The sequence below is a fragment of the Kiloniella sp. genome, assembly GCF_048270245.1.
Lineage (GTDB): Bacteria > Pseudomonadota > Alphaproteobacteria > Kiloniellales > Kiloniellaceae > Kiloniella.
Genome location: NZ_JBLWTH010000002.1, coordinates 346030 through 563287 on the forward strand (window position 1 = coordinate 346030; position 217258 = coordinate 563287).

Annotated in this window: 191 protein-coding genes, 5 tRNA genes and 1 riboswitch (1 of these 197 cut by a window edge); of the genes, 89 read left to right on the forward strand and 107 right to left on the reverse strand. The window is 44.6% G+C overall.

What is annotated here, in order from left to right; translation table 11 throughout:
• The 12 genes from ACN0W5_RS06830 to ACN0W5_RS06885 form a co-directional block, all read right to left on the reverse strand.
• Positions 1-450, reverse strand: partial view of an NADH-quinone oxidoreductase subunit D gene (locus ACN0W5_RS06830; RefSeq protein WP_299373880.1) — the 5' end (the start) only. Its footprint begins 729 nt before the window's first position; only the first 450 of its 1179 coding nucleotides appear in the window; it begins with the start codon at positions 448-450; the stop codon falls past the left edge of the window.
• Complete coding sequence (locus ACN0W5_RS06835; protein WP_417453409.1) at positions 450-1070, reverse strand: NADH-quinone oxidoreductase subunit C; 621 nt, start codon at positions 1068-1070, stop codon at positions 450-452. Before ACN0W5_RS06835 ends, ACN0W5_RS06830 begins: the two co-directional genes overlap by 1 nt.
• Positions 1071-1105: 35 nt before the next feature.
• On the reverse strand, positions 1106-1660 hold the full coding sequence (locus ACN0W5_RS06840; protein ID WP_046505071.1) for a NuoB/complex I 20 kDa subunit family protein: 555 nt from the start codon (positions 1658-1660) through the stop codon (positions 1106-1108).
• On the reverse strand, positions 1651-2022 hold the full coding sequence (locus ACN0W5_RS06845; protein WP_417453410.1) for an NADH-quinone oxidoreductase subunit A: 372 nt from the start codon (positions 2020-2022) through the stop codon (positions 1651-1653). Before ACN0W5_RS06845 ends, ACN0W5_RS06840 begins: the two co-directional genes overlap by 10 nt.
• A gap of 271 nt (positions 2023-2293) precedes the next feature.
• Positions 2294-2370, reverse strand: a tRNA-Asp gene (locus ACN0W5_RS06850).
• Between the two features lie 30 nt (positions 2371-2400).
• Positions 2401-2477: transfer RNA gene (locus tag ACN0W5_RS06855), tRNA-Asp, on the reverse strand.
• Positions 2478-2892: 415 nt separating this feature from the next.
• A complete protein-coding gene (nqrF, locus tag ACN0W5_RS06860; RefSeq protein ID WP_417453411.1) occupies positions 2893-4116 on the reverse strand; it encodes an NADH:ubiquinone reductase (Na(+)-transporting) subunit F in 1224 nt (407 codons plus the stop codon).
• 13 nt (positions 4117-4129) lie between these two features.
• Complete coding sequence (nqrE, locus tag ACN0W5_RS06865; RefSeq protein ID WP_417429087.1) at positions 4130-4738, reverse strand: NADH:ubiquinone reductase (Na(+)-transporting) subunit E; 609 nt, start codon at positions 4736-4738, stop codon at positions 4130-4132.
• Positions 4738-5391: an NADH:ubiquinone reductase (Na(+)-transporting) subunit D gene (locus ACN0W5_RS06870; protein ID WP_417453412.1), complete on the reverse strand. Its 654-nt coding sequence runs from the start codon at positions 5389-5391 to the stop codon at positions 4738-4740. Before ACN0W5_RS06870 ends, nqrE begins: the two co-directional genes overlap by 1 nt.
• The gene (locus ACN0W5_RS06875; protein WP_417453413.1) at positions 5391-6197 is read right to left on the reverse strand and encodes a Na(+)-translocating NADH-quinone reductase subunit C; all 807 of its coding nucleotides are present in this window, start codon (positions 6195-6197) and stop codon (positions 5391-5393) included. Before ACN0W5_RS06875 ends, ACN0W5_RS06870 begins: the two co-directional genes overlap by 1 nt.
• Positions 6190-7389: an NADH:ubiquinone reductase (Na(+)-transporting) subunit B gene (locus tag ACN0W5_RS06880; protein WP_417453414.1), complete on the reverse strand. Its 1200-nt coding sequence runs from the start codon at positions 7387-7389 to the stop codon at positions 6190-6192. The genes ACN0W5_RS06875 and ACN0W5_RS06880 overlap by 8 nt, the downstream gene beginning before the upstream one ends.
• A gap of 4 nt (positions 7390-7393) precedes the next feature.
• Complete coding sequence (locus ACN0W5_RS06885) at positions 7394-8737, reverse strand: Na(+)-translocating NADH-quinone reductase subunit A (RefSeq protein WP_417453415.1); 1344 nt, start codon at positions 8735-8737, stop codon at positions 7394-7396.
• A 162-nt stretch (positions 8738-8899) separates the two neighbouring features.
• On the opposite strand from ACN0W5_RS06885, the gene ACN0W5_RS06890 reads away from it, so the two are divergent.
• The 3 genes from ACN0W5_RS06890 to ACN0W5_RS06900 all read left to right on the forward strand — a co-directional run bounded on the left by ACN0W5_RS06890 (position 8900) and on the right by ACN0W5_RS06900 (position 11090).
• Positions 8900-9946 (forward strand): FAD:protein FMN transferase, encoded by a 1047-nt coding sequence (locus tag ACN0W5_RS06890; protein ID WP_417453416.1) that lies wholly within the window; start codon positions 8900-8902, stop codon positions 9944-9946.
• Positions 9947-9964: 18 nt separating this feature from the next.
• The gene (nqrM, locus tag ACN0W5_RS06895) at positions 9965-10192 is read left to right on the forward strand and encodes a (Na+)-NQR maturation NqrM (RefSeq protein WP_417453417.1); all 228 of its coding nucleotides are present in this window, start codon (positions 9965-9967) and stop codon (positions 10190-10192) included.
• Positions 10193-10541: 349 nt separating this feature from the next.
• On the forward strand, positions 10542-11090 hold the full coding sequence (locus ACN0W5_RS06900; protein ID WP_417453418.1) for a CBS domain-containing protein: 549 nt from the start codon (positions 10542-10544) through the stop codon (positions 11088-11090).
• 318 nt (positions 11091-11408) lie between these two features.
• On the opposite strand, the gene ACN0W5_RS06905 is transcribed toward ACN0W5_RS06900, so the two are convergent.
• The 13 genes from ACN0W5_RS06905 to ACN0W5_RS06965 all read right to left on the reverse strand — a co-directional run bounded on the left by ACN0W5_RS06905 (position 11409) and on the right by ACN0W5_RS06965 (position 23378).
• Positions 11409-11484, reverse strand: a tRNA-Val gene (locus ACN0W5_RS06905).
• Positions 11485-11628: 144 nt separating this feature from the next.
• Positions 11629-11904, reverse strand: a complete 276-nt coding sequence (locus ACN0W5_RS06910; protein ID WP_046505047.1) for an HU family DNA-binding protein — start codon at positions 11902-11904, stop codon at positions 11629-11631.
• A 169-nt stretch (positions 11905-12073) separates the two neighbouring features.
• On the reverse strand, positions 12074-14473 hold the full coding sequence (gene lon, locus ACN0W5_RS06915; RefSeq protein WP_417453419.1) for an endopeptidase La: 2400 nt from the start codon (positions 14471-14473) through the stop codon (positions 12074-12076).
• 135 nt (positions 14474-14608) lie between these two features.
• Positions 14609-15874: an ATP-dependent Clp protease ATP-binding subunit ClpX gene (gene clpX / locus ACN0W5_RS06920; RefSeq protein ID WP_417453420.1), complete on the reverse strand. Its 1266-nt coding sequence runs from the start codon at positions 15872-15874 to the stop codon at positions 14609-14611.
• 188 nt (positions 15875-16062) lie between these two features.
• Entirely contained in the window at positions 16063-16707 is a 645-nt protein-coding gene (gene clpP / locus ACN0W5_RS06925) for an ATP-dependent Clp endopeptidase proteolytic subunit ClpP (RefSeq protein WP_417453421.1), read from the reverse strand.
• Between the two features lie 145 nt (positions 16708-16852).
• Positions 16853-18280, reverse strand: coding sequence for a trigger factor (gene tig / locus ACN0W5_RS06930; RefSeq protein WP_417453422.1), 1428 nt, complete (start codon positions 18278-18280; stop codon positions 16853-16855).
• Positions 18281-18385: 105 nt separating this feature from the next.
• Positions 18386-18470 (reverse strand) — tRNA-Leu (locus ACN0W5_RS06935).
• Positions 18471-18619: 149 nt separating this feature from the next.
• Positions 18620-19363: a DUF4197 domain-containing protein gene (locus tag ACN0W5_RS06940; RefSeq protein ID WP_417453423.1), complete on the reverse strand. Its 744-nt coding sequence runs from the start codon at positions 19361-19363 to the stop codon at positions 18620-18622.
• A 294-nt stretch (positions 19364-19657) separates the two neighbouring features.
• Positions 19658-19909 (reverse strand): hypothetical protein, encoded by a 252-nt coding sequence (locus tag ACN0W5_RS06945; RefSeq protein WP_417429068.1) that lies wholly within the window; start codon positions 19907-19909, stop codon positions 19658-19660.
• A 133-nt stretch (positions 19910-20042) separates the two neighbouring features.
• Entirely contained in the window at positions 20043-21521 is a 1479-nt protein-coding gene (locus tag ACN0W5_RS06950) for an NAD(P)H-hydrate dehydratase (RefSeq protein WP_417453424.1), read from the reverse strand.
• Between the two features lie 150 nt (positions 21522-21671).
• The gene (locus tag ACN0W5_RS06955; protein ID WP_417453425.1) at positions 21672-22658 is read right to left on the reverse strand and encodes a tetratricopeptide repeat protein; all 987 of its coding nucleotides are present in this window, start codon (positions 22656-22658) and stop codon (positions 21672-21674) included.
• A gap of 109 nt (positions 22659-22767) precedes the next feature.
• The gene (locus ACN0W5_RS06960) at positions 22768-23121 is read right to left on the reverse strand and encodes a PilZ domain-containing protein (protein WP_299373942.1); all 354 of its coding nucleotides are present in this window, start codon (positions 23119-23121) and stop codon (positions 22768-22770) included.
• Positions 23122-23301: 180 nt separating this feature from the next.
• Positions 23302-23378 (reverse strand) — tRNA-His (locus ACN0W5_RS06965).
• A 563-nt stretch (positions 23379-23941) separates the two neighbouring features.
• Here ACN0W5_RS06965 and ACN0W5_RS06970 point away from each other — a divergent pair.
• Together ACN0W5_RS06970 and glnA are read left to right on the forward strand one after the other, a co-directional pair.
• Entirely contained in the window at positions 23942-24280 is a 339-nt protein-coding gene (locus ACN0W5_RS06970) for a P-II family nitrogen regulator (RefSeq protein WP_085900312.1), read from the forward strand.
• A 54-nt stretch (positions 24281-24334) separates the two neighbouring features.
• Positions 24335-25744, forward strand: a complete 1410-nt coding sequence (gene glnA, locus ACN0W5_RS06975; protein WP_417453426.1) for a type I glutamate--ammonia ligase — start codon at positions 24335-24337, stop codon at positions 25742-25744.
• Positions 25745-26016: 272 nt separating this feature from the next.
• On the opposite strand, the gene ACN0W5_RS06980 is transcribed toward glnA, so the two are convergent.
• Positions 26017-26643 (reverse strand): response regulator transcription factor, encoded by a 627-nt coding sequence (locus ACN0W5_RS06980; protein ID WP_417453427.1) that lies wholly within the window; start codon positions 26641-26643, stop codon positions 26017-26019.
• Positions 26644-26863: 220 nt separating this feature from the next.
• Between ACN0W5_RS06980 and ACN0W5_RS06985 the strand changes: the two genes are divergently transcribed.
• Positions 26864-28924, forward strand: a complete 2061-nt coding sequence (locus ACN0W5_RS06985; protein ID WP_417453428.1) for a CHASE2 domain-containing protein — start codon at positions 26864-26866, stop codon at positions 28922-28924.
• A gap of 19 nt (positions 28925-28943) precedes the next feature.
• Here ACN0W5_RS06985 and ACN0W5_RS06990 read toward each other — a convergent pair whose 3' ends face one another.
• Entirely contained in the window at positions 28944-29549 is a 606-nt protein-coding gene (locus tag ACN0W5_RS06990) for an OmpA family protein (RefSeq protein ID WP_417453429.1), read from the reverse strand.
• Positions 29550-29575: 26 nt separating this feature from the next.
• Positions 29576-30001, reverse strand: a complete 426-nt coding sequence (locus ACN0W5_RS06995) for a FecR family protein (protein WP_417453430.1) — start codon at positions 29999-30001, stop codon at positions 29576-29578.
• Between the two features lie 551 nt (positions 30002-30552).
• On the opposite strand from ACN0W5_RS06995, the gene ACN0W5_RS07000 reads away from it, so the two are divergent.
• Both ACN0W5_RS07000 and ACN0W5_RS07005 read left to right on the forward strand, forming a co-directional pair.
• Positions 30553-31788: a PAS domain-containing protein gene (locus ACN0W5_RS07000; protein ID WP_417453431.1), complete on the forward strand. Its 1236-nt coding sequence runs from the start codon at positions 30553-30555 to the stop codon at positions 31786-31788.
• Between the two features lie 180 nt (positions 31789-31968).
• On the forward strand, positions 31969-32175 hold the full coding sequence (locus tag ACN0W5_RS07005; RefSeq protein WP_417453432.1) for a hypothetical protein: 207 nt from the start codon (positions 31969-31971) through the stop codon (positions 32173-32175).
• A gap of 772 nt (positions 32176-32947) precedes the next feature.
• Here the strand turns inward: ACN0W5_RS07005 and ACN0W5_RS07010 are convergent.
• On the reverse strand, positions 32948-33331 hold the full coding sequence (locus tag ACN0W5_RS07010; RefSeq protein WP_417453433.1) for a hypothetical protein: 384 nt from the start codon (positions 33329-33331) through the stop codon (positions 32948-32950).
• A gap of 285 nt (positions 33332-33616) precedes the next feature.
• On the opposite strand from ACN0W5_RS07010, the gene parE reads away from it, so the two are divergent.
• The 3 genes from parE to ACN0W5_RS07025 all read left to right on the forward strand — a co-directional run bounded on the left by parE (position 33617) and on the right by ACN0W5_RS07025 (position 38743).
• Positions 33617-35608, forward strand: a complete 1992-nt coding sequence (parE, locus tag ACN0W5_RS07015; RefSeq protein WP_299373969.1) for a DNA topoisomerase IV subunit B — start codon at positions 33617-33619, stop codon at positions 35606-35608.
• Between the two features lie 205 nt (positions 35609-35813).
• Complete coding sequence (locus ACN0W5_RS07020; protein WP_417453434.1) at positions 35814-38084, forward strand: marine proteobacterial sortase target protein; 2271 nt, start codon at positions 35814-35816, stop codon at positions 38082-38084.
• Positions 38085-38167: 83 nt separating this feature from the next.
• Positions 38168-38743 carry a class GN sortase gene (locus ACN0W5_RS07025; RefSeq protein ID WP_417453435.1) on the forward strand — a complete coding sequence of 192 codons (576 nt, stop codon included), beginning with the start codon at positions 38168-38170 and terminating at the stop codon, positions 38741-38743.
• 43 nt (positions 38744-38786) lie between these two features.
• Here ACN0W5_RS07025 and ACN0W5_RS07030 read toward each other — a convergent pair whose 3' ends face one another.
• Together ACN0W5_RS07030 and ACN0W5_RS07035 are read right to left on the reverse strand one after the other, a co-directional pair.
• Positions 38787-39491 (reverse strand): alpha/beta fold hydrolase, encoded by a 705-nt coding sequence (locus ACN0W5_RS07030; protein ID WP_417453436.1) that lies wholly within the window; start codon positions 39489-39491, stop codon positions 38787-38789.
• A gap of 4 nt (positions 39492-39495) precedes the next feature.
• Positions 39496-40047, reverse strand: coding sequence for a hydrolase (locus ACN0W5_RS07035; RefSeq protein WP_417453437.1), 552 nt, complete (start codon positions 40045-40047; stop codon positions 39496-39498).
• 239 nt (positions 40048-40286) lie between these two features.
• Here ACN0W5_RS07035 and ACN0W5_RS07040 point away from each other — a divergent pair, with 239 nt between their 5' ends.
• From ACN0W5_RS07040 to ACN0W5_RS07050, 3 genes are all read left to right on the forward strand, one after another.
• The gene (locus ACN0W5_RS07040; RefSeq protein WP_417453438.1) at positions 40287-41765 is read left to right on the forward strand and encodes a DEAD/DEAH box helicase; all 1479 of its coding nucleotides are present in this window, start codon (positions 40287-40289) and stop codon (positions 41763-41765) included.
• A gap of 194 nt (positions 41766-41959) precedes the next feature.
• Positions 41960-43153 carry an MFS transporter gene (locus ACN0W5_RS07045; protein WP_417453439.1) on the forward strand — a complete coding sequence of 398 codons (1194 nt, stop codon included), beginning with the start codon at positions 41960-41962 and terminating at the stop codon, positions 43151-43153.
• Between the two features lie 132 nt (positions 43154-43285).
• The gene (locus tag ACN0W5_RS07050) at positions 43286-44035 is read left to right on the forward strand and encodes a substrate-binding periplasmic protein (RefSeq protein WP_417453440.1); all 750 of its coding nucleotides are present in this window, start codon (positions 43286-43288) and stop codon (positions 44033-44035) included.
• 50 nt (positions 44036-44085) lie between these two features.
• Here the strand turns inward: ACN0W5_RS07050 and upp are convergent, their stop codons facing one another.
• The gene (upp, locus tag ACN0W5_RS07055) at positions 44086-44724 is read right to left on the reverse strand and encodes a uracil phosphoribosyltransferase (protein WP_299379110.1); all 639 of its coding nucleotides are present in this window, start codon (positions 44722-44724) and stop codon (positions 44086-44088) included.
• A 379-nt stretch (positions 44725-45103) separates the two neighbouring features.
• Between upp and ACN0W5_RS07060 the strand changes: the two genes are divergently transcribed.
• From ACN0W5_RS07060 to ACN0W5_RS07095, 8 genes are all read left to right on the forward strand, one after another.
• Positions 45104-45565, forward strand: a complete 462-nt coding sequence (locus tag ACN0W5_RS07060; protein ID WP_299379108.1) for an SUF system Fe-S cluster assembly regulator — start codon at positions 45104-45106, stop codon at positions 45563-45565.
• Between the two features lie 34 nt (positions 45566-45599).
• Complete coding sequence (sufB, locus tag ACN0W5_RS07065; RefSeq protein ID WP_417453441.1) at positions 45600-47057, forward strand: Fe-S cluster assembly protein SufB; 1458 nt, start codon at positions 45600-45602, stop codon at positions 47055-47057.
• Positions 47058-47109: 52 nt separating this feature from the next.
• Positions 47110-47859: a Fe-S cluster assembly ATPase SufC gene (sufC, locus tag ACN0W5_RS07070; protein ID WP_417453442.1), complete on the forward strand. Its 750-nt coding sequence runs from the start codon at positions 47110-47112 to the stop codon at positions 47857-47859.
• The gene (gene sufD / locus ACN0W5_RS07075; RefSeq protein WP_417453443.1) at positions 47859-49184 is read left to right on the forward strand and encodes a Fe-S cluster assembly protein SufD; all 1326 of its coding nucleotides are present in this window, start codon (positions 47859-47861) and stop codon (positions 49182-49184) included. The genes sufC and sufD overlap by 1 nt, the downstream gene beginning before the upstream one ends.
• Positions 49185-49212: 28 nt before the next feature.
• Positions 49213-50496, forward strand: a complete 1284-nt coding sequence (locus ACN0W5_RS07080; protein ID WP_417453444.1) for an aminotransferase class V-fold PLP-dependent enzyme — start codon at positions 49213-49215, stop codon at positions 50494-50496.
• Positions 50496-50897 (forward strand): DUF59 domain-containing protein, encoded by a 402-nt coding sequence (locus ACN0W5_RS07085; protein ID WP_417453445.1) that lies wholly within the window; start codon positions 50496-50498, stop codon positions 50895-50897. Before ACN0W5_RS07080 ends, ACN0W5_RS07085 begins: the two co-directional genes overlap by 1 nt.
• 90 nt (positions 50898-50987) lie before the next feature.
• Positions 50988-51359, forward strand: coding sequence for a HesB/IscA family protein (locus ACN0W5_RS07090; protein WP_085900335.1), 372 nt, complete (start codon positions 50988-50990; stop codon positions 51357-51359).
• Positions 51360-51431: 72 nt separating this feature from the next.
• Positions 51432-52121, forward strand: a complete 690-nt coding sequence (locus ACN0W5_RS07095) for a fumarylacetoacetate hydrolase family protein (protein ID WP_417453446.1) — start codon at positions 51432-51434, stop codon at positions 52119-52121.
• Between the two features lie 32 nt (positions 52122-52153).
• Here the strand turns inward: ACN0W5_RS07095 and ACN0W5_RS07100 are convergent, their stop codons facing one another.
• Entirely contained in the window at positions 52154-53647 is a 1494-nt protein-coding gene (locus ACN0W5_RS07100; RefSeq protein ID WP_417453447.1) for a cobyric acid synthase, read from the reverse strand.
• Positions 53648-53937: 290 nt separating this feature from the next.
• On the opposite strand from ACN0W5_RS07100, the gene ACN0W5_RS07105 reads away from it, so the two are divergent.
• The 8 genes from ACN0W5_RS07105 (at position 53938) to ACN0W5_RS07140 (ending at position 62183) form a co-directional block, all read left to right on the forward strand.
• Positions 53938-54120, forward strand: coding sequence for a Flp family type IVb pilin (locus tag ACN0W5_RS07105; RefSeq protein ID WP_417453448.1), 183 nt, complete (start codon positions 53938-53940; stop codon positions 54118-54120).
• Positions 54121-54286: 166 nt separating this feature from the next.
• Positions 54287-55180: a Flp pilus assembly protein CpaB gene (cpaB, locus tag ACN0W5_RS07110; RefSeq protein ID WP_417453449.1), complete on the forward strand. Its 894-nt coding sequence runs from the start codon at positions 54287-54289 to the stop codon at positions 55178-55180.
• Positions 55180-56571, forward strand: a complete 1392-nt coding sequence (locus ACN0W5_RS07115; RefSeq protein ID WP_417453450.1) for a type II and III secretion system protein family protein — start codon at positions 55180-55182, stop codon at positions 56569-56571. The genes cpaB and ACN0W5_RS07115 overlap by 1 nt, the downstream gene beginning before the upstream one ends.
• Positions 56572-56574: 3 nt before the next feature.
• Positions 56575-57303, forward strand: coding sequence for a CpaD family pilus assembly lipoprotein (locus ACN0W5_RS07120; protein ID WP_417453451.1), 729 nt, complete (start codon positions 56575-56577; stop codon positions 57301-57303).
• A 14-nt stretch (positions 57304-57317) separates the two neighbouring features.
• Positions 57318-58562 (forward strand): AAA family ATPase, encoded by a 1245-nt coding sequence (locus ACN0W5_RS07125; RefSeq protein ID WP_417453452.1) that lies wholly within the window; start codon positions 57318-57320, stop codon positions 58560-58562.
• Entirely contained in the window at positions 58562-60193 is a 1632-nt protein-coding gene (locus ACN0W5_RS07130; protein ID WP_417453453.1) for a CpaF family protein, read from the forward strand. The genes ACN0W5_RS07125 and ACN0W5_RS07130 overlap by 1 nt, the downstream gene beginning before the upstream one ends.
• Positions 60190-61206 (forward strand): type II secretion system F family protein, encoded by a 1017-nt coding sequence (locus ACN0W5_RS07135; protein ID WP_417453454.1) that lies wholly within the window; start codon positions 60190-60192, stop codon positions 61204-61206. Before ACN0W5_RS07130 ends, ACN0W5_RS07135 begins: the two co-directional genes overlap by 4 nt.
• Positions 61203-62183, forward strand: coding sequence for a type II secretion system F family protein (locus ACN0W5_RS07140; RefSeq protein ID WP_417453455.1), 981 nt, complete (start codon positions 61203-61205; stop codon positions 62181-62183). Before ACN0W5_RS07135 ends, ACN0W5_RS07140 begins: the two co-directional genes overlap by 4 nt.
• An 80-nt stretch (positions 62184-62263) precedes the next feature.
• Here the strand turns inward: ACN0W5_RS07140 and ACN0W5_RS07145 are convergent, their stop codons facing one another.
• The 3 genes from ACN0W5_RS07145 to ACN0W5_RS07155 all read right to left on the reverse strand — a co-directional run bounded on the left by ACN0W5_RS07145 (position 62264) and on the right by ACN0W5_RS07155 (position 64873).
• Positions 62264-63175, reverse strand: coding sequence for a tetratricopeptide repeat protein (locus ACN0W5_RS07145; protein WP_417453456.1), 912 nt, complete (start codon positions 63173-63175; stop codon positions 62264-62266).
• Positions 63176-63300: 125 nt separating this feature from the next.
• The gene (locus tag ACN0W5_RS07150) at positions 63301-64119 is read right to left on the reverse strand and encodes a hypothetical protein (protein WP_417453457.1); all 819 of its coding nucleotides are present in this window, start codon (positions 64117-64119) and stop codon (positions 63301-63303) included.
• 25 nt (positions 64120-64144) lie between these two features.
• Positions 64145-64873, reverse strand: a complete 729-nt coding sequence (locus ACN0W5_RS07155) for a hypothetical protein (protein WP_417453458.1) — start codon at positions 64871-64873, stop codon at positions 64145-64147.
• A gap of 279 nt (positions 64874-65152) precedes the next feature.
• On the opposite strand from ACN0W5_RS07155, the gene ACN0W5_RS07160 reads away from it, so the two are divergent.
• Both ACN0W5_RS07160 and ACN0W5_RS07165 read left to right on the forward strand, forming a co-directional pair.
• Entirely contained in the window at positions 65153-65398 is a 246-nt protein-coding gene (locus tag ACN0W5_RS07160) for a hypothetical protein (protein WP_417453459.1), read from the forward strand.
• Between the two features lie 139 nt (positions 65399-65537).
• Positions 65538-66764 (forward strand): TIGR03862 family flavoprotein, encoded by a 1227-nt coding sequence (locus ACN0W5_RS07165; protein ID WP_417453460.1) that lies wholly within the window; start codon positions 65538-65540, stop codon positions 66762-66764.
• 101 nt (positions 66765-66865) lie between these two features.
• On the opposite strand, the gene ACN0W5_RS07170 is transcribed toward ACN0W5_RS07165, so the two are convergent.
• From ACN0W5_RS07170 to ACN0W5_RS07250, 17 genes are all read right to left on the reverse strand, one after another.
• On the reverse strand, positions 66866-68044 hold the full coding sequence (locus tag ACN0W5_RS07170; protein ID WP_299380722.1) for an iron-containing alcohol dehydrogenase: 1179 nt from the start codon (positions 68042-68044) through the stop codon (positions 66866-66868).
• Between the two features lie 197 nt (positions 68045-68241).
• Entirely contained in the window at positions 68242-70701 is a 2460-nt protein-coding gene (locus ACN0W5_RS07175; RefSeq protein WP_417453461.1) for a GcvT family protein, read from the reverse strand.
• Complete coding sequence (locus ACN0W5_RS07180; protein WP_417453462.1) at positions 70698-71585, reverse strand: phosphotransferase; 888 nt, start codon at positions 71583-71585, stop codon at positions 70698-70700. The genes ACN0W5_RS07175 and ACN0W5_RS07180 overlap by 4 nt, the downstream gene beginning before the upstream one ends.
• Positions 71582-73603, reverse strand: coding sequence for an ABC transporter permease (locus ACN0W5_RS07185; protein WP_417453463.1), 2022 nt, complete (start codon positions 73601-73603; stop codon positions 71582-71584). Before ACN0W5_RS07185 ends, ACN0W5_RS07180 begins: the two co-directional genes overlap by 4 nt.
• 8 nt (positions 73604-73611) lie before the next feature.
• A complete protein-coding gene (locus ACN0W5_RS07190; RefSeq protein WP_417453464.1) occupies positions 73612-74643 on the reverse strand; it encodes a quaternary amine ABC transporter ATP-binding protein in 1032 nt (343 codons plus the stop codon).
• A gap of 108 nt (positions 74644-74751) precedes the next feature.
• Complete coding sequence (locus ACN0W5_RS07195; protein ID WP_417453465.1) at positions 74752-75708, reverse strand: ABC transporter substrate-binding protein; 957 nt, start codon at positions 75706-75708, stop codon at positions 74752-74754.
• A 263-nt stretch (positions 75709-75971) separates the two neighbouring features.
• On the reverse strand, positions 75972-76733 hold the full coding sequence (locus ACN0W5_RS07200; protein WP_417453466.1) for a DeoR/GlpR family DNA-binding transcription regulator: 762 nt from the start codon (positions 76731-76733) through the stop codon (positions 75972-75974).
• A gap of 127 nt (positions 76734-76860) precedes the next feature.
• Positions 76861-79377: an ATP-dependent helicase HrpB gene (gene hrpB / locus ACN0W5_RS07205; RefSeq protein WP_417453467.1), complete on the reverse strand. Its 2517-nt coding sequence runs from the start codon at positions 79375-79377 to the stop codon at positions 76861-76863.
• A 65-nt stretch (positions 79378-79442) separates the two neighbouring features.
• A complete protein-coding gene (locus ACN0W5_RS07210) occupies positions 79443-79754 on the reverse strand; it encodes a hypothetical protein (RefSeq protein WP_417453468.1) in 312 nt (103 codons plus the stop codon).
• Positions 79755-79927: 173 nt separating this feature from the next.
• A complete protein-coding gene (fdxA, locus tag ACN0W5_RS07215) occupies positions 79928-80284 on the reverse strand; it encodes a ferredoxin FdxA (RefSeq protein ID WP_417453469.1) in 357 nt (118 codons plus the stop codon).
• Positions 80285-80331: 47 nt separating this feature from the next.
• Entirely contained in the window at positions 80332-80865 is a 534-nt protein-coding gene (locus tag ACN0W5_RS07220) for a DUF934 domain-containing protein (RefSeq protein WP_417453470.1), read from the reverse strand.
• A 108-nt stretch (positions 80866-80973) separates the two neighbouring features.
• Positions 80974-81744 carry a phosphoadenylyl-sulfate reductase gene (locus ACN0W5_RS07225; RefSeq protein ID WP_417453471.1) on the reverse strand — a complete coding sequence of 257 codons (771 nt, stop codon included), beginning with the start codon at positions 81742-81744 and terminating at the stop codon, positions 80974-80976.
• Entirely contained in the window at positions 81737-83389 is a 1653-nt protein-coding gene (locus tag ACN0W5_RS07230) for a nitrite/sulfite reductase (protein WP_417453472.1), read from the reverse strand. Before ACN0W5_RS07230 ends, ACN0W5_RS07225 begins: the two co-directional genes overlap by 8 nt.
• A gap of 4 nt (positions 83390-83393) precedes the next feature.
• On the reverse strand, positions 83394-83723 hold the full coding sequence (locus ACN0W5_RS07235; protein WP_417453473.1) for a DUF2849 domain-containing protein: 330 nt from the start codon (positions 83721-83723) through the stop codon (positions 83394-83396).
• Positions 83724-83751: 28 nt separating this feature from the next.
• Positions 83752-85203 (reverse strand): siroheme synthase CysG, encoded by a 1452-nt coding sequence (cysG, locus tag ACN0W5_RS07240; protein WP_417453474.1) that lies wholly within the window; start codon positions 85201-85203, stop codon positions 83752-83754.
• 338 nt (positions 85204-85541) lie between these two features.
• Positions 85542-86402 (reverse strand): pyridoxal kinase, encoded by an 861-nt coding sequence (gene pdxY, locus ACN0W5_RS07245; protein WP_417453475.1) that lies wholly within the window; start codon positions 86400-86402, stop codon positions 85542-85544.
• Between the two features lie 79 nt (positions 86403-86481).
• Positions 86482-87570 (reverse strand): aminoglycoside phosphotransferase family protein, encoded by a 1089-nt coding sequence (locus tag ACN0W5_RS07250; protein WP_417453476.1) that lies wholly within the window; start codon positions 87568-87570, stop codon positions 86482-86484.
• Between the two features lie 160 nt (positions 87571-87730).
• Here ACN0W5_RS07250 and hutU point away from each other — a divergent pair, with 160 nt between their 5' ends.
• The 3 genes from hutU (at position 87731) to hutC (ending at position 91827) form a co-directional block, all read left to right on the forward strand.
• Complete coding sequence (gene hutU / locus ACN0W5_RS07255; RefSeq protein WP_417453477.1) at positions 87731-89395, forward strand: urocanate hydratase; 1665 nt, start codon at positions 87731-87733, stop codon at positions 89393-89395.
• Positions 89392-90945, forward strand: coding sequence for a histidine ammonia-lyase (hutH, locus tag ACN0W5_RS07260; RefSeq protein WP_417453478.1), 1554 nt, complete (start codon positions 89392-89394; stop codon positions 90943-90945). The genes hutU and hutH overlap by 4 nt, the downstream gene beginning before the upstream one ends.
• A 159-nt stretch (positions 90946-91104) precedes the next feature.
• A complete protein-coding gene (hutC, locus tag ACN0W5_RS07265; protein ID WP_417453479.1) occupies positions 91105-91827 on the forward strand; it encodes a histidine utilization repressor in 723 nt (240 codons plus the stop codon).
• A gap of 36 nt (positions 91828-91863) precedes the next feature.
• Here the strand turns inward: hutC and mnmC are convergent, their stop codons facing one another.
• From mnmC to ACN0W5_RS07280, 3 genes are all read right to left on the reverse strand, one after another.
• The gene (mnmC, locus tag ACN0W5_RS07270) at positions 91864-93873 is read right to left on the reverse strand and encodes a bifunctional tRNA (5-methylaminomethyl-2-thiouridine)(34)-methyltransferase MnmD/FAD-dependent 5-carboxymethylaminomethyl-2-thiouridine(34) oxidoreductase MnmC (protein ID WP_417453480.1); all 2010 of its coding nucleotides are present in this window, start codon (positions 93871-93873) and stop codon (positions 91864-91866) included.
• 126 nt (positions 93874-93999) lie between these two features.
• Complete coding sequence (locus tag ACN0W5_RS07275) at positions 94000-96036, reverse strand: AsmA family protein (RefSeq protein ID WP_417453481.1); 2037 nt, start codon at positions 96034-96036, stop codon at positions 94000-94002.
• A gap of 143 nt (positions 96037-96179) precedes the next feature.
• Complete coding sequence (locus ACN0W5_RS07280; protein ID WP_417453482.1) at positions 96180-97037, reverse strand: OmpA family protein; 858 nt, start codon at positions 97035-97037, stop codon at positions 96180-96182.
• 613 nt (positions 97038-97650) lie between these two features.
• On the opposite strand from ACN0W5_RS07280, the gene ACN0W5_RS07285 reads away from it, so the two are divergent.
• Positions 97651-97893, forward strand: a complete 243-nt coding sequence (locus ACN0W5_RS07285) for a CDGSH iron-sulfur domain-containing protein (RefSeq protein WP_299378940.1) — start codon at positions 97651-97653, stop codon at positions 97891-97893.
• Between the two features lie 21 nt (positions 97894-97914).
• On the opposite strand, the gene ACN0W5_RS07290 is transcribed toward ACN0W5_RS07285, so the two are convergent.
• From ACN0W5_RS07290 to ACN0W5_RS07320, 7 genes are read right to left on the reverse strand one after another with little or no spacing between them, the layout of a single operon-like run.
• The gene (locus ACN0W5_RS07290; RefSeq protein ID WP_417453483.1) at positions 97915-99012 is read right to left on the reverse strand and encodes a carbohydrate kinase family protein; all 1098 of its coding nucleotides are present in this window, start codon (positions 99010-99012) and stop codon (positions 97915-97917) included.
• 17 nt (positions 99013-99029) lie between these two features.
• Entirely contained in the window at positions 99030-100103 is a 1074-nt protein-coding gene (gene fbaA, locus ACN0W5_RS07295; RefSeq protein ID WP_417453484.1) for a class II fructose-bisphosphate aldolase, read from the reverse strand.
• Between the two features lie 38 nt (positions 100104-100141).
• Positions 100142-101221 (reverse strand): Gfo/Idh/MocA family protein, encoded by a 1080-nt coding sequence (locus ACN0W5_RS07300; RefSeq protein WP_417453485.1) that lies wholly within the window; start codon positions 101219-101221, stop codon positions 100142-100144.
• A gap of 24 nt (positions 101222-101245) precedes the next feature.
• Positions 101246-102406: an N-acetylglucosamine-6-phosphate deacetylase gene (nagA, locus tag ACN0W5_RS07305; RefSeq protein WP_417453486.1), complete on the reverse strand. Its 1161-nt coding sequence runs from the start codon at positions 102404-102406 to the stop codon at positions 101246-101248.
• On the reverse strand, positions 102406-103437 hold the full coding sequence (locus tag ACN0W5_RS07310; protein ID WP_417453487.1) for an SIS domain-containing protein: 1032 nt from the start codon (positions 103435-103437) through the stop codon (positions 102406-102408). The genes nagA and ACN0W5_RS07310 overlap by 1 nt, the downstream gene beginning before the upstream one ends.
• 17 nt (positions 103438-103454) lie before the next feature.
• Positions 103455-104216 carry a GntR family transcriptional regulator gene (locus ACN0W5_RS07315; protein WP_417453488.1) on the reverse strand — a complete coding sequence of 254 codons (762 nt, stop codon included), beginning with the start codon at positions 104214-104216 and terminating at the stop codon, positions 103455-103457.
• On the reverse strand, positions 104213-105106 hold the full coding sequence (locus ACN0W5_RS07320) for a BadF/BadG/BcrA/BcrD ATPase family protein (protein ID WP_417453489.1): 894 nt from the start codon (positions 105104-105106) through the stop codon (positions 104213-104215). The genes ACN0W5_RS07315 and ACN0W5_RS07320 overlap by 4 nt, the downstream gene beginning before the upstream one ends.
• Before the next feature lie 280 nt (positions 105107-105386).
• Between ACN0W5_RS07320 and ACN0W5_RS07325 the strand changes: the two genes are divergently transcribed.
• From ACN0W5_RS07325 to ACN0W5_RS07365, 9 genes are all read left to right on the forward strand, one after another.
• Positions 105387-106283, forward strand: coding sequence for an N-acetylmuramic acid 6-phosphate etherase (locus ACN0W5_RS07325; RefSeq protein WP_417453490.1), 897 nt, complete (start codon positions 105387-105389; stop codon positions 106281-106283).
• A 63-nt stretch (positions 106284-106346) separates the two neighbouring features.
• Positions 106347-107618 carry an ABC transporter substrate-binding protein gene (locus ACN0W5_RS07330; RefSeq protein ID WP_417453491.1) on the forward strand — a complete coding sequence of 424 codons (1272 nt, stop codon included), beginning with the start codon at positions 106347-106349 and terminating at the stop codon, positions 107616-107618.
• A 136-nt stretch (positions 107619-107754) separates the two neighbouring features.
• Positions 107755-108639, forward strand: a complete 885-nt coding sequence (locus ACN0W5_RS07335) for a carbohydrate ABC transporter permease (RefSeq protein WP_417453586.1) — start codon at positions 107755-107757, stop codon at positions 108637-108639.
• 12 nt (positions 108640-108651) lie between these two features.
• The gene (locus ACN0W5_RS07340) at positions 108652-109485 is read left to right on the forward strand and encodes a carbohydrate ABC transporter permease (RefSeq protein WP_417453492.1); all 834 of its coding nucleotides are present in this window, start codon (positions 108652-108654) and stop codon (positions 109483-109485) included.
• Positions 109486-109563: 78 nt separating this feature from the next.
• On the forward strand, positions 109564-110727 hold the full coding sequence (locus ACN0W5_RS07345) for an ABC transporter ATP-binding protein (RefSeq protein ID WP_417453493.1): 1164 nt from the start codon (positions 109564-109566) through the stop codon (positions 110725-110727).
• 185 nt (positions 110728-110912) lie between these two features.
• The gene (locus tag ACN0W5_RS07350) at positions 110913-111251 is read left to right on the forward strand and encodes a chaperone NapD (protein WP_417453494.1); all 339 of its coding nucleotides are present in this window, start codon (positions 110913-110915) and stop codon (positions 111249-111251) included.
• A 44-nt stretch (positions 111252-111295) separates the two neighbouring features.
• Positions 111296-113800, forward strand: coding sequence for a nitrate reductase catalytic subunit NapA (napA, locus tag ACN0W5_RS07355; protein WP_417453495.1), 2505 nt, complete (start codon positions 111296-111298; stop codon positions 113798-113800).
• A gap of 1 nt (position 113801) precedes the next feature.
• Entirely contained in the window at positions 113802-114254 is a 453-nt protein-coding gene (locus ACN0W5_RS07360) for a nitrate reductase cytochrome c-type subunit (protein WP_417453496.1), read from the forward strand.
• An 8-nt stretch (positions 114255-114262) separates the two neighbouring features.
• A complete protein-coding gene (locus tag ACN0W5_RS07365) occupies positions 114263-114874 on the forward strand; it encodes a NapC/NirT family cytochrome c (protein ID WP_417453497.1) in 612 nt (203 codons plus the stop codon).
• A 131-nt stretch (positions 114875-115005) separates the two neighbouring features.
• Here the strand turns inward: ACN0W5_RS07365 and ACN0W5_RS07370 are convergent, their stop codons facing one another.
• Positions 115006-115176: a periplasmic nitrate reductase, NapE protein gene (locus ACN0W5_RS07370; RefSeq protein ID WP_417453498.1), complete on the reverse strand. Its 171-nt coding sequence runs from the start codon at positions 115174-115176 to the stop codon at positions 115006-115008.
• Between the two features lie 266 nt (positions 115177-115442).
• A riboswitch (TPP riboswitch) is annotated at positions 115443-115555 on the forward strand.
• A 90-nt stretch (positions 115556-115645) separates the two neighbouring features.
• Here ACN0W5_RS07370 and thiC point away from each other — a divergent pair.
• Genes thiC through ACN0W5_RS07395 form a run of 5 tightly spaced genes read left to right on the forward strand, consistent with a single transcriptional unit; the run spans position 115646 to position 120113 of the window.
• Positions 115646-117496 carry a phosphomethylpyrimidine synthase ThiC gene (gene thiC, locus ACN0W5_RS07375; RefSeq protein ID WP_417453499.1) on the forward strand — a complete coding sequence of 617 codons (1851 nt, stop codon included), beginning with the start codon at positions 115646-115648 and terminating at the stop codon, positions 117494-117496.
• Between the two features lie 2 nt (positions 117497-117498).
• Positions 117499-118524 (forward strand): FAD-dependent oxidoreductase, encoded by a 1026-nt coding sequence (locus tag ACN0W5_RS07380; RefSeq protein ID WP_417453500.1) that lies wholly within the window; start codon positions 117499-117501, stop codon positions 118522-118524.
• Entirely contained in the window at positions 118521-118718 is a 198-nt protein-coding gene (gene thiS / locus ACN0W5_RS07385; protein WP_417453501.1) for a sulfur carrier protein ThiS, read from the forward strand. The genes ACN0W5_RS07380 and thiS overlap by 4 nt, the downstream gene beginning before the upstream one ends.
• Before the next feature lie 2 nt (positions 118719-118720).
• Complete coding sequence (locus ACN0W5_RS07390; protein ID WP_417453502.1) at positions 118721-119509, forward strand: thiazole synthase; 789 nt, start codon at positions 118721-118723, stop codon at positions 119507-119509.
• Positions 119502-120113, forward strand: a complete 612-nt coding sequence (locus ACN0W5_RS07395; protein ID WP_417453503.1) for a thiamine phosphate synthase — start codon at positions 119502-119504, stop codon at positions 120111-120113. Before ACN0W5_RS07390 ends, ACN0W5_RS07395 begins: the two co-directional genes overlap by 8 nt.
• Before the next feature lie 45 nt (positions 120114-120158).
• Here ACN0W5_RS07395 and pyc read toward each other — a convergent pair whose 3' ends face one another.
• From pyc to ACN0W5_RS07410, 3 genes are all read right to left on the reverse strand, one after another.
• The gene (gene pyc / locus ACN0W5_RS07400; RefSeq protein WP_417453504.1) at positions 120159-123647 is read right to left on the reverse strand and encodes a pyruvate carboxylase; all 3489 of its coding nucleotides are present in this window, start codon (positions 123645-123647) and stop codon (positions 120159-120161) included.
• Between the two features lie 336 nt (positions 123648-123983).
• Positions 123984-124499, reverse strand: coding sequence for a PAS domain-containing protein (locus ACN0W5_RS07405; protein ID WP_417453505.1), 516 nt, complete (start codon positions 124497-124499; stop codon positions 123984-123986).
• Positions 124500-124679: 180 nt separating this feature from the next.
• Positions 124680-125183, reverse strand: a complete 504-nt coding sequence (locus ACN0W5_RS07410; RefSeq protein ID WP_417453506.1) for an A24 family peptidase — start codon at positions 125181-125183, stop codon at positions 124680-124682.
• Between the two features lie 221 nt (positions 125184-125404).
• Here ACN0W5_RS07410 and betI point away from each other — a divergent pair, with 221 nt between their 5' ends.
• Positions 125405-125992, forward strand: a complete 588-nt coding sequence (betI, locus tag ACN0W5_RS07415; RefSeq protein WP_299380679.1) for a transcriptional regulator BetI — start codon at positions 125405-125407, stop codon at positions 125990-125992.
• A gap of 75 nt (positions 125993-126067) precedes the next feature.
• Positions 126068-127732 carry a choline dehydrogenase gene (gene betA / locus ACN0W5_RS07420; protein ID WP_417453507.1) on the forward strand — a complete coding sequence of 555 codons (1665 nt, stop codon included), beginning with the start codon at positions 126068-126070 and terminating at the stop codon, positions 127730-127732.
• Between the two features lie 90 nt (positions 127733-127822).
• Here betA and bioB read toward each other — a convergent pair whose 3' ends face one another.
• The 8 genes from bioB to ACN0W5_RS07460 form a co-directional block, all read right to left on the reverse strand.
• On the reverse strand, positions 127823-128971 hold the full coding sequence (gene bioB, locus ACN0W5_RS07425) for a biotin synthase BioB (RefSeq protein ID WP_417453508.1): 1149 nt from the start codon (positions 128969-128971) through the stop codon (positions 127823-127825).
• A 162-nt stretch (positions 128972-129133) separates the two neighbouring features.
• The gene (gene bioA / locus ACN0W5_RS07430) at positions 129134-130453 is read right to left on the reverse strand and encodes an adenosylmethionine--8-amino-7-oxononanoate transaminase (RefSeq protein ID WP_417453509.1); all 1320 of its coding nucleotides are present in this window, start codon (positions 130451-130453) and stop codon (positions 129134-129136) included.
• A 51-nt stretch (positions 130454-130504) separates the two neighbouring features.
• Positions 130505-131173 (reverse strand): dethiobiotin synthase, encoded by a 669-nt coding sequence (bioD, locus tag ACN0W5_RS07435; RefSeq protein WP_417453510.1) that lies wholly within the window; start codon positions 131171-131173, stop codon positions 130505-130507.
• A 42-nt stretch (positions 131174-131215) separates the two neighbouring features.
• The gene (locus tag ACN0W5_RS07440; protein WP_417453511.1) at positions 131216-132070 is read right to left on the reverse strand and encodes a methyltransferase domain-containing protein; all 855 of its coding nucleotides are present in this window, start codon (positions 132068-132070) and stop codon (positions 131216-131218) included.
• A complete protein-coding gene (locus ACN0W5_RS07445) occupies positions 132067-132699 on the reverse strand; it encodes an alpha/beta fold hydrolase (protein WP_417453512.1) in 633 nt (210 codons plus the stop codon). The genes ACN0W5_RS07440 and ACN0W5_RS07445 overlap by 4 nt, the downstream gene beginning before the upstream one ends.
• Positions 132699-133910 (reverse strand): aminotransferase class I/II-fold pyridoxal phosphate-dependent enzyme, encoded by a 1212-nt coding sequence (locus ACN0W5_RS07450; protein ID WP_417453513.1) that lies wholly within the window; start codon positions 133908-133910, stop codon positions 132699-132701. The genes ACN0W5_RS07445 and ACN0W5_RS07450 overlap by 1 nt, the downstream gene beginning before the upstream one ends.
• Before the next feature lie 236 nt (positions 133911-134146).
• Positions 134147-135922 (reverse strand): sulfoacetaldehyde acetyltransferase, encoded by a 1776-nt coding sequence (gene xsc, locus ACN0W5_RS07455; protein ID WP_417453514.1) that lies wholly within the window; start codon positions 135920-135922, stop codon positions 134147-134149.
• Between the two features lie 473 nt (positions 135923-136395).
• Positions 136396-137778, reverse strand: coding sequence for an aspartate aminotransferase family protein (locus ACN0W5_RS07460; RefSeq protein WP_417453515.1), 1383 nt, complete (start codon positions 137776-137778; stop codon positions 136396-136398).
• Between the two features lie 374 nt (positions 137779-138152).
• On the opposite strand from ACN0W5_RS07460, the gene ACN0W5_RS07465 reads away from it, so the two are divergent.
• On the forward strand, positions 138153-138530 hold the full coding sequence (locus ACN0W5_RS07465) for a hypothetical protein (protein WP_417453516.1): 378 nt from the start codon (positions 138153-138155) through the stop codon (positions 138528-138530).
• A 91-nt stretch (positions 138531-138621) separates the two neighbouring features.
• Here the strand turns inward: ACN0W5_RS07465 and ACN0W5_RS07470 are convergent, their stop codons facing one another.
• The 5 genes from ACN0W5_RS07470 to ACN0W5_RS07490 all read right to left on the reverse strand — a co-directional run bounded on the left by ACN0W5_RS07470 (position 138622) and on the right by ACN0W5_RS07490 (position 145989).
• On the reverse strand, positions 138622-139509 hold the full coding sequence (locus tag ACN0W5_RS07470) for an ABC transporter permease (protein ID WP_417453517.1): 888 nt from the start codon (positions 139507-139509) through the stop codon (positions 138622-138624).
• Positions 139506-140555 (reverse strand): ABC transporter permease, encoded by a 1050-nt coding sequence (locus ACN0W5_RS07475; RefSeq protein WP_417453518.1) that lies wholly within the window; start codon positions 140553-140555, stop codon positions 139506-139508. The genes ACN0W5_RS07470 and ACN0W5_RS07475 overlap by 4 nt, the downstream gene beginning before the upstream one ends.
• Positions 140548-141642: an ABC transporter ATP-binding protein gene (locus ACN0W5_RS07480; RefSeq protein WP_417453519.1), complete on the reverse strand. Its 1095-nt coding sequence runs from the start codon at positions 141640-141642 to the stop codon at positions 140548-140550. Before ACN0W5_RS07480 ends, ACN0W5_RS07475 begins: the two co-directional genes overlap by 8 nt.
• A gap of 110 nt (positions 141643-141752) precedes the next feature.
• Positions 141753-142892: an extracellular solute-binding protein gene (locus ACN0W5_RS07485; protein WP_417453520.1), complete on the reverse strand. Its 1140-nt coding sequence runs from the start codon at positions 142890-142892 to the stop codon at positions 141753-141755.
• Between the two features lie 913 nt (positions 142893-143805).
• Positions 143806-145989, reverse strand: coding sequence for a methyl-accepting chemotaxis protein (locus tag ACN0W5_RS07490; RefSeq protein ID WP_417453521.1), 2184 nt, complete (start codon positions 145987-145989; stop codon positions 143806-143808).
• A 209-nt stretch (positions 145990-146198) separates the two neighbouring features.
• On the opposite strand from ACN0W5_RS07490, the gene ACN0W5_RS07495 reads away from it, so the two are divergent.
• From ACN0W5_RS07495 to ACN0W5_RS07515, 5 genes are all read left to right on the forward strand, one after another.
• Positions 146199-147719 (forward strand): PLP-dependent aminotransferase family protein, encoded by a 1521-nt coding sequence (locus tag ACN0W5_RS07495; protein WP_417453522.1) that lies wholly within the window; start codon positions 146199-146201, stop codon positions 147717-147719.
• A 201-nt stretch (positions 147720-147920) separates the two neighbouring features.
• Entirely contained in the window at positions 147921-148838 is a 918-nt protein-coding gene (locus ACN0W5_RS07500) for a bifunctional enoyl-CoA hydratase/phosphate acetyltransferase (protein WP_417453523.1), read from the forward strand.
• Positions 148839-148938: 100 nt separating this feature from the next.
• Positions 148939-151863 carry a molybdopterin oxidoreductase family protein gene (locus ACN0W5_RS07505; protein ID WP_417453524.1) on the forward strand — a complete coding sequence of 975 codons (2925 nt, stop codon included), beginning with the start codon at positions 148939-148941 and terminating at the stop codon, positions 151861-151863.
• The gene (locus ACN0W5_RS07510) at positions 151860-152609 is read left to right on the forward strand and encodes a 4Fe-4S dicluster domain-containing protein (RefSeq protein WP_417453525.1); all 750 of its coding nucleotides are present in this window, start codon (positions 151860-151862) and stop codon (positions 152607-152609) included. Before ACN0W5_RS07505 ends, ACN0W5_RS07510 begins: the two co-directional genes overlap by 4 nt.
• An 18-nt stretch (positions 152610-152627) precedes the next feature.
• Entirely contained in the window at positions 152628-153581 is a 954-nt protein-coding gene (locus tag ACN0W5_RS07515; RefSeq protein WP_417453526.1) for a dimethyl sulfoxide reductase anchor subunit family protein, read from the forward strand.
• An 80-nt stretch (positions 153582-153661) separates the two neighbouring features.
• On the opposite strand, the gene ACN0W5_RS07520 is transcribed toward ACN0W5_RS07515, so the two are convergent.
• A complete protein-coding gene (locus ACN0W5_RS07520; protein WP_417453527.1) occupies positions 153662-154765 on the reverse strand; it encodes a Glu/Leu/Phe/Val family dehydrogenase in 1104 nt (367 codons plus the stop codon).
• Between the two features lie 440 nt (positions 154766-155205).
• On the opposite strand from ACN0W5_RS07520, the gene ACN0W5_RS07525 reads away from it, so the two are divergent.
• Both ACN0W5_RS07525 and ACN0W5_RS07530 read left to right on the forward strand, forming a co-directional pair.
• Positions 155206-155694, forward strand: a complete 489-nt coding sequence (locus tag ACN0W5_RS07525; protein WP_417453528.1) for an Lrp/AsnC family transcriptional regulator — start codon at positions 155206-155208, stop codon at positions 155692-155694.
• Between the two features lie 177 nt (positions 155695-155871).
• A complete protein-coding gene (locus tag ACN0W5_RS07530; RefSeq protein ID WP_417453529.1) occupies positions 155872-156429 on the forward strand; it encodes a hypothetical protein in 558 nt (185 codons plus the stop codon).
• A gap of 51 nt (positions 156430-156480) precedes the next feature.
• On the opposite strand, the gene ACN0W5_RS07535 is transcribed toward ACN0W5_RS07530, so the two are convergent.
• From ACN0W5_RS07535 to ACN0W5_RS07555, 5 genes are all read right to left on the reverse strand, one after another.
• A complete protein-coding gene (locus ACN0W5_RS07535; RefSeq protein ID WP_417453530.1) occupies positions 156481-158130 on the reverse strand; it encodes an acyl-CoA synthetase in 1650 nt (549 codons plus the stop codon).
• A gap of 52 nt (positions 158131-158182) precedes the next feature.
• Positions 158183-159064 carry a 3-hydroxyisobutyrate dehydrogenase gene (gene mmsB, locus ACN0W5_RS07540; RefSeq protein ID WP_417453531.1) on the reverse strand — a complete coding sequence of 294 codons (882 nt, stop codon included), beginning with the start codon at positions 159062-159064 and terminating at the stop codon, positions 158183-158185.
• 19 nt (positions 159065-159083) lie between these two features.
• Positions 159084-160157 carry an enoyl-CoA hydratase/isomerase family protein gene (locus tag ACN0W5_RS07545; protein ID WP_417453532.1) on the reverse strand — a complete coding sequence of 358 codons (1074 nt, stop codon included), beginning with the start codon at positions 160155-160157 and terminating at the stop codon, positions 159084-159086.
• Positions 160154-161305 carry an isobutyryl-CoA dehydrogenase gene (locus tag ACN0W5_RS07550; RefSeq protein WP_417453533.1) on the reverse strand — a complete coding sequence of 384 codons (1152 nt, stop codon included), beginning with the start codon at positions 161303-161305 and terminating at the stop codon, positions 160154-160156. Before ACN0W5_RS07550 ends, ACN0W5_RS07545 begins: the two co-directional genes overlap by 4 nt.
• A gap of 85 nt (positions 161306-161390) precedes the next feature.
• Entirely contained in the window at positions 161391-162890 is a 1500-nt protein-coding gene (locus ACN0W5_RS07555; RefSeq protein WP_417453534.1) for a CoA-acylating methylmalonate-semialdehyde dehydrogenase, read from the reverse strand.
• Between the two features lie 222 nt (positions 162891-163112).
• Between ACN0W5_RS07555 and ACN0W5_RS07560 the strand changes: the two genes are divergently transcribed.
• Complete coding sequence (locus tag ACN0W5_RS07560) at positions 163113-164018, forward strand: LysR family transcriptional regulator (RefSeq protein ID WP_417453535.1); 906 nt, start codon at positions 163113-163115, stop codon at positions 164016-164018.
• 100 nt (positions 164019-164118) lie between these two features.
• Here ACN0W5_RS07560 and ACN0W5_RS07565 read toward each other — a convergent pair whose 3' ends face one another.
• The gene (locus ACN0W5_RS07565) at positions 164119-164487 is read right to left on the reverse strand and encodes a hypothetical protein (protein ID WP_417453536.1); all 369 of its coding nucleotides are present in this window, start codon (positions 164485-164487) and stop codon (positions 164119-164121) included.
• Positions 164488-165035: 548 nt separating this feature from the next.
• Between ACN0W5_RS07565 and ACN0W5_RS07570 the strand changes: the two genes are divergently transcribed.
• Together ACN0W5_RS07570 and ACN0W5_RS07575 are read left to right on the forward strand one after the other, a co-directional pair.
• Positions 165036-165365 carry a hypothetical protein gene (locus ACN0W5_RS07570; RefSeq protein ID WP_417453537.1) on the forward strand — a complete coding sequence of 110 codons (330 nt, stop codon included), beginning with the start codon at positions 165036-165038 and terminating at the stop codon, positions 165363-165365.
• Positions 165366-165389: 24 nt separating this feature from the next.
• On the forward strand, positions 165390-166856 hold the full coding sequence (locus tag ACN0W5_RS07575) for a methyl-accepting chemotaxis protein (protein ID WP_417453538.1): 1467 nt from the start codon (positions 165390-165392) through the stop codon (positions 166854-166856).
• A 74-nt stretch (positions 166857-166930) separates the two neighbouring features.
• Here the strand turns inward: ACN0W5_RS07575 and ACN0W5_RS07580 are convergent, their stop codons facing one another.
• The 3 genes from ACN0W5_RS07580 to ACN0W5_RS07590 all read right to left on the reverse strand — a co-directional run bounded on the left by ACN0W5_RS07580 (position 166931) and on the right by ACN0W5_RS07590 (position 169912).
• A complete protein-coding gene (locus ACN0W5_RS07580) occupies positions 166931-169159 on the reverse strand; it encodes an esterase-like activity of phytase family protein (RefSeq protein WP_417453539.1) in 2229 nt (742 codons plus the stop codon).
• A gap of 109 nt (positions 169160-169268) precedes the next feature.
• The gene (locus ACN0W5_RS07585; protein ID WP_417453540.1) at positions 169269-169661 is read right to left on the reverse strand and encodes a GNAT family N-acetyltransferase; all 393 of its coding nucleotides are present in this window, start codon (positions 169659-169661) and stop codon (positions 169269-169271) included.
• A complete protein-coding gene (locus ACN0W5_RS07590; RefSeq protein ID WP_417453541.1) occupies positions 169658-169912 on the reverse strand; it encodes a GNAT family N-acetyltransferase in 255 nt (84 codons plus the stop codon). The genes ACN0W5_RS07585 and ACN0W5_RS07590 overlap by 4 nt, the downstream gene beginning before the upstream one ends.
• Before the next feature lie 176 nt (positions 169913-170088).
• On the opposite strand from ACN0W5_RS07590, the gene ACN0W5_RS07595 reads away from it, so the two are divergent.
• From ACN0W5_RS07595 to ACN0W5_RS07640, 10 genes are all read left to right on the forward strand, one after another.
• On the forward strand, positions 170089-170472 hold the full coding sequence (locus ACN0W5_RS07595) for a MerR family transcriptional regulator (protein WP_417453542.1): 384 nt from the start codon (positions 170089-170091) through the stop codon (positions 170470-170472).
• Positions 170473-170509: 37 nt separating this feature from the next.
• Positions 170510-171010, forward strand: coding sequence for a PaaI family thioesterase (locus tag ACN0W5_RS07600; protein WP_417453543.1), 501 nt, complete (start codon positions 170510-170512; stop codon positions 171008-171010).
• A 24-nt stretch (positions 171011-171034) separates the two neighbouring features.
• Positions 171035-172210, forward strand: coding sequence for an isovaleryl-CoA dehydrogenase (locus ACN0W5_RS07605; RefSeq protein WP_417453544.1), 1176 nt, complete (start codon positions 171035-171037; stop codon positions 172208-172210).
• Entirely contained in the window at positions 172210-173817 is a 1608-nt protein-coding gene (locus ACN0W5_RS07610) for a carboxyl transferase domain-containing protein (protein WP_417453545.1), read from the forward strand. The genes ACN0W5_RS07605 and ACN0W5_RS07610 overlap by 1 nt, the downstream gene beginning before the upstream one ends.
• A 4-nt stretch (positions 173818-173821) precedes the next feature.
• Positions 173822-174607, forward strand: a complete 786-nt coding sequence (locus ACN0W5_RS07615; RefSeq protein ID WP_417453546.1) for an enoyl-CoA hydratase/isomerase family protein — start codon at positions 173822-173824, stop codon at positions 174605-174607.
• 26 nt (positions 174608-174633) lie between these two features.
• Entirely contained in the window at positions 174634-176616 is a 1983-nt protein-coding gene (locus ACN0W5_RS07620; RefSeq protein WP_417453547.1) for an acetyl/propionyl/methylcrotonyl-CoA carboxylase subunit alpha, read from the forward strand.
• A gap of 1 nt (position 176617) precedes the next feature.
• The gene (locus ACN0W5_RS07625; protein WP_417453548.1) at positions 176618-177523 is read left to right on the forward strand and encodes a hydroxymethylglutaryl-CoA lyase; all 906 of its coding nucleotides are present in this window, start codon (positions 176618-176620) and stop codon (positions 177521-177523) included.
• 56 nt (positions 177524-177579) lie between these two features.
• Positions 177580-178332, forward strand: a complete 753-nt coding sequence (locus tag ACN0W5_RS07630) for an SDR family NAD(P)-dependent oxidoreductase (RefSeq protein WP_417453549.1) — start codon at positions 177580-177582, stop codon at positions 178330-178332.
• Between the two features lie 61 nt (positions 178333-178393).
• Positions 178394-179578 (forward strand): acetyl-CoA C-acyltransferase, encoded by a 1185-nt coding sequence (locus tag ACN0W5_RS07635; protein ID WP_417453550.1) that lies wholly within the window; start codon positions 178394-178396, stop codon positions 179576-179578.
• Positions 179579-179971: 393 nt separating this feature from the next.
• Positions 179972-182044: an ATP-binding protein gene (locus tag ACN0W5_RS07640; protein WP_417453551.1), complete on the forward strand. Its 2073-nt coding sequence runs from the start codon at positions 179972-179974 to the stop codon at positions 182042-182044.
• A gap of 6 nt (positions 182045-182050) precedes the next feature.
• On the opposite strand, the gene ACN0W5_RS07645 is transcribed toward ACN0W5_RS07640, so the two are convergent.
• From ACN0W5_RS07645 to ACN0W5_RS07685, 9 genes are all read right to left on the reverse strand, one after another.
• On the reverse strand, positions 182051-183298 hold the full coding sequence (locus ACN0W5_RS07645) for a phenylacetate--CoA ligase family protein (protein WP_417453552.1): 1248 nt from the start codon (positions 183296-183298) through the stop codon (positions 182051-182053).
• Between the two features lie 64 nt (positions 183299-183362).
• Positions 183363-184190, reverse strand: a complete 828-nt coding sequence (locus ACN0W5_RS07650; protein ID WP_417453553.1) for an ABC transporter ATP-binding protein — start codon at positions 184188-184190, stop codon at positions 183363-183365.
• Between the two features lie 105 nt (positions 184191-184295).
• Positions 184296-185522, reverse strand: a complete 1227-nt coding sequence (locus ACN0W5_RS07655; protein WP_417453554.1) for an ABC transporter substrate-binding protein — start codon at positions 185520-185522, stop codon at positions 184296-184298.
• 70 nt (positions 185523-185592) lie between these two features.
• The gene (locus ACN0W5_RS07660; RefSeq protein ID WP_417453555.1) at positions 185593-186657 is read right to left on the reverse strand and encodes a branched-chain amino acid ABC transporter permease; all 1065 of its coding nucleotides are present in this window, start codon (positions 186655-186657) and stop codon (positions 185593-185595) included.
• Between the two features lie 19 nt (positions 186658-186676).
• Entirely contained in the window at positions 186677-187570 is an 894-nt protein-coding gene (locus tag ACN0W5_RS07665) for a branched-chain amino acid ABC transporter permease (protein ID WP_417428814.1), read from the reverse strand.
• Between the two features lies 1 nt (position 187571).
• A complete protein-coding gene (locus ACN0W5_RS07670) occupies positions 187572-189605 on the reverse strand; it encodes a long-chain fatty acid--CoA ligase (protein WP_417453556.1) in 2034 nt (677 codons plus the stop codon).
• Positions 189602-190405, reverse strand: coding sequence for an ABC transporter ATP-binding protein (locus ACN0W5_RS07675; protein WP_417453587.1), 804 nt, complete (start codon positions 190403-190405; stop codon positions 189602-189604). Before ACN0W5_RS07675 ends, ACN0W5_RS07670 begins: the two co-directional genes overlap by 4 nt.
• Positions 190406-190564: 159 nt before the next feature.
• Entirely contained in the window at positions 190565-190951 is a 387-nt protein-coding gene (locus ACN0W5_RS07680) for a MerR family transcriptional regulator (protein WP_299374607.1), read from the reverse strand.
• A gap of 464 nt (positions 190952-191415) precedes the next feature.
• The gene (locus tag ACN0W5_RS07685) at positions 191416-191580 is read right to left on the reverse strand and encodes a hypothetical protein (protein ID WP_417453557.1); all 165 of its coding nucleotides are present in this window, start codon (positions 191578-191580) and stop codon (positions 191416-191418) included.
• A gap of 913 nt (positions 191581-192493) precedes the next feature.
• On the opposite strand from ACN0W5_RS07685, the gene ACN0W5_RS07690 reads away from it, so the two are divergent.
• On the forward strand, positions 192494-193261 hold the full coding sequence (locus tag ACN0W5_RS07690) for an SDR family NAD(P)-dependent oxidoreductase (RefSeq protein WP_417453558.1): 768 nt from the start codon (positions 192494-192496) through the stop codon (positions 193259-193261).
• A gap of 137 nt (positions 193262-193398) precedes the next feature.
• A complete protein-coding gene (locus ACN0W5_RS07695; RefSeq protein WP_417453559.1) occupies positions 193399-194472 on the forward strand; it encodes a flavin monoamine oxidase family protein in 1074 nt (357 codons plus the stop codon).
• A 67-nt stretch (positions 194473-194539) separates the two neighbouring features.
• Here ACN0W5_RS07695 and ACN0W5_RS07700 read toward each other — a convergent pair whose 3' ends face one another.
• The 3 genes from ACN0W5_RS07700 to ACN0W5_RS07710 form a co-directional block, all read right to left on the reverse strand.
• The gene (locus tag ACN0W5_RS07700) at positions 194540-195532 is read right to left on the reverse strand and encodes a rhodanese-related sulfurtransferase (RefSeq protein ID WP_417453560.1); all 993 of its coding nucleotides are present in this window, start codon (positions 195530-195532) and stop codon (positions 194540-194542) included.
• A gap of 164 nt (positions 195533-195696) precedes the next feature.
• Positions 195697-196194: a GNAT family N-acetyltransferase gene (locus tag ACN0W5_RS07705; RefSeq protein WP_417453561.1), complete on the reverse strand. Its 498-nt coding sequence runs from the start codon at positions 196192-196194 to the stop codon at positions 195697-195699.
• A 140-nt stretch (positions 196195-196334) separates the two neighbouring features.
• The gene (locus tag ACN0W5_RS07710) at positions 196335-196652 is read right to left on the reverse strand and encodes a hypothetical protein (protein ID WP_417453562.1); all 318 of its coding nucleotides are present in this window, start codon (positions 196650-196652) and stop codon (positions 196335-196337) included.
• 686 nt (positions 196653-197338) lie between these two features.
• Here ACN0W5_RS07710 and ACN0W5_RS07715 point away from each other — a divergent pair.
• The 4 genes from ACN0W5_RS07715 (at position 197339) to arsC (ending at position 199830) form a co-directional block, all read left to right on the forward strand.
• Entirely contained in the window at positions 197339-197770 is a 432-nt protein-coding gene (locus tag ACN0W5_RS07715; protein WP_417453563.1) for a GNAT family N-acetyltransferase, read from the forward strand.
• A gap of 154 nt (positions 197771-197924) precedes the next feature.
• The gene (locus ACN0W5_RS07720) at positions 197925-198302 is read left to right on the forward strand and encodes an ArsR/SmtB family transcription factor (RefSeq protein WP_417453564.1); all 378 of its coding nucleotides are present in this window, start codon (positions 197925-197927) and stop codon (positions 198300-198302) included.
• A 15-nt stretch (positions 198303-198317) separates the two neighbouring features.
• Positions 198318-199364 (forward strand): ACR3 family arsenite efflux transporter, encoded by a 1047-nt coding sequence (gene arsB / locus ACN0W5_RS07725; RefSeq protein ID WP_417453565.1) that lies wholly within the window; start codon positions 198318-198320, stop codon positions 199362-199364.
• A 61-nt stretch (positions 199365-199425) separates the two neighbouring features.
• Positions 199426-199830: an arsenate reductase (glutaredoxin) gene (arsC, locus tag ACN0W5_RS07730; protein WP_417453566.1), complete on the forward strand. Its 405-nt coding sequence runs from the start codon at positions 199426-199428 to the stop codon at positions 199828-199830.
• Between the two features lie 107 nt (positions 199831-199937).
• Here the strand turns inward: arsC and ACN0W5_RS07735 are convergent, their stop codons facing one another.
• Positions 199938-201185, reverse strand: a complete 1248-nt coding sequence (locus ACN0W5_RS07735) for a threonine synthase (protein WP_417453567.1) — start codon at positions 201183-201185, stop codon at positions 199938-199940.
• Between the two features lie 303 nt (positions 201186-201488).
• Between ACN0W5_RS07735 and ACN0W5_RS07740 the strand changes: the two genes are divergently transcribed.
• The 4 genes from ACN0W5_RS07740 to tcyN all read left to right on the forward strand — a co-directional run bounded on the left by ACN0W5_RS07740 (position 201489) and on the right by tcyN (position 204955).
• A complete protein-coding gene (locus ACN0W5_RS07740) occupies positions 201489-202454 on the forward strand; it encodes a LysR family transcriptional regulator (RefSeq protein ID WP_417453568.1) in 966 nt (321 codons plus the stop codon).
• 181 nt (positions 202455-202635) lie between these two features.
• Positions 202636-203442, forward strand: a complete 807-nt coding sequence (gene tcyJ / locus ACN0W5_RS07745; protein WP_417453569.1) for a cystine ABC transporter substrate-binding protein — start codon at positions 202636-202638, stop codon at positions 203440-203442.
• Positions 203443-203514: 72 nt separating this feature from the next.
• Entirely contained in the window at positions 203515-204180 is a 666-nt protein-coding gene (gene tcyL / locus ACN0W5_RS07750) for a cystine ABC transporter permease (protein WP_417453570.1), read from the forward strand.
• A 25-nt stretch (positions 204181-204205) separates the two neighbouring features.
• Positions 204206-204955, forward strand: a complete 750-nt coding sequence (gene tcyN, locus ACN0W5_RS07755; protein WP_417453588.1) for an L-cystine ABC transporter ATP-binding protein TcyN — start codon at positions 204206-204208, stop codon at positions 204953-204955.
• 37 nt (positions 204956-204992) lie between these two features.
• On the opposite strand, the gene ACN0W5_RS07760 is transcribed toward tcyN, so the two are convergent.
• On the reverse strand, positions 204993-205565 hold the full coding sequence (locus ACN0W5_RS07760) for a GNAT family N-acetyltransferase (RefSeq protein WP_417453571.1): 573 nt from the start codon (positions 205563-205565) through the stop codon (positions 204993-204995).
• A gap of 214 nt (positions 205566-205779) precedes the next feature.
• Here ACN0W5_RS07760 and cysE point away from each other — a divergent pair, with 214 nt between their 5' ends.
• On the forward strand, positions 205780-206586 hold the full coding sequence (gene cysE / locus ACN0W5_RS07765; protein ID WP_417453572.1) for a serine O-acetyltransferase: 807 nt from the start codon (positions 205780-205782) through the stop codon (positions 206584-206586).
• A gap of 54 nt (positions 206587-206640) precedes the next feature.
• Here cysE and ACN0W5_RS07770 read toward each other — a convergent pair whose 3' ends face one another.
• Positions 206641-207516 carry a MurR/RpiR family transcriptional regulator gene (locus tag ACN0W5_RS07770; protein WP_299371676.1) on the reverse strand — a complete coding sequence of 292 codons (876 nt, stop codon included), beginning with the start codon at positions 207514-207516 and terminating at the stop codon, positions 206641-206643.
• Positions 207517-207725: 209 nt separating this feature from the next.
• Between ACN0W5_RS07770 and ACN0W5_RS07775 the strand changes: the two genes are divergently transcribed.
• From ACN0W5_RS07775 to ACN0W5_RS07795, 5 genes are all read left to right on the forward strand, one after another.
• Positions 207726-208559 carry an N-formylglutamate amidohydrolase gene (locus tag ACN0W5_RS07775; protein ID WP_417453573.1) on the forward strand — a complete coding sequence of 278 codons (834 nt, stop codon included), beginning with the start codon at positions 207726-207728 and terminating at the stop codon, positions 208557-208559.
• 1 nt (position 208560) lies between these two features.
• Positions 208561-209070, forward strand: coding sequence for a TRAP transporter small permease subunit (locus ACN0W5_RS07780; protein ID WP_417453574.1), 510 nt, complete (start codon positions 208561-208563; stop codon positions 209068-209070).
• Positions 209070-210389, forward strand: a complete 1320-nt coding sequence (locus ACN0W5_RS07785) for a TRAP transporter large permease (RefSeq protein ID WP_417453576.1) — start codon at positions 209070-209072, stop codon at positions 210387-210389. Before ACN0W5_RS07780 ends, ACN0W5_RS07785 begins: the two co-directional genes overlap by 1 nt.
• 145 nt (positions 210390-210534) lie before the next feature.
• Complete coding sequence (locus ACN0W5_RS07790; protein WP_417453577.1) at positions 210535-211587, forward strand: TRAP transporter substrate-binding protein; 1053 nt, start codon at positions 210535-210537, stop codon at positions 211585-211587.
• Between the two features lie 76 nt (positions 211588-211663).
• Entirely contained in the window at positions 211664-213034 is a 1371-nt protein-coding gene (locus ACN0W5_RS07795) for a glutamine synthetase family protein (protein ID WP_417453578.1), read from the forward strand.
• Positions 213035-213161: 127 nt separating this feature from the next.
• Here ACN0W5_RS07795 and ACN0W5_RS07800 read toward each other — a convergent pair whose 3' ends face one another.
• Positions 213162-215246, reverse strand: coding sequence for a cache domain-containing protein (locus ACN0W5_RS07800; protein ID WP_417453579.1), 2085 nt, complete (start codon positions 215244-215246; stop codon positions 213162-213164).
• Positions 215239-216681 carry a sigma-54-dependent transcriptional regulator gene (locus ACN0W5_RS07805; protein ID WP_417453580.1) on the reverse strand — a complete coding sequence of 481 codons (1443 nt, stop codon included), beginning with the start codon at positions 216679-216681 and terminating at the stop codon, positions 215239-215241. The genes ACN0W5_RS07800 and ACN0W5_RS07805 overlap by 8 nt, the downstream gene beginning before the upstream one ends.
• Positions 216682-217258: the final 577 nt, after the last annotated feature.

A 217258-nucleotide genomic window follows, 5' to 3' on the forward strand; every position in this document is an offset into this window, starting at 1 on the left:
TCTGGCACCACAAGCACGCTCGTAGAATTCCATCAAGATTTCACGTTGCTCAAAGCCCCAGAGGATTGGTGTCATAGCACCAACATCAATCGCAAAGGTCGTGATATTCAAAAGATGATTTAGAATACGACCGATTTCACAATAGAGAACACGGATATACTGGCCACGCTTTGGAACTTCGATATCAAGCATCTTTTCAACAGCAAGAGCAAAAACATGCTCTTGGTTCATCGGCGCGACATAATCAAGGCGGTCAAAATAAGGAATTGCCTGTAAATAGGTCTTATATTCAATAAGCTTCTCTGTTCCGCGGTGTAGCAAACCAATATGCGGGTCTGCCCGTTCAATGATCTCGCCGTCCATCTCCATAACCAGACGAAGAACACCATGCGCAGCCGGATGCTGAGGACCAAAGTTCAGCGTAAGCGGCTTAATCGTTGCTTCAGCCATTAAGCAGCCCCCTCTTCATTTTCCTGTTCGGCCTTTTCATCCCCTGGCAGGTTCACAATACCTTCCCACGGGCTGGAGAAATCGAAGTTCCGGAATTCCTGTGTCAGTTTCACGGGTTCATAAACAACGCGCTTTTGTGTCTCGTCATACCTGACTTCTACATAGCCTGTAAGCGGGAAGTCTTTGCGTAGCGGATGCCCTTCGAAACCGTAATCGGTCAGTATACGACGAAGATCCGGGTGGTTGGCAAAGAAGATGCCGTACATATCCCATACTTCACGTTCGTACCAGATCGCAGAACTGAAAAGCCCTGTCACGGATTCAACTGGCGTTTCATCGCTTGTTGAAAACTTGATCTTGATACGCTGATTATGGGTAAGAGATAGAAGACAGTAAACGAGTTCAAAACGCTCTTCTCTGGCCGGGTAATCGACCGCAGTCAATTCCACCAGCTGCCTGAATTGACAGTTTTGATTGTCTCGTAGGAACTTTATAACCTGAAGGAGGGTATCTGACTTTGCCCAGATGACAAGTTCGTCATTTCTAAGCTCAGTTCCAGTTACCGCCTCTCCCAAGGTAGTGGCGATAAAATCGCCCAAGTCCAGTAAAGCCTGATTCATATGGTTCACCAGTATTTAGGAATGCCCGAGATAGGCTACCTGCGGAATTTCGCGGTTCGTTTGATTTTCTTTTGAAGCTGTAGAATGCCATAAATAAGCGCCTCAGCCGTCGGCGGACACCCAGGAACATAAATATCTACAGGAACAACTCTGTCACAGCCACGAACGACAGAATAAGAATAGTGATAATAGCCGCCGCCATTTGCACAAGACCCCATTGAGATAACCCAACGAGGTTCTGGCATCTGATCATAAACCTTACGCAAGGCCGGCGCCATTTTGTTGGTAAGTGTACCAGCAACAATCATCACATCTGACTGACGAGGCGACGGGCGGAAAACCATTCCAAAACGGTCCATGTCATAACGGCTACACGCCGCGTGCATCATTTCCACCGCGCAACAAGCCAACCCAAAAGTCATCGGCCACAAAGACCCAGACTGTGCCCAACCTGTAAGCTGATCCATACGCGCCAACACAAAGCCACGTTCAGCGAGTTCTTCGCCAACGTTTTGCAGAACAAGATCTTGTTCCGGACCTGGCGGCAGCGGTGCCCCTTGCTTGAGAGCTGGATTAGAGATTACTCCCATTCCAATGCCCCTTTCTTCCATTCGTATGCAAAGCCAATCGTCAAAATGACCAAAAAGACCACCATCGACCAGAAACCAAAGAAACCGATATCACCCAGTGATACGGCCCAAGGGAACAGGAAGGCGACTTCAAGGTCGAAAATAATGAAGAGGATTGCCACTAGGTAGAAGCGCACATCAAAACGGCCACGCGCGTCATCAAACGCTTCGAAGCCACACTCATAAGTACTGATTTTCTCTGAATCAGGGTGCTGTTTAGCCATGATAACAGAAGCCAGCATCATTGCGATAGCCAGACCCACTGCAATTCCGAGAAAGATCAGAATTGGCAGGTATTCCGCCAACATCCCATCTAAGCCCATCTCTCCATACAATCTGCACGAGGGTTACCGCGCAAATCACCTTTCATGTCGAATATGACAAGAGGCCTTTATGGCCCTATTTTTTAAGTATGTATTAAATATCGCCCAAAGGCGACATAAGCAAACATAGAATCGCCACAATCCAGAAAAAATCGTATTATCCCAGTAGTGGAATCAAGTATTAACCGAAGAACTGAAGAAAACACATTCCGTTCTACAGGATAAACATTTGCAATGTCTTAAGGGATATAAGGAGTATCATAAGAAATGATGGCGAGGATGACGAGACTTGAACTCGCGACCTCTGGCGTGACAGGCCAGCGCTCTAACCAACTGAGCTACACCCCCGCAGAAGAGTGCCATCGGTGGACGGTTAAATGGCGAGGATGACGAGACTTGAACTCGCGACCTCTGGCGTGACAGGCCAGCGCTCTAACCAACTGAGCTACACCCCCACATAACCATCCCTGCGGACGAGGGTTTATTTAGTGTAGTACCCTGCCCCTGTCAAGCGACGGAATAGATTTTTGACAGTTTTTTTTTAGTTTTTTGAATAAAGCCTAAAATAAGAAGAAAATCCTTTAGCATCAATGATCTAACGAATCGATTTAAGAGCGGTAATAGTTGAAAAACTCGACCTCTCTTCCCCACATAAAAATATAGAATCGCGCTCCATTTTGTAGAGTGACTAATAAAAAATCTTTTCATACAAATCTTGAATACATTTTTTATATAGGAAAAAGTAACTAATAAGAAAATTACATATAGGTTAACAACACCCCATGATCGTCACGCCTATAAAAAGGTTTAACAAAACAACCACATAAAAAAATGGCCAGAGCATTACTCTGGCCATTTTCAGTTTCGATGTTAGCCACCGAAATCGTCTAACATAATATCTTCTCGGTCGACTCCAAGTTCAAGGAGCATGTTAATTACCGAGGAATTCATGACCGGCGGACCGCACATATAATATTCGCAATCTTCTGGTGCCGTATGGTTTTTAAGATACTCATCATAAAGCACGTTATGAATAAAGCCCGTGTACCCATCCCAATCATCTTCAGGCAAGGCATCAGACAACGCCACATGCCAAGTAAAGTTCGGAAACTCGGCAGCCAACTGGTTAAAATCTTCAACAAAGAACATTTCCCGTTTTGATCGAGCCCCGTACCAGAATGTGATCTTACGATCCTTATTCTTTAGACGCTTAAGCTGATCAAAAATGTGACTGCGCATCGGTGCCATACCAGCACCGCCACCGATAAAGACCATTTCCTTATCAGTATCACGAGCAAAAAATTCACCAAACGGACCAGAGATCGTCACCTTGTCCCCAGGCTTCAGGTTGAAGATATAAGATGACATCTGTCCCGGAGGAATACCTTGCGTACCGGGTGGCGGCGATGCCACACGGACATTAAGCATAATCATTCCACGTTCTTCCGGATAGTTCGCCATGGAATAAGCACGCTCAACAGGCTCGGCAACAGTCGATTCGAATTGCCAAAGATTGAACTTGTCCCAATCTTCCCGATACTCTTCTTCAACGTCGAAATCTTTATATGTCAGTTTATGTGCCGGCGCTTCGATCTGAATGTATCCACCAGCGCGGAAATTCACATCCTCGCCTTCGGGCAAATCAAGGATCAATGACTTAATAAAGGTCGCCACGTTCTCGTTAGAACGAACCGTACATTCCCATTTCTTAACACCAAAGACTTCTTCAGGAACTTCGATTTCCATATCCTGCTTAACTGCAACTTGGCAGGATAGGCGATCCCCGCAAGAGGCCTCTCGTTTAGTGATGTGGCCTTCTTCGGTCGGCAGAATAGAGCCTCCGCCTGAGAAAATTTTCACCCGGCATTGCGCGCAAGTACCGCCACCACCACAAGCAGAAGGCACAAAAAGCTTCTGTTCAGCCAATGTTTGCAACAATTTTCCACCAGCTGGAACCGAAATTGTTTTCTCACCGTTAATAGTGATATCAACGTTTCCGGTAGAAACCAGTTTAGAACGTGCTGCAAGAATAATCGTGACAAGCGCCAGAACGATCAGTGTAAAAAGCAGGATGCCTAATCCAAATGTGATCAATTGAGCCTCCCCTTTACAATTTCACGCCACTAAAGGACATGAAGGCCATCGCCATAAGGCCGGCAGTGATGAAGGTAATACCAAGGCCCTGAAGACCGTCAGGTATATCCGAATACTTTAGTTTTTCGCGAACACCAGCCATCGCCGTGATTGCCAAAGCCCAACCAAAACCAGAAGAAATGCCGTAGGTCGTTGCCTCTGCAAAATTATAGTCGCGCTCGACCATAAATAGCGAGCCACCAAGAATAGCGCAGTTCACTGTAATCAACGGCAAGAACACGCCCAAAGCGTTGTAAAGCGGTGGGAAATATTTATCCAAAACCATTTCAAGTATCTGAACCAACGCCGCAATAACGCCGATGTAAGAAATCAGACCAAGAAAGGTTAGATCGACATTATCAAACCCGGCCCAAGAAAGAGCCCCCGGCGCCAGAAGGTAAGTCAGGATCAGATTATTTGCAGGCACAGTAATAGCCTGAACAACCATCACAGAAATACCGAGGCCGATAGCAGTCGCGATCTTTTTCGACACAGCAATAAAGGTGCACATGCCCAGGAAAAATGAAAGCGCCAGATTTTCAACGAAAACCGCCTTTACGGCTAAAGAGATCAGCTCTTCCATTAGTGTTCCTCAACCACTTGAATTTTATAATCACGCTCTTCAATTTGCTCTGGTTTCCAAGCACGGAACGCCCAGATAAGCAGACCAATGACAAAGAAAGCTGAAGGAGGCAGTAGCAAAAGACCGTTCGGTACATACCAACCACCGTTATTCACAGTCTCAAGTATCGTCACCCCAAAAAGCGAACCGGAACCGAAAAGCTCGCGGATCACACCAACAAGCATCAAAATCAATCCGTAACCCAAACCATTACCAATTCCATCAATGAAAGACGCAATCGGCGGATTTTTCATCGCAAAGGCTTCTGCGCGCCCCATCACAATACAGTTGGTGATAATCAAACCGACAAAGACAGAAAGCGTTTTGGAAATCTCGAAAGCATAGGCCTTGAGAACCTGATCAACGACAATCACAAGTGATGCAATAATCACCATCTGTACAATAATCCGGATAGAACCAGGGATCTGATTTCGGATCATCGAAATAAACATCGATGCGAATGCTGTAACCGCTGTTACAGCAAGGGCCATAACAAAAGCCACCTGCAAAGAAGATGTTACCGCCAGCGCTGAACAGATACCAAGAACCTGTAGCGTAATCGGATTGTTATCGACCATCGGGTCGAGAATAAGTTCTTTAGGAGTCTGCGCCATTAGATCTCTCCCGCTTTAACTGATTCTAGGAAAGGAGCATATCCCGCCTTACCCATCCAGAAACGTACCAGATTATCTACGCCATTAGACGTCAGTGTTGCCCCTGCCAAAGCGTCGACATGGAATTCCTGACCAGCAGGCGGTGCCGTTTTAGCAACTGTAATCTGTAGCACGTCATTGTCATCATAAAGCTTTTTACCACGCCATAGTGATTTCCAGCGCGGATTATCAACTTCAGCACCAAGGCCCGGCGTTTCAGCATGACTGTAGAACTGTAACCCAAAAATATCGTTGGCGTTTTCTTCAACAGCAATGAACCCATAAAGCGTTGACCAAAGTCCATACCCATGTAGAGGTAAGATCACCTTGTCGAGACTGCCATCTTCATTACGCAGGAGGTACACAGTCACAAACTTGGCTTGCCGACCAATCGACGCCGGATCATCTGTCAATTCAACAGACAATTCGGGGGCATCTGCAGCAGCACGATCATCAAATGTGTTTACGTCGAATTGATCCGTAAATTCACCTGTTGCAAGCTCTAGCACATGTGGTTCGAAAACCTTGAAAGCCTCTGTCACATCTGTACCAGGACTATAAAGCCCGGCCACCTGCAGAATGTTGATTTGCTTGTCTTTAAGCTTGTTGATTTCCTGCACAGGTCTCAACGACACTGCAACAGCAGACACAATCATCGAAGCCACAAGACAAAGCGTTACTGCTACAACTACCGTTTTGCCCACTGAATCAGGGGGTGTATCAAGAAAACGGCGTAACAATCCAGGTTTTTTATTTTCGTCAGGCATTACGCTTTGCCCTCCGCTTAATATTGGCTTGCACCACAAAATAATCGATCAGTGGCGCAAAGACGTTTCCGAATAAAATGGCAAGCATCATTCCCTCTGGGAAAGCCGGATTAATTACCCGGATCATGACCACCATAAAACCAATCAACGCGCCATAGATATAACGCCCAACGTTGGTGTGGCTGGCAGAAACAGGTTCCGTAACCATAAAGGCAAGACCAAACGCAAAACCGCCCGTTACAAGATGCCAATACCACGGCATTGCAAACATCGGATTACTGTCAGACCCAACCCAATTGAGAAGCAAAGAAAAGCCGATCATACCGCCCAAACAACCAACAACAAGACGCCAATTGGCAATCTTGGTAATCAGCAAAAAGCTCAACCCAATTAAACAGGCCAATGTAGAGGTTTCGCCAATAGATCCTTGGATCGTACCAAGAAAGGCGCTTGTCCAATCAATCCCACGAGAAGCAAGTTCCGAGAATCCTTCAGAAGCGCTGACAGAAAGGGCCGTCGCGCCAGAGAAACCATCGACAGGTGTCCAAATAGTTTCGCCCGACATTTGTGCTGGATATGCAAAGTAAAGGAAAGCACGTCCGGTAAGCGCAGGGTTAAGAAAGTTCTTCCCAGTTCCGCCAAATACCTCTTTACCGATAACAACGCCAAAAGAAATACCTAAAGCAACCTGCCACAAAGGGGCGCTTGGCGGTAAAATCAACGCATAAAGCATTGAAGTAACAAGAAAACCTTCGTTAACTTCGTGACCACGCACCGTCGCAAAGATGACTTCCCAAATACCGCCAACAACAAGTGTTACGATATAAATCGGAAGGAAATAAAGCAGACCATGTAAGAAATTGGCTATCGGATTATTAGGGTCAAAACCAACCCCTAATAAATCAAGAAGCCACACCCGCCAACCGGACGAATTATGAACTTCCATTGCCGTATTCGTCTGAAAACCGACATTATACAGCCCGATCAGAATACAAGGGATCGTCGCAATGACCACATAGGTCATGATCCGCTTCATATCCACATAAGATCTTGCATGCGGAGCGACTTTCGTCACCGTTTTTGGCGTGTAGAGAAAGCTCTCGACCATTTCATAGATGGGGAAGAACTTCTCATACTTACCACCATTGGTGAAATGAGGCTCTATACGATCGAAAAAGTTGCGAATACCCACGAGATCAGCCCTCCTTTTCGATCTTGTTAAGGCAGTCGCGTAGCGCCGTGCCATATTCATACTTGGCTGGGCAAGCAAAGCCGACTACGCCAAGATCTTCTTCGTCCAGTTCTAGTGCACCGAGTGCCTGTGCCTGATCGGTGTCCATCACCAAAAGTGCACGTAAGAGCTGAGTTGGTAAATAATCCTGCGGCATAAGCTCTTCAAAAGTACCAAGCGGCACCATAGCTCTACGACCACCGTTGAGGTTTGACGTCAAAGCATAAAGCTTCTTAGAGAAAGCAGATCCCAATACAGGTTGTACTGAATATTTCGACGGCATTGGGAGAATCCAACCCATCGTGATCTGTTTTTCGTCTTCTTCGATCAATGTAATCTGACGTGCGTAGCGGCCAAGGTATCCATCTTCGCCCTCGCCCATACGCCCACTAAGAATTGACCCTGAAATCATGCGAACAGGCACATCACCGGGTATATCTTGGGCAATCAGATCTGCCATCGATGCACCAGAAATCGTGCGAACCAAACGAGGATTAGCGCAAAGAGGACCAGACAATGCAACAACACGGCTTGCATCATAACACCCAGTTGAAATCAACTTACCGATCGAAATGACATCCGAATAACCAATTGTCCAGACAGCTTGATCACCCTTTGGTGGCTCAAGAAAATGTATATGTGTTCCAGCCAAGCCAGCAGGATGAGGTCCTGAAAAACTTGCAACAGTTACGGCTGAAAGGTCTGAACCTGGAATATCAACATCTGGAGCTTGGCAAAGATAGGTTTTTCCCTCTGTAAGCAGTGTAATCGCTTCCAGTCCTTTGCGAAAATTCTCCGCTTCATCAGCAATGATCTCTGTAGGATCAGCCGAGAGCGGCTCTGAATCCATTGCCGTCACAAAAATGGCTGACGGTCTACTGTCCGGTACAGGAACCTTAGAATAAGGTCTCGTGCGAAACGACGTCCAAAGTCCAGCAGCACAAAGACGCTCAACCAAACCTTCCGCAGTAGAGACATCACCCACGCTAGAAAAATCAATCGGTTCAGCAGCCGACTCATCAATGTCAATTACGACACTGATCAAGACACGTCGTGCGCCTCGATTGATCGCTCTAATCCGACCAGAAACTGGCGACGTGATGAGAACTTCCGGTGTATCTTTATGGGATAGAATAGGGGTTCCTGCCGCAACGACATCCCCTTCCTGAACCGAAAGGCGCGGTTTCAGGCCAATATAGTCCGCGCCTAATATAGCAACGGAGCCAACTGTAGCAGGATCTTTGATTCCAGGCTCGGGTGCCCCCAGCACAGGAACATCAAGACCTTTTCGTAACGAGAATTTCGGCACGTTTATGCAGTCCTGTAAAAATTTTTAGCTCTTATGCGACAATTATGCGGCCTCTTAAAGTACTTTTTTGGGCACAAAGACTTAATTTTTTGTTGAATCTGCTATAAAACTCGCCCATAAGCCAATGAAACTAGCTTTTATATTAGCATGGAGGCCTTAATAGTGCCGGATAATTTCCTCATTTCGCGCCGTAATTTCATGATCATGCCTGCTTGCCTCGCTGCATTGAGTGCTTGCAAATTAGGGTCGTCATCATCGGTGTTAAAAGTCGCCGGTCTCACCATGGGCACCAACTACTCTATAGTAGCAGTCGATCACACACAGGCTTTATCAGAAGAACAGCTGCGTAAAGATATTGATTCAGCTTTGGTGCAAGTAAACACACAGCTATCTAACTGGGACCCTGCATCTGAAATCTCACGATTCAATGCCTCGACGTCAACCGACTCGGTCACTGTTTCTCCTGCACTTGCAGAGGTTATGAATGCTGCCAATTCCGTTCACACCGCAAGCGACGGGCAGTTTGATGTCACTCTCGGTCCATTGATTGATCTCTGGGGCTTTGGATCAGTAGGCAACACAGCACAGACACCGACAGCAGAGGCAATTGAGACTGCACTTCGTGCGTCAGGTCAAAGCCGGACCTTACGTGTTTCTGATCAATCGCTTCAGAAACAAACACCTGAAACAGAAATTTATCTCTCTGCTATTGGCAAAGGTTATGGCGTTGATGTAATTGCCCGTAAGCTTGAGAGCCACGGCATTAAAGACTTTATGGTAGAGATTGGTGGCGACCTTTACACTGCGGGCCTCAATCCAGATGGTACACCATGGCAAATCGGTATTGAGACACCAGATGCACATGACCGTACAATGCAAGAAGTTGTTGGCCTTTCAAACCTTGGCATGGCGACATCTGGTGACTACCGGAACTATTTCGAGCAGGACGGTGTGCGTTATTCACACATCATCGACGCTCAAACAGGTCGCCCTATTACTCACACAACTGCGTCTGTAACAGTACTAACAGAAAATGCGATGCTGGCTGATGCTTGGGCAACTGCCATGCTTGTCCTGGGTAAAGAGCGCGGTCTGGAAATTGCTAATAATCTTGATATGGCCGTATTGTTCATTGAACGTGATAACAATGCTACCCGTACTAAGTTTATCACAACGCCAAGCACGCGCTTTAGCGACATGCAAGCCTAGAGATTGGATAACTGACCAGTGGCTACCTTCTTATTAGCATTCGGCATCTTAGCCCTACTCGTCCTAGGCATGGCCATTGGTGTTATTATGCAGGGCAAGACGATTAAGGGCAGCTGTGGTGGCTTAAACGCCATCAGTGGCGCTGATCATTGCTTGGTCTGCAATAAAGAAGTCGATCCAAACAGTCCTCTTCGTGACAGACTAAGTTGTCCGCGCGCACGGGAAAAACAGAATCAACCTAGTTAGATAACGAACAGACTTCCTCGTCATAAAAATCCTCTCTAATTATCTGATTAGAGAGGATTTTTTGTATCTATTTTCTTGTCATAAAAAAATCTAGGGAATCTGTTTACTAAGATCCTGTTGTGAGAGGCACAAATCCTAATATCAATAGGCAACTTGCTGCAACAAGACCGGAAATCCACAGTTGCCAAGTCGGCCCTTCGGCTTTCCACACTCGGCGATATTTATAGCCAGCCATACAGGCGATTACGAAAATTAACGTCGCGCTCCAAGGGGCAAGAGTTATCGTGATCAAAAAGCAAGACTTCCCTAAGTAAATGATTTGTCTTATAGTTATTAAGCACAGTCCATAATGACAATCAAGTCAGGATGCTTTCTTATGCCAACGACCTATCAAGCACCAAGAAAAAGTGACAACCAGCAAAAAAAAACAGTTAGCCAGTCGGCGCAATCAAACTTTGCTGCCGGAACAGCCACCGTACAAAATATTATCACTAACAAAGGCGATGCTGTTTTTTCGATTAACCCTCAAGACACTCTCGGAAAAGCAGTCGAACTTCTCAGCGAAAAACGGATTGGGGCCTTGGTTGTTTCCGATTCTGGCGGTACGTTGCTCGGCATTCTCTCTGAACGAGATATTGTTCGGAAACTAGCAGAAACGCCCGGACGCACCCTACCCCATAAAGTCGAGCAAGTTATGACCTGTGAAGTAGAAGTATGCACTCGGAACGAAGCACTTGTATCCGTCCTCCGCCGCATGACAGACGGTCGCTTTCGACACATGCCAGTGGTAGAGAATAACAAGCTGGTAGGTGTCGTCACGATCGGTGATGTGGTGAATTATCGACTTAATGAACTAGAGTACGAGACCCTACAGCTAAAACAGCTGGTTGTTGGTTAAAGAGCGCACGTCGAGGGGTTAAAACTTACAGCCATGAGTGCTTTATCATGATGGTGTCTCTCTCTCCTCGAGCTATTTTTAATCCATCACCTTCACAGCAAGCCTAACGAACGTTTATTGGATTAATTACAGCTGGTTGATCGCTCTATTAAGAAAGCGATCAACCAGAATGAAATGCCAGAATGAAATGGATCGTGTAAAAGCTTACCGATAACTTCTAGAACAGCTTTTGATAATCAACATCAAAAGTACAAGGCACTGATTTATAGACGCAAAACGGCGCTTCAATTATTTGAAGCGCCGTTTTTATAAGACGTCTGGTGGGCGATGACAGGCTCGAACTGCCGACCCTCTCGGTGTAAACGAGATGCTCTACCAACTGAGCTAATCGCCCACCAGACGTCTCGTCTGATGAAGGAGCTTTTAAGGTGATTCGCGTTCCTTGGCAAGGGTAAAATTACACAAAATTGACAATAAACAAAAAAAAACCGGCTAGCTGATCGCTAACCGGTTTTTCATAAGCAACTACAAACAGTTATTACTTGTTTACAGCGTCTTTCAAGCCTTTACCGGCTTTAAATTTAGGCTGCTTAGAAGCAGGAATCTGGATAACCTCACCAGTACGTGGGTTACGACCCTGAGAAGCAGCACGTGCTGCTACACTGAAAGTACCAAAACCAACGAGACGAACTTCGTCACCACCAGTTAGAGCATCTGTTACAGCTTCGAATACACCGTCGATAGCTTTACCTGCATCGGCCTTAGATAGACCTGTTTTATCAGCTACAGCTGCGACCAAATCATTTTTATTCATGGTTGACCCCCCCTCTAATTATACGGGTAAGATTGAAAAAAAGTGTCTAACGACTTCTTGATTGTGGGGCAATTGTAGATCGCTAATGGCAGCGACGTCAATGCAAGAAACGTCCGAATCCCAAGGGTTTTGGTCGCATTTTATCTATCTTGCCCCACAAAAAGCACAACTAGTGCGTAATTACCCCTTCACGATCGCCTTCATGATGCTTTTCCGCATCACTTCCTTCGTTCCAATCCTCTATCGGCGTCAGATTCTCTGAAAGCGCCGCTTTAAGGACCTCATCGACCGTAGAACAAGGAATTACCTTGAGTCCCTGAAGAACATTATCAGGAATATCGGCTAAATCTTTCTCATTTTCCTGTGGAATAATGACCGTTTTGATATTTCCACGAAGCGCAGCCATCATTTTTTCTTTCAAACCGCCAATTGGCAGCACACGACCACGCAATGTTACCTCACCGGTCATAGCAACATCGTGTCGAATCGGTGTTCCAGTCAAAACAGAGACGATCGAGGTCACCATCGCCACACCAGCCGAAGGCCCATCTTTAGGAGTCGCCCCCTCTGGAACGTGTACGTGGATGTCTTTTTTATCGAATAGAGACGGCTTAATGCCAAATTCAAGACTACGACTCTTCACAAAATATTCTGCAGCCTGGATAGATTCTTTCATCACATCCCCAAGCTTACCTGTCGCAGAAACTTTACCCTTACCTGCAACAGTCACAGATTCGATTGTCAGGAGTTCACCACCAACTTCTGTCCAGGCAAGACCGGTAACAACACCGACAAGATCTTTCTGTTCAGCTTCACCGTAACGATAACGTTGAATACCTGCAAAATCACCAAGATTATCAACGGTCACATGAACTGCATCCGTTGTACCCATCTCAATTTCTTTAACAGCCTTACGCAACAGCTTCGCAACTTCACGCTCCAGACTACGAACGCCTGCTTCTCGAGTGTAATGCTGTATCAATTTGCGAAGCGCTTCATCATCAATAGACCACTCTTCTTTTTTGATACCATGATCTTTTAACTGCTTTGGCAACAAATGTCGGATCGCAATCTGCAACTTCTCGTCTTCGGTATAACCTGGGATTCGAATGATTTCCATACGATCCAACAACGGCTGTGGCATACGCAACGAGTTTGCAGTCGTGACAAACATCACATCAGAAAGATCATAATCAACTTCGAGGTAGTGATCATTAAATGTATTGTTTTGTTCCGGATCCAAAACTTCAAGCAAAGCCGAAGAAGGATCACCGCGCCAGTCATTGCCCAGCTTATCAATCTCATCCAACAGGAATAACGGGTTAGAAGATTTAGCCTTCTTCATTCCCTGAATAACTTTACCCGGCATAGACCCGATGTAGGTTCTGCGATGACCGCGCACTTCGGATTCATCACGTACACCGCCCAAGCTCATACGTACAAAATTACGCCCTGTTGCCCGCGCAATCGATTTACCCAAAGATGTTTTACCAACTCCAGGAGGGCCAACAAGGCAAAGGATTGGGCCTTTGACTTTACGCATCCGCTGCTGAACAGCCAAATATTCCAAAATACGTTCTTTGACCTTCTCAAGACCGAAATGCTCTTCATCAAGAACTTTTCCAGCATTGGGAATATCTTTTTTGATTTTGCTGCGTTTCTTCCATGGAATAGAAAGCATCCAGTCGAGATAATTACGAACAACCGTTGCTTCCGCAGACATCGGGCTCATATTACGAAGCTTTTTCAGCTCCGCCATAGATTTCTCTTTAGCTTCTTTCGTGAGCTTGGTTTTTTCGATCTTGTCTTCAAGTTCGGCAAGCTCATCGCGACCATCTTCGCCCTCGCCAAGTTCTTTTTGAATAGCTTTTAGTTGCTCATTCAAATAATACTCACGCTGGGTTTTTTCCATTTGGCGTTTAACGCGATTTCTAATTCTTTTTTCGACTTGAAGAACGCCAATTTCGCCTTCCATAAAGCCGTAAATTTTTTCCAGACGTTCAGCAATTGTCTCGCATTCCAGAAGTTCCTGTTTTTCGGAAATCTTCAACGAAAGATGTGATGCAACTGTATCAGCAAGCTTACCAGATTCGTCGATCTGGTTAATTGAGACCAAAACTTCCGGCGGGATTTTTTTGTTCAGCTTAATGTATTGCTCGAACTGAGAAACCACACTTCTTGAAAGAGCATCCAGCTCTCTTTCATCACCCTCGTCATCATCCAATGGCTCAGCTTCGGCCTGGAAGAAGTCTTCATTATCAGAAAATTTCGTAATCTTCGCACGACGAACACCTTCAACCAGCACCTTAACGGTACCATCAGGCAACTTAAGCAATTGAAGAACCGTACCGATTGTACCTACAGTGTAGATATCAGACGGGCTTGGGTCATCCTGGGATGCGTTTTTCTGTGTCACAAGCAGTATCTGCTTGTCTTCTTTCATCACATCTTCAAGCGCACGAACAGATTTATCACGTCCGACAAATAGTGGAACAATCATATGCGGGAAGACAACTATGTCACGTAAAGGGAGTACGGGATAAACATCACCGTGAGAAATTTCCAACATATATCCTCACAAGCTCGCTGGCTTAAAAACAGAGTCTAGGGGGTGATTTCTCACCCCCCATTAAATTAACAACTTTATATAGATAAGAACGGGTACGAAACCTTCAAGCCATTAAGCAAGAATGGCCTGCCAAAGTTACGCGTCCGTGCCGGTCTCTTCCTTGCTATCACCGTATATATAGAGAGGTTGCGCCTTACCGTTTACAACTTCACTATTAATAACGATTTCTTCGACACCTTTCAGGCTTGGTAGTTCATACATCGTATCCAGCAGAATACCTTCCATGATAGAACGCAAGCCACGTGCACCAGTTTTCCGTTCGATTGCCTTTTCAGCAATCCCCAAAAGAGCACCATCGGTAAAAGTCAGTGAAATATCTTCCATATCGAAAAGACGTTTATACTGCTTAACCAATGCATTCTTAGGTTCGGATAAAATTTCGACCAGTGCATCAGCGTCAAGATCTTCCAGTGTCGCAACAACTGGCAGACGACCAACAAATTCAGGGATCAGACCGAATTTCAACAAATCTTCTGGCTCAACTTCGCGAAGGATGTCACCCATTCTTCGTTCATCTGGCCCGACGACATCTGCACCAAAACCGATGGATGATCCTTTGCCACGACCAGAGATAATTTTATCCAGTCCTGCAAAAGCTCCGCCAACGATAAAGAGGATGTTTGTCGTATCAACCTGAAGAAATTCCTGTTGCGGATGTTTCCGTCCACCCTGTGGCGGCACAGAGGCAACAGTGCCTTCCATGATCTTTAACAACGCCTGCTGAACACCTTCACCAGACACGTCACGTGTAATGGATGGGTTATCAGACTTCCGGCTAATCTTATCGACCTCGTCAATATAGACGATACCACGTTGCGCACGCTCGACGTTATAATCAGCAGATTGTAGAAGCTTGAGAATGATATTCTCAACATCTTCACCAACATATCCTGCCTCAGTAAGCGTCGTCGCATCAGCCATGGTAAAGGGAACGTCCAGAATTCTCGCCAAGGTCTGCGCTAGAAGCGTTTTACCACAACCAGTTGGACCAACCAGCATAATGTTGGACTTGGCGAGTTCTACATCACCCGATTTATTCCCATGTGCCAGACGTTTGTAATGATTATGCACAGCCACAGAGAGCACTTTTTTAGCGTGTCCCTGTCCGATAACATAATCGTTTAACACATCACAGATATCCTGTGGCGAAGGTACCCCGTCACCAGATTTTACCAATGATGATTTATGTTCTTCACGAATGATATCCATACATAGTTCGACACACTCGTCACAAATAAAGACGGTGGGTCCCGCAATCAACTTGCGAACTTCATGCTGGCTCTTGCCGCAGAAGGAACAGTAGAGAGTATTTTTCGAGTCGTTATCGCTCGATTTTGACATTACGTATGAGCCTCGAAATCAATTCCCAATATTAGGTCATGTTGACAGACAGACCCGACCCGCACAATGGGAAAAATCCATGTTATAAGCAAAACACCTCGACAATTACCAATAAAGTACCTGTCTTTTATAATGAGGATAACAAAGCTTCGTTAATGAACTCTTCCCAGTGCCGATCAAATTATCAACTATTTAGATGCATCGCCTTTATCGCTCGCATCTGCTTCCCGGTGAGAAATAACCTCATCAATCAACCCAAATGTTTTTGCTTCATCGGGTGTCATAAAGTTATCACGCTCCATACCCTGCTCAATTATTTCAATTGGCTGACCACAGTGGTCGGCATAAAGCTTGTTCAAGCGAGATCTGGTATCAATGATATCTTTTGCATGAATCTCAATATCAGTTACCTGCCCCTGGAATCCACCAGAAGGTTGATGGATCATGATCTTGGAGTTTGGCAGGGCGAAGCGCTTGCCTTTAGCACCAGCCATCAACAACAAAGACCCTGCAGATGCGGCCTGGCCAACACACACAGTGGAAACTTCGGGTTTAATGTATTGCATGGTGTCATACATCGCCAAACCAGACGTCACCACACCGCCAGGTGAGTTGATGTAGAAAGAAATATCTTTCTTTGGATTATCTGATTCAAGGAACAGCAATTGAGCGCATATTAGGCTAGCTACCTGATCGTTTACTTGACCAGTCAGAAAGATAATTCGCTCTTTTAGAAGCCTTGAGTAGATATCATAAGAACGTTCACCACGGCTTGTTTGCTCAACAACCATAGGAACGAGTGTATTCATATATATATCGCGTGGATCACTCATAGCTTCCCCTCAACGTAATTCGCGTGTCACATATTAATTAACAAATTAAGCTCGTTAACTATATCTCACTAGAAAGTAATATGGGTTGCGCGAGAGATTCGCACAACCCATACAACACGTTTAGTTTTATTAAGGCGACCAGACCTTAAGCATCTGCCTTTTTAGCAGCAGCTTTTTTAGCGGGCTTTTTGGCCGGAGCTTTTTTTGCAGCTGCTTTTTTCGCAGGTTTCTTTTTTGTTACTGCTTCGTTTTCAGCTTCGATCTGCTTACGAAGATCATCAGGAGAAATGGATTTCTCAGTAACCTTTGCAAGGTCAACGATGAAATCAACAACCTTGTCTTCGAATACTGGCGCACGAAGGTTTGCCAAAGCCTGCGGGTTCTTTTGATAGAACTCGAAAACAGCCTGTTCTTGACCAGGATAGTTACGTGCTTCTTGAAGAAGAGCACCGTTCAGTTCTTCTTGAGTAACATCAATTTCATTCTTACCGCCAACTTCAGAAAGAAGAAGACCAAGACGAACGCGACGTACAGCAATGTCCTGATATTCAGCTTTTAGCTCGTCTTCAGACTTAGCAGCATCTTCTTCGTCAAGCTTGCCCTGCTCTTTGTCGGCTTCGATCTGTTTCCAGATACCGTCAAATTCAGCTTCAACCATTGCTTCTGGAACATCGAAATCATGGTTATCAGCAAGCTGATCAAGAACTTCACGCTTCAGATGAGAATGTGCTATGCGGTCATATTCAGCTTTAACCTGCTCAGCAACACGCTCTTTAAGTTTTTCGAGGTTCTCTTCACCAAGCTTTTCAGCAAGTGCATCATCAACTTCAGCAGGAACGGTTTCTTCGATATCTTTTACTTTAACTTCAAAGACAGCATCTTGACCGGATAGCTTCTCGTTGCCGTAACCTTCTGGGAAAGTAACATTTACGGTTACATCATCATCGATGTTTGCACCAACGACCTGCTCTTCAAAACCTGGGATAAATTGACCAGAACCAAGTTCTAGTTTGAAATCATCTCCGGCCATGCCAGGAAGAGCTTCACCACCAACAGTGCCTTTGAAGTCGATCGTCACCACGTCGCCATCTTTAGCTTTACGCTTACGCTTTAGCGGCTGAGTTGTTTTGTGATTTTCAGCAATCCGACCAAGAGATTCGTCGACTTCTTTCGCAGGAACATCAACAGAAAGTTTTTCAAGCTTCAGTTTGGCGAAATCCATTGGTTCGATATCAGGGATGATTTCGAAAGCAATAGAGTATTCTAGATCTTTGCCATCATCAAAAGAGGTAACTTCGATTTTCGGTTGCATCGCAGGACGCAGGCTACGCTCTGAAATAACTTCCTGAGAGGTTTCGTTTACCAATGCTTCAAGAACTTCGCCCATCACGGATTTACCGTAACGTTGCTTCATCAATTTCATTGGAACTTTGCCAGGACGGAAGCCTGGGAGCTTGACTTGAGAACTTAGCTCAACCAGACGACTATCGATTTTTGCGTCGATGTCATTGGCGGGAACGACCACCGTAAATTCGCGTTTCAGATTGTCCGCGTTTGTCTCAGTTACCTGCATTTGCCGGCGACGCCTTTCATTTTAACGTAAAAAAGACCTTGGAGGACAAAAGCAAGCTGCCCGGGCAGCGCTGGCCTTCCAGGGTCAAACAAATTAGTTTCGAGATGGTGCGGGTGAGAGGACTTGAACCTCCACGCCTCTCGGCGCCAGAACCTAAATCTGGTGCGTCTACCAATTCCGCCACACCCGCATTTCGTCTCGATTTGGAGGGGTTTAATACATCATTACGGAGGACGCAACTAAGACTTTTCAATTTTGTTGTTTTTTTTTGATTTTCTCATCACGTTTTTCACTGATCTGCCCAAAAACCCCAGAATACTGCCAATCTTGAGTTTTCCATCAAGAGCCAAAAACATTCTTAAGAATCTCTGTTGTTCGTGCCACTGGATTCTGCCGAATCTGCTCTTCTTCCTTTGCCAGATAATAAAACAACCCTTCCAGCGCCTTAGAAACAGTATAATCAGTCAGATCAGCCTTCACATCTGGTACAAAAGGAATCGCTTTGTAGCTGGAAATCATTTCCTCATAACTGTTAACCGCACCAACTTCTGAAAGTGTTCGGTCAATAATCGGTTTAAATTTCGCCTTTAACTCAGGGTTCATTTTTTCCTGAAAATACCTCGTGGCTTCGTCATTGCGTCCATTATAAATCCGTCGCGCATCTTCCAGCGTCATTTTAGAAATCGTATCAAGGAAAAGTTCACGAGCTTCCACCGATGCTTTTTCTGCGCCACGATTGAGCTTGAGTTCCAGATCATCTGCCATAGAAGACAGGCCGACGGTGCGTAATGCGCCCTGAACTTTCTTCAAGCTATCTGGTAAAGGAATATGAATGTTGCTATCCGCATTAAAACCATCTTGCAAGCTGACCTGATCAACAACGCGGGACGATCCGACCCGTAAAGCTTCCTTCAAGCCTGTTGAGATTTCTCCGACACTCAAGCTTCCCTGATTTTTCTCTTCCTGCTTGTTTTCCCCACCATTGAGTATTTTAAGCCCATCACTAAACAAATCCGCCTGCACAGGCAAAGTGAGAAACATAAACGATAAAGCAACAGAAACTGTAATGGATTTTTTGAACATAGAGACATTCCGAACCTGATGAAAAATGACCTAACTAAAGTTAGATTTTAAAGTTGTTTAGCTTAATTCTTGCTCTAGATGTGAAGAGAGAAGCGTAGTGTCCCCACACAAGGAAGAAGAACCGAGCTAAACATCTACACATATAACAGATTCGGAAAGCGCGTATATATACGTAAAACATTAAACGCAAAGAAATCACACTCATTAAAAAATATACAAAACACAAAAGGCCCTGAACATTCAGTTCAAGGCCAAGTAATCATATTCCCGACTATCTTTTAAATGCTTAGAGCGTTAAACCGCCTGGCAGTAACGCTCTGAAAAGCTAGAAAGGCCCAGTGTTCTAAAATCTTCAAATCCTGTGCTAGTATCACCATCAACAGAAATCGCAAAATGTACATGCGGTATTCCAAAGGTATCCTTCTTTACATTAATAACCTTAGCTGTCTCAACAACCCGATGAGGGTTCACATAGCGATATTTGTGACCAACTTTGACTTCATCTGAATCGCGCTTGAACTTATATAGACTATCAACGAATGACATAATTAAACCCTAAATACGAACACTTTCTATACATGACAATGCCAATAATCGCAGGTAGCTATTAAATAAAAGTAAATAAATAGATCAAAAACCACATATTTTTTTGTAACTCTAAGGGGTTACGGATTTATACTTATGACCCTAAGCTCCTAAAGGGCTCGACACTCTTCCCAATACAAGCAACGAGATCATCAGCAATCATGGTACCTCCGGCCATTTGCGCAGCATCACTATGCAGCCAGACACCAGCACAAGCGGCATCAAATAGAAACAACCCTTGCGCAAGTAATCCCGTAATAATACCAGCAAGTACATCCCCCGTACCGCCCCGCGCCAACCAATAAGGCGCGTTAGTATTGATGACAGCCCGACCATTCGGTGCCGCAATAATTGTATCTGCCCCCTTCAATACAACAATACATCCAGCCGCCCTTGCAGCTTCACGCGCCCGCTCTAGCCGGCAGCCTTGAACCTCAGGAAAAAGCCTTTTAAACTCCCCTTCATGGGGCGTAATGATGACTTGGTCATTCAACAAAGTTCGCAGTTGTTCAGGACTATCTTCGAAAACACTGATCGCATCAGCATCAAGTACCAAAGGGACAGAAGCGTTCTCCAGCACAGAAGAAACAAGAGACTTAAAAGCACTCCCCCGACCGGCACCAGGGCCCAAAACAAAGGAGCTAATTTTTCTATCCTTCAAAAACGCCTTTAGCGCCTCAGGATTTTTATGCGCCTCCACCATAAGGCTTGGAGAAGTTAGCGCATAAATTAATCTGTCAGCATCGGGACTAAGAACCGTCACAAGACCAGAACCAACCCGCAACGCTGACATCGTAGCCAAGCGCCCAGCACCGGACATATCACCACCCCAGACAAGGCTATGCCCAAAATGGTATTTATGACGGTCATACTGATAGCGAGGGATCTGATCACACCAAAGATCCGGATGGTTCTCCTGACAAACCAAAGACAAACTGGCCGTAACTTCTTCTGGAATACCAATATCGGCGACGATAATTTCACCACACAAATCAGCGCCAGGATAAAGACAATGCCCAGTCTTTTTTAGAGAAAAAGTAACGTTTTTTTCCGCACGAAAAGCGACATCACCAACAACATCACCCGTATCACCAGACACGCCACTTGGTACATCGACAGAAACAACACACTTCTCTCGCGACCACTCAACATAATTACAGCAGGCACGATCAAGGGGACGTGACAACCCCGCCCCGAAAAGCGCATCAATAATAACATTGGCTTGCTCAAAGTCTTCCACCCCCAGCTCAGGAACAACATTTCCTTGCCATTCCAGAGCAAAATGCAAGGCATCGCCCTCAAACTTTGATATTGGCAACATTGAATAGAGCTGAACCTCATACCCCCGCCCCCTCAACACCGCGGCGGCGGCGAAACCATCCCCACCATTATTACCAGGACCACAAAGCACAAGCACCCGCCCCTCATGAATGATATCGCAAACGGCCTGCGCAACAGCTTGCCCGGCATGTCGCATCAATGAAATTCCTGACACACCAGATTTTATCGCCAATCTATCCGCCTGATACATATCGCGAACACTAAGAAGAGAATGATCACCCCTACACATCATCAAAAGCCACAATCGTTAGAGAAATATTTCTAACTATTACCATATCACGAGTGTACTTTCAGCCATTGATATATATGCCCCCAAGACTTAACATCTGGTCAGAAAAGATTATACTGACTGCGTTACCACCAACAAAACCAACGCTAGAAATTACCTTTTGGGATTAAATTTAGGCTTTGGCACCAACAAACTACCAACACCATTATAGCCTCGGGGATTTTTCTTTGGCCTGAAGTTACGGTCATCCTTAAGCGGGCCAACCAATGCAACAACGTCCGCAGCAGCAGCAGTCGTCCCTGCTGGAACAGAATCTGGCTTGACCACAGGCTTTGGCTCGGGCTTAGTAGGGACCGAAACCTCTACAACACTGGTAGACACCTCTTCAGAAGCTGCCTCCACTTTCATATTCTCGACCTTTAAAGCAATAGCCAGATCTGAATCTTCAATGGCCTGCTCCCCAATAACAGGTTGTGCGTCTGCCTCTTTCACGGCCTCGGCTTTCAACTGCCCAAGTTCGGCAAGTTTATCAGATGCAGAGGTACTGCCATTTCTTGCAGCCGCCTGATACCACTTTTCAGCCACTTGATTATCAACTGGAACGGACAGACCAAGGCGATAGACTTCGCCCAAGGCGTATTGAGCACCAGATACATTATTATTTGCCGATTGATGAAACCAAAAAACTGCGCGCTCAAAATTTTGCGCGACGCCTTCGCCACGGAAAAGAGCAAGCCCCAGATTATATTGCGCCATCGGATGATCAGATTCCGAAGCCATGCGCCAATACCCGACGGCCTTTGCCTGATCAGAATCGACACCTTTACCCTGCGCATACAAACGGCCAAGATTGTTTTGAGCAGCAGCAACACCCTGATTCGCAGCAGCTTCGTACCACTTAATAGCTTCAAGATATTTTGGTTCGTTACCAAACTCTGGTGTTTCGTATAGCTTCCCCAAACTGTATTGGGCTTTTCCGTGCCCATTCTCTGCTAACGGCAACCAGAATGACAGAGCAAGCGCATGATCTCCCTGTTCAAAGGCCGTAACACCGTTCAAATAATCATCTGCTTTTACCATATGTAACGGTGATAGTGTCATTGCACTAACAAGAAGGACACGACTAAGGGTCTTACGCATACTATTGAAACCTACGAATCTAAATTACAGGTGTGAACCTACATATTAGATCAATATGGCTCAACAATGACCTTCACATTATGAACATTTATTTAGATGAAAGTTTCTTTCAGGATCTTATTTGCTCTGGAACATCCTTATCCGGATACAGTGCCAAACAGGTGTATTGGAGCAATTTTTCACGATTACCCGAAGACATTATAACGCGCACACCAATTTGATTATCCCGTTGCCACATAACCTCACCTTGAAATTCACCAGCAATGGAATGTGTCAGCGTAACTTCTTCGCCGATATCAGCCCCAAGATTTCCCTTGAGACAAAACCCACCAAAAGACAAATCAGCGATGGTAGTCATAACCGCTTGACCGTCTCTATCAACAACTTTTAGAGAAATGGGTTCAGAAGCCGGAAATCTGGGAGCCTGGCGTCTATCTTCACCAGCGATCGCGTTATTTTCCATTACACATGCCTTCATCAATGAAACAATTATGTCAAATTAATGATAAATCAAAACAACCTAATCAGTCGTTAAGAAAATAATGGTCGAAAATAAAATATCTGTGATCGACCAGCAGGCATGAGACACAAAAAAAGCGGCGAACCAAATGGTTACCGCGCACACCTAAAACCTAAGTTGACATGGGGTGGCTGAGGGGACTTGAACCCCCGACCCCCGGTACCACAAACCGGTGCTCTAACCAACTGAGCTACAGCCACCACAAGGTCAACTAGGTAACATATATTCGTTACCGATGAGCGAGCTTTTATACACATAGAGTGAAGCCGTCAAGCGCAACTGTACACACAAAGAAAATTGTTTTCACTCTCTTCTTCTTATTACGGTCACCCAGCAAGCCAGAATAAAAGTAAAACTCCCCTAAACCGTGATATACCGCTGATCGATAGAACTTATCAGGCACCAAGAATTTTCCCTTAATTCTACCTTTGCCTCATGAATAACGGATTCCTCACTCCGATCATATTCTCTGACCAAGCAAGATCACCAAAACGCAAAGCCCCCGCGGAACCCACAACCCCCTTAGCATAAGCGATCTCCGTCGAATCCTCACGCCACTCAAATGACGTGAATATAATCAAAGAACGCCATCAAACCTAAATTTTAGGCACATTGTGCGTAAAAAATAGGCACCCCGTCGAAAACATTTTTTTGACACCCCTAAAATTAGCCGTTTTAGAGTTGGCATGCATCATGCAATAAAGGGTGCATAACAATATGGACGAAAGAGCCGCCCCTTACTGATGCTGGAGCATTCGGACAAATGAAAAAGATCGAAGCGATCATTAAACCTTTCAAACTCGACGAAGTGAAAGAAGCCCTTCATGAAGTCGGCATTAATGGTATCACCGTTACTGAGGCCAAGGGTTTTGGCCGCCAAAAAGGCCATACAGAGCTTTATCGCGGTGCAGAATACGTTGTCGACTTTCTGCCAAAGGTGAAAGTTGAAATTGTGCTTGAAGACGAACTGGCAGAGCGCGCCACCGAAGCAATACAACAAGCAGCACAAACCGGTCGCATCGGCGATGGCAAAATTTTTGTTAGCCACATCGAAGAAGTAATTCGTATCAGAACTGGCGAACGCGGCGGCGACGCTATCTAATCAAATAACAACACATCCCATAAAGAAAATACTTTACTACAAAGGAAAGAGCTTATGGCTGACGTAAAGAGCGTCCTTGATATGATCAAGGAAAACGAAGTTGAATTCGTTGATTACCGTTTCACAGACCCACGCGGCAAATGGCACCACATGACAATGTGTGCTTCTGCTGTTGGAGAAGACGAGCTAGAAGACGGCATTTTGTTTGATGGCTCCTCCATCGAAGGCTGGAGAGCAATCAACGAATCAGACATGATCATCAAACCCGATCTTACATCAGCTGTTATGGATCCATTCTCTGCACAGGCACAAATTATTTTAACCTGTACAGTATACGAGCCAGATTCAGGCCTACTTTATAATCGTGATCCCCGTGCAACTGCTGAACGTGCCGAAGCATATCTACAGTCCACAGGCATCGGAGATACTGTTTATTTTGGCCCGGAAGCTGAATTCTTCGTATTTGATAATGTTCAGTTTGACACAAACAGCCACAGCACTTTCTTCCAGTTGGATGACGAAGAATCTCCACACATGACACGTGCCGAAATCGACGGCGGCAACTCTGGCCACCGTCCACGTATTAAAGGCGGCTATGTTCCTGTAGGTCCAGTTGATACTGGTATTGATCTTCGCGCTGAAATGACCACTGTGCTTAAAGCAATGGGCGTTGAAGCTGAAAAACATCATCACGAAGTAGCTCCATCACAGCATGAGCTGGGCGTTAAGTTCAACACTCTTGTTCGCGCAGCAGATGAACTCCAGATTTACAAATATGTCGTACAAAACGTTGCGCATGCTTATGGTAAAACAGCGACCTTTATGCCAAAACCAGTTGCTGGCGATAACGGCTCCGGTATGCACTGTCACCAGTCAATCTGGAAAGATGGTAAACCAACTTTTGCTGGCGAAAGCTATGCAGGCCTTTCCGAAACCTGCTTGCACTATATTGGTGGCGTGATCAAACATGCGAAGGCTCTTAACGCTTTCACAAACCCATCAACAAACAGCTACAAACGTCTGGTTCCTGGCTTTGAAGCACCTGTGTTACTTGCATACTCTGCACGTAACCGTTCTGCATCTTGCCGTATTCCACACGGATCAAACCCGAAAGCAAAACGCGTAGAAGTTCGTTTCCCGGATCCTGTTGCAAACCCATACCTGGCATTTTCAGCTCTTCTAATGGCTGGCCTTGACGGTATCCGTAACAAAATCCACCCTGGTGATGCGATGGACAAAGATCTTTACGATCTCCCAGCAGAAGAGCTCAAAGACATCCCAACGGTTTGCGGCTCTCTCAGAGAAGCACTGGAAGCACTGGAAGCAGACAACGAATTCCTTCTTGCTGGTGATGTGTTCTCCAAAGATCAGATCGAAGCATACATCAACCTGAAATGGGAAGAAGTACAGCGTTTTGAAATGACACCTCACCCTGTTGAGTTCGATATGTATTACAGCGCTTAATGTTGATTGTCCCTGGGATTTTTTTCTAAGAGCACTCCCTTAGAGGGATAATACATCAAACAAAAGCCCCCGAATAATCGGGGGCTTTTGTCATTATAGGTAGTTCTATCTACGTAAATCACTCAATTACAACTGAACGAAATTCTTCTTATCTCTTTAAACAGCTAGGTATGCCTTGGTGCACGGTCACTTCATATCCCCCGAAGTGACGCCCCCCTTTGCACGGGGTGTATCTAGCACCACCAGTCAAACTACCTGCCAAACACCAAGATTTAAGTTGCGACCAAGGCTTTCTCTTTTCCTTCTGCCAAAAGACAAAGCCTCACCATTTCCGGTAAGCTTCTGACATCCAGCTTTTCCATTATTCTGGCGCGATGAACCTCAACTGTTCGCGTGCTGATACCCAACTCATAGGCAATGACCTTATTCAAAAGCCCAAGAACAAGCTTATCCAAAACCTCTTTTTCTCGAGGAGTCAGTTTTTCAATAACATCAACAGCATGAGCTCTAAGCTCTGATTCTTCCTGCTGCGCTTCGCTTTGCTGAAGAGCGGAAGTCACAATCTCGGTGATTGCCGTATCAGAGAATGGTTTTTCAACAAAACTAAAGGCCCCGGCCTTCATTGTTTCAACAGCTTTTGGAATATCACCGTGACCAGAGATCATGACGACAACAAGATTACTATCTGAAGCTTTGATTTGTTTAAGCGCCTCAACACCATCCATTCCAGGCATTCTTATATCCAACAAGATACAACCAGAATGGCCAAGCAGGTTTTCAGAAAAAAATTCTTCCGCTGATGCAAAAGTCTGAATAGAAGCCTCAAAAGAGGACGTACTTAATAGCAATTCAGTAGATTCACGTACAGCATCGTCGTCATCAATAATGTATATATACATATCGTCTCTCAGCAAAACCGTTTGAACTCTGTCTCATTCTACAACAAACTATCAAACAGGTATCTAAATATTCCAAAGCCTTTCAGTCATTATTTACAACAATAAGAAAGACAACAAGTTCTAGTTTGCTTTCCTGATCACAAGCAGAATAGATTTGCCCCCAATAACCAGAGGACAGCTCGCGCTAGATTGCAAATAATATGATTATCGACCACAGTAAATGCTGACATTTGCGACCAAAGCCTTTTCGAAAACAACCACGATACTGGTGGTCGTTTTTCTTTGTGTGATCGCTCTCAAAGTATCAGATCCGTGGGCAGTACGAATTCTGCGCCACAATACCTTTGATGTGTTTCAAAAGATAAGCCCCAACCAAAGTGAAACTCAGAAAATAGTTTTGGTTGAGATCGATGAAAAAAGCCTCAAAGCGAAAGGACAATGGCCTTGGCAGAGGAATATTTTAGCTGATCTTACCAATAAAATCTTACAGCAATCCCCTCATGCTTTGGCAATAGATATCGTTTTTCCCGAACCAGACAGAACATCACCCAGTCTGATTATCGAAAACAATCCTGTACTCGCACAACAACTAAAACCACACAAGAAAGACCTACCCTCGTACGACGATATCCTCGCAAACGAGTTCCGTAATCATCCAGTTATATTAGGCATGGCGACGGGGTATGGCACAGATCAACGTGCGCCAGTTGAAACGACAACAAGTATAAGAATGTACGGGGGCGATGTCAGAGCAACTTTACCTCGGTTTAACTACCTTCTCAGAAATATAGAACCGTTAGAAAGAGCAACAACACAAGGAGTCAACAATCTAGCCCCTGAACGAGACGGTATTATCCGCCAACTCCCCCTGCTCTACAATGTGAATGGTACAATCATCCCGTCATTAGAGGTTGAAACCCTGCGTATCACCAATAATGCTGATGAAATTGAACTAAGGACAGAAAACAACAAGCTCAAAAGCATTCGATTAAATTCATTCGATTTAACCAATAGCAACCGCGGCAAACCCTGGATTTACTTTAGTAAATACTCTGATTACACCAAGGTATCTGCAAATGATGCCTTAACAGGTGCGATTGATGACAACCTCTTCAAGGATAAAATAGTTATCTTGGGGGTAACGGCTCTTGGCATAGCGGACTATACACTGACCCCAGTCGGATCCAACTTATCCGGTCTGACAATACACGCCCAAGCACTGGACAATATGCTTACCCATAGCCTTCTTACACGCCCATTTACTTATTTCTGGATAGAACTAGGCTATTTATTCTTAATCGGCATTCTTTTTCTTGTTGTTCACAAACGGCATGGTGCACTGGAACTTACAGTAACCTTTGCAATTTTGTGTTGGATAACAATACTCGTTTCTTCCGGCCTATTTGCCTTTAAGTCAACCCTATTTGATCCCTCCATGCCGCTGATATTCACATTAATTATGTTCATGGTTTCTGTCTCCTCTGGTTTTGTAACGGAACAAGCTCGCAGAAGAAAAGAAGCAAGTATTGCGACACAAAAAGAGCGCGAAAAAGAAGCTAGAATTAGAAAACTACAGAATGAGCTATTGCATACAATTGGCAAAAGCTCCGTTCAAAAGCTCTCTTCATCCATAGCACATGAACTAAACCAACCGCTTGCAGCCATCTACAACTTTACGAATGCAGCCAAAAAAATCCTGGAAAAAGACAATCTTGATCTGGATATGATCAAGCCTGTTTTGGACAAAATTCTAAATCAGGCTGACCGGGGAAATGAAATACTTAGAACGATCAGGGATGCAGCAGAAACAGGTAAAGCCAACCTTTCGTCACTCAATATCAACAAGATAATTCTAGAAGAGATTGAATTGTTTAATGATTCAAGTCTAGAGAAAAAAAATTATATAAAAACAGACCTTTCCATAGATATTTCTGAGGGAACAGCAAACGAAATTCAATTACACCAAGTCCTCCTTAACCTTATTCGTAATGCCAAACAGGCAACAGAAGAAGTCAATAGAACTGATCATGAAATACTCATTTCTACATGCGAGAACCCCAAAGGCATGATAGAGGTTGCCGTAAGTGATACTGGTCCTGGACTAACACCTGATCAGAAAAAAGACCTTTTCAAGCCCTTCTATACAACAAAAGAGCAAGGCACAGGATTAGGCTTGGCAATCAGCCGCTCTATTATAGAAGCTTGGGGTGGTAATCTATGGGTAGAAGACAACAAAAAAGGGGGAGCAACCTTCAAGTTTACTCTCCCCCTTTGTGACTAAAATGTATTTGTATGCAATTTTAACGCAATACCATATCAACCCTACGGTTAAATGCTCGACCACCTTGTCCTTCACCACCACCAAGCGGGTTTTCTTCGCCCAGTGACTTGATATCAATAGAGCTTCCATCAATTCCGCTCTCGATTAGCTTGTCCCGCAGATTACCCGCCCTACGAAGGCCAAGTTCTTTATTGTAATCTGAAGCGCCAATAGTGTCAGTGTGACCAATCAGGCTGATATCCACAGTTTCTCTTGTAGCAATTTCAGCTAAAACAGATGCAAAAATCACATTTGATTCCTCTGTTAGCTCTGCGCTATCAAAACCAAAGAAGAAGAAAAATGATAGTGGCTTTGGCGGTTGAGCTGCCTCTGTTTCAGCAACCAACTTGGCAACAATATCATTTGAAAGTTCTCTTGGTTTTTTAGGTGCTTTGTCATCTGGAATTTCTACGACGGTATTAACCGAAGAAATAGTTTGCACACCCGCATCATTTCGAACACTGACTTCACCAACACTCCCATCTTCCTCTGGCAATAGAATAACATAGTTACCACGAGGCGCCGAACAACCAGCGAGAACCAAGAACAAAATTGATAATAGGAATTTAGATATAAATTTAGGCATTAAACAATCCCCCTTTTCCACTGACATTATTCTGCACGTACAAACATCTTAGTGCCTCGAACAGATATCGTTCCGGCAGGCGTTGATATTTGTAAATCCTCATCTGGGTTTTTAGTCAGCTTTGCGATAATGCCCGAAATATATAAAAGCGTTCCTTCAAAAAGCTGAACAGCAAAAGCTAGCTTTTTGTTATCAGGATCGAATTCAAAATTATTCAGCTTCAGGGAAGAATTACTCCCCAAAGAAACAAGGGTGTTATCTCGAAACGAAACCCCTAACGACGATTCATTACGCGTTTTAACAATATCATCCTTGTACAAAGGGTCCCCGATTTGAAGAATCCGCTCGGCACCCGCACTTTCAACATAACAGGCACCATTTAATACCTTCACATAAGCTATTGCATTTTCATCTGCCTGCGCCACTGAAGTCGACGCAAACAAAAGCGACATAAAAGCCAATTTAAAAAATGACGAGCTTAATTTCCTGACAAGAAACATCGTTTCACAACCTTTTAGTTCTATAAAAAATTCAGGTACGTCTTAACGCAAATCAACCCTGTAATAACAAGTATCAATTCAACATCCTTGATATTACCATATCGTGTAATTCAACTTACATCAGTAACAAATATCAATCTAGAAGTATAAGAGAACAGCTAAATATTTTCGAACAAAAGCCATTACAAACATAATCTTTAAATTACGTACATATCAAAAAACCGTTGATGTAGAAATCTAAACATTATGCTCAATACTGAAACAATACTTTAACCATTCCCATAAATATTACTCAGTACATTGCCTTAAAATTTTCCGCTACAAGCAAAAGCTGAAATAAAAAGTATCCGCACAAACCATAAGTCTTTAATAATTTATTATGAAACAAACTGATACTTTTTAACAAAACATGGCAAATCTTCGTTTAAGTAGCGGTATGAATTTTAGTCATTTCTAGATTTTTGATTGGTTACAAATTCCTGCAATCAGGCCATTATAATCTCATGAATACACAGACTAAACCTTCAGATATTGCGTCCTCCACATCAAGCACAGGAAGTGAGATTCCCTTCTCATTCGATGAACTATTTTTTTCGAGAACCGATGGGCAAGGCATTATTCTATCAGGTAACAGTGTATTTCAACGTGTCAGTATATATTCATGGAATGAAATACTACACAAACCACACAAAATCATTAGACACCCTGATATGCCAAAAGCCGTTTTCTGGTTATTGTGGAATACAATTAAAAGCGGTCAACCAATTGGGGCCTATGTAAAAAACAAAGCAAAAGACGGGCGCCACTATTGGGTTTTTGCAATCGTCACCCCCATAGATGGAGGGTATCTTTCTGTACGCCTAAAACCCAGCAGTTCGCTTTTCAGAAAAATACAAGACGAATACATCACACTTAAAAAAATTGAGAAAAGTGATAATCCTTCTCCAGAAGAAAGCGCAAACTTACTATTGGCACGATTAAAAAAACTTGGCTTTCGGAATTACAATGCTTTTATGGCATCAGCGCTAAGTCACGAAATAATAGCACGAGACAAACAGCTAAAGAAGGGAGAAGACCCTTCTATTAACAATTTCAACAATTTGGTTGAATCAGCTCAACACCTATTAGATCACACGAAAGAAATATTTCATAACTATGAAGGACACAGGCACGTCCCCCTTAATCTACAGGTGCACGCGGCACAACTAGGCGAAACAGGTGCTGCTATCGGGGTTATTTCAAACAATTACACAACCATAGCAACAGAGCTTCAAGAAAAGATGACTAGGTTTATGGAATCTGGGACCCATGTGGCAGAAACCATAGATAGCGGTTTATTTCTAGCAGCAACAGCCAAAATACAAAGAGAAGTTGCGTCTGTTTTTAAACAGGCCCCCCCCAACGAAGGCGCATCACAAGAAAAAGAAATGATTAACCTTCAACAACAGCAACAAGCATATTCTCTCAAAGCCGCGAAGGGTCTAAAGGATATTTCCATTAAAATATCTCATTTTAAAGAATCTTGTCTAGAGATGCGGAAACTGACTGCAAGCTTGGAGGTAACGAGGATCATGGGCAAGATACAATGCGCTTCTTTAGACGCAGAAAACTCGAGTTTGCCAAACCTGATCAACGATCTTGGACAATTTCAAGACGCAATCTCTCATGGTTTAAAGTTAATTGATCAGGCAAACAAAACTATTGAAAACAACGTGAAATACATACTTGAATACTCTTAAATGGTTGAGTTTTCTTTCATAAAAAACCTTCACCTTTAAAAACCCCTGATCACAATCTCAGGTTGCTTTATAAAAAAAAATCACCCACAAACATAAAGCCATCAACTAATTTAAAGACACTTGCAAAATTACATGGTATTTTAATTAAAATTTATTCACAAATTTATATTACAGGTTTCAATGTATATTCCGCCTATCTACACACGGACGGGAACAATCATTACCCCTGAACTCCGCGCAGACCGGGGACCAGCCTTCAAGCCTGCGACACCGGATACAATAGAAGTACAGAAAATCAAAACCATAAATCCAGATAATTCTGGTAGTAAAAAATTACTCGCGCCGCCTACGGATGGCAGAGGAAGTCGAGTTGATATTTTGGTTTAGATAAAAAAGATCAAAATTTAAGGACGTCCCCATTTAATAACGCAGTTAGGGATATTTTAAATAATTGCCTTGTTTAGGAATAGCCACAGAAGGCTTGTTAGAGCACCAAACTTAGACAAAACACCGCCCCAGACATAACAAAAGCGCGGTCAAACGATCCGCGCTTTTGTTATGTGTCATTCTTTGCAATAAGTTATTAGGCCGCAATACCTTCCCGCCAAGCGGTAGAAGATTTGCATGTTTTGCAAATGCGTTCGCCAGGCCATTCGCTCACGAACTTTTCCCGACACTTCAGACAACTACGTTTTTTCTTTTCATACACCCGGTCAGAAACCGGCTTTGTATTGGACTGATCGCTCATTAATCCCTCCGTAGGATCCGGTAACTTAATAACCTCAAGAACCGTAGTCCTAGGTAAATAGATAATTATTTAAGTTCTTCTGCAAAAAAAAACAGAAGAAAAGGTCTCCAAAGCTCGTCAAGAGCCATCACTATCTGATACCCTATGGACAAATGCACAGGAAACAGAACTATTTCAAATCATAAAATAGCACTGTTCTATCTATACATTTTGTATAGCGTCTCAAATTGTGGCGATTCCGACAGTCGACTACATAGAGACTTATGTAGTAAGAAACGGAACGGAGACTCAAACAAAGGCACTTTGTGCATTGCACAAGTATTAAATAATGTAAGTGAGAAAAAAAATCAACTGCCGTTGTGTGAAATTTGACGATGTCAACGTATTTTTCCGTCGTTTTTTTGTAATAAATTATTCCACAACGAAAGGTTTTACCTGTCCTCCGTAACCATGCACGCTATCATGTGCCCTTATAAAAACTTTTTTTACACCCTTGGGAATCTGAACGCCAGACAAAGATCTTGTAAAGGGTTGCTCATTTTCATGCGGATGATGAAGCACGCGTGTTGCTAAAATGGTTTCGTCTTCGGTGATGACCTCCCAACGATTAGCATAGTGATCCCAACCTGTGTCATCGTGACGCACCGTCACATCAAAGCGCCAACCAAGATCGCCATCTTTGTAACCCTTAACATTAATAACATCTGCCTCGCCTGCAACCACAGGATTCAAAAAAGAAAAAAGCAATATAAGTGGCAACAGTACATAACGGAAAATGGCAGAAATTTTTTGCATAACATCCCCAAGAAGAATTCTATCTAACAATAACTGTTCGCTATCTATAACAGAGGCAATGCAGTAATGCTTTTCACAACCCAGTGAGTTTTATGAAATACAAAACCACAGATGAGAATCCAGTCACTGCCATCAAACATTACCAAATTCAACTTTGCCCCACACCTACCCTTTCGGAGTCTAGGCAATATACATCAAGAATAAAATGCTCTTGGACGAAACAAAACGTGAATACACTATCATCTGGAACTTGCCTTAGCCTGATCATCAACACATAATGTTCCCATGTCAGATCTATTTCAGTCAGCCCCCACAAATGAAACCACGGTTGATTATTCAGCCAAGGACATTCAAGTTCTCGAAGGTTTAGAACCTGTTCGGCATCGCCCCGGCATGTATATCGGCGGCAATGATGAACGCGCCATGCATCATCTTGTTGCAGAGGTTCTTGATAATGCCATGGATGAGGCAGTAGCAGGCCATGCAACACGAATCGATATTGAACTTGGTCTGGATAACCACATAACAATCAAAGACAACGGACGCGGCATTCCCGTCGATGCACATCCCAAATATACGGACAAATCTGCACTGGAAGTCATACTGACCACCCTGCACTCTGGTGCCAAGTTTACACAGGATGCCTATGCAACATCCGGTGGCCTTCATGGTGTAGGTGTTTCCGTCGTAAATGCTCTGTCTGATGCCATGTATGTTGAAGTCGCAAGAGATCGACAGCTTTACCGACAGGAATACAGCAAAGGTCATCCGCAAACTAAGCTGGAGTTGATTGGCAAAACTAACAATCGACGTGGAACGACAATTTCATTCCACCCGGACGCCGAAATTTTTGAACCCGGTTGTAAATTCCAACCCGCCCGTCTCTACAAAATGACGCGATCAAAAGCCTACCTTTACAAAGGCGTTCAGATCCGCTGGACATGTGAACCCTCTCTTGTCGAGGGTAGCAACATTCCCCCAAGCGAAGTGATCCACTTCCCGAACGGTTTAAAGGATTTTATTGATTCGCAACTTGGTGAACGCCCGGCCCTAACATCTGAATCCTTTGCAGGTGAAGCTGAGTTTTCTGATGGTCAAGGGCGGGCCGAATGGGCTATTTGCTGGCCCCGAGACGAACAAGGCTTCGTCAATTCCTATTGTAATACAATCCCGACACCTGATGGCGGCAGCCATGAAAGTGGCATGCGCTCTGGCCTCCTAAAAGGTCTCAAGGCATACGGAGAACTTACAGGAATCAAAAAAGCGGCCCAAATTACAGGCGATGATCTTCTGAACGGCAGTATTTCCGTTCTCTCCGTCTTTATCAGGGACCCGCAATTTCAGGGACAAACCAAAGATAGACTTGCCACACCGCTTGCCGCAAAACTAACCGAAGCAACAATAAAAGATCATTTCGATCTTTGGTTGGCCAGTAATCCTGAAAGTTCCAGACTGTTGCTGGAGCGTATTATCGAGCGTAGCGAAGATCGTTTAAGAAGAAGACAAGATAAAGAAACAAGTCGGAAAACTGCGACGCGTAAAGTTCGCCTACCCGGAAAACTTGCCGACTGTAGTAGCAACAGATCAAACGATACTGAAATCTTCTTGGTAGAGGGTGATTCAGCTGGTGGCTCTGCCAAGCAAGCACGTGACAGAAAAACACAGGCGATTCTTCCTCTTCGCGGAAAGATTCTGAACGTAGCCTCTGCGACAGCGGACAAAATAAAAGCAAACCAAGAAATCGCAGATATTAGCTTGGCACTAGGCTGTGGCACCAAAGGACAGTTCGATAAAGACAAGCTTCGTTACGAACGCGTCATAATCATGACTGATGCCGACGTTGATGGTGCTCATATTGCTTCCTTGCTAATGACTTTCTTTTATCAGGAAATGCCTGGTCTGATCGAAAGCGGTCATCTCTTTCTGGCAATGCCACCGCTTTATCGTCTCACACAAGGCAGTAAAACAGTCTATGCCATGGACGACGAGCATCGACTTGAACTGGAAAAAACAGAACTGACTGGGCGTGCGAAAATCGAAGTCAGTCGCTTTAAAGGTCTGGGTGAAATGCCACCTCGACAACTTAAAGAAACAACAATGGACCCATCCAAAAGAGTACTTCTGCGCGTTACAGTTCACCACAATGACGATTTTGACCCTGCCGAAAGCCAACGGGCCGCAGCGGACAGAGTGAATTGCCTAATGGGTAAGAAACCAGAACTACGGTTTAATTTTATCCAGGACAACGCAAAATTCGTTTCAGATATCGACATCTAATATAAACTAAACATTCTTTAATAAAAAAGCACTGCCATTCATCTCGATGGCAGTGCTATTTTATTTGAATTATGGTTGGCTCAATATGCGATAACCCCAACTTTGCCCCTTTTTTGTCACAAAGCCCCACCCTTTGGGCATAAAGCCGCGAGATAAGAATACAAAGAAACAAAACAACTTTATTCTTAGATGACAGGGCAGCGGCATGCTGAAAACAATCACAACGAAACAATTAAACTTTTCGATTAAACAACAATTTATCAGGGGTCTATTGGCTGTCTCTATAATTGTTATGGGCATAGGTCCCTCGGTTGCAAATGGACTGGTGTCTCCAAATGACATGAAAAGAGGCTCGTTGTTATTGAAAACAACGGAAGCCGGTAAAATGGTCGAAGCCATTCAGCTTGCAACCAATGTAGAGATTGACATCAACGGACCGATTGCCCGAACGAAAGTCACCCAACGCTTTAGAAACCCTTCTGATGGCTGGGTTGAAGGAACCTATGTTTTTCCTCTTCCTGAAACATCAGCTGTAGATACACTCAAAATGCAAATCGGTGATCGTTTCATCGAAGGCATTATCAAGCCCAAAGAAGAGGCTCGCAAAATTTATGATGACGCCAAAAGAGAAGGCAAAAAAGCCAGCTTGGTCGAACAGTTACGCCCTAATCTCTTTACCAACTCAGTCGCAAATATAGGACCGCAAGAGATCGTGGTTGTGCAGATTGAATATCAAGAGACCGTCAGGCAATCGAATGGCCTTTTCTCTCTCCGTTTTCCAATGGTCGCGGCTCCACGCTACAATCCCAAGCCACGCATCGTCGAAAGTGTAAACTTTGATAATAATGAACAGTGGGGGACAGTAAAAGATCCTGTTCCGGATCGTGAAGAGATAACTTCGCCAGTTATTAATCCGGCAAACCAGACTAAAAGCAATCCGGTGTCCCTGAATGTCAACCTGGCTTCCGGCTTCCCCATTGCTGAAATCAAAAGCCCATTCCATGACATTATAACAGACTATAAATCCAAAGATCAGGTCCAAGTCTCCCTCAGTGATCAAGTCGTCCCCGCAGATCGTGATTTCGAACTAAATTGGAAAGCTGAACCAAAGAAATCTCCAAGGGTTGCCCTATTTAAAGAAACAATTGGTCAGGATGACTATTTCCTCGCCTTTGTTACCCCCCCCAAATTAGCGCAACTTGCTCAGGATGAAATAACAACACCAGACAGGGAAGTTATCTTTGTTATTGATAACTCTGGCTCTATGGCTGGCCCCTCTATGAGACAGGCAAAGGAAAGCTTGCTTTTAGCTCTCTCAAAGTTGAGCGATCAGGACCGCTTTAACGTCATAAGATTCGATGACACCTACGAAGTCCTTTTCCCTTCAGCTCTTGAAGCCAATACCGGCAATCTTGATATCGCAAAAAGGTTTGTCTCATCACTCGAAGCTGATGGCGGAACCGAAATGTTACATGCGCTGGAAGCCGCCTTGGAAGATCAAACCCCGCACGAAAAATCGACTTTACGCCAGATTGTATTCTTGACGGATGGTGCCATTGGCAATGAAAAACAAATGTTTGATACCATTGTTAAAAAACGAGGTCGTTCTAGAATTTTTACCGTCGGTATTGGTTCTGCCCCCAACAGTCACTTTATGAACCGCGCATCCAGCTACGGCAAAGGAACCTTTACCCATATCGGATCAGAACAACAAGTCAGATCCCGTATGAACGAACTATTTACAAAGCTTGAAACCCCGGTGTTAACCGATCTTCAGGCAAACTGGCCAGAAAGTAATCAACCCGAGAAAAACAATGTAGAAATGAGCCCACGTCAGCTCCCCGATCTCTACAGTGGTGAGCCCGTCGTTATCTTGGCTAAAGCCAATAATATGGTTCGATCAGTCAAAGACACACTGGATGTTTCTGGACAGTTCTCAAACCAGCCTTGGACAATTAAATTACCCCTATACAAAGCACAGCAAGGCAATGGTATTGGCAAGCTTTGGGGCAGGAGAAAAATTTCAGAAATAGAAGGTCAGTATTTTCAGGCCGACAATTGGAATATACTTGATCAGGACATACTCAAAACAGCTATAAAATATGGCATAATCAGCAAAATGACGAGCCTTGTCGCTGTTGATATCACCCCGACGCGGCCAACTGGTACAAATTACAATAGTCAGAAAATAGCGTTAAACCTTCCTGCTGGATGGGATTTTGAAAAGGTTTTTGGACCAGATTACACCTCAGCTCCAGAATCGCTTGAAGATGCCAGCATTTCGTCTTTGCATACCCTAGCAGCAACCGATGCACCCCTTGCAGATCCGGCCCTTGCAAAAGCCAAATCCATTCCCTTACCTGCAACAGCAACAACAGCGGAATTAAAAATCATTCTTGGTATTCTTCTGTTACTCGCAACGGTATTCTTTATGTTGGTGTCACGGAAGATGCTGCCAAATTGGCTGCGTCCATAATCATGGCAATCCTTCACCGCTTAAAGCCTACGACACAAATCCGACCTCCCGCTCAAAGGCCCCATCAATATCTGGTAAGAGGAGTGAGAAAGCTCCTCTTACTCGCATTATTCATGGCTGGTTTTGCATTGCTCGGAGATGGTCTCTACATCAAATCAAAAGCAGTTCTAGCGCAACACTTGTTACAACAGGCCTGGCAGGAAACCTTAACCACTAAGACACCACAAAAAGCATGGTCATGGGCCGATACCTACCCTGTTGCAGAAATCAGCCTCCCCGATCTGGCTATAGATCCTGTAATAGCCTTACGCGGCAGTAGCGGCGAGGCCTTGGCATTCGCACCCGGTCATTTGGAGAACACTGCCCACCCCGGACAGCAAGGAACAGCCGTCTATGCCGCACACAGAGATACTCATTTTGCTTTTCTCGAAAACATAAAAGCGACTGACATCATCCAGGTGAAAGATCCCCAAGGACAAGATCATCGGTATAAAGTGGACAATATCCGTATTGCGAGATGGGACCAATCAGGCATTAACAGCCAAAACACTTCGAAAAGAATAGCCTTGGTAACTTGTTGGCCCTTCAATGCACAGACACCGGGACCGCTACGATATATTGTCGAAGGACATTTGATCAAAAACTCTACATCCGACTAACCGAACAATCGCTTTGCAAGAGAGTAAAACAAACTTGAAAGACTTAGTTTCGTTCAAGCCACGCCTGTAGAGTTTCATTCACCTTTTCTGGTAGCTCTATATTAGACAGATGCCCGCAGTCTTCCAAAATCAATAGTTCGGCATTTGGCGCCAAAGAAGTAATTTCTTCGGAACAGTCCACCGGAGTAATCAGGTCATCCCGGCCACAGATGACTTGAACCGGGCACTTTATTTTCGGTAAAAGACCCAAATGGCTTTCACGATCCAGAATAGCGGTTTGCTGACGTACGAAAGCTTCTTGCCCAACCTCTTCGGCCATTTTGTATATTTCAGACGTCAAAGACACATCATCCATTCGATTTGGATGAATAAGAAGTGGCATCAAGTGTGGCGTTACGCCCTTAAACTTTCCTCGCCCAGCTAATGAAAGTAAGCCACGCCTACGTCGTTTTTGTTCAGGACTATCCGCACGCGCTTTTGTATCAATCAACGCCAAGCGCTTTACCCGCTCTGGCGCAATCCGCATAATTTCGAGTGCAACATAACCGCCCATAGATAACCCGACGAGATTGAATTTGCCACGCACTTGCTTCAAAGCATGCAGCGCCAGCACATTTATGGAACTTGCTTGGGTTAGATCAGATACTTCGCAAAGATACTTGTCTTTAAAAAAGTCCAACTGTGGCGCCCACAGTCGTTCGTTACACAACAAACCTGGTAGAAAAACCAGACGTTCTTTTTCTGTCATAAAATTAATCGTTTTCTTTGAGTAGGCTGGATAATTTTTTAAATTCAGGCGTACCTGCTTTTTTCAGCATTTCAAACATTACCATCTCGCTCGAAACAACTTCAGCACCTGACCTGATCATACGATCCAACGCCAATTGTCGGTTCTCATTAGTACGCGAGCCAATAGCATCAGCCACAACAAAAACATCAAATCTGTCTGCCAGCAATTCTAAAACAGTCTGCTGTACACAAACATGTGCTTCAACACCCGTTACGATAACTTGGCGTCGCCCCGTTTCTTTTAAGGCGGACATAAAAGGTGCACAGCCGGCTGAGCTGAAAGAAATCTTTTCGAACACATTTTTTTCTGTGTAAAAATCACGTAGCTGTTCAACTGTATGACCAAGCCCTTTGGGATATTGCTCGGTCACCAGAATGGGCACAGATAATTCGGACGCTGTTTTTAAAACCAGTTCATTGGCTTTCAGGATCGAAGGGAGTTCAGGAATAGCTGGTGCCAATCTCTCTTGCACATCTATGACAACAACAACCGAATCTTCTGCAGACATCAACATCTTTAAAGTGCCTCTAACAAGTTAAGTATCCCCTTACTGACTTAAACATCACAGGGTTAAAATTAAACAATAATATCACTTTATACAGTTATTTGGCGATTTTCAGTACCTAAAACATAGTACAAATTGACTTTTTCAAAGCTTCCCGTATTATGCGCACGTCGCTTCTGGAAAGCATGCGTAAGTTTTTACGTATTTCTGCTTTTTTTGACTAACGCTCAACCGTAACTAAGGAATACATGAGCTTTTCTGATCTTGGATTAAATCCAAAGCTCCTGCAGGCTGTCGAGGATGTTGGCTATACAACACCTACGCCCATTCAGGAACAAGCAATCCCCTACGTGTTAATGGGTCGTGATGTAATGGGCTGTGCTCAAACCGGGACAGGTAAAACTGCCTCGTTTACACTGCCTATGATCGAAATGCTGTCCAGTGGTCGGGCCCGCGCAAGAATGCCGCGTTCTTTGATCCTGACACCAACACGTGAACTTGCCCATCAGATTTCGGAAAATTTCGAAAGCTATGGAAAATACAGCAAGCTTAGCAAAGCTCTCCTTATCGGAGGCTCTTCCTTTGCGGAGCAAACAAAGCTCCTCGAACGCGGCGTTGATGTTCTGATTGCAACACCTGGTCGCCTTCTCGATCTTTTCGAGAGAGGCAAGATCATGCTTGTTGATACCAAGCTGTTGGTTATCGACGAAGCAGACCGGATGTTGGATATGGGCTTCATTCCCGATGTGGAGAAAATTGTCTCTTTGCTTCCTCCGCTAAGACAGACACTCTTTTTCTCTGCAACGATGGCCCCGGAAATCAGAAAGCTTTCTGATAAATTCCTCAGCAATCCAAAAGAAATCTCTGTGACTAAACAGGCATCAACTGCCGAAACTGTCGAGCAGACGATTATCAAGATTGATGGTGGTCCGAAAGAAAAACGAGAAGCTCTGCGTCAAATCATGGCCAGTGAAGGTGAAATTCAGTCTGCGATTTTATTCTGCAACAGAAAAAAAGACGTGGATATTCTGAATAAATCTTTGAATGTACACGGTTTTTCTGCTGCAGCTCTCCACGGTGACATGGTTCAATCATCACGCATGGAAACATTAAGCGACTTTAAAGAAGGCAAAGTTAAGCTTTTGGTCTGTTCCGATGTTGCTGCACGTGGCTTAGATATTCCAGCTGTATCTCACGTATTTAATTTTGATGTTCCCGTTAATCCTGAAGATTATGTTCACCGAATTGGTAGAACCGGACGCGCAGGACGTGAAGGTAAAGCATTCACAATTGCTACAATTGAAGATTACAAAGGGTTACGTAACGTGTTGACGACCATCAATAGCGGTATCCCTGTCGTTTCTCTTGAAGGCTTTGATAGTTGGACCGACGAAGAAGCTGCGTCTTTGAAAGGCCGTAGACGTCGTCGCCCAACAAAAGCAACCGCAAAAAGTAGTGATGCTAAAGAAACAAAACCAAGCCGTCGTCGTAAGAAATCCGATGATGTTGCTGAGGATGTTTCAGCTGACGCTACGGCAACAACAGCTGTAGAAAACGGTGCAGACGAAAAACGTAGTGCGAAAAAACCAGTACGAGCTACCCGCCGCAAAACCAGACCTACCGCAGTTATTGGTGAGAGAGAACCTTCATCAGAGCCGAGCAATCCTACTAGCTCTTTTGGGGATCACACACCTGCTTTCATTCTTCGGGAAGCAAAGGTGGCGTAGAACGCTCACTCAAGTAAAATAAAAAAGGCGTTCATTTTGAACGCCTTTTTTATTTCCTGAATCAGATCAAATGTTCCAGGCTTTTAAACAATAAATATTGATGCTCTACAATAAAGTGGTATTCATTAAGAATAAACACCCTTCCTGCGTCGTTTCTACTCTTAAATCCGGCGCCCCAAGTTTAGAGCATCCGTATGAACAAAGATTCCGCCCTTCCTTTTGGCGTTCCCTACTCACTTTTTTATATCTTTGTTTTCATGACTATGGGCATTATCTTGGTGTTCTGGCCACTTTGGCTTTCAGAAAGAGGCCTTAGTAAGTCAGAGATTGGAAATATACTTTCCATACCCCCGTTCCTCATGGTGCTGGTTTCACCGGCCATCGCCTTCGTTTCAGAAAAAAGTGGCTATAGCAGAGCCGTACTCTTTGCAACGGCATTGATATCTTGCGGGTTCTTCTTTGCTTTTTATTTTGCTGAAGATTTTTATCTTTACCTCTTACTTCAAGCTGGTGCATCCTGTTGTTTTCTTTCGCTTATTCCTTTAGGTGATAGCCAAACACTTAAGGCAGTTCGACTTTATGATTTAAATTATGGACGGATAAGGCTTTGGGGATCTCTTTCATTCATTGTCACAAGTTTTGGCGTTGGCTACCTTTTAGATACCATCGATATTAATTGGACGCTTTGGCTCATTTTGTGCGCCCTTATTACTGTCGCATTCTTCAGTTTAATCCTACCTCAACTCCCTAAAGAGCAAGAAAAATCACAAGGAAACCCACGAATATTCCTCAGAAAACCAAGCTTCCTTTTTTTCATCTTAGGGGCGGGCATGATTATCGGCAGCCACGCTGCTTACTACGCTTTTGGTTCTCTCTACTTAACATCACTGGGGTACAGCAAAAGCCTAATTGGATTTATCTGGGCCTTTGGAGTTATGGCCGAAGTCATTTTATTTGCATTCAGTAACAAGCTGTTTAAAAGTGCGCGATCTTTACATCTAATCATTATCGGAAGTATTGCCGGTATGATCAGATGGGGGACACTCGGGTTTAGTGACAGCATGATTTTAATCATAGGCATCCAAGTTTTACACGCTCTTACATTCGGCCTAACCCATCTGGGGTCCATGTCATTTATAACAAAGCATGCCCCCAAAGATGTCTCGGCTTCTGCACAAAGCCTCTATTCCAGTATCGCCAATGGCCTGATGATGGGTTTATCAATTTTCGTCTCGGGCATGCTGTTCGATATTGACCCTTCATATGCCTTTCTTGCTATGGTGGGCATGGCAGCAACTGGCGGTACAATTATATGGATAGTTACGAAGATTGTACCACCGAGCGACGCCCCGCCGGCAAAAGAATATACGCATCAAGAACTACCTTGAACCGTAAAGAATTATTAGTATTTCCATAGTTACAATAGAGATGTTCTAATGTGTTATCTTAATAACATGAGAGAGCCGCGTTTTGATGGAAACTAAATCCGTATCTGTTGTTAATTTTATGGATCATAATTATTGAAATTACTTCCTAAACATGTCTTTGCTATTGCGTCTCTTATACTTATTTTTCCAGTGGTCAAGAAAAGCATTGCCGCCGAGAATCAACAAGTCACGATGGCTTGCAGCTCTTTTCCTCCCTATAAAATAGAAAACCCCGGCATAGGCCCCAAAGGCATAGATGTCGATATAATGCTGGAAATTTTCTCCCTTGCAGGGCGGGATGTTGAGTACACGTTTTACCCTTGGCAAAGAGCTTTAAAGCTTGTGCAACAAGGGAAAGTTGATGGGCTCTGCGGTTGTTCTTATCACCCGGCCAGAGATAAAGATTTCCTTTTCTCAGATATTCTTGGTTACCACAGCCAAGGGGTGTTCTTGTCTGAAGATGTAACTTTACAAAAGTTTGATTCAGTCCTCGACCTTAAAGGTCTCTCTGTTGCCAGTGTAAGAGGTTACACTGTGCACAAAGAACTTATAGACAATGGTATCAATGCCTACGAAGCATCAGATGACAACGAACTATTAGCTTTACTAGAAAACAAGCGCGTTGACGCCATTTATTCCTATAGGGATTCAGTATTATTTGCTTTAGCCAATCGTGAGAAAAAAGGGGCTGTAACTTACAAAGAGCTCGTCAGTCATCCTTATTATTTTTGCTTCTCTAAAAAGTCAGAAAAGGTTCAAAGCATCATTAATGATGTAAACCGTGGCCTTCGTACTATTAGACATAACGGCACCTACGAAAAGATCAGAAAAAAATATCAATAAAAAAGGCCCCAATAACGGAGCCTTTTTTCATTCCCACAAAAATTTAGAGCTTACTTCGTACCGTAAATACGATCTCCAGCATCGCCCAAACCTGGAACAATGTAGCCGTGCTCGTTTAATTTTTGATCAACTGATGCTGTGTAGACGGGCACATCAGGGTGGCCTTTTTGGAACTCTGCAATTCCTTCTGGTGCTGCCAACAAACATAGAAACTTGATATTCTTGGCACCATCTTTTTTAAGACGATCAATCGCAGCAACAGCCGTGTGCCCCGTTGCTAACATTGGATCGACAACAATAACTTCGCGATCGGCCATATCCGTTGGCACTTTATAGTAATACTCAATTGCCTCTAGCGTTTCATGATCACGATATAAACCAACATGACCAACACGTGCTGACGGCAATAGGTCCATCATGCCATCCAGAATACCGTTACCAGCACGTAAAATTGAAATAAAACAAGGCTCCAAGTCGCGAAGAACAGGGCACATTGCACGCTCAACCGGTGTTTCCACCTCACGTTCAGTCAGCACGAGATCCCGTGTAACTTCATAAGCAAGCAGGTGTGAAATTTCTTTTAACAACCGACGAAAATCAGGGGTCGCGGTTTCTTTCGAACGCATTTGAGTAAGTTTTACCTGAACCAAAGGATGCTCAACAACGATTACATTTGCGCTCATATTCATAACCTTTACGTCTGACTGTTTCATTCTCAACAAATTATTCTTGTTACTTACCCTTTTAAGTACTTTATGTCGAGCCCCCTCTATCCACGGAGCCCGTCAGGAAATTGGGGATATTATTGGATACCTAAAATGTGAGACTGAGAACTCACCCGAATAAAGATGCATTTCAAATACGACATTTTGTCGCGATCAAACAAGTATCCTTTTCCTAACAGTCTGGCTTTATTATATTTTCCAGACATCTAAGCGTAAGTTGATTAATTACTGAGCGTTACACGATATATTGGAACTGAAAAAAACTGTTAAAAAGAGGTTGCAATTTCGTTTTTTTGAGCTATTTAAAAAATCGGACCTTTTTAGTCCGGTATGGAGAAAAGCTATGTTCCGCCTTACGAGGTTAACAGATTATGCAGTTGTCGTTCTTGGGCAGATGTCTTCGCAAAAAGAGCAGGTTGTAACAGCCCCTCAGATTGCTGAAGAAACAGGATTGCCCTTACCAACTGTTGCCAAAATTCTTGGTCTGCTTTCCCGGCAAGGCTTAATCACATCCCTTCGCGGTGCGGGTGGTGGCTATATCAACCATCAGGATGCATCCTCTATTACTGTTGCAGATATCATTCAATCCATCGAAGGGCCTATTGCTTTAACGGCCTGTGTCGAAGGAGCCGTTGATAACTGTTCAGTAGAGACCATGTGCCCCATGCGCGGGAATTGGAACAAAGTAAATCAAGTTGTCGCTAACGCCCTTAAAACGGTAACACTCGCCGACATGATTGATTTTCAAGACAGTTTCATAATAGACAAACAAAAATCGGACGCGAGCTCGGCAGAGCTTACCTGATCAATTCAATAAAGTCCGATAGGAGAGTAAGAAAATGGCTGCCACACAAGAAACAGTCGAACAGGTCCAATCCCTTGAGATGGACAAATATAAATATGGTTTTGTAACAGATATTGAATCTGAAAAGGCCCCAAAGGGTTTAAGCGAAGATACTGTTCGTTTCATCTCTGCCAAGAAAAATGAGCCCGAGTGGCTTTTAGAATGGCGCTTGAAAGCTTATCGCCTTTGGCTGACGATGCCTGAACCCAAATGGGGAAAGTTGGAAATACCTGAAATTGATTATCAGGATTCATATTACTATTCTTCCCCAAAAAGTATGGAAGACCGCCCACAGAGTTTGGACGAAGTCGATCCAGAGCTTCTTCGCACATATGAAAAGCTTGGCATTCCGATTAAAGAGCAAGAAGTATTGGCGGGTGTGGCCGTTGATTACGTATTTGATTCTGTATCTGTTGCCACCACTTTCCGCGAACAGTTGAAAGAAGTTGGCGTTATCTTCTGTCCAATTTCCGAAGCAATTCAGGATTATCCGGAACTCGTCAAAAAATACCTTGGCTCTGTAGTTCCTGCTGGTGATAACAAACACGCCTGCCTGAACTCAGCTGTATTTACCGATGGTTCTTTTGTTTACATCCCCAAGGGTGTTCGCTGCCCCATGGAACTATCAACCTATTTCAGAATTAATGAACTGAATACAGGACAGTTTGAACGCACATTGATTGTGGCGGATGAAGGCTCTTACGTTAGTTATCTGGAAGGCTGCACAGCCCCTCAACGCGACGAGAATCAACTTCATGCTGCTGTTGTCGAACTGGTGACAATGGACGATGCTGAAATCAAGTACTCCACCGTTCAAAACTGGTATCCCGGCGATGAAGAAGGTAAAGGCGGTATTTACAACTTCGTGACCAAGCGCGGTATCTGTAAGGGTAAAAACTCCAAGATCAGCTGGACCCAAGTTGAGACAGGTTCAGCGATCACTTGGAAATATCCAAGCTGTATCCTTCAAGGTGATAATTCTGTTGGTGAATTCTATTCCGTTGCCATTACCAATGGTCGTCAACAGGCTGATACCGGCACCAAGATGATCCACTTGGGTAAAAATACAACTTCACGGATTATCTCTAAGGGTATCTCAGCCGGCAAGTCACAAAACACCTATCGTGGATTGGTTCGCGTCGCAGCCAAAGCCGAGGGTGCACGTAACTTTACACAGTGTGACTCGCTTCTGGTCGGCGAGACCTGTGGGGCACATACCGTTCCCTATATCGAGAGTAAAAACCGATCGGCAAGACTGGAGCACGAGGCAACAACCTCTAAAATCAGTGAAGACCAACTCTTTTACTGTCGTCAGCGCGGTATATCCGAAGAAGATGCCGTCGGTCTTGTTGTAAACGGTTTCTGTCGCGAGGTGTTGCAGGAACTACCAATGGAATTTGCTGTTGAAGCGCAACAGCTTGTCAAAATCAGTCTGGAAGGCAGCGTCGGATAACGAAGCGCCCTATTCCAATTAGTCACATAGATGAAAAGAACAGAGTAAAAAGATGCTAGAAATTAAAAATCTTCACGCAGAAGTCGATGGAAAAGCCATTCTGAAGGGCATTGACCTGAATATCAACAAAGGCGAAGTGCACGCCATCATGGGCCCTAACGGTTCTGGTAAGTCAACGCTTGCAAATGTCCTTGCCGGTCGTGATGACTATGAAGTTACCGAAGGCGGTATCTTTTTCGGCGGCAAAGATATTTCCGAGCTGGAGCCTGAAGAACGTGCTGGCGAAGGCATCTTCCTCGCATTTCAATATCCTGTAGAAATTCCAGGCGTTACCAACACGACGTTCCTGAAAGAAGCTCTTAATGCTCAGCGTCGTTACCGCGGTGAAGAAGAGCTGGACGGCATGGAATTCGTTAAAATGATCCGTGGAAAAACCAAAGAACTTGGTATTAAGGACGACATGTTGAAACGTGCCGTTAATGTCGGCTTCTCTGGCGGTGAGAAAAAACGTAACGACATCCTGCAAATGGCCGTTCTGAACCCTAAACTTGCTGTTTTGGATGAAACAGATTCCGGCCTCGATATCGATGCGCTCAAAGTCGTTGCCGAAGGTGTGAACAAGCTACGTGCTGAAAACAATGCCATTCTGGTGATCACGCACTATCAACGTCTTCTGAACTACATTGTGCCTGATCAGGTTCATGTTCTCGCGAACGGTAAAATTCGTCGTTCTGGCGGTAAAGAACTGGCACTTGAGTTGGAAGAAAAGGGTTATGCAGACTATTCTGGTGAGGCAGCCTAATGGTAACACTTCCATCAGATAAAGAGGCATTCATTGCCCACTATGACCAAAGCAAAGACCGTTTACCCGGAAACAATCTTGCATGGCTCAATGAAACACGGGCAAAAAACATCGCCCTGTTCAACGACATCGGATTGCCATCAGCGAAAACCGAGCTTTGGAAGTTCACCAGCCTTAATCCCCTGAAGAAACAGGCTTTCTCTGCGCCTGAAACATCAGAATTGGCAGCCAATGATGAACTGCCAAGACTTATGGATAGTACATCTTCTGTGCGCCTCGTCTTCATCGACGGTAGCTATTCCGAAGCTTTATCCGATAGCACCCTGCCAACTGGCGTTACGATGGAAAGCCTGGCGACAGTGCTCGACAACGGGAACAGTGATCTCGATCAAGCGCGTTTGTCACGTCCACGTGCAGAAGAGCAGCCGCTTGTTGCCTTGAATACGGCCCTTATGGCTGATGGATATATTCTATCCATTTCAAAGGATGTTTCTTTAGAGAAAACAATCGAAATTCTACATCTCGGCAGTAGCAAAGCTGAAAGCACGCATCACACCAGAAACATCATTTCTGTTGGGGCGGGTAGCAAGGCGACAATTATCGAACACAATGCAGACCACGGAGAAAACGTCTATTTCTCTAACGCTGCCACAGATATCAATGTTGATGAAAATGCGACGCTGCACCATTATCGTGTTCAGGAAAGTAACAAGTCTGCATTTCTGATCTCTTCAACAGAAGTAGACGTTGGCAAAGGCGCTACATACGATAGCTTCTTGCTGAACACAGGGGCACGGCTAGCTCGTTCAGAAATTAATGTTAGCCTGGCAGCAGAGAATTCCGCCTGTCATTTGAATGGCACCTATATGGGCACTGACGATCAGCATTGCGATATTACAACACGTGTTGATCACAAGACACCACATACAACCTGTGACGAAGTTATCAAAGGTGTCTTGGCGGGAAGTGCAAGAGGCGTTTTTCAGGGGAAAATCATTGTTCATGAGCAAGCTCAAAAAACAGTGGGCAATCAATCTCACCGTGCCATGCTGCTTTCTGACCGTGCTGAAGTGGATGTAAAACCTGAATTGGAAATCTTTGCTGACGATGTGATCTGTAGCCACGGTTGCACATCCGGTCAGATCGACGAAGACGCATTGTTCTATCTACGGTCACGCGGCCTTTCTCAGGAACAAGCACAATCTCTTCTTGTGAACGCTTTTCTGGCTGATGCCGTTGAAGCCGTTCAAAACGAAGATTTAAAGGATCTCTTTCTGGTGAGAATATCTGACTGGCTAGAGAACAATCCAAACAAACCCGCCTGATTTGAAGTAAGGGCATAAGGACAACACAATGAGCATAGGTACAGTAAAAAACGTTGATCTGGGAACCATCAAAGCTGGCGACAATTCGTTGCAGGCATTTGATGTTCATCGCGTACGCGAAGATTTCCCTATCCTTCAACGTGAAATCTATGGCCGCCCCCTCGTCTATTTAGACAGTGCTGCATCAGCACAAAAACCCCGTCAGGTTCTGGATCGGATGCAAGAGGCCTATGAAACTTACTATTCCAATGTTCATCGTGGTGTCCACAGCCTGAGTCAGACCTGTACCGAAGCTTTTGAATCCGGCCGTAATGCTGCGGCACGCTTTATTAATGCAGAAAGCCCTGACCAGTGCATCCTGACCAAAGGTGCTACAGAGGCGATTAACCTAGTCGCACAAAGCTATGGTCGGAATTTTCTGAAAGCCGGTGATGAGATCATCATTTCCCATATGGAGCACCATTCCAATATTGTTCCCTGGCAAATTCTCAGAGATCAAATTGGTATTGAAATCAAGGTTGTGCCGATTGATGGTGATGCAAACTTCCTGTTTGAAGAATACGAAAATCTCTTTACTTCAAAGACAAAACTGGTTGCCATTACCCATATCTCAAATGCTGTTGGTACGATAACGCCGATTAAAGATATTATCCGTGTTGCCCATGCTCATGGCGCAAAGGTTTTAGTTGATGGCTGTCAGGCTGCTCCGCATGCTCATATTGACGTGCAGGATCTCAATCCGGATTTTTACTGTTTCTCTGGGCACAAGGTTTACGGCCCCAGTGGTGTTGGTATCCTTTACGGCAAAGCAGATCTTTTGAATTCAATGCCTCCCTATCAAGGTGGCGGTGAAATGATTGATCTCGTTACCTTTGAGAAAACAACCTACAAAGAAATCCCGCATCGCTTTGAAGCAGGCACCCCGGCGATTGTCGAGACCATTGGCCTTGGAGCTGCTATTGAATATATAGAAGCTTTGGGCAAAGATAATATCGCAGCCCACGAAAACGGCATTCTAGCCTATGCAACAGAACGCCTCAGCAGAATACCCGGATTGAATATTATTGGCAGAGCTAAGGAAAAGGCCAGCATCCTGTCCTTTACGATGGAAGAAGCACACGCCCATGACATCGGTACAATCCTTGATCGCAGAGGCGTTGCCGTCAGGGCCGGTCATCACTGTGCCCAGCCCCTGATGCAACGCTTTAATCTACCAGCAACGGCACGCGCTTCCTTTGGTATTTACAACACCCGCGAAGAAGTTGATGCGCTCGCTGATGCACTTGAAAAAGTACGGGAACTTTTTAGCTAATGTTTGATGATGGAAAAAATTTAAGCGATTTTCTTCCTAAAGCAGAAGAAGGCTTTAAGGCTACAGCAGGTCAGCCATTGGCAGACGGAAAGTCCTTTGCAGGCAAAGATGACATTATTGATGCCTTCCAAAGCGTTCACGACCCAGAGATCCCAGTGAACATCTATGATCTGGGCCTCATCTATGGGCATGAAATGGATGAAAAAGGTAATGTCAATGTCAGCATGACGTTAACGGCCCCAAACTGCCCGGTCGCAGGGGAGCTCCCCATGCAGGTGGCCGAAGCTGTTGCCGCTGTGGAAGGCGTTGGGGAAGTAACTGTTATTCTGACCTGGTCGCCCCCGTGGAACCAGAATATGATGAGTGACGATGCCCAACTGGCACTAGGCCTGTTTATGTAAGCTTTTCTCATATAGCCTTTTTATCTGGGGCATTGCCCCCATATAGTGATATAGTACGATCAGAAACTGGAAATTAAGAGACATAATCCGATGATGCCAAAACTCATCACCCTTACAGATGCTGCCGCAAACCGCGTCAAAACGCTTATGGATCAAAGTCAGGACGAAGCTGTTCTTGGCCTGCGCGTTGGCATCAGTACCAAGGGCTGTTCCGGTCTCAGTTATGTCGTGGAATACGCCAAAGAACAAAAGAAGTTTGAAGATATTGTCGAAGACAAAGGCGTCAAAATCTTTATTGAACCAACTGCCGTCATGTACTTGATTGGTAGCGAAATGGACTTTGTTCAGGATAAATTCCAAAGCTCATTTGTTTTCAACAATCCAAATGAAGAAGGACGTTGTGGTTGCGGTGAAAGCTTTCACGTTGCTCCCGAAAGCAACAAAGCAGAGCTAATCACCTGATTAGTTTCCTCCTACCTGCACTCAGCACCTCAACCACCGTCGGACCTTTAACAAGAAACCCCAACTCAAATCATGTCTTATACATTTGACCCTGCCCCTGTTGTCACACTCCCCGTTGTTGGGTCAGATCAATTATTTCCTGTCCGGCGTATTTTCTGTGTCGGCCGAAACTATGCCGAACACACGAAAGAAATGGGCGGAGATCCTGAAATCGAAACCCCGATGTTCTTTATGAAACCGGCAGAGGCTCTCGTCGCAGAAGGCGGTTCATTTCCATACCCAAACGCAACAACAGATCTTCACCATGAAGTAGAACTTGTCGTCGCCTTAAAAAGTGGGGGCAGTAATATTTCACCAGAGCAAGCCAAAGCACATATTTTTGGATATGCAACTGGCGTTGATTTAACCAGAAGAGATTTACAAAAAATTTGTAAAGACAAACGTCATCCATGGGATGTGGCAAAGGGCTTTGAGAATTCGGCCCCTTGTAGTGCAATTACACCTCTCACTGAAGATCTCGCACTCTCTGGATCCTCTTCAATTTCTCTATGTGTTAATAAAGAGGTACGACAACACGCAACACTTGGAGACATGATCTGGTCGGTAGAACACATTATCTATCACCTCAGCCGTCTGTTTGATCTACGTGCTGGTGATATTATCATGACGGGAACGCCAGCTGGCGTTGGTGCAATCAAATCCGGAGATGAAATCACTTGCTCTATCGATGGTCTCTCGGACCTCTCCTTCAAGCTCACCTAAGACCTGCTGGCTAAACCGCACCTCAAAAAAACCTATTTATACCCTGCTATAGACAACAGCTTATCAATATCAACATTTTCTTCCATATGCTGCGCCAAGGCATCAAGAGTCATGTCGATCTCCTTTTCAAAGGATAAAGTGCTGGCTTCTCGTTTTTTGATTCGATTTAAAAAGGCGGTCCTATAGCTATCAGAAACAAAAAGACCGTGCAGATAACAACCCGATATCTGCCCCGAACTAAGTCGAACGCCCTCTTCCCTCTGATCGATAGAGAGCATCGGTAAAATGTTATCAGTTTGAGTTCCATCAACTTCGGTTACACCGACATGCATCTCATAACCCGTTATCATCTCTCCGCTTGCAATATCGCATCCTTTAACTTCCGTAAGTTTCTTGTCTCCGGTTAAAATAGTTGTCACTGGTAACAGTCCTAAACCCGGAACAGACGCAACTTCCCCTTCGATACCTTCAGGGTCAGTGATCAAGGATCCCAACATCTGATAGCCACCACAAATGCCGAGAACCTGGCCACCTCTTCGAACATGAGCCTGTAAATCAATATCCCAACCTTGCGCCCTGAAGAATTCCAGATCACCGATTGTTGCTTTTGATCCCGGCAAAATAACTAAATCCGTCTCAGCAGGAATAACATCGCCGGGATGAATAAACGTCAGCTCTACCCCCTCTTCCGCAATCAGAGGATCAAAATCATCAAAATTGGAAATACGTGAAATCAAGGGAACAGCAATACGAATGGTATCTTTTTCGCTTGCTCCATTACCAATAATCGAAACACCAGACTGCACAGACACCGCATCTTCATCGGGTAATTTACGCGCACCTTTAAAGTAAGGCACCACACCGAGCGAAGAAAAACCACTTTTTTCTTCGATAATACTTACACCGGTTTTGAAAAGACTGAGGTCGCCACGGAATTTATTTATAATAACCCCTTTAACCAGATCTTTTTCTTCTTTTTGTATAAGCGCACTGGTTCCAACAATGGATGCAATCACCCCACCACGATCAATATCACCAATAAGAATCACGGGCACTTGCGCAGCAATCGCAAAGCCCATATTGGCGATGTCACCTGATCTCAAGTTTACTTCCGCAGGACTGCCCGCGCCCTCAACTAGTATTATGTCTGCCTCAGCAGCAAGTCGTTGAAAGCTCTCTAGAACCGTTGGCATCAATTCATGGCGACGCCCCCAATAGTTACCTGTATTGGTATTCCCCCATATTTTCCCCTGTACAATAACCTGAGACCCCATATCTGTTTGAGGCTTAAGTAAAACAGGGTTCATATCCGTCGTCGGTTCAACACGACAGGCCTTGGCCTGAAGCGCTTGTGCACGACCAATCTCCCCACCACAAGGTGTAACAGCAGCATTATTAGACATATTCTGGGGCTTAAAGGGACGTACCTTCAGACCACGATTGGATAAAGCTCGGGCAATCCCAGCAACCAAAAGGGACTTACCCACATCAGATCCCGTGCCCTGAAACATGATTGCGACCGTCATAAAGCTTCCTGTTATTAAAATTGTCTGGAAGAGTTTACTTTTTTACAGAGATACACATGAAAAACTCGCCTTGAAACAAGAAAAACCCAACAAAGTAAAATTTACATAAAATTTTAATCTTATTAAACATTAATAACTACAAAATATACATTTACTTTAGAATTAATAAGTATAAATAAAATAAAAAGCATCTATTCTTTAAAAACTAAGAACTAATATTTTTCTTTACTATTTATTAATAGATGAATGACATTATCATTTCCAGTTTACGAGGAATAGGAGCCCTGAACATGCTTAACTTTACAAAAACTTTTCTTACTGACGAATCTGGTGCAACTGCTATTGAATACGGCTTGATTGCTGCGCTTGTTTCCGTTGCCGCAATTGCAACACTGGAAGCTTTGGGTACATCACTGAATACGATCTTTGGTGAAGCAAAATCTGCTTTGGACGATGCTGCTGACAAGGTATAATAATACCAACCTATTCATTCACCCTTCCAATGAACAAAGGCTCCTTCTTAGGAGCCTTTGTTCATTTCTCTGCCAATAATCCAATTATGTCTTGGCTTAATTTTCAATTTACGTTTGAAAACACTTCTTTTACAAAGCGTTTACCATATCCGCATAGAATGCACATATGATGGCACGCAAATTTATCCTGATACTCATAGCCTTAATGCTAAGTGGTGGTACCGCATTTTTAGCCAAGTCTTGGTTGGATGCGAACAAACGGCCTGTTCAATCGGCACAAACAGTCGCTGTGGCCCCCCAAGAATCCATTCAAATTTTAACTGCAAAAATAGATATACCCCTTGGTAAATTTATCAGTGAAGAAGATTTTGTGTGGCAGGATTGGCCAGAAGACTATGCATCAGACCATCATCTAAACAAAGATAACTTCAAAATAGAAGATCTCACTGGTCGCGTCGCCCGCAAAGAAATTTCTGCTGGCGAACCCATTAATGTTAAAAAATTTGTTCGCCCGGGAGAAAGAGGCTTTCTCGCTGCCGTGCTAAAGCCGGGGCATAGAGCCTTATCAATTCCAATTTCTGATGCCACCGGAGTTAGCGGTCTGGTTTTCCCAGGAGATCGAGTGGATCTTATTGTTTCACTTTCCATAAAGGACGACGAAGATAATTCTGGGACAACACGAAAAGCCAGTGAAACTGTCATGACCAATGTACGTGTTCTAGCCCTTGGTGCAGCAATAAACACACCCGAAGGAAAGAACAGTATCAGTGCAAAAACCGTTACGGTCGAACTAAAACCTGATCAGGTAGAAATTGTTACCGTCGCAAAAATCCTTGGCACAATTTCATTGGCCTTACGTCCCCTCGCAAAAGATGAAGAAGAGTTGCAAGAAATGATTGAAACAGGAAACATTGCGGCGGATGAAAGCCCCGAAAAAGGCGATAGCTATACTTGGGACTACGAAGCGACACAGGTATTAACAGGCAAGACGGGTGGATCGGCAGAAAGTTCGTTGGTTATTTCACGAGGAAACACATCAGTTAAGGCAGGAGGCGAGTAATGAGATTAGTTCGGGTTATTCTCTTGTGCCTTGCCAAAGCTTTAGTTATCGCGAGCTTGAATCCAATACAAGCACAATCTTTTCAAACTGTTGAGACCAATTCTGAAATCATGGAAATTGAGGTCGGCAAAGGCAATCTTATTAAACTCCCCCGTGCCGCATCTAATATCTTTATTGCAAACCCTGAAATTGCAGATCTGAATGTTAAATCAGCAAAGCTTGTTTACGTCTTTGGAAAAAAATCAGGTGAAACAAGCGTCTTTGCCATTGATACCAATGACCAAGTAATCGCCAGCATTCCAATTAAAATAACTCATAATTTAGAGCTTCTAAGAGAAACCTTAGATACCGCAATACCCGATCACAAGATACAAGCAAACTCAATCAACAATGGTATTCTTCTAACAGGACAAGTTAATAATGCTGTTGATTCTGATAGCGCCAAAAGAATCGCTGAACGCTTTATTGTGCCAGAAACAGAACAAATCATATCACAGATGTCTGTTCTTGCCTCAGACCAGATACATCTGAGAGTAAGAATTGCAGAAGTAAGAAATGATGTACTCAAACAGTTTGGATTTAATTGGACAGGATCAAGCTTTAATGACGGCTTGACGAATGCTGCTTTTAGCACAACGACATCATCAATATTAGCAACCAGTCCTCCCAATTTATTGGGGATCACATCAACAGTCGGTAAGTATTTCAATTTAAACGTCCTGATAGATGCTTTAGCTCAAGATGAACTCGTTACAATTCTTGCGGAACCCAATCTTACAGCTGTTTCTGGGGAAACAGCCACATTTTTGGCTGGTGGAGAGTTTCCAGTTCCTGTCGGGTCTAATGTGCAAGATGGCGTAAGGACAATATCAATTGCCTTCAAGTCATTTGGCGTCAGCTTGGCCTTTACTCCGACGATAATATCCGAGAACAGAATATCCCTGCGCGTACGCCCAGAAGTGAGTCAGTTATCTTCTGATGGGGCAGTCGTTTTATCTGACCTAGAAATCCCTGCCCTATCAACAAGAAGAGCAGAAACAACAGTAGACCTAGGGTCCGGACAAAGCTTTGCTATTGCCGGGTTAATTCTAAATAACCAAACACAAGTTGCGAATAAAGTCCCTGGTTTAGGCGATATTCCCATTCTTGGTCGATTATTTAAAAGTGAACGCTTTCAGAACAGTGAAAGTGAACTTGTTATTGTGGTTACGCCTTACCTGGTTAAGCCATCCAATAACCCTATAGCTCTTCCAACGGATCCTTACGTTGAACAAATAAATGCGGCAACGACACCGCAAAAACTTGAAACTCTAGAAACAACTACTTCGATTCAAAATAATGACACAACGACACCCTATCCCAGCACTGAGCCAACCTTTATTTTGGAATAGATAATGCAAACAACAATACCCAGAACGGCCAGCCTTTGGATAGCTCTTTCATTTTCAGCATTCACATTGGGGTGTGCCCAGCAAGAAGGATTTAAAACAATCCCTGCTGAACAACAAATATCTAAGGCTGCGGTTGATTTCATGGACTTGGGGCGATGGCGCCCAATTACCACCAGCAAACGAGCCAGCACACATAGCTATATCGCAACAGAAGGTTTTTATATCCCCGATGGATCTACCGACACTTTAGCCTTGGAAACGGAGTTACAGAGCTTTCTTCAAAGCTACAAAGTGAATACACGGGATGAAATTATTCTGGACGGTCTTCGCGATGGTACTGGCAAAAAAACACCTAATGCCGAAAGTGCCGTTAATCGCTTGAAATTCACACTTACAGAACTGGGATACAAAAGCAGCGTCGCCCAAAAACCCATCGCAATTTTTACTCAGGGTACACACAATGCTGCAATACTAATCCATAGGAAGGTTATTGTTCCCCCAGAATGCGCCATAAAACGCCACCCGAAAGGGACAAGACCTGCCATAAGAACATTCGGCTGTGCGCAAGAAGTCAATTTGGCCAATATGGTGGTATCGCCTGACGCTCTGGATGGAAGTAAACCGATCACGTCTGCAGACTCAACGGCTGTTTCTCTTGGGATTGAAAGATATAGAAAAGGTGAAATTACACCTCTAATAAGTGGGTTAAGTACAAGCGGCATTTCGGAATAGGGCACTAATGTAAAATGGCTTCAAATGAAATTGATGATATTTTTGGGGACTTAAATGAGGATCTCGACACAGCCGCCGAACTTGTTGCGTTTGTTAGTGATGGACAGACCCACGATGTGGCCCTAGCTGTATCAAGACAACTTGGTTTTGCCGCAGAAGTAAGGGATGGGCAGTGCCAAGATGCCATGTCTTATCTTGGTGACAACCCTGCCCCAAAATATCTGTTAGTCGATATAGGTAATGACGAATTATCTGCTGCTACGTCTCTATTTTCACTGATTACTGCTCTGCCTGAAAACACCAAGTTAATTTCAGTCGGATCGATAAATGATATCGGCTTTTATCGAGAAATGATCGAAATCGGTGTGTCAGAGTATGTACTAAAGCCATTAACAGAGAAAGCATTACTAACTGCGGTCCACAATGCTGATAAATCAAATGTCGTATACATTTCGCAAGAAGATGACGTCATTCCATCAGAGAACAATAAGACAATTGTCTTAGGCGTTCGTGGCGGGGTCGGCGCAAGTACTGTCGCAGTTAATTTAGCTTGGTTACTCGCCGAAGAACTAAAAATAAAGACTGCCCTTTTGGATATGGATATCGAGTTTGGCACAATCGCACTTACCCTAGACATTGAGCCAACCCAAGGACTACGAGAAGCACTAGAGAATCCAGAACGGCTAGATAGTCTTTTCATATCCAGTACCACGGCGAAGCTGTCTGAAAACCTTGCTATTATGGCAACTGAAGAAAATTTGACAGAAGATCTGTCATTTACCCAAGACGGGGTAGCTATTTTGATGGAAGCCCTCTCTCGGGAGCATCAGCAACTTATTGTCGACACGCCCAAGTCGGCAGTTAAGCTTAGAAAAGACATTCTATCCGAGGCGGGTACGGTTATTCTTGTGACAGAATACAATTTACCCTGCCTAAGAGATACCATCAGAGCCCAAAGCTTAATAAAAACAATAAATCAAGACTGTCGGGTCATTGTCGTTGCGAATAAAACAGGCAGTACTCAATCAGCAATTCCTGCGTCAGAGTTTGCAAAAGCTCTTGGTGTCAGGGTTGATATTGAAATTCCAGAAGACATCAAGCTGTCTATAAAAGCGGCCAATAATGGTAAGCCTTCTGTCGCGCTTGACCCAAAAGCTAAACAGTCAAAAGCCTTTATCAAACTCGCTAAACTTGTCGCTCCTACAGATAATACACAATCGAAAAAAGCTACCTGGCGTAAACTAATTGGTCTCTCGTAATGCAACACGAACAGAATACTGAGCAAGCTGACGGCAATCAACAAGACCAACAGTTTAAAGCATTACTAAAATCTAAGCTGGCAGATAAACCTGCCTCTGTAATGTCACGTCCAGAATTAAGCTTGAAAATAGGGCAAATAGTCACTGAAGAATTAGAAAATCAAAGCAGTGAATTTAACCTATTGCAAAGACGGGCATTGATTACGAATCTTATTGATTGGTATGTAACTGACGTTCGAAAAGAAGAAGAAAACAAGACCGAAGCAGAGGTTGTCCCTGTCCCATCCCTTTCTAAATTTGAAAGCAGGCCCTACCCCATAAACAAACCCAAGCAACCAAATACAAACACCGAACAGCAGGCCAGTTCAGCATCTGGTAATATTGAAGAAGCTAAATCGATCATACAACCCAAAGTAATGGACCGATTGGACATTTCTGCGGCCTCAAAGCTTCCAAAAGAAGAGCTTTCCAGCCAATTAGGTGAAATTGTTGGTGAAATTCTTTTTGAAGATAAATTACGCCTGAACGCGCCAGAGAAATCAGCAGTCATTGAGCTTATTCTTGCAGATATGCTCGGCTTAGGACCACTCGAACCTTTGCTAGCTGACGAAGGTATAACCGACATCATGGTGAATGGGCCGAACCAAGTCTATATTGAAAAAGGTGGTAAACTTCAACTTACTGACGTGGTGTTTAGAGATAATGACCATGTAATGAACGTAGCTAGACGAATAGTGGCTCATGTTGGTCGGCGTGTCGACGAAACCACCCCGCTGTGTGATGCCCGACTTGCTGATGGTAGCCGTGTAAACATCATTATTCCACCACTTGCTATTGATGGCTCGTCTATCTCTATAAGAAAGTTCGCCAAGCAAAACATCACCCTCGATATTATGAAAAAACAAAAAAATATATCGCCTGAGATGGCTACAGTGATGAAAATTGCTTCGCGAAGTAGGTTAAACATCCTGATTTCAGGCGGAACAGGTTCAGGAAAAACAACACTTTTAAATGCTTTGTCTCAAATGATTGATCACGGCGAACGCATCGTTACAATTGAAGATGCCGCCGAGCTTCAGTTGCAACAACCCCATGTGGTTCGCTTGGAAACACGCCCCCCCAACCTTGAAGGTGAAGGCGCGATTACCATGCGTGATCTCGTTAAAAACTCGCTCCGTATGCGACCAGATCGAATCATATTGGGTGAGATACGTGGGTCAGAAGCAGTTGACATGCTTCAGGCTATGAACACAGGACACGATGGATCCCTCGGTACAGTTCACGCCAACAGGCCAAGAGAAGCTCTTACCCGCCTTGAGAACATGGTTGGAATGGCCGGAATTAACCTCCCAGCCAAAGCTGTTCGCACCCAAATTGCTGATGCTCTTGATATGATTATTCAAGTCTCTCGAATGCGCGATGGTATGCGAAGAATTACTCATGTAACTGAAGTCATCGGTATGGAAGGCGATATTGTCACCACGCAAGATCTATTTACCTTCAACTTCTTAGGGGAAGATAAAGATGGGAACCTTACTGGTGAGTTTAAATCCACAGGCTTACGGCCCTTCTTCTTCCCGAAAGCAGAATACTTTAGCCTGGGTAAACACTTAATGGATGCCATGGGATGATCGGATTATTTCAAGATATAGCGGCGGGTCGCGCAACTGATTTGCAGATAATGACAGTAATTACCGTCATCTTACTCATGCTCATGATCTTGCTTTATCTAATTTTAAAGCCAGACAATAAACATACAAAAACAAGAATAAAGAACATTGTTAATAGTGCAAAAAATCAATCCCCATTACCCACAACACATCTAAGTATTCGGCGGCAAACCGAAGGTAGCGGGAATGTTAAACTTGACGAGATTATCAGGCACTTAACACCCAAGCCTGATTTGTTAAGAGAAAACATGCAAAAAGCAGGTTTACACCCCAACCTCGGTCGCTTGTTAATTATCTCAATTATTGTGGGTATCTTCTTTTTTGGTATCTTTCACATTACAACAGACAAACCGGTGATATTAAAAGCGCTATTGGCAATTATCTTTGGCCTCTGCGCCCCCCACTTTGGGCTTTATGTGCTTAAGAAAAGGCGTCAGAAAAAATTTCTAGCCCTTTTTCCTGACGCTATAGATCTCATGGTAAGAGCTTTAAAGGCTGGCTTACCAATTACAGAAGCAATTAAAAATGCGGGCGAAGAAATTGGCGACCCTGTTGGAACAGAATTGGTAAAAGTCACAAATGGGGTTAAAATTGGGGGTAAGCTCCCAGATGAACTCGCTAAGGCACAAAATCGTCTGGGTCTTCAAGAGTTTCAATTTTTTACCGTCGCCCTTTCTATACAAATGGAAACTGGTGGTAACCTATCTGAAACACTCGCGAACCTGTCCGATATATTGCGAAAAAGAAAACAAATGCACTTGAAGATTAAAGCAATGTCTTCAGAGGCAAAAGCATCCGCCTATATCATTGGCTCTCTGCCTTTCGTCATGTTTGCACTTATTCATACAATGAACCCTGGCTATACATCACAGCTTTTGACAGACCCGAGGGGGCATGTAGCACTGGGTATCGGGTTGTTTATGATCGCTCTTGGTTGTGGGGTTATGTACAAAATGGTGAAATTTGAAATATGAATTTATCAGACATCATCCCTGCCAGTTTCACTGAAGAGCAATTTCTAATCTTAAGCGCCAGCTTGACCGTTTTAGCGATATTTATTGCTATCTGGTATTCATTACTCGAAAGAGATCCGAGCACCAAAAAGACTGCAGAACTTGCTAAGTTACGAGATGGTTTACGCACTAGCTATCTAACCCCTAAGCAACACAGAAGTATAACCCCTAAATCAGAAAATCTAATGAGGCAGGTTGTTGATTTTTTCAAGCTGATGAAAAATGATCAAGCCGAAAAGTATGCCTTTATGCTTTCCAGGGCGGGGAAACGGACCCCAGAGGCACTATACCGCTATCTCTTTTTCAAGCTTATTTCTCCGATATGCGGAGCGTCCTTTGCCTATTTATATATCTATGTTCTCAAAGCAATAAACCTTGCCCCAATGGGACAGGCCGTCGCAACTATCGGCGCAACTTTACTTTGTGCAAAGCTTCCCGATATCCTTTTAAAAAATTCAATCATTAAACGCCAAGAAGTCATCCGAAAATCACTACCTGATGGTTTGGATTTAATGGTTATTTGCACAGAAGCCGGACTTAGCCTGGACGCGGCATTTGCAAGGGTATCAAAGGAAATGGCCGATGCAGCCCCAGAACTAGCGGACGAGCTATCCCTAACCTCTCTAGAATTAGGCTTTTTACCAGATCGCAAAAAAGCCCTTAATAACCTCGCCAGTCGTGTCGATATATCTATGATGCGAAGTTTGGTAAATGCTCTGATACAATCCGAAAAATTCGGAACGCCTTTATCGCAATCTCTCAGGGTAATGAGTAATGAACTAAGGCATGAACGATTGATGAAAGCAGAAGAAAAAGCCGCCAAGCTCCCAGCAATTATGACGGTACCAATGGTGATCTTTATTTTGCCACCGCTTTTTATCGTCCTGCTTGGTCCTGCTGTGATGAGAACATTGGACAGCTTTGTTAATCGTTACTAATCAACAAACGCCGTCCACGAGTAAAGTATGGCCTTTATTATATTTTAATTTTAATTTTAATTTTAATTTTAATTTTAATTTTAATTAATTACTTGGCTCTCTATAGGCTCCACAGGGCTTTTAGCCTTCGCCCTGACTGTGCTATCATTTACAGCCAAAGATGAGGGCTTAGTTGTTTCTGGTGTCAAAGAATTAAAGTACCGCATTCTTTTCGCCACATCTGCATCATCCATATCAATCCGCGATGTCTGCTCGGCGGCATCCAAATCACCAGAGAGAGTATAAGCCATGGCCAGTATCTGTCGATGCTGTACGGTTGCCTTAGGGTTTTTAGACAGAGGATACAAGATAGCCAGTGCCTCGTCATGGCGGCCTTCATATGACATTGAAAGCCCGTAATTACTTTGAAGGGTAAGGTTTTCCTTATCCATCTCTAATCCTGCTTTATAGTACTCTTGTGCGGTTTGACGCTCACCTTTCTTATCATAGGCGACCCCCATAGCATTCAATAGTTTGGTATTTTTTTCTACCGCGAGACCTTCAGAAAATTGCTCTATCGCAAGATCCAGCTGCCCCCTAGCCATAAAAGAAAGCCCAAGACCGCGTTTCGCTTCAACATTCTGTGGATCGACAGCTAAAACCTGTCGATATGCCTGCCCTGCAGCCAATGGCTCTCCTCTTTTATTGAGGATTGCTCCGATCCTAAGCATAGGTTGGGGATTATCGGGGTTCAGTTCAAACACACGCTGATAAAGTCCAATTGCTGTGCGGTAATCACCTCTATTATACGTCGCTTCAGCAATATCGAAAACCTGTTGGCTCTGTTCGTCCATCCCATTATCTTCAACGGGATCTACACTTCCCTGCGCAACCTCATTTTTGGGCAGCTTAATACCAACGGCGGATGAAATATTATGCATCACGGAACAGCCAGACAATACTACGGATATCCCCCCAAGGATAACTATCCTTTTGGCAAGTATTAAGGACATATCTTTTCTCCGTTCAGACGCACAAAACAAAACTCATGCTAAAGTAACGGAAATGTACTTAAACTTTCGTTAAGTAATACCGATCTAAATCGGCGTGCCGTTTGATAAATTAAGAAAACAGTCCATCAGAAAATATCAAAAAAATCATCTTCTTTTAGATACACAGAACCAACGAGGTGCTTTAAATGATATTCCGTGTCTACTTCCGGGCTTGGGGCAATATCCCAAATCCAGCTTGCCGCAAGCTTATTGAATTTCAGACCATAGAGCGCGTTATCCCTTATTTCGCCCTCTTCCATTGCTTTAATAGGTTCAACCCGGCGTTCTAAATCTGTTATTAACAAGACAGAAGAATCAGATTTTTCCAGCCACTTAAGGTGATCTGTTATGATCTTTCGACAACATTTTTGCAAATCACCATCATCCTCATCTACACCCGACTTTATGAGCCAGTTCTGAATACAGATCGGTAGTTGAGATAAAATATTACAAGAGATAACAAGGTCAGCGCCATCTAACAGATCGACTGGTGGCGTGCTTTGAATTTCTTTAACATCAAAATCTGAACTCAAAGATTCCAGGGAATCAACAAGCCCCGTAAGATCAGATTCAACCAATGTGATCTTCGAACTTCTCTGGGCTTTTTTTCGTATGGATCTCAAAAAAACAACATCGACCAGAACCACACGATCAAATTGACGTTCAAGTTCGTCCAAAGGGATATCGTATCCGGCCCCAGCCCCTAAAACGACGACCTTCGCGTGTTTAGACGCTTTATCAATTGCCGATACAATTTCGGACTTGGTATTTTCAAGATGGGACTTCCAGGCTGATTTACATCGTCGAAAGCGAGCGTCAATAGCAATCGCTTCGTGTAAATAGCCGAAGCGTTTGAATTTACCTTCGCATCTGGCAGAAAGAAAATTCAACGCTTCGATTAACATCCCTTAGCCTTAAGAACAGGGTAAATCAGGGGTAATCACAACGATCACCAATAACCTGGACAAAACCTTTAGCACCTGTTTTCAGGGTAAATTTATACTCAGATCCATTTACAACAATAGATTTGTGTAGTGGTAATTTACCCGACAACTTCACAGACTTACCGCCCAGAGTTGTGAAAACAAAGTCCAATGGCTTAGCCGGATCATACCATGCTTCGATTTTATCTTCGGCATTGTATGCTGACTCACCCTTCGCGGTAATGGTAACTCCACCACGCGCAAAACTGACGCTATCGTTTACCCCTGTATAAATCGGCGTGTTTACATAAAAGCGTTTTTCTTCAGGATTATTGTCACATACACGTTTATTTTCAGCGCTCGCAATCAAGAACTTAAGACGTTCAAGGGAAACCCCGTTCTTAATCTTTTCCTGCAAATCGGTCACGATAATCTTCAACTCGCCAGTTGGCACATCTTTTTGATATCTGTTCTCCCAACCGGCAGCAGTCTCTTTGGTCGCTTCCAGGTTACTATTAAGCTCGTCTCTTAATTCCATAAGTTCCTGAACGGTTTGTTCCAGCTCACTATTTTTATCGTTCAGGGTGATAACCTTACGATTTGCAAGCTCAAGCCCAGCCCGGTACGAGTACCAACCTGCGGCACCGACAAGAATTAAAGCTATTGTCCATTTGAAAACCGCCCAACGGAAATTGTTTGAACGACGGCGACGGGTTTCACGAAGACCGAGAGACATCTATATTTTTATCCATACTAATTGTGTTAAAATCAAGCTGCGCCTCTATTACGCGCCTAACCGTTGATATACAACAAACTTACTGAATGGCAACTCTAAATTACAGCTTTTGCCTCACTGAATAAAGTAAAAGGCTACAATAGTGCTCTCCAGTAGAAAAGATCGTGTTTTACCTAGCATAATAGTTATTTCGAAAAATATACCCAAGTTGTGTCCATTCCATGGCAAAATGGTGTAGTATGACGATATACCTAGAACCGCTGTTTAAGGGAACCGCCAATGGCAGATGAAGATATCAAGGAAAAAGTCCTCAATGATTTGAGATCTCTCCGTGGCAAACTTGATCCAAAAGTTTTAAAGGAAGTTGAGCTTCGAATGAACGGGCAGGTTCCCTATGACAAAGAATCAGCTAGAAAAACAGTCGAACTTTTTCTTCACGCCAGACATGATCAAGGCGCCTTTGCTGAAAAAGTGCTTAAAGCTTTAAAAGATAAAGACCTAGAGAAAGAAAAAGATCAAGAATAGTCTGCGCTCCAAACCTTCTAAAATTAATTGCGAACAAGGTTTTACAATTAAACATTCTATACCTACCGATGATTTTTTGGGGAAACGGATGACACGGCTTAACCTATTGCCTATATAACTCTTTCCGCAGGAGAGTTATGTGAACGAAACATCAAAATTCATTGCTATTATAGGGGGCGGCCCCGCAGGACTTATGGTCGCATACAAATTGTTAGAAATGGGCCACAGTGTTCATCTCTACGATGCCAAGCCCTCAGTAGCCAGAAAGTTCCAACTTGCTGGTCGTGGCGGCCTTAACCTTACACATAGCGAGCCACTCGATAAATTTGCCACCCGCTATTATGAAAATGTTCCCCTCTTCACTTCTCTTTTACACCAGTTCACACCAAATGATTTAAGAGATTTCTGTCATACCCTCGGACAGGAAACTTTTGTCGGATCCAGTGGACGCGTATTTCCAACAAAGTTTAAAGCAACAGAGATTTTGCGCGCTTGGTTATCCGACCTATCTGACAAAGGATTAAAGCTCTTTACCCGCCATAAGTGGATCGGTTTTGATGAGCAAAAAAATTTACTTATAGAAGACAGCGAGAACCAAGTCATTAACATATCGCCACAGGCTACGGTACTTGCCTTAGGTGGCGCCAGTTGGGGTAAATTAGGATCTAATGCTGCATGGGTTCCAATACTTACAAAAGAAAAAATCAACATAAAATCTTTAGAACCGGCAAATTGCGGATACGAAACACACTGGCCTCAATTGCTACCAGAAAGCTCTTTTGGCCATCCCCTTAAAAATATCTCTCTCACCCATGCTGATATAACAGTAAAGGGAGAAATCATGCTTTCTTCATATGGTCTAGAGGGAGGCGCAGTCTATGCGCTCAGCAAATCAATAAGAGAAGCAATAAACAGTCACCAATCAACAACAGCCTTCATTGACCTAAAGCCTAAACACAGTAAAGAACGACTGGCAAAAGCCCTCTCAGAGAGGGCAAAACATCTGTCACTTGGAAAGTTCCTTAGGCAAGAGATCAGATTATCACCTGTTAGCCTTAACTTGCTCAAAGCCCTTACAAGCAAAGAAGAGTTTAACAGCCCCCAGATCCTTGCAGAAAAAATAAAGGCCCTACCTGTTACTCTTAACAAGGCAAGACCAATAGACAGGGCGATCTCGACAGCTGGCGGTATCACCTTTGATTCTTGCACCGACAACTTAATGCTAAAGCACCTAACAGGTGTTTTTGTTGCTGGGGAAATGCTGGATTGGGAAGCCCCAACCGGTGGTTATTTGCTCCAGGGGTGTTTCTCCATGGCTGTACATGTCGCAAAAGGCGTTGATCATTATCTCCTTAAACGGCCCTAAAAAATCAAATATCAATAGATCTTCAGAAACAAAAAACCGGGAATGCTTAACATTCCCGGTTTCCTATATCACAAAATCTCTAAAGATTTTCTCTTTTACCCTTAGCCAAGGTCACCCCGGATCGCCTTTAGAAGGATCGCAGAATACTCTTCGGGTGTGAACTTGATTGGGTTGCCGCCAGCAGATGGATCCTGTGTCGCAAGAACACCGATTTCATCAACCTTGTCTTCATCAATACCAATCGCAGACAAAGCATTAGGAATGTCTAGTGTTGTGCGAAGGTCCATCACCCACTGCAACAAGCCATCAAAGGAAGCGTCTTTCAGATCAAGACAACGGGCAAGATAAGCAGCACGATCTTCGATCACAGAACGGTTCGCAATCAACACATATGGCATCAGGATAGCGTTCAACATACCGTGGTGCGCGTCATAAATCCCCCCAAGAGGGTGAGCTAGTGCATGCATACCGCCTAAGCCTTTTTGGAAAGCAGTCGCGCCCATGCTTGATGCAATCATCATATCAGAACGAGCAACCAGATCGGTTCCGTCTTCGACAGTTTTCACTAAAGATTTCTGGATCAGGCGAATACCTTCAACAGCAATACCATCAGCCATTGGGTGATAGCCTGGTGCACAGAATGCTTCCAGATTATGTGAAAGCGCATCCATGCCTGTTGCAGCTGTCAGCTTTGCCGGAAGACCAACAGTCAATTCAGGATCATCAATAACAACAGATGGCATCATCTTCGCATGGAAAATGATTTTTTTAACGTGTGTTTCTTCGTGCGTAATAACGGAAGCACGGCCAACTTCTGAACCTGTACCAGATGTAGTTGGCACTGCAACGATTGGTGCAATCTTGTCTGCATTGGCGCGTGTCCAGTTATCGCCAACATCTTCAAAGTCCCAAAGCGGACGATCCTGACCGACCATAAGGGCAACAGCTTTTGCAGCATCCAGACCAGAACCACCACCAAAAGCAATAACACCATCGTGTTTGCCTGCGTGATAGTAAGTAACACCATCCATGATGTTTTGACCGATAGGGTTCGGTTTGATGTCACTGAAGACATCACAACCAAGACCAGCTGCTTTACACGTTGCAACAACATCCGCAACCATTGGCAAGGCGGCAAGGCCTGCATCTGTAATAAGAAGGGGGTTGCTCATTCCAAGACCACTGCAGACTTCAGCAATTTCTTTGATGCGACCAACACCAAAACGAACAGTCGTCGGGTAATTCCAATTACCCTGCATATTTTCAATTTTATCGTTCACGGTTTTTCTCCGTATGAGGTGGAAGGCGTTACGTTTTTCACGTATTTGCTTATTTACCGAACCTTATGGCTCGAACGAAGATATCTAAGACAAAAATTGAACAATTACCAACAAATAAATCTTCAAGCATTTTCTTTCGTATGACTGGCTGTATCAAAGAAAAAGAAAACACTTGAAGATAACAGATTAAGGCACAGTTATTGTTTCACTTTTTCCATTTTAGGATCGAACAACGCGCTAAAATGTATTGCGCATTTATGGCGTGCTGTTCCTACTTCCAATTCATATTCTCCAGATTCTAAATAAGCGCGGTTGACGCCCTCATCATTACGCACATATCCGTAACCAATATTTTTGTTAACGGTATACCCAAAACCCGCTGAAGTTAACCAACCAACGCGCTTGCCATTGCGATAGATCGTCTCTCGTCCCAAAAGAATGACATCGGTGTCATCAATTGTGAAGCAACATAAACTCTTTTTAACGCCTTCTTCCTTTTGAGTTTCCAAGGCTTTTCGACCTTTAAAATCTATATCTTTTTTAAGCTTGCAAGCCCATCCCATGCCAGCTTCTAACGGTGTATGATCTGGGCCGATATCTGAAGCCCACGCGCGATAACCTTTTTCCAGACGGAGGCTTTCAATCGCCCGATATCCAGCATTGCCGATATCGTATTCTTCCCCTGCCGCCATCAAGGCCTGATAAACATTAATGGCAAATTCAGTTGGGATGTGGAGTTCCCAGCCGAGTTCCCCAACATAGGTAACCCTGAGCGCCATAACCGGAGCCCCTGCAACACCAATGGTTTGCATTGTACCAAAGGCAAAATTTTCATTGGAAAGATCATCAGAGGAAATCTTCTGCAGTACTTTTCTTGCATCGGGCCCCATGACAGAAAGAACGGAATAACCGGACGTTACATCAACAAGTTGAGCGTTTAATCCCTCTGGTATATTTTTTCTGATCCAGTCAAAATCATGTGTGGCGTAACCTGTGCCTGTTACAATATAAAATTCGTTTTCAGCAACACGTACCACAGTCAAATCACACTCAATACCACCGCGATCATTCAGCATTTGCGTATAGATCAACGCACCTGTTTTTTTAGAAACATCATTTGCACATATCCAGCTCAATGCTTTTTCAGCATCCGGCCCCACCAGTTTAAATTTAGCAAACGATGATTGATCAAATACAGATACATTAGAGCGAGTTAAGAGGTGTTCTTTACCAACATTCTCAAACCAGTTTTGGCGCTCGAAAGAATAGATATCTTTGGCCTCTTGTCCCTTATTGGCAAACCAGTTTGGTCTTTCCCATCCCAATTTCTCCCCAAAACAGGCTCCTTGCTTTTCCAAGATATCATAAAGCGGCGATCTACGATTAGGCCGCCCGGATGAATGCTCTTCAAAAGGCCAAGCCATTGTATAGTGTTTACCATAGGCTTCCAGAGTGCGTTTGCGGACCCAATCAGTATCAAAATGAGCGCGACCAAACCTTCTGATATCCACAGGCCACAGATCGTACGGCGGCTCGCCATTAACAACCCACTCCGCCAAAGCCATACCAGCCCCGCCACCAGCAGCAATACCGAAGGCGTTAAAACCAGCGCCAACAAAGTAATTCTTCAACTCTGGGGCCTCACCAAGAATAAAGTTACCATCCGGTGTGAAGCTTTCAGGGCCATTGATAAGCTCGCGAACACCCGCGGTTTCCAGTGCAGGAACACGCCCCAAAGCAAGCTCCATAAGCTGTTCGAAATGATCCCAATTAGAATCCAGCAAGGAAAAATGGAACTTTTCAGGGAACCCCTTTGTTGCCCAAGGAATACCGTTGGGCTCGTACCCGCCCATGACCAAACCACCGACATCTTCTTTGTAGTAGGTCAGACGATCAGGATCACGCAATGTCGGGAGGTCCGGGGTAATTCCTTCAATTTTCTCAGTAATCATAAACTGGTGCTCAACCGACACCAATGGAACGTTTACGCCAACTTTTTTTGCTTCTTGACGTGCCCATTGACCACAGCAGTTTACAACCTTGTCACAGGCAATACGTCCCTTTGAAGTAACAACGGCAACAACCTTGCCATCTTCCACTTCAACATCAAGAACTTCGGTATCTTCAAAAATTGAAACGCCGTTCATTCGCGCCCCTTTTGCAAGGGAAAGTGTTATGTCCGATGGGTTTGCCTGACCATCTGTTGGTAAGAAAGCAGCACCGACTACATCATCGATTGTCATCATCGGCCACAGTTCTTGCGCTTCCTTAGGTGTAAGCAGTTGCATATCCAAACCAAAAGAATGGGCAGTTGTTGCTTGACGCTTTACCTCTGTCCAACGTTCTTCATTACACGCCAGACGTAAACCACCGTTCATCTTCCATCCAGTGGCCTGTTCTGTTTCTTTTTCCAAATTCTTATAAAGGTCAACAGAATAACCTAGTAATTGGGTAATGTTGGCATTGGAACGCAGCTGTCCCACCAAACCTGCGGCGTGAAATGTTGTGCCAGATGTGAGCTTGCCGCGTTCGATTAGTATCGTGTCACTATACCCCATCTTGCCAAGATGATAGGCCGTTGATGTCCCGACAATGCCACCGCCAATAACGACTATCCGAGCATCTTTAGGCAGGGTATCAGATTTTGAATCGGTCATTTTAGTATCTCACTTTTTTGGAAGGCTTGAAGCTGTGCTTTGAATTTATCGAGGTTTTCCTCGGTATATTTTTGATAATCAAAATCGATATCAGAATGAATTTCCGACACCATACTCCACATAGTCTCTCGCAAGAGAGAGGCGCATTTCATCGCCTCGTATCTATGCAGAAGTTCATCCGTCACAGGACTATCGAAATAACTTTCGAGTACCCACTGTTCTGAAGATTTATCCAGTGCTGAATTGGAAACCAGCCCCCCAAGATCAAAAAGAGGGGAATTAAACCCGGCATAATCCCAATCAAATAGCCAAACCCGATTGCCATCATCAATGAAGTTTGCCGCCAACAAATCATTGTGCCCAAACACCAGATCCACCTTACCGACGGCTGCTTCCAATTCGGTCGCGCTATTCAAAAGCCAAGGTAGTTCATTGATCATCCGGCTCCGCCCTGCTTTCAAGGTAGCCGCATAATCCCGAATGACATGAAATACCCAGAACACAAGCGATGGTCCGCGTAAAAATTTTGGTATTTCAGTATGTGCTCGCCGTATCAGAGGAATAATTTTTTCCAAGTTATTCCGATCACGGACCATACTCTCATCAAAACAGGTTCCTTCGATGAAGCGCAAAACCATGATGCCGTTTTCAGCAAAAATCACTTCGGGTGAGATTCCAGCCTGAAAGGCTGCTTGGCTCGCCGCCAGCTCATTAAAGCGCATCACATGATGCACCGGGATGTCTTCCCCGAAACGAACGACGTATTTTCCCTTATTATCCTGAACTGTATAGTTGTGATTGGTAATCCCTCCCCCCAGAGGTTCAGGGTTAACCGCACCATCCCAACAGGGAAGCTGTATTATGATATCTTCTTTATTTGTCATCGGGTTTCCTGTCCCAATTCCCCGCCCAATCCAAGGCGTTGTTTAGCTTTACGAGAACCTGCGGCAATCATTCGATCCGCAATAATTGCGATAAAGGCAATGGAAAGTCCGGCCACGAGCCCACGTCCGGTATCTGCTTTGGTCAAGGCAATATAAACTTCCTGTCCAAGATCACGTGTTCCAACCAAAGCGGTAATAACAAGCATGGACAAAGCAAGCATAATTGTTTGATTTAGGCCGAGAAGAATTTCAGGCAGCGCAAGTGGCAGCTTAACTTTCCAGAGCAATTGGCGTCGTGTGCACCCTGAGGTTATGCCAGCCTCTACCAAGGACGATGGAATTTGCTGTATCCCATGTGTTGTATACCGAATGGCTGGTGCAATTGCATAGAGAACAACAGCGACCATTGCTGAGAAATCGCCAACGCGGAACAGCATCACAACAGGAATCAGATACACAAAACTTGGCAATGTTTGCAGTGTATCAATCACCACTTGTACGACACGACCGAGGCGATCGTTTTCTGCGGCAAAAATACCAACAGGAATACCGATAAGGCAGGCAATCACAACCGATACACCGCAAAGGTATACGGTAATCATTGCTTTTTCCCACATTCCAGTCGCAACAATAAACAGACTTAGAAGAAGCGTTAAAAGAAAGAGTTTTCTGCCTCCTAACTGCCACGCACCGACACAGAGCAACAGGATTGTCCAAGCCCACGGCATTTTGAGCAAAACAAGCTTCACGGGTACCATGAAATAAACCAGAACAATGGTTTTATAAGCTTCAAGTGCATCAAAGAAGTTGACATTAATCCACGCAACTAATTCAGCTAATGAAGACCCTACACCCAATTCCCAAGTATCGGGATAATTCTGAATAGCCGGAACGATAAAGCCAGATACAAGAGTAAAAAGAACAATAACTGTGACTGATAAAGACCACGGGTGCCGTCGGATAATATTTGCCCGCCCGTCAAGATGAATAGGCTCTGACCGAGCGGCAAATGCTTGGCTCAACCGATCAAGAGCAATCGCAAGGACAACGATACCAACACCAGCTTCAAGCCCGCCACCGATATCCAATCGACGTAAGGATGACAAGACATCATATCCCAGTCCCCCAGCCCCGATCATCGATGCGATAATGACCATATTCAATGACAGCATAATCACTTGATTGACTCCGACCATAAGACCGGGTGCTGCTGAAGGCACAAGTACCTTCCACATAAGCTGTCGCTTGGTACACCCAGCCATATTACCAAAGTCAATAATCTCGCTTGGCACACCTTTTAATGACATAATCGCAATACGCGTCATTGGCGGCATGGCATAAATAATGGTGGCAATCATCGCCGCCACAGGCCCAAAGCCAAACAAAAACAGGATTGGTACCAGATAGGCAAAAACAGGAATTGTCTGCATCAAGTCCAGAACAGGAGAGATTGTTTTCTCAAACCAAGGAAAACGATAGGCCCCGATCGCCAATAGCAACCCCCCGACAACACCAAAGGGAACGGCAATGACAATGGAGGCCAAAGTCACCATTGCACTATCCCACTGACCAAAAATAGCCAGATAGAGAAAACACGCCCCAATAAAGCTTGCGAGTTTCCAATCCTTGGCATAATGCCCCATTGCAACCACTGCCGCGATCACCGCAATCCATGACATGGGTGGAATAATTTGAATAGCTTGAGACCCTTGGCCTTCCATAAACCCCGTTGAAAAAAGACTTGTGGCAAAAGACAAGGGAAGATCAAGTAAGCCAGATATACCTCGTGTTAGTTCTTTGAAGGTAAAAAAGCCAAAATTAGCTTCCTGGACTAACCAATTCATAAAATCGGATATATAATTCTTTACAGGGATTTGTGATTTTCGCGGAATTTTAAACATCCACTTCGGAAACAGTCCTTTGCCTTCGAGATAGAAAAAAACTGTTACAAAAAGTGCCAATACCCAAAAAATTTTAGCAGAACCAAAAGGCCGTACATCCAAAACCTTATTCTTCATTGCTGAGATCACAACGACACCTCGCGCCCCACGAGAACGTCCATAACCCGTTTACGACTTAAAAGACCAACAGGTGTGTCATCGCCTGTTGTCACGACAAAAGGCTTATCAGAGCGTTCGATATCATCTGCGATATCAGCAATTACTGTGTCGTACGCAACTGTTCCCGACGTTTTAATTGAGGAATCATAAGATTCTTTCAACAAACCCGCTGTCAAAACCTTTGCCCTTGGGATGTGTTGCGTGAATTCTGCAACATAATCGGTCGCCGGGTTCATCACGAGATCTTCTGGCGTACCAATCTGTATCACCTTACCGTCTTTCATAATTGCAATTCTGTCAGCAAGACGGATGGCTTCGTCAAAATCGTGCGTTATGAAAACAATGGTTTTTTTGAGCACATTCTGCAGTCGGATAAACTCGTCCTGCATTTCGCGGCGTATTAGGGGATCCAACGCAGAAAAGGGCTCATCCAAAAACCAAATTTCAGGTTCAACAGCAAGTGAACGCGCAATACCAACACGTTGCTGCTGTCCACCGGAAAGCTCGCGAGGATAATAGTTCTCTCGCCCGGATAAGCCGACAAGTTCAATTATTTCCAGGGCTAACTTTTCACGTTTCTCTTTTGAGATCCCTTGTATTTCCAGAGGAAAAGCAACGTTACCTAAAACAGTTAGATGTGGTAGTAGCGCGAAGTGCTGAAAAACCATCCCCATTTTATGACGACGGATCTCAATCATTTCATCATCACTAGCCTTTAAGAGGTCTTGTCCATCAAAAAGTATCTCGCCACCGGTTGGTTCAATCAGCCGAGATAGACAGCGAACCAATGTCGATTTACCAGATCCAGATAAGCCCATGATGACAAAAATTTCACCAGAGTGAATATCTATATTCACATCCCGCACGCCACCAACAAGGTTAGCTGCCTTCAAATCACGCGACCTAGGTTTGTGATTGTGATTTACGAGAAAGTTTTTTGCGTCGGGTCCAAATATCTTCCAGACACCACGGCACGACAATTTAACTGATGAGCTCATACTCACAGGACCTATTACTTAAAAGATTTTATGTTTCGATATTCAATAATTGCTCGGGGATAAGAACGAGCAAGAAGGATTCACCCTCTTCCCCGAGCAATCTACATCTTATTTAATCCAAGATGCCCAACGGTCTTTATTTGCATCGACCCAATTATTCACGACGGCATCTATATCCTTGCCATCCAGATCGACCTCAATAATCATTTGAGACATTTCATCATTGGAAATGTTAAAGCCTTCAATTGCTTTATGAGCACCAGGCCATTTGTCCTTTACACCAGACCAAGCAACTTTCCAAATTGGTCCTGTCGGCTTACCACAGTCATAAGCGGCATCTTCGTTAGATCCCCACGATGGATCATTATAGCATTCCGCTGTATATTTTGGGAATTCGACCCACTCGCCTTCAAATTTAGCTGGTGCCCAGTGTGGTGCATAAACCCACAGCAGCACAGGTGCTTTTCTTTGATAAGCGGATTCCAGTTCAGCAAAAAGGGCTGCATCTGTCCCCGCATGAATAACTTCAAAATCCATCTCAAGGGCTTCGACACGCTCATCATCAAAACCACCCCAAGTTACAGGGGCCCCAAGATAACGACCCTTTGGTGCGGTTTCAGGTGTGGAAAAAGCCTCGGCACATTCATTGAGAGCTTCCCAATTCGGCAATCCTGGGCAGACCTCTTTCATATAGGAAGGATACCACCATTCTTCGATAGCCACCATACCAGTTTCGCCTAGGTTCTCGACCTTACCCGTTCCTGTGGCTTCATCCATCGCCTCTCGACCTGTGGTTTCCCAGATCTCCATAGCAACGTGAAGATCGCCTTCTTTGAGACCAGCGAATTGAGCGATATAATCAGCCTGAACATATTCAATATTATAACCGGCTTCTTGTAGAACTGACCCCATGATTTTGGTGGTCAGAAGCTGCCCCGTCCAGTCATGTAGTGTCAGTTTAATAGGATCATTTGATTCAACATCAGCAAAAGAAGCTGTTGTTGTAAAATTTGACAGTGCAAGACTTCCTAGTAAAGCCAATGCAAACCTTGATGTTTTAATCATAAACCTACTCCCTGTAAGGATTTCGAGTTTTTATTATTTATTTTGAACACATCAACACTTTCAATATCCAAAAATATCAACATACATCATCACAAGTCAACACAAAAACAACATTTTCACCAGAATCATAATGCCTTCTGACTACATTGTGGATTTTAAAGGATTTAAACAACGCCAAATAAAAAAGGCAGTTCGGAATAATCCAAACTGCCTAAACTTTAGATAGATGATTTTTAATAATTTACGACTAAAAATTTAAAACCTCAGACAGTCACAATCACTTCGACTTCTGCGTCTCGTAAACAGGCTGCCAAATCCGGATCAGGTTCGCCATCAGTGATCAGCACATCAATTACATTTAAAGGCGCGACCTTAACCAGACGAGATCGATTGAACTTACTCTGATCGACCACAACAATAGTTTTTTGCGCCTGTTCCATCACGGTACGTGAAAACTCGGCCTCTTCCAGATGATCAACCATCAATCCCTTGACTGGGTCCACCCCCCCCAGTGACAGGACAGCATACTTCACGTCAAATTGCTTGATAAAAGCTATTGCAGAAGGTCCAAAGGCGGCAGCATCATCGGCACGTAGCTCGCCCCCAGCTATATAAACTCTGTTCCCGTTGCGGGTTGCCAATGCTCGGGCCGTTTCGACGGAATTGGTCACAACCAGCAAATTTGAGTGCTCCTGCAGCGCATGTGCTGCAATAGCGGTCGTACTCCCTGTATCCAGGATCAATGAATCACCGCTCTGAATTATTTTTGAAAGCTCAAAACCAATACTTTGTTTGGCTTCGTGGTTTTCAACCATCCTGTGCTGAAAAGGAGGCTCATGCCCTTCATCAGGAACAATAATACCACCATGTACTTTTTCGACCAGCCCCGCGTTAACCATTGGCTTTACATCTCGCCGAATGGTCTCGTCAGATACCGAAAATTGGTTGGCAAGCTCAAGGATGGTACACAACCCTTTTTGCCGAACTGCTTTCAAGATTTCTTTTTGTCTTCTTGTTGGATGCATGAAACCCGCTACCCTCTCTCAACTGATTTAAGCAATAGGTTAATTCACACTAAAAATCAAATTCCGGAAATTACCCAAGCTTTAACCACCCCCTATCAAAGAAAACACACTCGAAGAACACGACCTCCTAACGACGTGTTTTATTCATGTTCTTTTTTGTTTTTGATGTCGGCTCTGCAATCAAGGGATCATCGGGCCAGTAATGTCGCGGATAGCGTCCTTTCATATCCTTTTTCACATCGTGATAGGTATTGGCCCAAAAACCGGCTAAATCACTGGTAACTTGTAACGGACGTCGCGCAGGTGATAACAAATGGAGACGCAAAGGAATACGACCGCCAAAGATTGATGGCGTTACGGATAAACCAAAAAGCTCTTGAAGCCTGACTTCAAGAACAGGCAGCATTGAATCACTATAGTTGATTCTGGCTGTATTCCCGGTCGGGAGCTCAATCCGGCTTGGGAAGTTTTCATCCAAGAACTGTCGTTTATCCCAATCCAGAAATGAAAGTAGAATACTTTTAAGATCTAGTGCCTGTAACGCCTTCAGTGTCGTGACATCATCAAGATAAGGCAACAGCCAAGTATCAACACTAGAGATCAAGCCAGCTGTAGAAAAATCAGGCCAATCAACCTTCTCTGCCAGCATCCCAGCAGAGATAACCCGACAGCAAAGATGTTCAAAGTCAAGACCAGGATCAAGGATTGTTAAGCCTCTCCCCTTAACTAACGTCAGAATTTCCTGTTTGATTGCGTCCCGATCTGGTTCCTTAACGCGCGTTGCCCTGAGAATGACCTCGCCAAAACGTTCAACCTTTTCCCCCAGAAAAACACCTTTTAAGTCATCCAGTCTCACCCGATCTTCGGACACGATGCTTTCAGCATGAAACTTCCGAATTTGACTATCAGGCACCTCAATAGCCTGATAGACTCGCGCTGAAGCCCCTGTACCTCCAATATTTGTCATCACAAGATAAGGTTTTGACGCCAAGGGATCCAACTCATCCAGCTCGGCCCCCTTACCGCCAGAGAGCTTAAAGCGACCAACTGCATTTTTGCGGAGCTTTCCAATGCGGTCAGGATAGGCGAGAGAAGCCAAACCTCCGGCATACTCTGTATCGATAGCTGTGCCCGGTTTCACACCCAACGCTCTGGCATATTGTTCTGCTGTGCGTTTGACTTGCTTCAAACGATAAGAATCAAATTTGAAACCTCTATCCATCGACTTTCGTGTAAAAGCATCAATCCGAACTAAAAGGTCAGTCTGCATTTTGGTCGATCCATCTTGCAAGATATCCCTTTCAGTTAACAACGCCGCCATAAGACAACCAAGCCAACCTGCGCCCTCTTCCTTCCCTCTGACAAGCATATGCGCAAGTCTGGGATGGACAGGAAGCCGGGACATTTTTTTACCGTGATCTGTAATGTGATCAGCCTGATCAATAGCGCCTAAAGATCGGAGCAGCTCCATCGCCTGCTTCCAAGATGATTTTGGAGGTACTGTGCACCAATTTAACTCTTCAGGATCTGTTGCCCCCCAATTGAAAAGCTCAAGCACAAGAGAACAAAGATCAGCTTCTTGAATCTCCGGCCGATCCTGTGACGTTAATGCGCCATTTTGGGATTCCGGCCACAACCGGTAACAAACCCCCGGTTCCAACCGCCCTGCACGACCAGCTCTCTGATCAGCTGACGCCCTTGAGACACGAATAGTCTCCAACCGAGTTAAACCTGAAGAAGGATCAAATCTCGGGCTTCGCCGAAAACCACAGTCTATTATTATTCTGATGCCCTCAATGGTTAAGCTTGTCTCGGCAATAGAGGTTGCCAAAACAACTTTCCGTTGCCCCCTCTCGACAGGTTCGATTGCTTTTCGTTGTTTCGCCATAGGCAAATCACCATAGAGAGGATAGACCTCAACATCGGCCGTCGCTGTCTTTGCGTTTAAGAGACTTTCTACCCGTTTTATTTCCCCAACACCGGGTAGGAAAGCAAGGATACTTCCCTCCTCTTCCTGAAGAACCTCTTCTATCTTGTCAGCCACATCAAACGGAATATTCTTGCGCTGCGTTTCTCGTCCGTAATTTATATCAACTGGGAAACTCCGACCTTCGCTTGTGATAATAGGGGCATCATTCATCAGATGAGAAACAGCCTGACCATCCAGCGTCGCAGACATAACCAAAATCCGAAGATCGTCCCGAAGTGCGGCCTGAACCTCTAAACAAAGTGCAAGTCCCAAATCCGCTTGCAAACTGCGTTCATGAAACTCATCAAAAATGACCAACCCGACACCAGATAGTTCAGGATCGTTTTGGAGCATTCGGGTTAAAATACCCTCTGTAACGACCTCAATCCTTGTTCCGGCGCTCACTTTCTTTTCCAGTCGGATACGATAACCAACCCTATTGCCAATATCCTCACCAAAAATCTCTGCCATTCTGGTCGCAGCAGCTCGCGCCGCAAGACGCCTAGGTTCAAGCATGATAATTTTTTTATCACCAAGCCAATCTGAATGAAGAAGATGCAAAGGAACCCCTGTTGTCTTACCGGCACCAGGGGGGGCTTGAAGCACAAGCGAGTTTTTTTCAGCAAGCTTTTGCGCAACTTGTGGAAGAACGGAATCTATGGGTAAGCCAGTCATAACAGGCTTATATCATTACTATCTCTGAGATATCTAGAACTTAGACAAGAAAAGGATTATGCGCTCTACCCAGAGATCTCGAGACAATTAGCTGTTCCATTGACCTTACAATTAAAGAGCTTGATAGCCTCATCCCCCTTTAAACGCGCTTCATTTTCAATACATTTGGACCAAATATCCAAGCTATCAAGAAAGTATGTCACTTCTCTTTTGCATTTCTCAAAATCTTTAGCGTCTAAAAACTGAATTTCAATATACTGTTTTGTACATTTTGGTGGGTCATAACTTGGCTTTTGGCACTCAGCAAGAACGGGTCCAACCCACAATACCCCCCCCATAATCAGCGGGAGATACATTTTTTTTAAAATACCAAGCATATCAAAATTTCCGTGGCTTCAGGACAAAAGGAAACCACACATTTCGTACGGCTATCTTTTTCTTAATATCCCAGAATGGTAAAGGAACCGATAACACCCAGGTTTCGCCCCTATATCCGTAATGAAAAAAGGGCACCCGAATGGATGCCCTTCTACAATCATCAGCGGTGCAATTAACCAGCTTTTTTTTCTGCTTCCTGACCACCGGGATTGGGACTAAAAAACTTCTCGTATTTTCCAGACAATCCATTGAATTCATCTGCATCAGCAGGCGGTTGTCCCTGCTCGGTGATATTTGGCCAGATCTCTGCATACTTAGTATTCATTTCCAGCCACTTTTCTGCTTCTGGATCAGTATCAGGCAAAATCGCTTCTGCCGGACATTCAGGTTCGCAAACACCACAATCAATGCATTCATCAGGATGAATTACGAGGGTGTTTTCTCCTTCATAGAAGCAATCTACGGGACAAACCTCTACACAATCCATGTATTTGCACTTGATGCAATTATCCGCAACGACATAAGTCATAACGCACTCCAGTGATCAGCCAATTGTCAAAATGACTGAAGAAAAAATTAAGACGCTTTGTTGTAGCCCAGTTCTTTATGGCTTTCGATCAACCGCTTACGCAATGAAGACACCGTTGTTTCACCATCCCCAGTAGGTTGGTAGAACACATTCACATCGGCTGACTTATTCCGGTTCAAAGAACGAAGCGTCGCATCACTTCCGATCTCAAGAGTATCAAAGCCACAGCGTTGCATAAGCTGGATCTGATCATACAACACATCACCAACAGCCCTGACTTCCCCTTCAAACCCATAACGCTCTTTTAGAATACGTGCATAGGAATAGGCTCTGCCATCGCCAAAGGCCGGAAAGTTCAAAGCAACCAAAGAGAGTTTATTTAAATCATCTTCGATCAACTCAGGCGACTCATTGCTCTCTAACAAAACGCCAAGTTCCAGACCGCGGTCAAGCAAAGTCTCTTTTTCACTGTTCCAGCGGTCAAGCGACACGATGACAGAAGTTTCGGCAGGAACTTCAGCCTCGTTATCCAGCTTGGTCCATTTATCAGCAATCTGACGTCCATCTTTTATGAGCGGCATTTTACTCTCTTTTCTTTCAATCTGCCTGACTAGTACGTCCTAAACACTTCTAAGGACTTTATGCTAGCGATGGCTAGGTTAAACTTTAATCAACAAAAGCTGGCTTGCTTATGCGGTCGTATTCCTTGCGGCACCTGTATCCAGAAAGTGAATACCACACTCGGTCTTATCCTGATTTTTCCAACGTCCGCTTCTTGGGTCTGCGCCTGCCTCAACCTTATCCGTACACGGCATACAGCCTACTGATGGATACCCATCAGCTTCTAGCGGGTGACGCGGCAGGTTATGCTTGTTGAAATAAGCCGTAATCTCATCACGCTCCCAATAGGCAAGCGGATTGATTTTAATTCGAGAGCCTTCTGCTTCAACAAGCTCCAGCTTGGCACGTGTTACAGACTGGAACCTCTTACGTCCGGAAATCCAGGCGTCAAGATCATCAAGCGCACGGTTCATAGGCTCGACCTTGCGTACCCAACAACACATATCTGTATCTTGATTCCAAAGGATACCTTTGGGGTCCTTTTCAGAAACCTTCGCTTCTTCGGGCAAGATCTGGCGCACATCTGTTAACCCCAGAAACTCTGTTAACTGCCGTCGATACCGATGGGTTTCACCAAATAATTTCCCTGTATCCATAAAGATGACAGGCGTATTTGGATTAACTTGAGCAACAAGATGCAAAAGGATTGCTGACTCTGTCCCAAAAGAAGAAACAAGAGCAACGCGACCTTTAAATTCATCTTCAATGAGTCGGACAAGAGCATCATGGGTCGACAAATTCCGAACACTGTCCAGCAATTCTGCTGCGCGAGATTTTGTCGTTTCCAAACGCTCTCGTGCGCTTCCTTCTTTTTGTAACAAGGTCGATGCCTTAAGCATAAAGTCTTTCCTTGAACGGAGCCATACCAACCCGGTTATAAGCATCAAGGAAACTTTCCTCGGCACCGTCACGGATTTCCAAGTAGGTGTTCACCACAGTCTCAACCGCATCGACAATTTTATCATAGGCAAATGATGGCCCGATAATTTTGCCGATCGCAGCATTTTCGTTCGCGTTTCCACCCAATGTAATCTGGTAATACTCTTCACCTTTACGATCCACACCCAAAATACCGATATGACCGACGTGGTGATGACCACAGGCATTGATACATCCAGAAATCTTTAGCTTTAGTTCGCCGATATCATACTGACGCTCTATATCAGCAAAACGCTTACTAATGGCCTGAGCAACCGGGATTGAGCGTGCATTTGCAAGGGCACAATAATCAAGACCAGGGCAGACGATCATATCAGAAATCAAGCCAAGATTTCCTGTTGCCAAGCCTGCTTCTTGTAAACCAAGGAAAACATCATAAAGATCGTCAAGCTTCACGTGTGGCAAAACAAGGTTTTGCTCATGTGTCGCCCGAATTTCATCAAAGCTATACTTTTCTGCCAGATCAGCAACAACTTCCATCTGATCATCCGTAATATCGCCCGGCGCTTCCCCTTCAGGTTTCAACGAGATATTCGCAATGGCATAGCCCGACTTCTTATGCGCAATAACGTTCGCACGCACCCAAGTTGCAAAGCCACGATCTTCAAAGCGTTTTACTTCGAACGAACGAGATGTCGCATCAAGCGTTTCAAAAGTTGGTGGCGCAAAGTAATCGTTAATACGATCAACTTCTTCCAACGGTAGATTTAACGCCGTATCTTTGATCCGGTTCCACTCTTCTTCGACCAGACGACGGATTTCATCAATGCCTGTTTCATGCACCAGAATTTTGATACGCGCTTTGTATTTGTTATCACGACGACCGATCTGGTTGTACACACGCAGAATGGCTTCAAGATAAGATAACAGGTGTTCCTTGGGCAGGAATTCACGAACGACCTTACCAATCATGGGTGTACGACCCTGACCACCACCAACGTGAACTTCAAAGCCAACTTCACCTTCATCGTTCTTAACAATCGCCAAGCCAATATCGTGAACACGAATGGCAGCACGGTCAGTTGTTGCCCCCGTCACAGCGACCTTGAACTTACGGGGCAAGAAGGTGAACTCTGGGTGCAGAGAAGACCACTGGCGAATGATTTCGCAGTAAACCCGCGGATCTTCAATCTCGTCAGCTGCAGCACCAGCATACTGGTCAGACGTTGTGTTTCTTATGCAGTTACCGCTGGTCTGGATCGCATGCATCTCAACTTCGGCAAGTTCTTTGAGAATAGCAGGAACATCCTTAAGCACTGGCCAGTTATATTGAATGTTCTGACGCGTCGTAAAGTGACCATAGCCACGATCATACTTGCGGGCAATATGAGCCAGTTTGCGCATCTGAACGGAATTGAAAGTCCCATAAGGAATAGCAACACGGAGCATATAGGCGTGTAGTTGCAGATAAAGACCGTTCATCAAACGCAACGGTTTGAATTGATCTTCGGTCAAATCACCTTCGATACGGCGTTCTACCTGATCCCCAAACTGAGCAACACGTTGTTGAACAAAATCATAGTCAAATTCATCATAGCGATACATTGCGTTATTCCTTAACTGACCCGGATGAAACTGACCCCGATGAATTCGCCGGAGTATTATGACCATACTCAACGGTTGGGCCTTTTGCCCGAATACCTTCCTTGACTGAAAGTGGCTGAAGACCTGCTTCATTGCGCCCCACTTTAATCAGGTAAGGACCAACAATAATCTGGTTCGCTTCTGCTTTTTCAGCCTCGGCCAACAACAATGCTTCGCCATCTTTATCTTCAACGGCCTTTGCAGATGAAAAATGATCTGTCCATTCTGCATCTTCACCAAAATAAACAACACCACCACCAAGCAGTCTGTTCGCAGTCATAATTTGCAATGACATATTCTTTACTCTCTCCAAAACGTGCCGCTTATTGCGCGGCAACGGCGACTTCATTCAAAAAGGAAGCCGTATTTGTATTTTCCATCGCAGCAGTCGTAATCTGCTGTAAATCTGATGTATCGGCATAGGCCGCAACTGATCCGATAACGATCAGTGAAGGACCAGTCACCTGATGTCGCTTAACCATCTCAGCAGCATCAAAAAGCTGTCCGGGAAGAACCCTTTGATCAATACGCGTACCATTCTCGATGATCGCAATTGGTGTCTTTGGGTCCTGACCGTGTTTAATCAAGCGATCAGATATTTGCCCGGCATTCTTAAGCCCCATGTAAAAGACCAATGTTTGGCGACTGTTGATCAAGCTCGACCAATCAGCTGCGGTCATATCATCACCCGTCTGCCCAGTCACAAAAGTGACCATCGATGCGTGTTCACGATGGGTCAGCGGTATGCCCGATGCTGCTGCGCAACCAACCGCAGCCGTAATCCCCGGAACAACATCAACTTCAATCCCTGCAGATTGCAGTACATCCATTTCTTCACCACCACGACCAAAAACAAATGGATCGCCGCCTTTCAGACGAACAACGCGCAGCCCCTTACGTGCTTCACGAACAAGAATGTCATTAATTTCGTCCTGGGTATGGCTGTGATGCCCCGGTTCTTTGCCCACATAAATACGATCTGCATCACGGCGCACATAGTCGAGAATTTCATCACTGATCAGTCGGTCATACACAACGACATCAGCCTGTTGCATAAACCTCATGGCGCGAAAGGTAAGAAGATCCGGGTCCCCCGGGCCAGCACCAACGATGGCAACATGACCAGTGGCATTTTCCTGTTTCCAGTTCCGGTTAATCAGCCCAAGCATACTCTCGCGGGCAGAAACTTCACGCCCAGACAGAACAGACTCAGCAATGGGGCCATCAAAGAAATTTTCCCAAAACTTTCTACGATCATTACCGCTGGATATGGTTCCCTTTACCGCCCCGCGAAAACTGTCCGCAAACGAGGCAAGACGTCCGAGCGCTGGGGGTAACATCCCTTCAATTTTCTCGCGAAGATTACGTGCAAGAATTGGTGCAGAACCACCACTGGAAATACCAATAACAATCGGCGAGCGATCAACAATCGCAGGCATGATGAAGTCTGACAGCTCAGGACGATCTACGGCATTAACCTTAATACCTTGTGTTCGCGCAGCCTTCGCGACTGCCGCATCAATATCTTCAATATCAGTTGCCGCAAAAACAAGGCTTGCGCCTGTGACGTCATCATTCAGGAATTTACGCGCCAGATGATCAACATCAGCCTGCGCAACCAGTTCCTGAATCTCTGGACAGAGTGTAGGTGCGATCACAGTTACTGCTGCGTCAGCCTTACGAAGCAAACGCAGTTTCCTTGCAGCTAAGTCGCCGCCGCCAACTAAAACAACTTTCTGCCCCTTAAGAGACAGGAAAATCGGAAAGTGATCCATGACACCCTCACACTTATTTCACACACAATCATGAGAAATTATTTTCTCAATCACATAAACTCACAGTGAATAGATGACACATTTTGAAAAAATTACAAGTAAAAATGAAATTTTTTAATATTTAACACTTTTTATTAGTTAAATACAATGCAGACGATGGAACACTCGATGAAACAGGAAATCATCTCTTGCACAGAAAAGAATTTATAACAACAAAATCAAATATTTAATTGAAAAAAAATTATTACGAAAGAAGAATTTTACCCTATAAAATAAAGATCTTATTGCCCTTCCAAACGAGAAAAACATAAATCCAGGAAGAAAAATAAATTTTATATCTACACTTTTTTTCGTGTGATTATATCACTTGCATTTATAATACACTTTTGATGTGTAATTATATCAAGCTCTCTTAAATCAGACGCCACTGTGTGCTTTATTATGGAGTATACAGCATTCAAAGATAACTCAGCAGCATCCATCTCATTTTGCCCAAGAAGTATTCTGGCTATAAACATAGCTGTAAAAAGATCCCCAGTTCCCGAAGGGCCATTTTGTAAGAATGGCGTAGAGTACAACATTGCTCCATCTGGACGAACAACCAACGTATGTGTTGTTTCTTCACCCGTAGAATCTGCTGTAAAATCTGCAGAAGTGACAACCACACAACGTAAAGTAAAATCATTCATGAGCTTGCGGGCAACGGCGACCATATCACCATGGTTCAGACAACTCGTTGCAGTAAGACTATCAAACTCAAATTTATTTGGCGTTATAATATCAGCCAAAGGCAACAGTTTATCTGTAATTAACTGCGGTATGCCCGCCTGAACAAAAAAACCTTTTCCAACATCCCCCATAACAGGATCAAGGCAATATAATCCCTGTGGATTACAGACTTTAGAGCGCTTTACGGCTTTCTCAATAACATATCCGTTCTCTAACGTCGCAAGATAGCCACTCTGAAACCCTGCACTTTCATGAAACGCACCGCGTTCTTCAAGCCCGGAAAACAGATCCTCTAAAAGATCACTCTCCACAGCCCTTCCATAAAAGCTATCGTGTGCGGGATGATTAGATAAAATTGTCGTTGGAACTGAATGCACAGAAACACCGAGCTTCTGCATCGGAAATGCCGCCGCAGAATTCCCGACATGCCCATAACAAACATGGGATTGGGCAGAAATAATTGATGGCATAGCTTTTCCCCTACATGAACGCCACAGGCATGACATGCCTTACCAAAAGCTCCCACGCCCTCAAAGAGACAAAAATTGTCTAAGATAGCGAGACAGGAAACCCTTCCGTTAGAGCTGCTGACTTCATAACCTTTTCTTGGTCAATTGTTTCAGCTTTTAACTCAACAACAAAATCCGGAAAATATTTATCAAACCAGCTCTTTACAGGTTCTAGAATACTATTTTGCAAAGAGCTATCCATCAAACTGCTGACACGCGTTACATGTCTCAGATAGGCATCCTTCTGGTCTCGAGAATAGAGACGTGTAAATAATCCTAAGACTTTAGCATGACGCTGTGCAGAAAGAACATAATACCAGGACATAAAGCCCTGACCCTCTTCACTATCCCTGTCAATTTTCATTGCTTTGAGATAACGGTCGATCATCCTTGTTCGCAGCCCCTCATTAATATCACGGCGGGCATCTTCAACCAGTGACATCAGATCATATGGCGCAACACCTAGCACAGCAGTCTGAAAATCCAACAAACCGCATGATGCAACACCATCACGTCCGTCCAAAATCATAAGATTATCAATATGAAAATCTCGTAAAACCAAAGTAGTCGGAAGCAGAGGAAGAGCGTTAAAAACTTTGCACCAGGAAGATATATAGGCTTGCCGCACCTCAGCAAACAAAGCTTCGCCCTTTACGCTCGGTATATACCAATCTGCCATAATAAGTGCTTCTTTTATCAAAAAAGCCAAGTCATAAGGCGGCATATCAATTTGAGCCAGCCTTTCGGATGAATGCATTGTAACCAATACATCAACAGCAAGCTCATAAAGCTTTTCTTCCTCCCACCCCGCATTCAAAAGCTTGGCGTAGGTATTAACACCAAAATCTTCCAACAACAAAAAGCCGTTTTCGATATCTTCATGATGAATAACAGGGGTCGAAACCCCACAGGATAATAAATGCCGCCCAACCTGCGCAAATACAGCAACGGGTTCCGCAATGCCCGGCGGCGCATCCATAACGATTTTTGTCTCATCGCCCTTGGACAACCTGAAATAACATCGCGCAGAGGCATCAACGGGCAAAGCCTCAATCGTTGCACCCTCCCAGCCTGCATTCCTAATAAAGGCGATTCTCTGTTGTTCTCTTTGATCCGGGGGAAAACTCACCAATAGCTCCACTTAACAAAACGCATGCATTCTCAATAGCTTTTCACCTTATATCCGAAACAGAAAAGGAAAAACAGCGGTTACGATATTCAGGATATTGACAAGATGTATAGACAAGTTATTTTGTATATACATATTCCGAAGTTGGAAAGTTGAACAAATGAAAAAGAACACACGCACAATCCGCGCGCCACATGGCCCAGAACTTTCATGCGAAAGCTGGTTGAGTGAAGCCCCACTTAGAATGTTGATGAACAACCTGGATCCGGATGTCGCCGAACACCCGGAAGAGTTGGTTGTTTATGGCGGAATTGGCCGCGCGGCCCGAAACTGGGAATGTTACGATAAAATCGTCGAGAGCTTAAAGAAACTCAAAGACGATCAAACGCTTCTTGTACAATCCGGTAAACCCGTTGGCATTTTCCCAACGCATTCAGATGCCCCTCGTGTTCTTATTGCCAACTCCAACCTTGTTCCAAACTGGGCGAACTGGGAACACTTTAACAAACTGGATAAAGCTGGCCTGATGATGTACGGCCAGATGACCGCAGGGTCATGGATCTATATCGGCAGCCAGGGTATTGTTCAGGGTACGTACGAAACCTTTGTCGAAGCAGGGCGTCAGCACTATAACGGTGATCTTTCTGGTCGCTGGATACTAACTGGAGGCCTTGGTGGTATGGGCGGTGCCCAACCTCTTTCCGCAACAATGGCTGGCGCCTCTATGTTGGCGGTTGAATGTCAAGAAGACCGTATTGATATGCGGATTCGCACAGGTTATCTGGATAAAAAATGTAGTGATCTGGATGAGGCGCTTAACATTATCAATGACGCGGTTGCCAACAAAAAAGCGATCTCCGTCGGCTTGCTTGGCAATGCAGCGGATATCTTTCCTGAACTCGTCAAACGTGGTGTACGCCCTGACATTGTAACCGACCAAACCTCAGCACACGATCCCCTTAACGGTTACCTACCGCAAGGTTGGACCTGGGGGGAGTATGTCGAGCGATCTCAAAAAGATCCCAAAGGCACAACAACTTCAGCAAAGAAATCCATGGCTGTCCAAGTTCAAGCCATGCTGGATTTCCATGCACAAGGCATCCCGACAGTTGACTACGGTAATAATATCCGTCAGATGGCCCTGGAAGAAGGTGTGGAAAATGCCTTTGATTTCCCGGGTTTTGTCCCAGCCTATATTCGCCCCCTCTTCTGTCGCGGTATAGGCCCCTTCCGTTGGGCTGCACTTTCCGGTGACCCAGAAGACATTTATAAAACGGATCAAAAGGTCAAAGAACTTATTCCGGATGATCCACATCTACACAACTGGCTGGATATGGCGCGTGAGCGTATCCACTTCCAAGGGCTTCCATCCCGTATTTGCTGGGTTGGACTAGGGCAACGTCATAAACTTGGCCTCGCCTTTAACGAAATGGTGCGTAATGGCGAGCTTAAAGCACCCGTTGTTATTGGGCGCGATCACCTTGATTCAGGGTCGGTTGCCAGCCCGAACCGCGAAACCGAAAGCATGATGGACGGATCTGATGCTGTGTCAGACTGGCCTTTACTTAACGCGCTTCTAAACACTGCGGGTGGCGCGACATGGGTATCCTTACATCACGGTGGCGGTGTTGGCATGGGCTTCTCACAACATTCCGGGGTGGTTATCTGTGCTGACGGCACAGAAGCCGCAGACAAACGATTAGGCCGCGTTCTCTGGAATGATCCCGCAACAGGTGTTATGCGTCATGCAGATGCCGGATACGAAATTGCTAAAAAATGTGCTCGAGATAACAATCTCGACCTTCCTATGGAGTCAGATAAATGAAATCACTAGTCCTGACACCCCGTCAATTAACCCTCTCAACTCTTCGCGCCCTTACATTTGATGATGTAAAGATCGAACTAGATCCCGCTTGCAAAGCGCAAATAGCAGCTTCAACCGAAACAGTTCGCGATGTGCTTAGAGATGGCAGAACCGTTTATGGCATCAATACCGGTTTTGGGCGCCTTGCCTCAACACGCATTGATGATGAGCAGCTAGAAGAATTACAGAGTAATCTTGTGCTGTCCCACGCGACTGGTATGGGTCCATTGCTTGATGATGAAGTTGTTCGCCTGATTCTTGCACTCAAGGTCACATCATTAGCCCAAGGGTTCTCAGGTATCAGACAGGAAGTTCTTGATTACCTGATCACCTTCTACAATGAAGGTCTTTACCCTTGTATTCCATCAAAAGGATCCGTCGGTGCCTCTGGCGATTTGGCTCCCCTCGCCCATATGTCCGCTTTGATAATCGGTGCAGGAAAAGCCCGTTATAAAGGCGAGATTATGCCCGCCAAAGAAGGTTTAGAGCGCATTGGGTTAAAGCCAATGGTTCTAGGTCCCAAAGAAGGCCTCGCCCTGTTGAACGGAACTCAAGTTTCGACAGCCTTAGCCCTTGTTGGCCTGTTCAGAGCAGAAAACCTGATGAATGCCAGCACACTTGTTGGTGCAATGAGTGTTGAAGCGGCCAAAGGATCACATGTTCCCTTTGATCCCCGTATTCAAGAAGCGCGGGGTCAAATTGGACAAGCTGACATCGCATCTGTTTTCAGAACAGTTCTGGATGGTAGCCCGATTAAAGACAGCCACGCAGACTGTTCAAAGGTTCAAGATCCCTATTCTCTTCGCTGCCAACCCCAAGTTCTTGGTGCCTGTTTGGACCATATGCGTTTTGCAGCCAGCATTTTCGAACGCGAAGCCAATGCCGTGTCTGATAATCCACTGGTCTTCACAAAAGAGGGCGACATCCTATCAGGCGGCAACTTCCATGCTGAGCCTGTGGCCATGGCATCTGACGTCCTTGCTCTTGCCATTTCGGAAATGGGCGCTTTGTCTGAACGCCGTATTGCTCTTTTGATGGACAGCTCAATGTCAGGATTGCCACCCTTCCTTGTTGCGGGAAGCGGCCTTAACTCTGGCTTTATGATCGCACAGGTTACCGCAGCAGCCTTAGCGTCCGAGAATAAATCCCTCGCTCACCCGGCCTGTGTGGATAGTTTGCCAACATCAGCCAATCAGGAAGATCATGTTTCCATGGCAACCTTTGCCGCGAGACGTCTTTCTGATATGGCAAAAAATACGTCCGGTGTTTTGGCTGTCGAGCTATTATCAGCAGCCCAAGGCATTGACTTTCTCAAGCCACTAAAGACATCACCAACACTTGAAACTGTTATGGTAAGATTGCGCAAAGACGTCGCCTTCTTCGAACAGGACCGTTATTTTGCCGACGATCTTGATGCAGCAGAAAACCTCGTATGGGATGGAACATTTAACTCAATTTCTCCACCCGATTTCCTGCCAAGCTTTGATTATAATGATAAATTGCTCTTTTAAAGTTCCAAATTGAAGCAACTTGTTGACACAAATACAGTGTATTTCCGGTTGAAGAGTAAGTTTCGACTGGAAATATGCTGTAAAACCATGCATCTATAGTTTTATTATTAATAATAACAAGAAACGATCAATAACGCTTAAAGCGTGCGGGGACATATAATGGATGCCGAGAGCTGCGATAAAAAAGTACCTCTTTACCAGAAGGTAAAAGAGTACATTATCAATCATATTCAATCTGGCCAGTGGCAACCAGGATTTCAAATACCGTCAGAAAACGAACTAACCCAAAGCCAGAATATGTCACGTATGACGATTCACCGGGCTTTACGGGAACTCACCTCAGACGGTTGGTTGATGCGTGTTCAAGGCGCAGGAACTTTTGTTGCAGAACCCCGTCCCCAATCCGCAGTACTTGCAATAAAAAGCATCGCAGAGGAGGTTAGATCTCGTAATAGCCAATATAGCAACGAAGTCATCCTACTTACACAAGAACAAGCTTCTGCAAACGTTGCGGGTGTGATGAATCTGGAATTAAATTCCCCGGTTTACCATTCTGTTATTCTTCACAAGGAAAACGGGACACCTATTCAGCTGGAAGATCGCTATATAAACCCTGCTGCAGCTCCCGATTATCTAAATCAAGATTTTGGCAACATCACTCCCTACGACTATTTGGTCCAAGTCGCCCCGCTGGATAATGCAGAACACACCATCTTTGCAGTTGCTCCTGAGAAAAATCAGGCTGAATTACTAAAAATCACCGAAGCAACACCCTGCTTGTTGCTAAGACGGCGTACTTGGTCAGAGGGAAAAACAGTCACCTATGCCAAACTCGTCCATCCCGGAGATCGATATAGTTTGGGCGGAACGTTTCAAGGATAGCTGTAGAATAAAAAACACTTTAACCTAAGTGATAAGCTATAGACCTTTTTTGATATCTCTCATCAAAAATCGGGCAGGATGTATTGCATCTCTGATATCCGTAGAAATCGGCAGAGCATCAAAGCCACATATCAATTTCACGAGATAATTTGCCATCAAAGGTGCCGTCAAAAACCCACGAGACCCAAAACCAACAGCACAAAACAGGTTTTCGTAATACTCCCCCCGTGGCCATGATGGCTTACTTTTTTGCCCATTCTTCAAGCCCGCATAATCATGACTATATTGCTGTTCCTGATAAACTGAACCGACAAGAGGTAACCGATCAAACGTTGTTCCCCGAACGGATGTCCGACCACCCAGATCAACAGGGTTTATTTTCTCAGAAATATCCGGAACAATTTCGTTAAGAAGTGACAAATTATGATCATGGCGCTCTGCTGTAACGGACTTGTCTTTGGCTTCATCATAACAATAGAGTCGCTCAAAGGTGGCTCCAAAAACATGCTGTCCTTTGATAGCGGGTGTAATATATCCGCTACCATTAACAATGGTCTTTAAATTTGCACTGACCTTGTTAGGCGGACAAGTACTAACCTGTCCCCGGTTCATAATCACTGACAAGCTTTCAGATTGTACGAAATTCCTTACATTAAATGCGTTGGCAAGAACAACGCTATCAAACTCAAGGGCCTCGCCAGATTCCGACATTGAGAGCTTCCATTTACGCTGTCCTTGATCTGTAAATGGCTCAAGTAATGTCACTTCACAATTGAGCCTGACATCAATCCCACGGGTTAAGGCCATGGCAAGAGCAGTCGTATTGAGGCATCCCGCGTAGGGATACCAGACACCCGGTGATATCAGATTAATACCAGCAATCTCAGAAGCACGACTTGCATCAACAATAGAAAAATGATCCTGTGGTAGAACGTTCGAGGCTACAAAAGACTGTCGACGTTGAAGTTCTTTGTCATCGCCAATAAGATCCAAAGATCCGCACTGATGATGCCAGATTTCCTGCCCTGTTTGTTCTTCCAGTTTCCGATAAAATCTCAAAGCGTAGAGATAACAAGATGCTAAGTACTGCCCCAATACAGTACCGTTACGCATCAACTTAGGTTCAAATACCGCAGCCGGATTTCCTGACGCCCCTTCGGCAATAGAAGATGCCTTATCAATCAAAGTAACATCGACACCTGAACGTGACAGGCTATAGGCCAGGCAATTCCCGACAATTCCAGCGCCAACAACAGCTACCTTTTTAGGTTTTCTTTGTACTATGGGGATATCAAACCAAGGTAGAGATCCGGGATAAAATCTTCTTTTGTCCTCATCAAATTTATCAGGCGAGAATACCCCAACGATGCGTTCTCGTTTAAAAGCGTACCCTTTGCATCTTTCAATCTTAAAACCAGCATCTTCTAATCCACGGCGAACATGTCCAGCCGCTGTAAAGCTGGCTAACTTTGCACCGGATTTGGATTTCGCCGCCAGCAGTTCATAAACCTCTGCATTCCACATATCGGGATTTTTCTTAGGAGCAAAACCATCTAAAAACCAGGCATCAGCCTGCCCCGAAAAACACGTTAGAACTTCCTTAACGTCGCCAAAGAGAAGAATGAGCGTAACATTATCTCGCTCAAACTCCAGCGTGTGAAAACCCGGGCTTAGATCTGGGTAAGCTTTAATAAGCGCATCACGATTTTCTCCAAGCTCATCCCAAGGCTTCAACGATTTTTGCAGCTGAGTACGGCTAAGGGGAAACCCCTCAACGGAAACAAAGGTTAGATGTTGATCTGGTCGAGAAGTTTTTTTCCATTCTTTCCAAGTGGTTAAAAAATTCAACCCCGTCCCGAACCCTGTTTCACCAATGATTGTACTTTGCTTGTTTTTCCAAAGTTCACTCCCTCCAACAGCGTTTAGAAAAACAAACGCGCTTTCCGCTAATCCATTAGAAAGAGAATAATACACATCATCATATTTGCTAGATACCGGAACAACATTATCCCGCCATTCCAGTTCGGCTGTACTAAATTCAGTCATTCAAAAAACCGTTAAAAGAGTTCATGACTTTTAACTTTTTGAGATATTAAAGAAAAGGACTGTAATCAGAAAACAAAAAAAGCCAGCTACTGTGGTCAGTAGCTGGCTTTTTTACGAAGTAAAAACCTAGTTACCAAAAAGCTTTTTCAAAGCATCTTTTGGCTTTTCAATAACTTCATCGACACCGCCGGCACCATCGCCAAGAGGTAATTTTACTCCCCCTTCGCCACTTGTAACACCTTCGATAAGAGCTGATGGATCTTTCAGTTGATCCGTCAAGGCTCCTGCAAGATCTGGAGCAACTTTAGGATTACTCCACGAGCCCGTAATCATTAACGGCACAGCAAGCCCTTTGGCACCACTATCGCCACCCTGCCCTTCAAGGTCACCGACAAGCTTTGGCTCTAAACGATAGTTCAAGGTTTTAGGCGGCATAGGAACAGTCCCTTTACCAGAAAGCCTGAACAAAGGCGCAATCATGCTCAAATCCTGGTTATTCACAACGCCCTGTTGAATAGTATAGGTACCAGATAACTCTGCAAAATCAGTAGATTGAGCTTCATCAAAAGAATTCTGCAAGGCATCCAATGATACATTACGGATCAAACCAGGAATATTCACGCCTTTAACAGCACCGTCCTGAAAAATGAAATCACCGGTTCCATTGAGATTAGAAACCATAGCCTTTTGAGAAGCACCCTGTGTCGTCAGATTTGCTTTGGAACTAAGAGTTCCCAAAAGTTTTTCGAAGTCAGCACTATCTGACAGTAATGGTTCAGCCTGAACACCGGAAAGGTCAAAATTAATTGCAGTTGTCGGCGTTGCTTTTGAGCTATCCAAAACAACTTTACCACGGGCTTGACCGTCATAGAGCGCAAGTTGTTTCAAGTCTGCGGTTAACTTACCACCTTGAAGCAAGATACCAAGTTCACTGACACCAATTGTAATCTTGCGGATTTGTACACCCTCGGATTTAAGGGCCAGATCAGCATTTACAGATTTCAAGCCAGAGAAATCAATTGGCGTATCATCCCATCCCTGATCAGCACTTGCACTCTGCGTTGTTGTCGCTTCACCAGATGTGTTTCCAGTAGATGCATCATCCTTAGCAGCAGTTTCAGGTGGCAAATATGGCGTGATGTCCAATACACCCGTAGAAAGCGCAGCAACTATATTTGGCACAGCACCAGAACTATCAATCTTCAACGCACCTTGTGCAGTTAAAGCATCAAATGCAAGAGATACATCATCAAACGCAACCACAGGACCATTTAGATCAAGCTGCCCTTTCACGGACAATTGGCCAAAGGTTTCTTCATTTTGACGCTCAATCGGTGCGCCGACCCAATCGGTCAAACCTTTAACAGATGGAACATCAAGATCAAGAGCGCCAGCAAGAGCAAAAGCACTTGCCTGTTGCGCTGTTCCATTGAAACTAAAGTTTACCGGGGATGAACTAACAGATGCTTCAAGAGCTGTACTTGCACCGTTCATCAGGCTTTCAAGATTAGCAATATCTGCTTTTAAATTAATCGTTTCTGCTTTCCAGTCCAAACGACCATCCACAGATAAAGGTTTGCTCAAGGCATCCAGAGAAATTTCAAGGTTTAACGCCTCAATATCTTCTTTCGTTCCTGAAGAGAGGTCTGTGAAGTGTAATTCACCATCTTGAATACGAACATCGCCTAGAGATAGTCCACTTAGGCTAGCACTGCTTCCACTTTCTGAAGTTTCAGAGCTTTCCGCCGCTGCAGTACCGCTTGCTGGATCTTGAGTTCCCTCAAGTTCCCAGTTTGGTTTCCCGTTTTTGTCAACTTCAAGGTTAATAACAGGCTTCACAAGTACGAAGCGATCAATAACAACTTCACTAGATAACAACGGCATGACCTGTAACTCGAGCGCCATTTGCTCAAGAGTTACCATGTCTTTACTCTGGCCCTGTTCATAGTTTGCCAAGGCAACATCGTTAACTTCAACGGCAACAGTCGGGAATAGGCTGAGAGAAATTTTCCCTCCAATTTTTAAATCGCGTCCCGTCGCCTCTTTCGCTTTTGCTGCAATTTCAGGCTTATAATCTTCAAGAGAAATAAAGAAGGGGGCAACCAATAGAACAGCAATGACCAACAGAATTAAGCCGCCGATTGATAAGAGTATTTTTTTCATTTTTTAGTCTCCATTACACGATTTGATAAAAATCATGCAAATGACACGATTATTGAAGGATATAGACGAATAACAATAAGGCGGTACCCGCATTAAGCCAGTACCGCCTTTTTATTCTGGCACAAATCAGCCAGACATGTGAATTACTTCACGAGTGTCACGACAACACGACGGTTTCTGAATTCAGAAATGCCATCACCTGTGTCAACCGCAGGAGCATTCTCGCCAACACCTTGGCTTTGAACGATAGAAGCAGCAACACCGTGGCTTTCAAGTGCGCTTACAACTGCTGCGGCACGTCTGTTAGCCAAGTTTTGGTTATAATCAGAAGAACCTGCTGTATCTGTGTGACCTGCAACAATCACTTTTGACGGTGAATGTTTTTTCACAGCTGCAACAATTACAGAAACTTCGGCCTGCGCATCAACCGTAAGCACATCAGAGTCAAAATCAAAATAAACGGCATAAGGCGCTGGTGCCGGAGCTGGCGCCGGTGCCGGAGCTGGTGCCTTCGCTTTTGGTGCCATTGCTGCATCAACTTTAGCCATAGCAGCTAGGAAACCGTCACGACATGCCGCGATATGGTCAGGCTGAATATTCTCTTCCTGCTCTTGTATCCAGCAATCGAACATAACCTGTGCGTTTGCAGCAGATGTTGGCGCTACGTCACCAGCACCATTTGCCAAAGCAGAAGCAAGGCGGTCATGTGCAGAAGAAAGGTCATCAACGAACTCTGCACCAAGATCCCAGTTAGCTACCTCTTCAGGAGCAACAACTTTACCATCCGCAGCGGCCAATGCTTTATTTGCAAACAGGTCGGAATCACCCCAATCCTGTTCGGATTTCTCATCACCAGAAAGGCCTACGTAACCTTTATATAACTCTCTTGTAAAAGAGGAGCCTGAAGGCTCTGCATCGCTGGCCATTTGATAACGATCAGCACAAGCAGATAAAGATACAGCCGCTACACCGGCCAACAAAGCAAACTTTAAACCCCGCATGATATTCTCCCTTGAAGGTTTAGATATTCATAAAAAACGAGACAAACAACAAACTAATTCAGGTACTAAATTATTTAGAACAATCCAAACTTAACTGTATGATATTTGCACAAATAAGAGTGAACATATTACCGCTTCTTTTTTGGAAATACTAGAGACCACATTCCCAGCCCTATTATTAACACAAAGAAAGTAACACAAAATCAGATAGATACCAAAAGGAATCAATACTTGTCGCTGTCAAAGCTTCTCCCAAAATCAGGCTGACACTAGAATGGAACAAACAAAACATCAACCTGAGGTAATTAAAAACATTGTTTGTTTAATGTCTTGTTAAGAAGAATACAGACCTAAAATAAAAACACATCTTGGTAAAATTACGTACCTGTATAACGTTGTTCTAATTATAATTTTACAGGTCCCTGATCTCTCATAAATTATTACGCCTTACTAGGAAAAGCTTATCATTCTTCTATGACACTTTCATTATCCTCTTTCTTTGAGAGAAAGAACTTACATCTGCAAAACCCTGAGGCGATAAAGATAACAACAAAAACAATCAAATATGATATTGTATTCCAAGAAGGTCGGGAAAAGGTCAGGAGAAATAAAAATGGAAACACCTCAAATAGCCGACACCACGCCATGCATTATCCAGCTAGAGGAAGGGAAAACTTACTTTTGGTGTGCTTGTGGGCGATCTAAAAAACAGCCTTTTTGTGATGGCAGTCATAAGGGAACCAATTTTCAGCCTTTATTATTTAAAGCCGACAAATCAAAAAAATACTTCCTATGTCAATGTAAACATAGTTCAAACAAACCTTTTTGCGACGGCAATCACAAGCACTTACTTTGAATAAGGAATTAATGCTCGCCCCTAAAGATTATAACTCTCATACTTTTGCCAATCAGCCTTTTTAATGCCTGACAAAAGTTCCTCCTGAGTAAGCAAGCCTGATTGCGTATCCATAACGGAAACAACAGAAGCTGAATTAATAGAGGCAGCTTTCAGCGCTAACTCTTCCTCTTCACCAAGACCTATAAAAGACGCAAATGTTGAGGCAAAGGAATCACCTGCACCCGCTGTCCCCATAACTTTTGCTTTTTGTGCTGGACAGAACATAATTTGTTCTTTTGTCCCTAAATAAGCACCTTCTTTGCCATTCGTGACTAACAATCTCTCTGGTCCAAGACTGTTAATTATCTTGGTAAATTCGCGGAGGCCCATCATTGTACCAGAGACGCCAACGCCTTTTTTTAATAACTCAGGAAGTTTTTTATCATCGGAGTAAGCACAAGGATGGATCGAATCAATCTCTGATTTCGCCGAGACAAATGGAACCAACTGCCCAGCTTCGACCTCGTTCATAACTAAAACGTCAATATACTGCAACGAGTTCCAAAATGATTGAGTTCTCGAAGAGAGTTGGCGAATTCCAGGGTTGGCAACAACAAGACTTCCTGCGGCCTTCGCCAATTTTACAATCTTTGGAAAGCAGTCCGCTGAAGCTCCACTCAAGCCCGTTACGTATGTAAGCTCGATACCTTCGAACATTTCAGGTTTGATTTCATCGGGAGTGAGTAACGTGTTGGCCCCACGCGCAACAAAAATCGTTGGGTTTCTGACATGCGAAGAAACCATAACCGCACAGCCTGTAGGCAAATCAGCATTAGATAAAACCCATTGGCTACCAATTGATTTTTCTTTCAAACGCTTCAGAACCATCTGGCCTTCGATGTCATCAGCCAATTTCACAACACAGGAAACATCTATGCCCAATTGCGCCATAGATACAGATGCGTTGATAGCACCGCCACCGGTGTGAGTTTCAATGTTCTCTGCATCCACTTTTTTGCCTTCTTCCAAAAGCAAAAAATTTGTGATTGCGTTGTGCATTGTCATACGTTCGATTTCATCGTCAGATACTGATGCGATAATATCGACAGTAGCCCCACCCAGTGTCAGTGCCTTCATTATACCCGTCCTACCTGTTAATCTTGCGCGAGAGACTTGCCTACAGAACCCAGCACAGAGAAAATTTCGTCCAGCTTTGTGCCGACACCTAGTTCAGCCTGACGCACCCATTTACGTGGGTCGTATTTGCTCTTTAGCGGCTTGCCTGTTTCTGGGTCGATCTGCGCAACAAATGCATTTTGGTTCGCATTTACATAAGCCCCAACAGGCTCGGAGTACGCGTACTGAAGATCCGTATCAACATTCATTTTAAAGACGCCGTAGGAAACAGCCTCTTTAATATCTTTCTCAGAAGAGCCCGATCCGCCATGGAAAACAAGATCAAGAGACTTGTCCTCTAAGCCATAACGATCCGACATTAATTTTTGAGAGTCTTTTAGAATTACAGGGCGAAGTTTAACATTCCCTGGCTTGTAAACGCCATGAACATTCCCGAATGACGCAGCAACAGAAAAATCCCCCAGCGGGTTTAGCTGTTCGTAAGCATAGGCCACATCTTCCGGCTGCGTATAAAGTTTAGGATTATCCGCACCGGTGTGCTCAGACCCGACACCATCTTCTTCACCACCAGTAACACCCAACTCGATTTCCAGGCTCATATCAAGTGGTGCCATTTTCTTAAGATAATCAGCACATGTACCAACGTTCTCTTCCAAAGGCTCTTCGGAAAGGTCGATCATATGTGATGTATACAGAGGCTTGCCATTCTTTTCACGGAATTTGGCACCTTCGGCCAACAGACCATCGATCCATGGCAAAAGACCGCGATTTGCATGGTCTGTGTGCAGAACGACACAAACCCCATACCCCTCGGCAAGAAGATGAACATGCTGCGCCAAAGAAACGGCACCAAGCACTTTCCCCTGAAGACCATCCGGGTAAGCCGCACCAGCATAAAAGCCTGCGCCACCGTTAGAAACCTGAATAATCACATCCGATTTGTTACGGGCCGCCGCCTCTAGAACAGCATTTACGGTACTACTGCTAGTAACATTTACCGCTGGCAACGCGTAATTTCCGGCCTTACAAGCCTTGACGAGTTTCTCATAGTCCTTACCGGTAACAACACCCGGGCGAAGTTTTTCAGACACCGCCGATCCTCCCTGTTTTCTAGATCACAAAACGCATATTAGCGCTTCAAATGTACGACTTGACCACTTCGAACCGATTCATCCGCAGCCAAAACAATTTTCATACTGTTCACAGCATCCTGCATGTGAGATGTCAAATCTAAATCGTCTATAATGGCCTTTAACAGGAAATCCTGCTCTCTTTGGCAAAGGGCATCATGATCTGGCTCATCATCCATTCGTATTAAATTGTCTTTATGGGTGAATGACTTATCATCATTTAGCTTTGCAGAATGACATAATAACGCGGATGTTTTGGTATGTGCATCAATATCATCAGATTCCATTGCTTTGTTTTGATCTTCCGCAACAATAGATACACAACCTTTGGGGCCAATCACATCCTTAACAAAGAATGCTGTTTCACTCATCATTGGCCCCCAACCTGCTTCATACCATCCCACAGATCCATCATCGTATGTAACTTGTAGTTGGCCATAGTTATACATGTCAGAATCAATTTCATCGCTTAAGCGAACACCGATTGCATGCACCTTGACCGGTTGGGCCTGTGTCATCAGACACATCATATCAACATAATGAACACCGCAATCCACGATCGGGGAAATGCTTTTCATAAGCTGTTTATGAACCTGCCAAGTTTCGCCACTGCTTTGTTGGTTAAGGTTCATCCGCATCACCAACGGCTTTCCCAGTTTCCGCGCCTGAGAAACAAATTCCTGCCACGAAGGATGATGGCGCAGGATATAGCCAATAACGAGCTTACGTCCTTTTTTCTGTGCAGCCTTGATGACACGTTCTGCTCCCGCAACCGTATCTGCAATCGGTTTTTCGAGGAAAACATGAGCACCAGCGTCAAAAGCCTTTAAGGCGTAAGATTCATGAGTATCCGGCCAGGTATTGATAGAAACAACATCAGGTTTCAAGAGATCAAGAGCTTCATCATAATCTGAAAATCGGTCATAGCCGGAAATCTCAGCAGGCAAAGGTGTCTTGTTATTCAAGCTGCGACTGCAAAGGCCAACAATCTCAAATCCATCCAGATGATGATAAGCCTTGGCGTGGGATTGTCCCATGTTTCCCAAACCAACGACAAGAACCTTCTGTTTATTGCCCATTACTCATTCCTTTATTAGATTCCGTTAACTTTTCAGGCCATCCATCTCCGTGTCCCGTCCATCAATCCAGGTATCAAGAACAAGCCCAGCATCATTCAATAGAACCATTGATGCCCTGTACCCCTTTTCAATGCGTCCGAGTTCATTCCCCAAACCAAGAAATTCAGCCGGGTACAAGGATGCCATCCGCAAAGCTTCATCATGGGAAAGACCAAGCATATCAACAGCATTACGAACCGCTGTTGCCATATCCAAATGCGCACCAGCCAAAACACCTTCAGCCGTAGTACAACGCCCCTCACGACTATAGATTTTTTGCCCGTAGAGTTCAAAAAAATCCTGATCACTACCCACCGTGGCCATCGCATCTGTCACCAACATCATCTTGCCACGCTTCTTGGCTTTGATCGCATTTCGTAATGTTGCAGAATGAACATGATATCCATCAACAATCAAACCACACCAGCTGTCATCATTATCCAGTGCGGCACCAACTGCCCCAGGTTCTCGACTTTCCATCGGTGTCATGGCATTAAATAGATGCGTAAAGCAGCTAAGGCCTTCTGAAAAAGCAGCTTGATAATCATCATAAACACCGGCGGTGTGTCCGGCAGCGACCAAGACCCCACGCTCAACAAGCTGTCGAATAATTCCCGATGTATTTTTTTCCGGGGCAAGTGTGACCAACGTCTTCCCCCCTTTAAGGCTAGACAAGAGATCCAAGGCATCAGCTTCCATAGACCTAATCTTATCTTCCTGATGCACCCCTTTTCTAACCTGATTAAGATAAGGCCCCTCTAAATGAATACCAAGAATACCAGGTTCATGATTATCAATAGCTTGCTGCATTGCCGAAACAGCAGATTCCATCACAGGGCGATCATCGGTAATCAGGGTCGGTAGCATTCCCGTTGTGCCAAAATGACGATGAGCCCTGGCAATGGATCGTAGCCCGCTTGGTGATGTATCCTGATTAAACATGACACCACCACCACCATTGACCTGTACATCAATAAAACCGGGGACTAGCTTTGCACCGTTTAAATTTCTGACACAATCCACATTATCGGGAATGGCGATAGACGTTCCGACAACCTCGACGATGGTATCATTGATAATGACTGTAGCTGCATCTATCCACTCTTCCCCGGTAAAAACATGTGCATTGGTCAAAGCCGTTTTCATCAAACCGTCTCCGTTACTTTTTTCAAATGACGGGGATTATCAGGGTCAAGACCACGCATCTGGGTGATTTTCTCTGCCATGACATAAAAGCTCTGGATCATCACGGGCAACTGACAAAAGGGATGAATATTAGTTTCAATCGGCAAGATACCTTTGCTCAAGCTCCCCTCTTGGACGGTAAAGACCGCACCGCCTTTTTCCCGGAAATTTTCAGCAAGCTCTCCGACTGAATCCCAAGACTGATCACGCTGCCTGAACAACAGTACAGGATAGCCATCTGCAACAAGTGACATTGGTCCGTGTTTTACTTCTGCGGCGCTGAAAGCTTCCGCATGAATATAAGATGTTTCCTTGAACTTCAGCGCAGATTCCAAGGCGACACCAAACCCGGGGCCGCGGCCAACTGTAAACAGATTAGAAGATGAAGCTAACAGCTCAACTGGTTCGGACCAATCCGCAGACAAGCCCCGATCCAATTGATCCGGAAGCCTTTCCAAAGCAGGCAACAAACCACTATCAAAATTCCAGATTGCACTCAGTTGAAGTAAAGCTGTTAAGGAGGCGATATAACTCTTTGTTGCCGCGACTGAGTTTTCTGGTCCGGCATGAAGCGGTAGAAAACAGTCCGCCAGAGCCACAAGCGGTGATGTTGCATCATTACAAATACAAAGAACAAAAGCTCCCTGTTCTTTCGCCTTTTGCGTTGCCTGTACCAGATCAGGGCTTTGACCAGACTGTGACACAGCGATAAACAAGCTGTCTTGTAACTTTAAATCTCCCCCATAAAGGGTTGAAACTGATGGAGCAATAGACACGACGGGAAGCCCAGTGCCAATTTCCAAGACATATTTTGCAAAGGCACAGGCATGATCAGAGCTTCCCCGGGCACAGGTTGAAATAAAGCGAAATTTCTTTTCTCGTATCCGTCTCGACAAATCTTCGAGAACATCTCGGTTGGCTTTCAGTTGTCTTGAAACAACAGCGGGTGTTTCCGCTGTTTCTTTTGCCATAAGGCTTATTTTATTCGTCATTATTCATTTCATTCGTATTAATCACGGCTATCCAAATAGAGTTCAGCAATGAAATCATAGCTGTCCCCACGATAATGAGATCGGGTAAATTCAATAGGGCGCATGTCGGGCAGGAAAGACCGTCTTTCAATGTAAAGGGTTGGCCCGCCAACCGGGACACCTAATAAATCGGCTTGCGTCGGTTGGAGCAGCTCAGCCCTTAGCCTCTGCAAGGCTCTTAGAGGTCGCAATCCGGATTTATCCAGCACACTGTATAGCGAGTCATCTACAACCAAAGGATCTGGCAAGAATTCCTGTGGAACGGTCGCCAACTCGATCGCAAGCGCTTTACCATCAGCGCAACGTATTCGGTGCAAGCGTGAAACAGCAACACCTGGTGATAAATTAAGAGCCATCGCTTCTTCTGGCGTCGCAAGCCCAGTTGCGCGCTCAACCCAAACCACAGATGGCTGCATCCCTCTGGCTGTAATATCCTCGGTAAAACTGGTCAATTTGGAAAGAGGCTGTTCCATTCTCGAAGCAACAAAAGTTCCTGCCCCGTGACGCTGAACCAGCAAACCATCCCTCACCAGCCCCTGCACCGCTTTGCGCACGGTCACTCGGGATACTTCCAGCTCAGACGCGATATCACGTTCACTTGGCAATGCGTCTTCAACCTTAAACGCCCCACTTTCTATTGCCTGCCTGATTAGCGTCTGCAATTGCTTATAGAGTGGCGTCGGATTATTGCCATCAAGTCTGGATTTGACTTTTAAAGCGCGAAAGGTACTTACTTTCATTTTGAAGCCTCCTGCTCATCAGAGGCCGATTTTCTTACCATTCTTATCGCACCATCCATCGCATCGCCGCGTGGTTTACTTAGAATTTTTTGGTATTTTTCTGGTAACTTAGGAGCAATACGTTTTGAAACGCCCCCCATAAGACAAACAGTCTCAACACCTCTATCAAGCAGAGCCTGTATCATACACCCTGCTTCATGCACGGATTTGGCGACAATCCTGCACGCCAGTTCATCGCCTTCATTAGCATGATCAAAAATAAGCGGCGCAAAAGAACCGTAGTGATGTGGTTCGGCTTCTTCTGCCCACTTAACCATCACTTGGCGATCATTCTTAAAGTGCGCCATAATGGCTTTAGTTAATGGCGTTTCCGGGCGACATCCTTCAGCTGCGAAAAGAGAACTACGAACAGCCGTTAAGCCAAGAACAGCACCACTGGCATGATCCGAGATTTCAAACCCCCAACCACCGACATTGATAACATCATCGTTAACAATACCGAGCCCACATGAACCGGTCCCCAAAATAAGAATACCACCATCTTCACCGGCATGAGCACCCAAACATGCCGTATAGGCATCGGTAGCCCCAGAAACTGATGCGAAAGAATGCGGGAAAGAAAGCATCGCCTGAAGCTCACTTTCCAATCCGAGACCCGCAAGCCCCAGCCCAACATGAAGGGACGCAAAATCTTCCCTGCCCCTACCAGATTGATGAAGCGCCTCAAGACAGGCTTTCTCAATTTCGTAGTAAACACGAACAGCTCCGAGCCTAGAATTTGACGGACCGGCAAAACCTTCACCCAGTATGTCACGATTCGCATTCTCAATTCGAACACGACAGCTCGTTCCGCCACCATCAACACCTGCATAGAGCATTTCGTTTGCCACTTATCACCCCAGAACCAATAACAGACCAATACATAAAACCAATCGAATACCAATTTACGGTATTTTCTAAGAAAGGTAAATTCAAAAGATTTTATTTTTTTATGAAAATTATATTATATATTATTTTATCACTATAAATCAGCATGTTAAACAAAACAAATGATAAATAATTTGTTAACATTTTCAAACACTATCTATAAAAATTGAAAAAATTGATTTCAAATTGGTTTCTTTTTGGTATTATCAAATCAACCATTCATGAATTTATAGGTTTAAAAGCTTGTCGAAAGATATCCAGGGTACAGAAAAACATAGCCCCCGTTATCATGGTATAGATACTTGGCCTGCTGAGGACATGCTTGAATCGCTATGGGCATCTCAGCTCAGAGCTATCTCTTGCATACAACAATCAATCCCGGAAATTTCTGCAAGTGCAGAAGCAATCGCCGGGCGATTATCTCACGGTGGACGACTTTTCTACATTGGCGCAGGATCTTCCGGACACCTTGCCATTCAAGACTGTGTAGAAATAAACCCGACTTACGGCTGGCCTCAAGACAAGCTGATTCCGTTGATTGCAGGTGGCAAAGATGCCCTTCTCGCCCCTATGGGCGGCGCAGAAGACGATGAAATAATATCTGTTGAAGCCCTCAACGAGCATGCAATAAATGCTCAGGATGTCATTATCGCCGTAGCAGCAAGTGGCTCTACCCCCTATACATTGGCGGCTGTAAAGCATGCTCGGTCACAGGGAAGCCTCGTAATAAGCGTTGCCAATAATCGACACGCACCGATTTATGATCATGCTCACCATTCCATCTTTTTAGATAGCGGCAGCGAAGTCATCGCGGGATCAACCAGAATGGCCGCTGGCACAGCACAAAAAGCAGCTTTGAACATGCTATCAACATTAACGATGACAAAGCTTGGTCACGTTCATGATGGTTTGATGGTCTCCATGGTGATCAACAATGAAAAGCTTGAAAAACGTGGTGCAGCAATCGTTCAGGAAATCACTGGAACCAACAGTGGAACAGCAAAAAAATGCCTAAACGATGCTGACAAAAACATAAAACTCGCGGTCCTTTTAGCTATGAACCACCCCAAAGCTGATGCAGAAAAAGCCCTCACCGATAATCAGGGCCACCTGCGACAAGCAATGGATCAACTTAAGTAACCTAATCAATAATCACACAAAAACCGGGAAAAACCCGGACTCTTTATTAACTCGGAGGATAAGATGAAAAAAAATAATCTAACATTGGGCACAAGTGTTGCTGCGATCGCTTTAGCAGCAGCTTCACTGACGCCAACTGTGTCTGCTTTTGCAGATGAACTGGTTATTGAAAGCTGGCGTACAGATGATTTGGATATCTGGGAAAGTCAGATTATTCCAGCATTCAACAAGTCACACCCAGACATCAAAGTTCGCTTCGCACCGTCACCGCCAACAGAATACAACGCCAACATGAATGCCAAGCTAACAGCTGGGACAGCTGGCGACCTTATTACCTGTAAGCCCTTTGACGCATCACTTGACCTATACAACAATGGTCATTTGACAAAAGTTGATGATCTTCCCGGTATGGAAAACTTCTCTGGCGTTGCGAAGTCCGCTTGGCAAACAGATGACGGCTCTACAACATTTTGCCTGCCAATGGCATCTGTGATCCACGGTTTCATCTACAACAAAGAAGCCTTTAAGGAGCTTGGCCTGGAAATTCCCAAAACAATTCCAGAATTTATGGCTGCTCTTGAAAAGATCAAAGAAGATGGCACCTATATTCCTATGTCAATGGGGACCGCTGACCAGTGGGAAGCAGCGACCATGGGCTTTCAGAATGTTGGTCCAAATTTCTGGGCGGGCGAGAAAGGGCGTAAAGGCCTAATCGACGGCACAGAAAAACTGACCGATCCTCAGTATGTAAAAGTGTACGAGCATCTTGCTGAATGGGGACCATATCTTGGCAAAGGCTACAAAGGTCAATCTTATCCTGATAGCCAAAATCTCTTTAGCCTAGGTCGTGCAGCGATTTACCCGGCAGGATCATGGGATATTTCAACCTTTAATGGTCAAGCTGATTTCGAATTTGGCGCGTTCCCACCACCCGTTCCGGCTGGGCAGGAAACTTGCTACATCTCTGATCACACGGACATTGGCCTTGGTATCAATGCTGCGTCCAAGAATGTGAAAGCAGCCGAAACCTTCCTTAGCTGGATGGCATCTGCTGAAGCTGGATCCATTTTCTCGAATGCACTGCCAGGTTTCTATGCGCTGTCAAAGCACGAGCTTACCATTAGCGACCCTGTTGCTCAGGAATTCGTAAGCTGGCGTGGCAAATGTGAATCTTCTATCCGTAACTCCTATCAGATCCTTTCACGTGGTACACCAAACCTCGAAAACGATCTTTGGAATACTTCTGTAGGTGTCATCAACGGCAGCATGACAGCGGAAGAAGCAGCCAAGAAGGCACAGGACGGACTTGCTAGCTGGTACAAACCACAGCAATAAAATTCTGCTATAATGAAACGCCGGCACCTAATCGGTACCGGCGTTTTGCATATAAACTACGTCCCAATCGAAGTGAGTACCTATCCATATGGCCTTAAATAACCAAAGGGGATCGTTCTTTCGAACACATATCTTAGTGTTCCTTTTGCCTGCGGCTCTGATATATACCCTGTTTATGATCGTACCGCTGATCGATACAGTCAGATACAGCTTTTACGGTGAAACGGCCGAGGGCATTACATCCTTTGTCGGTTGGGATAACTACATTCTCATTCTTACTGACGAACGTTGGTGGACAGACTTTAGTAATGCGCTGGAGAACAACTTTATCTTCTTTGTCATTCATATGTTCGTTCAAAATCCGATTGGCCTTCTCCTCGCTGCTTTATTGAGTCTGCCAAAATTAAAGATGGCGAACAGCTATCGCACCTTGATCTTTATGCCGACAATGCTCTCGGTTGTAATCATTGGCTTTATATGGAAGCTGATCCTCAGCCCACTTTGGGGCGTTGGCGATACTTTGGTTGGCTTTGTCGGAATGACAGATGGTCTTCCTGCCCTTCTAGGGGAAGAGTCCACAGCTCTGATCACCTTGTCATTCATTTCCGTTTGGCAATTTGTCGGTATCCCCATGATGCTGATCTATGCCGCCCTACTCAATGTCCCCGACGATTTGGTCGACGCAGCCATTGTTGATGGCGCGAACCAATGGACAGCTTTCTGGCGCATCAAGCTTCCTTTGATTTTACCAACAATTGCAATGGTTTCTGTTTTGACATTTGTCGCAAACTTTAATGCCTTCGACTTGATCTATGCAGTCAAAGGTGCGCTTGCTGGTCCAAACTTTGAAACGGATATCATGGGCACAATGTTCTACCGCACGTTCTTTGGTTATCAACTTCAACCCGGCAGTGCCACGTTGGGCGCAACCGTTGCCAGCTTAATGTTCCTAGTTATCCTTTGCGGTGTCATGCTTTATCTTTTTATCATTCAACGTCGCTTACAGCGCTATCAACTCTAGGAGGACGGACTGATGAAACTCACAAAACGCGTTGGCCCGTTAGGCGTTCATGCCGTCCTTATGTGCTACACCCTTATCGCACTGTTCCCGATTTACCTCGTGATCATGAATTCCTTTAAAAGCAAAAAAGGAATTTTCAGAGACCCACTCGCCTTGCCGACAAGTACAACCTTTGACCTCATTGGCTTTGAAAAGGTTATCGCCAGATCATCATTTGATGTCTATTTCACCAACTCCATATCCGTCACTGTCATTAGCTTGGTATTTGTTTTACTACTTGGCGCAATGGCGGCATGGGCCTTGGCCGAATACGATTTCCCCGGCAGTGATATGATGGCGCTTTATCTTGCCATCGGCATTATGATTCCCATCCGTTTGGGTAGTGTTAGTCTGCTGAAGATGATTGTTGGCATGGGGCTGGTGAACACCCTCACCGCTCTTGTTCTGGTCTATACAGCCCAAGGATTACCCCTAGCGATATTCATACTCAGGGAATTTATTGCGCAAATACCCAACGATCTCAAAGAAGCCGCCCGTTGTGATGGCGTCTCTGAATACAGAATTTTCTGGTCTATTATACTGCCGCTTATCCGTCCTGCACTGGCAACCGTTGCGGTATTCACCATGATACCAATTTGGAATGATCTCTGGTTCCCACTTATCCTTGCACCAAGTAAGGAAACAGCAACCGTGACACTCGGTATCCAGCAGTTCATCGGGCAATATGTTACAGACTGGAATGCAGTATTGGCATCACTGACACTAGCGATCGTTCCTATTCTAATCCTTTACGTGATTTTCTCTCGACAGCTGATCCGTGGACTGACATCGGGGGCAGTCAAATGACCTTGCATAAACAACAAACAAAAATCTTAAAAATACTCATGACGACATGCACAGCTGTGCATCAGGAGAGGTAGATTCATGGCTGATATCAAGCTTTCAGGTATCAAGAAATCCTATGGCAAAGCCGAAGTGCTGCACGGAATAGATATCGACGTCAAAGATGGTGAATTCGTGGTTTTTGTCGGCCCATCAGGGTGCGGAAAATCAACGCTTCTTCGGTTAATCGCTGGCCTGGAAACCATTTCTGATGGCGACCTCCAGATTGACGGCGAAACCGTCAACGACATGACTCCTTCCCAGCGAAAGATCGCCATGGTTTTTCAGTCATATGCGCTTTACCCCCATATGACTGTGTACAAAAATATGGCCTTTGGTTTGACCCTCGGCAAAAAAGGGCCTCTTGGGGGACTACTCGGTGGTGGAGAAAACAAAAAGCTCATTGATGAAAAAGTTCAAAAAGCAGCTAAAAGCCTGAAGCTGGAAGATTATCTCCATAGATACCCTCGTGAGCTTTCCGGCGGCCAACGCCAACGGGTTGCCATTGGTCGCGCGATAGTTCGTGATCCCAATGTTTTCCTTTTTGATGAACCATTAAGTAACCTTGATGCCGCATTACGGGTAAACACACGGCTGGAAATAGCCAAACTTCATCAAGATCTGGAGGCAACAATTATTTATGTTACCCACGATCAGGTTGAAGCCATGACATTGGCCGATAAAATCGTTGTCGTAAATGGTGGTCACGTTGCTCAATGCGGTTCCCCACTAGAACTTTACCACCATCCAGCTAATAAATTTGTGGCTGGCTTTATCGGCTCGCCATCTATGAACTTCTTAGAAGGCACCATTACAGCCGTTCATGCCGGAAGTCTTGATGTGCTTCTTGATTATGACAACAGTACTGCCAGCATTCCCGTTCACCCTGATGAAACCAAAGTCGGTGACAAAGTCACCATAGGTATTCGCCCAGAGCATATGAAGGAAGGTAATGACCAGTCCTTCAAACTCTCGGCCAAGGTAAACGTTGTCGAAAGGCTTGGCGAAGCCAGCTATCTCTATCTCGAAAATGGCGAGAACGATCCCCTTTGTGTGAAAACCGATGGGCACAGTATAACGAAAGCGGGAGACAAAGTAGAGCTTTGCGCTGACTTTTCTGCTGTCCACGTTTTTAATGCCGAAGGCAATGCACTGGCACGGACCACGAGTGATCAGAAATATATTGCGCCCAAACTAAGTGCATAAACGCACAACTATAAGAGTATATTTTTCTAAGCCCTGAAACTTATGAGAGTTTCAGGGCTATTTTTGTGGTATCATCACAAGAATAACAAGCACGTCAGATGTATCTTCATTGATCCATATCAAAGATAGTTTTTGCCCGATCTATAAGATGTACCAAAATAATATCTATAGAGACGACGAGAGAGATGAGACAGTTAACTGAAAACCAGCCAAAAACCGGACAAGATCCGAGCATAACAGTCACAGTTAACAACGGCCTTGGGAAGTACGATAACATGACAGATGATGCACAGTTATTTATTTCAAGCCACATCGCACAGACACCACCTGAATACCTTGAAGAAACTCTACGAGCAATCATGGAACACCCTCATGCAGATGTCCCCATGGTTGACGACAAGGGAAAGCTGGTTGTCCTTATAGACGCCCCCACAAGTAAAGATGCGATTAAAACCATAGAAAGCATTCAGTCTTTGGCAAATATCTATTCTTTCACGCCCGTCTACCAACACGAAGAAGTTTGAAAATTAAATCTGAAATTCAACAGATTAACTGAGGAATCTATGTCATGAAGTTATCAAGACGTGACTATATCAAGGCCAACGCCGTCGCTGTCGCCGCGGGTGTTGCAGGGATGACCGCACCAAGTGCTGCGAGCAATCTGCTTACTGAAAGTTCTAAAACAGCATTAACATGGTCCAAGGCTCCCTGCCGTTTTTGCGGTACTGGTTGTAGTGTGATGGTCGGCACCAAAGAAGGCAAAGTTGTCGCCACACACGGCGATGTTAAAGCTGAAGTCAACCGCGGTTTGAACTGTGTAAAAGGTTACTTCCTGTCTAAGATCATGTACGGGAAAGATCGCCTTAAGACACCCCTTCTTCGTATGAAAGATGGCAAATACCATAAAGAAGGCGAATTCACCCCCGTATCTTGGGATGTTGCCTTTGACACAATGGCTGACAAGTTCAAATCTGCCATTAAAGAAAAAGGGCCAACCTCTGTTGGTATGTTTGGTTCTGGCCAATGGACTGTCTGGGAAGGCTATGCGGCTTCCAAGTTGATGAAAGCTGGCTTTGCATCAAACAATATTGATCCAAACGCACGTCACTGTATGGCCTCTGCCGTAGGCGGTTTTATGCGTACCTTTGGTATTGATGAACCAATGGGCTGTTATGACGATATCGAAGCAACAGACACCTTTGTGCTCTGGGGCTCTAATATGGCAGAGATGCATCCCATTTTGTGGACACGTGTTGCAGATCGTCGCCTAAGTGCGCCAAACACCAAGGTTGCTGTTCTTTCTACCTATGAGCATCGCTGCTTTGATCTTGCCGATATTCCAATGGTTTTCACACCACAGACTGACCTTGCAATTCTGAACTTTATCGCGAACTACATCATTCAGAACGACAAAGTAAACCAAGACTTTGTTTCAAAGCACGTCAATTTCCGTCGCGGAAATGACGATATCGGGTATGGTTTACGTCCAGAGCACGAATTACAGAAGAAAGCGAAGAACGCAGATAAAGCTGGTGGATCTTCTGAAATGAGCTTTGAAGAGTTCAAAGCATTTGTTGCAGATTACACAGTAGAAAAAGTATCAAAGCTTTCTGGCGTTCCTGAAAATCGTTTGGTCGAACTCGCCGAACTTTACGCTGATCCTGATCGTAAAGTTGTTTCCTTCTGGACCATGGGTTTCAATCAGCACACACGCGGTGTTTGGTGTAACAACCTGATTTACAACATTCATCTACTTGTTGGTAAAATCTCTACACCAGGGAATTCTCCTTTCTCATTAACAGGCCAGCCATCTGCTTGTGGAACAGCCCGTGAAGTCGGAACCTTCTCACACCGTCTTCCTGCCGATATGGTGGTTACAAATCCAAAGCATCGCGCTGCAGCTGAAAAAATATGGAAAATTCCAGCTGGCGTTATTCCGCCTAAACCTGGCTTTCACGCTGTACTACAAAACCGTATGCTCAAAGATGGCAAACTTAATGCCTATTGGGTTATGTGTAACAACAACATGCAAGCCGCACCAAATTTCAATGAAGAAGGCTATCCCGGATATCGAAACCCGGAAAACTTCATTGTCGTTTCAGACCCTTATCCTACAGTAACTGCCGAAGCTGCCGATCTTATTTTACCAACAGCCATGTGGGTCGAAAAAGAAGGTGCTTATGGTAATGCAGAACGCAGAACGCAGTTCTGGCACCAGCTAGTGGACGCACCGGGCGAGGCACGTTCTGATTTGTGGCAGCTAATGGAATTCTCCAAACGCTTCACCACAGATGAAGTGTGGCCTGCTGACGTTCTAAAAGAGAACCCGGAATACAAGGGAAAAACTCTTTTTGAAGTGCTTTATCAAAACGGCAATGTAGATAAGTTTCCATTGGAGCAAACTCATAAAGATTATGCTAATCAAGAATCAAATGATTTTGGTTTCTATGTGCAAAAAGGTCTTTTTGAAGAATACGCAACATTTGGACGGGGGCATGCACATGATCTCGCACCGTTTGAAACTTATCATAAAGAACGTGGCTTAAGATGGCCTGTTGTTGATGGCAAAGAAACCAAATGGCGCTTCAAAGAAGGATCTGATCCTTACGCGAAACCCGGTAGCGATTATGACTTCTATGGTAAGCCGGATGGACGTGCCGTTATCTTTGCCCTTCCTTACGAGCCTGCAGCTGAAAGCCCTGATGAAGAGTATGATCTATGGCTATCAACTGGTCGTGTTCTAGAGCACTGGCACTCTGGGTCTATGACACAACGTGTGCCAGAGCTTTATAAAGCATTCCCAGATGCCGTTGTCTTTATGCACCCCGATGATGCAAGTAAGCGTGGCCTGAGACGCGGTCAAGAAGTGAAAGTTGTTTCCCGGCGTGGCGAAATAGTTACCCGTGTAGAAACCCGTGGTCGCAATAAACCGCCAAAAGGGCTGGTCTTTGTACCTTGGTTCGATGCAAGCCAATTGATCAATAAAGTCACATTGGATGCAACCGATCCACTGTCAAAACAAACAGACTTTAAAAAATGTGCTATCAAAATAGTTGCAACGGGGAGAGCATAAAATGAAACGCCTTCTTGTAAACATCACTGCTGCTGTCGGCCTTATGGCACTTGCAAGTACTGCTGCATTTTCTGATGGAGCGGCAACCTTGAGACAGGGGGAGCCTATTGCTTCAGAAGCAGGTGCCCCGAAAATGAATAAGGTGGAAAACAACGATGTAAAGCGTGTTCGAAACTATCCTGAACAGCCGCCGACCATCCCGCACCAAACCAGAGATTATGAAATATCTTTAAATGCGAACAAGTGCCTTTCCTGCCACGCAAGAACACGTACAGGTGAATCCCAGGCGCCGATGGTAAGCGTGACCCACTATATGGATCGGGACAATCAGGTACTGGCAACGGTTTCACCTCGTAGATATTTCTGCAATCAATGTCACGTTACTCAGGTCACAGCACCACCGCTGGTAGAGAACGAGTTCATTGACGTCGAACACATCATAAAGGGTGAATAGGCAAAACCATGTTGACACCTATCAAAAAATTATGGGGATTTGCCTGCAGGATCTGGTCCAGTGCCAATCGCCCAGCCAAGCATCTTTCTATTGGATTTCTAACCATTGGTGGCTTTGTCGCTGGTGTTATGTTCTGGGGTGGTTTCAACACCGCCCTTGAATTGACCAATACGGAAGAATTCTGTGTTAGTTGTCATGAAATGGGCGACAACGTTTTTGTTGAGCTAAAACCAACCATTCACTACAGCAACAGATCTGGCGTAAGGGCAACATGCCCGGATTGTCACGTTCCACATAACTGGACAGACAAGATTTCTCGTAAAATGCAAGCATCCAAAGAAGTGTGGGGCAAGCTATTTGGCACAATCAACACCCGTGAAAAATTCCAGGCAGAACGACGGCGCCTTGCTGGACACGAATGGGATCGTCTAAAAGCCAATAATTCACTGGAATGCCGGAACTGCCACTCTACGGAATCAATGGACATCACAGTACAGTCCACCCGGGCAGCCGAAGCACACCAGACATTCCTGTTTACTGGCGAGAAAACCTGTATCGATTGTCACAAAGGTATCGCACACGAACTACCGGACATGACAGGTGTTGAAGGCTGGGAATAAGAAATAATCTTATTACACAGATCTTACGATAAAACGGGCCTTTTAACGGCCCGTTTTATTGAGCAAATTAGCCACAAAAAAGCTCAGATGTTTCCATCTGAGTTTTTTTACTTACACAAACCAGTTTGCCTTTATTGTGTTGGTGGGCCTGAGATAAAAATCTGATACATCCAGATTGAAAAGCCATAGGCACCTACCAAGGCAATTGTTAGCGCAGGAATGAGACCTGCAGCCAGGAACATGAACAATGACACTTCTTGTGTCTTGGTTCTCTCATGTATTGCAGTTGGAGCTTCTTGCACGTTACATCCCTCTGGTTAACATCGGTTGAGAAAACGTCTTTGCAGACGCACGATAACTTATAAATCAGCTTCCGATAATACACTTACAAACAAAAACTATATTGATTCATATCAATTTGGGATCAATAAATCTATCTTGGCTAAAATTATAGCCTATAAATAGTTCTAACGATAAATCAAACGCGAATACACCGGAGACCAATTTATAAATATATTGAGTCCAAGCCTAACATGCTTGTCTATTGAAGCTCTATCTTTTATAAACTTTAGTTTCCTAGGGGTGCCGTATAAATACGGCTGAGATTGTAATCATTAAGTACAGGACCCTTCGAACCTGATCCGGGTAATGCCGGCGAAGGGATTGGAACATAAGCAATTTCTGTACTGAATCTACAACAGTCTGAATTTGTCAAAGCCTCCCCAAGCTCCCCGGATCTCCATTGTGACTCAAGCATCGGAGATCTATAGTATGTCGAAAAAAAATATTATAAATGAAATTACAACAGGCCCTCTAACAGCTTCCCAAAAAGTATATACGGCACCACAGCATGATGCTGATTTACGGGTTCCATTTCGTGAAATACAAACAAGTGATCAACAGGAACCCTTTGTACGCGTATATGACGCGTCTGGCCCCTACACCGATCAGCAACAAACAATTGATTTAAACAAAGGCCTTCCACGTCACAGATTGTCTTGGTTTAAAGAACGCTCTGTTGAGCAATACACGGGCCGAGACCTGTTACCAGAAGACAATGGCAAAGCACAGGGGGCTTATCTTTCTGATGCTTTCCCCCTCAAACATAATCCCTATCGCGGTACGGGAGAAAAGCCTCTAACTCAATATGAGATGGCCCGTGCCGGTATTATCAGCAAAGAAATGGTTTACGTTGCAGAGCGCGAGAACCTCGGCAGAAAAGAAACACACCCAAAAGCCCGACAATCCCTTGATCAAGGGGAAAGTTTTGGTGCGTCACTCCCCGAATTTGTCACACCAGAATTTGTTCGAAGTGAAATTGCAAAAGGCAGAGCAATCATTCCTGCCAATATTAACCATCCAGAATTAGAACCGATGATTATCGGGCGAAACTTTCTTGTTAAAATTAACGCGAATATAGGTAACTCTGCTGTCAGTTCTTCGGTAGAAGAAGAAATAGAAAAAATGGTATGGGCAACGCGTTGGGGTGCAGATACCGTGATGGATCTTTCGACAGGTAAAAATATTCATCACACCCGAGAATGGATTATCCGTAATAGTCCGGTACCTATTGGCACCGTTCCAATGTATCAGGCGTTGGAAAAAGTAAACGGCGTTGCTGAAAACCTTACCTGGGAAGTGTTCAAAGACACCTTGATTGAGCAATGCGAACAAGGCGTTGATTATTTTACTATTCATGCCGGAGTTCGACTTGCCTATATACACTTAACGGTCGATCGGGTAACTGGCATTGTGTCTCGTGGTGGATCGATCATGGCAAAGTGGTGTTTACATCATCACAAGGAAAGTTTCATTTATGAAAATTTCGGAGAGATTTGCGACATCATGCGCCAGTACGATGTATCGTTTTCTCTTGGTGATGGATTTCGTCCTGGGTCAATTGCAGATGCAAATGACCGTGCTCAATTTTCTGAACTCGAAACACTAGGTGAACTCACTCAAGTTGCTTGGGCTAAAGGATGTCAGGTTATCATAGAGGGCCCCGGGCACGTGCCGATGCATAAGATCAAAGAAAACATGGATAAACAGCTTGAAGTATGTAAAGAAGCACCATTCTACACACTGGGTCCATTAACCACAGACATTGCACCCGGTTATGACCATATAACCTCTGGCATAGGGGCTGCGATGATAGGTTGGTACGGAACATCAATGCTTTGTTATGTAACGCCAAAAGAACATCTCGGCCTACCAAACAGGGATGATGTGAAAACAGGAGTTATCACTTATAAGATTGCAGCACATGCCGCAGACTTGGCAAAAGGGCACCCTGCCTCGCAAATCAGGGATAATGCCCTCTCCAAAGCGCGATTTGATTTTCGCTGGGAAGACCAGTTCAATCTTTCCCTTGATCCAGACACTGCTCGTTCATTTCATGATGAAACACTCCCGAAAGAAGCGCATAAGGTCGCGCATTTTTGTTCCATGTGTGGTCCTAAATTTTGTTCCATGAAAATTTCTCAGGAAGTCAGGGATTATGCCAATAAGCTCAATGACAAAACCCAAGGAATGGCGCAAATGAGTAAAAAATACAAAGAAATGGGCAGTGAACTTTACATTGATATCAATCAACAAAGTGACATCACTAAGGAGCCTGTTTGATAATGAAAATTGAAATTATTGGATCTGGCATTGTCGGTCTTTCCTGTGCTGCATTTTTCGCAGAAAAAAAATGTGACGTTACCATTATCTCATCCAGTAATGGGCCAGATGAGAATTGTTGTTCTTGGTGGGCGGGCGGCATGCTGGCCCCTTGGTGCGAAATGGAAAGTGCGGAACCATTGATTGGTGAACTGGGCTTGGAATCTATGAAATTCTGGGAAAATTTCACATCCTCTTACCAAAAAAAAGGAACACTGGTTGTTGCAACATCTCGTGATTTACCAGACCTGAAACGCTTTGGCCGCAGAACAGAAAATTGGCAAGAAGTCAAACAAGATCAAATTGCAGTATTGGAACCCGATCTTGCAGACAGGTTTAGCTCCGGACTTTATTATCCAGAAGAAGCACACTTTGACCCCAGACAAATTTTGCCTGAACTGGTAAATTATCTTGAAAGTATGGGCGTTAAATTTCAGTCAAACACCTCTTTTTCAGCAGAAGAGCTTGATGCTCCCCCGAAAGCAGATCATAGGATTGATTGTCGTGGGTTGGCAGCAAAAGATCATTTAGATGAATTGCGTGGCGTAAAGGGCGAAATGCTACTGATCAAAAGCAATGAGGTAAAACTCTCTCGGCCAGTTCGTTTGTTGCATCCCAGAATTCCGCTCTATATCGTGCCCAGAGACAACGGACTTTTTATGGTCGGCGCAACAATGATTGAAAACGAAAATAGATCCGGCGCCACGGTTCGTTCCATCTTAGAGCTTCTATCAGCAGCCTATGCCCTACATCCAGCCTTTGGTGAGGCAGAGATTATTGAAATAGGTGTTGATGCTCGTCCTGCTTTCCCCGACAATCTGCCAAGGATAATTCACAAAGGTCATACCACCTATTTAAATGGTATGTATCGACACGGATATCTAGCTGCACCCGCAATGGCAAAACGTCTTGTGGAACAAGTCCTGCGCCTAAACTCAACAGATGAACATCCAAATGAACCTGCGCTATCAACAGGAAATATAGAATGAATATTGTACTAAACGGGCGACCTGTCGCGACACACGCCGCTTCACTCTCTGAGTTATTGGCAGAACAGGGATATGGAACGGCAAAAGTGGCAACAGCCGTTAACGGCACTCTTGCCCCGGCAAGTATGCGTCATGAACATAAAATTGAGGACGGCGATCAAATTGAGATCGTCGCCCCAATGCAAGGTGGTTGAGGATGACAATTAAGTTTTACGGCGAAGAAATAGCATCACGGTTTCTTATTGGCACAGCTCTCTATCCTTCACCGGCAATCATGCTCGAAGCCATCAAGGCTTCCAAAGCCGAAATCGTCACGGTTTCACTCCGCAGAGAGTCAGGCACAGAACAATCTGGGCAAAATTTTTGGTCTTTTATCAAAGACAGCGGTGCAAAAGTACTTCCCAATACTGCCGGGTGCAAAAGCGTTAAGGAAGCGGTTACCACAGCCCACATGGCGCGCGAAATTTTTGAAACACCTTGGGTCAAACTTGAAGTTATCGGTGAAGATGATAGCCTGCAGCCTGATGTTTTTGGCTTGGTCGAAGCTGCACGAATTTTGAGCGAAGAAGGCTTTCAAGTATTCCCGTACACAACGGAAGATCTTGTTGTGGCTGACAAGCTAATCGCCGCTGGTTGTGAGCTTTTAATGCCATGGGGTGCCCCTATCGGTAGCGGGCGGGGTTTGAACAATATCTATGGCCTTAGATCCTTACGGGCACACTTTCCGGACATTCCGCTGATTGTTGATGCGGGTATCGGTTTGCCATCACATGCAGCTGCCGCAATGGAACTTGGTTACGATGCTGTGCTGTTAAATACAGCTGTGGCAAAAGCAGGCGATCCTGTTCTTATGGCCAAAGCCTTTGCCCTTGCAATTGAAAGCGGCCTGCAATGTTACAAAGCAGACCCCATAGAAAAACGTGATATGGCGGCCCCTTCAACCCCCGTTGCGGGATTACCATTTTGGAACCAAGATCATGCTTAATCCCTTTTATCAAATTGTAGATGACGCACAGTGGTTGCCAAGGTTTTTGCCTCTGGGGCTTAAGCTCGTGCAACTTCGTATAAAAGATGCATCAGAAGAACAGATCAGAGAACAAATCATCTATGCTCAGGAACAATGCAATGAATACGGAGCACAACTGATCATCAATGACTATTGGGAACTAGCGATTGAACTTGGCTGTGATTTCATCCACTTGGGCCAGGAAGATCTAGATGATGCCAATATCGGCGCTATTCGAGACGCAGGACTAAAACTTGGCATCAGCACCCATGACGAAGGTGAACTGGAACGTGCATTGGACCTGGAACCTGAATATGTTGCATTAGGCCCGGTCTATCCGACCATTTTGAAGAAAATGCATTGGGCTCCGCAGGGGGCTGAAAATGTTAGTCGCTGGAAAGAGATGGTTGGCGATACGCCTCTTGTTGCTATCGGGGGACTATCCGTGGAACGTGCGCCAGATATCTATGCCGCAGGTGCCGATATTATCTGCGTTGTGACAGATGTTCTTTACAACGACAGCCCCGAAGAACGCCTTCAGGAATGGCTTGAGTTAAGCGCATCACAACTCGAGATAGATTAGCTTCGTAAAATAGCCTCACTCACAAACATGAGTGAGGCTATTTTATTAATCTTCTATGATTGCCAATAAATCTTTGGTTTCAACTTTTGATCCCGGCGCAACAAGAATCTTGTTCACCGTGCCTGACTTTTCAGCAAGTACAGAGGTTTGCATCTTCATCGCCTCAATCGACATCAGAACATCGCCCTGTTCGACCTGATCACCTTCACCAACAGATACCGTCACGATCAAACCCGGCATTGGCGCACCCAGATGATCCGAATTCCCTGAATCAGCCTTAGGATGAGCCTCTTTAGCAGAAGCCCTGCTACGATCCAAAACCTTCACGTTCCGGGGCTGACCATTGAGTTCAAAGAAAACAGTACGAACGCCCTCATCATCAGGATCACTGATCGCTCTGAAACGAATGATCAAGGTCTTGCCCTGATCAATATGAACAGAAAGTTCTTCGCCAACGTCCATTCCATAGAAAAATACCGGTGTTGGTAAAACAGAAACGCTGCCGAAATTTCGTTGATGTTGAGCAAAATCAATAAAAACCTGCGGATACATCAAGTAGGATGCAAACTCATTGTCAGTAATTGTTCGCTCTACTTTTTTCTCAACCTCAGCCCGTTCTGCGTCAAGATCAGCTGCTGGCATCAAAGACCCCGGACGCTCTGTGATTGCAGTATCGCCTTTGAGTACTTTTGCCTGTAAAGAAGCAGGGAACCCACCCACAGGCTGCCCCAAATCACCTTTGAAGAAAGAGACGACCGATTCAGGAAAGGCAATCTCTTTATCCGGATTTTCAACATCAGAACGGGAAAGGTCGCTTGTTACCATCATCAATGCCATATCACCGACGACCTTCGAGGACGGCGTTACTTTGACAATATCACCAAACATATCATTGACGTTGGCATAGGCCTTGGATACTTCCGGCCAGCGTTCTTCAATACCCAGAGATCGGGCTTGCTGGCGAAGGTTGGTATATTGGCCACCTGGCATTTCGTGATGATACACATCAGACGTACCGCTTTTGATATCGCTTTCAAAGCCAATATAATTTGCTCTCACCTGTTCCCAATAGCTGGAAAGTTCCTGTAGGGAAGCATCGTCCAAGCCTGTATCTCGCTCCGTATTACGAAGCGCAGCAGCAATTGACCCAAGACTTGGCTGAGATGTCAGCCCACTCATAGAATCAATGCAGGCATCAACCGCATCCACCCCTGCTTCGGCAGCAGCCATCACGGTCGCAGCAGAAATACCGCTGGTATCGTGTGTGTGGAAATGGATTGGTAAACCAACTTCGTCCTTAAGCGCTTTGATCAGAACTTTGGCTGCTGCTGGCTTCAAAAGGCCGGCCATATCCTTGATACACAGAATATGCGCACCAGCAGATTCCAACTCCTTAGCCATATTCACATAGTATTTCAGATCGTATTTGGGTCTTGAGGGATCTAGAATATCCCCTGTGTAACAGATCGCAGCCTCACAGATTTTTCCTGTTTCACAAACAGCATCCATGGCAACACGCATATTCTCAACCCAGTTCAGGCTGTCAAAAACACGGAATACATCCATTCCAGCATCTGCCGATTGCTGTACAAAATATTTAACGACGTTATCAGGATAGTTGGTATAACCGACGCCGTTAGAAGCCCTGAGTAGCATCTGCGTCAACAGATTAGGCATTGTGGCTCTGAGCTTCTCCAAACGTTCCCAAGGACATTCCTTTAAGAACCGCATTGATACATCAAATGTCGCTCCCCCCCAGCACTCCATAGAAAAGAGATTACTTAGATTTTCTGCATAGTATGGTGCAATAGAGGTTAAATCACTGGTCCGGACTCTGGTTGCAAGCAAAGATTGGTGTGCATCACGAAAGGTTGTGTCCGTTACCAATAATCGCTTTTCTTCCTTCATCCATTTTGCAACAGCCTCTGGCCCCTTTTGATCCAGGATCTGCTTTGCTCCATCGGGAATTTTATCTACTGACATAACAGGAAGACGCGCGACATGCGGATTTTCGGGGTGAATACGCCCCGAAACTTCATCGTTACCGTTCACCATTACATCGCCAACGAAACGTAACAGTCTTGATGCCCGATCTCGCCTTTTGGGCATGTGAAAGAGTTCCGGGGTATCATCAATAAACTTAGTCGTATATTCCCCGCCTCGGAACTTCGGATGTGATAAGACATTTTCCAAGAAAGTCAGGTTGGTAGAAACACCTCTGATCCGGAACTCACGAAGCGCACGGTCCATACGAGCGATTGCTTCATCAGGTGTCCCGCCCCAAGCAGTTACTTTTTCTAACAGGGAATCATAATGACGGGTAACAACAGCACCGGAAAAGGCTGTGCCTCCGTCGAGACGAATACCAAATCCAGTCGCGCCTCTGTAAGCCAGAATTTTACCGTAATCAGGAATAAAGTTGTTTTCCGGGTCTTCCGTCGTCACACGGCACTGAATCGCATTGCCATTAAGCTTGATGTCCTGTTGCACGGGGACACCGGAAGAGACATCGCCAATTTTGCCCCCAGCCGCAATTTTGATCTGTGATTGGACGATATCAATACCTGTAACGGTTTCCGTGACCGTATGTTCAACCTGAACCCTTGGGTTAACTTCGATGAAATAGAAGTTATCCGTGTCCATATCCATCAAGAATTCAACGGTTCCCGCATTGCCATAATGTGCAGTTTTCGCAATGGCCAGAGCTGCATCACAAAATGCTTTACGCTGTTCATCACTCAAATAAGGAGCAGGTGCCCGTTCGACAACTTTTTGATTGCGGCGCTGTACAGAGCAATCCCGTTCAAACAGATGAACGACATTTCCATGGCTATCGCCGATAATCTGAACCTCAACGTGACGCGCCCGGCGCACCAGCTTCTCAAGATAGACTTCGTCACTGCCAAAAGCCGCCAGTGACTCTCTTCGTGCTGCATCAACTTGTTCTAATAGCTCTTCAGCTGTTTCGATCACCCGCATACCGCGACCACCACCGCCCCAACTTGCCTTGGTCATCAAGGGGTATCCAATTGCAGCAGCCATTTTTGTGATTTCAGCATCATCTTGGGGCAAAGCAATGGTTGCTGGCATCACAGGTGCACCAGCCTTCTCCGCCAAATCGCGAGCCGACACCTTATTTCCAAGGCTGCGCATTGTATCACCCGTAGGACCCACAAAAATAATGCCCGCAGCCTTACAGGCATCAGCAAAATCAGGATTTTCAGATAAAAATCCGTATCCCGGATGAATAGCATCAACACCCGCTTCTTTGGCGACTCTCAGGATATCGTCAATGCCCAGATAGGCCTGAACAGGTCCCTGCCCTTCACCGACAAGATAGCTTTCATCTGCTTTAAAACGATGCAGGGCAAAACGATCTTCATTCGAATAAATCGCAACCGTTTCAATACCAAGTTCTGTTGCTGCCCTGAATATTCTAATAGCAATCTCACTGCGGTTAGCCACCAGCAATTTCTTGATTTTGTTATTTTTGAGATCACTCACAACTTTTCCCCTTGATCGGTAAGATTTCATACTGGCTATTTTTTTTAGTTGCTTTAGCCATGAATGATTTTCAGAAAGAGCTCACGGCTGCTGTCTCGGATGCGACACAGATGCAAACGGTTCAAAAGACAACAATCGTTGATAAAATCGCAAACATTGAAACATAAAGATTTCAGCTCAATATTTTTGATGTACATATCACAAAAAAACAGAGAGAAACATTAGGAAACGCTATAATTACAAAGATACCAAAGTTGTACTAGTACAATAACATCTACAAACAATTGAAAGAGAATATAATATCCATCCGAAATTCTTTTTTTCATATCGCATATTATGTGAATCAGACGAATACTGTATCAGTACTTAATGGGCATATCTTGAAAAAGACGATTTCTCGACAATTGGTTCTGATTCAACGATTGCTCCAAGTATCATATTTACCCTTTTTCCATCTGCGGCCAACGGTAAAAGCAAACGCTTGTATTTCCGATACTCTTTGTCTTCGACGCCCCAAGTCACTTCACAAAAATGAGGGCACCCAAACTCAACAACAGATTTAAAAGCATGGTGAATTGTTTCCAATTGCTTTCCAGAAAACAAGTTATGAATAAACTTTCCCGTACAATCCTGGCCCATAATTTCGGTCATGATTGATCCCCATAATCGATATTGGAATTGTGTTTCATTTTCTTTGTGGAGAACATCGACTAGGGCAATCCGACCTAACAGATCGGTGATATCAGCAGGGTTTATATGCTGACGACCGGGAAGCATCCTGCCGTTGGGGGTAACAGAACGCCAATAATCATAAAGGCGACAAAAGCTCTCTTCTGCCGCGGCTTGTTCGGGGAGTTCTTTTCCCCTGATTATATCTATCAACTATCTCATCCAAAGACAGAAGTAACCCCACCGTATGTATAGCATAATAATCACTAATAATAACTTACTTTTTAAATATGCTTATGGCGATGCGTTGCTCATTCATCCCAACATGCCGGGTTCTAAAACAAATTTAGACGTTTTGAATACTCAAAATTTTGAAGAAAAAATCTAACGTCTTTACGCACCCCAGAAGGGAATTTGATCAAAAACGATCAATATAGCGGTCCCTATAGAGACACCATAGGGTACGCCTCCATTCCTTTGGAGCCACTCTGGCAAAATAATATTAAACTTTGCCAAAAGATATTCAATTTGTGGCGCAGCTTTTCTTAACATCAAAATAAGAAGAACCTGTACTCCCCCGACTAAAGTCATAACCACAACAAAGATTGGTAACACCCCCAATCCCGTCCACAGCGCCAGACTTGCCATGAATTTCACATCCCCACCCCCTAAAATTCTGAACGCGAACAGAAGAAGACCAGCAACAAGTACAATCCCAAAAGAAATAAGATGATCAAGAAAAGGGGTCGGCATATTACTGCCAAGGTAGGCAACAGGGAAAAGTAAAATAACTGCCAAGGACAAAATGTTCGGGATCCGCATCTGAATAAGATCCATCAGCATTGCCAAAACAACAAATGCAACAAAAACAATTTTGGTTATAAATAGTGGATCCATAAACGCCTCAGCATGACTTCAGTTTATAGTTATTTATTCTGTACCGGACCAATCAAAAACTGTTCCACTAACGCCCTATATAATCATCGCACGAGAGTAAAATCATCGTTAAAATTCATACCATTATATTCAGGTAGTGTATTTTATTTTTATTGATTGAACGTCCAATTAAAATAAAATACACTACCTGATCAAAACATCAGCTACGCAGGACACCTAGAATGCCCAAAGTGGGAATGGAAGCCATACGAAAAAAACAGCTCATCGAGGCAACTATTTCCGCTATTCACGAGCGAGGTTATGCCGATACTACCATAAGATTGATTAGTCAAAAAGCCGGCGTTTCAACAGGTATCGTCCACCACTATTTTAAAGATAAAGATGACCTGCTTCGGGCAACAATGCAGAGCATGCTCTCTGATTTAAGGCTTTCTGTATTAAAATATTTGGAACAGGCAACAACACCAGAAGATAAGATTAAAGCTCTTATATCTGCCTATCTGGATGCTCATTTGTTCGAACCTGAAACAGTTTCTGCTTGGCTCGCTTTCTGGGCACATGTACCGCATTCTGAAGAAATGTTACGTCTTCAACATATTTATGAAAAACGACAGATGAGCACATTCAAACATATCTTTAAGATGATACTGCCCTCTAAAGATGTCGAAAATGCTGCCCTTGGATTAGTCGCACTAATTGACGGTTTGTGGGTTAGAACCTCACTTCAAGATCATACCAGTGGACGCGAAAAAGCACGTGAAGTTGCATTCGATTACTTTGAGATGCTGCTATACAAAGCAAATAAATAACAATCTTTTAGGCCAGACCTTTAGATTAAAATAACGAAGGGGGATATCCCCCTTGATTGACTGGAGTTACTAACAATGTCAGACGATACCTTTGACTACATCATTGTCGGTGCCGGATCAGCGGGCTGTGTCCTTGCCAATCGCTTAAGCGCAGATCCCGACAACTCTGTATTACTGATTGAAGCTGGTGGAAGTGACAGCTCTATCTTCATTCAAATGCCTACGGCACTGTCAATCCCTATGAATATGCAAAGGTATAACTGGGATTTTGAGTCCGAACCAGAACCCTATATGGATAACAGACGCCTTCACTGCCCTAGAGGTAAAGTGCTTGGCGGCTCATCGTCTATTAACGGCATGGTCTATGTTCGTGGCCATGCCTGTGATTTTGACGAATGGGAAGAGCAAGGTGCGGCAGAGTGGGGGTATAAAAACTGTCTTCCCTACTTCCAGCGGGCTGAAACATGGAAAGGTAGTCGCGACCAATATCGAGGCGACGACGGTCCGCTCGCCACCTGTAATGGTAACGAAATGCAAAACCCGCTTTACGAAGCCTTTATCAAAGCAGGTGAAGAAGCCGGGTATGGCCCAACAGAAGATTATAACGGTTACCGTCAAGAAGGTTTTGGCCCGATGCACATGACGGTTAAAGATGGTGTGCGTTGGTCAACGGCAAACGCCTATCTCAAGCCCGTTATAAAGCGTCCTAACTTGAAGGTCATATCAAACGCCCTCACTAAACGCATTATTATGGAAGGCAAAAAAGCAACAGGCATTGAGATAGAAGTCGGTGGTGTCAACCAAACGGTTAAAGCGTCAACCGAGGTTATTCTCTCATCAGGTTCTGTCGGTAGCCCTCAACTTCTGCAAATTTCAGGTATAGGTCCATCAGCCGTGCTGAAAAAAGCGGGTGTTGAGGTTATTCATGATCTACCCGGTGTTGGCGAAAATCTACAAGACCATCTGGAAGTCTATTTCCAGTTCCGGTGTAAAGAACCCATCACCCTGAACGGTAAACTGGATCTTTGGAACAAGTTTTTAATCGGCGCCCGCTGGATGCTATTCAAAAATGGACTAGGTGCAACGAACCACTTTGAATCCTGTGCCTTTATCCGCTCTAAAGCTGGTTTAAAATGGCCTGACATCCAATATCATTTCTTGCCTGCAGCGATGCGATATGACGGCCAAGCTGCTTTTGAAGGACATGGCATTCAGGTCCATGTCGGCCCGAACAAACCCAAAAGTCGGGGCCACATTCGCATTAAATCAAGTGATGTAAACGACAAGCCTGAAATCTTGTTCAATTACAACGAACACGCAGATGATCGCGAAGCTTTCAGAGCATGCATCCGCCTGAGCCGTGAAATCATGGAACAACCGTCAATGGCACCGTACTGCGAAGATGAAATCCAGCCCGGTGCTGCTTTGCAGTCAGACGATGAACTCGACGCATGGATCAGAAAAAATGCAGAGAGCGCTTATCATCCTTCCTGCACGTGTAAAATCGGAGCAGATAACGATCCGATGGCAGTTCTTGATAACGAATGTAAGGTCCGGGGCATCGAAAATTTACGCGTCGTAGATAGTTCCGTTTTCCCAACGATTACCAACGGAAACCTCAATGCGCCAACCATCATGGTCGCAGAGAAAGCAGCCGACATAATCTTGGGGAATAATCCTTTGCCAGCATCAAATGCCCCGACGTGGATTCATCCAGAGTGGGAAACTAGACAGAGATAAGTATCCCACAAACCAAATAAAAAGGCGGCACGTGCCGCCTTTTTCATACCCTATTCACTTAGGGTTATTTAACTGGACTATTTTGATGCTTTAAACACAGCCACAATCAGGTGAGCCACAGCCTCGCGGTGCTTCATGATTGTGCTCAACAACAGCACCCTTTTGCTCAGTTTCCAAACCTAAGCGGGCAAACAAAGCCATGTCTTCGTTTTCTTCCGGATTGGCAGTGGTCAAAAGCTTGTCACCATAAAAGATTGAGTTCGCGCCAGCCATAAAGCACATGGCTTGACCTTCGTCCCCCAATGAGCGACGTCCAGCAGACAAACGTACGTAGGATTTTGGCATCATAAGACGTGCAACCGCAACCGTCCGGATCATCTCAAAGCTATCAATACGCTGCATGTCACCAAACGGTGTTCCCTTCACAGGTACCAGCATATTAATCGGCACAGATCCCGGATGCTTTGGAAGATTAGCCAAAGCCATCAAGAGACCAACGCGATCTTTGCGTTCTTCGCCCATCCCGATAATACCACCGGAACAAACGTTAAGCCCAGCATCACGAACATTACCCAAGGTTTCGATGCGATCTTCAAAAGATCGTGTCGTGATAACCTCGGGATAATATTCAGGCGATGTATCAATGTTATGGTTGTAATAATCCAGCCCCGCTTCTTTCAGATTATCGGCCTGATCCTTGTTCAGCATGCCCAGCGTCATACAGGTTTCCATACCCAGATCTTTAACAGCCGTTACAATCTCGGATATTTTATCAATATCGCGGTCTTTTACATTGCGCCATGCAGCCCCCATACAAAAACGGCCAGATCCGTTTGCCTTGGCCTTTTTTGCATATTCAACAACTGTATCTTTATCCATCAACTTGCTTGCGCCAACATCGGTTTTATAGCGCGAGGATTGCGAACAGTATTTACAGTCTTCTGCACAGCCCCCTTCTTTGATATTCAAAAGCGTCGAGAGCTGTACTTTATTCGGATCAAAATACGTCCGGTGCATAGTCTGCGCACGGAACAACAAATCCATCATTGGTAAATCATAAAGCGCTTCGATTTCTTCCCGTGTCCAATTGTTTCGAACATCCGTAGATTGCGTGCCAGCACTATTTTTTGTTGCCGCCTCACCTGAAGAAAATCCCATAGAAGAAATGTTCACAGACTGTGGTACTTCTTCGGGTGCTGTAATATCAACTTCGTTATCCATGATGGATTTCACTTCCATATTGTTCTCTGACGCTGTTCTAGCCTGAGCCTGTCATCTCGGCAAGTATCCAAGCCTGTTGTCTTCGTATTTTATCGTAAAATCTGTTTTAGAGTATTGCCGAAAAGCGCCAACAAAATCTGCAAAAATCCATATATGCTTCTAGGCTTTTTCCAAACAATATCACGATAGAGAGTTTAGTTCTTCCATTGCCAACGCCATCGCTTTCCACGCGTCATCAATTTGCTGATCAGAAATGACATAAGGCGGTAAAAGATAAAGCACATTGCCTAGCGGACGGATTAACATATTACGATCCCAAAACCATTTTTTTAACTCCCCGCCAAGTGACGATGTATAGCCCCCATCATCCACAATCGCATCAAAGGCCCCGATCGTGCCCAGTATGCGATGATGACGTGTCTGAGGCAGCGCACGTATATAATCCATCCCCTTGTGATGGGCGGCTTCAATACGCTTAAAATTGTTCTGGGTTTCTGAACTTTGCAAAAGCTCGATAGATGCCAAAGCAGCCGCACATCCCAGAGGGTTAGCTGTAAAGGAATGCCCATGACAAAAAGCTTTATCAAAGGTTTCACCTAAAAAAGATTCATAAAGATGATCGGTAGCGACAGTCACTGACAAGGGCAAAAATCCGCCTGTTAATCCCTTTGAGATACAAATAAGGTCTGGCGTCACACCAATCTTATCACAGGCAAAATTAGCTCCTGTACGGCCAAATCCGGTCATCACCTCATCAAAGATCACCAGAATTCCCTGTGACTGGAGTTTCTGAACCACAGTCTTAATGAACTCGGGGCGCACCATACGCATCCCTCCTGCCCCCTGAACCAACGGTTCAAGGATCATTGCGCAGACTTCCTTGCCATGTCTTTCCAAGTGCAGATCAATCGCTTCAAGTGCCGCGTTTTCTTTGGCCTCGATCGCATCATCACCTTCCCAAGTATGCGGATAGGGCATGATATCAACGGAAAACAACAGATCTTTCCAGGCATCAAACATCTGCGAAGAAATACCGGCTGACATAGCCCCGACGGTATCCCCATGGTAAGCACCATCAAACGTCATAAAGCGTGTGCGCTTTTCCTGCCCTGTATTACGACAATGCTGGTAAGCAATTTTCATCGCCACTTCGACTGCTGTCGATCCATTATCTGAAAAGAAAACCCTATTCAGGTCACCAGGTAAAAGAGTGCTGAGTTGTTGTGCTAGCTTAACCGCTGGTTCATGTGTAAAGCCGGCAAAAATAACTTGCTCCAGCTTGTTAGCCTGCTCTGAAATTGCATTGGCAATCTTGGGATTTGCGTGCCCAAAAACATTCACCCACCAAGACGAGATATAATCAACAATCTCCCGGCCGTCTTTTGTTCGTAAAAGAACACCTTTGGCAGAATCAATAACTACAGGATCAGGCGCAGTTTGAGCTTGCGTGAAAGGATGCCAGACATGACGCTTATCCAGTTCAAGAAAGTTGCCAGTCATTATTTTTACCCTTCACACTATTTTTATTATCATTTTTCATTACAGATGATCTTAACTACGGCCCAAACTCGCTGAAAAACGCTTCAATCGAGGCAAAAGCCCTATGATGGTTTCCGGTGTTACAACCTCACATCTGGGCAACTCAGCAACGACAGCTATTTTACCATACTCCTCAATTGCTTCTCGATTGCCCTTGTTTTTAGGCCCGTTCATAATAACACCCGCCAAGGTAATTCCTCGACGTTGTAGGGCCTCAATTGTCAATAAGGTATGGTTGATTGTTCCCAATCCCGAACGCGCCACGATGACCACAGGCAAATTAACTTTCACCATCAAATCAGTCATCATAAACTGATCATTCAGAGGAACCAAAGCTCCCCCTGCTCCTTCGACAATCAGAAATTCATTCTCGGAAATCGAAGGCAACTCGATCTTGTCCAGATCAATTGTCTCTCTTACACGTCGAGCCGCTTCATGAGGAGATAAAGGGTCTGGAAAGCTGTAGGAACAAGGATAGATCTTGCGATACGCCCCCCCGGTTAATCGCTGGATTTCAGGTGTATCGTGATCCTGAACAGGTCCGGTTTGTACAGGCTTCCAATAGGATGCTCTTAAGCTTTCAACCAAAGCTGCAGAAACAAAAGTCTTACCGACCTCGGTATCCGTACCAGTGACAAATAAACCATTTATACTAGATCTTTTAATCGGACTATCCTGCATGCCTCACCCGGTTAATAAACACCTGTCGCAATAGATGTTATATCAGTTCTCGATATTTTTGCTGCACAGCACAAAAACCACATCATAATCAGCTTCAATGTGGGCGTCTGTAAAGTAACTTTCATATTTTTTTAGTAGAGTACGTAACTGTCTCACGCTAAGAGGGGACCTTCCAATGCGACTTGAGTGTGCCCCGATCTCACGTAGTGTTCCCAGGAAATCCAACCCATCCTTATGGCACTGCACAAATTTTTGTTGTCGCGTATCAACATGTAAGCCGCTCAGACAGTCGTGATAAAAAGCTGCATCGGGGAACTCAGGAGCAAGTCTTTCAATACCCAATTCACTTTGGCACTTGTGCCACAATCCAAACGTTTCTTGCGAAAGCGTGCTAAAAGCAAGCGTCCCATCAGCAGCCAAAAGATCACTTAGCTTTCCTAATGTTCCTTCGAGATCATGAAACCATTGAAAAGCCATATTAGAACAAATCAAATCAAACGGACCACCCAAATCAACAGCTTCCCCATCCATGGTATGGAAATGAATTTTGGAAAGATCAACCGCCTGCGTAAATCCAGAGGAGCTTAAATTTGGATTATATTCAGGATTTGTAATTTTATCTGATAAAGAGCTCTGACATTTGGCCAACATGTCAGCAGAGATATCGGTAACCCACCAATGCGCATCAGGATAGAGCTTGAGAAGTTCGCGAGTTAAATACCCTGTCCCACAGCCAATTTCCAATATACGCAAGGGTTTCTTGTTGTGAATTTTAGCTGCAATATGATCCGCTAAAACTTTCGCGGACTTTTGTTGCACTTCAGATTGCGTTTCATAACTTTGAGCCGCCGCACCAAAACGTCTGGCTAAATCTTTTTTCCAGGTAACTTCTATCATAGATCAGCAATTGCCCGTTTAATAACAGAACAACATGCCCCGGGATCAGTCAAAGGCAATAGATGCCCCTTGCCTTCAGTCCATTCTGAATTGCCTTTAAACAATTTAACAGTCATCGCCTCTGTAACAACCTGATCATCTTTATCCGCCAAGACATATGAACTCTTCTCCGTAAAATTCAAGCGTTGATCTTGATCACGCAAGAAATTAAGTCCCCATGTGAGTTTGGATAAGTCTGGCGTTTCCATTGTTCGGTGATCCGTTTTACCTTCTGGATCACATAATTTATGGAAAGAACTCAAAACATCCTTAGAGGCCTTAGGCAATTTGCGCAGCATGCGCTCAATAACTTTGGGATGCACACCTTCTGGAAAATCATCGCAAGCAGAAAAACGACTAAAGCCATTTATAAAAACCGACTTTTCCCACGTAATGTCATTCCGAGACAACAACCACTGACAGCCCATAGAATGACCGACAGCAATATCATAATGTCTTTGAGGGATACGTTCTGTTCCAGAGAAACCCAAGTCAACCTGATCACATGTAATATTGGATCCCAGTAATTTCACGACGGATTGCCATATATCTGGGCCATAGCCCCATCCATGAACGAATACAATCCGCATCACACTTTGCCCTTTGTACCAGAAATGTTTGCAACGCTTTGAATGATTACTTTCGCCAAACTCTCTACCTGTTTTTCCGTATGAACAGAGCTTAATGTAACCCGTAATCGTCCAGAACCTTCAGGCACCGTCGGCGGACGAATAGCACCAACCAAGAAGCCCTTTTCCTCAAGATCATGAGCAACCGCAAGAGTCTCCTCGTCAGGACCAATAATCACAGGAATAATTTGCGTAGATGACAGGCCCGTGTCTATGCCCTCGTTTTTAAGAAGGCTTCGGAAATTATCGCTACAATGTGCTAAATGCCTACGCTCGGCATCCATTTCTGGGACAAGATCGAGAGCTGCATCAATGGCCCCCAGCACCTGAGGCGGAAGTGCCGTTGCATAGACGAGGCCGCTACAACAATTTACGAGATACTCTTTCATGCTCTGCGAACAGGCTACGTAAGCCCCGTAACTTCCCAGCGCCTTGCCACAGGTGCCCATAATCAGCTCATTATCAGAGATCCCCCCGGCGCAAAGTCCCATGCCCTTCGTACCTAAAACACCTGTAGCATGCGCTTCATCTATATACAGAAAGGCATCATAGCGTTTTGCAAGCGACCTGATTTCAGGAACATCCAGCTGATCCCCATCCATGGAAAATACACTCTCCGTGACAATGATTTTGGCCTGTTCACTATTCTTGTGCTTTTCCAAAAGTTGCGCGAGATGTCCCAGATCATTATGGCGGAACCGGATTTGTTTTGCGTCTGAGGCCTGAATACCAAAATGAAGGCTGGCATGATTTAGTTTATCGCAGAAGAGTAATACTTCCGGTTTACCGACCCCGCCATGGAGCCGTGTATTTAACAAAGCAGCCAGAACAGAGGAATTTGCCTGAAACCCAGAATTCAAAAGCAGGGCAGATTCTGATCCCTTCAATTGCGCGAGCTTTTTCTCGATAAGGTCATAGGTAAAGTGGTTACCTGTTATCAATCGCGATGCACCAGTTCCAGAGCCATAGGCCTTTGCCCATTCTGCGGCACGCTCTCTAACTGTTGTATTCTGTGTTAACCCAAGATAATCATTAGATGCAAAGTTGAGAAGCTTCTGTCCGTTATGTTCGACATACCCGTCTTCCAACAGGTTAGAGCATTTAAGCTTCCGGAATCTCTGGCTAGGTATAGCCTGAAGATATGTATCAATTCTTTTGGAAAGGTTTGTCACCTTGAGCTACCTCAACAGGGAATACTCTACCTGGAGGACGGCAATCAAGTGACTATCCAACCAGCAATGCTTCAGCGCTGGTTTTAATATTAAATGCCTTCAAGAGCAACTCTTGTCTTAATCAAGTGTTGTGTTCTCTCACTTGGTCTTTACTTCTTCTGGCCCCGAAATCACAGCCTGTATCAATTTGATAGCAAAGTGACCTCAGGACCAGAATAAAAGTTACAAGAAGGCGATTAAACGCCTTGCTGTGGTCGCATGTCATCCGGGTTAATACCTGCGACTTCAACAGGTTTAGTCATGGCATCACGACGGAATGGTTCACCGAGTTCCTGATTAAGGATAACCTCAACAAAGGTAGTAATCCCATCCTTTTGCGCTTCTGTGGCTTCCTTCAATGTTGCCGTAAGCTCACTCTGTGTACGAACAGTAACGCCTTTTAAACCACAACCTTCTGCCACTTTTGCATAGCTTAGGTGCGGATCAAGCTCTGTCCCAACAAAGTTGTTGTCATACCAGAGGGTCGTATTACGCTTCTCTGCGCCCCACTGATAATTACGGAAAATAACCATCGTAATCGCAGGCCATTCGTCACGCCCAACAGAGGTCATTTCATTCATGCTGATACCAAAGGCACCATCACCAGCAAAACCGACGACAGGTGTATCAGGGCAACCGATCTTAGCGCCAATAATTGACGGAAATCCATAGCCACAAGGGCCAAAAAGGCCCGGTGCCAGATATTTACGGCCCTTCTCAAAAGTCGGATAAGCATTACCGATCGCACAGTTATTTCCGATATCACTGGAAATGATGGCATCCCGTGGCAATCCTTCTTGAATAGCACGCCAGGCCATACGCGGAGACATACGATCTGCATCACGGCGACGAGAATCTTCGTTCCAGGTTGTCCCCGGATCATCGTCCTCGTGATCCATGCTACTAAGAGCCTGTAGCCATGATGATTTTGTGTGGTGGATAAGCGCTTTGCGTTCTTCCCGCCCGTTATCACCAGCAGTCGGGCTCAGTTGAGACAGAATTTGCTGTGCGACCTGTTTGGCATCACCACAAATACCCACGGTGACTTTCTTGGTTAGACCAATACGATCCGAATTGATATCCACTTGAATAATACTTGCATCTTTTGGCCAGTAATCAATGCCGTACCCCGGCAGAGTAGAAAACGGATTAAGACGCGTTCCCAATGCCAAGACAACATCCGCCTTTGCAATAAGTTCCATCGCAGCTTTGGAGCCATTATATCCAAGAGGTCCCGCGGCCAAAGGATGGCTTCCCGGAAAGCTATCATTATGCTGATAGCCACTACATACTGGCGCATCAAGGCGTTCAGCAAGGGCCTGACAGTCAGCAATTGCATTCCCGATAACAACCCCAGCACCTGATAGAATAACAGGGAACTTGGCACCAGATAAAAGCTCTGCCGCTTTTGAGATCGCATTTGCACCACCGGATGGCAATTCAATATCAACCATCTGTGGAAGTTCAATATCAATAACCTGCGTCCAGAGATCACGTGGTACGTTGATTTGGGCAGGTGCAGAGCCCCGTTTTGCTTTTTGAATAACCCGGTTCAGAACCTCGGCCATACGGGATGCGTCGCGAACTTCTTCCTGATAGCAAACCATATCTTTAAACAGTGCCATCTGCTCAACTTCCTGGAAACCACCCTGCCCGATCGTTTTGTTGGCAGCTTGTGGGGTCACCAAAAGCATTGGCGTATGGTTCCAGTAAGCCGTTTTAATGGGTGTAACAAATCCAGTAATACCTGGCCCGTTCTGCGCAATACACATACCGATTTTTCCGGTTGTCCGTGTGTAACCGTCACAGATCATGCCGCCATTCGTTTCATGAGCGACATCCCAGAACTTGATGCCCGCTTTCGGAAACAAGTCAGAGATAGGCATAAAAGCAGAGCCGATGATTCCAAAACCATGTTCAATACCGTGCATTTGCAAAACTTTTACAAAAGCTTCTTCTGTCGTCATCTTCATTGTTATCTATCCTTATTTCAAAAATTATTCTCATCATTTAAGAGAAAATTCTCAAAGGCATTGACCAAAATATTGATCAATTCCAGCCGCTTATATGTTTCGACTTTTGCTTTTAAAGTTTTGCCCTGTTTTCAGAGTTTGTAAATTTACATCTTTAAATTTTCGCACTGAAGATCCGGGCAAAACGTAGGCTCGTCCTGTCTCCAGAAAAGCAACTATTTTCTGTTTCACATAGGTCCAGATTTACCCATCTATGATACCAGATTTTAACGAATCTTTTTACAGTAAATTGAAGCCCTTAAAATACGAGGAAAATCCTCTTAAAATCTAGGATTAGCACGCGTGATCAAAAGATAATTATTTCAAAAAAATTTGCTAAATTTGGAATAGATATCTCAAATATTAGCGATAAAAAAATGGGACTAACCCAAAGGCCAGCCCCGATAAAGTTTCATTTAGGAGACCTGTTAAATCTATCTACAGATTTTGGATAAAGCATTATCAATTGCTGTGACAATTTCATCCAATTCTTCTGTTGTACAAATCAGCGCAGGACTTAGACAAAGCGTATTGTTAAACTCTCTGAAGCTGCGATTGGTTGCCCCAATAATCACCCCTTGGGCCATACATTCACCGACAACAGCCTGCGTAATGCTTTCATCAACGGGTTGCTTAGTCTCACGGTCAACCACCAGTTCCAGCCCACAGAAAAGACCCTTACCACGAACATCCCCGATAACTTCATGCTTTGCCTTAAGCTCATGAAGCTTTCCAAGAAGGTAGTCCCCCATCTTGGTCACATTATCGAGCAGGTTTTCTTCCTCAATAATCCGCATATTTTCAAGCGCGGCCGCAGGGCCAGCAGTACAACCACCAAAGGTAGAGATATCTCTAAAATAACTCATGGGGTCAGAAGGATTATTCTTGAACTGATCAAAAACCTCTTCTGTCGTCACCGTACAGGAAATTGCTGCATAGCCAGAGGCAACACCCTTTGCCATGGTGACAATATCAGGTTTGATCCCATAATGCTGATACCCAAACCACTTACCTGTACGCCCCAAACCACAGACAACTTCGTCAATATGAAGCAGGATATCGTATTTTTTACAAATCTCCTGTACCTTTTCCCAATAGCCCTCTGGTGGTGTAATCACGCCGCCCCCAGCGGTGATTGGCTCCAGAACCAAGGCACCGACGGTATCTGGGCCTTCACGCAAAATGACTTCTTCAATGGCAAGAGCTGCCTTTACGCCATAATTACCATCATCCCCGTATTGAGAGCGATATTCGCAACAATGAGGAACCTCTACAAAACCTGGGGTAAAGGGTCCATATTGATCTTTCCTCTGTAACTGACCAGTAGAGCTTAAAGCTGTAATGGTTGTGCCATGGTAATCACGATCCCGGTAAAGAATTTTATGTTTCTTCCCACCGTATTTGTTATGCGCGATCTGGCGAACGATCTTATAGGCTTTTTCGTTTGCTTCAGACCCTGAGTTTGAAAAGTAAACCCGGCTCATACCCGGCATCTTGTCAATAAGGGCCTTGGCAAAATTTGCTCCGGGAATAGAACCGGCCGAGTTTGCAAAATAATTAAGTTTCACAAGCTGTTCACGCACCGCATCGGCAATCGTTTCCCGACCATACCCAACATTTACAGTCCATACACCGCCAGAGACAGCATCAAGATACTTTTTACCCTTGGCATCCCAAACGTTCATCCCCTTACCTTCAATGATAACAAGGGGGTCAACAGTTTCATAGCGTTTGTGCTGGCTAATATGATGCCATACATGAGCCCGGTCATTTTCAATGACCTCGCTAAAATCGTTCATTTGTTCTGTTAATGTCATGATTCACTTCCAACACTAAAGGGCCATTCTGTTCCAACAGATTGGGCCTATCCGATAATCCGGCTTCAACAAGTTAGCTGGGATAACCTAGCTGGGCCATTATGTAGATGCTTTCCTTAATCGAAGTGTCACACGCGTTCTCATTACTGCTATAGTTCCAGTTGAGCCAAATTGATAAAACCACTTGAACCAGAAACTACAATTTGGTGAGTCCAGATTTTACCATCCATAGAGCCTTGTGTGGTAACATGATAGGATGCGGCATAAATCGCTGTGATTCTTCCACGGCTTACCTTAGAATTTTAAGCCACAGAATTTAAAAATAATTCAAAAGCATAAAATTCTTGATATGAATGACTGCAGGGGAAAGGCCGATGATGCCAACAACCGTACATAGCATTTCGAAATATACAGTGCAGATTCTGAACACCAAATCTACCGCTGACAAACCTAAATCACAGATAATCATACGATTATTAAATGAAAAGGGTAAGGATTGTGGGCTTGCTGTATTCAAAGACTATGGCGATCAGAATGCCCAGAACCCTTATGGTGACCATAAAAAGGGTACTGCAACGGCCTATTATGATATCAAACATTATCAGGCATTCATCGAAATTCTCAGGATGGAAAAAGAACTCTTTTGGAAGATTGCTTGGCAACAAACTGGACCAACTAAATCGGTTTCAGATGTCTCTCTTGATACAAAGGAAGAGATTATCGGTGATCACTTTGGCAATGGTGGCGCTTAAAGCGATTTAAAACCTGATAATATCCAACAAAATAGCGGTAAAGATCTAAATCTTTACCGCTATTTTCTTTTACCAGATATCTCAAGCTTAACTATACTGGAGCCATTCCTTTATCTGCCATATCAGCGGCTCTTTTTGCAGCTTCCGCCGCTAATTCATCTCTTCGAACTTCACGTCGACGATAAATTTCGTGGAAAGTAACGCCTACCAAGGTAATCCCGACAATCACAACAGCTAAAGCACTAAGAGAAGGATCTGTCCCTAACCGAGCTTTACTTGCTAATGCAGTTGTTAACGTTTTTCCCTCTGTCATCGTAAAGACAGTTGTATTGTAGTTTTCAAAACTTGTTAGAAAAGCTAACACGGCTGCCGAACCAATTGCCGGTTTTAAAAACGGCAACATTATTTTCTTGAAAACTTGAACATTGGTAGCTCCTAAATCCAAAGCTGCTTCTTCCAATGTTCGATCAAATCTTTGTAACCGAGACAAGAAAATCAACATGCAATAGGCAGAAACGAAAGTGGATTGACCAACAATTGTTAAGAAGTAAGGGTTGTAGTAAAACGCCTCATAATCCTGACCTTGAATTGTGCCAATTTTATCCCAAAAAACCAATGTCGAGATACCAATAATAACACCGGGTGTTAAAAGAGGAGACACAACAATTGTATAATAAATTGGCTGTACTTTGCTATGAACTTGCGACATCAATAAAGCTGCCGCCAATCCAATAGGCACAGACAAACAAATAACCCCTAATCCTACTAATAACGAATTCTGAAGTCCTTCGATGATGGTTTTATCATTTGATAAAACAGTAAACCATTCGAGCGTCCCTTCCTGAAAAGGAATAGCCGTTGGAAATTTTGGCGTATTAAATGCTGTCATCCCCATTAGAATTAACGGACCAAACAAGTACAAGAAGAACATCGCAATATAAAATCGCACCAAATATTTTTGAATAAGATCAGAAGTCATTTAGCTAACTCCCCTAAATTAACCTTGAAATACTTCATGACTGTGAGAACAAACACAATACATGATAACAAAAATAGAAATGCGTATGCTGACCCACGTGTCCAATCACCAAGATTAAACCAGTTCGTTATAATTTGCGTAAACCACAGACTACTTGGCCCCCCCAGAATTTGAGGCGCAGCCAATGCCCCAGCGGTTAACATGAATACCATCGTACAGCCAGATGCTATACCCGGTTTAGCATAGGGCATGACAACACGATAATGTATACGAGACCATGAAGACCCAAGATCTCTCGCTGCTTCAATCTGATTATGATCTAGGCTTTCAATTGCGTTGTAGATTGGGAAGATCATCAACAAAATATATGCATAACTTAAACCTGCATACATCGCGATATCCGCTTTTACAAAATCAAATGGTTCGTCAATTATACCGCTGCCTATTAGGAAGGAATTAATCACACCACTGGATCCAAATAAAATTCTAAATGCAAAGGCGCGGAGAATTTCATTCACCCAAAAAGGTAACACCAAACAAATTAAAAGTAACCGTACTGTTCCGCCTTTGGCAGTCTGCGCCATGTAATAGGCAATAGGATAACAAAGCACAAAGGCTAACAGTGTAATACAAACTGATGCGATGATTGTTCTCAGAAAAACTTTTAGATGCAGAACATTAAAGTAACTATCATCACTACCACTGCCAAAAACCGCATAGCTATAATTGTTAAAGGTATAAGGAGTTTGAGAGTAATCATACCCTACATCCGCAGCAACCGTCCCATCATGGAATGAAAGTTCAACCATAAAGAACTGCGGGGCAACAATCATCACAACAACCCACAGTGTCACAGCAACGACAATATAAGTTGAGACAACGATACCATTTCGTTCAATAAATTTAACTTGTTTCAGATAATCCCAAGTAACAGAAATGCCTCTTTGAGCTGGCGCTACCACCAATAGAGATGAGAGAACCGCAAGAAAAAATGTTACAAAGATAGCAAAATACGGTAGATTCAAACTTTGCAATTCATCACTCATCAGCAAGATCTCCTTCAGGAAGAACAATCGCTCGATCAACATCAAAGTAAATTTTTGTTGTATCCCCTACCTTTAAGTGCGTTCCTTTACCCTCATTATTAACAGCAAACGATATCCGTTTGTCTGTCTCCCCTTCCATATGAATATGGATCGAAGGGCCTTCAAACTCTTCAGCAAGTATCGTACTTTCGATAACATTTTCAGTACGGGTAGTACCTTCTTCAACAAGCGAAAGAGCTTCTGGCCGCACGAACAAAATAGCGGCGTCGCCCACATTCATGTCCTGAGTGTTACGCCCTCTGAGCAGACCAAACTTGTTTTTGATCTGGGCATAGTCACCGTCAACCTTAACAACCTTACCGTAGAATGGGTTATTTTCGCCAACGAATGAGGCAACAAATGCTGTCTCTGGTTCGTTATAAATTGTACTACCATCACCTACCTGCTCAATAACGCCTGCAGACATAACAGCAATACGATCTGACATGGTGAGGGCTTCGCCTTGATCATGCGTAATATAAATAAAGGTAATGCCGACACGTTGTTGTATATTTCTCAACTCACTGCGCATATGCTGACGTAGTTTTAAATCCAGTGCCGATAACGGTTCATCAAGAAGTAAAACTTCAGGCTCAACAGCTAACGCACGGGCTATTGCTACACGCTGCTTTTGTCCCCCGGACAATTCAGAGACCATTTTGTCTCCCTGTCCTGAGAGAGCAATAAGATCAAGAAGCTCTTCAGCTCGACGACGGCGTTCAGTGTATTTCACGCCTTCGACTTCTAAGCCAAAGGCAATATTATCAGCCACAGACATCAATGGAAAAAGGGCTAAATTTTGGAATATTAATGCCGTTGGACGCTTGTTCGGTCCAATACCTCGCATATCGTTTCCATTGATACGGATTGTTCCTTCTGTGGGCTCGTTAAAGCCTGACACAGCACGTAAAATTGTTGTTTTACCACAACCGGATGGGCCAAGAAAACTGAAAAACTCACCCTTTTTAATTGCTAAATTAGCATCGTCTACAGCGGTAAAATCACCGAAACGGATTGTTACATGTTCTAAATCTACACCTGAGCTCATGAGGACCCCACGACCACTCTCTCGGGAAAGATAAAATCCCGAAAATAATTATTTTAAGGATGAAGAGGGGCACAGAAAATTCTGTGCCCCTTACCGAACTCACCTACAGGTTAAGCTGCCACGAATTTATCGCGGAACTCTGTACGAAGCTGTGCATACCAAGTTGGTTCAGCAGGCCACGCAAAGAGGTTATCCAAAGCATCGCCCGGATAAGCTTCAGCAAAGTTCTTTTTGGACTCTTCAGAAAGATGTGCATCGGCACCTATCACAGCAGAGTTATATCCGGTCAAATTCGCCGTCAGTCCACCATTTTCAGGGCGATATGAGAACTCCAAGAAGGCATAAATTTGGTCAATGTTCTTGGCGCCTTTTGGCATAGCAATACCGTCAACCCAAGCCAAAGCACCTTCTTTTGGAGCCTGATACTGAACCGGATTTCCCTCACCCTTAAGCGCAAGGATCGGACCATCCCAAGTTTGCCCCATAATAACGTCTTCTTGCATCAGGCCATTTTTTTGGCCATCAGCATCATTCCAGAATTTTTTGACGTTTGCTTTGCGATCAATACAGAATTTGGTGATCTTGGACCACACCTCTTTCATATCATCTTCGCTATTGTAAGCACGCTTCACATCACCTGGCGCAAGTTCACCAATGGTTTCCATGTAAAGACCAGCACCAAGCATCATAGAATGCGGGCGGCCCATCATTGTATTTTCACCACCATCTTTCCAAAGATCGCCATAACTAGGTACGCCACCTTCAGGTGTCCATTTATCTGTACGCCATGCAACGGCCTCGGTTCCCCATAACTGAGGGAGCCAATGAGACCCTTTCCCATCAAAATTCCAGTCAGTTTCACCCACTTTAGCCATTGCTGCGTTAACACGGTCAACCTTAACTTTGTTCATATCAAAAGGCTGCAACAGGTTAAGGGGTTGCCACTGTTGTGCACGCATGTTTGTCGGCGAAATAACATCAAAACCACGGCCGCGAGTCGCTCGAAGTTTATTGATAATTTCTTCGTTAGACCCAACACCAGTATGATTGATTGTAATCCCGGTTTCCTTCTTGAACGCTTCCTTAAATTCTTCGGGAAGGTAATCGGACCACATCATCACATTCAGCTCTCCTGATGAGGAAAGCGCACTTTTGATAAATGCGGGCGCTGCCAATGTTGAAGCGCCAGCGATTGCAGCACCTTTTAGAACTTTACGACGGCTTACTGTAGTTTTTTTAAGTATTGTCATTTTTTTCTCCCATTCTCCTTCATCTTATCAACGAGGAGGGTCCCTGTTCACAGACCTGAATGTGCAATTGTTTGCAACTCATGGCTGGTTAATGTTTATGACTTTAAACTTCACTTAAGGTTAACTTTAAAAGATAGACTTTCCTCGGCACCTCCCTGAGATTGGATTGTAAACGCGCGAAATAACTGGCTTTCTTTCAAAGCAAACAGTTTGATTATGATTGAGAACGATAAAAAACGCATAAGCTCTGTAAAGAAGCGGGTACACCAAAAAGGCTGAATAAGTATTTTTCTTGATAAAGCGCCTGCCATCACTAAGAAAATCCCCGAATGACATTTTGCTCTTGGGCAAAACCCATTTTTCGCTCCTCATACATAATCATTCACAATAAAACTGAACGACCAGTTGTACTTATCAATCAGTAGAACTGATTTTTTAGACTTATTATCTAAATCAATTCAAACGTTGACTATTTTCTTACCTTTGAAGAGCCAGAAAAAGGGATGTGGAAACTGGCATCAACAACGATAAAACAGTTAAAGTACTCGCCCCGTTTCACTTATTTATAAACCAAGAAACAGAGCACAAAAGAAGTAATCCTTTAAGAGCCACGAGAACTAAAATACATCATTTTGATGATTATTCCTAAATCTATTTATCAACAGGGTATTTCTTAAACCCAAAAATATCTCAGGAACCTGTTAGTAATTAAATCTGCATTTTTATTCAGAATAATTACCTAATCAATTCATTCGAATATCTTAATTCATTTGTTTAACTCAAAGTACTCCTCATGATTTTCAGATATTACGGTAAATGAATTAGCTGTGGATTATAGTACCAACAGGAAAAACTATATGAGTCCAACATCAAGGGGGTGATCAGAAGTAAGCAAAGAAAGTTGGCCTTGTATTTATTTACGTATCTCTAGCATAAAATCATCTACTTCTTTCGATAAAGACAATAGTTCTGCAGTCAACTGTTCTGAGGATGTAAGAACAACACCAGCGGCTTGGCCTGTCTCTTCAGAAGCTCGCATAACATCACTTATGTTTTTAGAGACTCTACTGGTTCCATCCGCAGCCAATCTGACATTACGAGACATTTCACCCGTCGCGGACGTCTGTTCTGTAACCGCTGCAGCAATACCAGCTGTAATCTCATCCACATTACCTACCGCCTTAGTCACTTTAGTAATCGCATCCGCAGCAACACTTACGGTATCTCTAATCGTTGTTACCTGAGAAGAGATATCGTCTGTCGCAGTTCCTGTTTGAGTGGCGAGATTTTTCACCTCTGATGCGACCACAGCAAAGCCTTTACCTGCGTCCCCTGCTCTTGCAGCTTCGATTGTTGCATTCAAGGCAAGTAAATTTGTCTGATCAGCAATTTCACTAATCAAATCTACAACTGCACCAATTTTCTCTGCGGCGTCTGAAAGGCTATCTACGGCACGGTTTGTTGCCTGAGCATCTGTGCTGACCTCTCTCGAAGCTGTTGCAGCCATTGATGTTTGACGGCTAATCTCTTCGATAGAAGCCGTTAATTCTTCAGAGGCTGCGGCAACAGATTCCACGTTTACGGAAACATCGGAAGATGCCTCTGATGCTTGTGATGACTTATTTTGTGCCTGAGTTGCCGTCGCATTCATTTGTTGAGCTGTTTGACCAAGTTGAGAAACTGACGTTTGAACGCTAGAAACAATTCCCTTCACTCGGATATTAAACTGATCAGCAAGTGCATCCATTTCCTCTTTGCGTTTTTGTTCAGCAATGGCTTTTGCTTCTTCGCGCTCTTTGCGCAAGCGTTCAACATGCTGCGCATTTTCTTTGAAAACATTCAGTGCAGAAGCCATTTCACCAATTTCATCTTGTTGGCCCGTTGGCACTTCAATGGACAGATCCCCTTCGGATATTTCTTTCATCGCCTCAGACAGGGATACTAATCGGGAAATAATCATTTTACTCACGACAAAATACATTACGGCTGCGGCAAGTGCGACAGAGATTCCAAGAATGACCAAAAGCCATATTTTTCCATCCGTAACCGCTTTACTTGAAAGCGTAACAGACGAGATTGCGCCATCTTCAGCTGATCCCGCAATCTTATCTACCAAGTTTTTGAGAGCATGAGAAAGCGCTGCATTATTAATCAGAAGTTGGTTAGAATTTTTATTTTCCGAGATTTGAGCAATTCGCAACGAAAAGACATTCTCTTCACCTAATAATAACGCATCTATTTTTTTCGCGAGTTCTCTAATTTTAATTGCTTCTTGCGATATATCATCACTGATAAGAGATATATTATCTTTATTTCTTCTCGCTGCCTCTTTGACTTCTGTCTCTGCGACTTCAATACGGTCTTGTTCCTGGTATGTCGCGACTTCTGCAAGTAAAGAAAAAATCTGATTGGTATCAACTTGCAGCGAAGACGAAACCTGACTTCGTGTGACAGATATCAGAATTTCAATTAACTGATTCGTAACGTCCGTGCTACCAAAAGAGGCATCGATCGTATCTTCAACGGTTTTCCTAGCCGCTTCTTGATAAGGACCGACAATCCCGTCGAACTCACGCTTAGTCGCCAAAAGTTCGCTCATCAATGCAAGACTACGTGTATTGAGATCTAATTGTTGAGCAACTGAGGAATTCAATCCCGACAAATTACCTTTTAAGTCTGCAGACGTTTGCTCAAGGAGTTTACTTGTCTCTGGATCAAAGCCGCTTTCATTCAATGCAACAATCAAATCATCAAGCAAAGCTTCCTTTTCCTGAAGAGAAGCAAAGACGTCGTTTTTTTCCTGTTGGGACTTAACCGTGATAAGAGCAGGTGCCGATGACGCAATGTTCGTAGCAGTTTCCGAAAGCTCTAAAGCAATCGACATTTGAGGAATACTTTTCTTTGATATTTGCTCGAAAGCACTACTTACACCATTAAAAGACAACCAGCTGACCAAGCTAGCGAGCAGCGTTGTGGAAACAATACTACCAACTGCCAACATAAGTTTTGTTTTTACTTTTAAAACCTGCTTTTTACCTGATGTTTTTTCGACGACATCATCCACATCAATCTCTGCATTAATCTCTGTATCAGACACATCTATCTCCTGTCAGGTTTTATAAACCACTAAAAGACAACATTATTTGGGGACAACCATACTCTAAATAGGGCCAATTCAATATATTAGTGAGTCCAGTCCAGAAGCATGCTATGCTTTAGGAAAAGATGGCCTAGATTAACACCCAATAATTTAGAGATGTTTAAAACGAATTTTGATCTCGAGTCTTGTGTCAGGGGGAATAAGAATTGGCGAGTGATATCCTTTTTCATTTAGAAAAGAAGAGCAGAGAGTCTCTTCAAAGTCAGCTTCGCCGCGCTATTCTAAATGCTATTTTGAATAGCACTTTGCCTGCTGGATTTAAATTACCTTCCAGCAGAAAATTAGCCAATGATTTGGGGGTATCCAGAAATACAGCTATTCTGGTTTATCAAGGGCTGACTGATGATGGTTATCTCGTCACACGTGAACGAAGTGGTATTTTCGTCAATGAAGAGTTTGTGGAAAGCTTAGAGCAATCCAAACTTTCTAGAAAAGAAGCAAAAGCGTCTGAACAACCCGAATATGAAAAACCGGAATGGACCAACCGCTTTTTTATGCGTCCTTCAGAACAACATTACCTGAATCTTCCCAAAGATTGGCAAGACATTCCTTTTCCTTTTGTTTATGGCCAGCCAGACAAACGCCTTTTTCCCCTTACTGCCTGGCGTGAATGTAGCAGGCTTGCCCTGAGTACACGGGATATGGCGGACTGGATTCATGATGATAAAATTTATGACGATCCCCAACTGATCGAACAGATAAGAACCAGATTGCTTCCTGCCCGCGGCATCCATGTATCCAGCGATCACATTCTCGTCACATTAGGGGGACAAAACGCATTGTACCTTCTCGCCGGTTTACTTGTCCGGCAACATACGCGTGTTGGTATTGAAAATCCCGGGTACCCAGACGCAAAAAATATTATGCGGCTTTTCACACCAAATATTACCGCAATCCCAGTGGACGAGAAAGGGATGGTCGTTGATGATCATTTGAATGATTGTAACTATGTTTTTGTAACGCCGAGCCACCAATGCCCGACGACGATTACCATGCCTCTTTCTAGGCGAAATCTCCTCTTGGAAAAAGCCAATGAACAGGACTTTCTCATTATCGAAGATGATTATGAGAACGAAATTAACTATTTCAAATCTGCGAGCCCTGCTCTAAAGGCATTAGATACAAGCGACCGAGTTATTTATACCAGTAGTCTCTCTAAAACTCTTTTTCCGGGCCTGCGCATTGGATACATCGTCGCAGCACCCGAACTTATTGAAGAACTTAAATTTTACCGCAGACTGGTTGTCCGTTACACCCCCAGTAACAATCAGCGTACCGTGGCGCTTTTCCTATCGCTTGGATACTACGACAGTCTTATTTATAGCCTGCGTCGTAAATGGCACAACAGATGGAATTCTGTTCACAAAGCATTAAAAACCTATATCCCTGAATGTAGCTATTCCCATTCTTCCGGGGGGACATCTTACTGGATAAAAATACCCGAAGGTATAAGCGCAAATTTGCTCGTCAAAGAAGCTTACAAAGATGGGGTATTAATAGAATCAGGAATGCCTTTCTTTCTGGAATCACCCGCGCCGGACACACATATTCGCATCGGTTTCACCTCTATCGAAAATGCAAAAATAGAACATGGAATCAAGCGGTTGGGAAAAACAATTGACCGGATGCTTAGAGAGAAAAAGACATCCCCCCGGCAATACAAATAGATAGCAGATAAACGAAGCCAAATTTTTGGACTCCTGTTGGACTCATCGAATGGGTCCAAATGGAGCTATCCTCAACCTCTAAGACTGGAAAGAATTACCTCGCAACTTATTCCGTTAAATTACCCAAGCAAAGCTCTGAGAATCAATCAGAGAGTTCTTCGGTTAATTGACTGGCATTATTTAACAAACGAGGAACAATTCATGTTGAGTCAGCAGCCAATAGAATGCCCCAATGCATTGCTGCATAATGCTGCTCAATATGCGCCAGCACGTACAGCTATCGTCAATGCAACCAGCCCCATCGCTATGGAAAGCGCCCACCTCGCCCAAAAGGCAGGATTGGTAGAGCCTGTTCTCGTGGGTGATCAGTCAATCATATCCCAATTATCAAAAGATATGGGGTGGGACCTATCAAAAATCGAAATTCACCACGCAGTAGATGAAGAAACTGCAGCCAAAAAAGCGGTATTTCTTGCGCGATCTGGAAACGTAAACGCAATAATGAAAGGCCAAATCCATACCGACGTTTTTATGAAAGCCATCGTAAACCGTGAAACTGGCCTCAGAACCGGGCGGCGCCTATCACATGCATTCTACATGTCAGTTCCGGGTTCTGATCGTACCATGATTATTACAGATGCAGCCGTTAACATTGCGCCGGACTTGGAAACAAAAAAAGCAATCATTCAGAATTCAGTTGAAATGATGCACGCACTTGGCAACAGAAAACCCAAAGTTGCGATCCTCTCGGCCACAGAAGAAGTAAACCCACAAATGCCGTCGAGTACAGATGCCGCGACATTAACAGAATGGGCGAAGGACGAAGTTTTAGACGCCTTTGTTTTTGGCCCCATGGCTCTGGATAATGCCATTTCCCCAAAGGCCGCTCATATCAAAGGCATTGATAACCCCGTTGCCGGCAAAGCGGATATTCTGGTGGTTCCAAACATAGAAACCGGGAACGCCATGTTCAAACAGCTTGTTTATTGTGACAGTGCGTGTGCCGCCGGAATTGTACTAGGGGCAAGTGTTCCCATCATATTAACCAGCCGTGCTGATCCCCCTGCTGCACGTCTTGCTTCAATGGCACTGGCTGATATTGTTGCCCATATTACGTAAAAAAAATGTAGATTTAATAAAATATAACAATCTATAGTTACTTAAAAAAACTCAAAAAAATAAAAATCACAACAGGATAGCGTCAAATTGGAGATGATTTATGGGCTTCTTCCCCACGTCCAAACAAGAGGAAGTTGATACTTCCCCGCATGTATCGGACGAAGTTAAGACCACGACATGTTATATGTGCGCCTGCCGCTGTGGCATCAAGGTACACCTCCGTGGTGATCAGATCCGTTATATCGAGGGCAATCCCGATCACCCAGTAAACAAAGGCGTCCTTTGCGCCAAAGGTTCTGCCGGGATTATGCAACACAATTCCCCTGCCCGTTTACAAAAACCACTTCTGAGGACAGGCGAGCGTGGATCGGGTGAGTTCAAAGAAATTGAGTGGGAAGAAGCTCTTGAACTTGCCGGGGGATGGCTTGGGGAGATCAGAGCAAAAGATCCCTCAAAGCTCGCTTTTTTCACTGGTCGAGACCAATCACAAAGTTTGACTGGCTGGTGGGCTGGAAAATTTGGCACTAGAAACTTTGCCGCCCATGGTGGATTTTGTTCCGTCAATATGGCTGCTGCTGGTTTATATAGCGCCGGAGGGTCTTTCTGGGAATTTGGAGAACCCGACTGGGATCATACAAAATACCTTTTAATGTTCGGCGTTGCAGAAGACCATGATTCCAACCCGATCAAAATTGGGTTGGGTAAACTAAAAACCCGCAAAGGAACCAAGTTTGTTTCTGTAAATCCGGTTCGCACGGGGTATTCCGGCATCGCCGACGAATGGATCGGCATTCGCCCGGGGACAGATGGTCTCTTTGTCTTTGCACTCATTCATGAGCTGCTCAAGGCAGAGAAGATCGACTGGACTTACATAACCCGTTACACAAATGCCCCTTGGCTTGTCATACAAGATCCCGGCGCTGCAAATGACGGTCTTTTTGCCCGCGATGCCGAGGGAAATCCGCTATGTTATGATGCCGAGACAAAAAAGCTCGTCTCATCAACAAACGTCGAGGCGAAACCAGCATTGGCTGGTGAATTCACGTTGCCAGATGGCCGCAAGGCTGTTCCGGCGTTTCACTTGATGGCTGATCGTTATCTAGATCCTCAGTACGCGCCAGAAGCCATAGCAGAACAAATTGGCTACAGCGCAGCAAACATTCGCCGTATTGCAGCAGAGATTGCGCATGTTGCTTTCGAAGAGACAATCGAGCTGGATGTATCCTGGACAGACTGGGCCGGACGTAAACAAGATAAAATGATCGGACGGCCCGTTTCCATGCATGCCATGCGCGGAATTTCAGCCCATTCAAATGGTTTCCATACCTGTCGCGCCATTCATGTCCTTCAAATGCTATTGGGCTCGATTGATGTTCCCGGTGGCTTTAGACACAAGCCACCCTTCCCGCGCCCCTGTCCTCCGGGACCAAAACCTGCTGGTCATGATTCCATCGCCAACACACCGTTACCCGGCATGCCGCTTGGGTTCCCGACGGGACCAGAAGACTTGCTGGTTGAACCCGATGGCACACCAAAACGCATAGACAAAGCCTACAGCTGGGAATACCCACTAGCCTCTCATGGCATGATGCACATGGTCATTCATAATGCTTGGAAAGGTGATCCCTATCCTGTGGATTTACTTTTCATGTATATGGCGAATATGAGCTGGAACAGCTCAATGAATGTGCCCGGCACAATTAAATATCTCACCGATAAAAACGATGACGGTAGTTACAAAATCCCCAAGATCATCTATTCAGATGCCTACCATTCCGAGATGGTGCCTTATGCAGATCTTGTTCTCCCCGACACGACCTATCTTGAACGGTGGGATGCGATTTCCCTACTAGATCGTCCAATCTGTAGCGCACATGGCCCCGCTGATTCCATCAGGCAACCCGTTATAAAACCCGATCGTGATGTACGTCCATTCCAGGATGTGTTGTTGGATCTGGGCGCACGGCTTGGCTTACCTGGCATGACCAGAGACGACGGCAGCGCCATGTACCCCGGCGGCTATTCTGATTACATCACCAACCACGAACGAACACCGGGTGTTGGACCGCTTGCGGGTTGGCGTGGAAAAGATGGCAATAGTCATGGGAAAGGAGATCCCAACCCCGATCAATTGCAGAAATATATTGATAACGGTTGCTTCTGGTCAGATGAATTCACCCCAGAACAATCCTATTATAAATTCGCTAACCGTTCTTATCTTGATCGATCCCATGAAATGGGCTGGATCCCCAATGCAGAACGCATTGTGATGCATATCTATTCCGAACACATGCAAAAATTCCGTCTCGCGGCACAGGGGCATGGTGACATCCAGCCGCCTGATGATCTGCGCAGCCGAATAGACGAGACATTTGATCCTCTTCCAATCTGGTACATGCCCTTGGAAGAAAAGGCTGTGGATGGCAAAGAATACCCTCTGCATGCTGTGACCCAACGTCCAATGCATATGTATCACAGTTGGGGGTCTCAAAATGCATGGTTAAGACAGATCACAGCTCAAAACCGTCTGTTCATCAATGAAGAAACTGCTGGGCAACATGGCATTGTCAACGAAGATTGGATCTGGGTTATCTCACCACATGGTCGCGTGAAAACACAGGTAAAATTGATGAGCGGCGTTAACCCTCATACCATCTGGACATGGAATGCTATCGGTAAACGTAAAGGCGCCTGGGGTCTGAATGATAAAGCACCGGAATCTAACCGTGGCTTCTTGCTAAACCATATCATCTCAGAACTGCTTCCACCACGAAAAGACGGCTATCGCTACTCTAACTCTGATCCCGTTACAGGTCAGGCAGCTTGGTATGATCTCAGAGTACGTATTGAAAAGTGCGACGCGAAAGAAGAAGGCCCGACAGAACCAATGTTTGAGGCTTTTGCCCCACTCCCCAATGCCCCTGAACAAATCGCTGTTCTACGTTACGGAGCTGACTTTGGGGACGACGTCCCAAGACGACAAGGCTCGACGCCTGATGATACATTAGCAGGAGAAAAACCATGACCTGTCTTCCGCGAAACGGTAGCAAAAAGAAACTCGGTCTGGTTATCGATCTTGATATCTGTGTCGGCTGTCACGCCTGCGCTGTAAATTGTAAAGAATGGAACACCGGTGGTCATTCTGCTCCCCTGACGGATATGGATCCCTACGGCGCCGATCCAAATGGTGTGTGGTTTAACCGTATCCATAGCTTCGAAGTCGTTGATGATGATAACGACAGTCGTACCGTTCATTTCCCCAAAAGCTGCCTTCATTGTGATGATGCTCCTTGCGTTACGGTTTGTCCAACAGGGGCATCCTATAAACGCGAAGAAGACGGCATTGTTCTGGTAGATGCGGATAAGTGCATTGGTTGCAAACTATGTTCATGGGCCTGCGCCTATGGTGCCAGAGAATATGATGAAGACGTGGGTATTATGAAAAAATGTACTCTCTGCGTTGATCGTATTTATAACGAAAACCTCCCCGAAGCATCCAGAGTACCCGCCTGTGTTTCGACCTGTCCGGTTGGTGCACGATCTTTTGGTGACCTGGGCGATCCAAACTCTGATGTTAGCAAGCTTGTGGCGGAGCGTGAAGGTTTTGATTTGATGGCAGAACTTGATTACAAACCCACAAATAAATATTTGCCGCCACGCCCTAAACAGAACGAGCATAGTATTTCGGATAAACCTGTAAGCCTCTCTCCTGTTGAAACTGAAAAAGCCGGCCTGTTAGCACGATGGGCTGACAAAGTCTTATCACTCTAGAAAGAAAGGAGTTTTCAAATGCATCCGGCAAAATCAGTTATTCTTTTCACAACCGCTTCAGGCGCAGGTTACGGGCTTCTTTTCCTTCTTATCCTTGGGCATATGCTTGGCGTTATTTCAACAGATCAAGCGTTAGCTCTCAGCGGATTTGGCACAGCCTTCATCCTTATTATTTTGGGACTTCTGTCTTCAACATTCCATCTCGGTCGACCAGAACGAGCTTGGCGTGCCCTGACACAATGGCGGTCATCCTGGCTAAGTCGCGAAGGTATTCTTGCTATCGTTACCTTCCTGCCCACAGGAATCTATGGCCTCTGGTGGGCATTTTTATCAAGTAATGAGTTTGCCCTTCTGCCGCTTATCGGCATCGCGGCGTTATTGTTATGCAGTGCAACCGTTTACTGCACATCAATGATTTATGCCTGCCTGAAACCTGTTGCAGCATGGCACAACAAGTTTGTACCTGCTGGCTACCTAGTATTATCCCTCTCGACGGGTGCCTTGTTATTGAATGCCATTTTGCATTTACAGGGTAAAAACGACCAACTGTTTGACATGTTAACCATCGCACTAATTATTATAGCAGTCGTACATAAGTTTTATTACTGGCAATACATCAATGAAAATACCGCCCAAAGCACTGTTGGAAGTGCAACGGGCCTTGGATCAATGGGTAAAGTTAGCCTTTTGGAAGCGGCTCATACCGAAGCAAACTACTTGATGAAAGAAATGGGTTTTAAAATTGCCAGAAAACACAGACAAAAGCTGAGAAATATCACCTTTATCTTTGGCTTTATTCTCCCAATCTTTCTGATTTCACTTTCAGGTATGCTGTCAAATGAGTTCCTGAGCAACCTTGCGATCATACTCTCAATACTGTCCGGCGCATTAGGAATTGTCACCGAAAGATGGCTGTTCTTTGCAGAGGCCAAACATACTGTGAGTCTCTATTACGGTGCAGAAAAAGTTTAGAACGCATCAGCCCTGGATGATGTCAACAATCCAGGGCTGATTTTTAATTACTTGGGTTCAAATGCTCAGACTTAATTTATTTAAGCAACGATATCTTTTTTTAACTCAGGCCTTCCAGATTCAGACGCCTTTGCAATTTTCTCTTGGGCAATAAGATCAGAGATCGTGCTTGTTGCGTCCTGCTCCCGATCCGCACGTTTGAAAATATCCAACAAAACGTCATAGATAGCGGCGACTTTTTGATCGACCCATTTTCGGTCATACTTTCCCTCAATTTCTGCAGCCACATTGATAATACCACCAGCATTAATCACATAATCCGGCGCGTAGAGGATGTTATGATCCCGTAGCAACATACCGTCAGAATCTCTGGCAAGCTGGTTGTTCGCAGCGCCTGCAATGATCTTTGATTTTAACTTGGGAATAGATGTTTCATTCAAAACTGCACCTAACGCACAGGGCGCAACGACATCAACGTCTGTAAAGAGTATTTCATCACAGGACACTGCTCTGGCACCGAATTCTTTAACGGCATGTTGAACAACATCTTCGTTGATATCGGCAATGATTAACTTGGCCCCGGCTGTGTGTAATTCCTTACACAAATGCCACCCCACATGTCCAAGCCCCTGCACAGCGACTGTTAAACCAGCGACGCTGTCTTTACCCAGTTGGTGTTTCACCGCAGCTCTGATACCGTTAAAAGTACCGCGAGCAGTGAAGGGAGAAGGATCACCACTCGCGGCAAGTCCAGAATTTAACCCCGCAACATGAGGGGTTTCCTGGGAGACAACTTCCATGTCTGAAACAGATATTCCAACGTCTTCTGCGGTAATGTATTGACCACCAAGTCCATTTACAAAACGTCCAAAGGAACGGAAAAGCTCTTCGGATTTGTCGGTCTTGGCATCCCCGATAATAACGGCTTTTCCTCCGCCCAGACTTAGTCCGGCCATGGCGTTTTTGTAGCTCATGCCTTTTGAAAGCCTGAGAGCATCGTTTAAAGCCGAACCGTTATCCCGATAATGCCACATACGGCATCCGCCAGCAGCAGGTCCCAGTGCTGTCGAATGGATTGCAATGATAGCCTTGAGACCTTTGGTTTCATCCTGACAGAATACCACCTGCTCATGGCCGGAAAAGGCCTCGTGATTAAAGACATCCATGTTCGATGTATCAGACATAATCTATTCCCCAGTTCGTCTTAACCAATCTGTTTGGTGACGCCTTTAAATCTATAAGCTCAAGCAGAACGGGGCGGTAAATGCATATGCGGTAATCACGTCATTTTATTGGATCAAAGCCAACACAGTGACGATTGAAGACCAAATCATTAATCAATGTCGATCACCATCTGAAATCCAATTAGCCAGCTTCCCGTAGCCAGTTTGGGGTATCAAAGTGATCAAAAACACAAACCAATGTGCAGCTCTCTCCCAGAAAACACATGCTTGAACATATGCCTAAGCATGCTTCTCAAGCTCTGTTTATTTCTGCCAATTATTATTGTTTTTTGGCTCTTATTATTTTGCTTCAAGCTGAAAGAAATGTTCTTTCTATTTTCATGATAAACTCTCTATAATAGCAATCTGATTTCAGTTATTTGAAAATATGAGAAATATTTATGCTGCCTAAGATTGATAATACGGATAAAAAAATCCTAAACATTCTTCAACACGATTCTGATATCAGCAATGCAGAACTTGCGAACAAAGTCGGTCTTTCCCCAGCGCCCTGTTGGCGACGGATAAAACGTTTGGAAGAAAAAGGGATTATAAAGCGCCGTGTTGCTATTATTGACTCTGACAGTCTTGGCTTAGAAATCGTCGTCTTTACCACTGTAAAAATCTCTGCACAGGCCCAGCACGGTCTGGAGGACTTTGAACGCCGGGTAAGCCGTTTTGACGAGATTACCGAATGCTATACTGTCAGTGGTGGCATGGATTATATTCTACGCGTTGTCACAACCGACATGCGTGCTTACGAGCGCTTCCTACGAGACCATCTGTTACAGCTCCCTAACATTGCCGAGGTTCATTCTAGATTTGCCGTTTCTCAGGTCAAATATACCACAGGACTTCCCCTTGATTTAGTTGAAACCAAAGCTTCTTAAATACACCCCTATTGTCATCCGATTATTTTTATTCTAGTGTCCGGCACAAGGTACACAGGGGTGCCTCACCGCCAAAAGTCACAACACTCTGTTATTATCGATGTAAATGATGAGTAATCACCCAAAGAATTCTCTGGATCGCTAGGAGCGGATAGATCCGGTACAAGGAGAAACTCTATGGCTGATATTATCCATGAGCTAAAACACAACGCCCGCATCCTTCACCGTAATATCACGACGGGGAAACAAGCGAGCCTTGCTTTCATTAAAAAGAACCCGGATTTAAAAAATCTGTCTGATCTCGAAATTATCGAGACCATAAAACGCAAGCATTGTTTGTCTCAAATTGCAAAAGTGCTTGGGTTTAAGGGCTGGTCACATCTATCTCAAATTATCCAGATGGACTCTGTCCCTATCCCGACAAGCGAGAGGTCAGAGCTTGATTATGGCAAACTTCTCTGCCCGCCCAGATGTATGCCCTATACAAACTTCTGGACCGTGTTCTACCCCGAAGCCAAAGAACACAGGTACCAGACCAACGGATACCTGTTGACCTATGGCACCCAGTTTTTGGTAACAGAACAAGATTATATTGAAACTCTGGGACTGGCCCCCAAAGATCCGGATTGGGATCTTATAGAACGAGACTGGGCCGATCCCAAAAACACAGAGGCCAGAGACGGCCTCTATCAAAAGTTGATTACTCATAATCTGAAAGATCAGGTTTGGTTATAATCAATACGGGCGAGAGTAATCTTTTTGATTACTCTCACTTCAGCAAAATTTTTACCCCAAATCTCTAAGTTCTCGTCGAATAATTTTACCTGTTGTGGTCATGGGTAGAGTATCGACAAAAGCGACTTCGCGCGGGTATTCATGGGCGGCCAGTTGTTTTTTAACAAAGAGTTGAATTTCTGATGCCAGATTATCATCCCCAAGAAAATTATCATTGAGCACGATAAAGGCTTTTACAATTTCGGTTCGTTGTGGGTCTGGTTTACCAACTACTCCGGCCATGCGCACAGCCGGGTGCCCCATCAAGCAGTCCTCAATCTCGCCAGGACCAATGCGATAGCCGGATGACGTAATGACGTCATCATCCCGCCCGACAAACTGTATCCAGCCCTGCGTATCAAGAATGCCTGTGTCACCTGTTAACAGCCAATGACCCGCAAACTTGGCCTCAGTTGCATCAGGATTGTTCCAGTACTTTAGGAACATGACAGGATCAGGCGATTTAACAGCTATATTGCCCAGAGTACCCTGTGGAAGGATTTCTCCCTCATCATTAACAATTGCCAGATTGTGTCCGGGAACCGCACGTCCCATCACGCCAGGCCTTGCATCCATAATTTTGGCACAGGAGGACACAATCATATTGCATTCTGTTTGCCCATAGAATTCATTGATTGTTAGCCCAAATGTTTTTTGCCCCCACTCCAGAAGCTCTGTCCCCAGAGACTCTCCACCAGAAGCAATAGAACGCATGTTAAGGTCCCAGCGAATTTCAGGGTCAGAAACGGACCGCATCATTTTCAGGGCCGTTGGCGGAATAAAGGCATTCCTGATCCCCTGTTCCGCGAGCAGATCGAATGCTGCCTCGGCTGTGAACTTCTCAAAACGTCTGGCAACAACCGTTACCCCGTGATGTAGCGCGGGGAGCAAGACATCCAGAAGTCCCCCAATCCACGCCCAGTCTGCGGGTGTCCAGATTTTATCGCCGGGTTGAGGAAAGAAATCATGTGACATCTCAACCCCCGGTAAATGTCCGAGTAGGACACGATGCGCATGGAGAGCGCCCTTTGGTTGCCCTGTCGTTCCAGAGGTATAGATAATCAAGGCCGGATCGTCCGGTTTTGTCTGGACAGGGGTAAAATCTGTGGAATGCGTCAATAAATCACGATGCAGATCCTCGGCTCGATCTCTCGCCCCAGCAGAAGCACCACCACCACCTGCAGAAGCCCCATCAATGGAATAGACGTGTTTCAAATCTGGCAATCGGTCTCTGATTTCATTAATTTTCTCGACACCAGCCTGATTGGTAATAACAACCCGTGCACCTGAATTTGACAGTCGATATTCCAACGCCTCAACACCGAAGAGCATGAACAAGGGTACCGCAATGCAGCCCATTTTGTAGGCCGCAATGTGCGAAAATGCTGTTTCCAAAGACTGAGGTAGTAAAATGGCAACTCTGTCGCCCCGGTTTATTCCCGATGACGACAAAAGGTTCGCCATACGATTTGAATAGTCTCTCAGATCACCAAAGCTATAGTCAGCGACATTGCCATCAGTATCCACAAAACTCAATGCCAAGCGATCCGGGGCGCGCTTGGCCCATTTATCACAGACATCAACACCGATATTATAACTATCTGGGATATCCCACTCAAAGGCACCTTTAACCGCGCGATAATCAGACCCGTAGCTTAACATGATCACCCCAAATTTACGTTATCGCCGAAAGGAAAACCAACGAAACAAAATGTTATTTATCGCTCTTTAAATGATTGATAATACCCGAAAAATCTACCCCGCTACCACCTGCATCATTAAAGCTTTGATAAAGCTCTTCTGCATGAGACCCAAGCGGGGTTGGCACACCAGCAGATTTGGCAGCGTCCTGTGAGAGTTTTAAATCTTTCAGCATCAAGGCCGCCGCAAATCCCGGTGTATAGTCATTATTTGCAGGGCTGGTTGGCACTGGCCCGGGAACGGGACAATAGGTGTTGATTGACCAGCACTGGCCCGAAGAGGTCGACGCAACATCAAACAGCGCTTGATGATCAAGACCCAGCTTTTCAGCCAAATTAAAAGCTTCTGATGAAGCAATCATGGAAATACCGAGGATCATGTTGTTGCAGATTTTTGCAGCCTGTCCATTGCCAGCACCGCCACAATGAACAATTTTCCCGCCCATAACATCCAGAAGCTCATGTGCTTGATCAAAGGCTTCTTTGGTGCCGCCAGCCATGAAGGTCAAGGTGCCAGCCGTTGCCCCGCCAACACCACCAGAGACCGGCGCATCGAGAGATAACATACCCGCTTTTTCAGCCGCGTCATGCGCCGTGCGTGAGCTATCAACATCAACGGTCGAACAATCAATGAAAAGTGACCCGGGTCTAGCGGCTTTCAGCGTAACTTCATAAACACTGAGAAGATGCTTTCCCGCCGGAAGCATTGTAATAATCGCGTCCGAAACAGCTACGGCTTCGTCAACATTCTCAGCAATTTCAATACCGTCTTTTCTGGCCTGATCTTTTGCTTCTTCGGACAGATCAAAACCTTTAACCACATAGTTGGCTTTCACTAGGTTAGCCGCCATCGGGCCGCCCATGTTACCCAATCCGATAAATGCTATAGTTTTCATGTTCTTTTCCTTTTCCGATTTACCGGATTATCCCAGATGACAGACCAAGTTCATTTGATCCCAGACTTGCAAAACAATCGCTCACCATTGCTTCAGGCACAGCTTCCAATGTCGCGGGGGACCAATTAGGATTTCCGGTTTTATCGATAACAACCGCACGTACACCTTCGAAAAAATCTTTCTGTTCGAACATGCGACACGCAAGGCGGTATTCCATATCCAGATCTTCTTCGATCCCGCCCAGCGTGCTGGCCTTACGAATAGCAGCCAGCGTTACCTTCATTGAATGCGGTGCGCGCCCAGCAAGATCTTTAACAATTTTGTGCCCTAAATCGCTATCTGTTCTTTCGGCTGCAGAAACAATTTCTTCGACAGAGTTATAAGAGAATATCTGATCAATTTGCCCTCTGATTTCAGCAAGCTGAGATTGACCGGAACTCACGGTGAAACTTCTGAGCAAACTATCAACATCAGCCCGCGCATCAGTACCGTAATCGGCCTGAGATAGTACTTCAATCAAGTTCGGCAGCTTGTCGCTTTGGATTTCTACATCTGCCAATCCGGCATAAATAGCATCCTGAGCCCCGATACGATGCCCGGTTAATCCCAGGAATGTGCCAACTTCACCCGGGGCATTTGCCAAAAGCCACGTTCCGCCCACATCAGGGAACAGACCAATGGCGGTTTCAGGCATCGCAATCATCGAACGCTCGGTAACGATGCGATTGCTACCATGAGCCGAAACGCCAACACCACCGCCCATGACAATCCCATCCATAATGGCAACGTAGGGCTTGGGATAATTGGCAATAAGCGCGTTGAGTTTGTATTCATCTGCCCAGAATTTTTGAGCAACACCGTCGCGTTCCTGTCCAGATTTATAAAGGGCGCGAATATCCCCCCCTGCACACAAACCGCGTTCACCAGCGCCATCAACAATAACAACCCTAACAGTTTCGTCTGTTTGCCAGCTTTCCAAAGCAGCCAACATTCCGTGAACCATATCCAAAGAAAGAGCATTCAAAGCCTTGGGCCGATTAAGCGTAATGCGTCCTGCACTACCTTCCTGCCGAATGATCAACTCATCTGTCATGCTCTGTCTCCTTTCAACAGATCACGAGATATAATCAGTCGCATAATCTCGTTGGTCCCTTCCAGAATTTGATGAACTCTTAGGTCTCGAACAATTTTTTCGATACCGTAATCCGCCAGATATCCATAACCACCATGAATTTGAAGGGCCTCATTTGCCACCGTAAAACCGGTATCTGTTGCAAAACGTTTCGCCATTGCGCACCAGCGCGTGGCGTCGTGTGTTTTCGCATCCAGCTTGGTTGCCGCTGTATATAAAAGCGTGCGGGCCGCGGTCAGTTCAGTTTCCATATCGGCAACTTTGAACTGTAATCCTTGAAACTGAGCAAGTGACTTCCCGAAGGCTTTGCGTTCGCCCATATAGCCAATGGCTTTATCCAAGGCAGATTGTGCACCACCAAGGGAACAAGCACCAATATTTAAACGACCACCATCAAGTCCCATCATGGCAATTTTGAAGCCCTGCCCTTCTTCACCAATCATATTGGCAGCAGGAATGCGCACGTCTTCCATGACGACGGTTCTTGTCGGTTGCGCTTTCCATCCCATTTTCTTTTCGTTGGCCCCAAAAGAAACACCCTCGGCATCTTTTGGTATCAGAAAGCAAGAAACACCACTTGCCCCATCACCGCCCGTACGGGCCATAACCAAGTAAAGATCAGATGTTCCCGCGCCAGAAATAAACTGTTTCGCACCATTAATGACAAAGTCATCACCATCACGAACCGCTTTGGTTTTCAAAGCTGCAGCGTCAGATCCTGCTGATGGTTCCGTCAGACAATAGCTGGCGATAAGATCCATGGTCATCATTTGCGGCAACCACTTTTGGCGCTGTTCTTCCGTACCAAAGCGGTCAATCATCCACGATGCCATATTATGAATAGAAATAAAGGCAGATACAGCCGGACATCCAGCAGAAAGCGCTTCAAAAATCAACGCAGCATCCAAACGTCCCAAGCCAGAGCCACCGACATCATCCCGAACATAGATCCCCCCCATACCAAGTGCAGCCGCTTCACGCATTACATCAACAGGAAAATGTTCTTTTTCATCCCATTCCAACGCGAAAGGTGCAATTTTGTCACGGGCGAAATCCTGTGCCATTTCTTGAATAGCACACTGTTCTTCATTCAGTTCAAATTGGCTCATCAGCTCATCTTTTATTCAGAAACAAAGAGAACGGGATACCCCAACTGCTATAACAGCAATCTGGAAGCACCCCGTATTTTTAGACTCAATCCATTGTTGGAATTGAGAACTCGGCACCTTCTTTCACACCAGAAGGCCAACGTTGAGTTACCGTCTTAGTCTTGGTGTAAAAACGAATTGCATCTGGTCCGTGCTGGTTCAAATCACCAAAACCAGAACGCTTCCAACCACCAAATGTGTAATAGGCAAGCGGCACAGGAATAGGAACATTCACACCAACCATACCAACATTCACTTTGGTCATGAAGTCACGTGCTGTATCACCGTCACGGGTATAGATCGCAACACCATTACCATATTCATGCTCACTTGGCAGACGCAGGGCTTCTTCATAATCCTTGGCACGTACAACCGAGAGAACCGGGCCAAAAATCTCTTCTTTGTAGATACGCATATCAGGTGTCACGTTATCAAACAGGCACCCGCCCATGTAAAAGCCTTCTTCATAGCCCTGCATGACAAAGTCACGGCCATCAACAACCAGCTTTGCCCCTTCTTCAAGACCAAGACCAACATAGCCCTTGGTACGTTCAACTGCTTCGGCTGTAACCATTGGACCAAAATCAGCATCGGGATCAGTCGACAGGCCAATTCTCAAAGCTTCAACACGTGGCGTTAGCTTTTCGATGAGGCGGTCAGCTGTTTCTTCACCCACAGGAACAGCCACAGAAATAGCCATACAGCGTTCCCCGGCAGATCCATAACCAGCGCCGATCAACGCATCCGCGACCTGATCCAAATCTGCGTCAGGCATAATAATCATGTGGTTCTTCGCCCCGCCAAAACACTGAGCTCGCTTACCCTGTGCGGTTGCCCGTGTATAGACATACTCAGCAATCGGTGTCGAACCAACAAAACCAACGGCTTTAATATCCGGGTCATCCAGAATAGCATCCACAGATACTTTATCACCATTCACGACATTCAAAATGCCAGCCGGAAGACCAGCTTCCAGCATCAGTTCACCCAGACGGAGTGGTAAAGAAGGATCACGTTCGGAAGGTTTAAGAATAAACGCATTCCCAGAAACGATTGCTGGCGCAAATTTCCACATCGGGATCATGGCCGGGAAGTTAAAAGGCGTAATGCCTGCGACAACGCCCAAAGGTTGGCGCATAGAGAACATATCAATGCCCGGGCCAGCACCTTCGGTAAACTCACCTTTTTGTAAATGTGGGATACCACAGGCAAATTCAACAACTTCTAGACCGCGCTGAATATCACCTTTGGCATCAGGAATTGTTTTACCATGCTCACGGGACAGCATTTCGGCAAGTTCGTCGTAGTTTTCCTGGCAAAGATGTAAGAACTTGAGCATCACACGCGCACGCTTTTGCGGGTTAGTTGCCGCCCAAGCTGGTTGTGCTGCTTTGGCATTTTCCACAGCAGCTCTTAATTCGTCTTCAGAAGCCAGAGGCACCTTCGCGGCAATTTCTCCGGTCATTGGCCAGAAAACATCGCTAAAACGTCCGGAAGTACCTTTTACTTTTTCGCCACCAATCAGGTGATAGAGTTCCGCGGTCATACCGCATCTCCTTCAAATAGTGATCGCGTCTGAACATATGTTGAAAACACAGAAATAGAACGCGGCAAATTGTTTAAAAGAGCATCTGCCTATAAATTCAAAAATCCAAATCGGATCATCTGAATAAAAGATGCCAGCTTCTTGATCTTGTCACATAGACTTGCATTGTTTTTTTTGCACAGCTATAGGTAATAGTGACAAACCAGTGTGCGAAAATACATTATGAACCCTACTTTTGACTGGAATGACCTCCGCCCATTCCTCGCCGTTGCGCGAACAGGAAAACTGACAATTGCGGCAAAACGCCTGAAAGTGGATCATACCACAGTCAGCCGACGTATTCAGGCCCTCGAAACCGCGTTGAACGCAACCTTGTTCGAACGCGGCCCCCAAGGCTATGCGCTCACAGAAATCGGGCAACGATTACTTGGTGCGGCGGAGTCCATGGAAACCATGGCAATGGGTGTTCAAAATGAAATTGCCGGAGCTGATCTAGATCTAACCGGGGCCGTCAGGATTGGGGCACCCGATGGTTTTGGCAGTTATTTTCTAGCGCCAAAAATTTGTGATCTTTGTCGATCACACCCGGGGTTGGAAATTGATCTCGTCGCAATGCCACGCATGTTTAGCCTTTCAAAACGCGAAGCAGACATCGCCATTGGCCTAAGCCGCCCGACAGAAGGACGTTTGCGATCCCGTAAACTCACCGACTATCGCTTGGGACTTTACGCATCGCCAGAATATTTAGAACGACGCGGCCCCATAACACATAAAGATCAACTGAAAGAACATCGTCTGGTGGGTTATATTGAAGACTTGATCTTCTCTCCAGAACTGAACTATGTCCCTCAAATAGGTAAAGAACTGCGTCCCCAACTACGCAGTACAAACCTGATCGCCCAGATGCACGCGACTTCAACAGGGGCTGGTATCTGTATCCTGCCCTGCTTTATGGCAGACAATCAGGAAAACCTTGTTCCAGTGCTGCGTGAAGAAGTCAACTTCATGCGGACCTTCTGGCTTATCTACCATGCTGACCTGCAAGGATTTGCCCGAATAAGAGCAGCCGTCGACTTCATCGTTGAAAAAGTAACCCGTGAGAGAAAAGTTTTCTTACCTGAGGCTTAAATCACGAGGAAATCTACGAATACACTAAGGTGCTTTGTTTCGAGCAAAGCTCTTTCCAAGAAAAAATATATTATCTCTAGATTTAATTATATATACTTAGTTATTCAGAAATGCGGTAGGTTGCAGTCCTGATTTTGCCCTCAACATCTTTAACAGAAACTTTAGTATCTTTTAGCGTAACAACTTGGCAAGTTTTACCTTTTAAAGGGCCTGTAGTCACATCACGACAAAATCGTGTACCATCCCAAAGCCATGTACCTTTGATTTCACCACTTGGCTCTGTTCCTTCAATAAGACCATCCTGCGTGAGTTTTAAGGTAACATCAACACGAGTGTTTGATAGCTTTTTCTCTACAACGACATCTCTAAAATGCTGTTCGCTAACAATGCGTTGCTCTTCAGTTGTTGTAACGCACGATGCGAGTGTCATCACAATACAAGCATTCAGTAACAGTGTAATTTTTCTCATAATTAAATCTACCCCATCTATTAATATGTTTATTAAATTTATCTAATTTAACAAGCATATAGCATGGACCAAATTACTTAATCAACAAGCTGGGTCCCAGCTAGATTATTCTATTTGATTAAGTGCCACCTACATTCATCACAGAGTATCGATGAAACAAACTTCACAGTTCAGATTACATAGTTTACGCTTATAAATAAGAAATGAACTGCCCCCCTCACAAAGATTGGGGCTTTCTTAAGAGAACAATTTAATGAAACTACTGACTGACAATGACCTTATCAATTGACCCTAAGTTCAAGAACAGTGTTTCACCAGTTGAATCATCTTCACCGTCGTTATCTGCCACAGCATAAACGATACCATCTGCAGCAACAGCTTACCTTAACGTTGCTCAACCTTTGTATTTCTCAAAAAATTTCTGTCGTTAGCAAGATCTTAACTTGTAGACGCCTAAATATCTATATCGGTTAATACCCCCTTAATAGGTATCAAATATAGAGGAAAAGGCTGTTAATGAAACCTACCCCTCCACAAGGGAACACTTAATGGATGCGGAGAATAAATTTTCTCTCAAAAATCTAACCCCAGCGTTATTACTGATTTTATTCAGCAGTGTCTATCTGGGGTATATGTATTTTCGCCCAGCAGAAAGCGTTCAACAAGTTGCGGTGCTGTTTTCACCAGAGCAAACTTTTCAAAAAAACATAGAAGCACTCGACACCATGGACGCCAGATTAGTCAGAATAGGTTATTGGGATAATTTACTCATTGTCGATTTTGGCAAAGAGATCTTAACAACGGATATACAGATTCCTTCAGCGGTTTTATTACTTGATGCCGTCGCGACAGGTAGCTGTTTCTTCACAGAAACATAAGTTCAATTACAAGAGTCTAAAGCCATGAACGACTTACAAACGATTAGAACCCGTGCTGCAAAGATGTTTATTCTATTCATTTTTGCGCACATCGTTTTGACACCAATAATAGCCGTCATTCTCGATGTCCCGTTTTTAGACGTTACGGTTATGACGATTGCGGTATCTCTTGCGGTTGGGCTTACGTGGAAATTTGCCGGGATTAACGCCGCCGCGACACACTATATCATCGCTGTCGGGTTAAGTTTGATGCCAGCCATCATAACCTATCTTTTCAAGGGACATCCTTGGCAAATTGACATCCATATGTACTTTTTTGCAAGCCTGGCTATGGTAACTGCACTTTGCAACTGGAGAGCAATAATCATCGCCGCAGCGACTGTCGCGGTTCACCATTTAGTATTAAATTTCTTACTACCCGTAGCTATCTTCCCTTCAGGGGCTGATTTTTTCCGGGTAGTATTGCATGCCGTAATTGTTATCGCGGAAACCGTTGTTCTTTTATGGTTGGCTATTAAGTTAGAAGCTGCGTTCAGCCAAGCGGCGGCTGCTTTATCTGAAGCGACCTTTGCTCAAAAAGAAATTGAAAAAACGCGCGAAGAACAATTATTGATTGAGCAAACAGCAAAAGAGAAAAATAACGAAGCTCGAGTACAGATGGCGAATGACTTTGAAGCATCTATCGGGCGCATTATTTCTTCACTGTCCGGGTCAGCAAACGGCATGAAAACGGTTGCCCAGGATATGTCCAGCGCAGCAACACAATCATCCAGCCAAACATCCGTCGTCGCAAGCGCCGCAGAAGAAGCATCAACAAATGTTCAATCGGTCGCGGCGGCGACAGAAGAGTTATCAGCATCCATTAATGAGATATCATCGCAAGTTCAGCGATCAGCCGACATAGCAAACAATGCGGTAGAAGAAGCATCACTTACAAATGACAAGATTGAAGGTCTGGCCCTCGCCGCGGATAAAATTGGTGAAGTCGTCAAACTTATTAACGACATAGCAGAACAGACAAACCTGCTAGCACTTAACGCTACAATTGAGGCAGCGAGAGCAGGTGAAGCTGGAAAAGGCTTTGCTGTTGTGGCATCCGAAGTAAAATCCCTAGCAAATCAAACAGCAAAAGCAACAGAAGATATTTCTTCACAGATCAATTCTATCCAAACTGAAACGAAAGATGCCGTATCAGCCATACAGAGTATATCTGGAACGATTAAGTCAATTCATGAGGTTGCAACGGCAATTGCATCAGCTGTTGAAGAGCAAGGCGCTGCGACATCTGAGATAACAATGTCTGTCCAGCAAGCTGCAAACGGAACAGAACAGGTAACATCTAATATTATACAAGTCAGAGAAACAGCAAGCGCAACAGGTTCCGCTGCTCAGCAAGTACAAAATTCAGCTTCAAGCCTGGCTGAAGAAGCTGGACAACTGGAACAACAAGTTATGAATTTTGTCGGACAGCTACGAACGTCAACATCTTAGTTAGACGGAAGTTCACACAAAAAAGGCCCTAACCACAAACCGTTAGGGCCTTTCTGCGTTAATCACCTTCAGTATTACTGACTGGCAAGGACCTTATCAATTGGCCCCAAATTCAAGAACAAAGTTTCGCCAGTTGAATCATCAACACCATCATTATCTGTCACTGCATATAGGGTTCCGTCAGCAGCAACCGTCAAGCCTTCAAGCTTGTCAGGCGTCCAGCCATTCGCACGGTTCAAATCAGCAAGAACATCTCTGATCAGCGTTTTACGTAAAACCGGAACTTCCTTCGCGCCAAGTTCAGCAGCGGCAGTGTGCTTAACAGATACACGATAAACGCGTTTGATCGCTGCATCCGGGCCGCCTTTGTTATCACGCTCGACAATCGCCAGATCACCGTTACCCAGACTGGTGATTTCACTCAAACCAACCCAGCCGCCAGCAGGGCTTTCAGGCTCGTCCAAACGATAGGCATTTACACCCCAGGTTCCTGCTTTCAAATCATGCGAGATGATCTTGGTATAACCTTTGGCATCATCTTTCCAGGCTCTTTGAACAGCGATATAAAGCGTATCATTGTAAAGTGTTACCCCTTCCAGACCATGCTTCCTCATCTGACTTTCAAGCTCAACAGGCAGGGGCACCTCACGGGCTACCTGCCCTGTTGGCAAGACGTGCAACAACTTACTTTCGCGCTTTTCGGGTTTACCCTCCGAAACAACCCAGAAACTACCATCCGGTGCGGCAACGATACCCTCAAGATCAAGGTTCTCAACAGGCTTCCCAGCTTTGGTAATACGACGAGACGAAACGATACGGGCCGGACGAGACGCCACATCAATTGTGAAGATATCCGCTGTGGAATAAAAGCTATCATTCACAGCATAGAGGATTGATGGATCGGTCGCATTAGCGGTTAGGCCTGATAGAGCACCCCAACTAATCGGTGTACCATTCGGCCCATCGACAGACACAATCTGCGGCAGACTTACGCCCTCATTACCCTGTTTATAAATCGTCAGGTTTGAGCGATAGCCGTCTTTAACAGCATCTTTTTCATTTGCGATAACAACAAGTCCACGCGATGGGATAGTCACAATTCCCTCGGGGCCAACACCGCCAGATGGCAATGCCTGAACAAAATCAAAACGATTGTTCAATCCACCAGCCGTTTTCACATCCTGATAAACACCAATAAGATTGGCACGTTCCAGCCCGACAAAAACAAGGCGATCCTCACCGTAAGTTCCAACAGTTACACCTTCGGGCTCTGTTCCCTTTTTATGAGACCGCTTTTCCGGATAGTGCCCCATTGATACAGCCAAACGTTCTGTCTGAGAACCACTGTCGAACAACACCGAACCTGACTTGGAAAACACGGTAAAGCCACGTGATCCACCTTCGTAATCACCTTCGTTTGCCGTTACAAAACGATCATCATCAATCCAAGAAACAGCATCTGGCTCGCGCTTAAGATCAAAAAGACTTTCAGTTAGGGATATTGCTTTATCTTTTGTGTTGTCAACACCAGCGATTGACGATGTACCAGCAGAATAGTGATTGACGACTTTGTTATTTTCCAGATCAACAATAACGATATGATTGTTTTCCTGAAGTGTCACAACAGCCTGATTAAGCCCGTTGATAGAAACGAACTCAGGCTCGGGATCAGTCGGCGCAATATCCGCGAGACCTGTTAACTCAGTAATAGCAGCATTATCACAATTTGAAAGCAACCCCTTATCATTCAAACGGAATGTCGCAAGATGCCCAGCCGGACTTTGCGGAATGACACCATCATTCAAGTCTTCATCCCGCTCGTTCTCAATGGCAACTGCAAGGTATTTTCCGTTCGGGCTAAGTGCAACACTGTCAGGCTGTCCGGATACATCACATTTCGCGACTATCTTATTGGCTTTGAGATCAACAATTGCCATATAACCAGAAGGCTTTACATAACTCTTAGAGGTATTAACCCCGACATAGGCATAGTTACCTTTAACAGTCACAGATGTCGGCTCACCACCAACATTTACAACGCCAGCAGGTTTGGGATTGGCAGGATCAAATATATCAACTTTACCGATCGCTTCCAGTTCAGAGTCCGTGTAAACAAGCATCGTTCCCTTCATCGCCGGAGCAACAATCTCAGCAACCGTTTCTGTCGCTTTATCTTTGCCTTTTGGCAGATTTTCATAAATTGGAAAAGAAGACAGGCGGCTAAAAGGTTCAACGGCAAACGCCGATGTTGCCAGACACATAGCCACAACAGCCAGACTTGCGGACTTACCAATATTTTTCATTACGTGACTCCCGATGGATTGTATTTATTCTCCCCTGCTATGCCGCGTTCTGATTTCAAAGGCATGACAAATTCATGTCAGTTTTTGGAAGTTCCGGTAACTTTCATATTTATATTTTCACTATTTCGGGCCATTGCGAACGACGTAGGGCAAAAATAAGTTCGCTTGTCCATTCTCCTTTTGTCCATACGTTTTCAACAAGATGTGCTTCTTGCTGCATATCAAGTTTACGTAACAATCCTGCTGATGCTTTGTTTCTCGGATCGCAACGTCCAATGATGCGATGTAAGCCCACGGCTTCAAAGCCAAACTGGATTAGTTCTCTCCCAGCTTCATAACCATAACCTTTACCTTGGTGTTGGGGGTTAAAAACAAAACCTATTTCCCCCTGACAAGATGCTTTATCATTTAGAACAAGAACAAGGTCCCCAACAAAAGATCCTGTTGCTTTTTCTTCAACCGCCAGAATAACTTTGTCACCATCCTGATCAAAGCTTTTCATGGCCAAGCGTTGATCAAGTTCAGCCTGTATTTCTCAGGAGTATAAGCACCTCCATAGAGATACCTCACCACCTCGCCCTGACTGCGCATATCATAAAGTGCTTGGTAATCATCTGAGGTAAAGCGACGTAACATTAACCTTTCAGTCTCAAAGCTCATCCGAACGACATCTACCGCCGATAACTTTGGCGGTGCCCCCGTTGAGGATACGCTTTTAGCCTTAGATAAGGTCTTTTCCTCTGAAGGTGTCATTTGAATTTTCCTATTATGTAGAATGAATATGCGGTCTAACGACAAGCCTAAAGGATCTCATCATAAACAGTACAGAAAAACCATTAGATTCTTATAAATCCAACAATATATAATTGTTTTTATTAATAAATTTAAACAGTATTGACGTTTACGTAAAATGCGAAAATACTATAACAATGACAAAACGACGCTACTACACCATTACGGAACTCACCACGGAATTTGGGATTACCACGCGTACTCTCAGATTTTATGAGGATGAGAAACTTCTCAACCCAGAACGGCAAGCTCGGAAGCGTCTATATACACCAAGGGACAGAACACGATTAAAACTTATTCTAAGAGGGAAGCGTCTTGGGTTTAGCTTGGCAGAAGTCAGAGAGATCATCGAAATGTATGATCATGCCCCAGGGGAGCGCGGACAGCTCGAGAAACTACAGGGGCGCATCACTGAACGACAGGCAGAGCTGGAACAAAAACAAAAAGACATTCTGGAAACTCTGGAAGAACTTAATCAGGTGAATAGCTCCGTTCAACAACGGCTCAATGAATTAAAATAAAACCCGAGCTAAAATAAAAGAACACAGGGAAGAACCGATGACCAAAACACACTTTGAACCTCGAAACCCGGGCTACGCTGATCTCATTCGCGATAGCTACAACAATACAGGTTTCGGCAAAACACTTGGTGCAGAGTTAACCGTCATTGAACCTGGCTATGTAGAAATGGAGCTGCCATTTCGTCCCGAACTGTCCCAACATCATGGCTTCTTTCAAGGTGGGGTTATCGGTGCCCTTGCTGATTACGTGGGGGGTTATGCCACCTACACATTGATAGAAGAAAATGATTCAATTCTGACAGTAGAATACAAAATCAACATGATGGCACCCGGCGCAGGAAAAAAATTAATTGGTAAAGGCACCGTCCTAAGAGCTGGCAGACGTGTTACAATCGCCCGCATGGATGTTTACGCCCAGCAAAACGATGATTCAGAAGTCCATGTTGCCGCAGCTCAAGGCACCTTTATGCGTATGGAAAACAAGCCCGACGTCGCCGCGACAATTGCAAAAATTCAAAAATCTAAAACAGCAAACTAAGTTTCCTCACTGGAGATAAAAATCATGAGTACAGGCCATAACTTCCCTAGTCTAAACTTCAACCTCGGTGAAGAAATCGACATGTTGCGAGATAGCGTCAAAGCCTTTGCTGATGCAGAAATCGCCCCCCGTGCTGCCGAGATTGATGAAACCAACGAATTTCCGATGGATCTGTGGCGCAAAATGGGTGACATGGGGCTATTGGGCATCACTGCCGATGAAAGCTATGGCGGCAGTGGTATGGGATACCTCGCCCATATTGTCACAATGGAAGAACTCAGTCGTGCTTCGGCATCTGTTGCGCTATCCTATGGCGCCCATTCAAATCTCTGTGTCAATCAGATTAAACGTAACGGAACGGACGCGCAAAAGTCCAAGTACTTGCCGAAACTGATCACCGGAGAACATGTTGGTGCCTTAGCCATGTCAGAGCCCGGTGCTGGTTCTGATGTTGTTTCCATGCGCCTTAAGGCAGAGAAAAAGGGTGATCATTATATCCTTAACGGGAACAAAATGTGGATCACAAACGGCCCAGATGCCGATACGCTAGTTGTTTATGCCAAAACTGATCCCGAAGCAGGGCCAAAAGGTATCACCGCTTTTATTATCGAAAAGGACTTTCCCGGTTTTTCCGTCGCCCAAAAGCTGGATAAGCTTGGTATGCGCGGCTCAAACACCGGAGAACTGGTCTTCCAAGACTGTGAAGTCCCGGAAGAAAATATTCTTGGTGACTTGAACGGCGGGGTACGTGTTCTCATGTCCGGTCTGGACTATGAACGTGCGGTTTTATCTGGTGGCCCCTTGGGTATTATGTCCTCTTGCCTTGATATCATTGTCCCCTACATCCACGAGCGGAAACAATTTGGCAAAGCCATCGGTGAGTTTCAATTAATGCAAGGGAAGATGGCCGATATCTACGCAACGTGGAACGCCTGTCGATCCTATGTATATGCCGTTGGGCAAGCTTGTGATCGTGGAGAGACAACTCGAAAAGATGCGGCTGGTGCTATCCTCTATTCCGCAGAAAAAGCCACATGGATGGCCGGCGAATCAATTCAGGTTCTGGGCGGCAATGGCTATATCAACGAATTCCCGACTGGCCGTTTATGGCGCGACGCCAAGCTCTATGAAATTGGCGCAGGTACCAGCGAAATCCGTAGATACCTTATCGGTCGGGAACTCTTTGGGGAGACAGCCTAATGTCTGTCATACGTTCTAAAATTTCGCCTAGATCAGAAGAATTCAAGGCCAATACTGCTCATATGCAGGGCTTGGTAGATAATCTGAACAACATCTTGGCTGAAACAGCAAAAGGCGGCCCGGAAAAAGCACGCGAAAAGCACCTTTCTCGTGGAAAAATGCTTCCAAGAGAACGCGTTGAGGCCCTGCTTGATCCCGGCTCACCTTTTCTAGAGATCTCTCCAATAGCTGCGCATAATATGTATGATGCCAACATCGCCGCCGCAGGGGTTATTGCGGGCATTGGTTTAGTATCCGGTGTCGAATGTATGATTTTGGCAAACGATGCAACGGTCAAGGGGGGGACTTACTATCCCATGACAGTTAAAAAGCATTTGCGGGCTCAGGAAATTGCACAGGAAAACAGGCTTCCCTGTATTTACCTTGTAGATTCAGGTGGCGCAAACCTTCCCAACCAAGACGAAGTTTTCCCCGATCGAGATCATTTTGGCCGGATATTCTATAATCAAGCCCAAATGTCTTCTATGGGTATCCCCCAAATCGCCGTTGTTATGGGGTCCTGTACAGCTGGTGGCGCTTATGTCCCGGCCATGTCTGACGAAACAATTATCGTCAAGGAGCAGGGCACAATTTTCTTGGGCGGTCCCCCCCTCGTAAAAGCAGCAACAGGCGAAATTGTCTCGGCCGAGGATCTTGGTGGCGCAGATGTTCATACTCGCCTGTCCGGTGTCGCGGACCATATGGCTGAAAATGATGCACATGCTCTGACCATCGCCCGACATGTGGTTGGTAATCTGAACTGGCAAAAGCCAAATCAGCTCAATCTGTCCAAGCCTGAAGAACCGCTCTATGATCCCAAAGAAATCTATGGTGTTGTCCCCAGTGACCTAAAAACACCCTATGATGTGCGCGAAGTCATTGCCCGCATTGTTGACGGGTCTCGTTTCGATGAGTTCAAAGCCCGTTACGGTACCAGTATTGTCTGTGGCTTTTCACGCATATGGGGCTATCCTGTCGGTATTGTTGCCAATAACGGTATTCTCTTTTCAGAAAGTGCCCAGAAAGCGGCCCACTTTATAGAGCTTTGTGCGCAACGGGGTATTCCGCTTGTTTTCCTACAGAACATTTCCGGCTTTATGATTGGCCGTAAGTACGAGACAGGCGGCATTGCAAAAGATGGTGCCAAGATGGTTACCGCGGTTGCGACAGCAAATGTACCGAAGTTCACCGTTCTGATCGGGGGAAGCTTCGGGGCTGGTAACTACGGCATGTGCGGCAGAGCTTATCAGCCGCGCTTCTTATGGATGTGGCCGAATTCACGCATTTCGGTCATGGGCGGCGAACAGGCTGCCTCTGTCATGTCCACACTTCGCCGTGACAATATCGAAGCAAAAGGTGGTAGTTGGTCAGCAGAGGAAGAAAAAGAATTTAAACAACCAATGCTCGACATGTTCGAAGAACAGAGTTCGCCTTATTACGCGTCTGCACGTCTTTGGGACGATGGTGTCTTTGATCCCGCTCGAACGCGTCGGGTCCTAGCCCTTGGCTTGTCAGCTTCCCTTAATGCACCAATAAAAGACACCAAGTTCGGTGTCTTCAGGATGTAATGATATGACCTATCAAACACTTGAAATAGAAATCAAATCATCTAATGCATGGGTTTGGATGAACCGCCCGGAAGTTCACAATGCGCTTGATGAAGTTATGATCGCAGAATTAACCCAGGCCTTTAATGAATTGGGTAAAAATCCTGACATCAGGGCAATTGTGCTGGGCGGTAGAGGCAAAAGCTTCAGTGCTGGTGCCGATCTCGGCTGGATGAAACGCGCAGCAAACTTTACAGCAGAAGAGAACCGGGTCGATGCTCTCAAGCTCGCCCACATGCTCAATACTATAGCAGAATGCCCTAAACCTGTTATCGCACGAGTACAGGGGGCCGCTTTTGGTGGCGGCGTTGGCCTGACAGCGGTGGCTGACATCGCAATTGCAGGGGAATATGCCAAATTTTGTCTGTCTGAAGTAAAACTCGGTTTGGTTCCTGCAACCATTGCACCTTATGTAATTGCCGCGATGGGCGAAAGACAAGCCCGTCGGTACGTCCTGACCGCTGAAATTTTTAAATCGGATAAAGCAGCCGATATCGGCTTTGTTCATGAAAGCTGTCTTGATGAAAAACTGGACCAAACCATAGAAGACCTATTGTCATCTTTGGCTCTTGCGGCACCTGACGCCCTCCATGTAGCAAAGGAGCTTATTAAAACGGTTAGTCATCGACAACCCGACGATACCTTAATGAATGAAACAGCTGAACTCATCGCTCAACAGCGGTTAAAACCCGAGGGACGCGAAGGTCTCAGCGCCTTCTTCGAAAAACGCAAAGCTTATTGGGTCGCCTAAATCGGACTTGGATCAGGAAGAATTGAATGTTTAATAAAATCCTTATTGCAAACCGTGGTGAAATCGCCAGACGCATAATCAGGACCGCACATCTGATGGGGGTAAAAACCGTTGCCGTCTATTCTGACGCCGACCAGGATGCGCCTTTTGTGCAGGAAGCCGACGAAGCAGTTCATATAGGCCCTCCGCCTCCTGCGGAAAGCTATCTTCTCGCAGATCGAATACTCGATGTAGCAAAGACAACAGGTGCTCAGGCTATTCACCCCGGCTATGGATTTCTTTCTGAGAATGCCAACTTTGCCAACAATTGTGCTCAGAATGATATTGTCTTTATCGGCCCGCCAGCATCGTCAATTATCGACATGGGGGATAAATCAGCTTCCAAACGCCTGATGCGAGAAGCCGGTGTTCCTTTATCGCCGGGGTATGAGGAAGAAAACCAAGACACGGCTCACCTTGTCGAGCAAGCAAAGAAAATTGGCTACCCTGTAATGATCAAGGCCTCTGCTGGTGGTGGGGGTAAAGGCATGCGGATCGTGCACAAAGCTGAACAGTTTGAAGAAGCGCTTGCATCTTGTCAGCGAGAATCAAAAGCAGCATTTGGCGATAACCGTGTTCTCATTGAAAAATTCATCGAAAACCCACGTCACGTTGAGATACAGGTTTTTGCTGATAACCATGGCAACACAATCCATCTGTTCGAACGTGATTGTTCTTCGCAACGTCGCCATCAAAAAGTCATCGAAGAAGCCCCTGCCCCGGGGTTAAGTGATGAAACCCGCGATGCCATGCACAAAGCTGCGATCGCGGCTGCAGAAGCTGTAGGATATCGTGGCGCAGGTACCGTCGAATTTCTTCTTGCCCCAAATGGCGAATTCTATTTCATGGAAATGAATACACGCCTGCAGGTAGAACACCCTGTTACAGAACTTATTACAGGGCTCGATCTTGTCGAATGGCAATTTCGTATCGCAGCCGGAGAACCTCTTCCCGCAAAACAGGATGAAATTTCACTATCCGGCCATGCTTTTGAAGCCCGGATCTATGCCGAAGATCCTGATAATGGATTTCTCCCTTCGACAGGAAAACTGGTTCGCCTGACATTTCCAACCGCCTCTGAAAACATCCGTATTGATGCAGGTGTCGAACAAGGCGGTGTTGTCTCCCCGCATTACGATCCTATGATTGCCAAGTTGATTACTTGGGATGAAACACGGGAAAAAGCATTGGATAGGTTAAGTTCAGCCCTGAACGACACACATATCGTCGGGCTTGAAACCAACGTTGCGTTCCTTAATCGACTTGCCAATGTGCCTCCTTTTAAAGCAGCCCAACTGGATACCGGTTTGATAGAAAGAGAACAGGAAAGCCTGTTCCCCGAGAAATCAACGGCTTCGGACCTCGCCTTAATCCTCGCATCTCTTGTGGAATTACAAGGACATACACCAAACATTCCTCAATCAGATCCTCATTCACCTTGGGGTTCCCAAGACGGATGGCGTTTAGGGGGCAGAGCACAAAAAAGACTACTCTTCATCGAGAACGATCAAGAACATAATGTCGTTGCGACATATCACGCAGACGGCTACAGCCTCTTGATCAACGAAAAGGAATACATGGTTTCCGGTCAGGTAAACAATGATAGAGTGACAGTCACGGTAGATGGTAAATTAACCAAGGCTTCCGTTATCTCTCACGAATTGGAACGCCATGTTTTCTTAGAAAATCAGCACTATCAGGTCCACCTGTTTGATCCATTGATTGCTGCCGAAAACCTGGAAGAAGATACTGGTGGCCTTCGTGCCCCAATGCCAGGAAAAATCATTAAAATATTTGCGTCTATTGACGACAAAGTAAATGCTGGTGATCCCTTGATGGTTCTCGAAGCCATGAAAATGGAACACACCATTGTTGCCCCAACCAAAGGCACAGTGAAAGCTTTTCTGGGGCAGGTAGATGATCAGGTCAACGAAGGTGATGTGCTGGTTGAACTGGATGGCGAGGAATAAAATGCACCCTACTCCCCCACAGAAAGTAAAGCTTGTCGAAGTCGGTCCACGCGATGGACTGCAAAATGAAAAAACACTGGTGCCAGCCGAAGCAAAGATTGAGCTCATAAACCGCTTGTCAGATACAGGTTTAACAGCAATTGAAGCATCCGCTTTTGTCTCGCCCAAATGGGTTCCGCAAATGGCTGATGCCAATGAAGTACTCTCTGGAATTACGCGCAAGCCTGATATTAGCTACCCAGTATTAACGCCAAATCTCAAAGGATTTGAGCGGGCGGTTGAAGCAGGTGTAAAAGAGATCGCTATTTTTGGTGCTGCTTCTGAAAGCTTCTCTCAGAAAAACATCAACTGCTCTATTCAAGAAAGCCTTGAGAGGTTTCTGCCCGTTGTTCAGGCGGCCCAAGAAAAGAGCATCAAAGTACGCGGTTATGTATCTTGCGTACTGGGGTGCCCATACGAAGGCCAGATTGCGCCACAAAAAGTAGCTGACGTTGCCAAAACTCTTTTTGACATGGGCTGCTACGAAATCAGTCTTGGCGATACCATTGGCACCGGAACACCCCTTGCAACTCAACAAATGATCCAAACAGTTTCAAAGTCAGTTCCCGTGGCAAAGCTCGCCGGACATTTTCATGATACCTACGGTCAGGCTTTGGCGAATATTTTTGCCGCTTGGCAGTGCGGTATTTCTGTTTTTGACGCCTCTATCGCAGGTCTCGGTGGGTGTCCTTATGCCCTTGGTGCATCCGGCAATGTTGCGACCGAAGATGTCGTTTATATGTTCAATGGCATGTCCGTTGAAACCGGAATCAACATCGATAAGTTGGTAGAAACGGCTTGGTTCATCGCCGATAAATTAGACCGTAATCCGAATTCTAAAATCTCTTTGGCAATGAGAAACGAATAATTCCATCTCTTTGTATTACGTAATCAAATCTGACCTTTGACAAGAGGAAAAAAGTTATGAAATTATCTGGTCTTACAGCGCTGATCACTGGCGCAGGTTCCGGATTAGGCGAAGCAGTTGCAAGGCATTTAGCTTCCAAAGGTGTGCATTGTGGCCTCATGGATCTCAACGACGAAGGGGTTAACCGTGTCGCTGAGGACATTGATGCCACAGCTGTCACAGCTGATGTCACTGATCCGGATGCTGTTATAGCAGCGGTCAAGATTATTGAAGATACGCTTGGTCCCATACGCATTGTTGTAAACTGTGCTGGTATTGCTCCTGGGGCAAAACTTGTCGGTAGAGAGGGCGCTCATGATCTAGATCTCTTCAAAAAGACAATCGACATCAATCTCGTTGGTGCATTTAACGTTATGCGTCTCGCCGCTGAACGCATGGTGCAATACGATGAGATTGATGGCGAGCGAGGTGTTATTATAAACACGGCTTCTATTGCAGCTTGGGAAGGTCAGATTGGTCAGGCAGCTTATGCAGCATCCAAAGGTGGTGTTGCCTCTTTGACCTTGCCTCTTTCCAGAGAGCTCGCCCGAAGCGCAATACGCGTCATGGCAATCGCCCCTGGCATCATGGAAACGCCGATGATTGCAGGTATGTCCGACAAGGTAAAAGATGCTTTGGTAGAAAAAAGCCTTCACCCGAAAAGATTGGGACAACCAGAAGAATTTGCAGGTCTAGTTGCACACATTTGTGAAAATGCTTTCCTCAATGGCTCTACAATTCGCCTTGATGGTGCTGTCCGCCTTTCCTAAATCAAGAACACCAACAACTTTAGCTGGGTAATACCCAGATCACAGTACTGGGAACAAAATCATGTCTGATCCAATCGTTATCGTTTCTGCAGCTCGCACCCCGATGGGGTCTTTTCAAGGAGCCTTATCTCCGCTTTCAACGACTGATTTAGGTGCAGAGGCAATTAAAGCTGCCGTATCAAGATCCGGAATTAACGCTGAAGACATTCAGGAAGTTATGATGGGGTGTGTTCTTCCTGCAGGTCTGGGCCAAGCCCCGGCGAGGCAAGCAGCCATCAAAGGCGGCCTTCCCCTGTCCGCTGGCTGTACAACTATCAATAAAGTCTGTGGGTCTGGCATGAAGACCGTTATGCTGGCACACGATGCCATTGCATCCGGTAGTGTCGATATTGTCGTAGCAGGTGGGATGGAAAGCATGACAAATGCACCCTACATCTTGCCTAAAGCACGCGGCGGCATGCGTATGGGACACGGCACTGTTATTGATCACATGTTTATGGATGGATTAGAGGATGCCTATTTTGACAAAGGCGGTCTGATGGGCACCTTTGCCGAAGCAACAGCAGATAAATACAAAACCACCCGCCAAGAGCAAGATGATTTTGCCATTGAAAGCCTCAACCGTGCCAAACAGGCAACAGAGGCGGGATACTTCAAAGACGAAATTGAGCCACTAACAGTCAAAAATCGTAAAAGCGAAACCATCGTTGAAAGTGATGAGCAACCATTTAAGGTTGATACCAACAAAATTCCAAATCTTCGCCCTGCTTTCCGCCCCGATGGAACAGTTACAGCCGCGTCATCATCCTCTATTTCTGATGGTGCAGCAGCCTTGGTACTAATGCGAAAATCCGAGGCCGATAAACGAGGTTTAAAACCTTTGGCGTCGATCAAAGCTCATGCAACCCACTCTCAAGAGCCTTGCTGGTTTACCACAGCACCAGTCGGCGCTATTGAAAAGGTTCAAGCCAAAGCAGGCTGGTCTACGAATGAAGTAGACCTCTATGAAATTAACGAAGCTTTTGCCATAGTAACACTCGCTGCGATTAAAGACCTAAATCTCGACCCAGCGAAGGTCAATGTCAACGGTGGTGCTTGCGCTTTGGGGCACCCGATTGGCGCTTCTGGAACCAGATTGATTGTCACCTTGCTACATGCTTTAAAACGCACAGGTGGTTCAAAGGGCATTGCAAGCCTATGCATTGGTGGCGGCGAAGCCACTGCTTTGGCGGTCGAACTTATCTAAAATCGTATAAGTCGATCCTCATAAAGAAGCTCAAGAAACCCGGTGTTTTGATTGTGTGGCACCGGGTTTAATTATCTTTTATCATTACGCTTAAACATTTTACGAATAATTAAGCCTTATACACGACCATAGATAGCATCATGACTTAACCACTATATCATGAGTTAAAATGGCTTGTTGTCACAACTCAACGAAAGGCCGCGCTTTCATCTGTTTGATGAAGGTCTATGGCACAGGTGAAATCTCCGTCTTCGAAAGTCGGAGATAATGATGCATAGAGCAATAACCAAAAGTATCCTGATAATATTTACGTTATGTCTTTGTGCGGTAATAATCTTCACCTACATAAAAACACAGCGAACCCACCCGGTTCAAATGCAGCAAATGAGTCTGATGCTGCAAGACTTGAAAACAAATGAAACGCATATCAATGAAGAAATTCTAAAACAACGTCTGGGAACAAGAACAGACTACGAAAAATATGACCAAGCTGATCAAGCCATCGACCAAACCCTTCGAAAAATAGAAAACAGTCTAGATGCTGAGAAGCTCAGGAATGCAGAGTTCCAAACCCTCTTCAGATCGTACAAGCGAAATCATATTCAACGGAAAAAAACCATTAAAATATTAAAAAACCAAAATGCACTCTACAAAGATATTGAAGTTTTTTTCCCTAAAACACTGATCACATTTTTAGAGAATTATTACGGTAATGACGATAGACAAGTCATTCAGAAAGACCTAATTAACCTAATTACACTCGTGAATAACACAAAAGCTTATAGTCCTGTAGAAATCAGAGCTGGTCTATCCAAACTGATAGATAATCTAAAAGAGCTTTCTTCAAGTCTAGATAACGTAGAAAATAATGAACTGAAAAACATTATTGATTCAGCGAGACAGCTAATCACGCTAGATAGAGAGCTTTCCGTACTCATAAAGGATCTTACTGATTCAAAAAATATCGCCATATTGAGCATACTGATTGAAAAACAAAACAATCAATTCAGCACTTATTATGAGGATGCCGAAAACAACACACGCATAATGCTCGCAAGCACATGCCTTTTAGTCTTGGGTATTGCCATAGCCTTTATCATCCTTTTTAAAACCACCAAATCACTCAATAAAGCCAAAGAAAACCTAGAAGCTCGGGTCCAAGAACGTACTGCTGAACTGGAAAAAGCTAAACACCAAGCTGAAGCTGCAAACTTGGCAAAATCAAGATTCCTTGCTTCTATGAGCCATGAAATCCGTACTCCGATGAATGGTGTTCTTGGTATGGTCAGCTCACTGTTAGGCAGTAACCTGACCAATGAGCAACACAACAGTGTCTTTACAATCAAAGAATCAGGAGAATCCCTTCTTTCGCTTCTTAATGACATTCTCGACTTATCAAAAATTGAGGCACAAAAAATTGAGTTAGAGAAAATTGATTTTTCACTAAACAGATTATTAGACACAACTGAAGCCCTCTGGGAATCAAGAGCCCGAGCAAAAAACCTCAGATTTCAGGTGTTAAATGCACCTGTAAACACTGATGTGATTAAAGGAGATCCCGGACGAATAAAACAAATTCTTTACAACCTTATTGGAAATGCCATCAAGTTCACCCAAACGGGTAAGATATCTATAATAATTGAGCAACTTGAAGCTATTGATAATAAAATAAAATTCCGTTTTGAGATTGAAGATACAGGAACAGGCATTTCATTGGAAAACCAAGAAAACCTGTTTAAGACTTTTTCACAAGCAGACACGTCAACCACACGCAGGTATGGCGGTACTGGCCTAGGGCTCGCAATATGTAAACAACTTACACACTTGATGGGAGGAGAAATAGGCGTTGAAAGTCTTGAAGGCATGGGATCTACGTTCTGGTTTACCATTCTTGTTGAAAAAGGTGACGAACAAAAAGTTCGTGCAGAGGAAGAAGCCGAACGGACACGTGAAGTAGTTCCAGAATACATAGGTCAGACCATTAAGATATTAGTTGCCGAAGATAATTTGATAAATCAGAAGGTGATTCAATCCCTTCTAAGGTCTTTGAATTGCAAACTGCATATCGTGAACAACGGTATCGAAGCTTACATGACGGTTCAAAAACAAGAATTCGATATTATTTTAATGGATGTGCAAATGCCACAAATGGACGGACCTACAGCCACAAAGCAAATTCGTAATCTTCCTGCTCCAACATCAGATATTCCAATCATTGCTTTGACTGCAAATGCCATGAAGGGTGATCGCGAATTCTACCTAGCCTCTGGAATGGATGATTATGTCTCAAAACCAATTGATCAAAAGGCTTTGATTGGCGCTATATCAAGATGGGTAAGTGCTGCGCATATTGATAAACCAAGTACGCCATCAGTAAAATCGACCGGACAGTCGGCCAAACTTAGCCAAGATGCCGAAGATGAAATCAAAAAGTTACAAAGTGATTTGGATAATATTCTGCCTTAAATATTTTTATGCACTTGTAATCGGTCGAGCGTCATGAATGACCTTGCCATCGTTGGGTAAAGTTCCAATCTCTGTATAGGCCACTTCTCCACGCAACCGGCATTCAGATCGAATGCTTTCCTCTAACCTTTCACGCAAATTTTCCCGATCGCAATCACTTGTGATCTCGCAATGTAAAGCCATGCTGTCACGTCCTGCACTCTCACTAACTTCCAAACGTGCTTTAACAACTTCTTCATGTTTTTCAACAATCCGTGCGATCTGTTCGGGGTGAATAAACATGCCTCGTACCTTTGTTGTCTGATCGGCACGCCCCATCCAGCCCTTAATTCGGCGATTTGTCCGTCCACAGGGACTCTGACCTGACATTAACGCTGACAAGTCCCCTGTCGCAAAACGTATGAGTGGGTAGTTCGGATTAAAACAAGTTACAATCACTTCGCCAACCTCCCCCTCTGCCACAAGGGTACCTGTACCCGGGCGTACAATCTCAACGATTACATCTTCGTCAAGAATCATTCCCTCAAGGTTTTCGCTTTCGTAAGCAATAAGGCCGACGTCTGCTGTTGCATAACATTGCCTTACATGAATATTTCGGCTTTCGTAATATCGCCTTAAATCAGGGAATAACGGTCCACCAGTTACCAGCGCACGTTTTATCGAAGATATCGGCGTTTCCAATGCATCAGCTTTTTCAAGTATGATTTTTAAAAAATCGGGCGTCCCCATATAGGCATCAGCTTGGAAACGATTGATTGCCTGTACTTGGCTTTCTGTTTGTCCGACACCCCCAGGGAAAACTGCACAACCTAATGTACGGGCGGCAAAATCAAACATGATCCCGGCAGGTGTAAAATGATACGCAAAGCAATTATGGGCAACACCACCTTTACGTAAACCGACGGCGTGTAAAGCACGAGCAACACGCCAGATATCACCATCAACCCCTTGTGGTTCGACAATAGGCCCTGGAGATAGGAACAGACGTGCCATCTCACCCGTAGAAACTTGCCCTAACCCACCAAAAGGAGATGCATCACTTTGCATCTCTATCAAATCTGATTTTCGGACAACAGGCAGCGCTGCAAGGCCAGTAATAGACGTTATTTGATCCGGCTCGACATCTGCAAGTGTCTCACAATAATATAGTGCTTTTTCTTTTGCCTCAGAAAGACACCTCTGCAGTTTTTGTAACTGATCATTTTCCCGCTCATCCTGGCTACGCGTTTCCTTATGATCAAAATAATCAGTCATTAAAAGTAATCCAATTCACGGCATTCATCAGGTTTGAAAGCAAAGCACATAAGAAATAATACTGTTACAGCCAGCGTTTACGACGTTTGAAAGATTTGATATTTTTAAATGACTTACGTTCGCTACCGCCGCCGCCAAGATAGAACTCCTTGACATCTTCGTTGTTCATTAGTTCTTCTGCGGTTCCATCGAGGACAATTTTACCGTTCTCCATGATATAGCCGTAATCCGCAGCCCGAAGCGCCATGTTGGCATTTTGCTCAACAAGGAGAACACTAATTCCAAGCTCTTCATTCATACGCTTGATAATACCAAAAACTTCTTTTACCAGAAGCGGCGAAAGCCCCATGGAAGGTTCATCCATCATAATAAGATTTGGGCGCGCCATAAGAGCACGGCCAATCGCCAACATTTGTTGCTCACCACCAGAAAGATACCCGGCCAGCCCTGTTCTTTCTTTTAACCGTGGGAAGTAATTAAAGACCTTTTCCATATCTTCTGCGACATTTTTTTGGGGCTGAGTAAAGGCACCAAGGCGAAGGTTTTCGATCACTGTCATATCCTGGACAATGCCACGGCCTTCCATCACCAAAAACGTCCCGTTTCGAACACGTTGTTCTGGCGACGTTTGGGTAATATTCATGCCATTATAAACAATATCACCGCGACTGACTTCACCGTCTTCGGATCCCAACAGCCCTGCGATGGCCTTAAGCGTCGTGGATTTTCCGGCCCCGTTTGCCCCCAATAGCGCGGTAATTTTCCCGCGTTCAGCCGTCAGGTTCAATCCTCTGAGCACCAGAATAACGTCATTAAAAACCACTTCAACATTATTAACGGCCAGAATGATTTCATCCTGAGTTTGGTTTTGAAGTTGAGATACAGAACTCATAGGGGAGATCCTTAGATTAAGGCCAGATTTCAAATCCAGATTTGTAAAATAACATGTAAAGAAAAGGTCAGGTCTAACCAATGGTAGACCTGACCCAATTAACGATTAGTAGCCAACCCAATCATCACGACGCGGCAGTGTCATTTCAGCAATCCGCTCAATATTCACAGCACCGTCTTCGAAAGATCCCTTGTTAATGGATACAACAGTACTTCCACGGTGATCTTCAGGAGACCAGCTTGATGGCAGGCAAACGCCTTCAAGGCCTTTAGGTGTCCAGTTCTGGTTCACATACATCCCTTTTTTGATGTTTTCACCCGTTAAACCACCGTTCGCCTTTGCCCATTCCATCGCTTCTTTCATGTAATAAGCAGAGCAAACACCTCGAATGTAGTGATGTGTTGGCTTTGCGTCTTTGGAAAAACCACTATCATCTGCAATTTTATAAACGAGTGCCATACCATCTGCAGCAGCATCCCAGAAAGGTGTCGCAGTCGGGAAGACATAGTCTTTTGCTTCTGCGGCTTGAATGGTCAGATAATCACCAGCCCAGACATTCCCCATATAAGTCACATCAGCGCCAACTGTGTTACAGGATTTAAGAAGAGAAATTACAGAGCCACCAAGGTTACCAATATAGGCATAGTTAGCACCTGATTCTTTAATGGTCAGGCATTGTGCTTTAAAATCACCAGGGCCAAGTGGTACGACAACAGGCGGAAGGACTTCAAGTCCTAATTCTGACGCGTATTCTGCACAACCTTCTTTTGGTGCATTTGGATAGGGATGATTATCCCCTGTGTGCACAAATTTTGGATCGGAAATCCCCTTTTCCTTGGCATCACCTGCCGCCCACTGAACTAGAGCACGACATGCATCGGTATAGGAAGGGCCATAAAAGAAGTTGTATGGTGCAGGCTTCTTCGTCTTCGGGTTCTTACCCGTCGGATCAGTCAAGTGACCGGAATATGATGCGGACCAAACAGGAACCTGATCTTTTGCAACGAACGAGATCAAAGCTTCGGTATCACCCGTACCCCAGCCTTGTAATGCAATCATACCTTTTGATTTCCACTTCTTGTAGTTCGCAATTGCTTGCGGAACTTTGTAAGCATAATCAATAGTTTCCATCTCGATTTTAGTACCATCAATCCCCCCAGTCGAATTGATGTAGTCAACGGCATCACGAACACCGGGACCATAAAACTTACTTACAAACGATGTCGGACCAGTGTAATCAACAAGATGGCCAACAAATACTGAATCTTCTGCCAAGGCTGGGCTACTAGCTGCCGCCAGGGCAAGTGTTGCGGCGAGAATACGCTGCTTCATGTCTTTCTCCCTTTTGGCGGCATCATTATTATATTTCCACCCCGGCCGCCGCGGGATGAATGCCTCTCTCTTAGTGAGAGAATGGATAAAGCTTCCAGCTGGCCCGTATAAGACGCCAGCGATGAATAAGTCCTTCTGGTTCAAAAATAAGAAACAGAATAATCACTGCGCCAACGGACATTTCTTTGATATAGGCCTTGCTTTGTTCTATGCCTTCAAAAACTACGGCTGCGCTACTGGCGATCTCTTCCATAAATTGAGGCAACAACAAGATGAAAATGGCGCCAAGTAATGACCCTGAGACTGATCCCAAGCCACCGATAATGATCATGGCCAAGAACTGAATGGACAACAGAATAGTAAAGCCTTCGACAGATACATATTGCAGATAATGCGCATATAGAGCGCCGCCAAGGCCGGCAAAGAAACTGGAAACCCCAAATGACATAATTCGGTAACGGGTCAGATTAATGCCCATAATTTCAGCAGACAGATAATGATCCCGAACCGCGACCAGTGCGCGACCATCTCTGGAACGGCGAAGGTTACTGACTGCGAGGAATGAGACGACTACCCAGAAAAGGACTAGGTAAAAATATTTTTGATCCGTATCCAGATCTATTCCCAAGAAGTTCACAACTTCAGCAGCAGACCCGTACGCCCCACCAGAAAACCAGTCAGCACGAGAAAAGAAATCTTGTAGGATGAACTGGGATGCCAAGGTTGCAATGGCCAGATAAAGCCCTTTGAGACGCGCCGCCGGAATACCAAATATCATCCCAATAGCCGTCGTCATCAACCCGGCAAGGGGAATACAAATAAACACAGGTATCCCGGTAGTATTGTTCAACCAGGCTGAAGCAAAAGCACCAAACCCAAAGAAGGCTGAATGCCCAAGAGAAATTTGCCCGGTAAAGCCAACAAGAACATTCAAACCAAGGGCTGCAATTGCATAAATACCGATCAAAATCATCTGACTGATATAAAAGTCATTAAACACCAACGGTGCAAACAACAGAGCAAAAATCCCGAGGTAAATAGCATAGCCTTCTACTCTGGTACGAAATAACGATGTATCGTCGCTGTATGTGGTTCTGAAATCACCACAAGGGCGCGGATGAGGAACATGTGACATAACTTAACCGCTCCCTTTCTTAGATGCGTTCGATATCTTTGGTGCCGAAAAGACCGTAGGGCCTTATCATCAAAATAATGATCAGCACATAAAACGGAGCAACGGTATACATGTTGCCGATGTGTAAGAATTGGCCATCAAAAAACTCTGCTAGATTTTCCAAAAGCCCAATGATGACACCACCAATAACGGCGCCAACAATTGAATCAAGCCCGCCAACAATGACTGCAGGGAAAACCTTAATTCCAATAATTGCCAATGAGTTTGAAACAGCATTCACAAGCCCCAGAACAACCCCGGCAATACAGGACACCAGCGCAGAAATAGCCCAAGCCATAGCAAAAACCTGTTTAACTGATATACCTAATGATTGGGCAACCTGCTGATTATAGGCCGTTGCGCGCATGGCCAGTCCATAGCGAGAGAACTTGAAGAAGTAGTAGAATAATCCCATGACGACGAGTGAAAGCACCAGTGACATGAGATAAGCTGTCTCAACCTGAAGCCCGCCAATCGATATGGTTTCATCGCCGAAGACAGAAGGAAAGCGCTCTGCTGAATTACCAAAGACCCAGTTCATCAGCGCCTGCATGAAAATGGACAATCCAATAGTTACCATAATCACAGAGATAATCGGCTCCCCGATGAGTGGGCGCAAGATAACCATCTGAACAAGAATACCAAAGACGGTCATGAAGCCCATGGCAAACAAGAAGGCCACAACAAAGGGTAACTGCCATTTCATGACAAAAAACCAACAAACCCATGCACCAAGAACAAGAAACTCACCTTGGGCAAAATTAACAACCTGTGTGGACTTGTAAATCAGAACAAAACACATGGCGACAACGCCATATAACAGGCCAACAATGATACCATTGATCATCAGTTGGAATAAAAGATCCCAGTTCATCTTAACGCCCCCCAGCCAGCTGTTTTTCCGGGCGAGGATTTGCATCATCCGACCCTAAATTTTCAATGTTAAGCGTGGTAACAATTCGCTGCTTCGTTCCATCCTGAAAATGAATAACCGTATCGATATCAACATGATCATCATCGGAATAAAGCCGGTCGATAATATCGCCATACTTATCGGCAATCACACCCCGGCGTACTTTACGTGTCCGTGTCAATTCACCATCATCTGCATCCAGCTCTTTGTACAACAACAAGAATTTTTTGATCTGTTGCGCAGGTGGCAAAGTCGCATTTACCATCTCGACCTCTTTACGCAGCTGTTCATAAACAACTGATTGCGCGGACAGATCTGTATAGGTCGTAAAGCGAAGGCGTCGCTTTTCAGCCCACTTTGAAACGATAGGATAACGAATACAAATTATCGCAGTCAGATAGGGTTTATCCGCACCAAGAATAACAGCTTCAGCAACATATGTTGAAAATTTCAGTTTATTTTCAATATATTGTGGCGAAAACTTCACACCAGATGTTGTACTGGCCAAATCTTTAATTCGGTCAATAACAACCAAATGCCCGTCATCATTAAAGTAACCAGCATCACCTGTTAGGAACCAACCATCGTCTCCGAATGTTTCTTTACTGGCCACTTCATTCTTGTAATAGCCACTCATCATATTGCCGTGATTAACGCATATTTCACCTAGACCCTCTTTATCCGGATTATCAATCCGGAGCTCCACCCCAGGCATTGGTGAGCCAACTGACTCGTGATTTACATCATCGGCCTTATGAATAGTGTGCGCCCCCAGTGCTTCTGTTTGTCCATAAAGCTGGCGCAAAGGAATTCCCATTGAGAGGAAGAACTTGAAAGTATCCGGCCCCATCGCTGCGCCACCTGTCGCGGCCGATTTCAGATTCTTAAAGCCGAGACGATCTCGTAAGGCACGCATCAACAACCATTCTGCAGCAGAAGATTTTTGGTCTTTTTCAAATGCTTCCAAAGCTTTTTTGGCGCCCCAGTCGTACATTTTTTGTTTCCAAGGACTTGAATCCATCATCCTTGCCCGGACATCCGCCGCAATCGTTTCCCAAACCCGGGGTGCTAAAAGGACAAAACTAGGGCCAACTTCTCGCAAATCAGCCATAACCGTCGATTGCTCTTCCGGAAAATTTACTTTCATCCGTGCAATTAAGTTCCAGGCCACCGAATACATCTGCTCCATCACCCAGCTCAACGGCAAAACAGCAAGATATTCATCGTCGGGTGTCTTGGGATCAGCACGCAGATAAGATGCTGCATGACCCAAAAACGCCCGGTGTGGCCACATTGATAGTTTGGGGTTAGATGTCGTTCCCGATGTCGTACAAAGCACGGCAACATCATCGGTGTCTGTCGCACTAATTAAAAGATCATAGGCATTGCTGTCTTTATCCAGCGATTTTTGCCCCAATTTTTCAAGATCTTCCAATGATATTAACCGGGGGTCATCGTACTTACGCATTCCCCTGGGATCTGTGTAGATGATATGTTTGACAGAAGGTATGCGGTCTTCAAGATTAAGAAACTTATCAACCTGTTCCTCATCTTCAGCGATAACTACCTTGGGCTCAGTATAATCAGTTAGATAAGCAATTTCATCTTCGAGAGCATCCCGGTAAATGCCCATACTCATCGCACGGCAAGCATGAGCGGAAATTTCACCCCAGACCCATTCGACCCTGTTATCACCAATCAGGACAACGGTGTCTCCTTGCCCTACCCCCAATTCGGCCATGCCAAGAGCCATACGCCCGACATGATCATTAAACTCTTTCCAAGTGAAACGGTTCCAAATTCCAAACTCTTTTTCACGTTGTGCGACTTCATTCGGAAAATGAGCAGCATTATAGGCAAGAATTTTAGGAAGTGTGTCATAAAGTTCGACATCAACCTGACCAGAGGCCGTTGTGTTCCAAGCAATATCATTTCCGACGATAACGTGCGCATTACCTACAACACTTAGATTTGGCTTTTTCTCTTTGTTACTCATAGTGCCGCCGCCTCTGCTTCCTCATCATGGAGCAAGTCATCTTCTTCCCCCAAATAAGCATGCTTAACATGTTCATTTTCCATGACTTCATCTGGCAAGCCCTCAGCAATTTTTTTACCGAAATCCAGTACCATCACACGGTTTGATATGTCCATGACGACCCCCATATCATGTTCAATCATGACCACGGTCACACCTAGCTCCTCGTTAAGATCAAGAATATAGCGGGCCATATCCTCTTTTTCTTCAAGGTTCATACCCGCCATGGGTTCATCCAGAAGAATAAGGTCTGGATTAATAGCAATCGCGCGCGCAAGCTCTACGCGCTTTCGTAAGCCATAAGACAAAGTACCCGCGGGCTCATTTCTCACATGCTGAATTTCTAGGAAATCAATTATATCTTCAACATCACGACGATGGCTCAGTTCTTCTTTTCGCGCCCCGCCTATCCAATAGAGCATACCAGTAAAGAAGTTATTCTTAAGAAGGTGATGGCGTCCCACCATGATATTATCCAGAACAGACATATGGCTAAAAAGTGCCAAATTCTGAAAGGTTCGGCCAATCCCCATAGCGGCACGATCATTAATTGACCGGCCGATAAGGTTTCTACCATTGTAGATAATTTCACCTTCTTGGGGTTTGTATCGTCCAGAAATGCAATTAAGCATAGAGGTTTTGCCCGCACCATTCGGCCCGATGATAGAGAAAACCTCTCCCTTACGGACAGAAAAACTCACATCTGTTAAAGCCCGAATTCCGCCAAAGCGAAGGTTAATACCATTCGCCTCGAGCAACATGTCGCCCGATTGAACCAAACAACTTCTCCCTGTCCGCGACAAAAAATGCCACTATCCTGTTGGCATCAACCGAGACACCCATTCATCCCGTGAATGGGAACTCATTGATGCGCCCTCTCTATGATCACAAAGGATCACGTCTCATCCTACTGAACAGGTTTATTTTTTTATTTCATCCAAGCGTTGCGATGCCACAGCGGTTACTCTTGCCATTTCAGAGAGAATCTCATCGATATCTTCTCGCTTCTCAACAAGCTTGGAACGATGTCTAGCAATACACTCGAGCAAACGTTGAATTTGACCACTTTCACCGGGTTCCAAATCATACATTTCGATGATTTCGCGAATTTCGGCCAAGGAAAACCCTAAGCGTTTACCACGCAAGATTAGTACTAATCTTGCCCTGTCACGCGAAGTGTATAACCTTTTCCGCCCCTCCCGGTGTGGGTTGAGTAAATTCTTGCCTTCGTAGAACCTCAAGGTTCGGGTTGTAATCCCAAACTCATGTGTAAGTTCCGTAATGCTATACAAGCCCTGTTCATTCATACTTCATCTTTGTAACATCTTACGTAAAGGTCAATTAATTTTTTTATCCATCAATTACATTTCAAAAGATCGAAACAGATATTCTTACGTCATCATTTTCAACACATCCGACATAAGCACTTGATAATATAATAAATTTTGTGACCCTAATAACAACTTAGCGTTACGATAACAGAATAATGACATCTGCTTATTTGCAGATAAACGAATAATTTCGCATCTATGATCTGCAAAATAGCAGAATCAAGTTTTGATTATGAATAAAAACTCATCATAAACCTATTAAACACAACAAAAATTACCCCTATCAACTTCACAAAATTTATTGAATTTGTAATTTTATTACTCAATATTCCCATCAAAAATAACCCTAAAGGGAAATGGACAGAAGCCAGATTACAAATTTAATATGCCTTCTATCCATTTTTAAACGCCCAATACTTTAGTTTTTCACCCCTAGCCTCCTACCAAAAGTGCTCTTGCCGAAATGGCCACTTTGGTGGGTCGGGGTCTGCAGGTAATCCGATGTCCTCACGAATTGACGCCGGGAGATCCCCAATATCAACAGCTGTAACTCTTGCCTTAAGGCGAGAAAAAATACGATTGAATAGCTTGATAACTCTAGCCATGACTTACTCCATAATTGCAAGCACGACTGTCGGTATTTAATAGTTACTCGTGTAACACCCAAAATTTACACATGACTCTGCCCGTAAAAGGCACTGTAAAGAGCAGCCCCTTCATATCTTCGCCAAATTTTGGAAAAGCAATTTCAGAGCAGTCAGACAAACAGCACAGAGTTCATGGTTGTGAAAACACAGATCCCATGCCTATGAAGGTCAAACGTCAAGAATTAAATAAATTATAGGTGAATAGGTGAAATACTATTTTTCAGACAGTCAGTGCCGAAAAGGTGTGGCACTCAGTGGATTTATGATTGGGTGCATCCACGAAATGCTGATCGAAAAACACGAGTAACATAAGCTCGGAGAGAACGATTCCCGAACACGCTCGTGCGGATATATGCAGAGGTGATAATACGGGTCATAAATCGTTCCTTGTTAAAGCTTAAAGTAGTTCACAGAAAAACAAATACCCGCCCTGGCTTTTTTTGCCAAGTGCCTAAATAAAATATAAAAGCAATTCACTGATACCTGTTGCACATCAGCAACATGTACCGTTGTAAAAATCACTCACCCCAAAATCTGACCAGACATCTCGAACCTTATTTTTAAGCACAAGTCATAGTCCAGATAGATAACTTTCTCTTCAAGTAACTGTTCCAACCTAGCCAGAACTTCTCGATCATGTGGTTCTATAAATCAACCTTAGTATCTTTGATTTTCTGCTCTGTTCACAGTTTACCCAACAACAGAAAAAAAATACGCTCGAAATCAATAAGGTAGAACACCAATTTCCCCATCTCATAATAACTCAACAACAAAGTACCTACCTATCAGTAGATATTTTCATTGACAAACCTCACAACATTCCCATTTTATAGAAACACAACGCCTACCTATAGATAGATTGGACAAATAAATGACGGATACTGCATCACTAATTATTGGCGGCTCAAGTGGCATGGGCAAAGCGGTTGCACAAAATTTGAGAGGCAAAGGGCAGAACTTGGTTCTTGTTGGTCGAGACCCCACAAAACTTGAAACGGTCAAATCTGAATTACAGCAAGATGGGTCAGGGCAGATCGACATACATGCCGTTGATCTTCAAAACTCGGGGCAAGTTGAACGATTCATTTCTACAATCAAAGCTGAAAAGCGCTATATATCACAGCTCGTCAATGCCGCAGGAACCTTCAAACCCGTAGCTTTTCTAGATCATGGACATAGCGATTTTGATAGCTATCATGAGTTAAACAAAAGCCTGTTTTTCATAACACAAGCAGTTGTAAATAATATGAAAGAACATAAAGGGGGCGCAATTGTAAACATTGGATCGATGTGGGCAAAACAGGCCATCAAAGCAACACCATCGTCTGCTTATTCAATGGCAAAAGCAGGACTGCACGCGTTAACACAACATCTGGCTATGGAGCTTGCAGAGTTTAATATCCGGGTTAATGCTGTTTCACCGGCTGTTGTTGTGACACCAATCTTTGGATCTTTTATCGAACCTGATCAAATTGAAGATACACTCACGGGCGGCTTCAACGATTTTCATCCTATTGGTCGTGTGGGAAGGCCAAATGATATTGCTGAAGTGATCAGTTTTTTACTCTCGGATGCTGCATCATGGGTTACGGGTGCCATCTGGGATACTGACGGCGGTGTCATGGCTGGCCGTAATTAATCCAGAGAACAGTTGTGCAGGAACAGATTTTGATTAATTCTTCAAATGGTATCTAAAGCCTGCTCCTCACATCTAATCTATACTTTGCAATCGGCATACATTCTTGATTATAAAAAATTCAAAACCGAAAGCTGCTCATGAATAAAACTCCCCTTATAATCATTGGCGGAGGTTTAAGTGGGCTATACCTTGCCTATCGCCTGGCAAAAGTTGGGAAAGATTTTTTGCTTCTTGAGGCACGTAACCGTTTGGGAGGGCGCATAAAAACTTCCGGCGTGCACGATCTAGGGCCGACCTGGTTCTGGCCTGGTCAACAGCAAATGATGAAGCTGTCTCAAGAACTGGATTGTCAGATATTCGAACAACAAAATACTGGCGACATACTATACGAAGATCCCAATGTATTTTCGGAACGCCTTCCCGGAAACCAGTATCAAATGACTTCACATCGAATTCAGGGCGGAATATCTAGTTTAACAGATAAACTACAGGCACAGATTCCCACTACTAATATTCTCCTGAATCACAAGGTAACTTCAGTCAAAAATCAAGATAACGACGTAAAAATAGATGCACAGAATAACGGCAACGACATCAGCTTTACATGTGACCACCTTGTTTTTGCACTCCCGCCCCGTCTTATTGAAGATAAGATACAGTTTTCACCAGACTTGAGTGATCATATTCGCAATGACATGCGTGCCATTCCAACATGGATGGCAGGGAACGCCAAAGCCCTCATTCATTTCCAGCGCCCATTTTGGAGAGAGCATAGTCTCTCGGGTCAGGCCTTTAGCCGCATCGGCCCCATGATGGAGATCCATGATGCTTCCTCACCAGTTCATAACTACGCGCTTTTTGGCTTTCTTGGTGCTTCTGGGGCACAAAGGAAAAATTTGGGTAAGACACATTTAAAACGCCTGATAGAAGAACAAATCCAGCGCCTATTTGGTCCTGAAGCGCCGACACCTCTTGAAATTACTATCAAGGATTGGGCCCAAGACCCATTTACAGCAACAATAAAAGACATCGAACCACTCCAGTCTCATCCCCAATATAGACATCCAGAAAGCATGCAGAATATTTGGCAGGGACAGATAGAATTTATCGGAAGCGAACTTGCCTCTTCTGAGGGTGGATATCTCGAAGGAGCATTGATTTCAGCCAAAGAAGCAATGGATAAGATTTCGACTAAATGGCTTAATCAATAACAACTTAGGCGAGATGACCTACATCCCGCCTAAACACCTAAAACCTATAACAGATACGATGATAAGGTCACTTTTGAGCTTCTGTGATTTTCTTCTGTTGCTCTCTGACCAATTGCTTTTCTTCGCGGCGTTTTTCTATTAGGGAGGCAACCTCGCCCCCAATATGATCAATCCCACGTTTTTCAGAGAGTTCGATTTGCTTCTCACGCTCTTCAAAACGTTTTAACTGCTCGTCAGTCAAACTCTCGTAGCAATGGTGACAAGAAACACCTTTGCGATAATGTTCACTTTGCTTGTCTTCTTCCGTAATTGGCATACGACAGGCAAAACACTGATCATACACACCCTTTTCTAGATTGTGCTTCACAGCAACACGGCTATCAAAGACAAAGCACTCACCTTCCCATAAAGACTCTTCTTCTGGTACTTCTTCCAGGTACTTCAGAATCCCGCCTTCAAGATGGTAAACATCTTTAAAGCCCTGCTCTTTCAAGTAGGCCGTTGATTTTTCGCAACGAATACCGCCCGTACAGAACATCGCAACTTTTTTATTCTTTGCATCAGCAAGGTTTTCCGCAACATAGGCCGGAAACTCTCTGAAAGTTGCGGTCTTTGGATCAATGGCATTTTTAAAAGTGCCAATACCCACCTCATAATCATTGCGGGTATCAACCAAAACCACATCAGGGTCAGAAATCAACGCATTCCAATCCTGTGGCTTGACATAAGTGCCAACGATCTGGTTTGGATCAATGCCTTCAACCCCCATGGTAACAATCTCTTTCTTGAGCTTTACCTTGGTGCGATGGAACGGCATTTCATCGTGATAGGACTCCTTGGTCACGACATTCTTTAATCGCTCATCGGCGCGAATATAGGCATGAAGTGCATCAATTCCTTCTTGGGATGACGCGACAGTGCCATTAATACCTTCGCGTGCAAGTAACAATGTCCCTTTGACATCGTGTTGCACCATAAAATTATGAAGGGGTTCACGAAGACTTTCAAAGTCTTCCAAAACGGCAAAGTGATACAGTGCCGAAACAACAATCTTTGACATTCTCTTTCCTTGTGCGGGCTGGAACGCAAAACCAGAGCTACAATATATGGCGGCTATATATCAAAGGCGTATAAAAACATCAAGAACATGCGACATCATGGCAGAGTTACGATATCCCTTTGCCTGTCCCCTCTTTTAGAAAAACACGCTGGGGTACATTCCGATCAGATTGTGTCGAGTTTATATTTCTTAAAAACAGCACCCTCTAATTCAATCTCTTCAATGAATTCTGCGCCAAGCCTCTTAAGAGCAGCCGTTTTTGTTCGAGATAATGGCAGTAAAAAAGTTACAAAGGGAATACGACTGTCTGCTTTTGCAAACGCCAGTGCTTTGCGGGTTATTCGTTGACCGAAACCAAAACATTCAGGCTTTAAAACCAACCCGAAATCCCATTCGCTGCCTTCTTTTTGAAATCCGCCCCAACCAACATAGGCGCCTTTATAAAATATTGCCCAATGACCAAGCCCATCCCGCCCCCAGCACTCTTCTTTGGCCTCAATGAATTTAATAAGAGCCTGCTTATCCCACGTGAATGTGAGTAAGGGCATATGCTCTGCAACACGAGGATCGGACATATGAGACATAATCTCATCTTCTGGAATATCACGTAATTGCCCAAAGCTGATATCATCATCAGGCTGGTCATCAGATTTCTGAGACATGTTTGTCTTAACTATTTCAATTATTCGAAAACATATTCAAACAGTTGAATGTTAAGGAAGCAAGTCGCGAACAACGCCCACCTCTCACGATTGAGTGAAGTTTGATTTCCCCAAAGCGCAGCCTAATTCTAGAACACCACCTAATTAAGGAACCCACCGAAGTTTTGATTTTTTTCAAAAACAACAGCAGTGCCGGTAGGTTGCGTACAATTGACGGCTATCTGCGAGATGCTATCGACCTGATCATTAAATTGGCGTTTCGTTGAAGTGAAGAAACGAGAAAGAATAAAAGTTCGGCGCTGTCCTTTTTGAAAAGCGACGCGTTCAGGTTCGTACCAAAACCCACTTGCCCCGTTAATAAGAACCACACAATCAGAAAGTGATTCACTGTTCGTGCTTTTGATAACAACACTTGTCCGGCTAAGAGACACAAGCTCCATATCGAAATCACCCGTCATGTCTTCACATCCCACAACAAGTAAACAGGGTAAGAAGGCCATACAGAACAATCGGAACAGATACATCATCATTCTTCGACACCAAAAGCTTACAAAGTACTCTTAGTGTAAGAAGACAAAGCTAACCTTGGATTAACTAACGATCAAATGATTGTATTTTCTTAAACTCACTTCAGAAAACCTAAAGACCCTTGGTTTGTTTCAAAAACCAACGCTGACCCCAGTGGTTTCTTACAGCTGACAGAAACCTGGGAAATTTTATCCACTCTATAGTCAAATTGGCGCTTACCAACACTATAGAACCGAGCTAGAGAAAAGGTGCGGCTTTCCCCCTTATTAAATTCTGATCTTTCTGGCTCGTGCCAAAACCCATTTGCTCCGTTTAATAGAACAACACACCCTTCAAGCTTTCGGGTATCCAGATTTTTCACCCCTATGTTCGTCTTGCTTAAACTCATCATTTTCATTTCGAAGGCATCGCCATTTTCTTTACACCCCAAAAGAAATGTAAGGACAAAAAGGACCACTACCGATTTTGATATTTTCCCCAATCTACCCCCTTTACGTACACAACCATTACTCAATAAACAAAAGATAGGAAAAACGACAGAAACTGTTTATTCTAATATCGTTAACAAGATGCAAAGCTTTGGAATCTTTTAAGAACCTTAACAAAGACTTTTTCAATGAATTTACGCCAGATGTTACCCTCAGACCATCCTGCACTGATAGAACTTTTCAAGGAAACGCCTGGTGTTACGTTACGCGATGCTGATTCGTACCAAGCAACAGAACGTTATTTGGAACGAAATCCCGAACTTAATTTTGTAATTGAAGATAAAGAGATTATTATTGCTTGCGTCATGTGTGGCCACGATGGCCGTAGAGGATACTTGCAACACTTAGCTGTAAAGCCAAATTACAGAAAATTAGGATTAGGTGAGAAACTTTTCAGGGAATGCCTCTCTAGCCTCTCAGAAATCGGCATCGATAAAACACATATTTTTGTCTTCAAAGACAATGGAATTGCCAATGACTTCTGGCAATCAAAAGGCTGGATATTAAGAGAAGACGTTAATCTCTATTCCTACACATCCTCCACCAGCACAAATGCCTAATCACACAGCCGGACAGTACGTGCTACTTTATTGATAAATAAACAAACCTTGAAAACAACAAAATTCTCCAAACGTTTAGGTATCCATTTTTTAAAGTGACAAATTTTAAATTTAAAAGCTTGCTTGCATTTAATATTTCTATTATTCTTGAAATATGGAAACATCAAATGCACTCATGATCTTCTCGGCAATGAGCCAACCTGTAAGGCTTGATATGGTCCGCATACTCATCAAGGCTGGGGATAGCGGTCTGTTGGCCGGTGAGATCAGTCAAGCGCTTGATATCCGCCCGAATACTGCATCAACAAATTTATCGATCTTAGTAAACTCGCAATTACTACGTAAAGAACGGCAAGGACGCACGATAAGATACTTTGTCGACTTTGAAGCAATAAAAAATCTTCTCACCTTCCTGATGGAGGATTGTTGCGGAGGCAATCCTGAACTTTGCCAATCTGTTATCGATAAAGTTGCCTGTGATAACAGAACGGGCTCGACACCTTCACTGAACCACACACAGTCCACCAAGTGAGAAAATAGGTATAAAATGTCAACAGAGAATAACGGTATCGGAATTTTCGAAAAATGGCTTTCCCTATGGGTTACTTTGTCAATAACACTTGGCATTGTTCTCGGCCAAACTTGGCCTGAGATCTTCAACCTTCTAACCTCATTCGAATATGCGCATGTTAACTTTGTCATTGCAGCATTGATATGGGCCATGGTCTATCCAATGATGGTATCGGTAGATTTTGGCAGCATCCGGTATGTCGCAAAGCAACCCAAAGGCCTTTTCATTACTTTGGTTGTAAACTGGTTGATAAAACCCTTCACAATGGCGGCTCTTGGCGTTTTCTTCTTTAAATTCTTGTTTATAGACCTAATCGCAGCACCTGATGCAGATTCATATATCGCCGGGTTAATATTATTAGGTGCAGCCCCGTGCACAGCAATGGTCTTTGTCTGGTCGCACCTCACCCGAGGTGATGCGAACTATACATTAGTACAGGTCAGTATAAATGATCTGGTTATGATCTTTGCTTATGCCCCCATAGTTGCCTTACTTTTAGGGGTAACAGATATCCCCGTTCCATGGGGCACTCTAATCCTCAGCGTTATTTTGTATGTCATCGTCCCCTTGATAGCAGGAATTATAACCCGAAAAATTCTGCTCAATGCAAATAAAACGGACGAAGCGGTTTCAAATTTCACCGCAGCATTAAAGCCCTTTTCTATATTAGGTCTTTTAGCCACTGTCGTTCTTCTTTTTGGCTTTCAGGGCAATGTAATATTAGCAAACCCAACTCTAATAATTATTATAGCCATACCTCTATTGCTCCAGTCATACGGCATTTTCGTAATCGCCTATTTTGCGGCCTGGTTTATGAAAGTACCCTATCGTATCGCAGCCCCCTGCGCCCTTATCGGAACATCTAACTTTTTTGAACTTGCCGTAGCTGTTGCCATTGGTTTATTCGGACTCAATTCAGGAGCAGCCCTGACAACCGTTGTCGGTGTACTCGTAGAAGTCCCGGTTATGTTATCTTTAGTTGCCCTTGCCAATAAAACCCAAGCCTATTTCCCCAGAAAATAAACAAAAAATAACCCGTACTGAAATCAGTTAACAAGACCTACAGGTTAATGAGATCAAGGTAATGAAAATCATTATTTATCATAACCCAGAATGCGGAACATCACGGAATGTTCTGAATATATTAAGACGATTCCACGGTGAGCCAGAAGTCATAGAATACCTAAAGACAGGCTGGAATAGTGAACATTTGAAAGGTTTATTCAACAAATCTAATCTCACGCCTCGACAAGCGCTGCGTACGACGAAATCCCCCGCAAAAGAGCTAGGACTGCTTAATCCAATAGTTTCTGATGACACCATATTCGAAGCAATGCTGCGATATCCTATTTTAGTAAATCGCCCGATAGTATGTACAGATAAAGGCACCTTACTATGCAGGCCATCAGAAACTGTGTTTTCACTGATAAACGCACCTTCTGGTTCAACTTACGAGAAAGAAGATGGTGAAATAGTCATCGCCCCTTAACAATCGCAATGCCTGAGTTTTTATTATTAAACTCTCAGCGGAACCAAATGCACCAACGACAAAGTCGAAAAGCACGTCAGTATTAGTATTATTCTCAAAATAAATTACTATATTTTTGAATAATCAATGGGTTGGTCCTTATCAAGTGTCCGCGTAATAGGCGGCATAGGATATTTCAACCCGGTTGCACAGTTATACAGAACAGCGCGATCTGTTTCTTTAATCTGGCCATTTGCCAAAGACTGCTTATACGCCGCATAGGTCGCGGCCCCTTCTGGGCAAAGTAAAACACCTTCCTTTTGAGCAACCTCTGCTTGGGATTGCGTGATTGCCTCATCCGTAACAGCAATTGCAAAACCACCACTTTCACGTACAGCCCGTAAAATAAGGAAATCCCCAACAGCGACAGGCACACGAATACCAGATGCATGGGTATAGGCATTTTCCCACAAAGGCGCGTGTTCTTCACCGTCTTCATAAGCCTTGACGATCGGCGCACAGCCCGTGGATTGCACAGCCACCATTTTGGGACGCTTAGATCCAATCCAGCCGATAGCTTCCAACTCTTCAAAAGCTTTCCACATACCAATAAGACCAGTCCCTCCTCCCGTAGGATAAAAAATAACATCTGGAACATCCCAACCGAGTTGCTCAGCAAGCTCTAGACCCATCGTTTTTTTGCCTTCAATACGATAAGGTTCTTTCAGAGTTGAACAGTCAAACCATCCGGTTGGCTCTTTTCCCTCCCCAACGATCTTACCACAATCATTGATCAACCCATTAACGCGATAGACCTTTCCGCCCTGATATTCGATCTCAGATACATTCACTTCGGGGGTATCATCGGGACAAAAAATAGTTGTTTCCATTCCAGCCCGCGTTGCATAGGCCGCCATCGCCGCCCCCGCATTACCATTTGTCGGCATAGCAAGACGGCTAACACCAAGCTCCTTTGCCATGGAAACTGCCAGTGCCAATCCCCGAGCTTTGAAAGAGCCCGTGGGAAGACGCCCTTCATCCTTTACAATGAGCTCCCCGCCCTTACCCGCCAGACTGGGTAAAGAAAGTAAGGGAGTCATAACTTCGCCAAGACTAACAACGTTTTGAGCCTGCTGCACAGGAAGGAATTCCCGATAACGCCAAAATCCACCTGGTCTTTGTGCTAAATCCTTTTTTGAAAGCGCTTTACCCAAAGCTTTCAGATCATAACGAACCAGAATAGGCTTTCCCACAGGAGAAAGACCATGCAACTGACCAGCTTCAAGCTTCTCCCCCGTGTAAGAACACTCAAGGTGCGTCACAAAATTTGGAAAATCATTCATAATTGCGGGATCAAATGAAGACTTTTTCTGCATCGTTTTTCCTGACATCCATTTAACTAATCAAAGTTCGTATTTATCGACATCAATCATGCCAAGATAAGACGAGAAAGCCTAACTCTTTCCAAACTTGTAAATGAAATTAATGGACAAATTCATTTTTACTTAAAAGAAAACTTCTCCCTAAAAAACTCCTAAATTAACTCAAAAAAACAATATCTTAACAAGACCCAATTCTCATTAACACATAAATACATATTCATTTTATCTTTAATAATTTTGAACTTATCTCTATGAAGATTTAACATGCAATGGCAACGCAATAAGGGTTCAAAAAAGATGGAAATTACCAAAGGACTAAATTTACGAGCCCTGGAAATATTTGTAACTGTGGTTGAAAAAGAAAGCATGTCAAAAGCTTCACAGCACCTTGGCATGACTCAGTCCTCAATTTCCCAGCACATCACCCAGCAAGAGAATTTATTCTCCACAGTCCTGTTTGATAGATCAATCCGCCCAATATCACTTACGCCCGCTGGTCACGTATATTATCAGCATGCACTGAAGGTACTCGAAACTGTCACTGATATGTGGGGTACCTTGCATAACCTTGATACTGCCCCCCTTAAGAAAGTCAGAATTTCTGTTATCGATACACTTGCAGATACTTTAATCCCTGAATTAACCCAATGCGTCGGAGAGCTTTACCCAAACGGAAGCGTTACAATCACCAGCGGACAAACCGACGATCACAGAGAAGCTCTCCTTAATCGAAAAACAGATATCATCATCACAATGGACCCAATGGATGATATGGACAAGATGGAGCGTTATCCACTTTACAAAGAACCCTTTGTTCTCGTTACCCCCCAAGACAAACCTGTTAAATTCATAAATAACGAAATACAGACATCAGGGTTGCCTTTTATTCGCTTCACCCCAAAGCTACCCGTCAGCAGATTAATAGAACAGCACCTAAGAAGACTAAAAATAAGACCTCCCTACCGCTACGAACTGGACACAACCCGTTCCATCATGCCAATGATCGCAGCAGGTGCAGGATGGACAATAACAACCCCCACTGGATTACTTGAAAGTCGCCATTTTCTTCGGGGAGTGTCTATTTCCCCCCTTCCCTTTACACCGCTTCACCGTACAATTTCATTAGTCGCCAGAGAGCACGAACTTGGAGACCTCCCCACACAATTGGCAAAAAAAGCTATTATGCACCTGCATCATACGACAAAATCTCTCTTAACGGCCTCTCTTCCAGATACTATCGAAGACATAATGTTTTACGGTTAGCATTATTTCACACAGCGAACTGAAAACTATATTCTTTTCATAAGCTCCCACAAATTCACACTTATAAATTGTGAATATCTGCTATTCACATTTCGAAGCGTTAAATAACTTGAAACACACATCAGCATAGTACATATCAGCATCAACCAAACCCTATTAGTCTAGTAACAAGCGAATCACCATGAGCTATATAAACGTAAAAAACATTATTTCTGCGGCTGCTTTTGCAGTGACAGCATTTGGCCTTTCCTTTGCCTCAGCCAACGCTGAAAACAACGAAAAGCTGTTATCAACAATCAAGGACCGCGGCACAATCCTGATCGGTCTGGAAGCAACTTACCCACCGTTTAACTATCAAGATGAAAACGGCGAACTTGTTGGCTTTGAAGTTGATGTGGCCAAAGCTGTTGCAGAACGTATTGGCGTAAATGCAGAATTTGTCCCAACAAAATGGGATGGTATGCTTGCCGGTCTGGAAACAAAGCGTTTTGATATCGTCACCAATCAAGTGACGATTACTGAAGAGCGTCAAAAGAAATATGACTTTACACAGCCTTATACCGTGTCTGGTATTCAGGTCATTACCCGCGAAGATAAACAGTCTGATTTTAATAGTCCTGCTGATCTTGCCGGTAAAACTGTTGGCGTAGGTCTGGGAAGTAACTACGAAGAGTGGCTCACCCAAAATGTACCGGACGCAAATGTTTCCACCTATGACGACAACGCTACAAAACTACAGGATCTACTTGTTGGTCGCTTGGACGCTTTCCTAAACGATCGTTTGGCCGCAACCTATCTTCTTGAAAATTCTGGCGGCAGAATTGTTGCGGCCGGAGAACCCTTTGACAAACAACGCATGGGAATTGCGCTTCGCAAAGGGAACACCGATCTTCTTGATGAACTAAATAAAGCCTTAGATGAATTGCGTGCAGATGGTACACTCGCAAAAATTTCCCAAAAATGGTTTAAGCTAGACGCAACCAAATAACCTTAAAATCAACCCCAGACTTAATTCGACATAACTATTCAGCCGACCTGAACAAACAACAACGGTAAATTCATGGATGCAATGATCGACCTTATCCTGAAATCAGTTCCCTTCTTAATGAAGGGAACTGCCTTTACCGTTGGTCTCAGTGCCGGGTCCATGATCCTTGGGTTAAGTCTGGGGTTTCTTATTGCTTTTATGCATCTCTCGCCATCGAGGTTAATGCGCTGGCCAGCAATGTTCTTTGTTTCCTTTATCCGGGGAACGCCGCTTATCGTACAACTTTTCCTCATTTATTACGGGCTGCCAGAGTTTGGGATCAGACTTGACCCAATTCCTGCTGCTCTCCTTGGCCTTAGCCTGAATGTTGGTGGTTACACAGGTGAGATTTTACGGGGCGCAATACAATCCGTGGATAAAAACCACTGGGAAGCTGCCTATTCCATTGGTATGACCCCGGCACAAGCCATGAGGCGCTCCATCTTACCGCAAGCTATCCGTGTTGCTTTACCTGCCCTTGGCAACACATTCCTCAGCCTCATAAAAGATACTGCGATTGCAGCGACTATTCAGGTGCCAGAACTGTTCCGTCAGGCACAGCTCATTTCAGCGAGAACCTACGAAGTATTTGCCATGTATCTCAGTGCGGCTGCTATCTACTGGATCCTCTGTATCATTCTGTCCCGACTGCAAAGCAAAATGGAACAACGATCAAACCGTCATATGAGGGCAAACTAAGATGGACCGTAATAATAAAGAGACCATGATCGCGGTCAAAGGTCTCAAAAAATCCTTTGATAACAACCACGTTCTCTCTGACATTGATCTGAATGTACACAAAGGCGAAGTTCTGGCAATTATTGGCCCCAGCGGATCAGGCAAAACAACTTTGTTACGATGCCTCAATTTTCTGGAAACACCAAATGGCGGTAACATTCGGATTTCGAGCACAACAGTTGATGCATCCCAAGATCTAAAGAGACAAAAAAAGGCCATTCGTGCGTTACGAAAATCCGCCGGCTTTGTCTTTCAGAATTTTAATCTCTTTCCACACAGAACCGTTCTGGAAAACATCACCGAAGGCCCGGTCATTGTGAAGGGTGAAGAACCGAATTCTGCGGCTAAAAAAGCACGTAAACTTCTAAAAAAAGTTGGTCTCGCGAATAAGGAAGACGCCTATCCTTCTGCGCTATCTGGTGGTCAACAACAGCGGGTCGCCATTGCTCGTGCGCTTGCCATGGAACCAGATGTTATCCTTTTCGACGAACCGACGTCAGCTCTCGATCCCGAGCTGGTGGGTGAAGTTCTTAACGTCATAAAAGAACTGGCGACCGAAGAACGAACAATGATTATTGTTACCCATGAAATGGCCTTTGCCCGCGATGTGGCAGACCGCGTCATCTTCATGGCTGATGGACAAATTGTAGAAGAAGCCCCCGCAGAAGAGCTTTTTTCAGACCCTAAACGCGAAAGAACCAAAAAGTTTCTAAAAAAGATACTGGAAAAGCAGTAATTCTGGGTAATCAGTAATTCTGGGGCTACTTCTGGGGCTACCGATTTTCTATCACTTGCCGACTTTTCATATCTTTATATTCACTGGCAAGGATTGCGTAGAATACTTCGTCCCACCATGTGCCGTCAGACCGTGGAATACACTGTAAAAATTCCCCTTCCCTACGCATGCCAAGCTTTTCCATAACCCGAAAGGAAGACGGGTTTTGAGGTTGAGCTGTAGCCACAATTCTATGAATTTCAAGCTCTAAAAATCCTACATCAAGCAGCGCGGATGCAGCTTCACTCGCATACCCCCGCCCCTGAAATTCAGGCAATATAAGCCAACCAATTTCCCAGGTCTTCTCTACAAACCAAGGATGAAAAGTCATTTCGCCAATGACAACATCGGTCACCTTATCTTCGACAACAAAATCCTTGGCATCCGCAGTCCCGGAAACACGAACATACTCTGCGTGTTCTTTATCGCTGTAAACACCAGTGGGAATCCACTTCCTCAGCTCAGGATCCTGGCTCATAGCTCTTGTCGGTTCCAGGTCTGTACTTTGGTACTGACGAATACGTAGTCTTGATGTTTCTAGCGGCAAAAGATCGAGAAAAGAAAAGGACATAAAGTATATATCTTTTAAAAACAGTAGATTTACGACGGCAAATTTGAAGAATTGATCGATGGAGGTATCGCATAAAGTGCATCAAAATAAATATTATTCATAGCCATTATCACAAATTTTCATTTAAAAACGCGCCCCTTTTTCCTATATCGTTATATACTACGCATTCTGGATATATTTACGCGTTAGACGCTATCCAAGAAAAGGAACAAAAATGTCCTATGTCGCAGAGCAAGCTGAAACAACTGATCTCATTTGGTCTTATATTCGTAAAGAAGCCAATGAAATGCTTGTCAAAGAGCCTGTTCTCGCTGGCTTTCTACAATCGTCTATGCTCAACCATGACAATCTGGAAGCAGCCATTGGTTATATGTTGTCGGAAAAGCTAGGGAACAATGCCGTTTCTGCGCGACTTCTCGGGCAAGTGTTTGAAGACGCCTTTTCAGCAGACCCTAGCATTGGTCAATCCATTCGCTCTGATATCATAGCCGTTTTTGAAAGAGACCCCGCCTGCACATCCCATCTGGAACCTTTACTCTATTTCAAAGGTTTCCACGCTCTGCAGTGTTATCGACTAAGCCATTGGCTATGGAATAATAACCGACAGGCACTCGCGCTCTTTTTGCAGAACCGGATCTCTGAGGTTTTCGGATTGGATATCCACCCCGCAGCCAAAATTGGCAAAGGCATTATGATTGATCACGGCACAGGTGTTGTCATTGGTGAAACCACCGTCGTAGAAGATAATGTTTCTCTGCTGCAAAATGTAACGCTTGGCGGCACGGGTAAAGGCACAGGCGACCGCCATCCTAAAATTCGTCAAGGCGCGCTTATTTGTGCCGGGGCCAAAATTCTTGGAAACATTGAAATTGGCGAATGCGCCAAAGTCGGTGCAACGTCAGTGGTGCTGGAAGATGTCCCCGCGCACTGCACAGCCGTTGGTGTTCCTGCAAAAATTGTCGGAAGCTGCTGCCCACAGCCTGCCCGTGAAATGGATCAAAGCTTACCCAAAGTTGATTGATCTCACTCGTAACCTTTGTAGGAATGCATTTTTAAAGGACAAGCCTTTACCTGTTTAAATAAATTTCTTGAACATCTTGGTTTGATCAAAGAGCTCTTCGAGAGTTTTCATCCTGCTCTTTGTTTCATCCCAAGTTTGGGTCTGAACACCTGCGATAACGGCTTCTACTAGGAAAAGTGTGACGACGAGGGAATCCCAAGCAGAGGGCACTTCGATACGCGAGTTCAAACTATAGGTTGCCAACTTTGCGGCCGGAGATCCCCATTGATCGGTAAAAAGCACCAGCGTCACACCACGCGCTTTGGCAACTTCAGCCAATCGCAGAATGTCGTGTTCGTAACGTCTGATATCAAAAGCGACCAGTACATCCCCCTTGTTCATGTTTAAAACATAATGTGCCCAAGTATTTGAATTTGGGGCAACAAGCGTTACGCCCGAACGCATTACCTGCATATGAGTGAAAAAGTTATCCGCCATAGAGCGGGTAATCCGCCCACCAACAACATGAATTTCACGGTTCAGATCTGAAAGTAAATCGACAACTGCATTAAACTCTTTCGGATCAATCTGCTTTAACGTTTGTCGCATATTCTCAGTAACAGCATCTGCAAAGCGGTTAAGAATATGCGTATCCGGTGCGCTTTCAGACCACAGATCATGCTTGGCAATGGGGCTGGATATGGTGGCTTTCAGTTCAATATGCAATTGCGCCTGCATCTGGGGAAATCCACCAAACCCAAGCTTTCTTGCCATTCTGGCAACCGTTGGTGTTGAAACACCGGAATTTTCAGAAACGGCGGTAATACTGCCCAGACCTGAAACGGGATAATCTTCTAATATGGCATTTGCCAACTGTCTTTCTGCCCGGGTCAAGCTATCGAATTGCTTACGAATTCGTTCAGCAACAGTCAGATTCTGATTTGTACCCATCTTAGGTTTCTATTCCATCCATAACGTTATCAGTACCCTGTAATCATACCAATAGGTTGATAATCAATACCTAGTCTAAACACAAATGAAGAAATTTCTCCATATTTTATTTCTCTGAAACAATATTTTCAGAAAATATCTTGACTTATTTTTCAATTCTGAAAATATAATTTCAAAAATAAGCTAATAAAATACCTGGGGTAAGGTTCTTGTCGAACGAGTTATTAAATTCCGTTGATAATTCTACACCTGAAAGTGTGGTCAAAACGACTAATCTTTCAGGCAACGGAGAGTATGTGATTATCTGCGAACATGCCTCTAACCATATTCCTTCTGAATACAACAAATTGGGCCTTAGCGATAGCGATATAAATCAGCATATAGCATGGGACCCCGGTGCATTGGCTGTCGCACAACATCTATCGAAACAACTTGATGCCCCCCTTGTCGAACAGTGTGTATCCAGACTGGTATATGACTGTAATCGTCCGCCCGAAGCATTGAACGCTATGCCATTTCAAAGCGAAATCTTTGAAATCCCCGGTAACGCGAACCTGAGCCAAGAAGAGCGGAACAAAAGAATAAACGGTGTCTATAAGCCTTTTAGAAATGCCGTGAGCAAATGCCTCGACCAAAAAACAGCTGACGGTCATAAACCTGTCATCATAACAGTTCATTCTTTCACCCCGATCTATAAGGGGCAGAAAAGAGACGTCGAAATTGGTTTTTTGCATGACAAAGACAGCCGTTTTGCCGACCAGCTGATCCAGTCTTTTGCGGCAGAAACATCAGATTATGTCTTGAGATTGAACGAGCCTTACGCCCCCGTTGACGGCGTGACACACACACTGACTGAACACGCCCTACCCAGGGGGTTAATGAATGTTATGCTGGAAATAAGAAACGATTTGATCTCTGATCAAAAGACACAAAAACAGATGGCATCCCTATTAAACAAAGCAATAAAAGAAACAAAAGAAGCTCTGGACAATCAACAAATTCAGACCGCTTCAACAACGAAACAAACGAGCCTGGGAAACTGAAATGCCCAATATAATAAAATCCTACGTCAAGGGGGTTGATACATTAAACCGGTTTACAGGGCTGGTTACGATGCATCTTATCTTCGTCATGATCGGGTTACTCCTCTATTCCTCTCTTTCCCGAACACTGTTTGATACACCTATCAATTCAGTCGTAACAATATCCCAGTTCCTTATGTCTGCTTACTACCTACTAGGTGGTGGCTTTTCCATGCAGGAAGATGCCCACGTACGGATGGATCTTTTCTATAGTAGATGGTCTTCCAAAGGCAAAGCCAAGATGGATGTTTTCACGTCAATTTTCTTGATGTTTTATCTCGTTATTCTTCTTTACGGTGCCGTATCCAGCACGATGTACACCATTGAAGTTGGGCAAAAGACTCGCACGTTGATTCAATACCCACTCGCACCAATTAAGATTCTCATGACTTTGGGTGTCTTGCTTATGCTTTTACAAGCAACTGCAACTTTCTTTAAAGATCTGGCCAAAGCCAGAGGAGTTACACTGTAATGAGTTATGAAATGATCGCATTACTGATGTTCTCAACCATGATGGTCATGATGTTAACTGGCCAACGTGTTTTTGGAGCTATCGGTTTTGTTGCCGCAGTTGCAGCGCTTTTTCTCTGGGGTGAAGGCGGCGTAGAAATGCCGTTCACAGCCGCCTCAAAATTAATGAGTTGGTATCCCCTTCTCACATTGCCTCTCTTTGTATTCATGGGCTACATGCTTTCTGAATCCGGAATTGCAAGTGATCTCTATAAAATGTTCCATGTCTGGATGGGGCCTCTTCACGGTGGTCTTGCGATCGGCACCATCTGTCTTATGGTTCTCATTTCAGCAATGAACGGCCTGTCTGTTGCCGGTATGGCAATTGGCGCAACCATTGCCTTGCCCGAAATGCTTCGGCGCGGTTATGACAAGGTTATGGTAACAGGGGTGATTCAGGCAGGAAGCTCGCTTGGTATTCTTGTTCCCCCAAGTGTTGTTCTTGTTCTTTATGGCATGATTGCCCGCCAACCCGTGAGTGACCTGTGGCTTGCCGGAGCAATTCCTGGCCTAATGCTGGCAACCATGTTTGTCGTCTATATCGTTGTCAGATGTCGCTTACAGCCAGAACTTGGCCCTGTATTGCCAAAAGAAGAACGTCAGATGCCGTTGGGCGAAAAATTAGCATTGTTGAAAGCCGGTATCCTGCCACTTTTAATCTTTGTATTTATGACTGGGTTCTTTGTCGCAGGTATCACCAGCCTTGTTGAAAGTTCCGCTGTTGGCGCGACAGCAGCGATGCTAGCGGCTCTCTTTAGAAAGCGGCTAACTTTTAAAGTCCTGGAAACCACAATCAGACAAACACTGGGTATCAGCTGTATGTTTATGTGGATTATTTTGGCCGCTCTTGCCTTTGGTGCCGTTTTTGATGGTCTTGGCGCCGTCAAAGCAATCGAGAGCCTCTTCCTTGAAAAATGGGGCCTAAGCCCTTGGGAAATCCTTATCCTGATGCAGCTTTCCTACATCGTAATGGGAATGTTCCTGGATGACACCGCCATGCTGGTGATTGTAGCGCCACTTTACATTCCGCTTGTTATCAGCCTAGGCTTTAACCCAATTTGGTATGGCGTGCTCTATACCATCACTGTTCAGGTTGCCTATATGACACCACCTTTTGGTTACAACCTTTTCTTAATGAAGGCCATGGCGCCACCTGAAATTTCACTAGTCGATATCTATCGCTCGGTGATCCCTTTTGTCCTGATCATGATTTTCGCATTAGTGATTGTTATGTCATTCCCTGAAATTGCTCTTTGGTTACCTGAGTACGTCAAAGACTAAACACGGGATGATGCAAAGTATGATTTTTGACAGGAGGTTAAATAAGTAAAAAGTGAAGACTAAACTACACGAATAAAGTGAAAGAGCTTAAACCGCTCGAGTTTTCTCGGGATATTAATAAGTTTAAACAGGGAGTATCTATACGATGACGAATAGACGCGATTTTCTAAAAAAAGCTGGTATGGCAACCGTTGGTGCCGCTGGCGCATCTGCTTTGGCAGCACCAGCTGTCCACGCGCAATCCACAATCAAGTGGCGCCTGCAAACTTATGCTGGCCCAGCTTTGGGTGAGCACGTAATCAAACCAGCTATTGATGCTTTTAACAAAGCAGCAAACGGTGAAATGGTTATCGAACTATTCTATGCTGATCAGTTGGTCCCAACGGGCGAGCTGTTCCGTGCCATGCAAAAAGGTACAATTGATGCGGTTCAAAGTGATGACGATTCAATTGCTGCACCTGTAGATGTATCTGTATTTGGCGGATACTTCCCATTCGGCACGCGTTACAGCCTTGATGTACCAGTTCTTTTCAATCAGTACGGCCTGAATGAAATCTGGGAAGAAGCTTATGACGAAGTTGACGGCGTTAAATGGCTGTCTGCTGGAGCATGGGATCCATGTCACTTCGCTACCAAAGACCCGATCCGTAGCCTTGCTGACCTAAAAGGCAAGCGTGTCTTTACCTTCCCGACAGCGGGTCGCTTCCTGTCCCGTTTTGGTGTTGTTCCTGTAACACTGCCTTGGGAAGATATCGAAGTTGCCATGCAGACTGGTGAGCTTGATGGTATCGCTTGGTCCGGTATTACCGAAGATTACACTGTTGGTTGGGCTGACGTGACTAACTACTTCCTCACCAACAACATTTCTGGTGCATGGTGTGGTTCTTTCTTTGCGAACGAAGACCGTTGGAACGAAGTGCCTGAGCACCTCAAAACACTCTTCAAACTCTGCATGGATAGCTCACACTACTACCGTCAGCACTGGTACTGGGGTGGCGAAGCACAGCTCCGTACCGAAGGTTCAAAGCTTGAGCTTACAACTATTCCTGATGACGAGTGGGCAACTGTCGAAGCAGAAGCTTACAAATTCTGGGACGAGATCGCAGAACAGAGCGATCGCTCCAAGCGTGTTGTTGATATCCTCAAGAAATATGCAAAAACAATGGAAAAAGCTGGTAAACCTTACCGTTACGGCTAACCCCATCGTTACAATGTCACAGCCCGACAACCCGGGCTGTGACACCTTTATAAACATTTAAAATAAGAGTTTAGCTATGTCCGGCAATCTTTCCTTTGAAGATCTTAATAAAGCCGTCTCCAGCGGCGAGATTGACACCGTCCTTGTATGTCAGGTCGATATGCAGGGTCGCCTTATGGGCAAACGGTTCCATGCTGATTATTTTGTCAATGGTGGCCACAAAGAAACCCACAGCTGTAATTATCTTCTGGCAACAGATATGGAGATGGAAACAGTAGAGGGCTATAAATCCACCAGTTGGGAATCAGGTTATGGCGACTATACCATGAAACCGGACCTCAGCACTCTGCGTCGTGTCCCATGGCTCGAAGGCACAGCCTTTGTCATGTGCGATATGCTAGATCATCACACTCACGCAGAAGTCCCGCATTCACCGCGCGCTATTCTCAAGAAACAGGTCGCCCGCTTGGAAGCAATGGGGATGAAGGCCTATATGGCCTCTGAACTTGAATTTTTCCTCTTTGAGAACTCTTTTGAAGATGCCCAAAAAGGCGGATACCATTCATTGGAAACTCTTGGGAAGTACAACGAAGATTATCACATCTTTCAAACAACCAAAGAAGAAGGCGTTATGCGCGCGATCCGTAATGGATTGCATGGTGCCGGTATTGTGGTTGAATGCTCAAAAGGCGAAGCCTCTGCAGGGCAGGAAGAGATCAACGTCAAATACGACGACGCCCTGATTTCAGCCGATAACCACGTTTTCATCAAGAATGGCTGTAAGGAAATTGCTTGGCAAAAGGGCAAAGCCCTCACCTTCCTAGCCAAATGGCATAATGATGCAGCCGGCAGCTCTTCCCACGTGCACCAGTCACTTTGGTCTGCGGATGGCAAAGAAGCACTGTTCCATGATCCGAATGGTGAATACGGCATGTCAGAACTGATGCGTCAGTATGTTGCTGGCCTTCTGCACAACGCCAGCGATCTGACCTATTTCCTCGCACCTTACATCAACTCCTACAAACGCTTTGCCGAAGGTACCTTTGCCCCGACAAAAGCAATCTGGAGCAAGGACAACCGTACAGCTGGCTATCGCCTATGTGGCGAAGGCACCAAAGCTATTCGTATAGAATGTCGTGTCGGTGGTTCCGACTTAAACCCATACCTCGCCATGGCAGCCTTACTGGCAGCTGGTATTGACGGCATTGAAAACAAACGTGAACTTGAAGCCGAATTCAAAGGCGATGCCTACGCATCCGAAAATGCGCGCTCTATCCCCAATACTCTTCGTGGTGCAGCCAAAGCCCTGAACAAATCTGCCATGCTGCGTGCAGCCATGGGCGATGATGTCATCGACCATTACACCCGTGCAGCAGAATGGGAACAAGAAGAGTTTGACCGCCGCGTCACCGACTGGGAAGTCGCCCGCGGTTTTGAACGCGCATAAGAAAATAAACACAAACACCATCTTAAGCGTCTGAGCAAGCCGTCTTCCCAAACAAATAGCAAGCCAGACGCATAGCCCTCACCTTCGTGGTGGGGGCTTTTTTTTGGCGCACTAAACTCGCATTTGATTAAGCAATATCAGCGAATATATCTTTCTCGACCTCGCTCAAAGACCTATTTTCAACATTCTTGCTAAACCAGATATAAAAACAGCTCCCAAAATCGGGGCGAGAACGAACTTCTATTTCAGCCTGAAAACGTTGTAAAATTCCATAACTGACAGAAAGACCAAGTCCTGTACCGCTGTTTGAGCTGGTATAAAATGGATCAAAAATGCGAGGTAAAATCTCAGGGGTTATTCCCGAACCATTATCACGGACCACCAAAAGTACTCCCTGATCTTTCCAGTCCCTAGTCCGGATTGTAATAGTTCCATTTTTAGCCGAAGCATTCGTTGCATTCACAATTAAATTAATCAAAACCTGTTGAAATTGTTGATGATTTCCCCCAACACTATGCCTTGCTTTCAAATCAAGCTTTAAATCAACTTCTTTACGATCAAGGTCATGTTGAACCAAGACGCGCGTATCTTCAACGACCTGATTAATATTCACTGGCATCGGATGGTTTTGGAAATCAGACGGCCTGGAATACTGCAAAAGGTTATTGATGATAGAACGGATACGATACACCTGTTGAATGATTAAACGCGTTTCCTGTTCCACACATGCAGCATTTTCTCCGAGTTCTGATGTCATTAAATCCATGTTACCAAGAATAACGGCTGTTGGATTGTTTATCTCGTGTGCAATACCTGCCGTTAATTCACCTATAGCTGCCAACTTTTCTTTGCCGACTAGCTGTTCGCGCGTTCGTTCTAGTAGTTTAATATTACGCTCAAGCGCTTTTGTACGCTGCTGTAGCTGGGACGTTCGTTGGTCAACTTTACGCTCTAGCTCATCAGCACCTTCTTGAATTTGGTCTCGTTGATGCTGAAGTTGATCAAGCAAAGCATCAAATTGATTGGCAAGCGTTGCTACTTCATCTTTTGCTTTAATCCACCCGATACGAAGATCATCACCCTTTTGAATGCGCTCAATAACATTAGCCATCGCCTCTATTGGTTTGAAAATAGAGCGGGCTACAAACATCGCGCCCACGACACAAAAAAGTGTCACTGCGATAAAAAGCAAGAGAAGCTTAAACAGCCCTTCTAAATAGGCATCAATAAAAGGAGCTTCCAGAAACCCTGCATAGAGCATACCTACCCTTTGTCCGTTCACATCGACAATTGGTTCATAGGCAGAAACGTACCATTCACTGACCACAAAAGCGCGGTCAATCCAGCTTTCGCCTTGATCTAAAACCTTGTTCCGTACTTCCTCTGAAACTCTGGTACCCAAGGCTCGCTTTGACGGGGATTGTAAAAGTCGGGGAACATTTGTGTTTATACGAACATCTTCGAGAAAAACCGTAATGGTTCCCAAGCTATCGTCAGCAAGACTTCCTTTGCTATAAACGATATCTCGCAATCGATCGACAAAGGCAAAATCCTTATTCACCAGAACACCACCAACAAGAAAGGCTTCTGTTTTTCCACTCTCATCACGAATTGGATAATAGCTGTGTATCACCATCCCCCTGTTTTCAAAGGTACGCTCTGTTGGTTTGGCATAGGGTGTTGGTATCAGGGGCAAATAAACTTCTTTTGGTAAATTCTGATTAATAACCCTCAATTCTTCAGCACTAAAAATCTCAATGCCCGTCGAAGGTCCCTTTTCCAAAGATATTTCAAGCAGGGAACTCTTTTTATAATTGCACTGACTTGGATGCCAATAATTACACCCTTGCTGATCAACCAGATAAATAAAGTCAAACCCCTCTTGCTGCTGAAAGCTTTCCAAAAGCGGGCTTAACAATTTCTGTTGTTCTTGTGCAGACAACTTGTTTTTTAACGCGGCACGAAAAGGATAAGATTCAGCAACTAAAACCAGTTTAGCCAAATATCCTTTTTTCGCTCGTAAAAAGGATTCATGTGCAACAGATAGATCCCCTGTCACTTTCATAAGAAGCTGGCGATAGCTGATCTCGTTACTCCAAATATACGCCATACCAATTACGGTCGGCATAACAATCAAAACTGGCATCAAGACAAGAAACAGCAACTTATAGCGCAGACTTTGTGTTATGAGCTTATAAAGCCTCTTAAACACTTTCACGGCCTTTATGTTCAAGCTCTTCCCAAAACTGGAATTTCCGCGTCAACGTCTTTCGGGATACACCTAATTTTTCTGCCGCCTGTGTTTTATTACCGGCCATCAAAGCCAGAACTTTCTTAATGTGATCTTTCTCTATTGCCTCCAGATCCCAGTGTGCAGGATACCCCAAACTGCTCTCAGCCTGATCGCCTCCTGCCTTCAAAATATCTTTGGGGAACAAACCCAGTAATAAACACCGCTCAACTAGATTTTTAAGTTCACGAATATTACCTGGCCAGTCATGTGCCTCCATCTCAAGCCAATCAGCCTGATCAAAAGGAATTGCCTGCATTCCCAATTGACGCGCTAACATCTTTGAAAAGTGTTGTACCAATGGGATAATATCTTCCCTTCGATCTCTCAAAGGCGGTATGGCCAACTTAACCACGTTTAAGCGATAGAAGAGATCTTCCCGAAACATTCCCTCTGCTTTCGCTTGTTCCAGGCTACGGTTTGTTGCCGCAACAATTCGTACATCCACAGAGATTTCTTTCTCGCTACCCACAGGACGAATTGATTTTTCTTCCAAAACTCTTAAAAGCTTGGCCTGTAGAAGTAGTGGCATTTCAGATATTTCATCCAAAAACAAAGTACCACCATCCGCATAGGAGAACAGACCGTCCCTCGCCCTTTGTGCCCCTGTGAAAGCCCCCTTTAAGTGGCCAAAAAGTTCTGACTCAATTAATTCAGAAGAAATCGCTCCGCAATTTACAGGAACAAACGGACCTTTTCGTCCGCTTTCCTTGTGAATTGCACTGGCAACCAATTCTTTTCCTGTCCCTGTTTCTCCCTCTATCAAGACAACAGACGGTGTTGGAGCCAACCGGGAAATCATCTTACAAAGCTGTAAAAATAAAGCGCTCTGACCAATCATGCCCTCTGGAGAATAAAGGTTATCTATTCGCCTTTGCAGAACAAAATTCTCACGCATCAAGCGGCGCTTTTCAACGCATCGCTTTACAGTAGATGTCATCTGTTCCAAACGAAATGGCTTCAGGATAAAGTCTGATGCCCCCAAACGCAGGGCGTCGATCGCCTTATCAACATCCGCAAAGGCGGTCATAAAGATGACATCGGACATCCAATCTTGTTCGACAAGTTGTTTAAGCCAATCAACCCCGGAACTTCCGGGAAGACAAATATCGACAATTAAAAGATCAAAATGATGTTGTTGTCTTAATTCTTCTGCTTCTTCTGCTGAGCAAGCAACATCCACATGACTATATGTTTTTTGAAGAGACCTTTGTAAAAAGTCCCGAATGCCAACTTCATCATCCACGACGAGTATAGAGTAAGTTGTTTTCGTCTTTTCCTTATTCCCCTTCTCTGTAAGAAGAGAATGATCATCCCCATTGATACCGCCTGCTTTTTTCGCCCGAGCTGAGTGCATTGCCGTATAATCCCTGTATTATTTTAGACGGCATTTAACGGTATTCGTAGGTGTACCAACCTGTCTAATATATTTGTTTTTAACGATTTTTGAGCCACTTGTCATCTTCGTACGTCGCAATCAAGGTTGGATGTATTGCATTTTATGATCGGCAAAAAACGTCGCCGAGACAAAATGTCCCCATCTAAAATCCAACTGCACCAAAATGTCTCATATTCGATAATCCCGATCACTCCATAGATAAAACAAAACTGAGGTAAATAAACCCTTTCCCCAGCCTTATTACACATTGGCACAACACTTGCGCTAAGAAGCAAAGATCACGTGATAACCAAATCAAATTAACACCATTACGAGATCTATTAACAGGGAGCTGCTTCGCGAAGAATCCAATAATAGTCGAAGCTGAAAATAATAAATAAAAGGAGATTTCGCCCATGTCCCGTTTCATGGCCATGTTAAATAAAGAGCATATAATTGCTAAGCCAGGGTTTAATCGCTGGCTTGTTCCCCCCGCATCGATCGCAATCCATCTGTGCATTGGGTCTGTTTACGCCTGGAGTATTTTTAATGCTCC

Bases quoted from the DNA above. Each gene is read 5' to 3' on its own strand.
- ACN0W5_RS07460 (WP_417453515.1), bottom strand. From the start codon at position 137,778: ATGACATTAACAGAACAAATGAACGATTTTAGCGAGGTCATTGAAAAT.
- nagA (WP_417453486.1), bottom strand. From the start codon at position 102,406: ATGAAAACGGCTTTGACCAATGCACATGTTTTTACCGGGGAAGAGTGG.
- ACN0W5_RS07100 (WP_417453447.1), bottom strand. From the start codon at position 53,647: ATGACGGTCGCAATCATGTTTCAGGGCACGGGATCTGATGTGGGTAAG.
- ACN0W5_RS07680 (WP_299374607.1), bottom strand. From the start codon at position 190,951: ATGAATGAACAGGGCTTGTATAGCATTACGGAACTTACACATGAGTTT.
- ACN0W5_RS07310 (WP_417453487.1), bottom strand. From the start codon at position 103,437: ATGACGAATAAAATAAGCCTTATGGCAAAAGAAACAGCGGAAACACCC.
- xsc (WP_417453514.1), bottom strand. From the start codon at position 135,922: ATGAAGATGACGACAGAAGAAGCTTTTGTAAAAGTTTTGCAAATGCAC.
- ACN0W5_RS07285 (WP_299378940.1), top strand. From the start codon at position 97,651: ATGGAAACACCTCAAATAGCCGACACCACGCCATGCATTATCCAGCTA.
- tcyJ (WP_417453569.1), top strand. From the start codon at position 202,636: ATGAGCTATATAAACGTAAAAAACATTATTTCTGCGGCTGCTTTTGCA.
- ACN0W5_RS07615 (WP_417453546.1), top strand. From the start codon at position 173,822: ATGACCTATCAAACACTTGAAATAGAAATCAAATCATCTAATGCATGG.
- ACN0W5_RS07635 (WP_417453550.1), top strand. From the start codon at position 178,394: ATGTCTGATCCAATCGTTATCGTTTCTGCAGCTCGCACCCCGATGGGG.
- ACN0W5_RS07175 (WP_417453461.1), bottom strand. From the start codon at position 70,701: ATGACCGATTCAAAATCTGATACCCTGCCTAAAGATGCTCGGATAGTC.
- arsB (WP_417453565.1), top strand. From the start codon at position 198,318: ATGTCAACAGAGAATAACGGTATCGGAATTTTCGAAAAATGGCTTTCC.
- glnA (WP_417453426.1), top strand. From the start codon at position 24,335: ATGGCTGACGTAAAGAGCGTCCTTGATATGATCAAGGAAAACGAAGTT.
- ACN0W5_RS07035 (WP_417453437.1), bottom strand. From the start codon at position 40,047: ATGTTGATGTCTGCAGAAGATTCGGTTGTTGTTGTCATAGATGTGCAA.
- ACN0W5_RS07045 (WP_417453439.1), top strand. From the start codon at position 41,960: ATGAACAAAGATTCCGCCCTTCCTTTTGGCGTTCCCTACTCACTTTTT.
- ACN0W5_RS06970 (WP_085900312.1), top strand. From the start codon at position 23,942: ATGAAAAAGATCGAAGCGATCATTAAACCTTTCAAACTCGACGAAGTG.
- ACN0W5_RS07150 (WP_417453457.1), bottom strand. From the start codon at position 64,119: ATGTTAATCGAAGCGTTGAATTTTCTTTCTGCCAGATGCGAAGGTAAA.
- ACN0W5_RS07120 (WP_417453451.1), top strand. From the start codon at position 56,575: ATGCAAACAACAATACCCAGAACGGCCAGCCTTTGGATAGCTCTTTCA.
- ACN0W5_RS07610 (WP_417453545.1), top strand. From the start codon at position 172,210: ATGTCTGTCATACGTTCTAAAATTTCGCCTAGATCAGAAGAATTCAAG.
- ACN0W5_RS07180 (WP_417453462.1), bottom strand. From the start codon at position 71,585: ATGACAAATAAAGAAGATATCATAATACAGCTTCCCTGTTGGGATGGT.
- ACN0W5_RS07465 (WP_417453516.1), top strand. From the start codon at position 138,153: ATGATGCCAACAACCGTACATAGCATTTCGAAATATACAGTGCAGATT.
- tcyN (WP_417453588.1), top strand. From the start codon at position 204,206: ATGATCGCGGTCAAAGGTCTCAAAAAATCCTTTGATAACAACCACGTT.
- ACN0W5_RS07135 (WP_417453454.1), top strand. From the start codon at position 60,190: ATGATCGGATTATTTCAAGATATAGCGGCGGGTCGCGCAACTGATTTG.
- ACN0W5_RS07475 (WP_417453518.1), bottom strand. From the start codon at position 140,555: ATGAGTGATGAATTGCAAAGTTTGAATCTACCGTATTTTGCTATCTTT.
- sufC (WP_417453442.1), top strand. From the start codon at position 47,110: ATGCTAGAAATTAAAAATCTTCACGCAGAAGTCGATGGAAAAGCCATT.
- ACN0W5_RS07790 (WP_417453577.1), top strand. From the start codon at position 210,535: ATGACGAATAGACGCGATTTTCTAAAAAAAGCTGGTATGGCAACCGTT.
- ACN0W5_RS07550 (WP_417453533.1), bottom strand. From the start codon at position 161,305: ATGAGCCAATTTGAACTGAATGAAGAACAGTGTGCTATTCAAGAAATG.
- ACN0W5_RS07630 (WP_417453549.1), top strand. From the start codon at position 177,580: ATGAAATTATCTGGTCTTACAGCGCTGATCACTGGCGCAGGTTCCGGA.
- cysG (WP_417453474.1), bottom strand. From the start codon at position 85,203: ATGGATCACTTTCCGATTTTCCTGTCTCTTAAGGGGCAGAAAGTTGTT.
- arsC (WP_417453566.1), top strand. From the start codon at position 199,426: ATGAAAATCATTATTTATCATAACCCAGAATGCGGAACATCACGGAAT.
- sufD (WP_417453443.1), top strand. From the start codon at position 47,859: ATGGTAACACTTCCATCAGATAAAGAGGCATTCATTGCCCACTATGAC.
- ACN0W5_RS07690 (WP_417453558.1), top strand. From the start codon at position 192,494: ATGACGGATACTGCATCACTAATTATTGGCGGCTCAAGTGGCATGGGC.
- ACN0W5_RS07740 (WP_417453568.1), top strand. From the start codon at position 201,489: ATGGAAATTACCAAAGGACTAAATTTACGAGCCCTGGAAATATTTGTA.
- ACN0W5_RS07700 (WP_417453560.1), bottom strand. From the start codon at position 195,532: ATGTCAAAGATTGTTGTTTCGGCACTGTATCACTTTGCCGTTTTGGAA.
- ACN0W5_RS07785 (WP_417453576.1), top strand. From the start codon at position 209,070: ATGAGTTATGAAATGATCGCATTACTGATGTTCTCAACCATGATGGTC.
- ACN0W5_RS07770 (WP_299371676.1), bottom strand. From the start codon at position 207,516: ATGGGTACAAATCAGAATCTGACTGTTGCTGAACGAATTCGTAAGCAA.
- pdxY (WP_417453475.1), bottom strand. From the start codon at position 86,402: ATGCCATCAATTATTTCTGCCCAATCCCATGTTTGTTATGGGCATGTC.
- ACN0W5_RS06910 (WP_046505047.1), bottom strand. From the start codon at position 11,904: ATGAATAAAAATGATTTGGTCGCAGCTGTAGCTGATAAAACAGGTCTA.
- ACN0W5_RS07580 (WP_417453539.1), bottom strand. From the start codon at position 169,159: ATGAAAAATATTGGTAAGTCCGCAAGTCTGGCTGTTGTGGCTATGTGT.
- ACN0W5_RS07605 (WP_417453544.1), top strand. From the start codon at position 171,035: ATGAGTACAGGCCATAACTTCCCTAGTCTAAACTTCAACCTCGGTGAA.
- hutU (WP_417453477.1), top strand. From the start codon at position 87,731: ATGAAAAAGAACACACGCACAATCCGCGCGCCACATGGCCCAGAACTT.
- ACN0W5_RS07380 (WP_417453500.1), top strand. From the start codon at position 117,499: ATGAAAATTGAAATTATTGGATCTGGCATTGTCGGTCTTTCCTGTGCT.
- ACN0W5_RS07735 (WP_417453567.1), bottom strand. From the start codon at position 201,185: ATGCAGAAAAAGTCTTCATTTGATCCCGCAATTATGAATGATTTTCCA.
- ACN0W5_RS07440 (WP_417453511.1), bottom strand. From the start codon at position 132,070: ATGATAGAAGTTACCTGGAAAAAAGATTTAGCCAGACGTTTTGGTGCG.
- ACN0W5_RS07140 (WP_417453455.1), top strand. From the start codon at position 61,203: ATGAATTTATCAGACATCATCCCTGCCAGTTTCACTGAAGAGCAATTT.
- ACN0W5_RS07485 (WP_417453520.1), bottom strand. From the start codon at position 142,892: ATGACAATACTTAAAAAAACTACAGTAAGCCGTCGTAAAGTTCTAAAA.
- ACN0W5_RS07160 (WP_417453459.1), top strand. From the start codon at position 65,153: ATGGCAGATGAAGATATCAAGGAAAAAGTCCTCAATGATTTGAGATCT.
- ACN0W5_RS06990 (WP_417453429.1), bottom strand. From the start codon at position 29,549: ATGCCTAAATTTATATCTAAATTCCTATTATCAATTTTGTTCTTGGTT.
- bioB (WP_417453508.1), bottom strand. From the start codon at position 128,971: ATGGAAGTGAAATCCATCATGGATAACGAAGTTGATATTACAGCACCC.
- ACN0W5_RS07330 (WP_417453491.1), top strand. From the start codon at position 106,347: ATGAAAAAAAATAATCTAACATTGGGCACAAGTGTTGCTGCGATCGCT.
- ACN0W5_RS07345 (WP_417453493.1), top strand. From the start codon at position 109,564: ATGGCTGATATCAAGCTTTCAGGTATCAAGAAATCCTATGGCAAAGCC.
- ACN0W5_RS07720 (WP_417453564.1), top strand. From the start codon at position 197,925: ATGGAAACATCAAATGCACTCATGATCTTCTCGGCAATGAGCCAACCT.
- betA (WP_417453507.1), top strand. From the start codon at position 126,068: ATGTCAGACGATACCTTTGACTACATCATTGTCGGTGCCGGATCAGCG.
- ACN0W5_RS06995 (WP_417453430.1), bottom strand. From the start codon at position 30,001: ATGTCGCTTTTGTTTGCGTCGACTTCAGTGGCGCAGGCAGATGAAAAT.
- hutC (WP_417453479.1), top strand. From the start codon at position 91,105: ATGGATGCCGAGAGCTGCGATAAAAAAGTACCTCTTTACCAGAAGGTA.
- ACN0W5_RS07640 (WP_417453551.1), top strand. From the start codon at position 179,972: ATGCTGCAAGACTTGAAAACAAATGAAACGCATATCAATGAAGAAATT.
- bioA (WP_417453509.1), bottom strand. From the start codon at position 130,453: ATGACTGGCAACTTTCTTGAACTGGATAAGCGTCATGTCTGGCATCCT.
- ACN0W5_RS06950 (WP_417453424.1), bottom strand. From the start codon at position 21,521: ATGATGTGTAGGGGTGATCATTCTCTTCTTAGTGTTCGCGATATGTAT.
- ACN0W5_RS07655 (WP_417453554.1), bottom strand. From the start codon at position 185,522: ATGAAGCAGCGTATTCTCGCCGCAACACTTGCCCTGGCGGCAGCTAGT.
- ACN0W5_RS07590 (WP_417453541.1), bottom strand. From the start codon at position 169,912: ATGACACCTTCAGAGGAAAAGACCTTATCTAAGGCTAAAAGCGTATCC.
- ACN0W5_RS06870 (WP_417453412.1), bottom strand. From the start codon at position 5,391: ATGGCGCAGACTCCTAAAGAACTTATTCTCGACCCGATGGTCGATAAC.
- ACN0W5_RS07555 (WP_417453534.1), bottom strand. From the start codon at position 162,890: ATGACCGCGGAACTCTATCACCTGATTGGTGGCGAAAAAGTAAAAGGT.
- ACN0W5_RS07315 (WP_417453488.1), bottom strand. From the start codon at position 104,216: ATGAAAGTAAGTACCTTTCGCGCTTTAAAAGTCAAATCCAGACTTGAT.
- ACN0W5_RS07185 (WP_417453463.1), bottom strand. From the start codon at position 73,603: ATGAAGAATAAGGTTTTGGATGTACGGCCTTTTGGTTCTGCTAAAATT.
- ACN0W5_RS07570 (WP_417453537.1), top strand. From the start codon at position 165,036: ATGGATGCGGAGAATAAATTTTCTCTCAAAAATCTAACCCCAGCGTTA.
- ACN0W5_RS07670 (WP_417453556.1), bottom strand. From the start codon at position 189,605: ATGAGTAACAAAGAGAAAAAGCCAAATCTAAGTGTTGTAGGTAATGCG.
- ACN0W5_RS06900 (WP_417453418.1), top strand. From the start codon at position 10,542: ATGACAATCAAGTCAGGATGCTTTCTTATGCCAACGACCTATCAAGCA.
- ACN0W5_RS07235 (WP_417453473.1), bottom strand. From the start codon at position 83,723: ATGTCATTGCAAATTATGACTGCGAACAGACTGCTTGGTGGTGGTGTT.
- cpaB (WP_417453449.1), top strand. From the start codon at position 54,287: ATGATGGCACGCAAATTTATCCTGATACTCATAGCCTTAATGCTAAGT.
- ACN0W5_RS07350 (WP_417453494.1), top strand. From the start codon at position 110,913: ATGAGACAGTTAACTGAAAACCAGCCAAAAACCGGACAAGATCCGAGC.
- hrpB (WP_417453467.1), bottom strand. From the start codon at position 79,377: ATGACTGGCTTACCCATAGATTCCGTTCTTCCACAAGTTGCGCAAAAG.
- ACN0W5_RS07210 (WP_417453468.1), bottom strand. From the start codon at position 79,754: ATGCTTGGTATTTTAAAAAAAATGTATCTCCCGCTGATTATGGGGGGG.
- ACN0W5_RS07390 (WP_417453502.1), top strand. From the start codon at position 118,721: ATGACAATTAAGTTTTACGGCGAAGAAATAGCATCACGGTTTCTTATT.
- ACN0W5_RS07760 (WP_417453571.1), bottom strand. From the start codon at position 205,565: ATGTCCTTTTCTTTTCTCGATCTTTTGCCGCTAGAAACATCAAGACTA.
- ACN0W5_RS07040 (WP_417453438.1), top strand. From the start codon at position 40,287: ATGAGCTTTTCTGATCTTGGATTAAATCCAAAGCTCCTGCAGGCTGTC.
- ACN0W5_RS07515 (WP_417453526.1), top strand. From the start codon at position 152,628: ATGCATCCGGCAAAATCAGTTATTCTTTTCACAACCGCTTCAGGCGCA.
- ACN0W5_RS07500 (WP_417453523.1), top strand. From the start codon at position 147,921: ATGTTGAGTCAGCAGCCAATAGAATGCCCCAATGCATTGCTGCATAAT.
- ACN0W5_RS07095 (WP_417453446.1), top strand. From the start codon at position 51,432: ATGTCTTATACATTTGACCCTGCCCCTGTTGTCACACTCCCCGTTGTT.
- ACN0W5_RS07780 (WP_417453574.1), top strand. From the start codon at position 208,561: ATGCCCAATATAATAAAATCCTACGTCAAGGGGGTTGATACATTAAAC.
- ACN0W5_RS07060 (WP_299379108.1), top strand. From the start codon at position 45,104: ATGTTCCGCCTTACGAGGTTAACAGATTATGCAGTTGTCGTTCTTGGG.
- ACN0W5_RS06875 (WP_417453413.1), bottom strand. From the start codon at position 6,197: ATGCCTGACGAAAATAAAAAACCTGGATTGTTACGCCGTTTTCTTGAT.
- ACN0W5_RS06955 (WP_417453425.1), bottom strand. From the start codon at position 22,658: ATGCGTAAGACCCTTAGTCGTGTCCTTCTTGTTAGTGCAATGACACTA.
- nqrE (WP_417429087.1), bottom strand. From the start codon at position 4,738: ATGGAAGAGCTGATCTCTTTAGCCGTAAAGGCGGTTTTCGTTGAAAAT.
- ACN0W5_RS07575 (WP_417453538.1), top strand. From the start codon at position 165,390: ATGAACGACTTACAAACGATTAGAACCCGTGCTGCAAAGATGTTTATT.
- ACN0W5_RS07795 (WP_417453578.1), top strand. From the start codon at position 211,664: ATGTCCGGCAATCTTTCCTTTGAAGATCTTAATAAAGCCGTCTCCAGC.
- ACN0W5_RS07280 (WP_417453482.1), bottom strand. From the start codon at position 97,037: ATGCGGGGTTTAAAGTTTGCTTTGTTGGCCGGTGTAGCGGCTGTATCT.
- ACN0W5_RS07620 (WP_417453547.1), top strand. From the start codon at position 174,634: ATGTTTAATAAAATCCTTATTGCAAACCGTGGTGAAATCGCCAGACGC.
- thiC (WP_417453499.1), top strand. From the start codon at position 115,646: ATGTCGAAAAAAAATATTATAAATGAAATTACAACAGGCCCTCTAACA.
- ACN0W5_RS07480 (WP_417453519.1), bottom strand. From the start codon at position 141,642: ATGAGCTCAGGTGTAGATTTAGAACATGTAACAATCCGTTTCGGTGAT.
- ACN0W5_RS07410 (WP_417453506.1), bottom strand. From the start codon at position 125,183: ATGGATCCACTATTTATAACCAAAATTGTTTTTGTTGCATTTGTTGTT.
- clpP (WP_417453421.1), bottom strand. From the start codon at position 16,707: ATGAGTGATCCACGCGATATATATATGAATACACTCGTTCCTATGGTT.
- ACN0W5_RS07085 (WP_417453445.1), top strand. From the start codon at position 50,496: ATGTTTGATGATGGAAAAAATTTAAGCGATTTTCTTCCTAAAGCAGAA.
- ACN0W5_RS06840 (WP_046505071.1), bottom strand. From the start codon at position 1,660: ATGGGAGTAATCTCTAATCCAGCTCTCAAGCAAGGGGCACCGCTGCCG.
- bioD (WP_417453510.1), bottom strand. From the start codon at position 131,173: ATGCAGGATAGTCCGATTAAAAGATCTAGTATAAATGGTTTATTTGTC.
- ACN0W5_RS07505 (WP_417453524.1), top strand. From the start codon at position 148,939: ATGGGCTTCTTCCCCACGTCCAAACAAGAGGAAGTTGATACTTCCCCG.
- ACN0W5_RS07080 (WP_417453444.1), top strand. From the start codon at position 49,213: ATGAGCATAGGTACAGTAAAAAACGTTGATCTGGGAACCATCAAAGCT.
- ACN0W5_RS07220 (WP_417453470.1), bottom strand. From the start codon at position 80,865: ATGCCGCTCATAAAAGATGGACGTCAGATTGCTGATAAATGGACCAAG.
- hutH (WP_417453478.1), top strand. From the start codon at position 89,392: ATGAAATCACTAGTCCTGACACCCCGTCAATTAACCCTCTCAACTCTT.
- ACN0W5_RS07805 (WP_417453580.1), bottom strand. From the start codon at position 216,681: ATGCACTCAGCTCGGGCGAAAAAAGCAGGCGGTATCAATGGGGATGAT.
- cysE (WP_417453572.1), top strand. From the start codon at position 205,780: ATGTCCTATGTCGCAGAGCAAGCTGAAACAACTGATCTCATTTGGTCT.
- ACN0W5_RS07395 (WP_417453503.1), top strand. From the start codon at position 119,502: ATGCTTAATCCCTTTTATCAAATTGTAGATGACGCACAGTGGTTGCCA.
- parE (WP_299373969.1), top strand. From the start codon at position 33,617: ATGTCAGATCTATTTCAGTCAGCCCCCACAAATGAAACCACGGTTGAT.
- ACN0W5_RS07145 (WP_417453456.1), bottom strand. From the start codon at position 63,175: ATGTCCTTAATACTTGCCAAAAGGATAGTTATCCTTGGGGGGATATCC.
- ACN0W5_RS07530 (WP_417453529.1), top strand. From the start codon at position 155,872: ATGGCTGATATTATCCATGAGCTAAAACACAACGCCCGCATCCTTCAC.
- tig (WP_417453422.1), bottom strand. From the start codon at position 18,280: ATGCAGGTAACTGAGACAAACGCGGACAATCTGAAACGCGAATTTACG.
- ACN0W5_RS06940 (WP_417453423.1), bottom strand. From the start codon at position 19,363: ATGTTCAAAAAATCCATTACAGTTTCTGTTGCTTTATCGTTTATGTTT.
- fdxA (WP_417453469.1), bottom strand. From the start codon at position 80,284: ATGACTTATGTCGTTGCGGATAATTGCATCAAGTGCAAATACATGGAT.
- ACN0W5_RS07470 (WP_417453517.1), bottom strand. From the start codon at position 139,509: ATGACTTCTGATCTTATTCAAAAATATTTGGTGCGATTTTATATTGCG.
- ACN0W5_RS06960 (WP_299373942.1), bottom strand. From the start codon at position 23,121: ATGGAAAATAACGCGATCGCTGGTGAAGATAGACGCCAGGCTCCCAGA.
- upp (WP_299379110.1), bottom strand. From the start codon at position 44,724: ATGAATATGAGCGCAAATGTAATCGTTGTTGAGCATCCTTTGGTTCAG.
- ACN0W5_RS07000 (WP_417453431.1), top strand. From the start codon at position 30,553: ATGAATACACAGACTAAACCTTCAGATATTGCGTCCTCCACATCAAGC.
- ACN0W5_RS07030 (WP_417453436.1), bottom strand. From the start codon at position 39,491: ATGACAGAAAAAGAACGTCTGGTTTTTCTACCAGGTTTGTTGTGTAAC.
- ACN0W5_RS07525 (WP_417453528.1), top strand. From the start codon at position 155,206: ATGCTGCCTAAGATTGATAATACGGATAAAAAAATCCTAAACATTCTT.
- ACN0W5_RS07545 (WP_417453532.1), bottom strand. From the start codon at position 160,157: ATGACAGATGAGTTGATCATTCGGCAGGAAGGTAGTGCAGGACGCATT.
- pyc (WP_417453504.1), bottom strand. From the start codon at position 123,647: ATGAAATCTTACCGATCAAGGGGAAAAGTTGTGAGTGATCTCAAAAAT.
- tcyL (WP_417453570.1), top strand. From the start codon at position 203,515: ATGGATGCAATGATCGACCTTATCCTGAAATCAGTTCCCTTCTTAATG.
- thiS (WP_417453501.1), top strand. From the start codon at position 118,521: ATGAATATTGTACTAAACGGGCGACCTGTCGCGACACACGCCGCTTCA.
- ACN0W5_RS07290 (WP_417453483.1), bottom strand. From the start codon at position 99,012: ATGAAGGCACTGACACTGGGTGGGGCTACTGTCGATATTATCGCATCA.
- ACN0W5_RS07155 (WP_417453458.1), bottom strand. From the start codon at position 64,873: ATGTCTCTCGGTCTTCGTGAAACCCGTCGCCGTCGTTCAAACAATTTC.
- ACN0W5_RS07685 (WP_417453557.1), bottom strand. From the start codon at position 191,580: ATGGCTAGAGTTATCAAGCTATTCAATCGTATTTTTTCTCGCCTTAAG.
- clpX (WP_417453420.1), bottom strand. From the start codon at position 15,874: ATGTCAAAATCGAGCGATAACGACTCGAAAAATACTCTCTACTGTTCC.
- ACN0W5_RS07675 (WP_417453587.1), bottom strand. From the start codon at position 190,405: ATGTTGCTCGAGGCGAATGGTATTAACCTTCGCTTTGGCGGAATTCGG.
- ACN0W5_RS07510 (WP_417453525.1), top strand. From the start codon at position 151,860: ATGACCTGTCTTCCGCGAAACGGTAGCAAAAAGAAACTCGGTCTGGTT.
- ACN0W5_RS07520 (WP_417453527.1), bottom strand. From the start codon at position 154,765: ATGTCTGATACATCGAACATGGATGTCTTTAATCACGAGGCCTTTTCC.
- ACN0W5_RS07660 (WP_417453555.1), bottom strand. From the start codon at position 186,657: ATGTCACATGTTCCTCATCCGCGCCCTTGTGGTGATTTCAGAACCACA.
- ACN0W5_RS07705 (WP_417453561.1), bottom strand. From the start codon at position 196,194: ATGTCTCAGAAATCTGATGACCAGCCTGATGATGATATCAGCTTTGGG.
- ACN0W5_RS07225 (WP_417453471.1), bottom strand. From the start codon at position 81,744: ATGCTTAAGGCATCGACCTTGTTACAAAAAGAAGGAAGCGCACGAGAG.
- ACN0W5_RS07710 (WP_417453562.1), bottom strand. From the start codon at position 196,652: ATGACGGGTGATTTCGATATGGAGCTTGTGTCTCTTAGCCGGACAAGT.
- ACN0W5_RS07230 (WP_417453472.1), bottom strand. From the start codon at position 83,389: ATGTATCGCTATGATGAATTTGACTATGATTTTGTTCAACAACGTGTT.
- ACN0W5_RS07535 (WP_417453530.1), bottom strand. From the start codon at position 158,130: ATGTTAAGCTACGGGTCTGATTATCGCGCGGTTAAAGGTGCCTTTGAG.
- ACN0W5_RS07565 (WP_417453536.1), bottom strand. From the start codon at position 164,487: ATGAGAAAAATTACACTGTTACTGAATGCTTGTATTGTGATGACACTC.
- ACN0W5_RS06845 (WP_417453410.1), bottom strand. From the start codon at position 2,022: ATGGGCTTAGATGGGATGTTGGCGGAATACCTGCCAATTCTGATCTTT.
- ACN0W5_RS07665 (WP_417428814.1), bottom strand. From the start codon at position 187,570: ATGAACTGGGATCTTTTATTCCAACTGATGATCAATGGTATCATTGTT.
- ACN0W5_RS07560 (WP_417453535.1), top strand. From the start codon at position 163,113: ATGAACCCTACTTTTGACTGGAATGACCTCCGCCCATTCCTCGCCGTT.
- mmsB (WP_417453531.1), bottom strand. From the start codon at position 159,064: ATGAAAACTATAGCATTTATCGGATTGGGTAACATGGGCGGCCCGATG.
- ACN0W5_RS07650 (WP_417453553.1), bottom strand. From the start codon at position 184,190: ATGAGTTCTGTATCTCAACTTCAAAACCAAACTCAGGATGAAATCATT.
- ACN0W5_RS06835 (WP_417453409.1), bottom strand. From the start codon at position 1,070: ATGAATCAGGCTTTACTGGACTTGGGCGATTTTATCGCCACTACCTTG.
- ACN0W5_RS07365 (WP_417453497.1), top strand. From the start codon at position 114,263: ATGTTGACACCTATCAAAAAATTATGGGGATTTGCCTGCAGGATCTGG.
- sufB (WP_417453441.1), top strand. From the start codon at position 45,600: ATGGCTGCCACACAAGAAACAGTCGAACAGGTCCAATCCCTTGAGATG.
- ACN0W5_RS07695 (WP_417453559.1), top strand. From the start codon at position 193,399: ATGAATAAAACTCCCCTTATAATCATTGGCGGAGGTTTAAGTGGGCTA.
- ACN0W5_RS07340 (WP_417453492.1), top strand. From the start codon at position 108,652: ATGAAACTCACAAAACGCGTTGGCCCGTTAGGCGTTCATGCCGTCCTT.
- betI (WP_299380679.1), top strand. From the start codon at position 125,405: ATGCCCAAAGTGGGAATGGAAGCCATACGAAAAAAACAGCTCATCGAG.
- ACN0W5_RS06945 (WP_417429068.1), bottom strand. From the start codon at position 19,909: ATGTCATTCGTTGATAGTCTATATAAGTTCAAGCGCGATTCAGATGAA.
- ACN0W5_RS07585 (WP_417453540.1), bottom strand. From the start codon at position 169,661: ATGAAAAGCTTTGATCAGGATGGTGACAAAGTTATTCTGGCGGTTGAA.
- ACN0W5_RS06980 (WP_417453427.1), bottom strand. From the start codon at position 26,643: ATGTATATATACATTATTGATGACGACGATGCTGTACGTGAATCTACT.
- ACN0W5_RS07125 (WP_417453452.1), top strand. From the start codon at position 57,318: ATGGCTTCAAATGAAATTGATGATATTTTTGGGGACTTAAATGAGGAT.
- ACN0W5_RS07445 (WP_417453512.1), bottom strand. From the start codon at position 132,699: ATGCGGATTGTATTCGTTCATGGATGGGGCTATGGCCCAGATATATGG.
- ACN0W5_RS07190 (WP_417453464.1), bottom strand. From the start codon at position 74,643: ATGAGCTCATCAGTTAAATTGTCGTGCCGTGGTGTCTGGAAGATATTT.
- ACN0W5_RS06985 (WP_417453428.1), top strand. From the start codon at position 26,864: ATGCTGACATTTGCGACCAAAGCCTTTTCGAAAACAACCACGATACTG.
- ACN0W5_RS07005 (WP_417453432.1), top strand. From the start codon at position 31,969: ATGTATATTCCGCCTATCTACACACGGACGGGAACAATCATTACCCCT.
- ACN0W5_RS07105 (WP_417453448.1), top strand. From the start codon at position 53,938: ATGCTTAACTTTACAAAAACTTTTCTTACTGACGAATCTGGTGCAACT.
- mnmC (WP_417453480.1), bottom strand. From the start codon at position 93,873: ATGACTGAATTTAGTACAGCCGAACTGGAATGGCGGGATAATGTTGTT.
- ACN0W5_RS07625 (WP_417453548.1), top strand. From the start codon at position 176,618: ATGCACCCTACTCCCCCACAGAAAGTAAAGCTTGTCGAAGTCGGTCCA.
- ACN0W5_RS07600 (WP_417453543.1), top strand. From the start codon at position 170,510: ATGACCAAAACACACTTTGAACCTCGAAACCCGGGCTACGCTGATCTC.
- ACN0W5_RS07595 (WP_417453542.1), top strand. From the start codon at position 170,089: ATGACAAAACGACGCTACTACACCATTACGGAACTCACCACGGAATTT.
- ACN0W5_RS07715 (WP_417453563.1), top strand. From the start codon at position 197,339: ATGAATTTACGCCAGATGTTACCCTCAGACCATCCTGCACTGATAGAA.
- ACN0W5_RS07090 (WP_085900335.1), top strand. From the start codon at position 50,988: ATGATGCCAAAACTCATCACCCTTACAGATGCTGCCGCAAACCGCGTC.
- ACN0W5_RS07115 (WP_417453450.1), top strand. From the start codon at position 55,180: ATGAGATTAGTTCGGGTTATTCTCTTGTGCCTTGCCAAAGCTTTAGTT.
- lon (WP_417453419.1), bottom strand. From the start codon at position 14,473: ATGTTGGAAATTTCTCACGGTGATGTTTATCCCGTACTCCCTTTACGT.
- ACN0W5_RS07020 (WP_417453434.1), top strand. From the start codon at position 35,814: ATGCTGAAAACAATCACAACGAAACAATTAAACTTTTCGATTAAACAA.
- ACN0W5_RS07195 (WP_417453465.1), bottom strand. From the start codon at position 75,708: ATGATTAAAACATCAAGGTTTGCATTGGCTTTACTAGGAAGTCTTGCA.
- ACN0W5_RS07275 (WP_417453481.1), bottom strand. From the start codon at position 96,036: ATGAAAAAAATACTCTTATCAATCGGCGGCTTAATTCTGTTGGTCATT.
- napA (WP_417453495.1), top strand. From the start codon at position 111,296: ATGAAGTTATCAAGACGTGACTATATCAAGGCCAACGCCGTCGCTGTC.
- ACN0W5_RS07200 (WP_417453466.1), bottom strand. From the start codon at position 76,733: ATGCATCCAACAAGAAGACAAAAAGAAATCTTGAAAGCAGTTCGGCAA.
- ACN0W5_RS07360 (WP_417453496.1), top strand. From the start codon at position 113,802: ATGAAACGCCTTCTTGTAAACATCACTGCTGCTGTCGGCCTTATGGCA.
- ACN0W5_RS07010 (WP_417453433.1), bottom strand. From the start codon at position 33,331: ATGCAAAAAATTTCTGCCATTTTCCGTTATGTACTGTTGCCACTTATA.
- ACN0W5_RS07300 (WP_417453485.1), bottom strand. From the start codon at position 101,221: ATGGGCAATAAACAGAAGGTTCTTGTCGTTGGTTTGGGAAACATGGGA.
- ACN0W5_RS07645 (WP_417453552.1), bottom strand. From the start codon at position 183,298: ATGACTGATTATTTTGATCATAAGGAAACGCGTAGCCAGGATGAGCGG.
- ACN0W5_RS07130 (WP_417453453.1), top strand. From the start codon at position 58,562: ATGCAACACGAACAGAATACTGAGCAAGCTGACGGCAATCAACAAGAC.